The organism is Bradyrhizobium sp. SZCCHNR1051 (genome assembly GCF_032489615.1).
Taxonomy (GTDB): Bacteria; Pseudomonadota; Alphaproteobacteria; order Rhizobiales; family Xanthobacteraceae; genus Bradyrhizobium.
The window spans coordinates 1-171,516 of the sequence record NZ_JAUEYJ010000022.1; the positions used below are offsets into that span (position 1 = coordinate 1).

Sequence of the window (171,516 nt, forward strand, 5' to 3'; positions counted from 1 at the left end):
GCTCCAGCATGGAATCTGAATCAGAAGTTCACCGACTCGGGAATCCTGATTCCGGCAAAAAACATCACGCTCTAGAGGAGGCGAATAGCGAATGGGGAGTAGCGAATAGAGCGCTTCGAACGTCCCTATTCGCTTTTCCCCTTCGCTATTCGCCTCTCCTCATCATCCCGTGGCCAGATCCCACACCAGCTTGGTATTGAGCGCGATGATCACCACCGCGATCAAGGTCGCGAGCGCCGTCAGCCAGCGCGGCGCCACGAACTGCCCCATCTTGGCCCGGCTCGCGGTGAGCAGCACCAGCGGCACGATCGCGAACGGCAGTTGCAGGCTGAGCACGACCTGACTGAGGATCAGGAGCTGCCCGGTCGCCTTCTCGCCGGCCCAGATCGTCACCACCACGGCCGGCACGATTGCGATCATGCGGGTGATCAGCCGGCGCAGCCAGGGCGCGATCCGCCAGTGAAGAAAGCCTTCCATCACGATCTGACCGGACAGGGTCGCGGTGATCGTCGAATTCAGGCCGCAGCACAAAAGCGCGATCGCAAACAGCGTCGGTGCCAGCGTCGACCCGAGCAGCGGCGCCAGGAAGGAATGCGCCTGATCAAGCTCGGCGACGTCGCGTTGTCCGGTCCGGTGGAACGTCGCCGCCGCCAGGATCAGGATCGAGGCGTTGATGGTCAGCGCAAGGCACAGCGCGATGGTCGAATCGATCGTGGAGAGCGTGATCGCCTCGCGCTTGTCCTCTGGGCTGTCGCCGTAGCCGCGGGTCTGGACCAGACCCGAGTGGAGATACAAATTGTGCGGCATCACGGTAGCGCCGAGAATGCCGAGCGCCAGATAGAGCATCTCCGGGTTGGCGATCAGCTGTCCGCTGGGGACGAAGCCTTTCACCACCTCGGCCCAGTCCGGCTGCGCCATCGCGATCTGGATCGCGAAGCACAGCGCGATGATGCCGAGCAGCGCGACCACGAACGCCTCGATCCAACGGAAGCCGAAGGCCTGCAGCGCCAGGATCAGAAAGACATCGAGCGCGGTGACGCAGACGCCGATCGACAGCGGCAGCCCGAACAGCAGGCTGAGACCGATCGCAGTACCGATCACCTCGGCGAGGTCGGTGGCCGTGATCGCGATCTCCGCCGACAGCCACAGCGGCAACGAAACCCAGCGCGGCGTCGAATCGCGGCACGCCTGGGCCAGGTCGCGGCCGGTGGCGACGCCGAGCCGGGTGCACAGCGACTGCAGCACGATCGCCATCAGGTTGGACAGCAGCGCGACCGACAATAGCACGTAGCCGAACTTGGCACCGCCGGCGAGCGAGGTCGCCCAATTGCCGGGGTCCATGTAGCCGACCGCGACCAGATAGCCGGGTCCGAGAAAGGCGAGCAGCTTTCGCCAGAGCGACCCCTTGGTTGCGGTTCGCACCGTCGCGAACATGTCGCCGAGAGAGGGCTCACCGCGCTCACCGCGCCAGCCGGAGCGGCTGTCGCTGGGCTGAACCAAGGCTTGCAGTTGCGAAAGATCTGACGGTTTTGCGTCCATTCCGCTATCCTGAACGAAACCGACCTTTAATGCAACTGATTTGCAAGTAGAGGAGCGCTGCGGGCTGGTACCCGCGAGCGTTGGTATTAATCCAATACCATTCCATCATGGCAGCTGCTCGCCCTTGCCGATTCGCGAGAGCGCCTGAAGCACACACGAATCGGCGCGGCCGGGTCCCCGTCTCCCCACTGACCGGATCCAACATGTCTGCCCACCTTGGCCTCCGACCGATCTCCAACGCGCCTGTTCCTTGCAAGATCTGCGACGGTCCTGCCGACCTCTACGGCGTCGTCGACATGAACCGCCCATGCCAGACGGCGCATGCGTATCGCGCGCCGCTCTCGGGTGTGCCCATCTATTACCGGCGCTGCGCGGACTGCGGCTTTCTGTTCACCGACGCCTTCGACGACTGGAGCATCGAGCAGTTCAAGACGCACATTTACAGCGACGGCTACGAAGCCGTGGATCCCGACTATCGGGTCAAGCGCCCGACCGACAATGCGGCGGCCGTCGCCCGCTTCTGGGCGCCACACAAGGCCGGCATGCGGGTGCTCGACTTCGGCGGCGGCAACGACGTGTTCTGCACCGGCCTGCGTGCTCAAGGCTTTGCGGAAGCGGTCACCTATGATCCGATGGTGGCCGAGCACGCCACCCGCCCCGATCGCAAGTTCGATCTCGTCACCTGCTTCGAGACGCTCGAGCACGTGCCCGATCCGCTGGCGACGATCGGAGCCATGGCGGCCTGCGTGGCCGAACCGGGCGCGGTGTTCTACTCGACGTTGACTCAGCCGGACGACTTCGACAGCCAGGGCATGTCCTGGTGGTACATTGCGCCGCGCAACGGCCACATCTCGATCTACACCCAGCATGCGCTGGCGCTGGCCTGGCACCGGTTCGGCTTCAAGACGGCGCCGCTGAATGCCGGCACCCATCTGGCGTTCCGCACGCTGCCCCCGGAATGGGGATTGGCCGAGGCACCGACCGCGGCATAGGCCGTCCGCAGCACGACGGCCGATGCCGGAGATCAGGAAGCGGGTGGGCGCAGGGAGACGGAGCGGCGATGATGGCCACATCATCACATCAGGTTCCTCTTCATGCCTCCTTCTCCCGTCCTGCCCGCCGGCTTCCACCGCCTCGCCTGGTCGAACCTCACCGCGCAATCGGCCGAGCAGATCGCGCTCGCCGCAGCACCGATCGTCGCGGTGCTCGCACTCGGCGTTGGCGAGGGCGCGACCGGCCTGCTGCAGACGGCACTGACCGCGCCCTTCGTGCTGTTCGCGATCCCTGCGGGGCTGCTCGCCGACCGGATGTCGCGACGGCTGCTGATGGCCCTGGCAGAGACGCTTCGCGCGCTCGCGCTGCTCGCGATCCTCATCGCCTTCGCGTCCGGCGCGCTCACGCTGCCGCTGCTGGCGGCGCTCGGATTCGCGGCGGTGTGCGGCACGGTCGTGTTCAGCGTCGCAGCGCCTGCCCTGGTGCCGAGCCTCGTCGCCCCGGCCCAGTTGGCCCCTGCGAATGCGCGCATCGAGCTTGCCCGCACCATCGCCTTTGCCACCGGGCCCGCGCTGGGCGGCATGCTGGTCGGCTGGATCGGCGGCGCTCCGGCCTTCGGCTGCGCCGCGGCGCTCTCGCTGATCGCAGCCATGTGCCTGGCCGGCATCGCCGAGCCCGCCCGTGCGCCGGTGCCGCGCCGCCATCCGCTCGCCGACATCCGCGAAGGCGCCGCCTTCGTGCTGCATCATCCGCTGCTGCGGCCGGTGTTCGTCACCCAGTTCATCTTCAACACCGCGCATTTCCTGCTGCTCGCGGTGTTCGTGCCCTATGCGGTGCATCGGCTCGGCCTGTCGGCGGGAGGCGTCGGCACAGTGCTGTCGATGTTCGGCGTCGGCATGGTGTGCGGCGCGCTGCTGGCGACGCGCATCATGCGGCGGCTGCCGTTCGGCACCGTCATCGGACTCGGCCCCGTCACCGGCTTCGCCGCGGCGCTCATCATGGCACTGACCACGTTCGTCCCCTCGCCCTACCTTGCCGCCCTCAGCTTCTTCCTGCTCGGCGCTGGGCCGATCCTCTGGGTGATCTCGACCACGACGCTGCGGCAGTCGGTGACGCCGGCGGGCCTGCTCGGGCGGGTGTCGGCCATCAACATCCTGAGCTACGGCGCCCGTCCGCTGGGCTCGCTGCTCGGCGCGGTCGTCGGCGGCCGTTACGGCGCCGACATGTGTCTCTACCTCGTCGCCACCATCTTCGGCCTGCAGGCGCTCGTCATCCTCGCCTCGCCGGTCGTCGCGATCGCGCGCCAGCCGGAGCCGCAGCCCGCCTAGCGATAGACCAGGATCGGCACGGTCGAATGCGTCAGCACCTTCAAGGTCTCGCTGCCCAGGATCGCCGAGACGCCGCGCAGCCCATGCGAGGCCATCAGCACCAGATCGCAATGCTGCTTGCGGGCGGTCTCGACGATCGCCTCATAGGGCTTGTCGTGCTCGACGCAGAGCGTGGCGCAGGCGACGCCGGCCTGCTCCGCGTCGTCCTTCACATGATCGAGGTATTTCGCGGTCTGATCGGCCACCAGCGACTTGTATTGCGCAAGCGCCTTGGTCGCAGCGTGGGGATCGACGACCAGCGAATGCAGCGGCGTCGACACCACCAACGCCGTGACCCTGGCTCCGGTCGCCTTGGCGAGCGCGATACCGTGCTTGATTGCGGCCTTGGAAAGGTCGGACCCATCGGTCGGCAGCAGAATATGTTTGTACATGAGCTTTCACCTCCCGGCAGAGGATGCTGGGCAGACTCGCTTCTGCGGGGCATTGACGTGGGTCAAGGGTGCGACATCTCGTCCGCCAGGTAGTTCTCGTAGGCCCGCGTGGCCGATGCGCTGCCGGCAAGTTCCGGATCGAGCGTGAAGAGATCCTGCGCGCGGCCGATGCCGCGCAGCGCGTAGCGTCCGGTCGACACCAGATAGCGGCGACCTTCGTCGTCGAGCCCCTCGCAGAACTCGGAGGATGCCAACAGTTCGCGATCGACCGAGCGGCACATCGAGGCGATGCGGCTGACCTCGTTGACGGCCGGTCCCACGACGGTGAAGTCGAGCCGGTCCTCGCTGCCGATATTGCCGTAGAACACCTCGCCGACATGCAGGCCGACATAGGCCGAGGTGACGGGCCGTCCCTCGCCGGCGCGCCGCGCGTTCAGCTTCATGATGTTCAGCCGAAAGCGATGCTCGGCGCGCAGCGCAGCGTGACGGGCCGAGGCCATGTCGCCGCCGGTGAAGATCGCCAGCACGCCGTCGCCGATCAGCTTCAGCACGTCGCCGCCCGCCTCGTAGATCGCGTCGATCGATGCCTCTGCATAGTCGTTGAGCAGCGGGATGATCTCGTCCGGCGAGATGCTCTCGCTGATCGCGGTCGAACTGCGCAGGTCGGAGAACCACAGCACCGCATTGATGCGCTCGGTGACACCGCGGGAGATACGGCCGCGCAGCACCTGCTCCGACGCATCGCGGCCGAGATAGACGCGGCCAAGGGTCCGCACGATATCGACCTGCTGCGCGGATTTGATCGTCAGCGCGAGCAGCGGGACCAGGTCGCGCAATGCGCCGATCTGCGTGTCGGTGAAGCCGCCGTCACGTCGCGTCAGCCAGTTGGAATAGAAGCAGTCCATCTGGCCGAGCGTGCCGGCTTCCCCGAACCGGTGCACGAAGGCGAGATAGTGCCGATGCCCCTGTGCGGAAAGCTCCTCGATGACCGGAAAATCGAGATGCGCACAATTCGTGAAGTCGATGCTGAACTCGTCATGGCCGTTCTCCAGCATGTGGTGGAAGACCGAGCGCCGCCAATTCTGTGCCGCCTCTCCCTCATTGCTGGAGCCATATTCAAAGCTGTCCGCTTCGTTCGTGTCGAAATCGTTCCAGCGGAAGCCACGCCCCTCGAAAATCGGATGCAGCGTATCGATGATCGCAAGGCTGCGCGACAATTCAAGCCCGGCCACGCGGCAGCGCTCGCAGAAGCCGCGCAGGATCTCATTTTCGGGCATGCCGGTCAGGCTCTGAGCCACGAGCCAGTTCGCCACTTCGAGACGGGTCGCCGTGTCCATGGTTTCAGCTCATCAACGCGTCACGATCCGGAAAGCTTCAGGCCGGCCGGCTCACCACCTCGCCGTCCTCCTTGGTGAAGGAGGAGACGGGATGATCGAGCAGGTCGAGCACAAGTTCGGACGGGCGGCAGAGCCGCGCGCCCTTGCTGGTCACCACGATCGGCCGGTTGATCAGGATCGGATGCGCGAGCATCGCCTCGATCAGCTGGTCGTCGGTCCATTTGGAATCGCCCAGCCCAAGCTCGGCATAGGGCGTGCCCTTTTCGCGCAGCACGTCGCGCACCTTGACGCCCATCGCGTTGATCAGCGCAATCAGCTGCTCGCGGCTCGGCGGGCTTTTCAGATATTCGATCACCTCAGGCTCCTCACCCGAGGCGCGGATCATCGCGAGCGTGTTGCGCGACGTGCCGCAGGCCGGATTGTGAAAGATCGTCACGGGCATGGGCTGTCCAGTCGTTGCGTTCCAAAGGCACATTCCCGTGCCATGCGTCTCACCCCACGCATCGTGTCCCTGATGGTGCGGCCGCGATGCGGGAAATGGTCACTGTTACCACGGCGCCGCCGCCGGCCGGAATGGGAACTCCGCCGGTCGAGAGAAATCGCCGGCGCGCTGTGCAGACTGGCTGGCGGGAGCTGACCCATCGCGGCTCACACCACGTCGGCAGGAGCGAGCTTGCAGGCGCAGCCATCGGCCTCGATCTGCAGGGTCGGATGCTGGATGTTGAAGCGATGTGACAGCTCCGCGCAGACGCGATGCAGGAATGCATCATCCGTTCCGCCTGCCCGTACCAGATGCGCCGTCAGCGCGGTCTCGTTGGTGCTCATCGCCCAGATGTGGAGGTCGTGCACCTCGCTGACGCCGTCGAGGGAGGCGAGATATTCGCGCACCTCCGGAAGCGCGATGTCGCGCGGCACGGCGTCGAGCGCCAGATTGACGCTGTCGCGGGCGAGATCCCAGCCGCTCAGGAGCACGACGAGCGCGATGACCAGGCTGACCACCGGATCGATCCACAGCCACCCCGTCCAGATCGTGACCAGCGCCGCGACGACCACGCCGAACGACACGGCGGCATCGGCGGCCATGTGCAGGTAGGCGCCGCGAATGTTGAGGTCGGTGTCGCGGCCGCGCATGAACATCATCGCGGTGGCGCCGTTGATGGCGATGCCGAGCGCGGCGACCCACAGCACGGTGGTGCCGGCCACCTCGCCCGGATTGCGCAGGCGATCGAACGCCTCGACGGCGATGCCGCCGACCACCACCAGCAGCAGCCCCGCATTGATCAGCGCCGCCAGGATCGAGGCGCGGCGATAGCCGTAGGTATGGCGGTCGGTCGGCCGCCGGCCCGCCAGCCATAGGGCGCCCCAGGCCAGGAGCAACGACATCACGTCGGACAGATTGTGGACGGCGTCCGAGATCAGTGCCAGTGAATGCGCGGCATAGCCGAACACAAGCTCGGCGATGACGAAGGCCGTGTTGAGCGACACGCCGATCGCAAAGGCCGCACCAAAGCTCACCGGCGCATGGCTGTGGCCGGCATGGCCGTGGGCATGTGAGGGGCCATGATCATGGGAATGGTCATGGCCGTGATGATGAGAATGCGAGTGCGCCATTCAACGTGCCCCCGGGCGATCGCGCACCTCGCGATCGCCCGCTGCCTGATATAGACGGCCGCTGGACGGATACTATTACGTCGCTACTCGATCGGCCGGTTGAACTTGTTCGACTTGGGCAGCCCCTGCGCGATGCGTCCGGCATCGGCGCGGTTGCCGCGGTAGTCGGCGAGCTCCTTCCAGCTCAGCCCCTGGTCGCGGCCGGCGGAATCCTTCCAGGCCAGTCCCTGCTTCTGCTCGAAGGTGGTGACGTCGGAGAGCTGCGCGCTGGTGTATTTCTGGAGCCGGACGCCGCGGCCGCGCGCCATCTCCGGCACCTGGTCGAGCCCGAACACCACCATCTTGTGATTGGTGCCGATCACGGCGACCTGATCACCCTGGACGGTCGTGATGGCGCGCGCTTCCGCCGGCGCCGTCACGTTCAGCACCTGCTTGCCCTTGCGGGTGTTGCTGACGCAATCCTCCTCCTTGACCACGAAGCCCTGACCGTCCGAGGCGGCAATGAGGAACTTGCGCTCCCCCTTGTTGACGAACATCGACACGATCGAGGCGTCCTGGTCGAGGTCGATGAACATGCGGATCGGCTCGCCGTGGCCGCGGCCGCCGGGCAGCTTGCCGACGTCCAGCGAGTAGAACTTGCCGTTGCTGGCGAACAGCAGCACCTTGGAGGTGTTCTCGGCGAAGAACGCCTGGCCGAGCTGGTCGTCGGTCTTGAACTGCAGGTTCGACAGGTCGGCGACGTGGCCCTTCAAGGTGCGCACCCAGCCCTTGTCGGAGACGACGACGGTGACCGGCTCGCGCTCGATGAAGGCTTCTTCAATAGCGGCGAGATCGTGCTCCGGCGCGTCGGCGAAATTGGTGCGGCGCTTGCCGAGCGGCGTCTTCGGCCCGAACATGTCGCGGACCGTCTTGACCTGCTCGCCGACCTTGGCCCATTGCAGCTCCTCGGATCCGAGCAGCGCATTGATGCCCTTCAGCTCGCCGCGCAGATTCTTGTCCTCGGTGCGGATCTCCATTTCCTCGAGCTTGCGCAAGCTACGCAGGCGCATGTTGAGGATGGCCTCGGCCTGCACCTCGGTGAGCTTGAACGTCTTCATCAGCACCGGCTTGGGCTCGTCCTCGGTGCGGATGATCCTGATCACCTCGTCGATGTTGAGGTAGGCGATCAAATAGCCGCCGAGAATCTCCAGCCGGTTCTCGATCTGCTTCTTGCGGTAGTTCGAGCGCCGCAGCAGCACGTCGCGCAGATGGTCGAGCCATTCGCGCAGGCACTCGGCCAGGCCCACCACCTTGGGGATGCGGCCCTTGATCAGCACGTTGAGGTTCAGCGGAATCTTGCTCTCGAGATCGGTGAGCCGGAACAGCGATTCCATCATCAGCGCCGGATCGACGTTCTTCGACTTCGGCTCGATCACGAGCCGCACGTCCTCGGCCGACTCGTCACGGACGTCGCCGACCAGCGGCAGCTTCTTCTCGTTGAGCAGCTCTGCGATCTTCTCGACCAGCCGCGACTTCTGCACGAGATAGGGAATCTCGGTGATGACGACGATCCAGGTGCCGCGGTTGCCCTCCTCCTGCTTCCACTTGGCGCGGACACGGAACGAGCCGCGGCCGGTGGTGTAGGCCTCGATGATCGACTCCTTGGAATCGATCACGGTGCCGCCGGTCGGGAAGTCCGGCCCCTTCACCCAGCGCAGCAGCGCGCGCGACTTGGCGTCAGGCTTCTCGATCAGATGCAGCGCGGCGTCGCAGAGCTCCGCGGCATTGTGCGGCGGAATCGAGGTCGCCATGCCCACCGCGATGCCCTGGGCGCCGTTGGCCAGCAGGTTCGGGAAGCCGCCGGGCAGTACGACCGGCTCCTTCGACTGGCCGTCATAGTTCGGCCGGAACTCGACGCCGTCCTCGTCGATGCCTTCCAGCAGCAGCCGCGCGACATCGGTCATGCGCGCTTCGGTGTAGCGGTAGGCCGCCGGATTATCGCCGTCGATGTTGCCGAAATTGCCCTGGCCGTCGACCAGCGGATAGCGCGAGGAAAAATCCTGCGCGAGGCGCACCATCGCGTCGTAGATCGCCTGGTCGCCATGCGGATGGAACGAGCCCATCACGTCGCCGACGATCTTGGCGGATTTCTTGAACGCCGTGCCCGGGTCGAGCCGCAGCAGCCGCATGCCGTAGAGGATGCGCCGGTGCACGGGCTTGAGGCCGTCGCGCGCGTCCGGCAGTGCGCGGTGCATGATGGTCGAGAGCGCGTAGGCGAGATAGCGCTCTTCCAGCGCATCCCGGAGCGTCACCTCGTGAATCTCGGCTGGTTCCGGCGGAATCAGTGATTTTCCCATTCGCGTTGAGCTTTCAGTGGGTTAGCCCTTGAGCCTGAGCTAGCGTGAACGATTTGGGAACAGGCTTTATGCGATGATGCGCTGGGGCGCAATGACGGCCCTGCCCGGTTCCCCGAGGAAAAAAGCCGGGACTTCGGCCGTGGAACCGCAACCCGGCCCGAAAATCATGCAGTTCACGTGACGCCGACGCATGTCGCAACGCTCACGGATTGAGCAGCCGACCCGCGTCCCGTTGAGGTGCAACGATGTCGCACACGAGTCTGTGTAGCTGAGATCGTCACCCGCCGTCGCTAAGGTGACGGCGCTCATCCTCGCCGACGCAACGGCCCTGCGAGGAGAGCCATCGCGCCGCGCCTTGAACGCGGCAGATCCCATCCAGTGAGAAAGGCAGATGCTCCATGAGCTCAGGATTCGTGACGACATCGGACGGCACGCAGATCTTCTACAAGGACTGGGGATCGGGCCAGCCCATCGTCTTCCACCACGGCTGGCCGCTGTCGTCCGACGATTGGGACGCGCAGATGCTGTTCTTCCTCGACAAGGGTTTTCGCGTCATCGCGCACGACCGGCGCGGTCACGGCCGCTCCAGCCAGACGGAGACCGGCAATGAAATGGACACCTACGCCGCCGATGTCGCTGCGCTTGCCGCGAAGCTCGACCTGCGAGACGCGATCCATGTCGGCCACTCCACCGGCGGCGGCGAGGTCGCGCGCTACGTCGCCAAGCACGGCAAGGGCCGCGTCGCCAAGGCCGCGTTGCTCGGAGCGGTACCACCGATCATGCTGAAGACGACGAGCAATCCCGGCGGACTGCCGATCGAGGTGTTCGACGGCTTCCGCACGGCGCTCGCCGCCAACCGCGCGCAATTCTTCCTCGATATTCCGACCGGCCCTTTCTACGGCTTCAACCGCGACGGTGCCAAGGTCTCCGAAGGCGTGATCCGCAACTGGTGGCGCCAGGGCATGATGGGCGGCACCAAGGCCCACTACGATTGCATCAAGGCCTTCTCGGAGACCGACTTCACCGAGGACCTGAAGGCGATCGACGTGCCGGTGCTGCTGATGCACGGCGAGGACGACCAGATCGTCCCGATCGACGATTCCGCGCGCATCGGCATCAAGCTGTTGAAGCATGGGACCTTGAAGACCTATCCGGGCTTTCCGCACGGTATGGCGACCACGCATGCCGACGTGATCAATGCCGACCTGCTGGCCTTCATCAAGGGGTAGCTCGATCATTGCACTTCGCCGAATGCGCATTCCGATGCCGATGAAGCGATAGATCTCAAATCTTGCTCGTCATGGCCGGGCTTGTCCCGGCCATCCACGCAGCACTGCACACGCCGAACGACGTGGATGCCCGGGACAAGCCCGGGCACGACGAGTTCGGGGCGACCATTGATCCACTATCTCAATTTCCGCGTTGGAAACGTCGTCCTGCCTTCCCGCGACGCGCTCCGCGCCCGAGCTATCAAGATCGATTACCCTCTTCGGACAGAGGGCACAGGGAAGGCCGGACCTCGACTGAGGCCCGTGGCCCGCCTGCTCAAAAAATGCAGGCGGCAGGTACCACAGGTTCAGCCGGACGACCCGGCCCTCCCTGTGCGATGGGCTTACGAGTTATACGCAGTCTCCCCGGTGTCCGGCTTGTGAGCCACCGTCGCCCCTGGGATCATCACCCACGGACTTGGCGCCAGCATCGGGGCGCCAGGACGCTGCGATTTCCTCGTCCTGCCGGACACGTTCGTCCGCGCGCACATGCACGCTGCGATCCGACAGGCCACCGCTCCCCGCTTCCTACGTCTCGTGACGATCGCGATGCGCCCCTCATGTGGAGGCGGGATGCCGGGAAACATCGTCCTGATTTGCCCGACGACACAAGCCGTGCGGACTGCGGCAGATTGGCTCGACGGGCAATTGGCGCATGGGAGATCGCGCAATTCTGCATATCAGAAACGGGACCGCACGCAGCTCAGCGCGACCGCGGGAACCGATAGCGCCCAAAGCGCGTTCTCTCCGCATCAACGTAATGCGTATGCGATATCAACCGAAGCACGACCTGCTGGCGGGCATCTTTGCATGAAGAATTTTTCCGATGCGTCCTTTTCGCCTGATGTCATCGCGCTGATGACCGAAGCCCTCAACGCGTCGGTCGCCGCGCTGCCTGAGCCGGTGAGTTCGACGAACGTGAACCTGCTTGCGGAAGCCGTGCTGCGTGCCGCCAAGGCCGGCGAGCGCGACGTCACCGCGATGCAGCGGCTCGCGCTGCTCGAACTGCAGATCATGCCGCGCATGTAGAGCGGATCACAGGCTTTCCTACAGTCGTAAAGCATCCCCAACGCGCTCACTTCGGGACCTCTTGGTTCGAGATGCGCCGCACGCGGCGCTCCTCACCATGAGGACGTCGGATCGCGCCTGACGCGCCGCCGGCCTCCATCTTCTATCCCCCGGCCGCTGCGCCACGTCCCACTCGTTCGCAATTGACAAATCTATTCGTCAATGTCTAATTCACATCACCGCCGACAGAGCGGAGCAAAACGGGGAGGATCTTCATGCGACGGCAGCTGCTCGCCTGCGCGTTCCTGGCAACGACATCATTCATCGCGACAGGCGCTTCAGCCCAGGTTTCTGACGACGTGGTGCGGATCGGCGTACTCACCGATCTCTCGAGCTGGGGACGCGACAACAGCGGGCCGGGCTCGGTCGAGGCGGCCAAGATGGCGGTCGAGGAGTTCGGCCCCAATGTGCTCGGCAAGCCGATCGAGATCATCAGCGCCGATCACCAGATGAAGACCGACGTCGGAACGACGGTCGTGCGCGACTGGTTCGACAACGGCAAGGTCGACGCCGTCGTCGACATCCCCAACTCCGGCATCGCGATTGCCGTGCACAACATGGTGCGCGAGCGCAACAAGATCGCGCTGCTGTCCGGTCCCGGCGCGAGCTCGCTGACCGACGAGCTGTGCAGCCCGAACACCGTGCATTTCACCTATGATACGTATGCGCTGTCCAAGGTGACGACCTCGGCCGTGATCGGCCAGGGCGGCAAATCCTGGTACTTCATCACCGCGGACTATGCCTTCGGCCAGCAGTTGGAGAAGGACGCCACACGCTTCATCAAGGAGCTCGGCGGCACCATCCTCGGCGGCGTCAAGCATCCGACCAACACCGCCGACTTCTCCTCCTTCGCCTTGCAGGCGCAGAGCTCCAAGGCCGACGTCGTCGCCTTCGCCAATGCCGGCCAGGACACCGACAACGCGATCAAGCAGTCCGGCGAGTTTGGCCTGGTCAAGGGCGGCCAGAAGCTGGTGGGCCTCCTGATGTTCGACACCGACGTGCATGCGATCGGGCTCGAGGCCGCGCAGGGCACCTACATGACCACGGCGTCCTATTGGGCGATGGACGAGGCCACCCGCGCCTGGTCGAAGAAGTTCTACGCCCGCGCCAAGGTGATGCCGACGATGATCCAGACCGGCGTCTACGGCTCGGTGCTGCACTATCTCAAGGCCATCAAGGCGGCCGGCACCGATGATCCCAAGGCTGTCATGGCGAAGATGCGCGAGCTGCCGATCGAGGATACCTTCGTTCACGGCGGCAAGCTGCGCGAGGATGGCCGGGTCATCCGCGACATGTATCTTGCCCGCGTCAAGAAGCCGTCGGAGTCCAAGGAGCCGTGGGACTATCTGGAGATCGTCAAGACCGTGAAGGGTGAGGACGCGTTCCGGCCGGTCTCCGAGTCCAAGTGCCCGCTGCTGAAGAAGTAGGAGCGCTGCCATGACCGGTGCCGACGACAAGAATGGCGACGTCTACGACTGCGACGTGCTGGTGGTCGGCTCCGGCTGCGCCGGGCTGTCGGCGGCGGTTACCGCCGCCCATGCCGGGCTGAAGGTCCTCGTCACCGAAAAGGAGCCGCGGTTCGGCGGCACCACCGCGCGCTCCGGCGGCTGGCTGTGGATCCCCGGGACCTCGCTGGCGAAGGCGTGGGGCATCGACGAGCCGCCCGAGCTGGCGCGCAGCTATCTGCGTCATGAAGCCGGCAACAGTTTCGATGCGGCGCGGGTCGATGCGTTCCTGAGCAAGGGCCCGGAGGCGGTCGACTTCTTCATCGGCAAGACGGCACTCAAGTTCGACATGCCGCTGACCTTCCCTGACTATCACGCGGAGGCGCCGGGCGGCACGCAGGGCGGCCGCTCGATGGTGACGCGGCCGTTCGACGGCCGCGAGCTTGGGCGTCACATCGAGGATCTCGGCCAGCCGCTGCCCGAGCTCACCGTGTTCGGCATGATGCTCGGCTCCGGCAAGGAGATCATCCATTTCATGCGCGCGACCAAGTCGCTGGCGTCCGCGTTCTATGTCGCCAAGCGGCTGTCGAAACATGCGCTGGACGTGCTGCGCCATGGCCGCGGCATGACGCTCACCAACGGGAATGCGCTGGCGGGGCGGCTGGCGAAATCCGCGTTCGATCTCGGCATTCCCCTGTGGCTGTCGTCGCCTGTGGCGGAGCTGATCCGCGACGGCGATGCCGTGCGCGGCGCCGTGGTGACGCGGCAGGGCCGGCGCATCCGAGTGAATGCGCGGCTCGGCGTGGTGCTTGCCTGCGGCGGTTTCCCGCATGATGTCGAGAGGCGCAAGGCGATGTTTCCGCATGCGCCGACCGGCCAGGAGCATGTGTCGCCCGGCCCGGTCGGCAACACCGGCGACGGCTTGCGGCTGGCGGAAGCGGTCGGCGGCCGGGTCGAGGACGGCCTGCCGCATGCGGCGGCCTGGGTGCCGGTCTCCGTCACCACGCGCAAGGACGGCAGCAAGGGCGTGATGCCGCACTTCATCGACCGTGCCAAGCCCGGCGTGATCGCAGTGACCGCGGACGGCGTGCGCTTCGCCAATGAAGGCAATTCCTACCACGACTTCGTGCAGGCGATGGTCAAGGCGGCCAAGCCCGGCCGCGAGATCGCTGCCTGGCTGATCACCGATCACCGCTCGTTGCGCCGCTACGGCCTCGGCTGCGTGCCGCCGTTCCCGATGCCGCTCGGGCATCATCTGAGCACCGGCTATCTCAAGCGCGGCGCGACGCTCGTCGAGCTCGCGCGCGTGGCCGGCATCGACGCCATGGCGCTGGAAGCAACCGTCGCCGCCTTCAACGCCGATGCGGCGCTGGGCCAGGATCCGACCTTCGGCAAGGGCTCGCGCGCCTACAATCGCTACCAGGGCGATGCGCTGCACGGGCCGAACCCGTGCGTGGCGCCGATCAAGGGCGGGCCGTTCTACGCGATCAAGATGGTGATCGGCGATCTCGGCACCTATGCCGGCATCCGCACCGACGAGCATGCCCGCGCGCTCGATGCCAGGGGACAGCCGATCGAGGGGCTGTATGCCGCCGGCAACGACATGGCGAGCATCATGGGTGGCAACTATCCCGGCGCCGGCATCACGCTGGGCCCGGCGCTGACCTTCGGCTACATTGCCGGCCGGCATCTCGCCGAACGCGCCAGGCAAAGGAGCGCCGCATGAGCGACAGTCAGATGTTGGCCGGCAAGCTCGCGCTGGTGACGGGAGCGGCGCACGGCAATGGCCGCGCGATCGCGCTGGGGCTCGCCGGCCGCGGCGCCGATGTTGTCATCACCGATATCGACTTGGACGGCGCCGAGCGCTGCGCCGCCGAGATCCGCGATCACGGCCGCAAGGCGTGGGCACATCGGCTCGACGTCACCGACGCCGCGGGCTGCACCGCATTGGCGGCGCAGTTGCGCACCGAGGTCGGCGCCATCTCCATCCTCGTCAACAACGCCGGCATCATCATTCGCGAGGGCATCGACTCAGCCCGCGCGCCACAGAACTGGCAGCGCGTGCTCGACGTCAATCTCAACGGCGTGTTCAACGTCACCTACGCGTTTCTCGCCGCGTTGCGCGCGACGCGCGGCACCATCGTCAACATCGCCTCCGTCGCCTCGTTCATCGGCATCAGCAACACGCTCGGCTACTCGCCCTCCAAGGGCGGCGTGAAGTCGCTGACCCAGGCGCTGGCGCGCGAGCTCGCCGCCGACGGCATCCGCGTCAACGCGATCGCGCCCGGCGTGATCGCCACCGCGATGACGGAGTCGACCCGCAACGATCCCGAGCGGCTCGCCGGCTTCATGAGCCGCACGCCGCTCGGCCGCGTCGGCCAGCCCGAGGAGCTCGCGGGCCCCGTGGCGTTCCTGGTCTCGGACATGGCGTCCTACGTCAACGGCGTGACCTTGCCGGTCGACGGCGGCTTCCTGGCGGTGTAGGCACGGCGCCGGACCAGGGGGCACAACGAGACATGGGACGAGAAAGCCGCGGCATTCAGTCGATCGAGGTCGGCGGCACGTTGCTGCAGGCACTGGCGCGCAGCGGCGAGCCGATGATGCTGCGCGACCTCGCGCGCGAGGCCGGGCTGCCGCCTGCCAAGGCGCATCCCTATCTCGTCAGCTTCTCGCGCATCGGTTTGATCGAGCAGGACGAAACCACCGGACGCTACGAGATCGGCCCGCTCGCGCTCGAGCTCGGCCTGATCAGCCTGCGGCGGCTGTCGGCGGTACGGATCGCAACGCCGAAGATCGCCGCGCTCGCCGGAGCCATCGATCACGCGGTGTCGCTCGCCGTGTGGGGCACCAACGGCCCGACCGTGGTGCGGCTGGAGGAGCCGAGCCATCCGGTGCACATCGTGATGCGCGTCGGCTCGATCATGGCGCTGCTGGAGACGGCGACGGGCCGCGCGTTCGCGGCGTTCCTGCCGCCCAAGACCGTGAAAGCGGCGCTGGACGCCGGCCTCGACCATCTCGGCGTCGGCTACAATCCGAAGCGCGCGCCCAGGAGTCCGAAGGTCGCGGAGATGCTGGCCGAAGTGCGCGCGCAGGGCCTCGCGCGCGCCGTCGGCGATCCGCTGCCCGGCGTCAATGCCTTCGCCGCACCGGTGTTCGATCACGCCGGCCACGTCGCGCTGGTCATCACCGCGATGGGCCCGGCCGGCACCTTCGATGCCGGCTGGCAGTCACCGCTGGCGATGCGGCTGCGTGCCTGCGCGGCCGAGATCTCCAAGCAGCTCGGCCACGGCATCGCGCAGCCGTGAGCCTCAGGCCGCGACGGAGCGCTTCTCCGGCCACGGCTCGGCCCACGCCGGCAGCCGCATCAGGCCATCGAGCCAGCGCACGATGTTCGGAAACGACTCCATCGGCATCTCGGCCTCGCGCCAGTCGGTCGCCATCGAGGCCGCCGCGAAATCGGCGATGGTGAGCCTGTCGCAGGCGACGTGGCTGCGCGCCCGCAGATGCGCATCGAGCACGGCGGCGAAGGTCTTCAGGTTGGCGACCTTGCCGGCCAGCGCGGCGCGGTCGGGCGCACCAAGGCCGAACGTCTTGCGGACGATGTGCTCGAAATAGAACGGTCCGACCGCCGGCGCCCAATGGCAGTCGTTCCACGCCAGCCAGCGCAGCACCTCGATCTGCTCCTGCGGATCGCGCGCCGGCCACATGTCGCAGCTCTCACGGACGCACAGATGCGCCATGATGGCGGTCGACTCCCACAGCACGGTGTCGCCATCGACCAGCACCGGCGCCTTCATGTTGGGGTTGAGCGCGGCGAACTCCGGCGTCTTCATCCGGCCGGTGATCTCGATGAACTCGGCGGGAACGCCGAGATGCTTCACCAGCGCCAGCACGCGGCGCGGCGCCTGGGCCTTGATCCAGTAGATCTTCATGACGGGTCTCCATCTCCTGTGCCTTGAAGACGAACGTAGCAGCACCGGATCGACAGTGACGGAGCAAAAATTCAGCGGCGGTTCCGCCGACTCGTACGGTTCCCGTAGCGTCACATCGCGCGCACCGCCGCCCGTGCGGTGAGAATGCAACCCGGCAGGAACGTACCCTCCAGCGAACGCTTGCCCGACGCGCCGCCGCCGCCGAAGCCGGCGGCTTCGCCGACCGCATAGAGCCCGCCGATCGGCGCACCCGTGGTGTCGAGCACCCGGCTCTGCAGATCGGTCTTGAGGCCGCCGAGGCTCTTGCGGGTGATGAGTTGCATGTGAATGGCGATGTAAGGCCCGGAGCCCGGCGCCTGCAGCGGCGCAGGCTTGCTGGTGCGGAGCTTGTCGGGCCCCCATTGCCGCGCGTGCAGGATGCGGCGCAACTGGTCGTCGTTGTGGAGCTTGTCGCCATTCCCAAAGTTCGCGTCGAAGGCGTCGGCGGTGGCCTGCAGCACCTCCGGCTTCACGTCGCCGGTGCCGGTCAGCGCATTCATCTTCGCGGCGAGACCGGCCAGCGTCTCGTCGACCAGGAAGTGCCGGCTCTCGCGCTGCATCTGCCTGACCAGGCGATGATTGCCGAACAGGGTCTCCTTGAGGAACATCGGCATCTGCCGGTCGCGGATGCGCGGATTGTGCTCGGCGCCGGAGATGGCGAACTCCTTGGCGGCGATGCGCCAGTTCAACAGATGCCACGTATACGGTTTCTCCTGCGCCGCGACGCGCTGGCACAGATCATGGGTGTCAAAGCCGGTCACCAGCGGCTCGGGCCCGATGCGCTCGCCCCTGTGATTGAGCCACAGTGCCGATTTGCACGGCACCAGCGACAGGCCATGGCCGTCGAAATGCGGAAACGGATGCGGGATGCCGGCGGCGTAGTTCCACATCTCGCCGGCATGCGTGATCTCGGCGCCGAGCGCCTCGGCCGCGTGGTGATGCAGCTTGCCGTCGGAGAACGGATGCGCGCCATTGAGCATCGCCTGCGGCAGCGGCCGGCTCTTCACCCAATTGGCGCGGGCCTCCTCGTGGCTGCCATTGAGGCCGCCCATCGCCAGCACTGTCAGCGGCGCGGCGATGCGGATTTCGGCGCCCGTCTCCTCGTTGACGGCAACAACGCCCGATACGGCGCCGGCAGCGCGATCGAGGCTGACGACGCAGTGACGGTGCAGCACCGTCAGCCGGCCGCCGCTATCGGCCGCACGCATCGCCTCGATCATCACGCGCGTGAGCCGCTGCGAGGTGCCCCAGACGATGTGATAGCGCGGCAGCGCATTGCCGTCGCCGTGACGGCCGCGCTCGACCCAGTTCACCGCCGGCATGAAGGTCAGGCCGTGCGACAGCAGCCAGTCGTAGACCTCGCTGCGCGAATGCGCGACGTAGTAGCGCGCCCATTGCAGCGGCCAGTGCTCGGCGGCGTCGAGCTCGCCAAACCTGATCCAGTCGCGCAACGCGATCTCGGGCGTATCCGGGATCTTCATGCGCGCCTGCAACGGCGTGCCGACCAGCGCCATGCCCCCGAACGCCCACAACGCCAGCCCGCCGAACCGCTCGGGCGTGTCCCGGTCCACGATGGTCACCGACTTGCCGGCGCGCAGTGCCTCCAGCGCGGTGACGATGCCGGCGAGACCGCCGCCGGCGATGACGACATCGGATTGCAGCGTCGCGCTCATGTCACGGCGCGATCTTGCGCTTGAGCATCCGCGCCACCGGCAGCGGGACGCGGTCGAGCGATCCCAAGAGGTGCGGCAAAAGCTTCAGCTTGAGGCCGGTCAGCGCCGGCGGCACCATGGCCTCGATCAGATGCGGCCCCGGCCGCGCCAGCGCCCCCTGCAACGCGCTGGTGAATTCGTCCGGCGTGCTGACGCGGGTCGCGCGTACGCCCATGCCGTCGGCGATCTGCGCGAGCTTGAGGACCGGTCCGTGAAGGTCGAGCTGCGCCCGCGCCTTCGGTCCGATCTCCTCGGCGCCGACCCGCTCCAGCTCGACGTTGAGCACCGAGTAGGATGCATTGTTGAAGATCACGGCGGTGACGTTGAGCCGCTCGCGCGCGATCGTCCACAGCGACTGGATCGTATACATCGAGCTGCCGTCGCCGATCAGCGCGATCACCGGCCGGTCCGGACAGGCGATCGCCGCCCCGATCGCATTCGGCAGCCCCTGCCCGATGGCGCCGCCGGTCAAGGTGATCAGATCGTGGCGCGGCGCGCCCGCGGTGAATTTCGACAGCATCAGGCCGGAGCTGATCGCCTCGTCGACGATGATGGCGTTCTCGGGCAGGAGATGACCCACGGCCTTGCAGACCTTTTCCGCGGTCAGCTTCTTGCCGCGCGGACGTCCGGGCCGCGAGGCCGGTGACAACGCCGGCGTGGCGCGCCCGGCCTCCAGGGCGGCGGCAAGCCTGGTCAGGCTGCACGCGGCGTGCTGCGCCGGCGTCGACAAGGTCAGCACCTTGCAGCCGTCATGCGGCAGATAGCTCTTCTTGCCGGGATAGGCGAAGAACGACACCGGCGCCTTGGCGTCGACCAGGATCAGCGTGTCGATCTCCTTGAGCTGGACCTGCGCCATCTCGGCGAGATAGGCGATCCGCTCGACGGCCGGCAGGCCGGCTCCACGCTGCATGCGTGTCGGAAAGGTTTCGGCGTAGACCTTCACACCGCAGGCTGCGGCGATGCGCGCGGCCGCCAGCAGGGATTCCTCGTGCAGCGCCGTACCACCGAGCAGAAGCGCGCTGCGGCCGCCCGACTTGATCGCCTCGGCGACGGCCTGCACGGCGGAATCGTCAGCGGGCGCCGGCGGCTCGATCACCGGCGCCGGCTCGGCGACGCCGCCCTCCCCCCAGGACACGTCGGCCGGCAGGATCAGCGTCGCGACCTGCCCGGGCCAGGAGCACGCCGCCTTCACGGCCGCCACCGCGTCGCGGCACAGCTCCGACGTCACCTGTGAGGTCCAGACGAATTCCGGCGAGACGTTGCGCGCGACGGTCTCGATATCGGACTGGAGCTGCGCGTCATAAGGGACATGATAGGTGGCGTGGTCGCCGACGATGTTGACGACGGGCACCTTGCCCTTGCGCGCATTGTGCAGATTGGCGAGGCCGTTGCCGAGGCCGCAACCGAGATGCAGCAGCGTTGCCGCGGGCGTGCCGGTCATCCGGGCGTAGCCGTCCGCAGCACCGGTGGCCACCCCTTCGAACAGGCACAGCACGGCGCGCATCTCCGGCGCGGAGTCCAGCGCCGCGACGAAATGCATCTCGGAGGTGCCGGGATTGGTGAAGCAGACCCGGATGCCGGAATTGACCAGGGTCCGTATCAGAGCTTGTGCGCCGTTGGGCATGAGAAAAGCCTGTTGCGGGGAAACTGCCGCAGCTCGGGGCGACTTGGCCGGCCCCGCCATGGCATTTCCCCTGTTTATATTTGCGCCATTTTGGAATTGACGGTCTCAGAAATCCAATGAATTGTTATGGCTTGATCAATGATTTCGGTGCATCGATGTACACCCCCACCCTGCGCCAGCTGCAGCAGTTAGTCTACCTCGCGGAAGAGCGGCATTTCGCCCGGGCGGCCCAGCGCGCCCACGTCACGCAGTCGGCGCTGAGCCGCAGCTTGCAGACCCTGGAGGACGCCGTCGGGATGCGGCTGTTCGACCGCAGCTCGCGCTCGGTGGAGATCACACCGGTCGGCGAGCGACTGGTGGCGCGGGCCCGCTCGCTCCTGTCGAGCGCAGACGACCTTGGCCGCGAGATGCGCCTGCTGCGCTCGGGAGATGCCGGCGAGGTGACGGTGGGCGTCGGCGCGTTCACCGGGCTGACGCTTCTGCCGGATGCCATGGCGCGGCTGTATTCGGAGCACCCGTCCGTGCGCATCATCGTGGTGCAGGACAATTGGCGCGCCCTGATGGAGGTGCTGCAGCAAGGAAAGCTCGATTTCTTCCTCGCGCACATCACCGACATCCGCGCCGACGACAGCCTCGACATCGAGCCGCTCGGCGGCCTTCCGGGACACTTTTACTGTCGGGCGACTCATCCGTTGGCGCGCCGACGGGAGCTTTCGGCACGCGAACTCGCCGGCCAGCACTTCGCCTCCGTTGCGCTGCCACCGGAATTCCGCAGGCGCCTGGAAGCGCTCATCGCTGCGCCGGAGGGCCGCGGCTTCGACGTCGCGCTCGAATCCGAGAACGCGAGCCTGCTGATTCAAATGGCCATTCGCTCCGACATCGTGCTCGTCGCCGGCGATGCCGTGCTCACCCATGAGCTGGCCTCCGGGCAGTTGGTCCGCCTGAACGTGGCCGAACTGAAAGAGCCGCGCGCGTCGGACCTGCTGATGGCGCAGTTCGGCATCCTGCGGCTGAAGGGACGGACCCTATCGCCCGCAGCGATGATGCTGATGGACCTGGTGCGCGCGCAAGCTGCGCGAACGCTGACCGGACCACGCCGGCCGCCAGCTCCCCGCGTCGCACGTGACATGCATCGGTCTCGACCCGTCCCACGCAAGAAGCCGAGCACAACCGGACGTAATCAATCGCATAATCCCACCAGGGGCAAAGCCTGACTCGGTCGCCGGCCTTGCGCAATCATCTGCTGGCCGCGCTGCGGGACAGCTCCTGCAGAAGCCGTATCGCCTGCTCTCCCTGCGCTTCCGGGACGAACAGGTGATCATGATGAAAGGCCGAGACCGCGTTGACGCTGATGCCCGCCCCTGCGAGGCAGGTCGTGACCGCGGCGAGGAAGCCGACCGCATCGAGCGCTGATAGCACCGACAGCGTGATCAGGCGCGCGACGAACTGATACGGCAGCCCGACCTGCTCGGCGTCCTCGCGCCGGACGATCAGCGTGATCCCTTCGCGCTCTCGAAACAGCATCAACGGCGTCAGCTCGACCGGGATGTCGTGATGCGTATCGACAGTGCAGAACACGAATACGCCGTCCTGCAGCTCGGGAGCCATCGTGCGCAGCAGCGTATCGAGGTTGGGTTCGCCCGCCATGGATCCTCGTCAGTTCGCCGCGAGGCGCTCGCGACCATGCGGCACGGTGAAATCCTGCAGCGGCCCGACCGGGACGATGCCGGTCGGGTTGATGGTGCGATGGCTCTCGTAGTAGTGCCGCTTGATGTGCTCAAAATTCACTGTCGCGGCAATCCCCGGCCATTGGTAAAAATCGCGCGTGTAGGCTGAAAGATGCTGATAGTCGGCGATGCGGCGGATGTTGCACTTGAAGTGGCCGACATAGACGGAATCGAAGCGGATCAGGGTCGTGAACAGCCGGATGTCGGCCTCGGTCATGGTGTCGCCGAGCAGGAAGCGGCGGGTCGACAGCCGCTCCTCCAGCCAGTCGAGCGTGGCGAACAGCGGCCCGATCGCCTCCTCATAGGCGGATTGCGTGGTCGCGAAGCCGCATTTGTAGACGCCGTTGTTCAGCGTATCGTAGACGCGCGCATTGATGGCGTCGATCTCATCGCGCTGGGCTTGCGGATAATAGTCACCTTGCTTGGCGCCGACGCCGTCGAACGCCGAGTTCAGCATGCGGATGATCTCTGATGACTCGTTGTTGACGATGGTGCGGTTTTGCTTGTCCCAGAGCACGGGCACGGTGACGCGGCCGGAATAATGCGATTCCGCGGCGGTGTAGACCTGATGCAGAAGGCCGGCGTGATTGACGCTGTCGGCCACGACGCCCGGCCCCTCGGCAAACGTCCAGCCCTGCTCGCGCATCAGCCAGTGCACGACCGATACCGAAATCATGTCATCGAGCCCCTTCAGCGCGCGCATGATCAGGGTGCGGTGAGCCCACGGGCAGGCCAGGCTCACATAGAGATGATAGCGGCCCGCTTCGGCCTCGAAGCCGCCGGTGCCGGATGGGCCCGGACGGCCGTCAGCCGTGACGAAGCTACGGAACGCCGAATCCTTGCGGATGAAACGGCCGCCGGACGCCGCCGTGTCGTACCAGACGTCGTGCCATTGGCCGTCGACCAGGACTCCCATGACGCTCTCCTCCCACACCGTGGCCTGGGCGGAGGGCCGCAATGTGCCGCCCTTTTGCCTTGGCCCCTCGCATGACAGGAGTACACATCACTCCGCCGCTGCGCCAGCGGAGAGCCCGCGCTTCAAGGCACGGCTCCGCCGAAACACGCGGTCACGACTGGAACGGGATGGTGCGGCCCGGCTGCGCCGCCTGTTCCCGCGTATAGGAGACGCCGTGCACCTTCACGCCCGCGGCATTCAACAGGGTGATGATTCCGCCGCGGTTCGACAGCGCGACCGGCGCAACGATGGGCACCACCAAGGTGGCGCCGCGCGCGATCGTGCCGCTCAGTTGCATGGCGTTCTTCTGCCTGTCCTTGATCTGCCAGCCGGTGAGATCGACGTCGACATCGGCGGTGTTCAGCAGCGTGACCGTCTCGTGCTCCGGCGTGCGCACGTCGTTGACATAGGCCGCGATGATCCGCACCAGCCCATCGGGCACGTCGAGCGGCGGAATGTGGTCACGGTCGGGAGGCGTATGCGGCGCGTTCGGGTGATCGGGATCGGGCGGAAGGATGACCCCTCCGCTGGCATCGTCCGAATGCCAGGCCTGGGTCTGGAATTTCAGGAAGACGGCGACCCATTGCTGCTGGTCGGGAAACTCGAAGAGCAGTCCGCCATCCTGCCAGGGACCGTTGTCCTTGGCGTATTTGCCGGGCGGATTGCCCTGGTTGAAATGGATGTCGTGGATGCCGCGGCCTGGCTTGAAGCCGAAATAGCGGTCGGCCTTGTCCTCCGGTCCCCATGCGACGCCGAAGGCGTAGATGAGAGCCGTCTCGTCCGACATGGCGCGCTGAACGTAGGCGTCGATCTTCTCGTTGAGATCGTTGTCGGGGCCCGCGGCCGACAGCGGCAGCGGCTTCAGCTCCCATGGCTGCATCAGATTGCCCCGGATGAAATCGAGCGCCACGCCGCCGGGCTTGCTCTCCAGCGGATGCAGCCCTTCCGAAAACGCCTTCAGGCCATCGACGATCGGATGTTCGAAGCGCGAGCGGACCAGGAATTCGACCTCGCTGCCATCCTGGGAGCGGACATTGATGGCGATGCGATAGAGCTCACCATCGGCGGAGACCTGCACCTGATAGTGCGGACTGCTTCCCGTCGCCAGACGATTGTTGATAGGCCGACCCTTGAGAAGCGAATAGTCGTTCAATGGCATGGTCGTCTCCAACTCTGTCCGTAACGATATCTAGGACGAGAACAGCAATCGATCGCGTTCGGCCTGCGACCCCTCGACATAGAAGCGCTCGAACCAGGCCGGCTTGCCGGACAATGCGGTCGGCTTGCGCAGCGTGATCGCGGCAGGCGCGGATGCAGCGCGCTGCCGCTCGGACTTGCCGTGGAACGCGTCGCGCATCCGGTTGCGAAACTGCAGGTGATCGAATACGCGGGTGGCCTCGATCGCATAGGACGTGGCGATCTTTCGGTCCTCGATCATGATGAGATGGTCGCCGTTGCCCTTCTCGCCGCTCGGCGAGAAGTTGCTCGATCCGGTGAACACTTTCGCGGTCGGCAGGCTGAAATCGGTCACCAGGAACTTGTGATGGATGTTGCGGCCCTTGCCGCCGGACCATTCGCTGCGGAACGGCTCCGGCGCCTTGCTCGCTAGGTAGGCGAAATCGACGAGACCGATCGAGCCGTCGGGCTTGCGCAGCTCCAGCGCGCCGCGCTTGTCGACGGTACCGTAGCTGAAGATCGGCCGCTCCATCACGCGGTCGAACGCCTCCTTGGTCGGACCGTCACCGAGCTGGCTCAGAAATGCGACCGAGTAGAACACCGACGAGGTGGCCTGATCGATCGCGGCCCGGATCGGATTGAGCGAGAGATCAGTGGCCTGATGCGGTGAGAAGCAGAGCTGTACGGTCGGCTTTCCCTCGGTGTGGACGGCGTGCCACTTCTTGGAGAAATCATTCGTCCGGAAGGCCGAAGGGTCCTCGAAGGCGATGTCGAACATCTCGCCGAACAGCCCGGCGACGCCCTGCGAATGAAAGACCAGCATATTGTTGGCCTGAATATAGAGGCCGCGGAAGGTGAAATTGGTCGAGCCGCACAGCACCTTCTCGGGCCTGCCGTTGCGGCGCGAGATCAGGACCTTGTTGTGCTGGAGATTGCTGAAGTGCGTGCGCAGCACGGCAGCACCCGCCTGCTTGAAGCGCTTGGCGCTGCGCGATTCCGCGCTGCCGGGCAGCTTGTGGCTGTTATCCTTGGCGTTGGAGTCGTCGATGATCGCGCGCAGCCGCGGGCCGAACTGCTCCAGCAGGCCGATCACGTCGGGCTCATTGAGGTCATAGGCCATCACGTCGAGCGTGAGCCCGGGATCCGCCAGGGCCTCTTTCAAGAAGCCGAACAGGAGGTCGTAGGCCTCGAACCCCAGCCACTCGTAGACGCTGTCGCCGGCCTCGTTGGCGAGGTCGAGCTTCTCGAAGCTCGGCCCGTCGCGGCTCTCGACGGGGATGATCTCGGCATTGTTGCCGAACTGATCGCGATAGGCCTGAGACGAGGCGAAGTTGCGGGTGAAACCGATGTCGATGAGGCCATCATAGGTCACGGCGCTCTGCGTGATGTCGAGCGAGAGGCTGGTCCCTGCCACGAGCGTGCCGTCGTTGCGCATGTGCTGCTTGGCGACGCGATACGTATAGACTCCGTCCTTGGGCCGGTAAGGAAAATGGATCCAGCGGAATTTCTGGAACGGCGCCTCGGTCGACGGGAAATTCCGGTTGCCGTCGACCTCCGCGCCGGCCCCGGCCGGATAGGAAAACGCGATCCTGTTGCGCAACTGGGAAAAATCCCGCGCGCCCGGCGACTTCACCTCGATCGAGAATCCGACCAGATCGGGTTCGGGCTCGGCGACGTCGAAGCCGATCATCGTCATGCGCTCTCCACGCCACAGCTTGGACGTGAACCCGTTGCTGGATTTGCTGTTCTCGAAATCGCTCATGATCGAAATGCCCCACGGTGATGAAAAAAGGCGCGCACGAAACGCATCTCGCCGAAGGGCTACAATCTTCGCCATGAGCCGCGGACGACGCAACCTCAAAATGATTTGAAACTGGTCATCAACCAGGATTGTTGCATGATCCTACGTCGGTCATGTGAAGGCGGATGTGAATGACGTCACAGTCGGAGACGGTATCCGGATCAGCTTTGCTGTGATGCCGGCGCGTGTGTCGTCAGTCTCGACGTTGGCGAACAAGCGCGAGGGCACATGACGACGAGCGTCGAAAACCGAGCCCTATCGCGGGGCGGGCCTAGCCCGCGTCACGGCGTTGATGAAGCCCTCGCGGGCGTCGGAATGCCCCTGCCCGCGCGGCTCCAACACGTGACGCAGCAGGAACAGGCCGGTCAGCCGGAAACCGTCGAGCAGATCCTGCTGCGACCAGCCATGGCCCTGGTCGCTCTCGCGCAGGAAGGGCGGCAACGGCAGCAGCCGGTCGGCCCATGGCGCGCCGGCCGTGCGCGACACCGCGCCGCCCGACTTCGGGGATACGTAGATCAGGTCCGAGATCTCACCGGTCGCAGCGCAGGAGTCGAGATCGAGCCCGAAGCCGAGTTCGGCGAGGATCGCCAGCTCGAAGCGTACGATGTGGACGGCGGCGCCGCCCGCATCCTCGAAATCATCGAGCGCATGTTCGAGCCGCAGATACATGTCCTCGTGCGGATCGCGCTCCGGCAACAGCCGGGCCAGCGAAGCAAGATGCGTCACGCCGTAGGCGCCGTGTTGCGCGGAGATCAGCCCCGCCGCCCGCAAGGTCAGCGCGTCGATGGCGTACATGCCGAGATGCTCGTCGAGCCGCGCGCGCCAGATCGCGCGCACCGTGTTGCCCGGCTGCAGCACCGGCCGCATGCGCTTGCCGCTCGCCCCGCGCACGAGACCGAGATGCCGGCCATGCTCGCGGGTCAGCAACTCGACGACGGCCGAGGATTCGCCGTGCCGCCGCACGCCCAGCACGATGCCATCGTCGGTCCATTCCATCGGTGTGGGTTCTCCACCACTCGCAGACGCCAAGCCGTGAGCGCCAGTCGACGATCAAGCCCCAACGTTGCTCGCGCGTGCTGCCGCCACAAACACCGTCATTGCGAGCGCAGCGAAGCAATCCAGAGTTTCACGCGCAGCCCTGGATTGCTTCGCTGCGCTCGCAATGACGGAATGATCGTTATGCGCCAAACGCAGGGTGGGCACGCTGCGCTTTGCCGACTCTGCATTCTGCATTCCATCCATCACGCGTTGAACCAGCCGCGCGCATCGCCCGTGAACGAGTAGTACAATCCCATCGTCGTCAGCGCGCAGGAGATGACCTCGATGCCGGCATCGAGCGTCATGCCCTTCTGACCAATCACCTGCACCAGGGAGATGTCGGACAGCACCAGCGCCGCCAGCAGCACCCAGCGCGGCCAGTTCTTGCGGCGCTGCGCCGCCAGATAGACGAAATAGAACAGCAGCAGGATGACCACCCCGTTGAGCACGGTCTGCGCGGTGATCATGTCCTCGGTCATGTCGAAGGTCGGCGTCCGATCCGAGACGGCAACAGACAACGCATCCAGCATCAGCGAGATGTAGAGCAGCACTTCGAACCACAACACGTTGCGCGGCACGCTCATTGTCATTCCCTGGGGAACTCGAGCCCCATTTCCCGGTAGCGGTCGGGATCGTCGCCCCAGTTCTCGCGGACCTTCACGAACAGGAACAGGTGCACCGGCACACCGGTGATCTCTGAGATTTCCTTGCGCGACTGCGCGCCGATCGACTTGATCGTCGCGCCGCCCTTGCCGAGCACGATCTTGCGCTGGCTGTCCCGCTCCACGAAGATCGTCTGCTCGATCCGGATCGAACCGTCCTTGCGCTCGGTCCAGCTGTCGGTCTCGACGGTGGACTGATACGGCAGCTCCTGATGCAGATGCGAATAGATCTTCTCGCGGGTGATCTCGGCCGCGAGGTGCCGCATCGGCGCGTCCGACATCTGGTCCTCGGGATAGTGGAACGGACCGGGAGGCACCATCTCCGCCAAGGCCCGCCTGAGATCGTCGACTCCGTCGCCCGAGATCGCCGAGATCATGAAGGTGCGCGCGAAGGACAGCTTCTCGTTGGCAGCCGCGACCAGCGCCAGCAGCTTCTCGCGCGGCACCAGGTCGACCTTGTTGACCACCAGGATCTTCTCGTGCGCGACCGCGGCCGCCTTGTCGATGATGGACTGCGCCTCGTCGTCGATGCCCTTCTTGGCATCGAGCAGCACGCAGACGACATCGGCATCATGCGCCCCGCTCCAGGCCGTCGTGACCATGGCGCGGTCCAGCCTGCGCTTCGGCGCGAAAATTCCGGGGGTGTCGACCAGAATGATCTGAGACGCGCCTTCGATGACGATGCCGCGGATCAGCGCTCGCGTCGTCTGCACCTTGCGCGAGACGATCGTGACCTTGGAGCCGACCAGCGCGTTGACGAGCGTCGATTTGCCGACGTTGGGCGCGCCGATCAGCGCAACGAAACCGCAGCGGGTCTGGACAGCCGGCACTGATTGCTGTTCAGCCGTCATTGCTGCCGCCGCTGACGCCTTCGCGCTCGATCATGACCGATGCCGCCACCTTTTCTGCCGCCCGCTTGGAGCCACCGACGCCTTCAGCGGGCTCCAGGCCCGGCAGGTCGACGGCGACGCGGAACTGCGGATCGTGATGCGGGCCGGTGCGCTCGACCTCCCGGTACACCGGGGTCGGCAGGCCCTTGCCCTGGGCCCATTCCTGCAGCACCGTCTTCGGATCGCGCAGCGGGCGCCGCGGCTTGTGCATGCGCTCGGTCCAGTTGCGCTCGACGAATCCCGCGGCGGCCGCGTAGCCACCGTCGAGGAAGATCGCGCCGATCACCGCCTCGCAGACGTCGCCCAGCACCGACTTGCGCAACCGCGCCCCGGCGCCGGCGCCGACCGCGCCGAGCTTGATGTCGTCGAGCAGGCCGAGCGACTTGGCGACGTCGGCGCAGCTCTCCTTGCGCACGAGATCGGCCAGCCGCTTCGACAATTCGCCCTCGTCCGCGCTCGGAAACGAGCGATACAGCATGTCGGACACGATCAGGCCGAGCACGTGGTCGCCGAGGAATTCGAGCCGCTGATAGCTGTCGCCACGCTTCTTGGACGACTTCAGCGCCGAGACGTGGGTGAAGGCGGTGCTGAGCAGTGACGGATCGGCGAAGTGATGACCGATGCGCGCCTCGATCGCGGCATTGGCGGCCTTGTCCGCGGCCTTGGCGCCCTTGGCCGCGCCGGTTCCCGCGCTCTTGGTGCGGCGACTGCCCTTCGCCTTGCTGCGCGGCTTGCCGTCGGGATCGGTCTCGGCAACGAGCAGGGCCGTGTCCGCCGCGTCCGGGCTCGCGATCGCCGATTCGGACTCGACGGTCTTCGTATCCGCCTTGAAGCTCGGCTTCGGATCGGTCTTGGAATCGGTCTTCGACTCGGTCTTGGGCTCGCTCTTCTGCTCAGGCTTGATCTCAGACTTCGGCCGCGACGCGGCCTTGGGCGTCGCCTCCATCGCACCCGTGCCGGGTTGCGGGCTCGATGCGGCAGCCTGCGTCGTCTGGATTTCGGGTGAGTCGTCGATCATCGGACGAATTTGAAGATTCGATTCCAGCGCACCGATACCGGCCAGCGCCAGAACGCCCAGGCATGCTCGCCTTCGGCAATGGAAAAGAAGATCAGCTGCGCGCGGCCGACGATGTTCTCGAACGGCACGTAGCCGACCTGGCTGAGGAAGCGGCTGTCGGTCGAGTTGTCGCGGTTGTCGCCCATCATGAAGAAGTTGCCGGCCGGCACGGTATACACCGCGGTGTTGTCGACATAGCCGTTGTCGACGCAGTCGAGCGTCTCGTAGCTGACGCCGTTCGGCAGGGTCTCCTTCCAGCGCTTGACGCGCGCGGTCGAGTCGGGCTGCCCGCAGGGATCCTCGCCGATGAAATCGGAGAGCCGCTCGCGCTGCACCGGCTTGTCGTTGACGTAGAGCAGCCCTTCGCGCACCTGGATGCGGTCGCCAGGCAGGCCGATCACGCGCTTGATGTAGTCGGTGGTGTCGTCCTTGGGCAGACGAAACACGACGATGTCGCCGCGGCTCGGCTCCGAGCCGAACATGCGGCCCGAGAACAGCGGCGGCGACAGCGGAATCGAGTAGTGGCTATAGCCGTACGAATATTTCGATACGAACAGATAGTCGCCGACCAGCAGGGTCGCCTTCATCGATCCGGAGGGGATGTTGAACGGCTGGAACAGGAAGGTGCGGATCACCAGCGCAATCAGTAGCGCATGAACGACGACGCGAACGGTTTCACCGAGGCCGCTCTCAGTCTTGGTTCCGGAGGTCACGCTCATCGCTCTTTCAATGTCCCTTGGCGAATGGTCCGACGATTCGCCAGCCGTTGCCGAACACCCCTCCGCCCGCGAACACCATACCGTTCCGCGGCTTAAGGGAGTCTGTCCTGATTCTGGTGGTTAAGGCCAACTCCGGTTTGACCCAGAATCCGCCCGTGATGCAGCCGGTTCAATCCGGCGGGTTTTAGACGACTGCGCGGGGCCGCGCAATCAATCGCCGTATCAAAACTATATAACTCGCTGGAATCGATCGCATTTTTGTTTTTCCTGCGGGGCGGCCGCCCATCAGGATGTCTCGCGGCGCACCGCCGAAATTATGACGAAGGCTTGCGCCAGCGGCCAGTCGTCGGTGATCGACAGGTCGATGCGGGCCTCGTGGCCCTCAGGCGTCAGCGCCTTGAGCCGTTCGGCCGCGCCACCCGTAAGCTGCATGGTCGGCCTGCCCCCGGGCAGGTTCACCACCCCCATGTCACGCCACCACACCCCGTGACGGATTCCGGTGCCGAGCGCCTTGGCGCAGGCCTCCTTGGCGGCGAATCGCTTGGCGTAGGTGGCGATCACCATCTTCTCGTTCTTGGCCCGCCGCTCGGCCTTGGCGCGCTCGGCCGCGGTGAAGATGCGGTTCAGGAAGCGCTCGCCATGGCGCCCGATGACCTCGCCGACCCGGCGGATGTCGATCAGGTCGGAGCCGATGCCGATGATCATGCTGATGTCCCCAGCCGCGCGCGGCCGCGATCCATCGCCGCGCGCATGGTCCGCACCGACTGGGGCAAACCCACGAACAGCGCCTCGCCCATCATGAAGTAGCCGATGTTGAGCTCGACGATCTCCGGCAGGGTCGCGATCCGCTCGGCGGTGGCATAGTCGAGCCCGTGTCCGGCATGGACCTCGAGCCCGGCCGCATAGGCCAGCCGGGCGCCGGTCACGATCCGCTCCCACTCGGCAGCCGCCTTGTCATCATGGCCGTCGGTGATGGCATCGCACCAGCCGCCGGTGTGGATCTCGATCACGGGCGCGCGCAACCGGGCCGCCATCTCGATCTGCGCCGGGTCGGCGGCGATGAACAGCGAGACCCGGATGCCGGCATCGCTCAGCCGGGCGATCGCCGGTGCCAGCGCCTTGTGCTGGCCGACCACGTCGAGGCCGCCCTCCGTGGTCAGCTCCTCGCGCCGCTCCGGCACCAGACAGCAGGCGTGCGGCCGCGTCGCGAGCGCGATCCGCACCATCTCCTCGGTGGCCGCCATCTCGAAATTCAGCGGCTTGGAGATCTCGGCCTTCAGCCGCGCCATGTCGTCGTCGCGGATGTGCCGGCGGTCCTCGCGCAGATGCGCCGTGATGCCGTCGGCCCCGGCCTCGATCGCGAGCAGCGCGGCGCGCACCGGATCGGGGCTACGGCCGCCGCGGGCATTTCGCAAGGTGGCGATGTGATCGACGTTGACGCCGAGGCGCAGCTTCGGAGGATGTGACTTAGACGGATCGGACATGGGCCGGCTCGCAGGACTTTCGAGTAGACTACGGCTTGTTTAGCGCATCCCGGAGCAGAACGCCGCTGCCATCCCCGCAGATTAGCCATTCACCCGGTCGACCCGCGCCACGATGGTCTTGGCGCGCAACTGGTTGATGATCGCCGAGAGATGCTTGAGGTCATAGACCTCGAGATCGATCGTGAGTTCGGTGAAATCAGGCGAGCGGCGGCTCATGCTGATGTTGTCGATGTTGCCGTCGTGCTCGGCGATCACGGTCGCGACCTGGGCGAGGCTGCCGGGCTCGTTGACGTTCTCGACGCGAATGCGCGCCGGGAAGCGCTGCGGGGAGGTCTCGTCGACATCCCAGCGCACGTCGAGCCAGCGCTCCGGCTCCTCCTCGAAATCCTTCAGCGCCGGCGACTGGATCGGATAGATCGTGATCCCCTCGCCCGGCGTCACGATGCCGACGATGCGGTCGCCCGGCACGGCGCCACCGTTCGGCGCGAACTTCACCGGCAGGCCGGAATTGAGCCCGCTGATCGGGATCGCAAACGGGCCGCGGTGGGGCTCGGCCGCAGGCGCAGCAGCCTTGGCTGCCGGCGCGGCGGCCGTCTTCTTGGCGCCGTAGCGCACGACGCGCTCTTCCTTGTAGTCCGGATACATCGCACGCGCGACGTCGGAGGCCTTGATCTCGCCACGTCCGACCGCCGCCATCACGTCGTCGATCGAGGCGCGGGCCAGGCGCGGCAACGCCCCTTTCAGCTTGTCGTCGGCATATTCGAGCTTGGTGCGCTCGAACAGACGCTCGACGATGCGGCGGCCGAGCCCGGCATATTGATCGCGCACGGCGGTGCGGGTGGCGCGCCGGATCGCCGCGCGGGCCTTGCCGGTGACGGCGAGCGTCTCCCAGGCCGAGGGCGGCGCCGACTGCGCGTCCGAGGTCAGCACCTCGACCTCGTCGCCGTTCTGCAGCTCCGACGACAGCGCGGCGAACTTGCCGTTGATCTTGCAACCGACCGCGCTGTTGCCGACGTCGGTATGCACGGCATAGGCGAAGTCGATCACGTTTGCGTGGCGCGGCAGCGCGATCAGCTTTCCCTTCGGCGTGAAGCAGAACACCTGATCGTGAAACAGCTCCAGCTTGGTGTGCTCGAGGAACTCCTCCGGATTTGCGCTCTCCGAGAGGATGCCGATGGTGTGGCGCAGCCACGCGAATGCGTTCGATTCGCGTTTGAGCCGTTCGGTCGGCGAGCCGATGTCGTCCTTGTAGAAGGCATGGGCGGCGATGCCGAGCTCGGCGATCTGATCCATGTCCTCGGTGCGGATCTGCAGCTCGACGCGCTGCTTGCCCGGGCCGATCACGGTTGTGTGTATCGAGCGATAGTCGTTCTGCTTCGGCGTCGAGATGTAGTCCTTGAAACGGCCCGGCACGACCGGCCAGGTCGTATGCACGATACCGAGCGCACGATAGCAGGATTCGAGATCCGGCATGATCACGCGGAAGCCGAAGATGTCGGAGAGCTGCTCGAACCCGATCGATTTGCGCTCCATCTTGGTCCAGATCGAGAACGGCCGTTTGCGGCGGCCAAACACCCGGGCCGTCAGGCCATGGTCGCGAAACTTGCGCGCCAGCTGGCTCTCGATTTCGCCGATCAGGTTGCGGTTGCGCTCCGCCAGCGCATCGAGCCGCTGCATCACCACGCTGTAGGCCTGCGGGTCGAGCGTCCGGAACGAGAGATCCTCGAGTTCCTCGCGCATCTCCTGCATGCCCATCCGGCCCGCCAGCGGCGCGTAGATGTCGAGCGTCTCCTCGGCGATGCGCCGCCGCGACGCCTCGGGCACGAACTCCAGCGTGCGCATGTTGTGCAAGCGATCCGCGAGCTTGACCAGCAGGACACGCACGTCGTCGGCGATGGCGAGCAGCAGCTTGCGCAGGTTCTCGGCCTGCTTGGCCTCGCGCGAGACCAATTCGAGCCGCTTCAGCTTGGTCAGTCCCTCGACCAGGGCGCCGATCTCGGGCCCGAAGAAGCGGTCGATCTCGGCGCGGGTCGCCTCGGTGTCCTCGATCGTGTCGTGCAGCAGCGCCGCGACGATGGTCGCGTCATCCAGCTTCAGGTCGGTCAAAATGGCCGCGACCTCGAGCGGATGCGTAAAATACGGGTCGCCGGACGCGCGGGTCTGCGACCCATGCGCCTTCATGGCGTACACATAGGCGCGGTTGAGGAGATCCTCGTTCGTATCCGGATTGTAGGAGCGGACCCGTTCCACCAGATCGTACTGCCGCATCATGCGGGAGCGCGGCTTCTGCGGCCGCGGCCGCTCAGCCGGCGGCGGAGGCGCCAACGCGGCCGATTCGGCCGCCGCCTGCATCTGCTGAGGAATGTGGCCCGAAACCACCATGGAAAATGACTAAACCTTTATCTTCGTGACCAAATCTGCCGAACGGCAGGCGCTGGCCGCAGCCCTATGGTAATCACGGAATCACGTTCAAATGCAAAGGCCCGGACGCGGTCCGGGCCTTCACAATCTCACAAGTGAACTGGAGCGCGCGCTGACGGCGACGAGGCCGTCACTCGTCCTCTTCGGGCTGCTCTTCCGGCGGAGCGAGGCCCTCGAGGCCCTTCAGCAGTTCTTCCTCGGTCATGCGCTCGACGGCGACCTCGGTGTCGTCGGCATCGACGCTGGCACCGGCCGAGCCGATCAGCGGCACCGTGTCCGGCTCCGGCTCGTCGACCTCGACGAACTTCTGCAGCGAATGAACCAGTTCTTCCTTCAGATCCTCGGGAGAAATGGTCGAATCCGCAATTTCGCGGAGTGCGACGACGGGATTCTTGTCATTATCTCTATCGATTGTAAGTTGTGATCCCGACGAGATCATGCGCGCGCGATGCGCGGCCAGAAGGACCAAGTCGAACCGGTTGTCGACTTTATCGATACAATCTTCCACAGTGACGCGCGCCATTGTCGCTCCGGTCCTTTGTGTGCTTAATATGCTGATTATGCTGGGCTAGTTATAGAGGCTGGCCGGTTTTCGCAAGGCTAAACTGGCGTCAGGTTTCTGTAAGGGGCAAGGTGTACCGAATTCGGCAACCTTGACTGGCGCTCCGTCCAGACCCGCGGAATTCGGGCGTTGGACAAGAAAACGCTTCATTACGTCGTCACAAGTGCGCCTTTGTTGCCCCGATCACTCCCGTTTGCGGTAACCTCACACCAGATGGACCGCCGACGCCTTGGCAGTATCTTGAAATGGAATGCGCGACCGACTGGAGTCGCGCCAAAAATAGAATCTAACTGAACGCGAGACACTGAATGTCATCTTCGACCAACAAGATTGCGCTCTTCATTGACGGCGCCAACCTATACGCCACGGCCAAGACGCTCGGCTTCGACATCGACTACAAGCGCCTGCTCAAGGAATTTCAGAGCCGCGGCACGCTGCTCCGCGCGTTCTATTACACCGCGATCATCGAGGATCAGGAGTATTCGTCGATTCGGCCCTTGATCGACTGGCTCGACTACAACGGCTATACGGTCGTCACCAAGGCGACCAAGGAATTCATCGACGCCAGCGGCCGCCGCAAGGTCAAGGGCAACATGGACATCGAGCTCGCCGTGGATGCGATGGAACTCGCCGAGCATATCGACCAGATGGTGCTGTTCTCGGGCGACGGCGACTTCCGCTCGCTGGTCGAAGCGATGCAGCGTCGCGGCGTTCGCGTCACCGTGATCTCGACCATCTCCAGCCAGCCGCCGATGATCGCCGATGAGTTGCGCCGCCAGGCCGACGTCTTCACCGACCTCATGGAGTTGCAGTCCAAGCTCGGCCGCGACCCGTCGGAGCGCCCCGCCCCGCGCGAGCCGCGCCACCATTCCCCGCAATTCCTCCAGCGCAGCACGACCGCACCGGCCGCACGCACCACCACGACCACCCCCACCACCGATGACGATTTCGACGACTAGGCGGCGGACGGACGCCACGTCTGCGCCATCCACCCCGTCCTCGACCAATCCCGATCGAGACTGTCCGCTGTGCCCTCGCCTCGTGGAGTTCCGCGAGGCGCAGCGCGCGCGTGAGCCGTCGTGGTTCAACGCGCCGGTGCCGTCGTTCGGTGATCCCGATGCGCGGCTCCTGATCGTCGGGCTCGCGCCGGGGCTGCAAGGCGCCAATCGGACGGGGCGTCCCTTCACGGGCGACTACGCCGGCGAGCTGCTCTATGGGACGCTGCTGCACTACGGATTTGCGAAAGGCCGGTTCGAAGCCCGCCCCGACGACGGGCTGACGCTGGTGGACTGTCGAATCAGCAACGCGGTCCGCTGCGTGCCGCCACAGAACAAGCCGCTGCCGGCCGAGATCAACCAGTGCCGGAGCTTCCTCGGCGCCACCATCGCCGCGATGCCGCGGCTGCGCAGCATCGTCGCGCTCGGCCGCATCTCCCACGACACGCTGCTGAAGCTGCTGGGCTTGCGCGCGGTCGCGGCGCCCTTCGCCCATGGCGCCGTGCACCAGGCCGGCAGGATCAGGCTGTACGACAGCTATCACTGCTCACGCTACAACACGAATACCGGCGTGCTCACGACCGAGATGTTCCACGCCGTGTTCGCGCGCGTAAAGGCGGAGCTGGATTAGTTCGGCACGCCCCCCCCTCACGCGCCAGATGCGCGGTTGTCCTTCAGCCACGCCAGCACGTCGCCCGCGTTCCTGTCCGGCGGAAACACCGGGTAGAACACGTGGGTGATGCGCGCGGCGTCCACGATCATGGCAAGCCGCTTGATCATGGTCAGCCCGGCGATCTCCATCGTCGGCAACCGCAGTGCATTGGTCAGCTCGAGCTTCTCGTCCGACAGCACCGGAAACGGCAGGTGCAGGCGCGAGGCCATCTCGGTCTGATAGGCATTGCTCTGCGTCGACAGACCGAACACATGCACGGCGCCCGCTGATTTCAACTCGCCGAACAGGTCGCGGAAGCTGCAGGTCTGCGGCGTGCAGCCGCGCGCGCCCGGGATCATGTCCCAGTCCTCGACCAGTGACACCTTGCCGGGTTCGCCGGTCCGCGGATAGGCAAACACCACGGTCCGTCCCGGCAGATCCGACAGCGTGACCAGCGTGTCGTCGGTGGCACGCAGCCCGATCGCGGGAATGATCATCCCGACCAGATGATCGGCTGCGCCGTCGTCGGTCGGAGCCGGAATCCGGCTCCAGTCGACATCCAAGAGGTTCTTCTGATTCATCGGATGCTTTCCCAAGGCTCGGGCGTGCTGCCGAGGAGCGCACGGCAAAGGTCTCGTTAGCCGCGCGCCCGCAGCAGCCGCCCCTTCTCGCGGCCCCAATCGCGCTTCTTCTCGCTCTCGCGCTTGTCGTGCAGCTTCTTGCCCTTGGCGACGGCGAGCAGCAGCTTGGCGCGGCCGCGCTCGTTGAAATAGAGCTTCAGCGGGATCAGCGTCATGCCTTCGCGCTCGACCGCACCCATCAGCTTGTTGATCTGCTTGCGATGCAGCAGCAGCTTGCGCGGCCGCTTCGGCTCGTGATTGAAGCGGTTGGCCTGCAGATATTCGGGAATGTTGGCGTTGATCAGCCAGATCTCGCCGTTACGCGAATCCGCATAGGATTCCGCGATCGTCGACTTGCCGCCGCGGACCGACTTCACCTCGGTGCCGGTCAGCGCGATGCCGGCCTCGATGGTGTCCTCGATCGCGTAGTTGAACCGCGCCTTGCGATTCTCGGCGGCGACCGTGATCTTGGGTTCGTTCTTTTCAGCCATCAGGACTTTTTCAGGAGATCACGGATCTCGGTCAACAGCTCGACCTCGGCCGAGGGCTTCGCCGGCGCCGCGGGGGCTGCCGCTTCGTTCCGCTTCAACCTGTTTATCACACGGATGATCATGAACAGCACGAAAGCGATGATGAAGAAGTTCAGGGTCAGGGTCAGGAACTGTCCATAGGCCAGCACGGCACCCTGCTTCTTCGCGTCCGCAAGGTTGCCCGCATTGACCGTCTTGGACAGCGGGATGAAGTAGTTCGAGAAATCGAGCCCGCCGGTGATGGCGCCGATGATCGGCATGATCACATCGGCAACGAGCGAAGTGACGATGGCGCCGAAGGCCGCGCCGATGATGACGCCGACGGCGAGGTCGACGACGTTGCCCTTCATCGCGAATTCACGGAATTCCTTCAACATGCTCGCGTCCCCCTCAGACTTGCGAGAAATCCTCGCGACCTTCGCCGATCCCGAGCTCCCTCGGAACCTAGTTGATCAATCCGGCATGAACCATCGCCTCGCGCACCGCGACCCGGGTCGGCTCCGACACCGGCACCATCGGCAGCCGCAGCTTCTCCTCGATCTTGCCGAGCAGCGACAGCGCGTATTTCACCGGCGCCGGGTTGGACTCGATGAACAGATTGGTATGCAGCGGCATCAGCTTATCGTGGATCTTCAGCGCCGTTGCGACATCGCCCTTCTGCCAGGCCTGGTGGAATTCCGAGCACAGCCGCGGCGCAACGTTCGACGTGACGGAGATGCAGCCATGGCCGCCATGCGCCATGTAGCCGATGATCGTCGCATCCTCGCCCGAGAGCTGGTTGAACTCCTCGCCCATCGCGGCGCGCTGCTGCGACACCCGCACCATGCTCGCGGTGGCATCCTTCACGCCGGCGATGTTCTTCAGCTCGAACAGGCGCTTCATGGTGTCGACGGACATGTCGATCACCGAGCGCGGAGGAATATTGTAGATGATGATCGGAATGCCGATCGCATCGTTGATCGCCTTGAAGTGCTGATACAGGCCTTCCTGCGTCGGCTTGTTGTAATAGGGCGTCACCACCAGCACTGCGTCCGCCCCCGCCTTCTCGGCGTGCTGGGCGAGCTCGACCGCCTCCTTGGTCGAATTGGAGCCGGCGCCGGCGACGACGGGCACGCGTCCCCGGGCCTCGGCGATGCACCACTCGACCACCTGCTTATGCTCGTCATGGCTGAGCGTCGGGCTCTCGCCGGTCGTGCCTACCGGCACGAGGCCGTTGGTGCCCTCGTCGATCTGCCAGTTCACCAGGCTGCGAAAAGCGGCCTCGTCCACGGAGCCGTTCTTGAAAGGAGTGACCAAGGCGGTGAAAGAACCCCGGAAATTCGTCTTGGCTGCCATGAAACTCCCTCCCAAACGCCGCTTGGCCCCTGTACGAGCCACTTCATACCGGGTCTGCCGACGAGGCGGAAGGCCCGCCCGCGGTTGGGCTGCCTTCTCAACAGGCACACGGATCGCTCGAATCGCATTGCCGAGGCCCGCGATCACCCTTCGCTGAAGCCCCACGGCCCGCACGCCGCCCTTCGGTCGTGATTTCGCCGCGGTGTTGGCGCAGGTTGCAATCCTTCCCGGTATATTTAGGATTTGTTCACCTTTTCGATAGACCCATGTTGGTCAGGGGATCGAAGTCATCCGCCGCAAAAGGAACGCCGTGCCCTTTTCTGCCCGCGCCACTGCATTGCGATCGACCGCCCTGTCGGTTTCACTCTCGGTGTCCTTGGCCGCCGGCCTGACACTCGGATGGGCTCTCGCCGGACATAGCGCTCTCGCCAAGGACCAGGCTGCTGGGTCCAAGGTTTCGGGATCCAAGGCTGCCGCGGCCAAGGTTCCGGTGCCGAAGGCGCGTCCGATCGCGCGCAGCGCGGTTCCGAAGACGAACACCCACGAGGCCGCCGGGACCAAGAGCGAGGTCGACGCGCGGGCCGAAGCGAAGGCCGAGGTCAAGAGCAGCCCCAAAGGCGCCGGCGAGACGGCGCGCGCGGCGCCGAAGGACATCACCCCCGGCGCGGCGGCTGCGAGCCTGCCGGCCCGCCAGCATGCCGCCCTGCCCGCCTCCCGCAAGCCCGTGGTGCCGGCTGCGATCGCCGCGACGTCCTCGACCTCGCAATCCGACAAGGAGGCGCTCGAAAACGTGATCGAGCTCGTCCGCAAGCGCAAGCCCAGCGATGCCACCGAGGTCGTGCAGGCGATCTCGGATCCCGTGGCGCGCAAGCTCGCGGAGTGGGTGATCCTGCGCAGCGACAACAACAATGCCAGCGTGGAGCGCTACCGCGCGTTCATCGCCGCCAACCCGTCCTGGCCGTCGCAGACCTTCCTGCGGCGCCGGCTCGAGGCCGCGTTGTGGGACGACAAGCGCGACGATGCCGTGGTGTGGTCCTGGTTCGAGAACGAATCGCCGCTGTCGGCCAAGGGCAAGTTCGCGCTGGCCCGGGTGATGCTCAATCGCGGCGACCGCGCCAATGCCGAGCGCCTGGTGCGCGATGCCTGGCGCAACGACGCGATGTCCGAGGAGACCGAGAACAACATCCTGGACCAGTACGGTGCCCTGTTGTCCGGCGGCGATCACAAGGCGCGGATGGACACGCTGCTGTATGGCAGCGAGCACGAGGCCGCCATGCGCGCTGCCCGGCGGCTGGGCTCGGGCCACGTGGCGCTGGCAAAAGCTCGAATCGCGACCTACCGCAAAGCCTCCAATAGCCAGAGCCTGCTCGAAGCCGTGCCGCGCGAACTCCACGGCGATGCAGGCTATATCTTCAGCCGCATCCAACTGCTGCGGCGCGACGAAAAATTCGCCGAGGCGGCGCAGCTGATGCTGAACGCGCCCAAGGATCCCGGCCGCCTGCACAATCTGGACGAATGGTGGATCGAGCGCCGACTGCTGGCGCGAAAGATGATCGACACCGGCGAATATCGCAGCGCCTATCTGATCGCGCGGGATGCGGCGCTGCCGAACCGCGACATCTACAAGACCGAGCAGGAATTCACTGCCGGCTGGATCGCACTGCGTTTCCTCAACGATCCGGCCACCGCGGCCCAGCACTTTGCGCGCATCGGCGTCGGCAGCGTCAATCCGACCACCCTGGCGCGGGCCGGCTATTGGCAGGGCCGCGCGGCAGAAGCGATGGGGCGCATGCAGGAGGCGCGCGCGGCCTACACGTCGGCCGCCGAGCAGTCCACGAGCTATTACGGACAGCTGGCGCGCGCGAAGCTCGGCCTGCCGCAGCTCGGCCTCAATGCGGCGCCGAGCGGCCGTGGACGCGGCGTCGAGCGGCTCGAGGTGGTGCGCGCGGTGCAACTGCTCTACGAGCTCGACGAGGGCGAGGTCGCGATCCCGATCTTCGCTGACATGGGCGACAATGGCGACCCCGACGCGCTGGTCGGACTCGCGGAAATCGCCGCGCGAAACAGCGATGCGCGAGCGATGCTGCTGGTCGGCAAGGCCGCACTCAATCGCGGGCTGCCGTTCGACCATTACGCCTATCCGGTCACGGGCATTCCTGCGTTCCGCTCGCTGGGACCGGAGGTCGAGCCGAGCGTGGTCTTCTCGATCGCGCGCCAGGAGAGCGCCTTCAATCAGGCCGTGGTCTCGCCGGCACAGGCCTATGGGCTGATGCAGGTCACGCCGGATGCGGGTCGCTACGTCTGCAAGCGCGCGGGCGTCAGCTTCGATCTGAACCGGATGAAGACCGACCCGGTCTACAACGCGCAGCTCGGCGCCGCCGAGCTCGGCGGCCTGCTCGAGGACTATCGCGGCTCGTACATCATGACCTTCGCGGCCTACAATGCCGGCCGCGGCAGCGTCAGAAAATGGGTCGAGCGCTATGGCGATCCGCGCGATCCCAAGGTCGATGCCGTCGACTGGGTCGAACTGATCCCCTTCTCGGAGACCCGCAACTACGTGCAGCGGGTGATGGAGAACCTGCAGGTCTATCGCGCCCGCTTCGGCGGCGGCTCGCGGCTGCAGATCGAGGCCGATCTGCGCCGCGGCGCTGTGGTGGAGTAGCGAGTAGCGAGGCCTGGGCTACGCTCCGTCGTCAACTGCCTATTCGCTACTCCCTATTCGCCATTCGCCCGCACTTACCAGTTGCGCTGGGCACGCACCAGCAGCGAGACCGAGTCCTGGTCCTTCAACTGGTAGGTCGTGGCCGGCTTGGCAACGGCCGCGACCGCCGGTGCGTTCACCACGCCGGTGAACTTCTGGTCCAGCCTGGTCCAAGCGACGTCAGCAGAGAAGGTCAGATTCTTGACCGGCGTCCAGCGCGTGATCACACCCACCGTCGAAATGTTGAAGTCGGGGTTGCAATTCGCAGGCGTGATACCGAGAGCGACCATGCCTGCACCGTTGCAGATCAGTCCCTTCGCGGTGTTGTTGTATCTGACACCGCTCCAGGAGCCGTAGACCGCCGTATTCCAGAACGGATCCCAGTTGTGGGTGAAGGCCCCGCGGAAGCCGTAGGTGGTGGTCAACTGCTGCTGCGTATTCGCCCCGAACACCGAATCTGACACGCCCGCGAAGCCCAGGCTCTGGAAAGCGCCGGCCATGTTGCTGCCGCCATACATCGCGTAGTTGATCGGCGCGAGGCTCTGGAAATTGTAGCGGCTGGCGCCGTTGGTGTAGACGCCCTGCAGATTGATGGTGTCGCCGGCGCCGGTCGGGATGTTCTTGATCGACAGGGCGAGCTGACCCGCATAGCCCCATTTGTCGGCCGGGTGGCCGGTCGTCTCGTTGGCACCGAAGAAGGCGGCGTGATTGTCATGCGCCGCGAACGACGCCTGGAACAGACCCCAGGCCTGATCGACGCGCACCATGCCGACGATGTCGGGCGCGACGTTGCCGCCGAAATTCGACGTGCCATAGCTGCCGGTGAGCACGCCGGCGGCCGTCTGTCCCGCCGTATTCCAGATCTGCGACTGCGAATACTGCGTCGCATCCTGGGCCGAGATCGCGGCCGTAATGCCCGAGCCGAAGTCGGCGGTGTAGGTGAACTGGTTGACGCCGGTGATGGTGCCGCCGCCGCCGGTCAAACCGTCGAAATTGTTGCCGGGATAGTTGGCCCAGGGCGCGTCAAACTGCGACACGGCCTTGCCCATCGTGAATCCGGCAAACTGGATGAAGGCGTAGAAGACACCGAGCCCGCCTTGCGCGATGTTGCCGTCGGCCTGGGCTCCAGGCGCGCCCGCCGTCGAATAGGCAGTCGCGCCCGTGGGCGAGCCGGTCCCCGCGTAGCTGCCCCCGGTCCACTGGAAGACACCATCGAAGAAGGTGCGCACGACGCCATATTCGGTCGCGGTGCGGGTGTCGATGTTGAGGTCGGCACGCGAACGCGTCGTGTAGTAGTTGCTGAGACGATTTCGCCCGCCGGCGACGCCGTTCACGGCATTCTGGAAGATCGTATTCGTACCGAAGCCTGCTTCGGCACGCAGAAAGCCGCCCAGCTTGATGCAGGTGTCGGTGCCCGGAATGTAGAAGAATCCCGCTCCGTACATGGAACAGACCCTCACATACTCGACCGCTTTGGCCTTGATCGGAAGGTCGGCGGCCTGAGCCCCACCCATGGCGAGCAACGCCGCCCCTGAGCCCAGAACAAGGCTCCTCACAGTCTTCATACTAACCTCCAAATTGCTCAGTTCAGACCGGCCCGGCTCGACATCGAACGACCGCCCCCACGGTCAGCCCGTCTCCAGCTGCACCACAGTGCTCGCGCATAGCGTTGCAGTCGGAACGATCGAGAGGCGGACTTGGTGCTTTATCGGACCATTCTCGTGACCGGCCGGATCACGCATGTGGCGCGGCCGCGGCACGGCACACGGCTGCCAAATCTCCAAGAGTAATGTGTCGGGGAAGACTTTCGCCGCCGAATGCATGTCGCGGTCGTGGCGGGAATGCAGCAGGACGGGCGCCGAGAAGGGCGGCGAGCGCGAGTCTCCCACTTCTCCGGCCTGACCATCGCGGCACGCGCCCTCGCCTGCCCGAGGTCACGCTTGGCTCAAACGTGCGGTCGAACCGAACGAACCCGGCAACCGCCTCTCACGGATGTTTGAGCTGGATGGCCACGAGTCGGTCGCGAAATTCCATCCAGATCACATTGCGTCGCGTGGCCGCGCGGTGTGGTTCTCGGGCGGATCTGCAGCATGTTTGTCAGCGACGGAGCGGAGCGGCGAGGAATGCGGGTCTCGGCGCTGGAGCACGAGCTGGCCAGGCAAAGAAAAACCCCCGGCAGTTGCCTGCCGGGGGCTGGTCAAACCGTCATGAGACGGTCTGGATCACCAGTTGCGCTGGGCGCGGAGCAGCAGCACAGCCGACTGCTGATCCTTGATCTCGTACACAGCGGCCGGCTTCGCGACGGCAGCAACCGCCGGCGAGGTCACCGAACCAGAGTGCTTCTGGTCGAGCCAGGAGTAGGCGAAGTCGGCCGAGAAGGTCAGGTTCTTGACCGGGGTCCAGCGCGTGATCAGGCCGATGGTGGCCAGATCGAAGTCCGGATTACAGGTCGAACCCGCGTTGAAGGCCGCGACAACGCCGGGGCTGGTGCAGATCAGGCCCTTGGCAGTGCCGTTGTAACGGACGGCAGCCCAAGACCCGTAGATCGCAGTGTTCCAGGCCGGGTTCCAGTTGTGCGTATAAGCACCACGGATACCGTAGGTCGTGGTCAGCTGCTGCTCACCGCCGGTCGTGAAGACCGAGTCGCCCACGCCCGCAAAGCCGATGCTCTGATAGGCGCCAGCCAGACCCGTGCTGCCGTACATCGAGTAGTTGTTCGGCATCAGGCTCTGGATGTTGTAGCGGCTCGCACCATTGGTGTAGACGCCCTGCACGTTGATCGTGTCACCAGGTCCGGTCGGGATGTTCTTGATCGACAGGGCCAGCTGAGCCGCCCAACCCCACTTGTCGGCCGGGTGGCCGGAGGTCTCGGACGCGCCGTAGTAAGCGACATGGTTGTCATGCGCCGCGAACGACGCCTGGAACAGACCCCAGGCCTGGTCGACGCGGACCATACCGACGAAGTCCGGAGCAACGTTGCCGCCGTAGGCGCTGGTGCCGTAAGCACCACCGATCACGCCAGCCGCCGTCGAACCAGCCACGTTCCAGAGGTTGTTCTGGTAGTAGGCAGTCGCATCCTGGGCCGAAACCGTGGCCGTGATGCCGGAGCCGAAGTCAGCGGTGTAGCTCAGCTGATTGACGCCGGTGACCGTGCCGCCGCCGCCAGCGAGACCGTCGAAGTTGTTGCCCGGATAGTTGGTCCAGGGCGTGTCGAACTGCGACACGGCCTTACCCATCGTGAAGCCGGCGAACTGGATGAAGGCATAGTACACGCCGAGCGAGCCCTGCGCGATGTTGCCGTCGGCCTGAGCGCCAGGCGCACCCGCCGTCGAGTAGGCGGTCGCACCGGTGGCCGAACCCGTGCCGGCATAGCCGCCCGAGGTCCAGCTGAAGGTCAGGTCGGCGAAGGTGCGGACCACGCCGTATTCGGTCGCCGTGCGGGTGTCGATGTTCAGATCTTCACGAGCACGAGAGGTGTAGTAGTTGCTGAGGCGGTTGTGTGCGCCGCCCTGGCCGCTGAACGTTCCGTTGAAGATGCTGTTGCTGCCGGCGACCACTTCGGCGCGCAGGTAGCCACCCAGCTTGATACAGGTGTCGGTGCCGGGGATGTAGTAGAAGCCCGCACCATACAGGGAGCAAACCTTCACATACTCGACCGCTTTGGCCTTGATCGGAAGGTCGGCCGCCTGAGCCGCGGACATGGCGAGCAGAGCTGCCGCCGAGCCGAGGACAAGGCTCTTAACCGTCTTCATTTAAACCTCCAAGTTGCTCTTTTGAGAAAGAACCGGACCAAGATCCCCCAGGACGATCCGCTTCCTCCGCTCCCGAAAAACCGCTTCAGCCGCTTCGCGCCATCGGACACACCCGCATCACGCGAGGGACTTAAGCGAACCACCTGTCACGGGACGATCGAGTAACCCCCCACCGTCGCCAGGAACTATGCCTTCGCTCATTCGGTAAGCAAAATAGTTTATGCAGTCAGGTAATTGAATGAAGCCGAAATGTGTCTTAAGGGCAACACAATGGCAGCTTGTTGTGCAGCGCACGGGGGACGACGGATGTCCTCCTAGATAAGTGATTTTGTTGCGGATTTTTTTTCTTTAGGGTCAAGCTTCGTACCGGAACTCCTGAGCAATGGCGCCCTTGAAGAACATGTCTGCCGCACCTGTGGAAGCGGACGCGCAACCGAAGACTGCCGAACATCTGCCGAAGAATCGCGACGCCATTCTTCGCTTCGCCAGGGAGATCTCCACGATCAACGTCCATCTGGAGGAGCTGAGGTACTTCTGGGCCAAGAGAATCGGCATCAGTGGCCCGCAATGGATGATCCTGATGGCGATCTCCGAACTGGATCAAGGCGAGGGAGTCGCCGTGAATGCGGCGGCCAAGCGGCTGCACGTCGACCCCTCCTTCGTCACGACGCAGTCGAAGCTGCTCGAGAAGAAGGGCTTCATGGAACGCAAGCCCGCTCCCAACGATGCGCGCGTGGTCCGGATGTCGCTCACCGCCAAGACATCGGAGCAGTTCGCCGAGCTGGAAGCTCAGCAAGCGCAGATCTTCGGCTTCATCTTCGAGGAATTCGACGCTCGTGAGCTCGCGACCTTCACGGACAAGCTGGCTGGCCTCAAGGACCGTTTCGAAAAGGCCAGCGCGCGACTCACGATGGGGCTCTGAGGCCCCCCCCCCGAGGCGGTCACGGCCCGACCGCCTCTTACAGGCAGCGAGCGCAGACATACGGTCGCGTCAGCCTGGAGGCCGCGGAGACCCCGCCAGACGCTTGGCGATCCAGTCGAAGACGAAGGCATCGGCTTCAAGCCAATCGGCGCCCGCGCTGGAGACGATCTTCAGGGTGATGTCCGGGTGCTCGCGCTTGATCTGCGCGATCAGCCGGGTTGCGATGTCAGCTCGAAGCCAGCCACGCTCCGGCACCGTCACCAGCAGCGGACACATGATCTGCCGCGCCGCCAGCCCATCGGTCGCGATCGACAGCCTGCCCCGCTCGCCCGCACCGGGTCGGCGCGACAGGAAGACGCGCTCGTGAATGTCCCACAAGCCGGCGTCGCAGACCGCCGCAGCATAGCGCGGATCGAGTGCGATGCCGCGCGCGACGAAGGACGAGCTCCAGTCGTCGGCCAGGATCGCGATCCGGCCTTCGTCCACGTCATCACGGGACGTCACGTAGTCCGTCACGCTCGCGATGGCTGATTCGAGATCGCGACGGCCGACGATCTCCTCGAAGCGGCAGTCCGGTCCGCTGCCCAGCAGATCGACCACCAGCAACGCCAAGCCGCGCTGCTCCGCATGGGCTGCAAGCTTGAACAGGGACGTTTCCTTGCGACGGCCGGGCTCACCGATGCAGATGACGGTGGGCGCCCTGCCTGCCCCGCAGCGCGCCGGCAGGAAATAGGCTTCGAGCGAATAGTCCGCTCGCCAGGGAATCGTGACGACCTCTCCTTGCGGATCGGCGCAGCGCAGGAATTCGCGCGCACATTCGCGCATGCGGGACAGCACGACGGCCTGGCGGGAGCGTGAGCTGCTGAACGGACAGGCCGCAGCCTCATAACAATCGACCGCGCGCGACCATTTGCGCAACGCCAGCTCGGGACGGCCGCTGCTCACAGCATCGGCGGCGGCAGCCTTCATCGCATCCGCGCATTGCATCCACTCGCGATACCAGGACTCGTCGTCGCTGGCGTCGATCCGCTGCGCAACCGCCAGACATTCCGCAAGCTCGGCCCGGCCCTCCGGCCGCGCCTCCAGCAACCGCGTGATGGCGCCCGCCAGATCGTCTTGCTCGGACCACGGACGCAGCACTCCCACAGAGCCTTCCGAACTCATCTTGGACTGATTCCTCGCTGGCGTGACGGTGTGGCCCCGTCATCTAGCGGTCATCGTGACCACCCGGGATTTCCCGGTCAAGCCGATGCGCAAGGAATTTTGCTCCGACCTTTGGTCTACGATGGATGCTTTGCGCTGACGCGCAGCGGTTGCACCGGTACGTTGCAACCGAAAGCCAACCTCAGGAACCGGGCGACGAGGAGATCCTGAAATGAAGAAACCTCCGGCGGGGCATCGCCAGAGGTTTCGTGGAGTCTAACATCATAGGATCGTCGAACTTGGATCGGCAGTGTCCTCTTGAGGAGGGATCGCTATCAGCGCGTGACAAAATTAGCTTATCAACTCATCTGTTTTCAACACCAATTTAAAAAAAATACCGACAGACTGTCAAGTTACTGAAAAGAAACTGATTTTCGATCAACGAGGCGTTCGGAATCCTCCTCATTGCCTCAGCCGCCGATTTTGATTTGTCTCAGTTGCCGATCTTGCATCGATCTTCGAGCGAGCCTGACTCGGGTGCTGGGCCGGAATGCGCTGCCACAAACAGCAAAAACCCCCGGCAGTTTCCTGCCGGGGGCTCTTGAATCCCGATCAGACGATCAGGATCAGAAGTTGCGCTGAGCGCGGAGCAGCAAGGACACCGAGTTCTGGTCCTTGAGCTGGTAGGTCGCCGCCGGCTTGGAAACCGTGGCCGAACCCGGGTACGCGATGTTGCCCGAGTACTTCTGGTCCAGGTTGGTCCAGGCCACGTCGGCCGAGAAGGTCAGGTTCTTGACCGGGGTCCAACGGGTGATCAAGCCGAGCGAGGAGATGTTGAAGTCGGGGTTGCAGGTGAAGCCTGCGCCCGCGATCGCACCCATCGCCGCGCTGCCGCAGATCAGGCCCTTGGCAGTGTTGTTGTAGCTCACGGCAGCCCACGAACCGTAGATCGCCGAGTTCCAGGTCGGGCTCCAGTTGTGGGTGTAAGCACCACGGAAGCCGTAGGTCGTGGTCAGCTGCTGCTCACCGCCGGTCACGAAGACCGAGTCGCTGACGCCAGCGAAGCCGAGCGTGCCGTAGACACCAGCCGTGCTGCTGCCGCCGTACATCGCGTAGGTGGTCGGCACCAGGCTCTGAGCGTTGTAACGGCTCGCACCGTTGGTGTAGACGCCCTGGATGTTGATGGTGTCGCCGGGGCCGGTCGGGATGTTCTTGATCGACAAGGCCAGCTGAGCCGCCCAGCCCCACTTGTCAGCCGGGTGACCGGTGAGCTCGGTGGCGCCGTAGTAGCCGGTGTGGTTGTCATGCGCCGCGAACGACGCCTGGAACAGACCCCAGGCCTGGTCGACGCGGACCATGCCGACGATGTCCGGAGCAACGTTGCCGCCGAACGAGTTGGTGCCGTAGGAGCCGCCGACGATGCTGGCGGCAGTGATGCCCGACACGTTCCACAGGTTAGTGGTGTAGTACTGGGTCGCGTCCTGCGCCGAGATCGCCGCCGTGATGCCCGAGCCGAAGTCGGCGGTGTAGCTGAACTGGTTGACACCGGTCACGGTGCCGCCGCCGCCCCACAGGCCGTCGAAGTTGTTGCCCGGGTAGTTGGTCCAGGGCGCGTCGAACTGCGACACGGCCTTACCCATGGTGAAGCCAGCGAACTGGATGAAGGCGTAGTACACGCCCAGGCCACCCTGCGCGATGTTGCCGTCGGCCTGTGCGCCAGGAGCGCCGGCCGTCGAGTAGGCGGTTGCGCCGGTCGCCGAACCCGAGCCGGCGTAGGTGCCGCTGGTCCAGGTGAACGTCAGATCGGCATAGGTACGAACCACGCCGTACTCGGTCGCGGTGCGCGTGTCGATGTTGAGGTCCTGACGAGCGCGGCTGTAGTAGTAGTTGCTGTGGCGGTTGTTGCCACCGGAGACGCCGTTCACAGCGTTGTTGTACTGGCCGTTGCTGGCGAACGAGGTCTCGGCGCGGACGTAGCCGCCGAGCTTGATGCAGGTGTCGGTGCCGGGGATGTAGTAGAAGCCAGCGCCGTAAAGCGAGCAGACCTTCACATACTCGACCGCCTTGGCCTTGATCGGAAGGTCAGCTGCCTGAGCCCCGGACATGGCGACGAGAGCGGCCGCCGAGCCCAGGACAAGGCTCTTGATCGTGTTCATAATGTTAAACCTCCAAGTTGCTCAGTCAGGGAAGGTTCCGCCTCCGCTGGGTGAGAGACACCCTTGGGGTTGGTACCGTTATCCCTCTTCGACCCGTCGCTCAGCCGCTTCGCGCTATGGGACACACCCGCATGAACGCGAGGGACTTGAGCGAACGACCTAAACGGGACGACGTCGGGATGCCCCCCTTCGTCGTGTGAGCAGAATTACCGAAGGCCTTTGCACACGCAACAAAGGAACCATCATTGCGGCGCCCAGGCGGCGCCTTTTCGGACTGGTGTTGCACAAAAGGCACGCGACCGTGGTTCTGCGGGAACACCTAACTTGCTGTTTATGTTATCGTTTTGTCACAACGCAATTTTGGGTGTTCAGGGCCGCGAGCACTCGCCCGCCAGGAACCCGCCCCAAGTCAGGCACCGGGGCCACGAATCCAGCCAAGGCGCTGAACGAGAATCGGACCGGAGGACAATGCCCTCTGCGCCCCCTGCCACCGGCCCGTCGTTCCAGGCGACCCTCTATATTGGTGACGCTCTATATCAGGGACCATCGAGAGGGCCTGCGCCGCCCGTCGACTTCCATGCCGTGCCGCGTCCGATCAAACGGCAGGCTCAGCTCGGATCGATCGCCAACGGCGGGGCCGATCCGGCGAAGACGCAGCCCTGTGAGGATTTCGAAACCGCATGCAATCTGCCGCTTGCGGCTCAGCGCGGCGTCGGGCATACCGACCCTCGCTGGAGACGTGGCCGAGTGGCTGAAGGCGGCGGTTTGCTAAACCGTTATAGGGTCGTAAAGCCCTATCGAGGGTTCGAATCCCTCCGTCTCCGCCAGCCGCCCGTCGGCGCGGCCAGCAGCCCCCTACCCCTGATCATCCGCATCAAAGCCGAGCCGTTCACGCACCTGCCGGATCGCAACGGACCGTGGCCGCCGTGATCACGGTTGCCGCGCGATCACGCGCGGGCTCAATCGAACAGGCCACGGCTGATATTGATCACGAAGGCGGCGGGCACGCCGATGACGGTGCCGACGAAGCCATAGCCCAGCGCAGCCCACCATGACGCCGCGCCTCCTGCTCCCATCACGGCACCGTAGATGGCGCCGAGGCCCGCACAGAGCACGGTCACCACGACGAGGCGGCGGTCGTTGTGGGCCTCGACCCGCAGACGCTTCAACTCACGCCGGCTCTGCACCGCAGGCCCGGCCGGCTCGGTCGATCCGCAATGCGGGCACGCCACTGCGCTGAAGGAGACGCCGCTGCCGCAGTCATGGCAGTCGATCAGCTCTTGCCGCCGCGCCTGTCGCCGTGCCTGGCCCATGCCGTCAATCCCGCCTGCCTGCGTCACATCGGACGACAGATAGGAGATTCATAGGCGCGCGACGAGGCCCGCTTCCGACGAGAATGAACGATCGGGCGCGGGTCACCCCAGCGTCCCGGTTCGCGGCCGGCGAACTGGCTCGTGCGGCATGGCTCGCACCGAAAGCGAGATCCGCAAGTCGCGGCCGAGCTCGCTCAGTGCGCGGTCATCCAGGCGCGCGCCTCGCGCTGCGCGGTCGCGATCTCGGCATCCGACATCTGCTCGGCGACCTCGCGGCGCATTGCCACGGCGTCGACGCGCCCCCTGAGGGCGGCGAGATTGAACCATTTGTGCGCGGCGATCAGATCGACCGCACCGTCGCGACCGCTCGCATAGAGCATGCCGAGCTCGAACAGGACATCGCCGCTGGCGCCCTGCTCCGCGGTGGTCACATCATCAAAATTGAGTTGTCCCTGAAACATCGTCGCTCTCCTTCGCCCGAGGAGGCGGCCGGTCACCCGAGCACGCCCCCGTCCAACTGTTCAACGCCTGGTTATCCCCATGCCGTCTCGCGGCTTATGCGCGAAGGATGACCGATCAAGTTTGAAAGGCAGTTTAAACATCGTGCTGAACGAGCCCTGAACGCGGAACCCCGCATTTTCCCGGGACGGCTTCAATGCATTGATTCGAAATGGATTCTTCAACTCGGCAAAGAGCGGTTTACCGTTCTGTTTGGCAAACCCCTAACCATCCGCGAAAGCGCTTCACCGCGCCGGGGCGGAGCGCACCACGCAGGCGGTCAACAGCCGCACTGGGACCGGACACGTCTTGACACAGGGTGCGGGAGATTGCGTAGCGCACTGCAGCATGAGTACGCGTGCACCGAGTTGCTAATAAGGTCGTTCGTCTATGGGAGACTGGAAGGCACGCAGTCGCCGGAGGCGCGGTGCTCAAGGATCGAGGGCGTCGGCGAACACGTCAGGATCAGATCCCACTCTGGCTGATAGCCGCTCGTGAGATTGCAGACCGGAAACGCGATCTGCACCGAACGAAGAAATCCTGTTTCTTCTGCCGGACCGCACCGCGAGCGAAGCCGCTCTCGAGTTCGATCCGACCGTTGACCTGATGTCTCGCCGACACCCTCTATCGTCTGTTGGAGCTTCAGGAGATCTGCCCGGCTCGCGAGGAGCTATGCCGACCTGCGTTCCAACGACGTGCCGGCATCAGCTGCCGGACTCATCTCGCAAGGACTGCGAGAGTTACTTCTTCTTGGCGACCTTCTTGGTCTTCTTGGCAGTCTTCTTCGCCGCGGTCTTCGCGACCTTCTTCACTGCCTTCTTCGCCTTCTTCGCTTTCTTGGCCATGTTGCCCTCCGATGTGAGATGGCTTAGTCGATGCGTGCACTCGGGAATCGAGCTGCACTCCTCATCGATACACCAACGAGTGAAAAAAAACAGCTTCCGGCTTAAGGAAGTGTTGACAGGCGCGCGCGCACGCGGCTGACGCAACGCGCGAAGCAGTGCGAGGTTCGACATCGCAAACGCGCACGCGGCTGCGCGCGACGCCAAGCGCGCTACTGATAGACATTGCAGGAAAAGCCTACGCTGCAAGCATTTTCTGAGCTGCTACATGACAGCGCGAAAGCGGCGGCGTGCACATCGCAAGGCGCGGACTCGCACGATGAAGGCGGCGCGCGGACTCTGAGTCGTAAATTTTGGCAACGAAAAAATTTTCATTGCACACGCCCTCGTGTGCGTTCGAACGCTCGGCAATGGTGGCTTTTTTGCGAATCGCGCGCAGCGATTCGCGAAGTCGTCGGGTCAAACAAAACGGCGCGCACCGTGTGCGCGCCGCTGGAACGAAGACGAGCGATCGCCGTTTCAGATACCGAGCTTGCTCTTCAGGATGTCGTTGACCGCCTGCGGATTGGCCTTGCCGCCCGACGACTTCATCACCTGACCGACGAACCAGCCGGCCAGCTGCGGCTTCGCTTTCGCCTGCGCCACCTTGTCCGGATTGGCGGCGATGATCTCGTCGACCACCTTCTCGATCGCGCCGAGATCGGTCACCTGCTTCATGCCGCGGCTCTCGACCAGCTCGCGCGGATCGCCGCCCTCGCTCCAGACGATCTCGAACAGGTCCTTGGCGATCTTGCCGGAGATGGTGCCGTCGCCGATCAGCGCGACGATCGCGGCGAGCTGGCTTGCCGACACCGGCGAGGACGCGATGTCGCGGCCCTCCTTGTTGAGCCGGCCGAACAGCTCGTTGATCACCCAGTTGGCGGCGAGCTTGCCGTCGCGCGCCCGGTCGGACAGCGCCTCCAGCACGCTCTCATAGAACGCCGCGCTCTCGCGCTCGGCCACCAGCACCGAGGCGTCATAGGGCGACAGGCCGACATCGGCGATGAAGCGCGCCTTCTTCTGATCCGGCAGCTCCGGCAGTGCCGCCTTCAGCTCGTCGACGAAGGCCTGGCTGAACTCGAGCGGCAACAGGTCCGGATCCGGGAAGTAACGGTAGTCGTGCGCCTCCTCCTTGGACCGCATCGAGCGCGTCTCGCCCTTGTCGGGATCGAACCTCCGGGTTTCCTGCTCGATCGCGCCGCCGTCCTCGATGATCTCGATCTGGCGCCGCGCCTCGGCCTCGACCGCCTGGCCGATGAAATTGATCGAGTTGATGTTCTTGATCTCGCAGCGGGTGCCGAGCGGGCCGCCGCCCGGCTTGCGCACGGAGACGTTGACGTCGGCGCGCAGGCTTCCCTTCTCCATGTCGCCGTCGCAGGTGCCGAGATAGCGCAGGATCGAGCGCAGCTTGGTCACATAGGCCTTGGCCTGCTCGGCATCGCGGATGTCCGGCTTGGAGACGATCTCCATCAGCGCCACGCCACAGCGGTTGAAGTCGATATAGGACAGCGACGGCGACTGGTCGTGCAGCATCTTCCCGGGATCCTGCTCGAGGTGCAGGCGCTCGATGCCGATCGTGGCGGTCTTGCCGCCGTCGAGCTCGACCGCGACCTCGCCCTCGCCCACGATCGGATCCTTGTACTGGCTGATCTGATAGCCCTGCGGCAGGTCGGGGTAGAAATAGTTCTTGCGGTCGAACACCGAGCGCAGGTTGATCTTGGCATTGAGCCCGAGCCCGGTGCGCACGGCCTGCCGCACGCACTCCTCGTTGATGACCGGCAGCATGCCCGGCATCGCCACGTCGACCAGCGAGACGTGGCTGTTGGGATCGCCGCCGAACGCGGTCGAAGCGCCCGAGAACAGCTTCGACTTCGAGGTGACCTGGGCATGGATCTCCATGCCGATCACGACCTCCCAGTCGCCGGTGGCGCCCTTCATCAGCTTGCCGCTGGTTGCCGTCATGGCCCTCAACTCCCCATCAGCGCGGAGACGATCCGCTCAAATTCGATATCCAATGCATCCTTGGCGACGGGCTGCCCGGCCTGCCGATACCAGTAGGCGGCATTGCCGAGATCGCCTTCGACGCGATGCAGATGCGCGTGCACCCAGGCCGCGTCGCGGCCGGTCTCGTCCTGAATGATCTTGTGCGAGCGGTCCCAGTCGCCCTTCGCCAGCCACCACAGGCCGGTCAGCACGGGCGACAGTCCGGCCGCGGGCGCGTCGCCCGCGAGGCTCGTCTTGAAATCGGCGACGCTTACCACCACCGGACCGGCGTGAAGCGTCCCGCCGCCTGCTCGATGACCTCGCCGAGCGAGAACAGCGTCTCCTCGTCGAACGGACGGCCGATCAGTTGCAGCCCGAGCGGCAGCCCCTGACTGTCCTTGCCGGCGGGCACGGCGATGCCTGGCAGTCCCGCCATGTTCACGGTCACCGTGAAGATGTCGTTGAGATACATCTCGATCGGATCGGCGCCGCCCTTCTCGCCGATGCCGAAGGCGGCCGACGGTGTCGCCGGGGTCAGGACGGCGTTGACGCCCTTGGCGAAGCAGTCCTCGAAATCCTTCTTGATGAGGGTGCGGACCTTCTGCGCGCGCAGATAATAGGCGTCGTAATAGCCGGCCGACAGCACATAGGTTCCGATCATGACGCGGCGGCGGACCTCGGCGCCAAACCCTTCGGCCCTGGTGTTCTCGTACATCTCGCCAATGGACTTCCCCGGCACGCGCAGGCCATAGCGGACGCCGTCGTAGCGGGCGAGGTTCGAGGACGCCTCGGCCGGCGCCACGATGTAATAGGCCGGCAGCGCGTATTTGGTGTGCGGCAGCGACACCTCGACCAGCTCGGCACCGGCCGCCTTCAGCCACGCCGCGCCCTCGCTCCAGAGCTTCTCGATCTCGGCCGGCATGCCGTCCAGCCGGTACTCCTTGGGAATGCCGATCTTCATGCCCTTCACCGACCTGCCGATCGCCGCCTCGTAGTCCGGCACGGGGATGTCGACCGAGGTCGTATCCTTCGGATCGTGGCCGGCCATCGAGCGCAGCAGGATCGCCGCATCCCGGGTCGTGCGCGCAATCGGCCCGGCCTGGTCGAGCGACGAGGCAAAGGCGACGATGCCCCAGCGCGAGCAGCGGCCATAGGTCGGCTTGATGCCGACGGTGGCGGTGAACGCCGCCGGCTGGCGGATCGAGCCGCCGGTGTCGGTTGCGGTCGCGCCCATGCAGAGCAGCGCGGCCACCGCCGAAGCCGAGCCGCCGGACGAGCCGCCCGGCACCAAGGTGGTGTTGGAGCCCTCGCGGCGCCACGGGTTGCCGACCGGGCCGAAGCACGAGGTCTCGTTCGACGAGCCCATAGCGAACTCGTCATTGTTGAGCTTGCCGAGCATGACCGCGCCGTCGCGCCAGAGCTGCGAGGTCACGGTTGACTCGTAAGGCGGCACGAAATTGCCGAGGATCTTCGAGCACGCCGTGGTGCGGACATCCTTGGTGGCGAAAAGATCCTTGATCCCCAGCGGAATGCCGGCCAGCGGCCCGCCTTCGCCCTTATTGATCCTGGCGTCGGCGTCGCGCGCCATGGCGCGCGCCTGATCCGGCGTCTCCATCACGAAGGCGTTGAGGGCGCGCGCGTCCTCAATGGCCTTGAGATGAGCGTCGGTCAGCTCGAGCGACGTGAAGGTCTTGCTCGCGAGCCCCTTGCGGGCATCGGCGAGCGTCAGCGAAGTCAAATCGGTCATTTGTTGATCGGGCTGCAGAAGAAAGGAGAAAGCGTCTTGTCGTCGGCCGGGTCGTCCGCGAAGAACTTGTTCTTCGCAGGGGAGGCTTTCTTGGTATTGGCGGCCGCTTCGAGCTGGTCGAGGATCTCGTTGACGGCCTTGTCCGGATCGGCGGCCTTGCCCTGCCGCTCCATCGCGTCGAGATAGTCCATATAGGCCTTGTAGGCCGCTTCATCGTCGCAGAGCAGGCACATGGCGTTGGCTCGCTTGTCGGTTACGGCTCGGGTCGATCGCGCCGGAGCAGCGACCAATCCAACCCCTTGGCTATTCCACGACCTTCGGCACGAGGAAGAAGTGGTTCTCGGTCGCCGGCGCGTTCTTGACGATGTCGTCGGCGATCTCGCCGTCATTGACGACGTCCTGCCGCTTCTTCATCGCCATCGGCGTCACCGAGGTCATCGGCTCGACGCCCTCGACATTGACCTCCGACAGCTGCTCGACGAAATCCAGCATCGCATTGAGCTCGCCCTGCAGATGCGGGACCTCGGCGTCAGTGACAGCGATCCGCGCCAATTGCGCGATCCGGCGGACGGTGGCGGCATCGACCGACATTATATAGGGCCTCACGGGACAAGGTGAACCCGCCCTATAGCAGAGCCCGCTTTCGCGCCGCAACCGGCAGCCGCGGGGCTTTCCTGGGGCAGCGCCCTGCCCGACGCCTCAGCCCGCCAAGCTTCGCAGCCGTGCCAGAGCCTGTGCGGCCAGCATCCGCGTCAGTTCGGCCGCCGGCACCTCGCGCCCCAACGGCAGCGCCTGGCCGGCCCAGAGATTGGTGAAATCCACCCTGCCCTGCTTCTCTGCCGCGGCCTTGAGCGGACCGAGCGCGGTCGCGGCATGCGGAAACGCCGGCGCATCCGGCGAGATCGGCCCGACCTCGCGCATCACCCGGTTGGCGACGCCGCGGGCGAGCCGGCCGGTCATCACGTTGGTGATGACGGTGGATTCGTCATCGGCGGCGGCAAGCGCGGCGCGGGCCATGACGCTGACCTTGGACTCGGGGCAGCGCAGGAAAGCGCTGCCGATCTGCACACCGGATGCACCGAGTGCAAACGCCGCGGCGATGCCGCGCGCATCGGCGATGCCGCCGGCTGCAATCACCGGCAGCTTCACCGCATCCGCGATCTGCGGCACCAGCGCAAACGTGCCGACCTGCTCGGCGAGCTTGTCGGTCAGGAACATGCCGCGATGGCCGCCGGCCTCCGCACCTTGCGCGATGATGACGTCGGCGCCGTTCCGCTCCAGCCATACCGCCTCGCGCACCACGGTCGCGGACGCCATCACGACCGCGCCGGTCGCCTTCACGCGCGCAAGCAGTGACGGCTCAGGCAGTCCGAAATGGAAGCTGATGATCTCCGGCCTCAGCTCCTCGACGACGGCGCACATCGCGGCATCGAAGGGAGCACGGTTCGCGGCCGTCACCGGAGCCGCCGGATCCAAGCCATACTCCTGGTAATAGGCGCCGAGCCTCCGCTTCCACGCGGCCTCGCTGATCGCATCGGCCTCGACCGGCGTGTGGCAGAAGAAGTTCACATTGACCGGCGCCGACACGCGCTGGCGGATGATGTTGACCTGCTCGCGCGCCTTGTCCGCGCTCAGCATGGCGCAGGGCAAGGAGCCGAGCCCGCCGCCTTGCGCCACCGCGATCACGAGATCGGCGTCCATCACCCCGGCCATCGGCGCAAGGACGATCGGATGTTCGGTCTTGACGAGATCGAGAAACCGGCGATCGGGCCACATGGTCTGCTCCTTGTGCTTGCTTGTTCTTGGCGAGGACGTGCCTTTGGATGCGCGTCACGCATGCGGGCCCCGACAATACCGCGGCAGGAACGCGCGTGACAGTCGAGAGTGCCGGCAATGCGGAACGCAGGCCACGTATTCCGCCACATGAGATCACGACTGCCGGCGCACTGCCCGGCAACATCTTCCGGTGCGACACTCAGGCACAGTGCAACGCAAGATCGAAAAACAATTTGGTTCCGCGGCGCCCTCAGTTAGGATGCGGGCGCTGGCCAGCGCGAAACACAACAAACGTCAACATGTCGGAGGAAATGCGATGCGCAACGCGTTCGTGTTGTGCTGCTCGATTGCCATGATGGGTGCGATCGGGACGGCCAATGCCCAGGACAAGACCCCGGATTGGACGAAATCGAAATGGGGCCCACAGGACGAGATCGGCGCGGCCAACTACATCACGCCGGAGCTCGTGGTCAAAGCCGCCTCGCTGGTGAAGACCGGCAAGACCTACCCACTCGGCATGATCGTCGATTCCAAGACGCCGGCCTATCCGCCGCGTTCGTTCAAGATCACCGTGGTGCAGCCGGGCCAGGCCGGAATTCCCGGCCTCGGCCCGAACAAGGCGACCTACAATGACGACATCGTCGAAGGCTGGGTCGGCGTCGGCAGCCAGATCGACGGGCTCGGCCATCTCGGCATCGAGCACGTCTATTACAACGGCAACAAGCTGCTCGACTTCGCCGATCCGACCGGCCTGAAGAAGCTCGGCATCGAGAAGGTGCCGCCATTGGTGGCGCGCGGCGTGCTGCTCGACATGGCCGCCTATTACAACACCGACGTGGTCAAGGAAGGCACGGCGTTCAACGTCAAGGAGATCGAGGAAGCTGCCAAGAAGCAGGGCGTCGAGATCCGCCAGGGCGACATCGTGATCTTCCACACCGGCTGGCTTGGTTTGATCGGCAAGGACGATAAGCGTTACGGCGCCGGCGAGCCCGGTCTCGGCGTCGAAGGCGCCAAATACCTGACCTCGAAGGGTGTGGTCGCAGTCGGCGCCGACAACTGGGCGGTGGAGGCGATCCCGTTCGAGTCGTCGAACCTGTTCGAGGTGCACCAGATCCTGCTCGCCATGAACGGGACCTACATCCTGGAGAACATGGACACGGCGGAACTGGCCAAGGACAAGGGCTACGAGTTCCTGTTCGTGCTCGGCCAGCCACGCTGGCGCGGCGGCGTCCAGGGCATGATCAACCCGATCGCGATCCGTTAAGCTCCGCCGATCTCCTCGTGAGGGCATCCCGGGAGCGCAGCGTCCTCACGAGGAGTCGGGAATCGTCCTGCGCAAGCAAGCCTTGGACAAGGAGCCCGCCACAGGCGCGCCTGAAGCTGGCCGACAGAGACCAGGGATCGGGGGGGCAGTCGATCAAGCCGCCCCTATCGGACGTCAATGGAGGTAGGCGAGCAACAAGGCGCTCGCCATGTCTCGCGCACGCGGGGCGAGCGCCGCGTCCGACAATTCGCCCGCAGTCCAGAAGGACAACACGCCGCGGAAACTGAAGGCGAGTTGCTCTGGAAGGCAGCGCAGGGCTTGTTCTCGCCGGCCGGCCCTCAGTCCCTCTCCCTTCCCCAAGGCCAGTGCCCAGAAGGCAGTGGATCGGGACAGCGTCTGACCGGGCGAAGCCTGGGCGGCACCCAGCCATCCCATCACGGTCCGGTTCACGTCTGGATTCTCCAACATCACTGCCACCGCCGTATCAATAGCCAATAGCACGCGGGTATTCGCATCTCTCGATGGTGGCGCGGCGGCGTACCGCACCTCCATGGTGTCGATCCGACGTATGGAGAGAGCCTGCATGATCGCGGCCTTGTTGCCGAACTGATTGAACGGCGTCGCGAAGCTGACCCCCGCCTCAGCGGCAAGGTCCCGCATCGAGAAATCGGCCCTGCCCTGACGAAGAAGCCGCTCTGCGGCATCGAGGACGTGCCGACGAAGCGGCTCGCCTCTCATGCCACTGGATGAATGTTCGGTCTTGCCACGTGCCATGCAGTATCTATATCATGATATAGATAACCTTGTCATGCGGAGTTGTACGATGGCGGCTGCCGATTCGAAGATTTTCCTCGTCACTGGCGTCAGCTCGGGCTTGGGCCGAGCGTTCGCAAAGGGCGCGCTGGCCGCCGGCCATCGGGTGATCGGGACCGTGCGAAGGGTCGGGGATGCCGAGGCTTTTGCCGCGCTTGCAGCGGGCAAGGCTCATCCCCTCGTAATCGATGTTACCGATTTCGATGCAATCCCGGCTGCTGTGGCAGAGGCCGAGAAGCAGATTGGCGCGATCGACGTACTGGTGAACAATGCCGGCTATGGTCACGAGGGCACGCTGGAGGAGTCCTCGCTCGACGATCTGCAGCGGCAGTTCGCCGCCAACGTGTTCGGCCCTGTCGCGATGATGAAGGCCGTGTTGCCGGGGATGCGCGCGAGGCGGCGCGGCCATATCGTCAATGTGACCTCCATGGGCGGCTTCATCACCATGCCCGGGATCAGCTTCTATTGCGGCAGCAAGTTCGCGCTGGAGGGCATCTCGGAGTCGCTCGGCAAGGAAGTGGCCGCCTTCGGCATCCGCGTCATTGCGCTCGCGCCCGGTCAGTTTCGGACCGATTGGGCGGGACGGTCCATGGATCGCACGCCACGCAGCATTTCTGACTACGACGCCGTCATGGATCCGATTCGCGCCGCCCGATTGGCCAAGAGCGGAAACCAACCCGGCGATCCCGCGAAGGCCGCACAGGCATTGCTTGCCCTCGTGGAAGCCGAAAAACCGCCTGTACGGCTGTTCCTCGGTGAGGACGCGCTGGCCCTGGTCGAGCAGAAGATCGAGGGCATGAAAGCCGAAGTGAGTGTCTGGAACAAGCTCTCGCGCTCCACCAGCTTCGCTTGATGATCCGAAGCCGGCACATCCGGGAAAGACTGCAACGCTCGACATCTGGGCCGGTCGACTCGCGTGCGCGAGCTTCATCGGGGCGGCGAAGCGATGCACGCCCTCACCTGCTGGCTCGCCACGCGCCTGCGTGTTAAGCGCATTGCCATGCCCGCCCCCATTCTCCCCCTTGTCGAAGCCGCCGGCCGCTGGCCCGAGCGCGGCGCGCTCGTCGGCCTCGATCTCGGCACCAAGACCATCGGCGTCGCCGTGTCCGATCCCGATCGCCGGCTCGCCACCGGCGTCGAGACGATCCAGCGCAAGGCCTTCAAGGCCGACGCGGCGCGACTGCTGGCGATTTGCACCGAGCGCAAGGTGATCGGCTTGGTGCTGGGCCTGCCCATCAACATGGATGGCAGCGAGGGGCCGCGGGCGCAATCGACCCGGGCGTTCGCGCGCAATCTCGCCGGCCTTACCGACTTGCCGATCGGCCTGTGGGACGAGCGGCTGTCGACGGCGGCGGTCGAGCGCGAGTTGATCGGCATGGATGTCAGCCGCGCCAAACGCGCCGAGGTGATCGATACGCATGCGGCGATCTTCATCCTGCAGGGTGCGCTCGACCGGCTGACGACGCTGCGCCGCTCGGGTCAGTAGTCGCATGGGCCCCGTCATCGCGGCGCTAGCGCCGGTGTTCCTGCTGATCGTGGTCGGCTTTGGCCTGCGGCGCAGCCTGATGCGGCTCGATACCCAGTGGCACGGGCTGGAGCGATTGACCTACTACGTGCTGTTCCCCCTCCTGCTGCTGCAGAGCCTCGTCAAGGCGGATCTCAGCAAGGTGCCGGTGGCCGGCATCGGCGGCGCGCTGTTCCTGGCGATGCTGGCGATGTCCGCGCTCTGCCTCGCCCTGCGGCCGCTGCTCGCGCGCGCCGGCGTCGACGGACCGGCCTTCACCTCGATCTTCCAGGGCGCGACGCGCTGGCAGACCTACGTCGCGCTTAGCGTATCGGGCAGCCTGTTCGGCCCCACCGGCCTTGCGGTGGCGTCGGTCGCGATGATCGCGATCATCCCGATGGTCAACGTGTTCAGCGTCGCGGTGCTCGCCCATTATGCCTCGCCGAACCGCCGCTCGCTCCGCGAGATCCTCGCCACCATCGTGCGCAATCCGCTGATCTGGGCCTGCGTCCTCGGCCTCGCGCTCAACGTCGCGCGGGTGCCACTGCCTAAACTCTGGCATGATGCCGCCGACGCGCTCGGCCAGGCGTCGCTGCCGATCGGCCTCCTGGTGACCGGCGCCGGCCTGCACTTCGAAGGCTTGCGCCGCGCCGGCCCGGCCGCCGCGCTCGGCGTCGTGCTCAAGCTGGTCTTGATGCCCCTCCTCGCGATCGGGCTCGCCGGATGGTTCGGCGTCACCGGCCCGAGCCTCATCGTGGTCGCGATCTGCGCGGCGGTGCCGACCTCGCCGAGCGCCTATGTGCTGGCCAAGCAGATGGGCGGCGACGCGCCGCTGCTGGCGCAGATCATCTCACTGCAGACCGTGCTGGCGGCGCTGACCATGCCGCTCGCGATCGCCTGGGCCGGCTGAACACCGCGCTCAGGAGTGGCCGCTGGCGAGCCACATGGTCTGCACGGTGGCGGCGAGGTTGTTGAGGCCATGCAGCACGACGGTCAGCCAGGTCGAATGGCTGACCGAGCGCAGATAGCCGAACCACAGGCCGAGCGCGAGCACCTCGAGAAAGAAGTACCAGTCGTACTGCAGATGCATCGCGGTCCAGACCAGCGACGACAGGACGATCGCGCCCGGCACCCGCAGAAACGAATCCGACCAGCCGCGATAGAGGAAGCCGCGCGCGAACAATTCCTCGGACAGCGGCGCCGCGACGCAGAAGGCGAGCACCATCAGCCAGACCGTGCCGTCGCCCTTGGCCGTCTTCAGGACGTCCAACATGAAGCCCGGCGAGACCTCGCGCCCCGTCGCTCGTGACATCAGGTCCCAGGCGACGACGATCACCACCATGCCCACGATGCCGATGCCGACATACTTCCACGACGTCCAGCGCAGGCCGAGATATTCGGCGAAGGGCGTGCGGGTGTGACGGACGGCGAAATAGACCGCCAGCAGCACGGCCGGCAGGCCCATGATCACCGACAGCGACAAGGTCAGCCCGCGGCTGGCGATGTGAACCAGCGCAGCGGCGTCGGTCGGCCCGTCCCGCATCAGCAGAAAGTAGCCGACCACCGCAGCCTGGCCGGCGAACAGCGCGATGAAGATCACGAAGCCCCACAGCGCGGTCCACCAGAAGCCGAGCGTGCGCGGCTGGTGTTTCGCAGGCGCGACCTGTTGTGGTGGATTGGCCGGATCGAGCGAGTCCGCGACGGCGGCTTCAGGAGAATCGGTCAAGGCAGGGCGCGCTCCAGCAAGGCACGGATATCAGTCGGATCGAGATCGACCGCGCCATACATGCTCGGATGCACGGCAGCGAGCCGCGTCGCGGCGAACAGTTCGGCATGGCGAGGCATGACCACGTTGAGCGCGGCGCAGGCGGCGAGCAGCGCCAGCTTCTCGACCGCAAGCCGGGCAACGCGCTCGGAATCCGGCCGGCGGAAGCCGGTCTCGATGAAAGCGAGCGCCTCCGCCGCGCCGGGAAGCCCGCTGGTCTCTGCCTTCAGTTGCATCAGCACGTGCGCGGCCGCCTCCGCCTCGCGCGTCAGCGCCCGCAGCACGTCGAGGCACATCACGTTGCCCGAGCCTTCCCAGATCGCATTGACCGGCGACTCCCGGAAATGGCGCGCGAGAATGCCGTCCTCGACATAGCCGTTGCCGCCGAGGCATTCCATCGCCTCATACAGGAACGGCGGCGCGCTCTTGCACACCCAGTATTTGATCGCCGGTGTCAGCAGCCGCACGTAGTTCGCCTCCCGCGGCGACAGAGGCGCACGGTCGAACGCCTGACACAGCCGCATCACCAGCGCCACCGTCGCCTCGACATGGAGAGCCATGTCGGCGAGCACCGCCTGCATCAGCGGCTGGTCGGCGAGATGCTTCTGGAACACGCTGCGGTGGCGCGCGTGATGCAGCCCGTGCGCCAGCCCCGAGCGCATCAGGCCGGCTGACGAGATCGCGCAATCCTGCCGCGTCAGTTGCACCATCTGGATGATGGTGCTGATGCCCCTGCCCTCGTCGCCGACCCGCTCCGCATAGGCGCCGACGAACTCCACCTCCGACGAGGCATTGGAGCGGTTGCCGAGCTTGTCCTTCAAGCGTTGAAACTGGATCGCGTTCACCGAGCCATCCGGCTTGAAGCGCGGCATGAAGAAACAGGTCAGGCCACCTTCGGCCTGCGCCAGCACCAGGAAGGCGTCGCACATCGGCGCCGACATGAACCATTTGTGCCCCGTGATGCGATAGCCATCGGTCATGCGCTCAGCGCGCGTCATGTTGGCGCGCACGTCGGTCCCGCCCTGCTTCTCGGTCATGCCCATGCCGAGCGTCATGCCGCGCTTCTGCCACCACGGCGCAAACGCCGGATCGTAGTCATCAGTCGCGATGATCGGCATCGCTCTAGCCAGCAGATCGGGCTGGGCGGCCAGCGCCGCCACCGAGGCGCGCGTCATCGTGATCGGACACAAATGGCCGCTCTCGACCTGCGAGGCGATGTAGAACTTCGCGGCGCGCACCACTTCCGAGCAGCCGCCGACGGGCCGGCCTTCTGCCGTCCATGTCGAATTGTGCAGGCCGGCCGCGGCCGAGCGCGACATCATCGCATGGTAGGCCGGATGGAATTCGACGACGTCTCGCCGAAAGCCCTTGGCGTCGAAGCTGCGCAGCTTCGGCGTGTTCTCGTTGGCGAGCCGGCCCTGCTCGGCCATCTCGGCCGAGCCCCACAGCGCACCGAACGCAGACAGCTCCTGCTCGGCGCCAGCACCGCCATTGGCCTTCACCGCGTCGACCAGCGGCTGGTCTGCCGTGAACAGGTTGACGTCCTCGAATGGCGGCGACTGGTTGAAGACCTCATGGGTCGCGAAGGAAGACTGCGTCATGGCCGTGCCCTGCTACAGATCGATCATCGGCGCGGCCGAATGGGAAAAACATAAGTGGTCGCGCCAGCGCCCGGCAGCGAAAAGTGCCACCACTCCTTCGCATAGTTCACAAAACCTTGCCGCGCCATGGCCGAGAGCAGCTCATCGCGCCAGCGCCGCTGCTCGGGCGTCAATCCTTGCGCGGCGGTATGCGCCTTGGGATCTAGACAGTCGTAGCCGGTTCCCATGTCGACGCTGCCCTCGGGCGCGCGTAGCGCTGCGGGCGCGGTGCAGTCGGCATAGTCCTTGGCCGGATCGAACACCGCCGAATTGTCCGCCGCGAGCTCGACCAGCGTGAGATCGAGCGCGGCACCGGTCGAATGGCTCGAACGCACGGCGATATAGCCGAGACGAAACAGGTCCTGCTTGGCAATGCGCGGAGTGTAACGGCGACCGGCCGTGGTCTCGACGCCGTCCTGCGACCAGGCCAGCATCTCCGCCACGGCACGCACCGGCCGGTAGCAGTCGAGCATCTTCAGCGACAGGCCGCGCGGCCGCAGCTCGGCTTGGATGGCCTGCAGCCGCCGCGCCATGTCACGCGTCACGACGCATTCGGCCGCCTCGTAGCCCGGCAAAGGGCGGCCGACGAAATTGTTGCTGCCGGCATAACGGATGTCCTGGAGGATCGTCGGGTCGATGTCGCGGAGATAGACGAAATCGAACGGCAACGCGGCCGCACAGGCCGGCACGATCGCCGCCAGCAGGATCAGGGCATATCGGAGCGGACCTCCTCCGGCGATGGCCCGCCAGCCCATGGTTTGGAGCCCCCTGAGAGGCTCGAAAGACGGAACGGGGGATAACTCGGAACCCCGGCTTTCGGCCTTGCCCCCTGCGGAAACCGCGCCTATAGCTCTGGCTTTAATGGCAACCTCTCCGAAATCGACTTTCGTCCTCGGGCACCGGCATTTGCTGGGAATCGAGGGCCTTTCCGCCCACGACATCACCGGTCTCCTCGATCTGTCCGAGGAATATGTCGAACTGAATCGTCAGGTCGACAAGAAGCGCACCGTGCTGCGCGGCCGGACCCAGGTCAACCTGTTCTTCGAGGCGTCGACGCGGACCCAGTCCTCGTTCGAGATCGCGGGCAAGCGGCTCGGCGCCGACGTCATGAACATGTCGGTGTCGTCCTCGTCCATGCGCAAGGGCGAGACCCTGATGGACACCGCGGTCACGCTGAACGCGATGCACCCGGACATCCTGGTGGTCCGCCACCATGCGTCCGGCGCGGTCGAGCTGCTCGCGCGCAAGGTTGACGGCTCCGTGATCAATGCCGGCGACGGCGCGCATGAGCATCCGACCCAGGCGCTGCTCGATGCTCTGACGATCCGCCGCAACAAGGGCCGCATCGAGGGGCTGGTGATCGCGATCTGCGGCGACGTGCTGCATTCGCGCGTCGCGCGCTCCAACATCCTGCTGCTGAATACGATGGGCGCCCGCGTCCGCGTCGTCGCGCCCTCCACGCTGCTGCCGCCCGGTATCGAGCGGATGGGCGTCGAGGTCGCGCGCGACATGCGCGAGGGCCTCAACGGCGCCGACATCGTCATGATGCTGCGGCTGCAGCGCGAGCGCATGAACGGCTCGTTCGTGCCGTCGTCGTCGGAATATTTCCAGTATTTCGGGCTCGATCAGAAGAAGCTCGCTTACGCCAAGCCAGACGCGCTGGTCATGCATCCGGGACCGATGAACCGCGGCGTCGAGATCGAGTCCATCGTTGCCGATGGCGCACAATCGCTGATCCGGGAACAGGTCGAAATGGGGGTTGCCGTGCGCATGGCCGTGCTCGAAGCACTGGCCCGCAACCTGCCCAACGCGTGATACAGAAGTCGGGACAAAACGCCATGCTGACCGACCGCCGCCCGATCCTGCTCGCCAATGCGCGCGTCATCGACCCCTCCCGCGACTTCGACGGCCCCGGCGACGTGCTGATCGCCGACGGCGTCATCCGCGACCTCAAGCGCGGCATCGGCGCAGCCGGCGTGCCCGAGGGCACTGACGTCGTCAACTGCGCCGGCAAGATCGTGGCCCCCGGCCTGATCGACATGTGCGCCTTCGTCGGCGAGCCGGGTCTGGGCCATCGCGAGACCTTCGCCAGCGCCAGCCAGGCGGCCGCGACCGGCGGCATCACCACCATCATCTGCCAGCCCGGCACCGAGCCGGTCATCGACAACTCGGCGACCGTCGACTTCGTGCTGCGCCGCGCGCGCGACACCGCCATCGTCAACATCCAGCCGATGGCGGCATTGACCAAGGGCCTGCGCGGCGAGGAGATGACCGAGATCGGGCTGCTGCGCGCTGCCGGCGCGGTCGCCTTCTCCAATGGCCATACCAGCGTGATGAACGCGCAGGTGATGCGCCGCACGCTGACCTACGCGCGGGATTTCGACGCCCTGATCGTGCATCACACCGAGGATCCCAATCTCGTCGGCGAAGGCGTCATGAACGAAGGCGAGTTTGCCTCTCGGCTCGGCCTCTACGGCATTCCGCCCGCAGCGGAAGCCGTCGTGCTCGAACGCGACATGCGCCTGGTGGCGCTCAGCAAGGGACGCTATCACGCGGCAGCGCTGAGCTCGATCGACTCGCTCGACATCCTCAGGCGGGCCCGCGAGGCAGGCCTCACGGTGAGCGCGTCGGTCTCGATCAACCACGTCACCCTGAACGAGAACGACATCGGCCCCTACCGCACCTTCCTGAAACTGACGCCGCCGCTGCGCACCGAGGTCGACCGCCGCGCGCTGGTCGAGGCGCTGGCCTCGGGCCTGATCGACGTCATCATGTCGGACCACACGCCGCAGGACGTCGAGGTCAAGCGGCTGCCGTTCGCGGAGGCTGCGAGCGGCGCGGTCGGCCTTGAGACCATGCTGCCGGCGGCGCTGCGGCTCGTACACAATGGCGAGCTGAGCTGGACGACCCTGATCCGCGCGATGTCGACCCGGCCCGCCGAGCTGCTCGGCCTGCCCGGCGGCACCTTGCGGGCGGGCGCGCCGGCCGACGTCATCGTGATCGATCCCGACGTGCCCTGGATCCTCGATCCGGCCGACCTCAAATCGCTGTGCAAGAACACGCCGTTCGACGAAGCCCGCTTCACCGGCCGCGTGGTCCGCACCATCGTCGGCGGCCGCACCGTGTTCGAACATGTCTGACGCAAGGCCAAGCTCGGAAGGAGTGGTGTGATGGGTTCCGAAGCCTTCCTGCCCCTCGCTCTCATCATCGGCTATCTCCTGGGGTCCATCCCGTTCGGCCTGATCCTGACCAGGCTGGCCGGCACGCAGGATCTGCGCAGCATCGGCTCCGGCAATATCGGCGCCACCAACGTGCTGCGCACCGGACGCAAGGGGCTCGCGGCAGCAACCCTGCTCGGCGACGCGCTGAAGGGCACGGCCGCAGTCATCATCTCCGGCTATCTCGGCGGCCCGAATGCCGCGATGATCGCGGGCCTCGGCGCCTTCCTCGGCCACTTGTTCCCGGTGTGGCTGAAGTTCCGCGGCGGCAAGGGCGTGGCGGTCTACATCGGTATTCTGATTGGCCTGTTCTGGCCCGGCGCCATCTTCTTCTGCCTGGTGTGGCTCACCACCGCGTTCGCGCTCCGCTACTCATCGCTCGCGGCACTCGTCGCCAGCGTGCTGACGCCGATCGTGCTGTGGGCTTTCGGTCACACCGCGCTGGCCGCCTTGTTCACCTTGCTCACACTGTTGCTCGTTTACATGCATCGCGAAAACATCAAGCGATTGCAGTCGGGCACCGAGAGCAAGATCGGGGCGAAGAAGTAATCACTCCGGACAAATACGGAAAACCTGTGTTGCGCCCTGATTTCACAGCGGCTGCGCAGCAACACCGGCGATTCATCAGCTAATAAGTTAACGCGGGACTCTGGCGTGAATCATGATTGCCTGTCATGATTCCTGCATGTGGTTACGCAAGACCAATTCCAGCGGTTCGTCGGCCACGCACGATGACCGTACTGATCAGGCTCCGGCGCAGCAGAAGGCGGCCCCGGCCCGATCGAACGCCAGCCTGCTGCTCTCGGCCGCCGAGATCTGGTCGACCGGCATCACGGCCGCTACAGACCCGGCGCCCACGCCTGAGGCGATCGCGCCCGCTGCGCCGATCATGCCGAACGTGGCACCATCCACCGAAGCATCCGAACCGCACCCTGCGCCGGAACGAGCCGATGTCGCGCCGGCCGTTACCGAGATGATCATGACGGCCACGAGCGCGCCCGTGATCAGCGACACCAAAGCTGCAGAGACGCCCGAGCGAACGCTTGCGGAGACGATCGCAACGGTCACGCTGCCGCCACCACCCCGGACGTGGCCGCCGCGCAAGCTGTCGCTGGCCCTGCAGGGCGGCGGAACGTTCTCGGCCTTCACCTGGGGCGTGCTGGATCGCCTGCTCGAGGAGCCCGGTTGCGATTTCGACACCATCAGCGGCGCCAGCGCCGGCGCGGTCAACGCCGCGCTGCTCGCGAGCGGGCTCGCCAAGGGCGGCCGCGACGAAGCCCGCAACCGGCTCGCTTTGTTCTGGACCCGGCTGATGGAGGAGGCGTCGTTCCGATCGCTGTTGGTGATCGGCGCGTACTCGCCGGCGAGCAGCTCGGTGTCGTTCGGTGCGGGGCTGCGCGGCGGACGCGCCGACCCGCTCGATCTCGACCCGCTCCGCGACATCCTCCTTGAGACGATCGATTTCGACGCCGTGCAGGGCCCGGCCGCGCCCCGCCTGCTGATCGCGGCGACCCGGGCCCGTGACGGCCTGCCGCAGATCTTCCGCAATGCCGGCATCACGCCGGATGCGCTGCTCGCCTCCACCTGTCCCGCGCAACTGCACGCCGCTGTCGACATCGAGGGCGAGGCGTATTGGGACGGCAGTTACCTCACCAATCCGCCGCTGATCCAGATCGCGCATGAGTCCAGCGCCGCCGACCTGCTGGTCGTTCAGGTCACGCCCGCGCGCGACGGCAATGTCCCGATGACCTCGGCCGCGATCGATCGCCGTCTCGACCAGATCGCCGGCAATGCGGTCCTGAACGCCGAGCTCGCGGCGCTCGAATGGGCACGCAGCGACGGCCTGCATCCGCCGCGCGTTCATCGGCTTGCCGCCGAGGACGAGATCGAGGCCCTGGCTCAGCGCGATGCGACCGATCTCGGCAGCAGCTTCATCGAGTTGCTGTACCAGCGCGGACGCGACGCCGCCGAGCGCTGGCTGCGCGAGGCTCCGGTCGGCACCACGCCGGCCATCCAGGGCGATCAGCCGGCGCTGTCGTCTCCGATGTCCGCGTCCGAGAATGTACGCGACGTCGCGCCGGCGTAGCGCGCCCTCTTCCCTGCGTCCTCGGGTTGCTCCATTCTAGTCCCCGGTAAAAGGGGGCTTTGCGTGGATGCCATCAACACGACGATCGAGCTGAGCGACACCGAGCGGCGCGACCGGCTGCGCCTGATCCGGTCCGACAATGTCGGCCCGCGCACCTTCCGCTCGCTGCTCGACCATTTCGGCACCGCGCGCGTAGCGCTCGACCGGCTGCCCGATCTGGCACGCCGCGGCGGCGCGGCCGGAGCCGGCCGGATCTGCACGGTCGGCGAAGCCGAGGCCGAACTCGAAGCCTGCAAACGGCAAGGCGTCGAACTGCGGGCGCCGGACGAGGACGGCTATCCGCCCCGCCTCGCCGCCTGCGAGGATGCGCCTCCGCTGCTCGCGGTGCGCGGCGCCCGCGAGACGTTGATGCGCCCGATGATCGCCATCGTCGGCTCGCGCAACGCTTCCGCCGCCGGACTCAAATTCGCCGGCCAGATCACCCATGAGCTCGGTCAGGCCGGCTTCGTCATCATCTCCGGCCTCGCCCGTGGCATCGATCAGGCCGCCCATCGCGCGAGCCTCGGCAGCGGCACGGTCGCGGTGCTCGCCGGCGGCCACGACCGGATCTATCCGCCGGAGCACGTCGACCTGCTCGGCGCCATCATCAGTGGCAGCGGCGCCGCAATCTCCGAGATGCCGCTCGGACACGAGCCGCGCGCCCGCGACTTTCCCCGCCGCAACCGGCTGATCTCCGGCGCCTCGCTCGGCGTCGTCGTCGTCGAGGCCGCGCATCGCTCGGGCTCGCTGATCACGGCGCGCATGGCCGGCGAACAGGGCCGCGAGGTCTTCGCCGTCCCGGGCTCGCCGCTCGATCCCCGCTGCGCGGGCACCAACGATCTCATCAAGCAGGGCGCCGCGCTCGTCACCGAAGCCGCCGACATCATCCAGGCCGTCGGCCCGATCATGGAGCGGCCGCTGCCCTTTTCGCTGCGCGAGCCGGACGAGGAGTTGTTCGCCCCCGATCCCGAAAGCCACGACCGCGCGCAGATCACAGCCCTGCTCGGCCCGACGCCCGTCTCGATCGACGACCTGATCCGGATCAGCGGTCTGTCACCCGCCGTGCTGCGCATGGTGCTGCTCGAGCTGGAGCTGGCCGGCCGCCTGGAGCGCCACGGCGGCGGGATGGTGTCACTCACCTAGCGCTCAGTCGGCATCCTTGCGTGCGTCGAAGTGCGTTCGTGCCCGCTCGATCTGCTCCTGGTGCTGGATGGCCCAGTGCCCGAGCGCCTGCACGGGCTGCGACAGGCCGCGGCCGAGATCGGTCAATTCATAGTCGACCCGCGGCGGGATGGTCGGAAACACCGTGCGCGTCACCAGCCCGTCGCGTTCGAGGCCGCGCAGCGTCAGGGTCAGCATGCGCTGGGAAATGCCGCCCACGAGGCGCTTGAGCTCGTTGAAGCGCTTCGGCCCGTCCTGCAGCATCATGATGACGAACACGCTCCATTTGTCGCCGACGCGCGCCAGGATCGAGGCGACGCCCCGGCAATCATTGTGCTCCGGCTCCGCCGGCAGGTCAGGATCAGGGCTGTTCGCAGGTGTCATGGCTGTGCCCGAGTTTCAAAAATGTGCGTTCTTGTGGAGTTACAGCACAGTCACTCATAGTGCGCCAGTTACAAACCAATACCAAGGTGACTGACCGATGACCCAACTCCTTCATGTCGACTCCAGCGTGCTCGGCCCCCACTCCGTCAGCCGTCAGGTGTCCGCCGCAATCGTCGCGCGGCTCCGCCAGCTGACGCCGGGCCTCGAGGTCACCTATCGGGATGTCGCCGCAGAACCGCTGTTGCATCTGTCTGGCGCGCATGTCGCGACCATGCGCGGAGGAGCGGCAGCGGATCCAGCCATCGAGGCGGACATCACGTCCGGTCAGGCGGTCCTTGAGGAGTTTCTCCGCGCCGATACCGTCGTGATCGGGGCTCCGATGTACAATTTCTCCATCCCGAGCCAGCTCAAGGCATGGATCGACCGCATCGCGGTCGCGGGCAAGACCTTCAAATATGGCCCGAACGGCCCGGAAGGGCTCGCCGGCGACAAGCGCGTGATCATCGCAATCTCGCGCGGCGGCCGTTATGGCGCGGATACGCCGATGGCCGCCTTCGAACATCTGGAGACCTATTTGCGCGGGGTCTTCAGCTTCATCGGCGTCAAGGATCTCACATTCATCGCGGCCGATGGTGTCCAGATCGGGCCGGAGCAGCGCGAGCAGGCGCTCGCGACGGCGCTTCAGACGGCCGGCGATCTCGCTGCCTGATCGAGACGGTGGCTGCCGCCGGCAGCCACCGTCTCTCACCGTGACGAGACCTCGCCACATGCTGCTCTCTGGCGCCTACCCCCGATAGATCGGCGCACCGGCCGGCGAGCTCGTGGCGCCGCCATCGACGAACAGCTCCTGCCCCTGGATGTGCGCGGCATCGTCCGACGCCAGGAACAGCACGGTGCTGGCGATATTCTCCGGCTCGCCGATATGGCCGAGCGGCGTGGTCGCCGCGATCCTTGCCTCGAACATCTTCTCAGCCTCGGGCGTCGCGACCGCGGCGCCCCAGATCGGCGTCCGGATCGCGCCCGGCGCAACCACGTTGACGCGGATGCCGCGCGGCGACAGCTCCGACGCCAGCACCCGCGCCATCGCGCGCACCCCGGCCTTGCTCGCGGCGTAGGCCGAATAGCCGGGATTGCCCAGCACCGAGATCACGGAGCCATTGAGGATGATCGAGGCGCCGTCCTTGAGATGAGGCAGCGCCGCCTGAACGGTGAAGAACACGCCCGTCAGATTGGTGCGGATCACCTGCTCGAACACCTCGGGCCTGGTTGCTCCGGCCGGGGTCGCGCCGGGGATGCCGGCATTGGCGAACAGGATGTCGAGCTTGCCGAAGCGCTCTGCGGCGCGGGCGGCCGCGGCCTCGGTCGCAGCGATGTCGGTGGCATCGGCCACCAGCGCCAGCGCGTTCGGCCCGAGCTCGCGCGCCGCAGCCTCCAGCCGCCCGGCATCGCGCCCAGTAATCGCGATCCTGGCGCCTTCCGCGACGAAGCGCCGGGCGGTCGCAAGCCCGATGCCGCTACTGCCGCCGGTAATCAGTGCCGTCTTGTTTGCAAGCCTCACGCCCGCCTCCAAATAGTTGCATAATTAAACCGATAGACGACATAGGCCAGTCGGTTTTATAATGCAACCACACAAGGGCGTGACCTGACGCGGGTGCGCCGGAGTACCGGCCGCGCCCCGCGGGCGACAGGACAAGGATGACGTGATGGTCAAGCGCACGAGCCTGGAAGGCGACGCCTGCCCGATCGCGCGGTCGCTAGATGCGATCGGCGACTGGTGGTCGCTGCTGATCATCCGCGATGCCTTTCTCGGCGTGCGCCGCTTCAGCGCATTTCAGCGCAGCCTCGGCATGGCGAAGAACATCCTTACGGTGCGACTGCGGGCGCTGGTCGATCGTGGCATCCTGACCACCGAGCCGGCCGCGGATGGCAGCTCCTATCGCGACTACGTGCTGACGCCGAAAGGCCGCGGCCTGTTTCCGATCCTGGTCGCACTGCGACAGTGGAGCGAGGAATTCGACGAGCACCCGGACGAGATCGCCACCGCGCTCGTCGACCGCGCGAACCGCAGGCCGGTTCGCAAGCTGCTGCTGACTGCGGAGGACGGCCGGACGCTGGCGCCGGAGGAAACCGCTCTCGCCCCGCGCTGAGCGCGGCCGGCCGTCAGCAGAGCCTGTGGCGGCTGCGCAGCCTGAGATGCTCCTCGGCCTCCAGGTTCGCCATGCGCAGCAGGTAGTCGAGCATGTCGAGGTGATGACGCTGCGCCAGATGCGACAGGCTGGCCGTCACCTCGGCGATCAGCGCCGCCGCGGCGTCGGGATCCTCCACCGTCACCTCGACGTCCGGGTCGCTTTTGTCCACTGCCTTGGCCAACAACCGTCACCCAGCATAAGGAATTTGACGAAAAACAACCTCAAAAGAGCACGATTCTCATCGTGCTCCGTACAACCTGATAGGTACTTCGCCGGTCGAACGCAATCGCCTTTCAACATCCCTCGATTTGACAGGAACCCCCTCACCACCCATGTTCGGGTCAACGCAGCCGGCGCGAATCCCGCGAAGCCAGCTTCAATCCTTCCACTAAGCCATTGGAAATACATGAATATCGTCATCGTGGAGTCGCCTGCCAAGGCCAAGACGATCAATAAGTATCTGGGCTCCTCCTACGAGGTTCTGGCCTCTTTCGGTCATGTCCGCGACCTTCCGGCCAAGAACGGTTCCGTCGATCCGGACGAGAATTTCCGCATGATCTGGGAGATCGATCCCAAGGCGGCCGGCCGACTCAACGATATCGCCAAATCGCTGAAGGGCGCTGACCGGCTGATTCTCGCCACCGACCCTGATCGCGAGGGCGAAGCGATTTCCTGGCATGTGCTGGAGGTGTTGAAGGAGAAGCGTGCGCTCAAGGATCAGAAGATCGAGCGCGTCGTCTTCAACGCCATCACCAAGCAGGCCGTCTCGGAGGCGATGAAGCATCCGCGCCAGATCGACGGCGCGCTGGTCGACGCCTACATGGCGCGCCGCGCACTCGATTACCTCGTGGGCTTCACTCTCTCTCCCGTGCTGTGGCGCAAGCTGCCGGGCGCCCGCTCGGCCGGGCGCGTGCAGTCGGTCGCGCTGCGCCTCGTCTGCGATCGCGAGCTCGAGATCGAGAAGTTCGTCCCGCGCGAATACTGGTCGCTGATCGCGACCTTGGCGACGCCGCGCGGTGACAGCTTCGAGGCGCGCCTCGTCGGCGCCGACGGCAAGAAGATCCAGCGGCTCGACATCGGCACCGGCGCCGAAGCCGAGGATTTCAAGAACGCGCTCAACGCGGCGAGCTACACGGTCGCGACCGTCGACGCCAAGCCCGCGCGGCGCAACCCGCAGGCCCCCTTCACCACCTCGACCCTGCAGCAGGAGGCGAGCCGCAAGCTCGGCTTCGCGCCGGCGCACACGATGCGCATCGCGCAGCGTCTCTATGAGGGCATCGACATCGGCGGCGAGACCACCGGTCTCATCACCTATATGCGAACCGACGGCGTGCAGATCGACGGTTCGGCGATCACCCAGGCCCGCAAGGTGATCGGCGAGATCTACGGCAACAAATATGTGCCGGAGAGCCCGCGCCAGTACCAGGCCAAGGCCAAGAACGCCCAGGAAGCGCATGAAGCGATCCGCCCGACCGACCTGTCGCGCAAGCCGGCCGATCTACGCAAGCGGCTCGATGACGACCAGGCCAAGCTCTATGAGCTGATCTGGACCCGTACGATCGCGAGCCAGATGGAATCCGCCGAGCTGGAGCGCACCACCGTCGACATCATCGCCAAGGCGGGCGCCCGCACCCTGGAGCTGCGCGCGACGGGCCAGGTCATCAAGTTCGACGGCTTCCTCGCCCTCTATCAGGAAGGCCGCGACGACGAGGAGGACGAGGACGGCCGCCGCCTGCCGCAGATGAGCCCAGGCGAGCCGCTGAAGCGTCAGAATCTCGCGGTCACCCAGCATTTCACCGAGCCGCCGCCGCGCTTCTCCGAGGCCTCGCTGGTCAAGCGCATGGAGGAGCTCGGCATCGGCCGACCCTCGACCTATGCCTCGATCCTGCAGGTGCTGAAGGACCGCGGCTATGTGAAGCTCGAGAAGAAGCGGCTGCACGGCGAGGACAAGGGCCGCGTCGTCGTCGCGTTCCTGGAGAACTTCTTCCGCCGCTACGTCGAGTATGATTTCACGGCGGATCTCGAGGAGCAGCTCGACCGCATCTCCAACAACGAGATCGCCTGGCAGCAGGTCCTGAAGGATTTCTGGACCGGCTTCATCGGCGCCGTCGACGACATCAAGGACCTGCGCGTGGCGCAGGTGCTCGACGCGCTCGACGAGATGCTCGGGCCCCACATCTATCCGCCGCGCGACGATGGTGGCGATGTCCGGCAGTGCCCGACCTGCGGCACCGGACGGCTCAACCTCAAGGCCGGCAAGTTCGGCGCCTTCGTCGGCTGCTCGAACTATCCGGAATGCCGCTACACCCGCCCGCTCGCCGCCGACAGCGAGGCGACGGCCGATCGCGTGCTCGGCCAGGATCCGGACAGCGGCCTCGACGTCGTCGTCAAGGCCGGCCGCTTCGGCCCCTACATCCAGCTCGGCGAGCAGAAGGATTACGCCGAGGGCGAAAAGCCCAGGCGCGCCGGCATCCCGAAAGGGACGTCGCCCGCGAGCCTCGAACTCGACTACGCGCTGAAGCTGCTGTCGCTGCCACGTGAGGTGGGCATCCATCCGGAGACGGGTCTGCCGATCATCGCCAATCTCGGCCGCTTCGGGCCGTTCGTGAAGCACGACAAGACCTATGCGAGCTTGGAGGCGGGCGACGAGGTGTTCGACATCGGCCTCAACCGCGCCGTCACCCTGATCGCCGAGAAGATCGCCAAGGGACCGAGCAAGCGCTTCGGCGCCGATCCCGGCAAGGCGCTCGGCGACCATCCGTCGCTCGGCCCCGTCGCCGTCAAGGCCGGCCGCTACGGCGCCTATGTCACCGCCGGCGGCGTCAACGCCACCATTCCCGGCGACAAGGAGAAGGACACGATCACGCTGGCGGAGGCGATTGCGCTGCTCGACGAGCGCGCCGCCAAGGGCGGCGGCAAGAAGACCAAGGGCAAGGCTGCGAAGCCGGCCAAGGCTGCCAGCAAGGCCAAGCCGAAGACCGGCGGTGACGACGACACGCCGAAGCCGGCGAAAAAGGCCGTGGCGAAGAAGGCGGCCGCCAAACCGAAATCAGACTCCACCAGCAAGGCGCGTGCGCCCGTCGCCAAGGCCGCCAAGACCTCGGCCAAGCCTGCGACCAAGGCGACGCCCAAGAAAAGCGCCGGCAAGGCCCGCGGATGAGAAAATGACCCAAAAGCGCGACATCGGCTTCCCTTCGCGGGAGGCCATCGTCGCCTTCATCCGCGCCAATCCGGGCAAGGTTGGCACCAAGGACATCGCCCGCGCATTCGGCCTGAAGAACGCCGATCGCGTCGCGCTCAAGCAGTTGCTGCGCGAGCTCGTCGCCGACGGCACGGTGAAGAAGAGCGGCCGCAAGAAGGTCGTCGAGACCGCGACACTGCCGGCCACGCTGGTCGCCGACATCACCGGGCGCGACAGCGACGGCGAATTGATCGCCAAGCCGGCCGAATGGGACGAGGCCGAACAGTCCGAGCCGCCGCGCATCCGCATCCACACGCCGCGTCATGCCGGGCCGGGCTCGGCCGCCGGCGTCGGTGACCGGGCGCTGCTGCGGGTCGAGCCGATCAAGGATGCCGAAGGCGTGGCCTATCGCGGCCGCGTACTCAAGGTGCTCGATCAGGCGCGGCCGCGCGTGCTCGGCATTTTCCGCAGCAATCCCGGCGGCGGCGGCCGCCTCATTCCGGTCGACAAGAAGCAGGCCGGCCGCGAGCTCTCCATCGCGCCCGCCGACACCAAGGACGCCAAGGACGGCGATCTCATCAGCGTCGACCTTCTGCGTGGCCGTGGCTATGGCCTGCCCGCAGGACGCGTGAAGGAGCGCTACGGCTCGGTCGCCACCGAGAAGGCGATCAGCCTGATCGCGATCCATGCCCACGAGATCCCGATGGACTTCTCGGCCGCGGCGGTGGCCGAAGCCGAAGCCGCGCTGCCCGCGACCTTGAAGGGCCGGGAGGACTGGCGCGAGCTGCCGCTGGTCACGATCGATCCGCCCGATGCCAAGGACCACGACGACGCCGTTCATGCCGCGCCCGACCCCGATCCGAACAATGTCGGCGGCTTCATTGTCCACGTCGCCATCGCCGACGTTGCCTACTACGTGCGGCCGGGCTCGGCGCTCGATCGCGACGCGCTGATCCGCGGCAACTCGGTCTACTTCCCCGACCGCGTGGTGCCCATGCTGCCGGAGCGCATCTCCAACAATCTGTGCTCGCTGGTGCCGGGCGAGGCGCGCGGCGCGCTCGCCGTGCGCATGGTGATCGGCGCCGACGGCCGCAAGCGGTCGCACTCGTTCCACCGCGTGCTGATGCGCTCGGCCGCGAAGCTTTCCTATGCGCAGGCGCAGGCCGCGATCGATGGCAAGCCGGACGACGTCACCGGTCCCCTGCTCGAGCCGATCCTCACGCCGCTTTATGCGGCCTATGAGGTCGCCAAGCGCGGCCGCGACGCGCGCGATCCGCTCGACCTCGACATCCCCGAGCGCAAGATCCTGCTCAAGACCGACGGCACCGTCGATCGCGTCGTCGTGCCGGAGCGCCTCGACGCCCACAGGCTGATCGAGGAGTTCATGATCTCGGCCAACGTCGCCGCGGCCGAACTGCTGGAGAAGAAGGCGCTGCCCCTGATCTACCGCGTGCATGACGAGCCGACGGTGGAGAAGATCCATGCGCTGCAGGAGTTCCTGAAGACCCTCGACGTGCCCTTCGCCAAGAGCGGCGCGCTCAGGCCGTCGCTGTTTAACCGCGTGCTGACCCTGGTCGCCGGCCAGGACTACGAGCATCTCGTCAACGAGGTCGTGCTGCGCTCGCAGGCGCAGGCGGAATATTCGACCGACAATTACGGGCATTTCGGGCTGAACCTGCGCCGCTACGCCCACTTCACCTCGCCCATTCGCCGCTATGCCGACCTCGTCGTGCATCGCGGCCTGCTGCGCGCGCTGGGCCTCGGCGACGGCGCCCTGCCCGACAGCGAGACGCCGGATCATCTCGCCGAGGTCGCGGCGCAGATCTCGGTCACCGAGCGGCGCGCGATGAAGGCCGAGCGCGAGACCGCCGACCGGCTGATCGCCCATCACTTGGCCGACCGCATCGGCGCTACCTTCCAGGGCCGCATCTCCGGCGTCACCCGCGCGGGCCTGTTCATCAAGCTCGACGAGACCGGCGCCGACGGCCTGGTTCCGATCAGGACCCTCGGCACGGAATATTTCGACTATGACGAGACGCGGCACGCGCTGATCGGCCAGCGCAGCGGTGCCATGCACCGGCTGGGTGACGTCGTCGACGTGCGTCTGGTAGAAGCTCAGCCGGTGGCCGGCGCGCTGCGCTTCGAGCTCCTGACCCAGGCGGATGTCCTCGTTTCGCGGCATGGCCGCCGCGACCGGTCGAAGAGCAAGACGACCGTCAAGGCGAAGAGCAAGGCGACCAAGCGGGCCAAATCCGAGGCTCGTCCGAAGCACGAAGAAAAAAGCCGCAAGAAAAGCCAAAAGGCAGGGGCAAAACGCAAGCCCGGCACATCGAAGAAAGGCAGATCATGGACGCCATGAGTTCAACGCCCCACGCAATGCCGCAAACCTGGACACGTGACACCGGCCTCGCCGAGAAGCGCGACGTCTGGACCGCGATGAAGCGCGGCCTGCGCTGCCGCTGCCCGCGCTGCGGTGAGGGCAAGCTGTTCCGCGCCTTCCTGAAAGTCGCCGACAACTGCGACCGCTGCGGCCAGGATTTTTCCGGCCATCGCGCCGACGATCTTCCCGCCTATCTCGTGATCGTCATCGTCGGCCACATCATCGTGCCGCTGGTGCTCTCGATCGAGACCAACTACGCGCCGCCGGTGGCGCTGCAACTCGCGATCTATCTGCCGGTGACCTTGGTCGCCGCGCTTGCCTTGATTCAGCCGGTCAAGGGCGCCGTCGTCGGGCTGCAATGGGCGTTCCGCATGCACGGCTTCGACGACAATCCGGTGGAGGGCATTCCACCGGTGTGAGCATTCGACCGATCGACGAGCAAGAAAAAGGCGGGGAGGACATGAGCGGGACGGCACAGGCGACCGGCGCGCCGGCGGGTAAGCCCGCCGAGAAGGAAGCGGATCACCATCCCTACACCAAGCCAAGGGATGCGGCGACGCTGATCCTGGTCGATCGCAGCAGCACTGTGCCGAAGGTGCTGGTCGGCAAACGCCACGACAAGGTCGTGTTCATGCCGGGCAAGTTCGTCTTCCCCGGCGGCCGCGTCGACAAGACGGATCACCGCATCCCGGTCGCAGCGCCCATGCCGGCCGAGCTCGAAGCCAATCTGTTCAAGGGCAAGCCACAGACGACGGCGTCGCGCGCGAAGTCGCTGGCCGTCGCCGCGATCCGCGAGGCCTGCGAGGAAACCGGTCTCTGCCTGGGACGCAGGGTCGACGGCCCCGCACCGAAGCTTGAAGGTCCTTGGGCGCCATTCGCGCAGGCCGGCCTCCTGCCCGATCCCTCCGGCCTGTTCCTGATCGCCCGCGCCATCACCCCGCCCGGCCGCATCAAACGCTTCGACACCCGCTTCTTCACCGCGGATGCCTCAGCCATCACCCACCGCGTCGACGGCGTGATCCACGCCGATGCCGAGCTGGTCGAGCTGGTCTGGGTCGAGCTCGGCTCCAAGCCGCTCGCCGATCTGCACCCGATGACCAGGAACGTTCTCCACGAGCTCGACCGCCGCCTCGCCACCGGCCCGCTCCGCCACGACGCGCCGGTGCCGTTCTTCCATTTCTATGGCGGCAAGATGCAGAAGGACGTGCTGGGCGGTTGAGGCAATCCTCGGTATAGCGCCGCTACGATGCTCGGTCGTGAATGATCGCGGTCACCTCGATCTCGACGCGAGCCGCCTCAGGCGTGAGGCCTGCGACCTTCACGAGCGTGCTCGCGGGCCGAACCACCCCGAACGCTTCGCTATGCGCAAGGGCCACCGCATCGGTATCCGCCATGTCGGTCAAGTACACGACCGTACGCACCACGTGACGGAGCTCCGCTCCCGCCTTCTGCAGCGCTTCGGCGATAAGGCCGATTACGCTTTGCGCCTGTGCATAGACGTCGCGATCCAAATCAGGACCGCGCGCAGTCGTTCCGGAGACGAAGATTTGCTCGCCAACGCGGACCGCGCGCGCATAGCCATAGACGTCCTCGAACGGATAGCCTGAGGAAATGTTCAGCCGGTCTGACACGCCGATGGCTCCCTTGTGAATGAGTGCGAAAGGCACTGTTGCCGTTCGTCCCTGCCAGAGGGGCAGGATACTCGGTGGATGCTGGTCGCGGCGAGTGGGCGGTCCACCCCCACAACAAAGTGTAGTCCCAGCGAACGCCGGGACCCATACCGCGGAATCTTTCGATCGGCCCGGATGGTCGAGACTGTGCCTCACATTCCCTTCACGGAGTATGGATCCCGGCGTTCGCCGGGATGACACCGTTGTTTGGATCGCTTGCTCGGCACGTCATTGGAATGAGCGTGCTACGTCCGCCACCAAAAACGAAATCGTGTTCTGCCGCCGATTGCTGACACGCATGGGCCGAGTTCCTATCTGCCCAAGACAGCAACCATCCGCGGACGACCCTTCATGGCCCCACGTCAACTCAAGCTCGGCGCTTTCATGCGCCCGGTCTCCATCCACACCGGCGCGTGGCGCTATCCCGGCGCCTGGCCGGACGCCAATTTCAACTTCGCGCATCTGAAGCAGCTGATCCGCAAGCTCGAGGCCGGCAAGTTCGACGCCTTCTTCATGGCCGATCACCTGGCCGTGCTGAACATGCCGATCAATGCGCTGAAGCGCAGCCACACCGTGACCTCATTCGAGCCGTTCACGCTGCTCTCGGCGCTGTCGGCCGTCACCGAGCATATCGGGCTGATCGCGACGGGATCCACCACCTTCGACGAGCCCTATCACGTCGCCCGCCGCTTCGCTTCGCTCGATCACATCTCCGGCGGCCGCGCCGGATGGAATATCGTCACGACGTCCAATCCGGACGCCGCGCTGAATTTCGGCCTCGACGATCACATGGAGCACGCCGAGCGCTACAAGCGCGCCCGCGAGTTCTACGACGTCGTCACCGGCCTGTGGGACTCGTTCGCCGACGATGCCTTCGTGCGCGACGTCGAGCAGGGTCTGTTCTTCGAACCCGACAAGATGCATGTGCTCGATCACAAGGGCAAATATCTGAAAGTCCGCGGCCCGCTGAACATCGCCCGTCCCGTGCAGGGCTGGCCCGTCATCGTGCAGGCGGGCGCCTCGGAGGATGGCAAGCAGCTCGCGGCCGAGACGGCGGAGGCCGTGTTCACCGGCGGCGGCAGCCTCGCCGACGGACAAAAGCTCTATGCCGACATCAAGGGCCGCATGGAAAAAGTCAGCCGCGATCCGGAGCATCTGAAGATCCTGCCCGGCGCCTTCGTCGTGGTCGGCGACAGCGTCGACGAGGCCAGGGAGAAGCGCGCTCTGCTCGACAGCAAGGTGCATTACGACAGCGCCATCGCCTCGCTCTCGGTCATCCTCGGCACCGACGCCTCCGGCTTCGATCCCGACGGCCCGCTGCCTGATATCCCCGAGACCAACGCCTCCAAGAGCGGCCGCCAGCGCCTGGTCGATGTCGCCGCGCGCGACAAGCTCACGGTGCGGCAACTGGCGCTGCGGGTCGGCGGCTATGGCGGTCTGTCCTTCGTCGGCACCGCCACGACGATCGCCGACCAGATGCAGGAGTGGCTGGAAAGCCGTGGGTCGGACGGTTTCAACATCATGTTCCCGTTCCTGCCGGCCGGGCTCGACGACTTCGTCGACAAGGTGATTCCCGAGCTGCAGCGCCGCGGGATCTTCCGGACGGCGTATGAGGGGCCGACCTTGCGGGACAATCTCGGCCTGCCCCGACCGAAAAACCGCTTCTTCACGGCCTAGGGACCCCAGATTCTGGCCCTCAAACCTTGACTTTGGGGGCTGGCTGGGTAGGTTGCCGGCCAACGGCGCCCCCTCTTTGGCCGGTGCCCACCCCGATCCCGATTCCAGAGGTTCAAGACATGGCCAAAGCGGTCACCATCAAGGTCAAGCTCGTGTCGACCGCCGACACCGGCTTCTATTACGTTGCCAAGAAGAACTCGCGCACCATGACCGACAAGATGGTCAAGAAGAAGTATGACCCGGTTGCGCGCAAGCACGTCGAATTCCGCGAAGCCAAGATCAAGTAAGATCGCGGTCTGCTGCGACTTCAACGGGGCCGTTTCGGCCCCGTTTTTTATTGCACGCGATGCAGCCACTGGATGCGGCCGGAGCCGTCCCGCATCGGATCGGTCCACTCGCCGCGGTCGAATCTCCGTTCCCGACTTAAGGAGCCATCAACCAAACCTGTGCGATTTTGGGGTAGCGACGCACCCGCGAGTCTCGCAGCGTCTCCCTCCTTATCTTACCGGCAGACCAGCGATGACCGATCTTCAGACTTTGCAATCCCGTCTCGATTTTATCGGCATCGACAATGCGACCAGAGAGGCGCTGCGGGAGCTGCGGCCGCTGATCGGCAAGGTGCTGCCTGGGCTGCTGGAGCAGTTCTACGCCCATGTCGGCAAGTACCCGCATCTCGCCAAGATGTTCTCCACCCCGGCCGCCATGCGGCACGCCAAGCAGGCCCAGCACGATCATTGGATGTCGCTGGCGACCGCGAAGTTCGACGATGCCTATGTGAAGTCGGTGACCCGGATCGGGATGGCCCACAACCGGATGGGGCTGGAGCCGCGCTGGTACATCGCCGGCTATTCGCTGATCGTCACCGGGCTGCAGAAGGCGATCGAGACGGAGATCGCGGACGGCTGGTTCGGGGGCCAGTCGGCGCGCGAGAAGAAGGCCGCACTGCAGGCTGCGATCACCAAGGCGGCGATGATCGACATGGATCTCGCCATCTCGGTCTATCTCGATGCGGCCAAGACGGAGCAGCACGTCGCGATGCAGCGCATGGCCGATGAGTTCGAAGCCACCGTCGGCCAGATCATCAACAAGGTTCATGCCGACGCGCGCACGCTCGAGGTCTCGGCCAACACGCTGACCAAGACCGCCGAGCAGACCCAGCAGCTGTCGTCCAGCGCCGCTTCCGCCTCGGGCCAGGTCTCGACCAACGTGCAATCGGTCGCCTCGGCCGCGGAGGAAATGACCTCCTCGGTCCATGAGATCGGCCGCCAGGTCAGGGAATCGACCACCATCGCCAAGGAGGCCGTGCGCCAGATCGAGCAGACGGACGTCGGCATCAGCGAGCTGTCGCGCACCGCCGAGCGTATCGGCGACGTGCTCAAGCTGATCACCTCGATCGCCGCCCAGACCAACCTGCTGGCGCTGAACGCCACCATCGAGGCGGCGCGCGCCGGCGACGCCGGCCGCGGCTTCGCGGTGGTTGCCTCCGAGGTCAAGGCGCTGGCGTCGCAGACCGCCAAGGCCACCGAGGAGATCGGCCAGCAGATCGAAGGCATCCAGAACGCGACACAGTCCTCGGTCGCCTCGATCAAGCAGATCGGCGGCACCATCCAGCAGATCTCGGAGATCGCCGCCGGCATCGCCGCCGCCGTCGAGCAGCAGGGCACGGCGACGGGGCAGATCTCGCGCAACGTCCAGGAGGTCGCCGGCGGCACCGCGCGCGTCGCCGGCAACATCGACGACGTCAGCAAGGGGGCCAGTGCCACCGGCACCGCCTCCTCCCAGGTGCTGTCCTCCGCGCACTCGCTGTCGCGGGAGAGCGATCACCTCAAGGACGAGCTGGACAAGTTCCTGCGCAAGGTCCGCGCGGCGTAGCCGTGTTCAGCTGAAGCGTCGAGCGCATCAGCGCGAGCGTCATAGCCACTCTTCCGCGCGCCGTAAGATCGGCGGATCACGCTGGGCTGATCCGCCGGACGCACCAGGCGTGCTACATCCCGTGGCTCTGGAACACCGCCGCGCAGCGCTTGCTCAGCTTGGCCCGGCTCTGCGCCAGACAATTCTGGACCCCGAAGTCGTCGCCGAGCTGAGTGCGGCAGAAGCGCTTGGCGTCGGGTGCGCACGCCTTCTGCTCCTGCGGCGTGCCCATATGGGCCAGCGCGAATGACGGCAGAACGGACAGCGACACGGCAACCGCAAACATCAGCTTCTTCATCGGGGCTCCTCCTTGGGGCCCAGACAAACGCCTGCGGCGGCGGGCGGTTCCGACGACGTTCGATGCAGAACGGCCGCGCATCGCCCTGCGCTGGTCCGCTCCTCAGACCGCAACCGGACACGCGTGCGACAGCGCGGCGCGGGCGAGCAGCCGCGTCGAGTCCAACGTCGGCAAGGACGAGTTGGTGTCATCGATGATGAGCGGAATTTCGGTGCAGCCGAGCACGACCGCGTCGCAGCCCCGCGCCTTCAGCCGCACGATGATCGCCTGAAACGCGGCGATGGATGACGGCTCGAAGCGGCCGCAGACGAGCTCATCCATGATGATGCGGTTCGCCGTGATACGGTCGGCCTCGTCCGGGCGCTCGAAGGCGAGGCCGTTCGCGGCCAGGCTGTCGGGATAGACATTGCTGTCGACGAGCCATTTCGTGCCGGTGATGCCGACACGCCGATAGCCTCTCCTCGCCGCCTCCTTGGCGACCTCATCGGCGATGTGCAGCCACGGCAGCGGCGAGCGCGGCAGCACGAGCGGCAACGCCTGGTGGATGGTGTTGTCCGGGCAGATCAGGAAATCCGCGCCGGCCGCCGCGAGCTTGCGCGCCGAGGCCAGCATCAGCTCGGCCACGCCTGCGAGATCGCCGCGGTCGAGGCATGTCACGTAGTCGGCGAGCGACGGCGTGTGCATCGACACCTCGGGATGCGCATGCGGCCCGAGGACGCCGGCCCCCTCCTTGCAGATGGTGCGATAGCAAAGCGCGGCGCCCTCGGCGGAGCAGCCGACGATCCCGATATGTTGCGTCATCTGACATGGCCTCCTCTCGCGATTCTCCGCGGATGATGGTCGAGAGACGCGCGATCTCTCCTCCCTCATTGCGAACGCAGCAATCCAGGCTCGTCCCGCAGACGGACTCTGGATTGCGTCGCTGCGCGCGCAAGGACGTTGTGGCAACGGCTCGCTGAGCAGGCAAGCCCGCGCTTTGGAACAAGCCATGGCATCGCGAGGGCGGATCACGCGGATCCGCCCTGCCGACGACCACCGTAACGTCGAGCGCCGGCTCGCGCGCAGCTACATCACGCCGCGGGACATCATCAGATGCGCCGTGCTCCGCTTGAACCGTTCGAGAGCGCGGTGCGCGGCGATGTGGTCGATGTCGCCTCGGGTCAGGCCGATATCAATCAGTTGCGCCTCGCTCAGGTCACGCAGATCGACTCTCATCCGCCTGAGCCGGCGGCCCTCCTGAAACACCAGCCAATAGCGCGCCAGCCGGCCGAGCAATCCCGGCGCTGCTGCGCCCGGCGGCCCGGCGGCGTCCTTTTCCGACACCGCATCACGCAGCACCGTGATGGACGCGGACGGTCGCGGCGCGGCTTGCACGCCACGCACAGCGTTCGTCGCTGCGGCCATGGGACGATCGAGACCGGGAGCGGCGCCATCGCGCGCGATCTCGGCAGTGAGGTTGGTCTGGGGCGGCATCGGATGCTCCTGCTGTTGTGCCGGCAGGGAGCGTGGCCAAACAAAAGGCCCCGTCCGATGCCGGCGGGGCCTGGTGGAATGATCGTGTCGTCGAAAACCTAGCGCACGACTCCTCCCACGGCCCGGCTGCAGCGGGTCGTATGTTTGCGGTTGGAGCGGCGCACGACATTGATCATGGTTTGTAGCTACCACGATGATTGCGCCAGATCAAGGCATGTAGTTCCTGCGCTCGCAGATGAGCACCTATGCGAGGCTTGTGTTCTGCCGAACTCCGCGCACACGACGTCTCCGGCAGAAAGTGTCCAGAAGGAAGCGCGATCTCACCTCCGTCACTGCGAGCGCAGCGAAGCAATCCAGCGTCGTGTGCGGGACCCTGGATTGCTTCGCTGACGCTCGCAATGACGTCGCGGCGACCATCTCGCGCTGTTGGTCGACCGTCCCTGCATCGCCACGGCCTGCGACCGACTACATTCCCCTCCGCGAGACGCCGCCCAGATATCGTGGGTCGTCCCTCAGGCTCTCGAGCATCCGCAGCGCGGCGATGTGCTCGATCTCGGCACGCGTGATGCCGATATCCGTGAGTTCGCGTTCGCTCAGCTCATACAGGCTGTCTCGCACAGTCTTGCGGCGCTGCCGTTCTTGAAGGGCGCGCCAGCACCAGCCGATCAGGCGGATGACCAGCCAAGTCGGCGTGGCCGGCGGACCGGCCGCGTCCTTTTCCGACAACACCTCTCGCAAGGCTGCGATCGACGCTTCGGACTGCGTCGATGGCTGCACGCTGCTGATCGCGCCGGTGACTGATGCGATCGAGAGATCGACGTTGAGCCCTGACACGTGCGCAGCGTCGATCGTCGCGTTGGTCTGATGGGGTGGCATCCTGTGCTCCTGCTGTTATGCCGGCAGGGAGCGTGGCCAAACAAAAGGCCCCGTCCGATGCCGGCGGGGCCTGGTGAGAACATCGCGTCGTCGATCTCCTAGCGCGCGACTCCTTCCATGGCCCGGCCGAAGCCGGTCATGTGATCGAAGTTGACGATGCGGATCGATGTGCTCATGGGACCTGGATACCACCAATATCGGATAAAATCAAGAGCTGTTCCGTATGATGGCACATCTCTGAGGCGAGTATTTCGAACCGATGAGTTTGCGACGTGTCGTAGGGCGGATTAGCGCAGCGTAATCCGCCATTACACGGGCGGACAAGCGGCGGATTACGCTGCGCTAATCCGCCCTACGCAGTTTATCCGCCCAGCCGACGTTCGGGGCATCCCCTTGCAACCCACCCCGCAGCATCGCCCCAACCGATGACGACGTCGTGGTAATTACAGCAGAGGAGGTAACTGGCGTCCTTGTCGAAGACGTAAAATTCCATTGGCGGGCACTCCTCCAGGACACGTAGCAGATCCGCCCCGTTACGGAATGTCCAACACGCGCTCGCCCCCGCCACAATCATCACACATTCGCGCCTGCCGACATACGTTGGGATCAGTTGCCATCCGTCCGTCCTGTGCAGGCCCTGGGGCGCCTCGGAATTGTCCCAGGGCACGTGACCAAGAACATTCACACCGAGACGATCGCGTAGCAGCATCGCCATCGCACGTCGCTGCTCATCATCGAGCAAAGCAGCGACGACCTGTGTTTCGTTGATTGCCCGGGAGATATGGTCAAGCATCGTGATGCTGTTCCAACTGGCCCGATATCGCCTCGCAGGTGTTCCAGCGGATCACGCCGCGCAGATCCACCCTACGGCACTGCCCGAGTGGCTATGAAACGATCCTCGATGAAGCCAGCCAACCAGGCGGCAACACCTCCCAACAGTCCCATCACAAAGGGGTTGGCCTCGACGCCGAAGACGTGAAGGATCGGGAGTCCGCACACCATCAACCCACCAGTCAGAGCGCCAATACGAAGCGGCCTCATCTGTTTCCCCTGAGATCGCGGATGACCTTGGTAACGCATGTTAGCACGAGATAACTGAAGCTCGTAAGCCTATCAACGCCAGCGTGAAAATCATTGGTCATCCTGGAGCTTCGCGCGATCGGAAGTCGATCCTGTCCTCGGCGGTCTCCGGGACTGTCCTGCTCCGAAATACGAACTTCTCAAATAATCTCAACGTGATCGCCGTGGCCGCTCTCCGACCCGCATTTCTCACTTTCTTTTTTTCAGAATACATGCTACACGTCGCCCATCCCACCTCGCCACGAGGGGCGCATCGCGATCGTCACGAGCGTGAGGTGGGCTGCGGTGGGCGTGTCGGGGTGCAGCGTGGCTTGGCCGCGCGGACGAACATCCTGATGCGCACGGTGAAGCCGTGTGGTCCTGGCCTCCCGGTGCTGAGGCCAAGCGGGCGCTGCGACGAAGCGCGCTCGCGACGGGGGCAAGAACGCCGGTCCCCGGGGAGAGCGCGGAGTAAGCCGTAAAGCCATCGCGCAGGGAGGGCCGGATGTCCGGCTCGTACCTGTGGTTCTGCCGCGTGCTTTTTTCTGCACGCGGACCATGGGTGCGACCAGCACCCGGCCTTCCCTGCGCCCTCTGTTCTCGACGAGGGCTTTGAATGGCAAAGCTCGGGCGCGGATGCGTGGCGAGGACGACATGTCATGTACGGAAGCCTGCCGTCCGACCCCGCCGTTACTTTGGCGCAACGACGTCGTACGCACGCCCGATAACCTGCAGCGCGCGTGGCCGTCCTTCGAGACGCAGGCCTGCGGCGTGCTCCTCAGGACGAGATCCGTGGTCTTGGCGCGGTCTTTGAGAGATCTTGGCGAAGCTCTCAACCCTCATGCTGAGGAGCGCCGCTTGCGGCGCGTCTCGAAGCACGAGGCCCGGAGCGGCTCGATGGCAGATGGAGGCCGTTGGACAGATGCGCCGCAGCTTCAGCCGAGGACAGAAAGATCGGAGCCGCCCTGCCCCTCAGCGGCCGCGGCCGGCGGCTTGCGGCAGGAACGGCGCCGGCTGATGCACGGGGGCGATCGCCACCGCGCGGTTGCGGCCCTCGTTCTTGGCGCGGTAGAGCGCATTGTCGGCGCGCTTCATGACGTCGGCGATCGGCTCGCCCTTCTGCTCCAGGGTCGACAGCCCGATCGAGGTCGTGACCTCGATGCGCTTCTCGCCCTTGTGCACCGAGAACGGCTCGTTGGCGACCGACCGCCGCAGCCGCTCGGCGACCATGCCAGCGACGTGCAAATCGGTCTCGGGCATCACGATCACGAACTCCTCGCCGCCATAGCGGCAGGCGAGATCGATGCCGCGGATCGACTTGCGCACCCGCATGGCGAACTCGCGCAGCACGTCGTCGCCGGCATCGTGGCCGTAATTGTCGTTGATCGACTTGAAGTAGTCGATATCGAGCATCATCAGCGCCAGCGGCTTGCCGCGGCTCGCCGCCTGGTCGGCCAAGGTCGCCAGATGCGTCTCCATGTAGCGGCGATTATGCAGGCCGGTCAGCGCGTCGGTGATCGCCATCTCGATCGAGTTCTGCACGTTGTCGCGCAGGTGATCGGTGTAGCGGCGCTTGCGGATCTGGGTGCGGGCGCGCGCCAGCAGTTCGTTCTTGTCGACGGGGCGCAGCAGATAGTCGTTGACGCCGATCTCCAGGCCGCGCAGCAACCGCGAATTGTTCTCCGCCTCGGCGATGGCGAGGATCGGCACGTGCCGGGTGCGCTCCAGCGAGCGCAGCTGGCTGCACAGCCGCAGGCCGTCGTAGTCGTTCAGGTCGAGCGAGACGATGACGAGGTCATAATTGCCTTCGGCGGCGTTGAACACGGCCTCGGCGGGATTGGTCTCGACATCGACGGCATGCTCGGTCGCCAGCATCGGCCCGAGCCGCTCGTAGGACGACGGCCGGTCGTCGACCAGCAGCACCTTGCCGCCCCTGCCGCCGTCGGCGACGGCGTTGCGCTCGGGCGCCTGCACGCCGATCTCGAGCGAGGTCAGCGCGCGCATGCGCAGCTCGTCCGTCATCATCTTCAGCCGCGTCAGCGAGCGCACGCGCGCGATCAGCACGACGTCGGAGACGGGCTTGGTCAGGAAGTCGTCGGCGCCGGCCTCCAGGCCGCGCACGCGGTCGGACGGGCTGTCGAGCGCCGTCACCATGACCACCGGAATGAAATGCGTGGCCGGATTCGACTTCAGCCGGCGGCAGACCTCGAAGCCGTCCATGTCCGGCATCATGACGTCGAGCAGGATGATGTCGCATTCGGCGCGCTGGCAGATCTGCAGCGCCTCGGCGCCGTTCGCGGCGGTCAGCACGTCGAAATACTCGGCCGACAGCCGCGCCTCCAACAGCTTGACGTTGGCCGGGACGTCGTCGACCACAAGGATACGCGCGGACACTGCAGAAACTCCTTAGCCGATAAAGCGGCGTACCGTTTCAATGAATTTTCCGACCGAGATCGGCTTGGAAAGATAGGCTTCGCAGCCACCCTCGCGGATGCGCTCCTCGTCGCCCTTCATGGCAAAGGCCGTCACTGCCACCACCGGGATGGCACGCAAATCCGGATCGTCCTTGATCCATTTCGTCACTTCCAGGCCCGAGACCTGCGGCAGCTGGATGTCCATCAGGATCAGATCGGGGCGGGTCCGGCGCACGATGTCGAGCGCCTCCACGCCGCTGGACGTCCCGGACGTCTGGTACCCGTGGGCTTCCAACAGATCGCGGAAGAGCTTCATGTTGAGCTCGTTGTCCTCCACGATCAGGACGGTCTTGCCCATCCGCCCCTCCGAATCACTGACACCGGCATGCCCTCTGGCGGACGCCTGTCCACCGCTACTCATCTAATTCAAACTAGCCCCAGATTCGTTCTAACCCGTTAAGTCGGTATTCGATCTTTCCCCGAGATGGTTTCCACTTGCTTGAACCCATTCCGAAGACTCGGGCATGATGGGCGCAAAGTAGAGCCGACAAGTTAACGGAAAGGCAAATCCGCCGTTGAAAAAGCCCGTTCGAAATCCGCGCGAAGTCGCTGAAATCGTTGCAGTTCAGGCCCTCGGCTTCCTGGCCGGCGAACCGGAGCGGCTGGGCCGGTTCCTGGCCGAGACCGGGATTGGGCCGGAGACGCTGCGATCCTCGGCCGCCGACCCCAATTTCCTGGTCAGCGTGCTCGATTTCGTGCTGCGCGACGACGAGACGGTAAAGGCTTTTGCCGCCAGCTCCAAGTTACATCCGACCAATATCATGGCGGCGCGGCAGGTATTGGGCGACCGGCAGTGGGAGCGCGACGTGCCGTGACCGCTTCCGCGCCAGAAGGAGCGTCGCGCGCGGTCAGCGGGCCGACCTGCTTCTGCCGCGACTGCCTGACGGATCTGGATGACAGCGCGCGCCGCTGCACGGCCTGCGGCTCGCCGCGCCTCGTCCGCCATCGCGCCCTGCCCGCGCTGACGCTGGCCCATATCGATTGCGACGCGTTCTATGCGACCGTCGAGAAACGCGACAATCCCGAGGTCGCCGACCGGCCCGTCATCGTCGGCGGCGGCAAGCGCGGAGTGGTGTCGGCGGCCTGCTACATCGCCCGCACCTATGGCGTGCGCTCGGCGATGCCGATGTTCAAGGCGCTGGAGCTGTGTCCCTCGGCGGTCGTCATTCCTCCGGACATGGCGAAATACGTCCGGGTCGGCCGCGAGGTCCGCCAGGCGATGCAGGCGCTGACGCCGCTGGTCGAACCGCTCTCGATCGACGAGGCGTTCCTCGACCTCTCCGGAACCGAGCGCGTCCACGGCATGGTCCCCGCAAAGGTGCTGGCGCGCTTCGCCCGTGAGGTCGAGCAGACCATCGGCATCACCGTCTCGGTCGGCCTGTCCTGCAACAAGTTCCTCGCCAAGATCGCCTCCGACCTCGACAAGCCCCGCGGCTTCGCCGCACTCGACCAGGAGGAAGCGCGCAACATGCTGGCCGACAAGCCGGTCGGCTTCATCTTCGGCGTCGGTCCCGCCACGCAGCAACGGCTGGCGAACCAGGGCTTCCGCACCATCGCCGACCTGCAGCGTGCCGACGAGATCGAGCTGATGAAGCAGTTCGGCGGCGACGGCCGCAGGCTGTGGCGGCTGGCGCGCGGCATCGACGACCGCAAGGTGGTGGCCGACCGCGGCGCCAAGACGATTTCCAGCGAGACCACCTTCGACACCGACATCCGCGACTACGCAACCCTGGAAAAGATGCTGTGGCGGCTGTCGGAGAAGGTCTCGTCGCGGCTGAAGGCGAGCCAGCTGGCCGGCTCGACCGTCACCTTGAAGCTGAAGACCGCGGACTTCCGCCAGCGCACCCGCTCGCAATCGATCGCGGCGCCGACGCAGCTCGCCGGCAAGATCTTCGCAATCTGCAAGGAGATGCTGGCGCGCGAGACCGACGGCACGGCGTTCCGGCTGATGGGCGCCGGCGTCAGCGCGCTGCGCCCGGGCTCGGAGGCCTCCGACACCGACATGCTCGATCGCCGTTCGGCCTCGGCCGAGCGCGCGATCGATGCGCTACGCAAGAAGTTCGGCCAGGCCGCGGTGATCCGCGGCATCGCCTATGACGGCCCGGAGCAGACGGAATGACGCCCCGATCAATTGCCGCAGGGTTTGCCGTCCTTCGCGTCCTTGACGTCGAACTTGCCGAGCGCGCCGGCGATGACGAAATCATTGTAGTCGAGCACGAGCGCGCGCGAGACGCCGTTCTCGTACAGCTCGAACGACATCGCGTAGACCGGCGTCTGCTCGCCCTCGGCCCGCTTGGCGTCGCGGTCATAATAGCTGACCGTCACCGGCCAGCGCGTCATCTTCTTCATCTCGTCGTTGTCGGTCGAGGCATCGGGCTTGGCGGCCGCCTTGTCGGCCGACACGGCTGCTCCGATCACGGTCAGCGTGTTGTAGACCTTCTCGCCATTGTCCGAGCCGTCGTAGACCGTCAGCTCAAGCAGCGACTTGCCCTCGCGCGCGGCGGCGATGATGCGATGGATCTGCTCGGTCGGAAACACGGTCGAGCCGTCGAGCGTGAAGGTCTTCGCCTCCGGCTGCTTGAGCTTGACGGTGATGTGATCGCCGGTGCGCTCGGCGATGCCGTCGACCGGGCTGGAGGCCTGATCGTTCATGCGCGAGTCGATCTTGAAGCGATAGCTCTTGCCGGCGCCGTCCTCCCAGGCAGTCGAGCGCAGGTCGCTCAGGGTCACCTTGCCCTCGCCGAGATCGAGCTCCGACACTTGGCGGAATTCCGAGGTGTAGCCGTTGCAGGCATTGCCGGAGAAATTGTAGAGGATGCGGCCGCGCGCGCTATTGACGGGGCTCGACCCGCGCGACTTGACCAGGCTCAGGTCATAGAGCGCCTGATGCGGCAGGAACGGCACGGCCGCCCCGGCCGGCGCCGGACCGAATGTGATCGCCGCCACGGCGAGCGCTCCCATCGACAGTCGAAACGAATGAGCCATGAGTTTTCCTCGGAGGACGTATCGCTAAACCGTCACATTAAAGACCGCTGCATTACGTCGCAACTGCGGCTGGCTCACGGAAACGTGCGGTCAAAGCGGCGGATTGGCGTCGGCGCTGGCTGCTTGCATGTCACTAGCAACTGCGCCAAACAGGACCGCGGTCCGGCACGGGATCGGCTTTCAGACGACAGAACGGGGATTTCAGATGGCGGGTACGGTTGAACAGAATCTGACGGCACAGGGCATCACGTTGCCGGCACCAAAGGCGCCGGTGGCCAACTACGTCCCGTTCGTGCGCACCGGCAACCTGCTGTTCGTGTCGGGCCAGGTCTGCCTCGGCGCCGATGGCAAGATGATCGCATCCGGCAAGCTCGGCGGCGGCGTGTCGATCGAGGACGGCTATGCGGCCGCGAAGGGCTGCGGCGTCAACCTGCTGGCGCAGGTCAAGGCGGCGATCGGCGACCTCGACAAGGTCGTGCGCGTCGTCCGTCTCGGCGGCTTCGTCAATTCGGCGCCGGACTTCCTCGACGGGCCGAAGGTCCTCAACGGCGCCTCCGACCTGATGGTCGCCGCTTTCGGCGACAAGGGCCGCCACGCCCGCACCACCGTCGGCGTCTCGGCCCTGCCGTCCGATGCGGCGGTGGAAGTCGAAGGCGTGTTCGAGGTTGAGTGAGAGAGAGCGCATGATCCGGAAAAGTGCGAAACGGTTTTCCGACGAGATCATGCGCCAGCAAAATGGACGGGGCGAATGCGCGCACCTGACTGGCTGACGGCCCGCCCCGTCGCCCATCGCGGCCTGCATGATGCTGTCAGCGGCATCATCGAGAACATGCCGGCCGCCGCGCGCGGCGCCGTGGCCGGCAACTTCGCCATCGAATGCGACATCCAGCTGTCGGCCGATGGCGAGGCCATGGTGCATCACGACTATGATCTCGGACGCCTCACCGAGGGCACCGGCCCGCTGATCGAGAAGACCGCGGCTGAGCTGAAAGCGATCAAGTTCAAGCAGACCGACGAGCAGATGATGACGCTCGGCGACCTCTGCAACCTGATCGCCGGGCGCGTGCCGCTGGTCGTCGAGGTCAAGAGCACGTTCCAGGGCGATCACCGGCTGGTCCGGCGCATGGCCGAGGTGCTGGCGTCCTATTCCGGGCCGGTGGTCGGCATGTCGTTCGATCCGGACCAGGTGCTGGCGCTGCGCGAAACCATGCCCGAGCTGACGCGCGGCATCGTCGCGCAGCGCAGCTACGAGGACGGCTACTGGGCCAAGCTGACCCAGGCGCAACGCGACAGCATGCTGCATCTCAAGCATGGCTTCAGCAGCCAGCCGCATTTCGTCGCCTATTGGGTCGAGCAGCTGCCTGCGCCTGCCCCCTGGATCGCGCGCAACGTGTTCGGCTGCCCGCTGCTGACCTGGACCGTCCGCACCCCCGAGCAGCGCGCCGCCGCAGCCCGCTATGCGGATCAGATGATCTTCGAAGGGTTTACGCCGGAGACGTGACCCCGGCCTTGAACTCGCTGCTGCGATGCACGATCTTGAGGGACCGGCCATTCGAGTGTCGCCGCCAGGACGCCGCTCGTTAGGTTCTCTTAAGGACTCGACTTTCAAGGACTCGATGGCATCACCTGAGATCACGCTCGAAGCCGTCCCCGGGGTCGGCGAAATCCCGGCTGCAGCATGGGACGCCTGTGCCAATCCGGACGGTCGCGTGAGTCCCGGCTCATCTCCCGCCTGCGGCCGCGGCTACAATCCGTTCATCTCACACGCATTTTTCTCGGCGCTCGAAGCCTCCGGCTCGGCCACCCTGCGCACCGGCTGGGCGCCGCGCCATCTGGTGGCGAAAATGGGTGACGAGGTCCTTGGCGTCGTGCCCTGCTATCTCAAGTCCCACTCGCAGGGCGAATATGTCTTCGACCGCGGCTGGGCTGATGCCTATGAGCGCGCCGGCGGGCGCTATTATCCGAAGCTCCAGGTCTCCGTCCCATTCACGCCTGCCAGTGGGCCGCGGCTGCTGATCCGCGCCGACCAGGACCGGGAGTTGATAGGCAACGCCCTCGCCCAGGGCCTGAAGGCGTTGTGCGGGATCAGCGAGGCGTCGTCGGTGCACGTCACCTTCGCCCGTGAATCCGAATGGCAGCTGCTCGCAGCGCAGGGTTTCCTGCAACGCACCGATCAGCAGTTCCACTGGCACAACCAGGGTTTTTCCAGCTTCGACGATTTCCTGGCGACGATGAATTCGCGCCACCGCAAGGCGATCAAGCGCGAGCGCCGCGATGCGCTGAGCTCCGGCATCAGCATCCATTGGCTGACCGGCAAGGACATCACCGAGGATGCCTGGGACGCCTTCTTCGATTTCTACATGGAGACCGGCTCACGCAAATGGGGCCGGCCGTATCTGACCCGCAAGTTCTTCGCGCTGATCGGCGAGAGCATGGCCGAAGACGTGCTGCTGGTCATGGCCAAGCGCGACGGACGCTGGATCGCCGGCGCCATCAACTTCATCGGCTCGGACACGCTGTTCGGCCGCAACTGGGGCGCCATCGAGCATCACCCGTTCCTGCATTTCGAGGTCTGCTACTACCAGGCGATCGATTTCGCGATCCAGCACAAGCTGGGGGTGGTCGAGGCCGGCGCCCAGGGCGAGCACAAGATCGCGCGCGGCTACCTGCCGCAGACCACCTACTCCGCCCACTACATCGCCGATCGCGGCCTGCGCCGGGCCATCGACGACTATCTCAAGCGCGAGCGCGCCTATGTCGAGGAGGCCGGCCGCGAGCTCGCCGAATCCGGACCCTTCCGGAAAGGGATGGACGAGCCGTCTTGACCGGCGACACGTGCCGGTGAGAGTAAGGCGCACCAAGAGGAACCGCTTAAGGGACTGCCCATGACCGCCTACGATCCCAACAATCCGTTCGCGAAGATCCTGCGCGGCGAATTCCCCTGCACCAAGGTCTATGAGAACGACCACGTGCTGGCGTTCCTCGACATCATGCCGCGCGTGCCCGGCCACACCCTGGTGATCCCGAAGGCCGCTGCCCGCAACATCCTGGACATCACCGAGGAGGACTATCTCCACGTCGGCCGTGCCGTGCGCACCATCGCCCGCGCCGCCAAGACCGCGTTCGCCGCCGACGGCATCACCGTGCAACAGTTCAACGAGCATGCCGGCGGCCAGATGGTGTTCCACCTGCACGTCCACATCATGCCGCGCCACAACGGCGATTCCCTGCTGCCGCCGGCGAGCCGCAAGGAAGATCCGAAGGTGCTGGAGGAGAATGCCGCGAAGCTGATCGCCGTGCTCAAGGGCTGATCACGCCTCGTCGAGCCCGATGTCCAGCGCGGCCGACGAATGCGTGATCCAGCCGACCGAGATCAGGTCGACGCCGGCCGCGGCGATCGCGGGTGCGGTCTCCACGGTGATCCGGCCCGAGGCTTCCGCGATGGCCTTGCCGCTGATCATGCCGACGGCGGCTTCGAGCTCCGCCGGCGTCATGTTGTCGAGCAGCACCGCATCGACGCCCAGCGCCAGCGCCTGCTCGAGCTGCGCCAGAGTATCGACCTCGACCTCGATCTTGACGAGATGGCCGGCATGGGCCTTTGCGCGCGTGATGGCAGCCTTGATGCCGCCGGCGATGGCGATGTGGTTGTCCTTGATCAGGACGGCGTCATCGAGCCCGAACCGGTGATTGCCGCCGCCACCCGCGCGCACCGCATATTTCTCCAGCGCGCGCAGGCCCGGCGTGGTCTTCCGGGTGCAGACGATCTGCGCCTTGGTCCCTTTCACCGCGGCGACCAGGGACGCCGTCGCGCTGGCGACCCCGCTCAAACGGCAGAGGAAGTTGAGCGCGACGCGCTCGCCGGTCAGCAGCGCCCGTGCCGGGCCGCTGATGGTCGCGATCGCGTCTCCCGGCGCCACGACGCTGCCGTCAGGCCGCATGATTTCCATGCGCACGTCCGGCGAGACGGTCTGGAAGGCGCAGCGCGCCACATCGAGACCTGCGATCACCCCGTGCTGGCGCGCCCTCAGCTTCAGCGAGGCGCGCTGCTCGGCGGGGACGATGGCATCGGTGGTGATGTCGCCGGCGCGGCCGAGATCCTCGAGCAGAGCCATGCGCACCAGCGGCTCGTAGAGCAAGGGCGAGAGAGGATTGAGAGTCATGGCACTGCGCTCCTGAACGGCGTCTGCTCCGCCTCGACAATGTCGCGTGCAACGGCGACCGCCTCGGACAGAGTGAAGCTGGACGGCTGCGCGACGCGCAGCGTGTCCGGACGATCGCTGCGGAAATGCGCGCCGCGGCTCTCCTCACGGGCATGGCCCGCGACCGCAAGCATCAGGCCGACCAGCGCAGGATCAGCCGCGGGCCCGGCCTGCTCTGCCAGCGGAAGCAGGCTGCTGACGGCAGCCGCGATCGTGCGACGCTCGCGCATCACGCCGAGCGCATGCGACAGCAGCGGCCGTACGGCCGAGGGATCGGACGCCAGCGGAATGGCCGCCACCGCGCATGGCTTGCCCGCACGCTGCGGCGCGCCGGCCACGCTCTCGGCCACCCATTGCGCGCAGACGATCGCTTCCATCAGCGAGTTGCTGGCGAGCCTGTTGGCGCCGTGCAGGCCGGTGCGGCTGGCCTCGCCACAGGCCCACAAGCCCTCGACCGTGCTGCGTCCCATCGCGTCAACAGCGATGCCGCCCATATGATAGTGCACGGCCGGCCGCACGGGGATCGGATCGCGCGCGGGATCGATGCCCGCCATGCGGCAGAAGGCGCTGATCACGGGATAGCGCGCGGCGAAATCCTTGCCAGGCTTCTCGCGCGCATCGAGGAACACGCGATGGCCTTGCGCACGGCGGCGCCATACCGCCCGCGCCACCACGTCGCGCGGCGCCAGCTCAGCGCCAGGCTCGTCGGCCATGAAGCGCGTGCCGGTGTCGTCGATCAGGACGGCGCCATCGCCGCGGATCGCCTCGGTGAGCAGCGGCAGCGGCCGCGACGGCCCGTCGAACGCCGTCGGGTGAAACTGCACGAATTCGAGGTCGGACAGCACCGCACCAGCCCGCGCCGCGAGCGCGAGGCCCTGGCCGAAACAGCCGGCCGGATTGGTGCCGTCGAGGAACAGGCCGCCGATGCCGCCGGTTGCGATCACGACGCGCGTGGTGGCGAGAACGAGGGGCTCATCGGCGCGCACCGCGACCACGCCGTGGATCGCATTGTCTTCGACGATCAGCCGGCGCGCCTCGACGCCTTCCAACAAGGTCACGGAAGGGCAGAGCCTGACTGCCGCGATCAGCGCGCGCATGATCTCGCGTCCGGTCCCGTCACCGGTCGCATGCACGATCCGGTTGCGGCGGTGCGCGGCTTCCAGACCAAGGCGCCAGCGGCCGTCTTTGCGGCGATCGAACGCGACGCCGAGCTGAGCCAAGCGCGCGACCGCGGCCGGAGCTGCTTCGATGATGCGGCGCGCAGCGGCCTCGTCACAGAGGCCGGCGCCCGCCGCGATGGTGTCCGCCAGATGCAGCCCCGGATCATCGTCATCGCCAACCGCCGCGGCCAGTCCACCCTGCGCCCACATGCTCGACGCCTCCGCGCCGAGCGGCGACTTCGACAACAGCACGACGGGCTCGGGTGCAAGCGCAAGCGCCGTCATCAGACCTGCGGCACCGCCGCCGATGATCACGGGACGGCCGATCAACGCCGAAACATCGATGCTCATGACGCCAGCATCCTTTCCACCGAGCGCCGCGCGCGCTCGGCCATCGCGGGATCGATCGTGACCTCGTGCGTATTGGTCTCGAGCGCATGGCGGATGTTCTTCAGGGTGATCCGCTTCATGTGCGGGCACAGATTGCAGGGGCGGATGAACTCGATGTCGGGATGGAGCACGGCGACATTGTCGCTCATCGAGCATTCCGTCAGCAGCACCACCCGGGCCGGCCTTCTTGCTCCGACGAAGTCCGACATCGCCGCGGTCGAGCCGGCGAAGTCGGCCTCCGCCACGACCTCCGGCGGACACTCCGGATGCGCAAGCACGGTGACACCGGGATGGTTGTCGCGCAGCGCGCGGACGTCGTCGGCGCTGAAGCGCTCGTGCACCTCGCAATGCCCCTTCCAGGCCGTGATCCTGACCTTTGTCTGTGCGGCGACGTTCTGCGCGAGATATTCATCCGGCAGCATGATGACGTGATCGACGCCGAGCGACTCGACCACCGCGCGTGCGTTGCCGGACGTGCAGCAGACGTCGGACTCGGCCTTCACCGCCACCGACGTGTTGACATAGGCGACCACCGGCACGCCGGGGTGGCGCGCGCGCATCAGCCGCACGTCGTCGGCGGTGATCGATTCCGCCAATGAGCAGCCCGCCTTTACGTCGGGGATCAACACCGTCTTGTCGGGATTGAGCAGCTTGGCGGTCTCGGCCATGAAGTGGACGCCGGCGAGCACGATCACCTCGGCATCGACCTTGGTCGCTTCGCGCGCCAGTAGCAGGCTGTCGCCGACGATGTCGGCGACGCCGTGATAGATCTCGGGCGTCTGATAGTTGTGCGCCAGCACCACGGCATTGCGCTGGCGCTTCAGCGCCAGAATGGCTTCGACGTCGTCCTCGAAGACAGCCCATTCCGGCGGCGGGATCACCCGCCTCAGACGCTCAGCAAGCGGTGCATTCGGCGCGACGGCAGGCAGGACAAGCTCGGCCATTTATACTCTCCATGAGCATAAGATGCCTTATACTTATCCTGAGCATAAGCCTTGTCAAGAGCGGGAGATCAAGACCGCGAGAGCGGCAGCTTGGTTCCGACCACCGCCCGCTCGGCTAGAACGCCCTGCCTGAAGCGAAACAGCTTGGCCGGCCGACCGATCGTGTCGGCAGCGATTGCGCCTGTCTCTTCAACCAGTTCCTGCTGCTCGATGAGGCGGCGGAAGTTCTGCTTGTGCACGAGCCGGCCGGCCAGTGCCTCGACGCTGCGCTGCAATTGCAGCAGTGTAAATTCTTCCGGCATCAACTCGAACACGACCGGCCGGTATTTGATCTTGGCGCGCAGACGGGCAATGCCGGTAGCGAGAATCCGACGGTGATCACCGATCATGGCGCGGCCGGGCACCTCCGCCTGGCGGGCCTCCTTCTCGCGCGTACTCTCGGGAATCAGCGCAGCCTCGTACAGCAGCTCATAGCGCTGCAGCGCCAATTCCTCGTTCCACTCGCGGCCATCGAGACCGAAAGTGATCGCGGCGCGCTGCCACCTTGTCTTCTGCAGCGCCGGCTGGTCGGCGGCTCGCGCCCAGGCCTTCAGCTTCGGCGCGATGATCTTGGCCAGGATCGTCGGCGGTCCGTCGCGATGATCCTCCCACGGGAAGTAGTCGTACCATGACGACCATTGCGCATCCGCGCCCTCGCGCCCCTCTTCCTCGCGTGTCAGGCCGAGATAGCTGATGGAGATACGATGCGGCGCGTCGGGATCGCCGCCGCGACCGCGGTCGGCGAAGGTGTAGAGCTGCTCGACATAGCCGAGCGGATGGCCGGTCTGCGCCTTGACCCAGGCGCGCAGGCCCATCTGCAGCGAGCGGTGCGCGAACTGAAACGGTCCGCTCGGCAGCGCCGCAGCGTGCTCGATCGTCATGATCTTCGGATGGCCGTCGGTCACCGCCACCAGCACGGCGACGAGGTCCGCCGTGATCGCATCCTGAGCTGTCACCGTCTTCTGCGGCCGCTTGTTCACCTTCGACATCCGGATCCGTCGGTCCTATTTGTCATCCTCACCAGCCGCCGCCGGCGTGAACGCGCAATGATCCGGCTTCAGGTCGATCAGCGGCGTCTCGTCGAGGCAGTCGAGGCCGCGTACCAGCACGGTGTTGCCTTCCAACGCGACGAAGCGGACGGTCGACACGCCGATCGGATTGGGACGCACCGGCGAGCGCAGCGCGAAGGTGCCCCGGGTCTCGCCGTCATGATGGCGCGGGCTCTGCTTGACGAGATCCCGGCGCGCCCGGTTGAGCCAGTACAGCACCTGGAGATGGCTGAAACGATCGATGCCCTGCAGCGCCGGCACCCAGGGCTCGAAGATCTCGAGCCGGCACACCGGCCCCTCGAAGCTACCCTGCCGCGGCGTCTCGAGCCGCGAGGTCCAGGGCGTGCGGATGCGGCCGATGAAATACAGCGTGGCGTCGCGCGGCTGGGGCGCGTCGACGGCGACTTCTCCCGGGCGGAGATCGGTATCAGTGGTCATTGCGGAGTCCTTGGGTCTTCCCGGCAATCTATCCGAACCTCGGCTCACCGCAATTGCGGTTGCGCAAGATCGCGTAACTCAGCCGAGCCACCATTTGCCGGCCAGCATGACGGCCTCGCCGCAGACGACACCAGCAAAGATCGAGCGGCGGCTCGCCATGAAGGCCGCAAGGCCGGCAACGACCGCACCGTAGCGCAGGCCCCATGGCACGCTGGCGAGCGCGCCCGGCGGCTGCACCAGGATCTGGGCGATGACCCCCGCCAAGATGGCGGTCGCGACCGCCTTGACCCACATCAGCAGGTCCGAGCCCTCGTCGAGCCCGCTGCCGAACCACAGCCCGAGCAGGCGCCAGATCTGGTTGGGGATCACGCCCGCCACCAGCAGCACCACGAGCGCATGCCAATCGCCGATGAAGTCGCTCATGCCGGCCCCTGCCGCTCGCGCCATTTGTGCGCGCCGAACGCGAGCGTTCCGGCGACGACGCCGCTGACCAGGATGTCGACGCCGCTGTTGAGCTGGGCGGCCAGGGGATACAGCACGAGGCCAAGGCCGAGCGCGAGCACGTCGGCCAGCTCCCTGGCGTTGCGCAGGGTCGAGAACAGAAACGCCAGCGGCGTCAGCAAGAGCACCGCGGCGCCGAAGGTCTGCGACAGGTTGGCGGCCAAGAGATAGCCGATGATGGTCGCGATCAGCGCAATCCCCATCAGGCCGGTACCGAGCCCATGCACGAAGGCGATGCGGCGCTCGCGCGGCACATGCGGCAGGAAGCGATAGCATTCGACCCACAGGGTCACGGCGGTGAAATGCGCGATCAGCACCAGGTGCCGCCGCTTGGTCTGCGGCGAGCGGATCAGCGGCAGCACCGCCACCACCATCGGAAACAGCCGGATCGCGCTCATCGTGACCGCGATCGCCGACTGCAATATGGTCTGGCCGGAGCCGAGCGTGGAGACCAGGATGATCTGCGCCGGCCCGGCCCACACCAGCACCGTGCTCAGGATCGCCCAGAGCATGCTGAAACGGGTATCGTGGGCGAGCGCGCCGATGCCGATGAAGGTGACGAACAGCACCAGTGACAGGATGGTCGCTGACGTCGCGCGCAGCCCCCAGCCGAAGGCGCGCAGCGAACCATGCCATTGCGGCGAATCGAGCGGAGGAAGTGTCACGGGCGGCCCAGCGGAACGAACCGCGATAAGGCTGGCGAAAGCCGCTCGCGTCAACCGCCATCAGGCGCGCGCGGGTCTGCGTCCGGCGCAGCCATTCCCACCATCCCCACGCGCGGCGCCGCACGAGCTCTATCCGGAGCGATTGCGCAGCACGAAGCAGGCGCCACCGGCTCCGCGGATCCGGCTGCAGAGCGCGTCGGCCTCGGCCCGTGTCTCGGCGCCGATCCGCACCTGGTAGAAGGCGTGGTTGCCGCGCGAGCGCATCACCGACGACAGCAGGCTCGGGTCGCGGTCGCCGATGACCGGGCCAAGCCCCTTGATCGCCCGCGAATACATCGCGAGCGCCTTGTTGCGGTCGAAGCCTGCAGCCAGTTGGACGCCCCATGGTTTCGCGGCCGACAGCGCCACATGCTGCTCGAGCTCCGTGACGAACGGATTCGGCGCGCGCTTCAACATGGCCATCAGCTGACGACACGAGGTCGGCGGCGGGCTCGGCGGCGTCTTGCCGCCGCTGCCGGCGGCGGCCGCCCACTCATCGATCGTGGCGCCCGTGATGGCCGAAACGTAGTTGCGGGTCTCCCAGGGCAACTGCCCCTTGCCGGTGAGCCAGTCCTGCACCCGGCGCGGCCCCGCATTGTAGCCCGCCGCCGCGAGCCCGAGATTGCCGAACTGGTCGCGCAGCTCGGCCAGGAACTGCGCCGACTTCGGCAGCGCCTGAACCGGATCGAACGGATCGAGCAATTGGCGCTGGTTCGCCGTGCCCGGCATGAACTGCGCAATTCCCTGCGCGCGCTGGCCGTTGCGCGTGACCGGCCCGACTGCATCGCTCTGAAAGCGGCTTTCCTGCCAGATCACGCGGGCGAAGAATTCGAGCGGCAGATCATTCGCCTTGGCTGCGGATTCGATCATCAGGCAGATCGCCTCGCGGGTGCCGCTCTCCTTGGACTCCTCGGCCTTGATCTCCGAGCCCTCTGCCGCAGGCTCTGCAGGCTTCGCAGTCTCGTGCGGCGCGTCCTGCTGCGCGCCGCCCTTCGGATCAGCCGGCACGGCAACGTCACGGTCTGAGCCCTGCTCCGCCGCCACGCCGGACAAGGGCATGGTCAGCATCAAGGCAAGGCCGAGACAGGCAATGCGAGCAATCGAAACCATGGAAAGCATCGTGAGCGCGGTGCAATGGTTGGAATTCTGTCGACAGACAAAGCCCAGGACCATGCGGGGTTCCACCGCGCGGCGCCTTGACACAGCGAATGAGCGGGCTAGCAATCCTCAAGTCCTGCAGGGAGCGCGACGGATGACCGCACCGACCGACGACAGACTCGGCTTCGCGCCCGAAAGCGATGCGCCCTTGTCCTACATGGCGCGCACGCGCGACTACTATCTCGCGATCGGCTATGACACGCCCTATCGCTGGGCTCACTACACGTCGGCGCCGTTCCATCCCTTGCGCAAGCCGCTCGCGCAGTCGCGCGTCACCGTTGTCACCACGGCCGCGCCGTTCGATCCCGCCAAAGGCGATCAAGGCCCCGGCGCGCCCTACAATGGCGGCGCCAAGTTCTACTCCGTCTATGACGGCGATACGTCGGCGCAGCACGACCTGCGCATTTCCCACATTGCCTATGATCGCGCGCACACCAGCGCCGAGGATCCCGGCACCTGGTTTCCGCTTCCACAGCTCATCAGGCTGGCGCGTGAGGGCCGCATCGGCGCGGTCGGACCGCGCTTCTTCGGCGCGCCGACCAATCGCAGCCAGCGCGTGACGATCGAGACCGATGCGCCGGAGATTCTTGCGCGCTGCCGCACCGACGAGATCGACGCCGTCGTGCTGGTGCCGAACTGTCCGGTGTGCCACCAGACCGTGAGCCTGGTGGCCCGGCATCTCGAAGCGAACGGCATCGCGACCGTCGTCATGGGCTGCGCCAAGGACATCGTCGAGCACGCCGCAGCACCGCGCTTCCTGTTCTCGGATTTTCCGCTCGGCAATTCCGCCGGCAAGCCGCACGACGCGGCCTCACAGGCCTTCACGCTCGAGCTCGCCTTGCGTGTCCTCGAGAGTTCACCAGCCGCACGGACGACCGTGCAATCGCCTTTGCAGTGGAGCGACGATCACGGCTGGAAGCGCGACTACAGCAATCCGGCCATGCTCGCGCCGGAAGAGCTGGCGCGGCGGCGCGCCGAATTCGATGCGCAGAAGGCGATCGCGCGGCAGGTTCGTCAAGCCTTCACCTAGACGGTCTCAGGCCCGGCTCGGCATAATTTTAGAATACCGAACAACCTACTTTTGTTCGGCCTTCGGCTCCGGCCTTTGAAATTGAATATTGCACTTCTTTGCGATCGAGGCCTGCTCAATAGCAACCATCTGCCCCTTCATGTTACCCAACTCGGCGGCAGTTTGTTTGTCCCCTCCGACCAGAAACGCTGCTGGCCAGAATATCACGACGGCAGCCGTAGTCGCGATCGTATCATTCGTACGCTGCTTGTCTTGAGCTCCCGAAAGAGTAGCGGCACGGGCAGAGACGCTTTGAGCCTCCATCGCGAGCTGCTGACACGTATAGGACTGATAAATCATTGGAGAAACATACGTCGGGGTGATGTCGGCCGAACTCGAAGCGCAGGCGCAAAGGAACAAAGCGCCTAGAAAGCCGAAATTACGCCGATGTACGAACATGATTCCCCCCTTGCCCACGAAAACGTGAAACAATCTAGGAGCGAATGCAAGATGTTTGGGCCGTGCCGATGCAATTTGACCCTAATTATCCCATGATCAGAGCGACTGCTCCAGCAGCGGTATCAACGAACGCCGACAGCGACACAGCCGGAATCCCTTCATCATCACCCTGCAGCCGCGCGGCATGGCGCCAGCAGCGCGGACAGCGCACCGGGCGGCGCTACCGGCGCAGCCCGAAGCAGGGACCTGAGAACGCGCAGCCTTGCTGTGGTCAGCCAGCCGCCGATTGCGCCTCGCCGGGCGTGACCGCGTCGACCGGCAGCGCGAAGGCCTCGACCCGGTTGAGCGGCTTCTTGTTGAGCAGCAGCCGGGTCACGTCGGGGCGAGAATAGTGTCCCGCCGGATCGGCGGCGTTCTTGGCGATGCCGATCATGCCGAGATCGATCTCGGCGATCAGCAGCCCCTCCTGCTCCGGCGGCAGCTTCTCCGCAAGCGAAGAGCCGTCTGGACCGAAGATCGCGGCGTGGCCGCCGCCGACATGCAGCAGCGCGTGCTTGTCGGGCCGGTCACACAGCTCGTCGATCATCGCCGGCGAGACGGTGGCGCACGGCGCCAGCACAAAGCACGAGCCCTCGACGGCATAGACGCGCGAGGCGGCGTTGTTGACCTCGGCGCCGAGCGCCGGCGCGAACGGATCGTACAGCGAGAAGCTCGGCCACGCCGCGACATGCACCTGCTCGTTCTGGGCATACATCGCGTATTTCGACAGCGGCTGTAGATGCTCCCAGCAGCACAGCGCGCCGATCCGGCCGATGTCGGGGCGATCATGGACAGCGAGATCGCTGCCATCGCCCTCGCCATAGACGGTACGCTCGGCATGGGTCGGCCGCAGCTTGCGGCGCCGGGCGATGGTCTCGCCGTCCGGGCCGATCAGCCATTGCGCGATGTAGAGGCTGCCGCCGTCGCGCTCGGACAGTCCCAGCACGGCCGTGAGCCTGGCCTTGCGCACGGCGGCGCGCAGCGCCTCGGCCTGCGGGCTGTCATAGGCCAGCGAATTGTCGAAATAGCGCTGCACGAAGCCACGGCCGATGCACCAGGCCGGCGAGTCCATCCAGATGTGCCAGGGATAGCCGGGGATGAAGACCTCCGGAAATGCGATCAGCTTGGCACCTTTGTCGGCCGCCTCCTCGATCAGGCCGATGGTCTTCTTGATCGAGGCGTCCAGGTCGAGCCAGGCCGGCGCCGCCTGCACCACCGCCACCTTGTATTTCGGATGTGCCAGTCCCATCCCGCGTCTCCCCTCTTCCGGATCGGCGGCGCCGCGCGCCGCATTCGCTGGGGAGTATTGACCTCGGCGATCATTCGCGCTCGTCTTGGAGGGAACGAAAACTCGACTGCGGCCGCCAGGGAGAGACCAGCCGGCCCAGAGCTTGCTGCATTTCCGACGATCCACGCGACACAATGGCGGAGGGAGACGGAGCGATGCCGGTCCTGTTCACCACGGAAGGAAGCCCGGGCCACCGCCGGCTGGCGCTGTGGCAGGACATCGTCTGCGACGTCTATGTCGGGCTCGACTGCACATCTGATCTCGGCAGCGCGTTTCGGGGCTCGGTGACCCACACCGCGTTGGGACGGGCCGTCTGCTCCGAGGTCGCCTCGGACCGGCAGCGCGTGCACCGGACCTCGCAGCGAATCTCCCGGGCGGATGCCGACTTCGTCCTCGTCGCGCTCGGGCGAGAGGGAATCGGCGGCGTCGTTCAGGATGGCCGCGACACCGTGATCCGGCCCGGCGAGTTCGCGATCTACGACACGACCCGCCCCTACGAGCTGCAGTTCGACGCCGCGTTCAAGCAGATCGTGTTCAAGCTCCCGCACGAGATGCTGCAGCGCCGGATCGGCCCGACGGAGACCGTGACGGCGATCAGCTTCGGCCCCGATAGCCCGCTCCAGCCGCTCGCCCATGATTTCATCGTCAGGCTCTGCGAACGCGCCGAGCACATCGGCCCCGAGCATGCCGAACCTCTGGCCGACCAGGCTGCCGACCTGCTCGCCATGACCTTGGCCGAGCGGCTGCGCACACAGCCCCTGCCCGCCTCGAGCCATCGCGCAGCGCTGCTTTATCGCATCAAGGCGCACATCCGCACCCGGCTGCCCGACGCCGACCTCTCACTGCCGGAGATCGCACGCGAGCTCGGGCTATCGGCGCGCTACGTCAACGATCTGTTCTCGGACGAGGAGACGTCGTTCCAGCGCTTCGTGCTGGCTGAGCGGCTCAAGCAGTGCCGGCGCGATCTCGGCTCGCCGATGCTGGCGCATCGTCAGATCAGCGAAATCGCCTTGTCCTGGGGCTTCAACGATCTCTCGCATTTCGGCCGCGTGTTCCGCGAGCAGTTCGGCCTGTCGCCGCGCGAGTGGCGGCGCAGCGCCGTAAAGCGCTGAGCTGGCCGCAACGCGCCCGCCTCACGCGCCTCGTGGCGCTGTTCGCGCCCTCAGCTTGTGCGCGGTGGCGACCGGCCGTCAGCGCGGCGGATCAGCGCGCAAGGCATCAACCAGCCAGTCACGAAAGGCACGCATCCCGAACGTCGGTTCTTTCGACTTCAACCAGGTCAGCCAATAAGAACCGGCGGCGACCTCAGCCGCAAACGGCCTGACCAGCCGACCCGTCTCGAGCTCGCAGTTGAACATGGCGATCGGAACCAGGCCAACGCCGACGCCGCGCGCGGCCGCTTCGGCCATCGCGACGGAGCTGTCGAAGATCGGCCCCTGGATCATCGGGCATGGAGCGCCTGCGACTGCAAACCATAATGGCCATTCCTCGGCGCGATACGACCGCAGGAGATTTTCGCCCGCGAGGTCCGACGGCGCGCGCAGACGACTCGCGACATCGGGATGACAGACGGGCGACAGCGGGGCAGACATCAGATGGATGGCCTCAGTGCCGTGCCAGGAGCCGTCGCCGAAGCGAAGCGCGATGTCGAGCCCGTCTCCGGCGATATCGATGCGGTTGTTGTTGGTGAGGAGGCGCAGGTCGATATGGGGGTGCGTATCTCGAAAGCCGTCGAGGCGTTGCAACAGCCATCCCGTTGCAAAGGTGCCGACACAGCCGACGGTCACGACCTCGCGGGTTCCCTTCGCTTCGATGCGATCGATCGCGCCGCTGATGCGACTGAACGCATCGTTGAGGACGGGAAACAGAGCCAGGGCTTCGTCGGTCAACGTGAGGCCACGCGGCAGGCGCCGGAACAGGTGAGCGCCCAACATCTGCTCGAGCTGTTTCACCTGGTGACTGATCGCGGTCTGCGTGACCCTGAGCTCCAAGCCTGCCTTGGTGAAGCTCAGATGCCGGGCGGATGCTTCGAAGGCCCGCAAGGCGTTCAAAGGGAGATGGCTGCGGATGGGCATGATGACCAAGTTCTGCTCATGGCTCGACGAATAAATGATCGTTTGTCAGTCGTCACCTCGTTCGGCAGGTTCGCGCAGTCACTGGAGAATGAACATGCTGACGAGACGGCATCTGGGTCTTGGAATCCTCGGGATAGCGGCTGCGGCGAGCGGGCTGCCATCACCTGCGGCGAAGGCGGCGGCCGACCGAAGGGCGCATCTGGAAGGGGAACTCGCCCGCATCGAGCGCGAGAGCCTCGGACGGCTCGGCATCGCCGTCCTCGACTCCGAAAGCGGGTTCGAGGCGGGCCTGCGCCCGGCCGAGCGCTTTCCGATGTGCAGCACGTTCAAGTGTCTGGCTTCCGCGGCTGTCCTGAAGCGCGTCGACGCCGGCGAACTGCATCTCGACACGCGCGTCCCGTTCGAGGCGAAGGATCTCGTAACATATTCGCCGGTGACCAAGGAGCACGTCGGCCGCGGCATGACACTCGCCGAGCTCTGCGAAGCTGCGCTCACCCAGAGCGACAACACCGCGGGAAATCTCCTGTTGCGGCAGATCGGCGGTCCTGCGGGTCTGACGCGTTTTGCCCGATCGATCGGCGACGAGATCAGCCGCCTGGACCGCTGGGAAGTTGAGCTCAACGAGGCGCTGGCCGACGACCCTCGCGACACAACCAGTCCGGCCGCCATGCTACAGAACCTGCGCCGCGTGCTCCTTGGCGAGGTCTTGTCGACGAATATGCGCCAGCGATTGACGGACTGGATGATCGCCAACAAGACCGGCGACACTCGGCTTCGCGCCGGTGTGCCGCGTGACTGGCGCGTCGCCGACAAGACGGGCGCTGGGGACCGCGGCACGACCAACGACATCGGCATTCTCTGGCCCCCGGGCCGCAAACCGGTTCTGGTCACGGCCTATCTGACTGGTTCACAGGCGTCTCCCGAGGATCGCAACGCAACGATCGCGAAAGTCGCGCGGGCGGTTGCAGACGTCGTGATGGGACAGGCTGGGTAGTTCGAGCATCCGGCTTCCGAGCCCCTCCGGAAGCCGGACATCAGACCCAAGATGTTCGCCATGGCGGCGCAACGATTGGGCAGGCTAAGCTGCGGCCGGCCCACGTCATCGGAATGTGCGGCCGCTGCCGGGATCGATCCGATGCGCCGCTTTGCCATGAAGGCCCTGTTCTCCCTGCTGACCTTGCAGCGGGACGACGAGACACAGCTGCGCTGGGACCGGATCGTCCTGATCGGCTCGACCCTGGTGACGATCGGGCTGATCGCCCTATATGCCTATAGCAAGGCCGAGGGCCGCTGGTAGCCGGGCGCAAGACACGCGAGAACGAGTTCATGAGACGACGAATGGGGTCCGCCTGCCTGCTGCTGGCGTTCGCGTCGACCGCCAGCCATGCGCTGGACAGCGAGCAGAAGCGTGGAAAAGCGCTCTTGCAAAGCCTTTGCAGCCGATGCCATGCGGTAGGTCTCACAGGCGCCAGCCGGCACCCCGACGCGCCCCCGTTCAGGACCTTCGGTGACAGCAAGCTCTACGACGAGGATTTTGCCCAGCGGCTGCAGACCGGCCTGTCGACCATTCACAAGGACATGCCGAGCTTCCAGTTCGAGCGGCCCGAGGCGGAAGCCGCGGTCAATTATCTCAGGACCATTCAGGCCCGCCCCAAACGGCGGTGACGCGGCGGCGCGGTCCGCCGGCGTGGAACGGGGCTTGTGCGGCGCGGTTGCCCGTTCCCGTCCATTGCCCGCGGCCCGGCTGCGGCCGGAGCCCGCATGAAGACGCCGACGACCACGGGTCTGCACGCCGACGGACTGCCGCTGCCGCAGCGCACCTGGGCGATCGTGACGATCGCCCTCGGCATCGTGCTGGCCGTGATCGACGGCGCGATCGCCAATGTGGCGCTGCCGACGATCGCCCGCGACCTCAATGCGAGCCCTGCTTTTTCGATCTGGATCGTCAACGGCTATCAGCTCGCGGTCACGATCTCGCTGCTGCCGCTGGCCTCGCTCGGCGAGATCATCGGCTATCGGCGGGTCTATCTCGCCGGCCTCGTGCTGTTCACGGCTGCCTCCGCCTTCTGTGCGCTGGCCGACAGCCTGCTGCTGCTGACGCTCGCGCGCATCCTGCAGGGCTTTGGCGCCGCCGGCATCCTCAGCGTCAACTCGGCGCTGGTGCGTTTCACCTATCCGCACGCTCTGCTCGGCCGCGGCATCGGCATCAATGCGATGGTGGTCGCGGTCTCCGCCGCGCTCGGTCCGACCATCGCCGCCGGCATCCTCGCCGTCGGCAACTGGCCGTGGCTGTTCGCGATCAACGTGCCGCTCGGCATCGTCACCTTCGTCTTCGGCTTCCGCTTCCTGCCGCATACGCCGCGCGCGCCGCACATGTTCGATTGGCAGAGCGCGGCGCTGAGCGCGGTCGCTTTCGGCTTCCTGATCGCCGCCGTGGACAGCCTCGGCCATGGCGAGGCGCTGGTGACCTGCGCGATCGAGTTCGTCGTCGCCATCACGGCCGGCGTGTGGCTGGTCTGGCGCCAGACCCACATGGCCTCGCCGCTGCTGCCGCTCGACCTGCTGCGCATTCCAGTGTTCGCGCTGTCGATCGCGACCTCGATCTCGTCGTTCTGCGGACAGATGCTCGCCTTCGTCGCGATCCCCTTCTATCTCGAAAGCCATTTCGGCTATTCGCCGGTGCAGATGGGCCTGCTGATCACGCCGTGGCCGATCGCGGTCGGCCTGACGGCGCCGATTGCGGGGCGGCTGGTCGAGCGCGTGCCAGCCGGGCTGCTCGGCGGCATCGGTCTCGTGATCTTCGCGTGCGGGCTCGGTGCGCTCGGCCTGCTGCCGCGCGAGCCGTCGGCATGGGATGTCGTCTGGCGCATGGCGCTGGCCGGCTGCGGCTTCGGCCTGTTCCAGACGCCGAACAACCGTACCATGATCGCCGCCGCGCCACGCGAGCGCGCCGGCGGCGCCAGCGGCATGCTCGGCACGGCGCGCCTGCTCGGCCAGACCACGGGTGCGGCGCTGGTCGCGATGTTTCTCGCGATCGATTCGACCGACGGCACGCGGCTGTCGCTCTTGACCGGGGTCGGTTTCGCGCTGGTCGGCGCGTTCCTGAGCATGCTCAGGCTGTCGCCGGCCGGCGCCCGCGGCGCCGAGCGCGTCCGCGTCCAAGACGGCCAGCGGCTGAAGGGCGAGTAGTGACAGCGATGACGGACTGGACGATGCTGCCCCTGCTCGCCCTCGCCGCCTTCGGCTCGGGCATCGTCAATGCGCTGGCCGGCGGCGGCGCGTTCCTGACCTTCCCGACCTTGCTCGCCGCCGGCATTCCCGCGATTGACGCCAACGCCTCCAGCACCGTCGCGCTCTGCCCCGGCCAGTTCGTCAGCGCTTGGGCCTCCCGTGAGATCTTGAACGACGCAAAGGCGCCCTGGCGCCACGACCTCGTGCGGCTGTCGATCATCAGCCTGATCGGCGGCACGCTCGGCGCCGTGCTGCTCCTGGTCACACCGTCGGCCGCCTTCAGCCGGCTGGTCCCCTGGCTATTGCTGTTCGCCACGAGCGTGTTCGCATTCGGCATGCGCTTCACGCCGAAGGATGGCGCGCGCTGGTTCGGGCCGCTGACCATCCAGGCGGTGCAGTTCGTGATCGCGATCTATGGCGGCTATTTCGGCGGCGGCATCGGCATCCTGATGCTGGCGGCCCTGGTGTTCTACGGCATGCGCGACATCCGCGCCATGAACGGCATGAAGGTGCTGCTCGCTGCGCTCATGAATATGACGGCCTCCGCCATCTTTGCGTTCTCAGGCCGCGTGCATTGGCTGGAGACGCTGACGATGATGGGGGCTGCCATGGTCGGCGGCTTCGTCGGCGCGCGGCTTGGCCAGATCATCCCGCCGGCCCATGTGCGCCGCTTCATCATCGCCGTCGGCTGCGGCCTGACGGTGTATTTCTTCGTCAAGCCGGCCTGAGCCGGACGTCGCATCAAAGAACCTCGCGTCAACGAAAAAGGCCGGCGCGATGGCCGGCCTTTCGTAGTCATCTCGTAGCGTCAGGCTTACGCCTTGACCAGCGGTCCCTTCGGCGCCGGCCCCTTCGAGCCGCCGCCGGACTTCGGCTTACGCTTGCGCGCGGCCGGCACTTCGGACTTCGGCGTGACGGGGCCCTCGACGAACTCGAAGCCGATCTTCTCCTCGACGCCGGATTCGTCCTTGACGAGGACGACACGGACATGCCCGCCGCCCTTCAGCTTGCCGAACAGCACCTCGTCGGCCAGCGGCTTCTTGATGTGCTCCTGGATCACGCGGCCCATCGGCCGTGCGCCCATCTGCTCGTCATAGCCGTGCTGGATCAACCAGCTCTTGGCCGGCTCCGACAGCTCGATCGTGACGTCGCGGTCGGCGAGCTGGGCCTCGAGCTGCAGCACGAACTTCTCGACCACCATGCCGATCACCTCGACGTTGAGGTGCGCGAACGAGACGATGGAGTCGAGCCGGTTGCGGAATTCCGGCGCGAACTGCCGGTTGATCGCCTCGTGGTCGTCACCTTCCCGCTTCGAGCGATGGAAGCCGAACGCCTGCTTGGCCATGTCGGCCGCGCCTGCATTCGTGGTCATGATCAGGATCACGTTGCGGAAGTTGACCTGCTTGCCATTGTGGTCGGTGAGCCGGCCGTGATCCATGATCTGCAGCAGCACATTGTAGAGATCCGGATGCGCCTTCTCGATCTCGTCCAGCAGCACCACGCAATGCGGATGCTGGTCGACGCCGTCGGTCAAGAGGCCGCCCTGGTCGAAGCCGACATAGCCGGGAGGCGCGCCGATCAGGCGCGACACCGTGTGCCGCTCCATGTACTCCGACATGTCGAAGCGCAGCAGCTCGACGCCCAGGGTCGAGGCGAGCTGCTTGGCGACCTCGGTCTTGCCGACGCCGGTCGGACCCGAGAACAGATAGCAGCCGATCGGCTTCTCCGGCTCGCGCAGGCCGGCACGGGCCAGCTTGATCGAGGCCGACAGTGAATCGATCGCCTTGTCCTGGCCGAACACCACGCGCTTCAGGGTCTGCTCGAGATGCTTGAGCACCTCGGCATCGTCCTTCGACACGCTCTTCGGCGGGATCCGCGCCATCGTGGCGATCGTGGTCTCGATCTCCTTGATGCCGATCGTCTTCTTGCGCTTGTTCTCGGCCAGCAGCATCTGCGCCGCGCCGGATTCGTCGATCACGTCGATCGCCTTGTCCGGCAGCTTGCGGTCATGGATGTAGCGCGACGACAGCTGCACCGCGGCCTCGATGGCCTCGTTGGTGTATTTCAGCCGGTGATAGTCCTCGAAATACGGCTTCAGGCCTTTCAGGATCGCGATCGCATCTTCGACCGACGGCTCGTTGACGTCGATCTTCTGGAACCGGCGCACCAGCGCGCGGTCCTTCTCGAAGTGCTGGCGGTACTCCTTGTAGGTCGTCGAGCCCATGCAGCGGATCGAGCCCGAGGCCAGCGCCGGCTTGAGCAGGTTGGACGCGTCCATGGCGCCGCCCGACGTCGCACCCGCACCGATCACGGTGTGGATCTCGTCGATGAACAGGATCGCGTTCGGATGCGCCTCAAGCTCCTTGAGGACCTGCTTCAGGCGCTCCTCGAAGTCGCCGCGATAACGCGTGCCCGCGAGCAAGGTGCCCATGTCGAGCGAGAACACGGTCGCCGCCGCCAGCACCTCGGGCACTTCGCTGTCGACGATGCGCTTGGCCAAGCCTTCGGCGATCGCGGTCTTGCCGACGCCGGCTTCGCCGACGAACAGCGGGTTGTTCTTCTGGCGCCGGCACAGCACCTGGATGGCGCGGTTGATCTCGGAGTTGCGGCCGATCACCGGATCGATCTTGCCGTCCCGCGCTTTCTTGTTGAGATTGACGCAATAGGTTTCCAGCGCCTCGCCCTTTTTCTTGGAGTCCTCACTGCCCTTGGTCTCGGTCTCTTCGTCGACGCCGCGCACGGGGCGGGCCTCGGACACGCCGGGCCGCTTGGCGATGCCGTGGCTGATGTAGTTGACGGCGTCGTAACGCGTCATGTCCTGCTCCTGCAGGAAATACGCGGCGTGGCTCTCACGCTCGGCGAAGATCGCGATCAGCACGTTGGCGCCGGTCACCTCTTCGCGGCCCGACGACTGAACGTGGATCACGGCGCGCTGGATCACGCGCTGGAAACCTGCGGTCGGCTTGGCGTCGTCGCTGCCGTCCGTGACCAGATTTTCGAACTCGGTTTCGAGGTAGTTCACGAGACTGCCGCGCAGCTTGTCGAGGTCGACGCTGCATGCGCGCATCACGGCCGCTGCATCGGAGTCATCGATCAAGGACAGAAGGAGGTGTTCCAGTGTCGCGTATTGATGATGACGCTCGTTGGCGATCGCCAGCGCACGATGCAGGGATTGTTCAAGGCTTTGAGAAAAAGTCGGCATGCGCGTCCTCTGTGGCCCCTTGCCATCATGATCGCCGCCGCCCGGTCAGGCAACAACAACCTTCGTCAAATATAGTTATAACCGAGTGCGACAAAAGACCGGCCGAGCCGCTCGATTACGGGTTCACCGGATCGTCAATGCAAAACCCGTTCCGATTGCGGCAAATCGGGCTTGCGACGACCGAACGGCGCAGGCGGCCAGCGCGGAGAGATAGGGACCGGAGCGGCCGTAATTCTTCGGGCGAAACGTGAAACCTGCCCGGATTGCGCCGACCTCGTCTGCAGCAATTTGCATCTGCGGCGACTTGCGATTCCGATTCGCCACCGCCACTTCTCCGGCGCGCCCGAGCAGCCGGAGCCCCCGGCCTCTGGCGCGCTATTGCACGCGTCGGCGGCTCTCTTCGCGGAGGGAGCCGGCTATTTCTTCTCCATCACACACTGCAACGGATGCTGGTGCTTGCGGGCGAAGTCCATCACCTGCGTCACCTTGGTCTCGGCGATCTCGTAGGTGAAGACGCCGCACTCCCCGATGCCGTGGTGGTGCACGTGGAGCATGATCTTGGTCGCGGCCTCGACGTCCTTGTTGAAGAACTTCTCCAGGACGTGAACGACGAACTCCATCGGCGTGTAATCGTCGTTCAGGATCAGGACGCGGTAGAGGTTGGGGCGCTTGGTCTTCGGCTTGACCTTGGTGATCACGGACGTTGCCGGGCCACCGGTGCCACCGGACTTGTTGTCGTTATTGCTCATCCTGGGCGCGGATCGGTTCAATCTGGAAGTTGGCTGCGACATCTTGCACGCGTTAGATATGGCTGCGAGGCCCCCAATAAAGAGTTTCCCTTGGAGGGTCGCTCAACTTGGAGGGTTGCTCAATAAGGGTTGCCCCGACCTGTCCCCTGCCGGGCCGCTTTCCGCCACCCGGTCCTGCTTTCCAGATCGCCTGTCCCAGCCGACCGGTCCGGTCGGACCGACGCCAGGAATATGGGTCAGCGACCGGTTTGCCGCAAGCGCAGGCCCAGGACGGACCGACGCTCCGGCAGGACCGATTCCCTGCCCCGGCGATGAGGTGCAAGGTTAATCAAACCGGCCGCATTTTACAAAGCCCATTCAGCGGGCATTGACAGGGAACCAGCTCGGTTGCGGGCGCGGCGCCACGCTGCGGGCATTGGCCCGGTGTTTCGCGGTTTCGATTTACCCGTCCTTGACGAAGCCGAACCGAAAACACCTGCAGAAAACCATAATTGGTGAGCGACATGACCGATGTCTCCTTCATTCGACTCTGCCGCCGCGCCGCCCGACGGTTCGCCTGCGACCGCGGTGGCAACATCTCCGTGCTGTTCGCCATCTCGCTCGTCCCTATCCTGGCCTTCGTCGGCGCAGGCGTCGACTACAGCCGGCTGAACGCCGCGCGGTCGTCGATGCAGGCCGCGCTCGACTCCACCTCGCTGATGCTGTCGCGCGACCTGGCGCAGGGCACCATCAGCGCAGCCGACGTCGGAACCAAGGCAAGCGCCTATTTCAAGGCGCTCTACACCAGCACGGACGCGCAGAACGTCACCGTGACGGCCAGCTATACCTCCTCGACCAGTTCATCGGCCTCCAACATCCAATTGTCGGCCTCCGGTCAGATCGTCACCCAGTTCATGAAGATCGCCGGCTTTCCGACCATGGACTTCGGCGTCAAAACGACATCGACCTGGGGCGACGTGAAGATGCGGGTGGCGCTCGCGCTCGACAATACCGGCTCGATGGCATCCAGCGGCAAGATGTCCGCGCTGCAGAACGCCGTGGCCGGCAGCGGCGGGCTGATCGACCAGCTCAGCGCCCTCGCCAAGACCCCGGGCGACGTCTACATCTCGGTCGTTCCATTCGCCAAGGTCGTGAACGTCGGCGCCAGCAATTACGCCAAGGACTGGATCGACTGGACCGACTGGCAGAATCCGCCCACGACCCAGCCCGCCAATGGCTCCTATCAGGCCGCAATCCCGAACGGCAGTTTCACGCAATCCCAATGGGACATGGTGGGACCGGGATCTTCCTGTCCGTTCAAGTCCGGCAACGGCTTCCCCTACTTCTCCTGCACCAGCGGCCCGGCGACCGGCAGCTCCAGCGCCTCCAAGATCCCGTCGAGCGGGACCTACAACGGGTACATCTGCCCGGGCTACGACTCCGCCTCGCATAGCTACTACAACGGCTGCTGGGACAGCGTGCAGACCAGCACGCGGGTGAACTGGTGCACCGGCAGCTACTGCAGCTGCCCGACCAGCGGCAGCAATCTTCCGAACAACACGTGCAGTTGCACGGGAAGCGGATCCAGCACGGTGTGCAAGGTCAACACCTTCACGCACACCTGGATCGCCAACACCAAGAGCACCTGGACCGGCTGCGTCGCCGACCGCACCCAGCCCAACGACGCGAATGCCGTGTCGCCCGCGACCTCAGACGTGACGACGCTGTTCCCGGCCAACCAGCACATGGAGAACAGCACCCAGTACTGCAACAGCACGGCCTCGACCAAGCTCGCGGAGATCGTGCCGCTCAGCTACAATTGGAGCTCGCTGAAGAGCGCCGTCAACGCCATGCAGCCCACCGGCGGCACCAATCAGGCGATCGGACTTGCCTGGGCCGTACAGTCGCTGATTCCGAACGGCGTGCTGGCCGCGCCGGCGGAGGACGTCAACACCACCTATAATCGCGTCATCATCCTGCTGTCGGACGGCCTGAACACCGAGGACCGCTGGCCCGAATACGGCAACGGCTCGTCGCAAGCCTCGGGCAACCCGATCGACGCGCGCCAGGCCCTGCTCTGCTCGAACCTGAAGAACACCAAGGATTCGAAGGGCAACGCGATGTACACGATCTACACGATCCAGGTGAACACGAGCTCGCCCGCCGATCCGACCTCGGCCGTGCTGCAGAACTGCGCCAGCAGTCCCGACAAGTTCTACATGCTGACGAGTTCGAGTCAGATCGTGACCACGTTCAACTCGATCGGCACCGCATTGTCGAAGCTGCGGGTTGCCAAATAACAGAAGCGCCGGGCACCGACTGCGCTCCGCCTTCAGCCAACAAAAAAGCCCGGCGCAAGCCGGGCTTTGTGCTCCCTACAGGGCGCGAACGGTCAGTGCGCGGCCGGCGGGGTGAACTTGGCGGCGATGCCTTCCAGCGGCTTGAACGCCTGCTTGGCGAGATCCGAATACAGCCCGGCGATCTTCTGCGAATCGGCGACGAAGGTCTCGTAGGCCGACTTGGCGAACTCGGTCTGCACCTCGAGCACCTTGTCGAGCGACTTCACGCCCTGGAGCTTCTCGACGAACGACTTGGTGTCCTCGAACGACTTCTTGGTGTAGTCGCCATACGCGGTGGCGATGGCTTGGAGCCCGTTCTGCACGGTGGTCGCAGAGTTCACGACGGTCTCGAACTGCTCTTTGCCGTAGTTCTGAAAGTCTTCAACCTTAAACATGTGGCATTCCTTTCCCTGATTTTGAGCGCCCTCAGGGAAGCCCCGGCTCCCTGACGCATCCATAATATAGTGCAGCGCACAAAAAAAATCAAGAATATTGTGCAATGCACCATCACGGGCATTGCGGTCTCGACGCACCGTCGGGCGCCCCAACCCGGGCCAGTTCAGCGGAAATACCGACCGTCGGCGCAAGGTTTCTTTAATCCTTTGGCAACTCGACCGTCCTAACCTCTCCGGTGGTCCCGGCCAGCGTCGGCCGAACCGTAAAGCTGTTCTAAAACAGCGTCTTAACAAAACCTCAGTTCGAGCCCTTCGATGCTTGGCAGCGTCATGGCGCGATCGGGAGGTCCGACAGGCACGGTTACGGGGGCGTTCGGCACAATTTCGCCTTACGAGCCGGTGATCACGTCAGAAATTGGACGGGGATTTCATGCTTCGCAAACAAATGGCTTCCTCGCGCCTGTTGCGAGTCGGCGTCTACGGACTGATCACCCTCGCGACGGCAGCAGTGGTCACGGTCGACAGCGCGGAGGCGCGTCGGCGCCATCGGCAGCATCACGCGCGGCACTCGCCGCATAATGACGAGGGCAGCTACAGCCCGGCGTTCGCGTCGATCGTCGTCGACGGCAATTCCGGCGCGACGCTGACGGCGACCAATCCCGACGCCTCGCGGCACCCCGCCTCGCTCACCAAGATCATGACGCTCTATTTGCTGTTCGAGCGGCTCGATTCCGGCAAGATGAAGCTCGATACCGAGATGCCGGTGTCCGAGCACGCCTCCGAGCAGTCGCCGACCAAGCTCGGCCTGCGCCCCGGTCAGACGATCCGCGTCGAGGACGCGATCAAGGGCCTGGTGACGCGGTCGGCCAACGACGCCGCCGTGGTCATCGCGGAGGCGATCGGCGGCGACGAGGACGAGTTCGCCAAGATGATGACGCGCAAGGCGCGCTCGCTCGGCATGAGCCGAACCACCTATGTGAACGCCTCCGGCCTCCCCGCCGACGCGCAGATCACGACGGCGCGCGACCAGTCGATCCTGGGCCGCGCGATCCAGGACCGCTTCCCGCGCTACTATCGCTATTTCTCGACGGTGGTGTTCAATTATCGCGGCCAGTCGATCCGCAACCACAATCATCTTCTCGGCAATGTCGAGGGCATCGACGGCATCAAGACCGGCTATACCCGCGCCTCCGGCTTCAACATCGTGACCTCGCTGCGCCGCGGCAACCGCCACCTGGTCGGCGTCGTGCTCGGCGGCCGCAGCGGCGGCTCGCGCGACGCCATCATGCGCAACCTGCTTGCCGAAAACCTCGACAAGGGCGCGACCCGGCGCACCGTGGCGGCGATCGGCGAGCGCGGCGGCTCCGACGGCGGCGATCCGAACCAGGGCACGGTGCAGCTCGCCTCCGCGGCGCCGGAGACGCCGGCCCCGAGCCGCGCCTCCAAGATCATCTCGACCCTCTCGGAAGCCACCGCGGCCCTACCGCCGGCGGCACCGCGAGAGGCCAAGGTCGAGCCGGCGCCGATGACCTCCGGTGTGATCCAGAGCCAGCCGATGTTGATCGTTCCCGGCTCGACCGAGCCGATGAAGCCGGTCAAGGTCAGGACGGTCCAGGTCAAGGCCGGCGCGGTCAAGCTCGCGACCGCCGCGCCGCAGCCGGCCGCCCCTGCTCCCGCGCCCTTCGCTCAGCGCGTCGAGGCCATCGAGCCGGCGCCGCCGATCACCCGCGCCGAGGCCCCCCGTCCCGACATGCCGCCGCAGCCGCCGGGCCATGGCACCGGCAACGGCATTCTCGGCGTGCTGCCTGCCTCCAGCCTGCCGGCAGGCTCGTCGCAGGCCATGGCCTATGCGGCGCCTCCGGCCCAGCCGGCACCGACGCAGATCGCCTCCGCGAGCGCCGCGGCGGAGCTTCCGAGCAAGCCTTCCGTGACGCGGAGCGGCTGGATCATCCAGGTCGGTGCGCTGGACAACGAGGCCGAGGCCCAGAAGCGGATCGAGGCGGCCCGCAGCTCGGCGCAAGGCCTCCTCAGCAAGGCCGATCCCTTTACCGAGACGGTCGCGAAGGGTGACAAGACCCTGATCCGCGCCCGCTTCGCAGGACTCGATCGTGATCAGGCCGAGGCCGTCTGCAAGAAGCTGAAGCGCGCCGACATCTCCTGCATGACCGTGCACAACTAACGTCGGCACCGATCCTGTTCCGATGAGGCCCGCGCGACACAGCGCGGGCCTTTTCGTTTGCGGACCACGCGATCGATGATCGGGACGCACGGCCGCAAACCACTCGTCAAGGATTTGCCGCTAGAACTTTTTCACCATGACGAACGATCGTGCCTGGCAAGGGCGAGAGCCGCAGGCGTCGACAAAGTTGCGTTGAAAGCGGGTTCGGTGTTGTGGCGTTGGTGGCGTTGCCGGAGTTAGCCGTGATGCGTACGAAGCAGAGTATCCTTGGCCTCGTTCACCCGGGCGGCGAGGTACGTCGACCCCCCTTGGTCGGGATGCAGTTTCTTCATGAGCGCACGGTGGGCCCGACCGATCTCGTCTCGCCCCGCGCCCGGCTGCAGGCCAAGGATCTGATAGGCCTCCTCTTCCGTCATTTTGGAGCTCGACGCCGCGCGTCCCTGCCGCCCTGCCGCATCGCGCTCCGCGTGCTGACGCCAAGCGGGAAACCGGCGGTCCAGATAAGTTTCAAGTAGAGCGACGCTGTCGGCATCGAGGCTCGGCGTCATCGCGGCGAGCTGCGGCAGATCGAACTCGTCCAGCGACCGGCCGGCATGGACACCGGCGACGAAACGGCCCTGCATCTGCCCGCTGTCGTGATCGAGCACCATCTCGATGAATTGCGAGCGCACCCGCGAGTTCTGACCGGACGAGCGTGGCCCGCCCAGACCGAACATGCTGCCGACATTGCCGAGCCCGCCCGGTGACCAGCCGAGCAATCCCGCCCCGAACAGCCCGATCGGGATCGCCACCACCAGCTCGCCGCGGAGGCCGGTGAAGGCTGCCACCGCAAGGCAGCCGATGCCACCGGCAAACTTGAGCGCGCGCGCCAGCGCCGCCGGATTCGCGTTCCGGAACATCTGCAGCAACAGATAAAGGGTGATGACGGCGACGGCGCCAGCGATCAGTGTCATGATCCGAATATAGGGCGTGTCGGGACAAAAAGCATGATCGGCTGCGTACGCGACCGGCAGGCTCGAGCCGGTGCGCCGGGCTTGATATTGGCGGCGGCCGAGATCGATCTCTACTTCATCTGCCCGATCAGGCGTGCCGCGCCCGCTTCGGAGCCGGCGAGCCGGAGCAGCGCCGCGCGACCACCGGCAGCATAGGCCGCCGCGGCGCGCAGAAGATCGCGCAACTGCGCGGATGCGCCGGGATCGAAGCGGCACCATGCTCCCCCCGACAGCCGCGCCATCTCGCGAAAAGCCTGCTCGGCCGCGGGCTCATTGCCCTCCTGGAACATGAACAGCGGGACCTTCAACAGCCCGAGCTCGCCGGCCTTTGCGCAGAGCACGTCGACATTCTCCTCCATCGCGTCGCCAACGAGCACGACGGCGCGGATTCCAGACGCTGTCGCATGGCGTCGCGCCTCGGCAAGAACCTTGCCGATCTGGGTCTGGCCGCCGCGACAATCGATCTTGCCCATCAGCCGGGCGAGCTCAGCGCTGTCGGAGATCCAGCCAGTGGCGCGGCATTCATCGAAGCCCCGATAGTACACCAAGCGGATATCCAGGCTGCCGAGTGCGGCGGCCTCGCGAAACATGTCGGCCTGCAGGGCACAGGCCATGTCCCAGGTCGGCTGGCGGCTCAGGGTCGCATCAAGCGCAAAGACGAGACGACCTCTGGTTCCCTGAGCTGCAGGAGCCATGGCCTTGGCCTGCGCCACAAACGCCGCAACGGCGTCTGCCGTGGAGCGCGCATCGTCCGGCAACCGTTGCTGGCGCGAGCCATCGTCGGCCGTGGTCATCGGCGCAGAACCTGGCTTCGTACGACGATCGACCATACGCGCACCTTGCTCGGACGCGCATCATGTGGGCAGCCGGACGAACAGCTTCAATGACGGCAGCGACCCATCTGCTGCTTACGTCGTTCATTCCGCCCGTCGTGGTGGGCGGCAAGGGTCAGGCGAGGCTGGCGTGCATCCCGGCTTGCGCGCTCAATGCGTCAGCGGCTTGGCCGGCGTCGCGGTCTTGCCGACCGGCGCATAGGGCGCGACGGGCCCCGGATCGAGCAATGGTGTCTTGGTCTTGACCGGCCCGATGTCGCTGCTGCTGTCGCTGTCGGCGAGGAACTTGTCCAGCATGGCCTGGATCGACGACTTGGCGTCGTCGGGTCCGGTGTCGCGCATGTCGTTGTGCTGGAAGTCCGTGTTGACGACCGTGATGCCTTCCTTCTCGCAGATGTCGTCGCTCGGGATCACGCCGGGATCGGTCTTGAATTGCGGGTCCTTCGAACGGAACGACAGGATCTTGAACTTGCCGTCGGTGACGAACGGGACGCGGAGGTTGTCGAGCGTGACGACCTTCCGGACGTCTTCGGGATACTGCTTGGCGAAATACATCGAGATGTCGCCGCCCATCGAATGACCAACCATCGTCAGATGATCATAGTCGGCGTTCGGCTGCACTTGGTGCATCTGCTCGACGGCGAACCGGATGTTGGCGACGCCGCGCTGGATCTGCGGCAGGCGGCCGACATAGGGCTCGCCGACCTTCGTCACCATCGGCGCATCGGTCGGCAGGTCGTGCTGGATGCTGACCGCCATGTAGCCGCGCGCAGCAAATACGTTGGCCAGGAACGAGTACTCGGTGAACTTGACGGTGTTGCCGTGATTGAGGATCGCGACCGGCAGCTTGACCATGCCGGCTTCGGCCTGCATCTCCTTGTCGCGGCGGACGGCCACGGCGACTTCGACCAGACGGTTGTCGCGCGAGGCGTCATAGAACCTGATGGTCTCGTGCCGGATCGCCCACTTGCTCGCGGTGAAGTAGCCGACGGCCGCCAGCACGCTGACAGACACAAGAACGGTTATTCCACGCTTCATGTTCGTCCCTCGGGAGCACAATCAAAGGTAGTTTTGAACCTGTAAGACTCTCGCGACCCGTTCTGTTTAATATATGTAACGGCGCTGTGACAGGAAGACCAAATGTTGTGTATCGGTCGCCCGTTCGTTGTGCGCCGCACCTAGTTGCTGTGCAGCATAGCGGGTTCCGTCGCCCGTCTCTGTAACTTGAGCCCTGAACGTCAGGTTCAAATCAGTCATGAATTTGACGGTAATCTAGCGAAGTTGGCGGCCGCGGCGTTGACCTGAGACAAATCTTCCTCGTCCGTCCCAAGCAGGCTGAACGCGCCGTACCCCCCTGTCACGCGGATTGTTAACCAAGCGGCGGGCGCACGTTCAACGCGCACAATGTCTCAGGCGCGGCTTCGCCGGACTGCGGACGGTATTCAGGCGCTGATGATGTCGTGCAGGTCGAGCGGCTTGTCGACCTGGGCGAACCATTCGGCGCGGTTCGCGGCGCGGCGGCGGCCGCGCTCGTCCAGCGGCAGCTTGAGCTGCCGCAGCAGGCTGGTGACCTCCTCCCGGGCCGTGACGTGGCCGAGATTGGGGCGGGTGCCCAGGGTCGCTTCGTCGATGTCGTCGAGCGCGGTCAGTCCGCGCGGGAAGAACTCACGATAGACGACGCGTTCGGCAAAGCCGTCGATGGCGCGAAAGCCGAGCCGCAGCGACAGGTCCTTGAGGCCGTCGGCGACCAGTTGCTTGTTGCGGGAGCCGAGCATCGACAGCCGGTTGCGGACCACGATCCAGTCGGTCATCGCACCGTCCACCTGGCGGCGCTTGCGCCGGACGTCACGCACCATCTCCGCATAGTGGCTCTCGCCGGTCACGGCATAGGTCGCCGGATCGACCGTTCCCAGCACGTCGAAGTCGAGGAAGCTGTCGTTGATCGGCGTGACCAGCGTATCCGCCATCGAATGCGCCAGGCGCATCAGGTAGCTGTCGTTGCCGGGCGTATCGATGACGATGAAATCGAACGAGCGTTCGACGGCGCTCACGGCCTCCATGAACTGCTGGAACTCGGCGTTCTCGTTCTCGTCGATCTGCAGCGTCCGGCCGAGCTGGATGCAGTAGTGCGTGGGCAGCTCGAGGCGCAGGCCGGTGCGGCGCGCCCAGGCGCTGCGGTTGTTGATGTAGTGGGTGAAGCTCTGCTGGCGGCAGTCGAGATCGATCGTGGCGACGCGCTGGCCGGCCTTGAGGAGTGCCACGGCAATGTGCAGGGCGGTGGTCGACTTGCCCGACCCGCCCTTCTCGTTTCCAAGCACAACCACGTGGGCCGAGCCCGATTGTCCTTGGCTAGTCTGCACCAGCATGTTGTCGACCTCTTACGATCATCTTCGAGTCACGGTCGTCTGCGGTCAAGTGAAATGCATCGTCATCGTGAATCCCACGGGGGACGCATCCTCCGCTACTACTTGACGCGCACGTTTACCAACTCCGCATCGGACGCGGAGACGTGCTAACAGGCGTATTCAAGTATGCTGAGCGGCGTGTCGCGTCCTTGTTAAGGGCGGTCGCCCGAGCGTCAAGGCCGAACAGAGCAACCGCAATTTTTCGCTGTGAGATCGAGCAAAAATGTCACGAAGCCCGCGCGTCGCCCGCACCGTTTCCGCCCTCCGCCGCGAGCTCGACAGCTTGCGCGCGAGAAAAGCCAGCATCGCGCTCGTGCCGACCATGGGCGCGCTGCATGAAGGCCACATCTCGCTGGTCAGGCTGGCGAAGCGCCGCGCCGACAAGGTGGTCGTCTCGATCTTCGTCAACCCGACTCAGTTCGCGCCGACGGAGGATTTCGGTTCCTACCCCCGGACCTGGAAGGAGGATGTTGCGAAACTTGCGGCCGAGCGCGTCGATCTGATCTGGCATCCCGACGCGAAGGCGATGTATCCGGACGGCTTCGCGACGCGGGTCGTGCCGGAAGGCGCGGCATTGGCCGGGCTGGAGGATCGCTTCCGTCCGCATTTCTTCGGCGGGGTCGCGACCGTGGTCGCCAAGCTGTTCACGCAATGCCGGCCGGACGTCGCGATCTTCGGCGAGAAGGACTATCAGCAGCTCCGCGTCGTCGCCCAGATGGCGCGCGACCTCGATCTCGGCGTCCGCGTCGTCGGATCCCGTACGGTGCGCGAACGCGACGGGCTCGCGATGTCGTCGCGCAATGTCTACCTCACTGCAGACGAGCGGCGGGCGGCGCCGACGCTGCACCGTGTCCTGAAGGAGCTGGCGGCCCGGCTGCGCGCCGGCGACGACATGCAGCCGGCGCTTGGGGACGGCGCCGCCGCGATCACCCAAGCCGGCTTCGCCTTGGACTATCTCGAGGTCCGCCACGCCGAGACGCTGGCCCCCATCGCCCCGAACGAGTCAGGACCGATACGCATCCTGGTCGCGGCCAAGATCGGAACCACGCGACTGATCGACAATATCGCCGGCTGAGCCGCCGGGAAATCAGCGGCTCGCCAAGACCGCGAGTGCTCCTTCGCCCGCAAGGGCAGAGGCAGCGGCAACTGACGCCGGGTAGAGCGTACGCTCTGCCCTTGCGATCGAGTCTGAACTTCCGCCCCGGCGTGAGATGCTCACGTGCAACACCGGCAACTCGTCGAGCGGCTACAGCAGGCCGAGATCGCGCAGCTCGCGGCGCAGCGGCTCGGGCATGGCTTCGACCCCCGCCGCACTGGACTTGCCGAGATCGGCCGGCGCATCCTCGGTCGTCAGATAGCGCCACCCCTGGAACGGACGCATCGGCCGCGGCGACACCGCGATCACCTTCGGCTGCATGATGATGCGGCACCGCCCGATGCCGTCGCCGTCGCGGAACGGCTCGATGCCGACGATCTTCTCGCGCGCGGCGACCTCACCGCGGATCACCCAGTACAGCGAGCCGCCGGCGAGGATGTCCTCGACTCGTTTCGGCGTCATCCGCGTGACATGGACGTGCTGCTGCGGCAGGCCCTTCTTCTTGGCCGCGAGCATGCGCTCGGCGATCCACTCCTTCAGCTCTTTCACGGACTCGCAGCCGACGGCGAGCTTGATCAGGTGCAGAGGCATGATGGCGGTTCGACCAGCGGGATCTATTCGTTGTTGGCGGCCGGCTCGGCAGCGTCAGGCGCCGCCTGAGGCGCCGCGGCAGCCGGCGGCTTCGGCTTCGGTGCGGCCTTCTTGGCCGCCGGCGGCGCCTGGGCGTGGCTGGCAGCCACGGTCGGCGGCGCTGCCGGCGACGGCGCAAGCTGCGTCGGCGGCTTCGGCGCAGCGGCTGCCGGTGCGACCGAACGCGTCGAGGCCGTCGGCTCGGGATTCATGATGCTGACCGGCGGGGTATTGGCCGAGCTGGGAAATTCCGCGGTCGTCGGCTTGCCGCTCGGCGCCGACGGCGCCTGCCCTGGAGGCGCCAGTCCCGCAAAGGTTCCAGCGACGGGCTGGCCCGGCGCCGCATTCCACTGCGAGGCGTAGCGCGTCACCAGCCCCTCATAGGTCCGCCCTTCCATGTTGTTCATCAGTTGCTGGCGATCGCCCACGGCACGGAACATCACGCAATCGCTCGGCGTGCAGCGGTCGCGCGTCAGCAGCACATAGGCCATCAGGCCATAACGATCGCGCTCCACGGCGCGGCGCAGCGCCAGCAGCTCGGCGGTCATCACCTTGTTGGCGCTGGCGACGTCGCCCGCCTGGGACAGCCGGCTCAGCATGCCCGCCGCATAACTGACGGCCGCGGCCGTCATCTCGGCCGATCCGAACAGGCTCTTCTCGCAATTCGCGAGCACCAGGTCGCCGGCGAGATCATCCACGCAGGCCAGAGCGGGCGGCGAGAAGCTGACGGTGGCGGTCGCCGCAGGATCGCCATTGGCGCCGCGCGGGCTCGCATCCTGGCTCCGCATCATCGACGCCACCGCAATCCCGACCGCCAGCAGCGTGATCACCGTCAGCGCGCCGTTGGCGACCGATTTCTCGGCCCTGAGCAGGGTAATCAGGACGATCAGTGCAAAGAAACCCGCCGCGGCAACGGTGAGCCACATCGGGAACGCCGGTGAGTTCAAGAGCTGATCCAACGAGGAAGGCCAGGTCGAGTTCATGCGCGCTTGTTCCTGACGTGGGCCAGCGAGAGCGGGCCCGATGGCGTCCCTACATGGGACGGCCGTGAAACGATCATCAAATTCAAATGATCACCCGATCGATTGCGGCCCCACCACGACAATAGGACGATTCCATGCGCCTGCGGGCGCCGGATGGTGTGGAGCTACCCGCTATCCCCAAAGGGATCGCGCAGCAATCGTCAGCGTCTCGCGCCACGGCTCCCGAACGCGTGGCAACTCCCCCTCTCGCTTCGGCTACGTCTCCGGCGGCCGCCTCCGCCGACGCGGCACGTCATCCTCAAGACAAGGCCAATTGGCTCTCTCTGGCAACCCGCTCAAAGGCTTCCGTCGAGCTTTTGATCCGATACTGGCAGTCGTCGTCTTCCGTCGGAAGCTGGCGGATGATCTCGTAGGTGCCGGTGGCGGCCGGACGCGAGACGTTGCTCGCGGTAAAATAGACGGTCGATCCAATGGGGAACTTGTGTTTCAACGCCCTCTCCTGCTCGCGTGCCGGCAAGAGCCCCTTGTCCCGCTGCCCGGGCCGGCGTGTCTTTATAAATATCGCGCTTATATCACGCCGCCGCCCGCCCTGACCAGCGACCTCACGACATGGCAAACACGGAGATTGCGAGAGTCTTCAACGGGATGACGCCGTAGGCGGTATTTCTGGACGAGCGCGTCGGGGCTCGCTCGTCCACCGCAGACCATATCGTGAACAGGCGGCGCCGTTCAGACTTTCTCGACCCGGTCGATGATCCAGCTCTCCGCAAGTCCGTCCTTCACCCACGCCGCGAACTCCGGCATCGCCATCATCGTGTCCATGTAGGCACGGGTCTCGGCGGCGACCGGAATGGCGAAGCTGTGGAAGCGCGTGACCACCGGCGCGAACATGGCGTCGGCCGCGCCGAAGCGGCCGAACAGGAACGGCCCGCCATTGCCATAGCGGGCACGGCAGTCGCGCCAGATGTCCTCGATCCGGGCGATGTTGGCCTTGGCATCGGCAGACAGCTCCACCAGCCGCACCGGCCGGTGCAGGTTCATCGGGCATTCGTTGCGCAAGGCCGGGAAGCCGGAGTGCATCTCCGCGCAGACCGATCGCGCATGAGCGCGGGCAGCGGCATCGGCGGGCCACAGCCCCGCTTGCGGGAAACGCTCTGCGAGATATTCAATGATCGCGAGCGAATCCCACACGCTGATCGCGCCATCGATCAGGATCGGCACCTTGCCGGCCGGGGAATGCTTAAGGATGCGCGCCTTGTCGGCGGGATCGTCGGTGTAGAGCGGGATCACGATCTCCTCGAAGGCGATATCGCAGCCGCGCAGCGCCAGCCACGGCCGCATCGACCATGAGGAATAGTTCTTGTTGCCGATCACCAGCTTCAGCGTCATGTCCAGCCGTCTCCGTGTTCAGGCGTGCATGGGCCGCGCCGTGTCGGCCATGGCAGCCTTGCCTTCCGGGACGCATACAGGATCGGCGGTGGCCGCGTCGACAGCGACTTGCTCCGATTTGCGTCCCCCGCGCGCGACACGATCAGCGCGTGAAGTCCTGCGGCGTGAACGACATCTCGATCACCTTCCACTCGTCATAGCGATCCCGCGGCAGCATCGAATAAGGCTGGCAGGCGTTCAATGCCTCGACGGCGCTTTCCTTCAGCTGCGCAGCCTTCAGCGGTGCGATCACCTCCCTCACCTCCGGCTCCGTCGCCAGCCGCCCATCGGGCGTCATTGCGAAGCGCAGCCTGACCATGACCCGGTCGGACGGTGACATCGAAGCCGAAAGACGGGCGCAGCTCCTGACCCGCTGACGCAGCGCCGTCTCCAGATTGGCCGCGAGGTTGGTCGTCGCGGCCGGCCCGGCGTCCTTGGCATCGTCCGGGCCGATTGCCGGCGGCAGCGGCGAAAGCGGCTCCGGCAGGCCCAGCATGACGCCGTATTTCACCGTGATGTCGGGCTCGGGCGGTACATAGCTCGGCGCCGGAGCCGGCACAGGCGGCGGCAAAGGCTTGGCGGCCGACTTCGCCTCCGCCTTGGCGGCCGTCTTCACGGCCTTGGACGGCGGCATCGGCGAAGGCTGCGGCAGCGCCGGTGAGGGAGACGGCGGCTTCGGCATCTCCTTCGCCTCCTGCACCGGTGGCTGCGCCGGCTCAGGCGCCGGAGGCGGCGCGGCGGCCGCCGGCGACGGGCTCGGCGCCGGCTGCGGCAGCGTCAGCTCGGGCGATGGCGTCGGCACCGGCTCCGGCGTCTTCTGCGGGTCGTCGGCATCGACGATGTCGACGGCAACCTCGTCAGTCCTGGCAATCTCGTAGGGACGCACCGTGGTCGAGACCACGACCCCACCGGCGATCAGGAGATGTGCGAGCACCGATGCGGCGATGCCCCAACGGATGAACTGCCAACGTTCCATGCTGCTTCACTTGCGCCCGCGCCTGACCGAACGCCGGACCAATTGCCTGGGCTGCGCGCGGTCTCGCCGATCATTGGCAGGGATTGCAGCGCCAGCCGCCGGCCGCGCCGGCCATGTCGGTGTCTAGCATAGCGGCGCGGGCGCCGCCCTCAATCCCATTTCGGCGCAAAGGCGAAGTTGGTCATCCGTCCTTCGGGACTGCCCATCGCGAAGATGTCGGCCATGTCCTGCTCGGACAGCTCGAAATCGAACACGTCGAGGTTCTCGGACAGCCGCTCGATCTTGGAGGTGCGCGGGATCGCCACGACGTTCTGCTGCACCAGCCAGCGCAGGCAGATCTGCGCCGGGCTCTTGCCATGGGCGCGGCCGATCCGCGTCAAGGTCGGATCGTTCTTGATCTTGCCCTTGGCGATCGGGCTGTAGGCGACAAGCGCGATGCCATGGCGCGCGCAGGCATCGCGGACCTTGGTCTGATCGAGATAGGGATGATACTCGACCTGATTGCACACCAGCGGCTCGGGCGATGCCGCCACCGCCTCGTCGAGCAAGGCAACCGTGAAATTGGAGACGCCGACGTGGCGTGCGAGCCCGAGCGTCTTGGCATGCGCCAGCGCGCCGAGCGTCTCGACCAGCGGCACGTGCGGGTTGGGCCAGTGCAGCAACAACAGGTCGACCTCGGAGACGCGCAGCCGGACCAGGCTCTCCTTGGCCGAGCGTTCGAGATCGTGCGGCGCGAAATGCGTGGTCCACACCTTGGTTGTCAGGAACACCTCGTTGCGCCGGACGCGGGAGGCGCGCAGGCCCTCGCCGACGTCGTGCTCGTTCTCATAGACCTGGGCGGTGTCGATGTGCCGGTAGCCGAGGGTGAGCGCCTGCTCGACGATGCGGCTGCAGGCGCGCCCGCGCAGCTCCCAGGTTCCGAGACCCAAAGCGGGAATTCCGGCACCATTGGCCTCGATCATCAGCATGGCCGTGCACTCCAGAGCGCGTGCAACATTATGTAGGCACACGCTGGGCGTTGCCAACGCACGACCCGTGTTTGGCTTAAGTCTTGGCTAAGGCGGCAAACACCGTCTCGGGCGCGTGCGCGATGACGGTGAGCAGCGCGCGCGCCGGGCCACGCGGCATGCGCTTGCCCTGCTCCCAGTTGCGGATGGTCTCGACGGGCACGCCGAGCTTGGCGGCGAATTCCTGCTGGGTCAGCTGCACCCGCCGCCTGAGGTCGCGCACTTCGAGCGGAGCCACGGGCGCCAGCGGAATCTCCTCGCCGTCACGCAGCTCCACGATCCGTCCATCTGCCTTCAGCCGCAAGCGTTGCATCGTCCGACTCCGTCTCGAGCGACAGTCTCGCCGAACCGCGTTAAGGCCGGATTAACGATATAAGTCGTTCAGGAATTGCGCTTATTTCAAGCCGAACCATAGCGTGGCGATGCCGAGAAACGAGAAGAAACCGACGACGTCGGTCACCGTCGTGACGAAGGTTCCCGAGGCGACGGCCGGGTCGGCGCGGACGCGTTCGAGCACCATCGGAATCAGGATGCCGCCGAGCGCACCCGCGACGAGATTCGAGATCATCGCAAGCCCGATCACGATGCCGAGCCCGGGCATCTTGAACCACGCCACGGCGGCGATGCCGGTGACGAGCGCGAAGGCCAGACCATTGACGAGCCCGACCAGCCCCTCGCGGATCACGACCCGCATCGCATTGTTCGGCCCGAGCTCGCGCGTCGCCAGCGCGCGCACCGCGACCGTCATGGTCTGGGTCGCGGCATTGCCGCCCTGGCTGGCGACGATCGGCGCGAGCACGGCGAGCGCCACCATCTGCTGCAACTGGCCCTCGAACAGGCCGAGCACCGATGACGCCAGGAACGCGGTGGCGAGATTGATCAGCAGCCAGTTGAAGCGGCCCTTGGCGATGGTCCAGACGCTGTCGGACAATTCCTCGTCGCCCGACACGCCGCCGAGCGCCTTGAAATCCTCGTCGGCCTCCTCCTCGATGACGTCGACCACGTCGTCGATGGTGATGACGCCGGCCAGCCGGTTATCGGCATCGACCACGGGGGCCGCGACCAGATTGTACTTGCCGAACAGCCGCGCCACCTCGGCGAGATCGTCGGTGACGGTGACGCGACGGCGGTCCTCGTCGATCAGATCGGCCAGCGGAACCGGACGGCGGGCGCGCAGCAGCGCATCGAGCGACACCGCGCCCTGCCAATGCCGTGCGTCGTCGACCGCATAGATCTCGTAGAACCGCTCGGGCAGATCCGGCGTCTCACGCATGTAGTCGATGGCCTCGCCGACCGTCCAGCCCAGTGGAACCGCGATGAACTCGCTCTGCATGCGGCGGCCGGCCGAGCCCTCGGGATAGTCGAGGCTGCGCGCCAGCGCGTCGCGCTCCGACGGCGGCAGGCGTTCGAGGATCTCCTCCTTGTCCTCCTCGTCGAGGCTTTCCAACAGCTCGACGGCGTCGTCGGATTCGAGCTCGCGCACGCCCTCGGCGACGGTCGCAGGCTCGAGCTCCTCGAGGATCTCCTCGCGGACCGCGTCGTCGACCTCGTTCAGCGCCGAGAAGTCGAAATCGGTGCCGGTCAGCTCGACCAGCCGGACACGGTCGTCCGGCGCGAGCGCCGCGATCAGGTCGCCGAGATCGGCCTCGTGCAGCTCGGCGACCTCGGCGCGCAGAAACGCCTCGTCCTCGGCGGCGATCGCCGCCGTGATGGCCGCGATGAATTCGGCGCGAATCTCGCCGGATTCGGTGCGCATCGGCGCGCGATCGCGTAGAGTAGCATCAGCATGGGCAACGTCCGATGTCTCGTTCATGACGTGCCTCACGCGCTTGATTTCAGAGCAAATGGTCTGATTTGTGCTTTCACGCATTACATAATCGGCAACAGCGAGCGCAACGGGAAAAGATGCGGCTTTGGCGACCGATGACGGGATGGGTAAACGCGGCCTGCGTCGTGGCGGCGCTGCTTGCGGCTGACGTCGCCGCAGCCGCGCCCGCCGCATGCCCGCGCGAAGGTACGCTCGGCACGTCGCGCATTCTCACCGTCGATCCCGCGACACATCCGCGCGTCGGCCTGAAGAGCTTCCCGGACACGCTGCCGCTGCACGACGGCGAGGTGGTGCTGACCTTCGACGACGGCCCGTCGCCGCCGATGACCGACAAGGTGCTCGCCGCACTCGCCAGGGAATGTGTGCGCGCGACCTTCTTCCTGGTCGGCGAGCCTGCGTCGCGCCGCGCCGCGCTGGTGCGGAAGATCGCGGCCGAAGGCCACACCATAGGCCATCACACCTTCACGCATGCGAATCTCGCGCACATCACGCCGGGACAGGCCGTCGATGAGATCGATCGCGGCATCGGCGCCGACGAGAAGGCGCTCAACGGCGCGGAGACGACCACGCCGTCGACGCCATTCTTCCGCTTTCCCTATTTCGAATCGACACCGGCGACGCTCGACCTGCTGCAGTCGCGCGGCATCGTCGTGTTCGGCGCCGATCTCTGGGCCAGCGACTGGAACCCGATGTCACCGCAGCAGACGCTGAAGCTGCTGACCACCCGGCTGAGCCAGGCGCGCAAGGGCATCATCCTGCTGCACGATCCGCAGCCGCGCACGGTCGCCATGCTGCCCGCGTTCCTGCGCTACCTGAAGAACCACGGCTATCGCGTGGTCCATGTGGTTCCGAAGCAGCCGGCGGATGTGCATCACGAGCAGCATAGCGAGCGCCCTTCACCCGCGCCGACGCCGCCGAACGAAGGTGGTTAATCCGTCGTTCAGGACCCCTGTCTACGCTCGACTGCCGTGATCACGGCGATTTCTACCGCTTGCAATCCGGCAACAGCCGCGTGCAAACCGGAACCCGGAACGATGTCATCTCGCGACAGCCGAACATCCCTGCTATGTCTTGGCGGTCGCTTGCCCGTCTCGGGCGGCTGCGACACATCATCGAGCGTCGAAGACCCTGGCCGAAGGGGCCGGGACGGTGAAGGGAATGTGAGCAGCGTGATGCGTGATCGTCGGTGGGCTTGCGTCGGACGGCCAACATGGCTCGCAGTGCTGTTGGGCACCGTCGCCTGCGTCGCCTCCAGTGTCGGATCGTCAGCCGCATCGGCGGCCGATTGTCCCGGACACCCGAACGCGCTCGGCACGTCGCGCGTCCTGGTGGTCGATCCGCGCGAGCATCCGCGCCTGGGCGCGATGCAGTACAAGGAGACGCTGCCGCTCAAGGATCACGAGGTCGTCATCACCTTCGACGACGGGCCGCTGCCGAAATACAGCAATCGGGTGCTGCAGATTCTCGCCGACCAATGCGTCAAGGCGACGTTCTTCACCATCGGCCGCCAGGCCAAGGCCGATCCCGAGGGCGTGAGGAAGCTCGCGGCCGCCGGCCACACCATCGGCACCCACAGCCAGAACCATCCGCTGAGCTTCAACAAGATGACGCTCGAACAGGTCCAGCCGGAGGTCGATCAGGGCGTCGCCTGGACGAAGGCCGCGCTCACCGATCCCTCCGCGCTGTCGCCGTTCTTCCGCGTGCCCGGCCTGCTGCGCGGCGACGCCGTGGAGAGCTACGCCGCCTCGCTCGGCCTGCAGGTCTGGAGCGCCGATTTCCTGGCCGACGACTGGCGAAGCATTTCCGGCGCCAAGGTCTACGAGCTCGCGATGAAGCGGCTGGAGGCGCGCGGCAAGGGCATCCTGCTGCTGCACGACATCCAGGCCCGCACCGTCACGGCGCTGCCGAAGATCCTCGCCGAACTCAAGGCCAAGAACTACAAGATCGTGCACGTCGTGGCGGCAACGCCGGACCGGCCGGCGACGCCGACCGAGCCCGAGGATTGGCTGGTGCATCGTCCGTCGGACGAGACCCCGGTGGCGCATTGGCCCAGGATCGCGCCCGTCGATCTCGCCGGCGCCGAAACACGCGCCCGCGCCAGGCTGGACGATTTCGGCATTCTCGACGTGCCCGCGGCCGTCACGCACGGCGCCCAGAAGCCGGCATGGCCGCGTCCGCCGCTCGCGCCGCGCCTTGCAGCGCCGGCCTTGGCAGCGCCGGCGCCCAATCTGTTCGCATGGCCGCCTGTCGCGCCGCTGTCGGCGCAGCGGCATCAGCTCGCCCGGCTCGAGAGCCCGGCCCCGAAGGCGGCGACTGCCAAGCCGGCGCCGCGTCCGCTGCGCCTCGCGAGCCTCAGGCGGCGCTGAACATTCGCAGATGTTGCACGCGGGGATGCGGCACGATTCGCTCGCCCTCGCCTTCGGCTGCTCGAACTCGATATCGCGGCGATCGGCCTGATGCACACCGATCGCGGTGCGACCGATCAATTCGAGACCAGCTTGCTGACGCAGAGGATGACGGCGGCGGCCAGGAAGAACAGGTCGATGTAGGATTTCTTCTCGCCGTCCTTGCGCAGCGATCCGACGTCGGACACCACCTGCCTGCTGACCACCTGCCCCACCGGCCCGTCGCCGAGCATGCCGGCCAGCCGGCGGACGTCCGACTCCATCTTCTCGATCCGTCCGAAGAAATGGAAGGTGCGCACCACCGTGACGGCGCGCATGCCGGCATAGATCAGCACCACGAGCGCCAGGACGGCGCGGTTCTGGTACTTCTCGATGTAGTTCAGGCTGAGATAGACGGCCGCGAGAAAAACGAAATTCGAGATGAAGCGGTACACGAGGCCCGTGAAGTTCATCTGCTCCCCCACATGATGTTCGGATCACTGGCCGACGACAGAACTCACGAAACGCGTTTCGCCCCCGCGTCCTGGTTCAACCGGCGTCACCCTAGGAGAGCGGGCTTGCGAATTCGTGAAGTGGAAATTTTGCAGCGCCAGAACAGGCCCGCTTGGTAAACAAGGGACTGCCCGGAGAGCGCCGCTGCAGCCTGCAATTGCAGGGCTGCAGCAGCTCTCGCAGCTACGCCCCGAATCGCGCCGGCGCGCAGGCGGCGACGTCGACGCTCGGCGCCTCGCCGCTCATCAGCTCGGCGAGGATGCGACCCGTCGCAGGCCCCAGCGTGAAGCCCTGGTGGCCATGGCCGAAATGCAGCCACAGGCCCTTGTGACGCGCCGCCTGGCCGACGACCGGCAGCATGTCGGGCATGCACGGCCGGGTGCCGATCCACGGCTCGGGCTCGACCGGCCTGCCGAGATCGATGAGCTGGCGCGCGGCAGCCTCGGCCTTGCCGAGCTGAACCGGGGTCGATTTCGCATTCGGCGATGACAGCTCGGCGCCGGTCGTGATGCGCACGCCGAGCGCCATCGGGTTCATCAGATAGCCGCGCGCCGCATCGCGCAACGGCAGATCGAGCGGGGCGCCGCCGCTGTAGTGACGGTGATAGCCGCGCTTGCGCACCATCGGGATGTCGTAGCCGAACTGCTTCAGGAACTCCGGCGACCACGGTCCGAGCGCGACCACCACGGCCTCGGCCTCGATGCGTCCCTCCGCCGTGGTGACGGCCCAGCCGCTGCCCGCCTGTGCGAGCGTGGTCGCGTCGCCGCGCAGCAGCTTGCCGCCGCGCCGCGTGAACAGCTCGGCATAGGAGCCGACGAGGCTGCCCGGGTCGGACACGGTCCACGGCTCCTGCCAGTGCAGGCCGCCGATGCCGCTGTCGATCAGCCCGGGCTCGGCCTGCTTGAGCTGCTGGGCGCTGAGCAGCTTGAACTTGACGCCGAACGCCTTGCCGACCGCCTCGGCCTCCCTCGCCTCCTTGTCGAACTGCGCCTGCGTCCGGTGCAGCACGCGAAAGCCGTCGCGGCGCACGAGATTGCCGGCCCCGGCCGCGAGAATCAGCGGCTCGTGCTCGGGCGCGGCGCGTGCGATCAGTTGCGCATAGGTCCGCGTCAGCACCTCGTGCCGGGCGGGGAACGAATTCCACCAGTATTGCAGCAGCGGGCGCACGTGATAGGGCAACGCCGCGAGGCTGTAGTGCACGTCGTTGGTGCGCGCGAGCGCAATGTCGAGCACGCCGGCGAGATCATAGGGCATCGCGTAGGGCCTGACGGCCTCGCTCTGGATGATGCCGGCATTGCCGTAGCTGGTCTCGCGGCCTGGCTCCCTGCGGTCGACCAGCGCCACTGACCAGCCGCGGCTCTGCAGGTGCAGCGCCGTGCCGACGCCGACCATGCCGCCACCGAGAACGATCGCGCTTTGCATCGTCATCACTCCTGCCTCAGGTCCGCGCCGCCGCGACGACGGTGACCTCGATCTTCACATCCGCCATCATCTGCGCCTGCACCGTGGTGCGCACCGGCAGCGGGTCCTTGAAGTGCCTGCGATAGGCCTCGTTGTAGGCGGCGAAATCCGCCTTGTCAGCGAGGTGCACCATGCAGGACACGACGTCGTCGAGCGTCAGGCCTTCGCCGGCAAGCGTCTCCGAGATGTGCTTGAAGACGAGATCGGTCTGCGCCGCGATGCCTTCGGGAATGCTGCCGTCATCCGCAACCGGGATTTCGCCGGACAGGAACACCAGGCCGCCGGCGCGGCGCACCAGCGAAAACGGCCATGAGGGGGCGTCGGACATCGTTAGTCGCTCCAGGATGTATTGATCATGATGGCCGGCCTCAATCCCACGCCATGAAGCCCGGCGTCTGCGCCAGCGGCGGCAGCGACGCGAGCCTGGCGAGGTCCGGCCGGGGACGGCGCAGCTCGGCGTCATCGGCAAAGGCGGCTTCCAGCGCCGCGGCGACGCCGAGCACCAGCGCATCGCCGCCGCGGGGACCTACGATCTGCAGGCCGAACGGCAGGCCGTTGTCGTCGAGACCGAGCGGCAGGCTCAGCGCGGGATGGCCGGCCAGGGTCACCGCATAGGCGAGCGCCAGCCAGTGGAAGTAGGACCGCGTCGGCACGCCGTCGATCTCGGCCGGATACAGCTCGACCCACGGCCGCGGGCTCAAGGTGATGGTCGGACTGATCAGCACGTCGTGACTTGCGAAGAAGCCCTGATAGGCGCGGTAGATGCGGGTCTGGTTGGCGCTCGCGCGCGAAAAATCGTCGAGGCTGTAGCCGAGCCCCTCCTCGACATTGGCGCGCACGTTCGGCCCCAGCATGTCGGGCCGCTCGCGAAAATTCTTGCCGTGCTGGGTGAGGAACAGCGAGGCGCGCAGCACCGCGAAGGTCTCGTCGGCGCCGCTGCAATCGGGTGCGCTCTCGTGCGCGTCAGCAAACAGCGGCGCGATGCGCGACACGCGCGCGCGGAAGGCGCGGCGGATCAGCGCTTCCGTCGGCGCAAAGCCGAAATCCTCGGTGAAGGCGAGCCTGAGCGTCTTGAGTTCGACCACCGGCGGCACCGCCCAGCGCGATGGCGCGCCGCGCACGGCTTCGCCCGGCAAGGTGTAGGCGAGCGGATCGCGCGCATCGTCGCTCGCCATCACCGACAGCATCAGCGCGGTATCGGCGACATCGCGCGCCATCGGCCCATCGGTCGACAGGCACGACCAGCCATGGGCGCGCTTCTCGCTGGCGACGAGGCCGTAGGACGGCCGCATGCCGACGATACCGGAGAAGCCGGCCGGATTGCGAAGGGAGCCGCCGGTGTCCGAGCCGGAGGCCAGCGGGGCCATGCCGCAAGCGAGCGCGACCGCCGAGCCGCCGGAGGAGCCGGCGGCCGAGCGCATCGGATCGAACGGGTTGCCGGTGGCGCCGAACACGGGATTGCGGGTGTTGCCGCCCGCCGCCCATTCCGGCGTGTTGGTCTTGCCGAAGATGATCGCGCCGGCAGCGCGCAGCCGGCCCACCGAGGCCTGGTCGACGGCCGGGACATTGTCGGCCAGGATCGGGCTGCCATAGGTGGAGCGCATCCCGGCGGTGTCCTGGGTGTCCTTGATCAGCACCGGCAGACCGTGCAGCGCCCCCCGGTCCTCGCCCCTCACGATCTCGGCCTCGGCGGCCTTGGCCGCCGCGCGGGCAGCCGGCTCGTCCAGGGTCACCACCGCGTTGACGGCCGGATTCACCGCCGCGATCCGGTTCAGACACGATTCGAGCAGCGCAACCGGCGAGATCGCCTTTGTTTTCAGGAGGTTGACCAGCTCGACGGCGGTCTTATCGCAAATCGATTCCACGGGGCTTCTCTTTTCCGTTTCGGAAAACTATTTAGCATATAGGAAATCGAATGCACGACCCGAAAACGCATTGTTCCACCGCTGTCCACGCATGACCTTCGGACATCGGGGCACCCAATTGAATATGTTGTTCTTTGGGGCGAGATTGTCGGCCTGCCCCGGCCATCGGCGCGCCTGATCCGCTAACGGATTTTCCGGAGATCGCTTTGACAGACACTGCCATCAGCGTTTCAGCCGAAGCTCCCCACTCCCAGCTCGGCCAGTGCCTGAAGGCGGCCCGGCAGGCGCGCGGGCTGACCCTGAAGCAGGTCGCCGAAAAGACCGGCATGGCGCTGTCGACCCTGTCCAAGGTCGAAAACGGCCTGATGTCCCTGACCTATGACAAGCTGCTGCAGCTCACCTCGGGCCTGCAGATGGACATCGCCGAGCTGTTCAGCCCGACGACGCCGCGCCCCGAGCCGGGCCGGCCGGTGACGGCACGGCGCAGCATCAGCCGCGCCGGCCAGGGCCAAGTGGTGAACACGAGGTTCTACACCTACACCTATCAATGCACCGACCTGATCGGAAAGCGCATGGTGCCGATGATCGCCGAGGTGCGCGCCCGCACGCTGGAGGAGTTCGGCCCCCTGCTCCGCCATAGCGGCGAGGAATACTTCCTGGTGACCCGCGGCACCATCGCCGTGCACACCGAGTTCTACGCGCCCGAGATCCTGCACGAAGGCGACGGCATGTATCTCGACAGCACCATGGGCCACGCCTACCTCAACGCCGGCGAGACGGACTCCGCGCAGGGCGTGTGTCTGTGCACGAGTGAGCAGGCGGATCTGTTCGAGCAGCTGCACCGGATCGCGAAGAAGGATGCGGTGGAGTGAGGTGCGTGTCGGCGGCACGTCGAAGCAGAGGCGAGACGCGCTATGTTGAACAAAGAAGGTTTTTGTCCAACAGAACCCGGATCATCATGGCCAAGGCACCTGCCGGCAAATCCCCCTCCCGCCGGGGCAAGCAAACCGCTCACGGCATGTCGCGTCGGCCTCGTGATGAGGCGACGATTGGACGCGTCGTCCCGAGCGAGACGCGCGTCCAGGCAGTCATGCGGGCAGCCGAACGGTCCGGACTCCTCAAGGACAAGGCGGGACGGATTGGCGGACGCGTGAGCTCCGCGTTGGTCCGGCAGGCCAAACGGCAAACGGGAATCGAAACGGATACCGACCTTATCGAGTTTGCTCTCGCGACCATCGCGCTCGAGGATAATTTCGCGCAAGTCTTCAAGGAATCGCGCGGGACGGTCGATCCGAAACTGAAGCTCGGCTATTGAAGTGGCGGCATTCGACTACGAGAGCGCGCGGCGCTGGGCGCGTTTCGATCCACGGGGGACGCTGGCACGGCGGAGCGATGACGAGCTGCCATTTGTCGGACCCGGCCTGATTGCCGGACAAGGACTTTTGCTCGACACTTGTGTCTATATCGACCAGATGCAGAGCTCGCCTCCCATTCTGGACGAAGTCATCGCGCGTCGTCAGGTCAACCACTCGATCATTGCGGTGCAGGAGTTGATGCACACGGTTGGCGCCTTGAACCCAGCCGACTCGCGCACTGCGTCCGTCATCGCGGTGGTTGGACGACAGATCAAGGCGACGCCCTCGCATCGCATCTTCACCCCAGACGTCGAAATTCTAGGACGCGCAGCACTCCTGTCAGGCATCTTTTGCCGAACCCAGGGTTATGACAAAGATGGCAAGTTCCGCGCTCTCCGCGATTGCGCGCTGTTCCTTCAGGCGCAGAAGCTCGGCTTGGTGGTCCTGACGGCAAATGTCACCGACTACGACATATTGGTTCAGCTCATACCGAAGGGGCGAGCGCTCTTCTATCGAGGAGCCGAACCTGATCAGGCTTGAAAGCCGACAGCTGTGAACTGGGCCAGTCTCGGTCGCGCCGCTTGAGGCTTTATGTCCGCACAAGTGTCTTGGCCTCTTCGTGTCGAGCGGCGTTATCTTCGACAACCTATGGACGCGCACCGGTCGACAAAGAACGAGTTCATCGCCAAAGCGCATCATTTCAGCCCGGCACCATACTTTCGGCCGTTTCGACAAGCTCTGCCTCCCGCTCGTCGTCCCCATAACTGTCATCAGGATCAGGCGGGGCCAAGTCTTCCCGAACGGCAGGCTTGCCCATAGCTCCCTCTATGAGCTTCAACAAGCGGCGTCTGCGATCATCAAAAAAATCAGCAAAACGATCCTCCTTCAGGTGCGAAACATCGATTTCGTGCGACTGCAGGATCGCGCTCAGTCTTTCGGCTGCGATGGGAGGGATTCGTTCACCTCCATTCTCCAGCCTTGCCAAATACGTTGACGGAGCAACACCTCCGATAATCCTATTTGTACGAGCCGCCAAAGGCGTCTTGTTGATGATGCTGTTGTACACCTCCGGCTTCACATTCTTGGACTTACACCAAGCCTCGGGAAAGACATGATGGATATCTACGCTCTCGTCAAAGAACACTGCCTGATTAAACGGCTGTCCCGAACGAAAGTCTTCGGCACCAGTCCGCATAAGCAAGGCATGCACGCCTTTATACGCCGCCGAAAGGCGAGTACGTAGCGTTCGGAGCCGCTCCTCGCGGAAGTCCGCACGCATAACCGTCTGCGGGAGGGGACCCCCGCTCAACCATCGGCCGAAATCTCGAATGTCGAGAGCAAATCTGGACTCAACAGCCGAACCGTAAAGTTCACCGAAGACGCCACACCAATACCATTGCGCCAGACGCTGCCTAATAGAATCATTCTCCCACTGGTCACCAAGCTCCCCTAGGATTGCAGCCAGGGGAACAAGCTGGGTCTGATACGGCAGATCGCGTGCGCGAAATATCTTAAGCCCGTAAAGAAATCTTGCGGCGGTCAAGTATCCCTTCTCTACTCGATCGGCATAGAGCTGATACGCAGTTAAGGGCAACTGCAACAGGCTGTTGCGATTTGCACTGATCGCTGGCGGCTCCCTGCCATCAGATTCCGCATCTTCGCGAACTCCTTTTGTATACAGCAACGAGATCGCCTGCAAAAATTCAACCGGCTGGACGTCCGCGAGCACTGCCTGTTTTATTAGCCTCTCCCGCCGGCTTTTCCAATCATCACGCAGATGGAAGCTCTGCCCTGCATACATCGCAGTGACGAGTTCGAACGCGTCGAGAGCCTTACCACCGGTGTTTACTTTCTCGAACACGAGACAAACAGCTGCTCTCGTCGTATCCCTGCCAAGTGTGATTACCGGAAGTTGGTATTCGGTGAAGTTGTTGATCACGCGCATCGAGAATTCGTTGATCAGCCTCATATGATCTTGACGGGCCTGCATATCTTTCAGCGCCCAGGTGAGCGCGTTCTGTATCCAGATTTGCGCATCGAAGATCCGGTCGATCGGGAAGTGGAGTTCTCTGAACTCATTCTCTGCCGTCGAAAGATCGAGCTGGATATCGCGACCAAAATTCTCGCGCAGAACTCGATCTTCTGGAACCGCAAGTATTGCGTCCCGGCGCGCCCCGTTTGAACTGAGCGCATCACGAATGTTGAAGTAGAAATGCAACTTCGCCGGCCGCTTTCTAGATGTTTGAGTGATCACGGGGTGACGCGACGATGTGCACTGATAGAGTGACGTCATACGCTGCTGGCCATCGAGCAGGTACGCTTCGAGCTGACGCTGGGGTGGAGGGGCGCCTTCCACCGGCCGCACCGCAAAAGCCACCTCTCCGGAAGCATCAAGTGTCATCAAAGCTCCGACCGGAAAGCCTTCGGAGATCGATGCCAGCAGGTCGATGATCCGATCTTGATCCCAAACCCAGCCGCGCTGAAAGTCGGGAAGCTGAAGCTTTCCTTCATGACAGTCGCGCATCAAGTCCTTAAGAGACACTGGATGTGTCTTGAAAGATGTCGCCACTTAATTCTCCCAGAACATCAATGAACTAAATAGTAGAGGCATCAACGCAATCTCACTCATCGATGGAGCATCTTAATCAACACTCTCAGCACGTGTCTCGGCCTTTTTTCGTTTCCGCCAATCGCTGAACGACCGCTGCGTCGAGCTTTGACTTCGCTTCGCGGAAGACGGCTGAAACCGCGCCGAGCCTATCGGGCGACACAGGCCACATCAATGCTTGATCGCTTTCATGCTGCCGCTAAGCCGAATAAAAACATGCCCAAGAAACCAATTTCGCTCGCCGCCTCAACCACATCACCTCTGTCCAGTTCTCGCGATAAGAAATTTCTCTTTCTTTTTTTCGGAAATCATGATTGAGTGCCCCATCCCGCCTCGGCACGAGGGGCGTATCGCGATCGTCACGACACGCGGGGTGGGATGCGGTGGGCGTAGCGAGTCGCAGCATGCTCGACATGCGGACGAACGATTCCGATGCGCCGGCGAAATCGTAGGGTCCTGGCCTCCCGGTGCTGAGGCCAAGCTCGTGACAACGCGTTCGCGTTGCGCGGGTGACGGGGGCAAGACAGCCGGTCCCCGGGGAGAGGACGTATAAGCCGCCCAACCATCGCGCGGGGAATGCCGGGATGTCTCGGCTGAACCTGTGGTTCCTGCCGCCTGCATTCTTGTTCGCAGGCGGCCCATGGGTGCGGCCAGCGCCCGGCATTCCCTGCGCCCTCGTTGTCGAGAGGGCGAAACGAACGACACAACTCGGACGCCATGCGCGCCGCGAGGTCGCGAGAGCACGTCCCGACAGCGCGGCTGATCGGCCGCAACCGGCGGATCGCTCACCGCATGATCGCTACGATTTCAGACCGCTGTCCTGCCAGCCAGGGCCGACACGATCGCCTCCGACAATTGCCCCAGCCGGAACGGCTTGGCGAGCAGCCTGGTCGTCGCCCGGAATTCCTCCGGCACCAGCGAGGGGTCGGCGAAGCCGGACATGAAGACGATGGGCAGATCGGGCCATCTGCGGCGCACCTCGCGCGCCAGGTCGATGCCGGTCATGGCATCCGGCAGCAGAATGTCGGTCAGCAGCAGCGCGATCGGATCCGGCCGCTCCAGCTCGGCGATCGCAGCGGTCGCATTGATGACGACGACCGGGCTGTAGCCCATCGATGTCAGCATGGTCGATGCCATCGCGCCCACCAGCGGATTGTCCTCCACGATCAGGATCCGTTCGCCAGTCTGCGGCCGCGCCAGCCGCGCCGCGCCGGCGCGCGCGCGACCGGTGACGCCCGGCCCCGCGCTCGGCAGATACAGCGTGACGCACGTGCCCTCCGCCACCCGGCTGTCGATCAGCACCGTGCCTCCCGATTGCCGCGCAAAGCCATAGACCATGCTGAGGCCGAGGCCGCTGCCCTTGCCGAACTCCTTGGTGGTGAAGAACGGCTCGAAGGCGCGGCGCGCGATCTCGGGCGGCATGCCGGCCCCCATGTCCGACACCGCGATCGTCACGTAGTCCCCGGGCATGATGCGCTCGTCGCCGTCATCGAGCGGCTGGTCGAGCACGGCATTCGTCGTCGTGATCGTCAGTCGACCGCCGCCATCCATCGCATCGCGCGCGTTGAGCGCCAGGTTGAGCAGCGCGTTCTGCAATTGCGTCGGGTCGATCAGGCAGTGCCACAGCATCGGATCCTGCGCCAATTCGATCTCGATGTTCTCGCCGAGCGTCCGCTGCAGGATCGTCGTCATCCCGCTGACCAACTGATTTACGTCGGTGATCTGCGGCTGCAGCGCCTGCTTGCGGGCGAAGGCCAGCAGCCGCCGGTTGAGATCGGCGACCCGCTCCGCCGCCTCGATCGCCCGCTCGACCATGCTGCGGCAGGAGACATCGGCGGGCGGCAAGGCGTCGAGCAGCAGATCCAGATTGCCGAGCGTCGCCGCCAGCATGTTGTTGGAATCGTGCGCGATGCCGCCGGCCAGCTGGCCGACGGCCTCCATCTTCTGGGCCTGGCGCAATTCGTCCTCGATGCGCTTGCGCTCGGTGATGTCGACCGACAGCACGAAATAGCCGCGCACCGTGCCATCCTGGCTGCGATCCGGCACCCGAATGGTCTGGCACCAGCGTTCACGGCCGTCGGGAAACGCGATCTTCTCCTCGCCGCCCGCGGTGCGGCCGGCCAGCGCGGCCTCGATCTTCGGCCTCACCTCGCCACGTCGCGCGGGATCGATGTAGTCGTCGATCCTGCGGCTGCGGCCGGCTCCGGTGGGCGGCTGCGCGTACCATTCGCGTGCGACGCGATTGGCGTAGCGGATGTCACCATCGGCGCCGACCTGGACGATCAACGCGGGCACGTTTTCCGTGACCAGCAGATGCTGCTCGAAATTGTCGCGCAGCGCCTGCTCGGATGCCGCGCGCAGCCGCCATTGCCGCGCCAGGACGAGGCCGAATCCCGAGATCAGCAGATTGAGCCCGGCGGCGATGGCGCTGTAGTACAGCGCGTTGTGTTTCCAGCCGGCCAGATACTCGACCGGATCGCGCGCCACGGTCACCACCAGCGGCAGGCCGGCGACGCGTCGATAGCTGATGCTCCGCGACGTGCCATCCGTCATGCCGCTGCCCTCGAAGTTGCCGTGAGGCGCCTGCGGGAGATATTGGCTGAACAGACGATTGGACCGAACGTTGCGGCCGGCAAAATCGTCGGCGTTCGGCGAGCGCAGCAGGATCGTGCCATCGTCTCGATAGAGCGTCACCGTTCCGCGCTGCCCGACGTTCAGCGACAGAAAGAACTGCCGCAGATTCTCGTAGTCGACGGCCACGACGATCACGCCGGCGAAACGTCCGCCCGGCATCATCAAGGCGCGGCTCACCGCGATGAACAGACCCTTGTTCACACGCGAGGCCACCGGCACGTCGATGAACAGGCCGCGGCCGGGGTCATCGCGCTGGACCTTGTAATAGGCCCGATCGGCGAAATTGTTCTCGCGGCCGGGAACTCCGTTGCCGGCGCTGTCGCCGAGCAGGTTGCCGTCCGCATCAATCACGACGATGCCGCCCGCGGCTGGATACGGCGCCACCCTGCGCTTCAGCTCGTCGATCAGCGCCGGATTGCCGGCGGTGAGCAGCGATGGGTCCTGCTTGAGACTGTCGATCGTCGTGTTCAAGAGCACGTCGACGCCCTGGATGTTGCGCAACATGTATTCTTCGAGCGCGCGGGCAAGATCGCCGTTGGCGGCCTCGGTGGCCCGATAGGTCTCCCGATAGTTGACGGAAAGCATGTGCGCCACGAAGGCATCACACAGCAGAGCCAGCACGAGGCCGCTCAGCACGATGATCCAGGGGGTCCAGCGCCGATCCATCCAGGATCCGGACGCGGCCCTGGTCCAGGCGTCGACAATGCCTGCCTGCCGCGGACCGCGCCAATGGTCGGCTCTCGCTTTGATCTGGTCCCGCATGGCGTCGAATTCAGGAGGTCGTCGGGCGGTTTGATTGTGAAGCGATCGGCGCGTCAAGCATCGGCGAAAGGTCCGGATTGTGCCGAATTCCGCGTCTCCAGGCGCGTCGCGATCCATATCGCGGGCGCTCGATAGCACGGTTTGCCGGGGCGTGTCATCGGCACCCGCCAAGCGCTGCGGCGGTCGCGGAAGGGCTCGAGGCGTCAAGACGCGGTCAGAGCTGATGCTCGAACGCCTCGCGCTCGGCACGGCTCAGATGCAGGCCGTGCTTGGTGCGCCGGTCGAGGACGTCGGCGGCCGTGACGGCCCACTCCTGCTCGCGCAGAAAAACGAGCTCGCGCTCATAAAAGGAGGAACCGAAATGGCGGCCGAGATCGCCGACGTTGCGGGATGCTCCGAGCAGGTCGCGCGCCCGGGTGCCGTAGAGCCGCGCACAATGTGCCAGCACCGCCGGCGGCAATCCCGGATACTCGCCGGCGAGATCAGCAAGGAACTGATCGAACGGCGCACCGAGATCGCCGCCCGGAAGGCGCGCGCCCGCCGTCCATGCCGACGCCAGCTGCGGAAACCATGGCGCGAGGCGCTCCATCGCTTGTTCGGCAAGCCGGCGAAACGTCGTGATCTTGCCGCCGAAGATCGACAGCAGCGGCGGCTGCCCGGGTGCACCATGTACCTCGAACGCGTAGTCGCGCGTCACCGCCGACGGATTGTCGGCGTTGTCGTCATAGAGCGGCCGCACCCCCGAGAAGGCGTGAATGATATCCCCCTTGCCGGGCGCAGCCCGGAAATAGCGGTCGAGCACGGCGAGCAGATAGTCGACTTCGGCACAGTCGATCGCAACGTCTTCCGCGCGGCCGTCATGCACGATGTCAGTGGTCCCGATCAGCGCCAGATCGGTCTCATAAGGATTGACGAAAATGACGCGGCGATCTGTGTTCTGCAGCAGATAGGCCTGCGATCCGCTCCAGAATTTTGGCACCACGAGATGGCTGCCTTTCACGAGCCGCACATTGTGCGCCGAGTTGAGCCCGGCGACGCCCTGCACCACGTCCTGCACCCAGGGACCTGCGGCGTTGACCAGCGCCCGCGCGCTGACGGTCTGCAGCTCGCCGCTCTCGGAGCACATCTCCAGCCGCCAGACGCCATTCTCTCGCCGTGCGCTCACGGCGCGGGTGCGCGGCAGGATCGTCGCGCCCTTGCGTGCGGCATCGACGAGATTGAGGATCACCAGCCTGGCATCGTCGACCCAGCAGTCCGAATATTCGAAGCCGCGCCGGAATTCGGGGCGCAGCGGCGCGCCCTCCGGCTCATGCGCGAGATCGACGTTGCGGCTCGCTGGCAGCTGCTTGCGGCCGCCGAGATGGTCGTAGAGGAACAGCCCGGCGCGCACCAGCCAGGCGGGACGCTGCTCCGGCGAGTGCGGCAGCACGAAGCGCATCGGCCAGATGATGTGCGGCGCCGAGGCCAGCAGCACCTCGCGCTCGATCAGGGCCTCGCGCACCAGGCGGAATTCGTAGTACTCTAGATAGCGCAAGCCGCCATGAATCAGCTTGCCCGATCGCGACGAGGTGCCCTCGGCGAAATCGTCCTTCTCGCACAACAGCACCTTCAGGCCGCGGCCGGCGGCATCACGGGCGATACCAGCGCCATTGATGCCGCCGCCGATCACGGCGAGGTCCAACAGACCGTGATCGGTTCCGCTGCGTGAGACCGTCGCATTCATCGCTTGCTGCTGCGCTTCTTCTCTGGCTTGCCGCGCGCGGCGGCGCGCGCCTTTGCCGTCGCCTTGGCCGGCTTCGCCGCTTTCGCCTTCGGCTCCTGCAGCCCGTAGGTCGAAAACCCCTGCGACGTCTCGGCGATCTCGGCGTCGCCCAGGATGTGCGGCTGGCCGAGCGCGAGCGACAGATAATATTGCCGGGCGATGGTCTCGAGCTCGACCGCGAGCCACATCGCCTTCTCGAGACTGGCACCAACCGCGATCATGCCGTGATTGGCCAGCAGGCAGCCGTTGCGGCCTTCCAGCGCCTCCAGCGCGAGTTCGGACAATTCGGCCGTGCCGAAACGCGCATAGCCGGCGCAGCGGATTTCGGTGCCGCCGAACGCCGCCATCATGTAGTGACACGCCGGTATCGGCTTGCGCGCGATGGCGAGCACGGTGGCATAGGTGGAATGCGTGTGAACGACGCCGCCGACATCCGGACGGCCGCGCATGATGTCGAGATGAAAGCGCCATTCCGTCGAAGGCTTCAGCGGCCCTTCCCAAGATCCGTATTCACCCTCGAGCGGCATCGAGGCGATCATCTCCGGCTTCATCGAGTCATAGGGCGTCGCCGAGGGCGTGATCAGCATGCGGTCCTTGTAGCGGGCGGAGATGTTGCCCGAGGTGCCTTGGTTCAAGCCCGACGCATTCATCCATCGGCATTTGGCGATGATGTTCTCGCGGATCAGCCGTTCCTCGCGATTCATGTCGAAAACCTTTCGTCGTCAGCAGGGATTGAGCGGCGGCTCGCCGGCGAGATAGCGGCGAACCTCTTCGGCCGCCTGGTCGGCGGCAAAGGTGACGGTACGCACGGACGCGCCGGCGATGTGCGGCGTCAGCGTGACGTTGGGAAGCTGCAACAGCGGCCAGTCCGGCGGCGCCGGCTCGACGGCGAACGTATCGAGCATCGCACCGGCCAGTCGCTGCGAGCTGAGCGCGTCATGGAGCGCGCGATAGTCGACCAGCGGCCCGCGCGCCGTGTTGATCAGGATCGCGCCGGGCTTGATCCGGGCCAGCGCATCGCGATCGATGAAACCGGTGGTTTCCGGCGTCACGCGGGCATGCAGGCTGACGACGTCGGCGCGCGCCAAGAGGTCGGCGAGCGCGACGTGCTCGACGCCGTCGTTGCGGTCCTCAGCGCTGAGCTGGACGTAGGGGTCGGTCACCAGGATCTTGCAGCCGAACGCCTTCAAGAGCTTGACCACGCGAGTGCCGATCGCGCCATAGCCGACGATGCCGACCGTCATTTCGCCGAGTTCGCGTCCCGTGCGGTCGGCGCGGTAGAGATCGCCGCGCCATTGCCCGCCCCGCATCGACTCGTGGCCGCTACGGATTAACCGGGTCTCGGCGAGCATCGCGCCGATGGTGAATTCGGCCACCGCGCTCGCGTTGCGGCCGGGCGTGTTGACGACCAACACGCCGTGATCGCGCGCGGCCTGCATGTCGACGTTGACGGGGCCGCCGCGCGACACGGCGATGAATTTCAGGCTCGGCAACCGCTGCAGCATCGCCCGCGAGATCGGAGCCAGATGCGTCACCAGCAGGGACGCCTCGCCGATGAAGTCCGCCAGTTCTTCGGGGTCGCCCATGAACTCCTTCAGCCCGTCGAGCTTGGAGCCGGCATAGCCGTGCTCCATCGGCTCATCCGGCCAGGGCTGCTCGAGCATGCGGATGTCGATGCCATAACCGCAGACGGCGGTGATGCGCTCGGCGAACACCGACGGCAGCATGAAGCGGTCGCCGATGATGGCGATGGAGCTAGACATGATCGGCACCTGCGCGTTGTGCGGCGAGCTGCTTCCAGACCGACCGCGCCGCGAGGCGGGCCTCGACATAGGCCGGGAACAGCTGCGCATAGCGTTCCGCCAACGCCGCATCCGGCGCTTGCGGCTCATCCAGATACGGTCTCACCCACTCCTCCGCGCAGATCATCATGTCCGAGTAGAGCCCGGTCGCGACCGCGGCGATCATCGCCGCCCCCGACGCGCCGGCCTCCTCGCGACGGCAGACTCGAATTGTGCTGCCGAGTGCCGCGCCGAGAATGGCACCAAGGGCGCGGCTGCGCGCCGCGCCCCCGGTCAGGCGAATTTCCGTCGGCAGCGGTCCCATCGCCGCGTAGCAGTCACGTGCGGCGAAGGCCAGTCCCTCCATCACGGCACGCATCAGATCCCAGTAGCCGTGACGGATGCGCAGGCCGATCAGTTGCGCAGAAGCTTCATGGGACACGAAAGGGCCGCGTTCGCCGGCGTCGGAAATGAACGGATGATACAGCAGCTCGCCCGATTTCGCAGCAAGCACGCGCTCGTCCAGCCGCCGGATCAGATCGTTGCGCGACCGCGCGATGCCTTCCATGGCGAGCACCCCGCGCGCGACATCGAGCAGCCAGTCGATGTTCAAGGTCGCGGCCATGGTCGACTGCATCTGCGCATAGTGGCCCGGCACCGGGAACGGCATCGTATAGCCGGTCGCCTCGGCATTCAGCCTGACTGCATCGGCGCCGTTCACCAGCCGCATGTGCATGCCGGTCGAGCCGATGATGGTGCAGCCGACCTCCGGTGTGGGGTCATACAGCCCACCGCCGAGCGCATTGCAGATCACGTCGACATAGCCGAGCGACACCGGCACGCCCTCGGGCAATCCCGTCTCGGCCGCAGCCGTTGCCGTCAAGCCATGCGTCGTCGCGACACCATCGACGACATCTGGAAACAGGCGCGCGGCATCGGCGATGCCGATGAGACGCGCGGCATCGCCGTCAAAGCCGCGCTTGCGAAAATCACCGCAGGAGAACGTCGCCTCGGAGGGATCTGTGACCCGCTCGCCGGTCAGCTTGAAGTAGAGCCAGTCCTTGCAGTGGAACGCCGTGCCCGCGCGTCCCAGCAACTCTTCGTCATGGGCCTGCAGCCAGGCCAGTTGCGCCCCCTGCTGGCAGGCGTTGAGCCCCGATCCGGTGCGCTGATAGTGCGCGACATTGCGCTCGCCGCCGCGGAAGGCTTGAACGAAACCTGCCGCACGCGAGTCGAGCCACAGCAGCGCGGGAGCGACGGGATGGCCATCCGCATCGATCAGCCAGGTGCCATCGCCCTGCCCCGTCACGGCGATCGCGGCGACCCGGTGAGCCAGATTCGGCAGCGCGCCGCTGAGGCCGCGCAAGGCCGCAACGGTGTCGGTCCAGGTCCGCTCCATGTCCTGCTCGACTCGGCCGCCCGGCAAGGTGGTGTAGCTATTGGGAATCGCGAAATCCCCGAGCTGGCGGCCATCCCGCGAAAAGGCCACCGCCTTGATCACCGACGTCCCGGCGTCGATGCCGATGATCACGTCGCGAATCGCTCCGGAGGTCATATTCAACGCGCCTCCGCGTGGCGGACGCAGACGCCGTCGGCGCCGAAAACGTGGAGATGGCGTGACTCCAGCGCGCATGGCACGACGTCGCCCGGCCGCGCCACGACCCTGCTCGACGTCACGGCGACCAGCAGATGACCGGCGCACTCGCCCGCAATGTGCGACTGATCGCCGAGCCACTGGTTGGAGACGACGCGCAGCCGCGTTTCACCGCTGCCGATCGCGATCCGCTGCGGCCGGATGCCGACCTTGATCCGATCGGCCTGCACCAGCGCCTGTTGTCCCGTCACGTCCAACGTCTGCGCGGGAATGTGAAAGGCAACATCGGAGCCCACGGACAGACGGAAGCCGCCTTCCTCCTGTGTCACCGCGGTCTCCATCAGGTTCATCGGCGGCTCACCGATGAAGCTCGCGACGAACTGATTGGCCGGGCGGTTCTTCAGCTCGCGCTCGCTCGCGAACTGCTGCAGCACGCCGTCTTCCATGACAGCGATGCGATCGGCGAGCGCGCTCGCCTCGGTCTGGTCATGGGTGACGAAGATCGCCGTCATGCCACGTTCGGCGAGCAGGCCCTTGATGCGGCCGCGCACCACGGCGCGGAGCTGCGGCTCCAACTGCCCCATCGGCTCGTCCAGCAGATAGAGGTCGGCGTCGCGCACCAACGCGCGCGCCAGCGAGACGCGCTGCTGCTGCCCGCCGGAAAGCGCGCGCGGATGGCTGTCGAGGATATCCTCGATCTCGACCAGGCGGGCGATGCTATCGACCCGATGCGCGATCTCGGCGCGCGACAGCTGCTGCGCCTTCAGCGCGAAGCCGATGTTCTCGCGCACCGTGAGCGGCGGATACAGCGAATAGCCTTCGAACGCCATCGCCACCTTGCGCTTCGCCGGCGCCAGATCATGGATCGGCCGCTGCGCCAGCGCGATCGAACCCGAGCTGACGCTCTCGAACCCGGCGATCATGCGCAAAGTCGAGGTCTTGCCGCAGCCGGAAGAGCCGAGCAGCGCAACGATCTCGCCTGCTTTCACCTCCATATCGAGCGCGCGCACGGCATGGACCGGCGGCTTGCCCCGGCTGTGATAGACTTTGTCGACGTTGCGGATTTCGAGCATGCCCATGTCAGGTCCTCACGCCGCCTGCCGCCGCGGCGAGAGGCCAATGCGGTCTCCCGTCGCGTGGTCGAACAACAGCGCCGCATCGGGCGCGAACCGCACGAACACGTCCTCGTCCGCATCTGCCTCCAGCGCCTCGGGCGCCAGCGCAGCCAGCCACTCGGATCCGTCGGCGAAGCGCAGCAGCACCACGGCGCGCTCGTGGATCGGCGTGACCGCGACGATCCGCGCCGGGATCGCACCCTCGCCGCCATCACGCGTCACCACGACATCGTCCGGCCGGACGCCAAGCCAGCAGCGCTCGCGCATATTGGTCGGCAAGCCGTCCGCATCGAGCCGGATCAGCGTCCCGGCGACAGATGCGGTCAGTCGGCCCTGCTCCGCCACCGGCGTGACCTCGGCAAGATTGATGCTGGGATCGCCGAACAGCCGCGCCACCGCGACCGAGGCAGGCCGCGCGTAGATTTCCTCGGGACGCGCCACCTGCGCCAGACGGCCATTGATCAGCACCGCGATGCGATCGGCGATTGCCATCGCCTCGCGATAGTCCTGCGTGACATAGAGCACCGCCGCCGAGCTGCGGCGCAGCAGGCTCGGCAGCTCGAGACGCATCTCGTAACGCAGCTTGGCATCGACGTTGCGCAGGGGATCGTCGAGCAGCAGCACCTCAGGGTTGCCGATCAGCGCGCGCGCCAGCGCGGTGCGCTGCTTCTGGCCGTTGGACAGTTCACGAGGCTTGTGGCCGAGCACGTGCTCGATCTTCAACAGCCGGCTCATCGCCGTCACTTTCGCGGCGGTGTCGGCCGTCCCCGTCGCGCGCAAGCCGCTGGCGATATTGTCGCGCGCGCTCATATGCGGAAACAGCGCAAAATTCTGGAAGGCCATGCCGATGCCGCGCTGCTCCGGCGGGGCATCGACGATCGAGCGCCCGCCGACCAGGATGTCGCCATCGTCAGGCTCGAACATGCCGGCGATCATGCGCAGCAGCACGGTCTTGCCGCTGCCGGACGGACCGAACACTGCGACGATCTCGCCGGGCTCGACCGTCAGCGACACGCCTTTCGCGCAGCAAGCGGCGCCAAAGGTCTTGTCGACGGCTTTCAGTTCGAGACGCGCCATGTATCCTCAACCCTTGACCGCACCGAGCGACAGTCCTTCGACGAGATAACGCTGCGCGTAGAGCGCCAGCAGCAATGTCGGCGTAACCGACAGCACGATCGCGGCGGCGATCTGGCCGTACTGGATGCCGGACGCCGTCACGAAGGCGAGCGCGCCCACCGTCACCGGCTGCTTGTCGGCCGAGGCCAGGATCAGCGCGAAGACGAAATTGTTCCAGCAGAAAATGAAGGACAACAGCCCCGCCGCTGCGATCCCCGGCCCTGCCAGCGGCACCGCGATGCGTGTGAACGCCTCGCGCCAGGAATGGCCGGCGAGCCGGTAGGCATGCTCGATATCCGGGCTGATGTCCTCGAAATAGCCGCGCACGATCCACAGGATCAACGGCAGCGCGATCAGCTGGTAGACCCACACGATGCCGAAATACGTGTCGTTCAGGCCGAGCTGCTGGTAGTACAGCGACAGCGGCAGCAGCACCAGCAGCGGGGGCGCAAAGCGGAACGAGAGAAGCGTGAACGCAATGGTCTCGCCGAGCCTGAACTTGAAGCGCGCGAACGCATAGGCCGCGGGCACGCCGAGCAGCAAGGCCAGGATCACCGAGGCGCTCGACAGCACGAAGCTGTTCATCAGGTTGCGCATGAACGAGATCTGCAGATTGCCGGCCGCGGTGCGCAGCTGGCCCGAGATCAGCGCCTCGTAATTGGCGAATGTCGGCTCGAACAAGATGCGCGGCGGGATCCGCAGGATCTGCTCGTTGGTCTGGAACGACATCAGCAGGATCCAGACAATCGGAAACATGAAGAACACGAGCACCAGCGCGAGCGCAATGCCGCGAAAGATGCGTCCAGCCAGGCTGGAGTGATCCATGACGTCCCTCCCTCAGGCGTGACCGTGGGCGCGTGCGCGCAGCCGCAGCCAGTTCTTGATGAAGATGTTCGAGAGGATGTTGGTGATCAGCCACAGGATCATCAGCAGCGCCGCCGAGCGTCCGACATTGGTGTACTGGAAGAACTCGAGATAGGCCTGGACCTGGAACACCATCAGCCGGTCGCCGGGGCCGCCTTGCGTCATCGCATAGACGATGTCGAACTGCTGGATCGAATCGAGCAGCCGGAACAGCGAGGCGGTGATGATGTAGGGCGCGAGCATCGGCAGGGTGATGCGGAAGAACACGAAACTCGCCGGCACACCGTCGAGTGCGGCCGCCTCAAACGGCTGACGCGGCAGCGAGCGCAGACCGGCCAAGAGCAGGATCATGATGAAGGGCGTGTAGACCCAGACGTCGACCAGGACGACCGTGAACAGCGCGGTCGACGGATCGGAGGCCCATTTGAAGTCATGTGCGCCGAACAGGCCGACCAGATAGGACAGGATGCCGAAGCTCGGATTGGTCATCAGCTTCCACATCAAGGCGGCGATCGCCGGCGCCGTCATCAGCGGTAGCAGCAGCACGATCGAGACCGCGTTGTGGAAGCGCGTCGGCCGCCGCAGCAGCAGCGCGATGCCCAGGCCGAGCAGCAGCTCGGCGACGACTGTTACCGCGGTGTAGACGAGCGAGATCCGCAGCGTGTTCCAGAACGCCGGATCGGACAGGAAATCGATGTAGTTGTCGATGCCGATGAAGCCGCGCAGATATGGCAGATTGAGCCGGTAGCGCTGCAGAGAATAGACGGCCGCGGTGACGAACGGCACCAGGATGGCGATGCAGACCAGCAGGGCCGGCAGGCTCAACAGATACGGCAGCAGCCGCCCGCTCCAGCGTTTGGCGCGGCGCGGCACCGCATTGGTCTCGATAAGTTCAGCCATGCTCATGACAAGCGGGATCGCATCAGCGCGGGGATGGGCCGGTCCGGACGCCCGTGGGGGAGCGGCCGGACCGGCGGGTGGTCATGGAACGAGCGTCGCCCGGCCTCAGCCAAGGCCGGCCTGCTTCAACTGACGGTTGATGCTCTCGGCAAGCTTGTCGAGGCCCTCGTCGACGCTGATCTCCTTGGCCACCATCTTCTGCAGCGAGGCCGCCCACTCCGTCGTGAGATCGAAGAACAGCGGCTGCGCTGTGAAGTAGATCTTCGCACCGGGCGCCGAGAGGTCATGCTGCTCGAGATAGCCAGGATAGGACTTGGCGATCCGATCGCGGAACTCGCTGTCCTTCCACACCGAGGTGCGGACTGGATTGACGAAGTCCATCTTGCGGGCGCCGAACAGGTCGTGCTCGACGGAAGCCGCCCACTGCATGAAGGTCCACGCCGCATCCTTCTGCTTGGAGAAGCTCGACATCGCCAGCGACCAGATCCAGACGTTCGGCGTCGGCGCCTTGGCGGCCGGATTGGCCGCGAACGGTGCGTAGCCGAGATTGCCGCGCTCCTTGTTCTCGCCGCCGTTCATGAAGTAGCCGAGAATGTCGGCGTCGAAGATCATGCCGGAAGCGCCGGCGCCGAGATCGGTGCCGACCTGGTACCAGGTGTAGGTCGACCAGTTCTTCGGACCCGAGCCCTGGATCATCTTGACCCACTTCTCGTGGAAATCCTTCGACGCCTTGGTGTTCATCGCGGCCTTGAGCTTGCCGCCCTCCATCACGAAGTCCTTCTGGCCGAAATTCGCGTAGGCCGACAGAAAGCCGGGATGGATGGTGGCCCAGGAGCGCGAGCCGCGCACGCCGACGCCATAGGGACCACCGGCGTCCTTGGTGATCTTGGCGGCGACGTCGAGCATATCGTCGAGATTCTTCGGCGGCTTGACGCCGACCTTGTCGAAGATCTTGCGGTTATAGGTGATGTTGTTGAGCTCGTAGCCCCACGGGATGCACCATTGCTTGGCCTTGCCCGAGCCGAGCTCGGAGCCGGCCACGCCGTCCCAGGCGGTCGAGGAGCGCAGGCCGGGCAGCACGTCGTCCCAGGCGAACGCCGGATTGGTCTTGGCGGGATCCTTGATGTAGGTGTTGAGGTCCTCGATCCAGCCGGCCGGACCATAGGTCCAGGTCATGTAGGCGCCGGTCATGAAGGCGTCGTATTGATCGGATTTCGACGACAGCGCCGCCGTCACCTTGTCGAAATAGACGTCCTCCGGGAAGATGTCGTAGCTGACGTTCATGCCGGTCAGGCTATTGAACGCCTCGATGTCGCCGATCATCGCATCGACATAGGGATGCTTGTTGAGGAGCAGCTTGACGGTCTTGCCGCTATGGGCCTTCCAGTTGAAATCCGCGGCCATCGCCCTCGACATCGCCGAGGCAAAGGCGGCATTGGCGGCGACACCGGCGATGCCGAGCTTGGCAGCGCCGTCGAGCAGATCACGCCGGCTGATGCGCTTGCCGGCATAGGACGCAAAGAGATTCTTCTCACGATCGTACATTCAACCCTCCCTTTGTTTTTTGTAGAGACGTGTTCGCGTTACCTGCCCTTCCGACTCTTGTTCTTGGCGTGGCCGGATGTTTTCTCCGGCTTGTCGGTAGCGAGTGCCTGAGCGGTTACCTCATCGATGATGAGACCGTTCAGGAAGCCGCTGCGCAGCACCGCGCGCAGGGCCGTGATCTTCGCCTCGCCGCCGCCGATGGCGACGATGCGGTGTTTCTTCAGATCGGCAGCGGCCATCGAGGTGGCGCGCGCCGAAAGATCGAGATCGAGCAGCTCGCCCTGGGCGTTGAAGAAATGCCCGAGCAGGTCGGCGCAGGCGCCGGCGCGCTTCAGCTCGACGACCTCGTCCGGCTTGATCATGCCGCTCGACACCAGGAAGCCGTCGGCATGGATCTGGCCGATGCCGACGAACAGCAGCGAGGCGCGCTGCGCCAGCGCGAACACGTCGGCAATGCCGAACTGCTGCATCAGCACGCGGCGGTCCGCGACCGAATTGGCGAACACGGGCACCGGCAGCAGATAGGCTTCGGCACCAGTGCGCTCGGCGAGACGATGGATCACGTCGAACGGGTTGGCGGCGAATTTGCGCGTGAGGCCGCCGAGCAAAGACACGAACTGCACGTCGCGCGCCGGGGTCTGCGGCAGCTGCGCCACGACGGCCGCAAGCGTGCGGCCATGGCCGACGCCGATGATCTTGTCGTCGCCGCGCTCCAGCACCTGGCGCAGGAAGCTGGCGCCCTCCAGCGCCAGCGCCTTCAGCGGCAGATCGCCCTCGCCGAGATCCGGCGCGACGCGGCAGAAGGCGAGCCCGTAGCGCTCGGCCAGCGCGTTCTCCAGCGCGACGCATTCGGCGACGGGGCCCTCAACGAAGACGCGGATCATGCCCTCGCGGCTGGCGCGCGCGATCAGGCGATGCGCCTTGGTGCTCTGGATGTTGAGCCGGTCGGCGACCTCCGACTGCGTCAGCCCGGCCGCGAAATACAGCCACGCGGCGCGCGTTGCGAGCGAGGCCTCGCCGTCCACCATGGGCGCCCTGTCGGAAGCTGTCGTCACGCCGAATGCCTGCTTGCAAAATTCTTCACTCCTTGCAAAAAATTGCAGACGCCGATCCGGCCGTCAATCCCCCAAACGTGCTGCAGCGCGTCAGGGACGACGCGCCGGGCGAGCACAGGCATGCTCGCCGGCGCACAACGGGATGAGGTCGCATGACGGAGTTGTTTGTCGGCATCGACGTGGGCACGAGCGGTGTGCGCGCCTGCGCCGTCGATATCAGCGGCGAGATCAAGGGCGCAGCCGCCGTTCCGCTCATCACGCCGCGTCAGGACGGCAATGCCATCGACCAGGATCCCGAGCTGTGGTGGCAGGCGACGACGGCGGTGTTCCGCATGCTCGGCGAGCGCATCGATCTCGGCGACGTCGCGCGCATCGCGGTCGACGGCACCTCGGGCACGCTGCTGCTGATCGACGCCGACGGGCGGCCCCGCTCGCTCGGCCTGATGTACAATGATGCCCGCGCCGTCGACGAGGCCAGGCGCATCGCAGCCGTCGCACCGCCCGAGAGCGGTGCGCATGGCACGAGCAGCCCGCTCGCCAAGCTGCTGCATCTGCTCGCCTCCACGAGCGGCGCGCGGCATGCCGTGCACCAGGCCGACTGGATTGCCGGACGCCTAGCCGGCCATCACGGCGTCAGCGATGAGAACAACGCCCTGAAGCTCGGCTATGATCCCGTCAGGCGCGAATGGCCGCAGTGGATCGATCAGCTCGGCGTTCCACGCGACGTGCTGCCGAGCATTCTGGTGCCGGGCACGCCGTTCGCCGACATCGATCCAGCCATCGCGCGCTCGCTCGGTCTGTCCCCATCGACGCGCATCGTCGCCGGCACGACCGACGGCGTCGCCGCCTTCATCGCCACCGGTGCCGATACGCCGGGCGATGCGGTGACCTCGCTCGGCACCACGCTGGTGGTGAAGCTGGTCGCGACGCGGCCGATTTTCGCCGCCGATCAGGGCGTGTACTCGCACCGCCTCGGCGACAAATGGCTCGCCGGCGGAGCATCGAATTCCGGCGGCGCCGCGCTGCTTGCGCATTTCACCACCGACGCCATGGATCGCATGACACCGCTACTGCGCCCGGACGAGCCCACCGGGCTCGACTACTATCCGCTGCAAAAACCCGGCGAACGCTTTCCGATCGCAGATCCCGCGCTGGCGCCGCGGATCACGCCACGGCCGGCCGAGGATCATCGCTTCTTCCAGGCGCTGCTCGAAGGAATTGCTGGCGTGGAAACGCTGGCCTATCGGCGTCTTCACGCGCTCGGCGCGCCGGCGCTGCGGCGGGTGATCAGCATCGGCGGCGGTGCCCGGAACGAAGCCTGGACCGATATCCGCCGGCGCATCGTCGGCGTGCCCGTCAGCGTCGCCGCGCAGACCGAAGCGAGCTACGGCACGGCGCTGCTGGCGCTGCAGGGACCGCCGCGATGACGGCGGCTGCGTGCGAGATCAGCGGCCTGTCCGCCATCGCCGACAGGTTCGATCACGTGCTGCTCGACCAATGGGGCACGTTGCATGACGGAAGGACGGTGCTTCCCGCTGCGCATGACTGCGTCCTGCGGCTGCGCGAGGCCGGCAAGCATATCCTGGTGCTGTCGAACTCCGGCAAGCGCGCGAGCGCCAATGCCGAGCGCCTCGCCCGGCTCGGCCTGCCGCGCTCGACCTATGACGGCATTCTCACCTCGGGCGAGGTGACCTGGACCGGCCTGCGCGACCGCACCCGCGCGCCCTTCACCGATTGTGGCAATGCCTGCTTCCTGATCACCAGGGGCGGCGACCGCTCGTTGATCGACGGGCTGGATCTCGTCATCGTGACGGATGTGCACGACGCCGATTTCATCCTGCTCGGCGGCCTTGATGACGACCTCGCCGAGCCGGACCTCTGGCGCGATCAATTCACCGGAGCGGCGGCGCGAGGCTTGCCGATGATCTGCGCCAATCCCGACCTGATGATGTTCGGCACGAGCGGCCTCGTGCCTGCGCCCGGCACGCTGGCGCGCGCCTATGAGTGGCTCGGCGGCCCGGTGAGCTTCGTCGGCAAGCCGCATGCGCCGATCTTCGCGGCTGCGCTGGAGCAGCTCGGCCATCCGCATCCGCATCGCGTGCTGATGATCGGCGACTCGCTCGACCATGACGTCGCCGGCGCCCGCGCCGCAGGCCTGCAGAGCTTGCTGCTCGGCGATGGCGTGCATCGCACGACGCTGGCCGGTGCGCCCGACCTGGCTGCCGCGACGCGCAAGCTCGCGGCTTCGCCAGGCCGCATGCCGAATTGGACGATGCAGCACCTCGTGTGGTGAGAAGGAGACGGGAGATGCGCGAGCCTGCCGAGCTTGATGACTTGCGCCGGATGTCGGCGCGGGTCGGCCGCAACGTGGAGCTGGTTCAAGGCGCCGGCGGCAACTCCTCGCTCAAGCAGGATGATGTGCTGTGGGTGAAGGCGTCCGGCACCTGGCTTGCCGACGCCGACGCGAAGGACATCTTCGTGCCTGTTCTGCTGCCTGCAGCGCGCGACGCGCTCGCCGCTGATGACGAGCGCATTCCGCTGGCAGCCCCCGGCCCGCTACGCGCCTCGATCGAGACCGCGCTGCATGCGCTGCTGCCGCACCGGGTCGTGCTGCACGCGCATGCCGTCAACACCATCGCCTGGGCGGCACGGCGCGACGCACGCGATGAATTTTCGGCGCGACTGGTCGGGCTCTCCTGGCGCCATCTCGACTACTTTCATCCCGGGCTGCCGCTGGCGCGCGCGGTGAGTGCAATCGTCGCGCGCGAGCGCATCGACGTGCTGATCCTCGGCAATCACGGCCTCGTCGTCGGCGCCGACACCTGCGATCAGGCTGAGGCGCTGGTCCATGACGTCGAGCGCCGGCTGGCGCTGCCGGTGCGCCCGGCGCCCGCCGCCGACGCCGCGGCCTTGCGCCGCCTGTGCGCCGGCGCCGACTACCGCCTGCCGCACGACGCTGGTAGCCACGGCATCGCCACCGATCCGTTCAACCGCGCCATCGCAACCGGCGGCTCATTGTATCCGGACCACGTCGTGTTTCTCGGCCCGGGCCTGCCGACGATCGAGAGCGCCGGCGGCCTCGCCACGTTGCTCGCACGGGCGGACGCGAGCCGCCTGCCCGCGCCCGTCGCGGTCCTCGCGCCGGGTCTCGGCGCCATCATCCGCAGCGACGCCAGCCCGGGCGCCGAGGCCATGCTGAGCTGCCTCGCGCTCGTGACCAGCCGCCTGCCGTTATCGGCCGATATCGGCTATCTCTCGTCTCAGCACGAGCAGTTGCTGCTCAACTGGGACGCCGAACGTTACCGACAGCAGCTGACGGCAAGCCGCCAGTCGTCGAAGTGAAACGGCGGCAGATCACGCGATCTCCTCGCTCGACACCGGCAGGGACGGCGCCCTCGCCACAATCAGCTTGTGAAGAGCATCTCCGACCCGATCAATGACTTCGCCCCAGTCGCGCCCTTCGCGCTGACGGAACAGACGCATGCTCGGGTACCAGACGCCATCGTCACGATCGAGCAGCCAGCGATAGTCCGGCGTATACGACAGAAGCGTCCAGGTGGGACGGCCGAGCGCGCCGGCGAGATGAGCGACACTGGTATCGACGGTGATCACGAGATCCAGACATGAGATCAGCGCGGCCGTGTCCGCGAAATCGGCAAGTTGACCCGTCAGGTCCGCAATCCGGCTCGTCTCCTGGAGCACGGCTTTGTCTTCGGCCTTCGGCTCTTTCTGCAGGCTGATGAACGCCGCGTCCTCGCCGAGCAGGCGGGAAAACATGCGCAATGGGATGGAGCGATTGTGGTCGTCGAGATGATTGGGGTTGCCTGACCAGACCAGGCCGACACGCAATTTCTCAGGCGCACCAAGGCGCTCTTGCCAGATTTGAATCCGATCCGGATCAGGCGCCGGCAAATACGACACCGGCGCTGGAATCGCGGCCAGCGTCGTCCGAAAGGCAAACGGCAGGCTCATGATCGGACAATGGATATCCACTCCCGCAAGGTCGGCGGCCTCCGAGACCGGAATGCACTGCGAAATGCCCGGCACATTCGACAACAGAGGTAGCAACGGCTTTTGAACGGCGAGGATGACGCGGGCGCCTAGCGCCAGGACCATCGGCACGTAACGGACAAACTGGATCGTATCGCCCAGTCCTTCGTCGGCTGCGATGACAATGGTTTTTCCAGCGATGCCGTCCTGGCCCAGCCACATGGGTTGCTGGAAGCGCGGATAAGAGCTCGGCAGGCTCCAACGGGCCTCCCGACCAGACCAGCCCGCGTCGAGATCCCCCAGCAACAGGTTCAAATGAGCCGTCCCAAGATCGGCCAGCGTGTCTCTCGGGTCGGCACGCTTCAACTGCCTGTAGACCTCGAACGCTTCGTCGAATCGACGCAGCTTCGTCAGCACAGAGGCCTTGTCGTGCAGCGCATCCCTGGAGCCAGGTTGCAAAGCCAGCGCCCGCTCGAACCATTGCAACGCTTCTTCGTCTCGGCGCATCGTCCGCAGGACAATGCCCATCTTGACGCAGATGTCAGAGTTGCCAGGCTCGATCTCGTGGGCTCGCCGACAGATGGCAAGGGCCTCGTCGAAGCGCTTCAGGCCATTCAGAAGTGCACCACGCATCAACAACGTCGGTACATGGTTGGGCCGCAAGGCGTCGCTCAGATCGAGATAGGCGAGCGCTTCGTCGATCCGCCCCAACCGTTGAAGCGCGATGCCGCACTGGCTTGCCGCGTCCCAATGCCTCGCATTCAGTTCCAGCACACGTTGGAAGCTCAACACAGCGTCGGCGAGCTGCTGCAGGCTGACAAGGGCATTGCCCCTCAGCATCCACAGATCGGCGCTTTCGAGACCGAGCGCCCTCGCCCTCTCGACGACCTTCATCACCTCATCCGAGCGTCCCTGGACCTGTAGCACCGTGCCAAGACTCAGGAAGTACTGCGGCTGAACATCCTGCTGGATCGCGCGGGATACCCACCGCAGTGCAGCTTCATACTGCTGTGCCTGCAGTGCAAGGATCCCTAGCAAGTTGAGGGTCGGCGCATGCCCTCCATCGATCGCAAGCGCCATATGACAACACCGCTCGGCGTCCGCATGTCGGCCATTGGCGACGTCACGCTAGGCAGCGTCATAGAAGTTCGCGGCACCATCGGGCTTGGCAGGTTGGAGCTTCACTTTGGTGGGCGAAGCTCGGCGCTCGCGACGGTTCATTGCTGCAATTCGTCCCGGTTACGATTTCAGCGTAATTGATTCTCATTCAGGCTGACAGTCGCAATTCTATCTCCGGCTGTGGTAAGGACCGCTCCGATTCCGCCTGCATTCCCTAATATAATAGCGCGGAAGACAACGATCCGATGACACGCTTCGTGGAAGTTAAACTCAGCGCAACCATCGCGAGCATGACCAAATCGGCGTGCAGGGCAAGGGCGAGGACTTCTTCGGTGGCTACGCCTATACGAGGTCGGGCCATCCGGCCGACCTCGAGATCATCATCACCGAAACGCCGGCGCATCTGCGCAAGTTTCACGATCCGGAATCGGGCCTGGCGCTGATCCGGCCGGATGCCTGGCATGGGCCGTCGGACAGCTCGGACTCGTCGCCGGACACGGCCATCCGCAAACAACCGGAAACAGACTGGAAAGGAGGAGAGGCTGGATGGTGCGCTCGGAGCGGGAGAACACCTGCGTTCGTTCAGTAGCTGAAGCACGACCGCCTTTCCGCACACCGGCCGGACGTGCCGATTTCTGATCCAATCTTTCGCCGGCAGCGCTATGGCGCTTCATGCCCACGTGTGAAGCCGCTCTCCCGGCGGTAACAGAGATGGAGTTTGTCCCACACCTTCATCATCGCATGGACCAGTTGGTCCATGAGCGCGTCGTCGTGATAGGGCGTAGGTGTAAGACGCAGGCGTTCCATTCCTCGCGGGACAGTGGGGTAATTGATCGGCTGGATATAGATGCCATGCTCCGACATCAGCAGGTCCGAAGCCGCCCTGCACTTCTCGGGATCGCCGACATGCACCGGCACGATATGGCTCTCGCTCGGCATCACCGGCAGGTCTGCTGCCGTCAGGACGGACTTCAGCCGCGCTGCACGATCCTGATGCCGGACGCGCTCCGCTGTCGAGGCTTTCAGATGCCGGATTGCAGCGGTCGCGGCTGCACAGACCGGAGGCGGCAATGCAGTCGTGAAGATGAAACCGGGGGCGTAGGAGCGCACCGCATCGATCAGGTTCGTCCCAGCCGCAAGATAGCCGCCGAGACAGCCATAGGCCTTTGCGAGCGTGCCCTCAACAATGTCGATCCTTTCCATGACCCCGTCGCGCTCAGCTATGCCGCCGCCGCGCGGGCCATACATCCCGACCGCATGCACCTCGTCGACATAGGTCAGTGCGCCGTAGCGCTCGGCCAAGTCGCAAATTCGATGCAGAGGCGCGATATCGCCGTCCATCGAGTAGAGGCTCTCGCATACGATGAGCTTTGGCCTTTCGGGATCTGCCGCCCGCAGCAGCCGTTCGAGATGCTCAGGATCATTGTGCTGCCAGATCTGCTTCTCAGCACCGGCCTTGCGTACCCCCTCGATCATGGAGTTGTGATTCAACGCGTCGGAAAGCAGCAAACACCCAGGCAGCAGCTTGGCGATCGTCGATATCCCCGCCTCGTTGGAAACGTAGCCGGAGGTAAACACCAGCGCGGCTTCCTTGCCGTGGAGATCGGCCAGCTCCTGCTCGAGCGCGACGAGCGGATGGTTCGTTCCCGCGATATTACGGGTGCCCCCGGCTCCTGTGCCCATGCGCGATACGGCATCGATCATGGCTCCCATGACCTTCGGGTGCTGGCTCATGCCCAGATAATCGTTCGAGCACCAGATCACAACCTCACGCTTGCCCTCCCCCGAATGCCAGATCGCATAGGGATAGCGCCCCGCCTGGCGTTCAAGATCCGCAAAGACACGATAGCGCCGTTCCTGATGCAGTCGATCCAGCGCACCGCGGAACATCGCGTCATATTCAGGGAGGAGGCTCAACGGCCGCATCTGGTAGTTCATGATTGGACGACTCCTGCCGACTATTTTGCCCGATTGAACTGGTAGGAGCCCTGCAGGAAGACGCCATAGCGCTCCGTCGTATATCTCAGGACCTGATTGAAGGAATCGACCGCATTGGTGCTGAGATGCCACCAGCGTCCGCCGATGCCGATGCGGAAATTGTCGGTCAACTGGTAGTTCAGCACGGTCTCGGCCTGGAATCCGGATCCTTGTCCTGAGGCAGGATCGCGCCCGAACGTGAAATAGTGCGTGTCGATCGCATTCTGCGAAGTCCAGACATAAGCGGCCTCCGCCTGCCAGCTCAGCCGGTCAGACAGCCGCGTGTCGAGTGAGACACCGGCCCGTCCGCTATGCCAGCGATCCTGCTCGGTCACCACCTTGACGCCTGCCCCAAGAGCCGGACTGCAGATCGTCGGATTGCCACCCACCTGGGTGCAGCCCCGCGCGTCGACCGTTTCTGTCCAATATTGATAGCCGACGAAGGCACCAAGCCGGAAACGCTCCGTCTCCAGCAGATTGAAACCGACATCGAGATTTGCGTATTGCAGCCGCCCGCCCACGCTGCTGACGGTCTTGGATGACGGATTGACGAAAGGAGCAAAGTCCTCATCGACGAGAGTGCCCGAGCTGATCTTGCCCGCCCCGAAATAGCCCTTCAGAAACATGTTGGTGAACGGGCCGTCGAGCGCATCAACCCTGAAGAACATCTCGCCGCTGTGCCCGGTCATGCCGCCATAAGCGAGCCGGGAGACCTGAAGCGTCGCTGCCTGATCGGCGAAATAGCGGTAGCGATTCTGCCCCGAGCTGAACCAGTAGCGCACTCCGGTCTCCAGCATATAGGACGGCAGGATCGACGCGCGCGACCGCAGCGGCATATCGCCCGAGCCCGCGCCTTGGCCGCCTTGCAACGCTGCAGGCCTGGCCCAGGCGCAGCTGACGATCGAGGCGTTGCACTTCGTGACACCGTCGGCGTTGAAATCGCGCCGCAACGTGACCGTCGCGAACAGGTCCTTTGTCGTCGTCTTGACGTTGGCCAGCGTGCTGTCGACGAACCGGTAGCCAATCTCTGTTTCCAAGCTGATCTCCTTCGACCAGAGATAGCTGACCAGCAGCGACGGCAGGATCGTGTACTCCTTCAAGTCGGTCCGGGTGCCGGACCTATAGCCCATCCGCAGCCGCGGGCTGATGGCGAGATCGGGCGTGATCGGGTAGCGCGAGGCAAGATCCAGCACATAGAACTTCGAGTCCGCCAGGCTCGCGTAGCGTAGCGCGCCCATGAACAGATCGCCCGGCTTGATGATGCTGTTCCCGGTCAACTGGGCCGACAGATAATATTCGAGACCGCTCGCCGGCGTGCCGTCGACGCCGCCGGACGGCAGCGTGCCGGTCAGATTGGTCACCGTGGCATCGGCGGCGACCTGCCAGGTCTCGTTCAGGGGCCGCGAATAGCTCACCATCGCCGACTGGAATGTCGGCGTGCGGTCGATCGCGAGCTGCCTGATCTCGCCTGCGGTATTGAACTTCATCATGTCGTAGAGCGTGAGGAACGGCTGCCCCTGCAACGCATTCCAGGTCGAGAGAAATGGAACTCTTCGGTAATCGAACGAGGCGTTGATGACCGACTTGTCCTCGAACGTATACGTTCCCGAGAACACGGCGGCATTGAGCGCGCGGAAATGCGTGTCGTAGTCGATCAGACCGAGCAGCGACTTGTTGGTGTCGAAATAGCGGAATTCCGCGCCGATGGCCTGGCGGTCGACGATGTTGCGGTCGTATTGCGTGATCAGGTAGACGGTGGTCTCGAGCCCGCCGAGAATTTTGCCAAAATCGATGCTTGCCCCATAGAGCGTCTTGCCATCCTTGAACGGTGCGTCGAAACGGCTCCAGTTCGGCGAGCCCGCGAGCACGTTCAAGCGCAGCCCGGGGCTCTTCTGCCAACTCAGCACCGCGCCGTCGAAACGGCCGATCACGCCGCCGGTGTTGCGGGATTGCCGTCCGACGCGCAAGGTCACGTCGGCTTCCTTCAGCGTGTAATCGACTTGCGCGGTCGAGACGCCATACTTGTCATTGCCCGTATCGAATTGGCGCTCGTGGGTGAACGCCAGCTTGAACTTGGTCCTGATGCGATCGTTGTCCGCGGTGCCCAGGAAGTCGAAATTGGTCAGCAGCGTGTTCTGGTGCACCCGGTGGGCATCGGGATCTGCATTCGGGTTCGGCGCGATGGCCCTGTCCTTGACGGCGCTGGTGCTGTCATTGGTGATGAAGGTGGTCGAGAGGCTGCCCGACATCGACCAGCGCGTATCGCCGTTCGGCCCTGCCGACTTGGTTGGCATCCCTGCCCCCATGTCTCCGCCATCGGGGTTGGCCGGAGACATGTCGCGCGGTCGTGCCGGCGCGCTGCTGGTTGCGGTCAGAAGCGCAGCGAGCCGCTGCCTCACCCGCTCAGCGCCCTCGCCGTTCGGATAACGGCGCAGATAGTCCTCGAATTCGGCCTGGGCTGCAGCGGTCTGCCCGGCCTTCTGGCGCGCGACGCCGAGCAGCTCCTGCGCCTCTGCGCTCGAGCCGGTCTCAGGGAGTTTCAGCACCTTCTTCAGAAGGTCGATCGCGGCGTTGAAATTGCCTTTCTTGATCGATGCGCGCGCCTCGTCCATCGAGGCCTCCGCAAACCGGATGTCCGCCGCGGACGCCTGCTGCATCGTGCGATTGTCGTTGCGGACCGACGCCGCCGCACCGGGGATCGCAACCGGTTTCGGCGCATCCGGAGCGGCTACGCTCGGCACAAGGGCCTTCACCTTGCACGCCGACACCGGGCCCTTCCGGGCAATCACGATCGTGACCTGCTCGAAGCTGCCGGATTGCACGATCTGATAGGTGAACTCGCCAGCAAACTGAGCGACGAGGATCGGTCCTCTGTTCTGATCGAGCGTCAGATAGACGTCCTGGATGCCGGAGCCCTGGGCATTGTCGACCCGCACGCCCTCTCGTCTGACCAGACGCCGCGTGATGACGGCGTCCCGATCGACCAATTGTAGCGAGACGCTGAGCTGGCTGCCCTTATCCAGCGGAAAATGCCCAGTGTAGCGCACGCGAGCATGAAAGTTGACGCGCAGCAGGCTGCAGTTGCCGATCGTCGTGGCGTTTGCGCTGGCGACGAACTGATCGATGACGGGCTGGGCCGGTGCGACGCCGAAGGCTCCATCGAGCAGGATTGCGAGCAGGCCGGACAGCAGAGTCATCGCCCATCGGGTCGACCTCGCTGCTGCTGCTTGACTGAAGCGGCAGCTCATCACCAGCCGCCTCCATTGACCCGGTGCTGCCGCTGGCGACGGGTGATGATGGCGGTCTGCGACTTGTCAGCATAGATGTGACACGCGCCGGTGCAGTCCTTGAGCTCGGCGACGGTGTAGTCCATCGGCGCCGGCTTCACGAGCTTGGCATGCTGCTGCGGCCGGAAATCACCCGCGTGACAGGCGGCGCAGTCGGGCTTGTAGGCCGCGAACTTGAACACGACGGCTTGCGAATTGCCGCTGTGGCAGGCGGTGCAGCCAATGGCGGCGCTATGGTTCGGATAGCTTGCCGACATGTGCCGGTAGTTGACCGAACTCCAGCTGACCGTCCGATGGCAGCTCTCGCAGGGGACGTTGGTCACGAAGTGCTTCGGCGATTTGCCGGTGGCATTGGAGCCATTGTGACAGCTGGCGCACGGCGCAGTGAGGCTGGTGTGATCCATCCGTGCGCCCGAGAACGACACGGTGTTCTTGTGGCAGCTTTCGCATGGCGCGCTGGTGACCACGTGGCGCGGCGGCTTGCCGCCGGCTGATGATCCGTTGTGGCACGTCGCGCAGGCCGCCATCGTCCCGGTGTGGCTGAAACGGGCTCCGCTGAATGTCGTCGTGCTCTTGTGGCAGGTCTCGCACGGCGCATTGGTCGCAACGTGCTTCTGCGGCTTGCCGGTTGCGGCCATGCCGTTGTGGCAGCTCGCGCAGGCCGCCATCGTGCCGGTGTGACTGAAGCGGGCTCCACCGAATGTCGTCGTGCTCTTGTGGCAGGTCTCGCACGGCGCATTGGTCGCGACGTGCTTCTGCGGCTTGCCGGTCGCGGCCATGCCGTTGTGGCAGCTCGCGCAGGCCGCCGTCGTCCCGGTGTGGCTGAAGCGGGCTCCGCTGAACGTCGTCGTGCTCTTGTGGCAGGTCTCGCACGGCGCATTGGTCGCGACGTGCTTCTGCGGCTTGCCGGTCGCGGCCATGCCGTTGTGACAGCTCGCGCAGGCCGCTGTCGTCCCGGTGTGGCTGAAGCGGGCTCCGCTGAACGTCGTCGTGCTCTTGTGGCAGGTCTCGCACGGCGCCGCAGTCGCAATGTGCTTCGACGGCTTGCCAGGCGCACTCATGCCGTTGTGGCAGGATGCGCACGGTCCCTGCGCCGTCATGTGGTTGAATCTCGAGCCGGCCTCCGTGGCGCTCGAGCCGGCAAGCCCTGCCCTCGGATTGACCGTCGGCAGCAGCGATGGAACCCGACCTGCGTTCTGCGACTCCATTGCATCAGGATTGGCGGCACCGATCGAAGGCAGGAGCTTGCTGCGCGGATCGTTCGGCACAGGCGCTGAAGGGGCGGATGTCATCCGCGGGAGAGTGCTCAGCGGCTGCGACACCGACGCCGCGTCACCAGCTTTCGCCGCGCCGTCGGGTTTGGAGGCGGCAGGCGCACCGGCCGGGGCCCCTGCTCGAGGATCGGTCGTCGCGGCCGCCGACGTCGCAGCTGTATTCGCCAGCGGCTTGCTGCTGAACAAGAGCGTCGAACTGGATGGTGCGGCAGGCTTCGCAGCCGCGCCGGCCGCAGCCGTGGCCGGCGCTGCGCTCGTGCCCGATGCGGACTCGGGAGTCGTGGCCGCCGTCATCGTCCGGTTGGCGGTCGTGGCTGGCGTCACCGCCTTGGCGACGGGCGCCTGAGCGGGGACCACCGACCTGGCCGTGGTCGAGCAACCCGCGGCCGGCTTCTGCGGGTCGTCGTCCCAGGTCGAGAAGTTGGCGGCAGCGCGCACGTGGCAGCAGCCGCAATCCTGTGACTTGGCACTGTGATCCGGCCCCTGCGCGCCTCTGCGGCCCTGGCTGCGATAGGCGCCATTGTGACAGCTGTCGCAGCGCGTCGCATGCACGGCGGTATGGCTCATCGTGTAGGTGGCGAAGCTCGCCGCGGTGTTGGTGTGGCAGTTCGAGCACTGGACGCCGGTCACCGGAATGTGCGGCGG

General features: G+C 65.7%; 155 protein-coding genes, 1 tRNA gene and 1 pseudogene. 57 read left to right on the plus strand and 100 right to left on the minus strand.

What is annotated here, in order from left to right; translation table 11 throughout:
* Positions 1-162: 162 nt before the first annotated feature.
* Positions 163-1,539: an Nramp family divalent metal transporter gene (locus QW868_RS24970; protein WP_315773139.1), complete on the minus strand. Its 1,377-nt coding sequence runs from the start codon at positions 1,537-1,539 to the stop codon at positions 163-165.
* Between the two features lie 203 nt (positions 1,540-1,742).
* On the opposite strand from QW868_RS24970, the gene QW868_RS24975 reads away from it, so the two are divergent.
* Positions 1,743-2,531, plus strand: a complete 789-nt coding sequence (locus QW868_RS24975; protein WP_316231772.1) for a class I SAM-dependent methyltransferase — start codon at positions 1,743-1,745, stop codon at positions 2,529-2,531.
* A 102-nt stretch (positions 2,532-2,633) separates the two neighbouring features.
* Complete coding sequence (locus QW868_RS24980) at positions 2,634-3,860, plus strand: MFS transporter (protein WP_316231773.1); 1,227 nt, start codon at positions 2,634-2,636, stop codon at positions 3,858-3,860.
* On the opposite strand, the gene QW868_RS24985 is transcribed toward QW868_RS24980, so the two are convergent.
* From QW868_RS24985 to parC, 5 genes are all read right to left on the minus strand, one after another.
* The gene (locus QW868_RS24985) at positions 3,857-4,291 is read right to left on the minus strand and encodes a universal stress protein (RefSeq protein WP_315740234.1); all 435 of its coding nucleotides are present in this window, start codon (positions 4,289-4,291) and stop codon (positions 3,857-3,859) included. The genes QW868_RS24980 and QW868_RS24985 overlap by 4 nt on opposite strands.
* Before the next feature lie 62 nt (positions 4,292-4,353).
* Positions 4,354-5,628, minus strand: a complete 1,275-nt coding sequence (locus QW868_RS24990) for an adenylate/guanylate cyclase domain-containing protein (RefSeq protein ID WP_316231774.1) — start codon at positions 5,626-5,628, stop codon at positions 4,354-4,356.
* A 37-nt stretch (positions 5,629-5,665) separates the two neighbouring features.
* Entirely contained in the window at positions 5,666-6,070 is a 405-nt protein-coding gene (arsC, locus tag QW868_RS24995; RefSeq protein WP_315775174.1) for an arsenate reductase (glutaredoxin), read from the minus strand.
* A gap of 206 nt (positions 6,071-6,276) precedes the next feature.
* The gene (locus tag QW868_RS25000; RefSeq protein ID WP_315740237.1) at positions 6,277-7,239 is read right to left on the minus strand and encodes a cation diffusion facilitator family transporter; all 963 of its coding nucleotides are present in this window, start codon (positions 7,237-7,239) and stop codon (positions 6,277-6,279) included.
* A gap of 83 nt (positions 7,240-7,322) precedes the next feature.
* On the minus strand, positions 7,323-9,575 hold the full coding sequence (gene parC / locus QW868_RS25005) for a DNA topoisomerase IV subunit A (RefSeq protein WP_316231775.1): 2,253 nt from the start codon (positions 9,573-9,575) through the stop codon (positions 7,323-7,325).
* Between the two features lie 398 nt (positions 9,576-9,973).
* Between parC and QW868_RS25010 the strand changes: the two genes are divergently transcribed.
* The 6 genes from QW868_RS25010 to QW868_RS25035 all read left to right on the plus strand — a co-directional run bounded on the left by QW868_RS25010 (position 9,974) and on the right by QW868_RS25035 (position 16,661).
* Positions 9,974-10,804 (plus strand): alpha/beta hydrolase, encoded by an 831-nt coding sequence (locus tag QW868_RS25010; protein ID WP_316231776.1) that lies wholly within the window; start codon positions 9,974-9,976, stop codon positions 10,802-10,804.
* A 612-nt stretch (positions 10,805-11,416) separates the two neighbouring features.
* Positions 11,417-11,872 (plus strand): hypothetical protein, encoded by a 456-nt coding sequence (locus tag QW868_RS33605; protein ID WP_410051321.1) that lies wholly within the window; start codon positions 11,417-11,419, stop codon positions 11,870-11,872.
* 254 nt (positions 11,873-12,126) lie between these two features.
* Positions 12,127-13,338, plus strand: a complete 1,212-nt coding sequence (locus QW868_RS25020; RefSeq protein ID WP_315740240.1) for an ABC transporter substrate-binding protein — start codon at positions 12,127-12,129, stop codon at positions 13,336-13,338.
* Between the two features lie 10 nt (positions 13,339-13,348).
* Positions 13,349-15,082: an FAD-dependent oxidoreductase gene (locus QW868_RS25025; RefSeq protein WP_316231777.1), complete on the plus strand. Its 1,734-nt coding sequence runs from the start codon at positions 13,349-13,351 to the stop codon at positions 15,080-15,082.
* On the plus strand, positions 15,079-15,840 hold the full coding sequence (locus QW868_RS25030) for a glucose 1-dehydrogenase (protein ID WP_315812799.1): 762 nt from the start codon (positions 15,079-15,081) through the stop codon (positions 15,838-15,840). Before QW868_RS25025 ends, QW868_RS25030 begins: the two co-directional genes overlap by 4 nt.
* A gap of 32 nt (positions 15,841-15,872) precedes the next feature.
* Positions 15,873-16,661, plus strand: coding sequence for an IclR family transcriptional regulator (locus QW868_RS25035; RefSeq protein ID WP_315812800.1), 789 nt, complete (start codon positions 15,873-15,875; stop codon positions 16,659-16,661).
* Between the two features lie 3 nt (positions 16,662-16,664).
* Here the strand turns inward: QW868_RS25035 and QW868_RS25040 are convergent, their stop codons facing one another.
* The 3 genes from QW868_RS25040 to QW868_RS25050 form a co-directional block, all read right to left on the minus strand.
* Positions 16,665-17,288: a glutathione S-transferase family protein gene (locus QW868_RS25040; protein WP_316231778.1), complete on the minus strand. Its 624-nt coding sequence runs from the start codon at positions 17,286-17,288 to the stop codon at positions 16,665-16,667.
* A 110-nt stretch (positions 17,289-17,398) separates the two neighbouring features.
* Positions 17,399-19,000: an FAD-binding protein gene (locus tag QW868_RS25045; RefSeq protein WP_316231779.1), complete on the minus strand. Its 1,602-nt coding sequence runs from the start codon at positions 18,998-19,000 to the stop codon at positions 17,399-17,401.
* Position 19,001: 1 nt separating this feature from the next.
* Positions 19,002-20,663: an acetolactate synthase large subunit gene (locus tag QW868_RS25050; RefSeq protein WP_316231780.1), complete on the minus strand. Its 1,662-nt coding sequence runs from the start codon at positions 20,661-20,663 to the stop codon at positions 19,002-19,004.
* A gap of 155 nt (positions 20,664-20,818) precedes the next feature.
* Between QW868_RS25050 and QW868_RS25055 the strand changes: the two genes are divergently transcribed.
* A complete protein-coding gene (locus QW868_RS25055; protein WP_316231835.1) occupies positions 20,819-21,877 on the plus strand; it encodes a LysR family transcriptional regulator in 1,059 nt (352 codons plus the stop codon).
* A 22-nt stretch (positions 21,878-21,899) separates the two neighbouring features.
* Here QW868_RS25055 and QW868_RS25060 read toward each other — a convergent pair whose 3' ends face one another.
* From QW868_RS25060 to rpoZ, 13 genes are all read right to left on the minus strand, one after another.
* Positions 21,900-22,310, minus strand: a complete 411-nt coding sequence (locus tag QW868_RS25060; RefSeq protein WP_316231781.1) for an ACT domain-containing protein — start codon at positions 22,308-22,310, stop codon at positions 21,900-21,902.
* 9 nt (positions 22,311-22,319) lie between these two features.
* The gene (locus QW868_RS25065; protein ID WP_316231782.1) at positions 22,320-23,306 is read right to left on the minus strand and encodes a glutathione S-transferase family protein; all 987 of its coding nucleotides are present in this window, start codon (positions 23,304-23,306) and stop codon (positions 22,320-22,322) included.
* A 151-nt stretch (positions 23,307-23,457) separates the two neighbouring features.
* The gene (locus QW868_RS25070; protein WP_316163297.1) at positions 23,458-24,504 is read right to left on the minus strand and encodes a DUF2278 family protein; all 1,047 of its coding nucleotides are present in this window, start codon (positions 24,502-24,504) and stop codon (positions 23,458-23,460) included.
* A 30-nt stretch (positions 24,505-24,534) separates the two neighbouring features.
* Positions 24,535-26,283 carry a phospholipase D-like domain-containing protein gene (locus QW868_RS25075; protein ID WP_316231783.1) on the minus strand — a complete coding sequence of 583 codons (1,749 nt, stop codon included), beginning with the start codon at positions 26,281-26,283 and terminating at the stop codon, positions 24,535-24,537.
* A gap of 294 nt (positions 26,284-26,577) precedes the next feature.
* On the minus strand, positions 26,578-27,318 hold the full coding sequence (gene recO, locus QW868_RS25080; protein WP_316231784.1) for a DNA repair protein RecO: 741 nt from the start codon (positions 27,316-27,318) through the stop codon (positions 26,578-26,580).
* Between the two features lie 245 nt (positions 27,319-27,563).
* Entirely contained in the window at positions 27,564-27,944 is a 381-nt protein-coding gene (locus tag QW868_RS25085; protein ID WP_315740252.1) for a hypothetical protein, read from the minus strand.
* A 2-nt stretch (positions 27,945-27,946) separates the two neighbouring features.
* Positions 27,947-28,873 (minus strand): GTPase Era, encoded by a 927-nt coding sequence (era, locus tag QW868_RS25090; protein ID WP_315758593.1) that lies wholly within the window; start codon positions 28,871-28,873, stop codon positions 27,947-27,949.
* Positions 28,863-29,930, minus strand: coding sequence for a ribonuclease III (gene rnc, locus QW868_RS25095; protein WP_315740254.1), 1,068 nt, complete (start codon positions 29,928-29,930; stop codon positions 28,863-28,865). Before rnc ends, era begins: the two co-directional genes overlap by 11 nt.
* Complete coding sequence (lepB, locus tag QW868_RS25100; protein ID WP_315740255.1) at positions 29,927-30,688, minus strand: signal peptidase I; 762 nt, start codon at positions 30,686-30,688, stop codon at positions 29,927-29,929. The genes rnc and lepB overlap by 4 nt, the downstream gene beginning before the upstream one ends.
* A gap of 285 nt (positions 30,689-30,973) precedes the next feature.
* Complete coding sequence (gene acpS / locus QW868_RS25105) at positions 30,974-31,393, minus strand: holo-ACP synthase (RefSeq protein WP_315758597.1); 420 nt, start codon at positions 31,391-31,393, stop codon at positions 30,974-30,976.
* On the minus strand, positions 31,390-32,172 hold the full coding sequence (locus QW868_RS25110) for a pyridoxine 5'-phosphate synthase (protein WP_315740257.1): 783 nt from the start codon (positions 32,170-32,172) through the stop codon (positions 31,390-31,392). The genes acpS and QW868_RS25110 overlap by 4 nt, the downstream gene beginning before the upstream one ends.
* An 81-nt stretch (positions 32,173-32,253) precedes the next feature.
* Complete coding sequence (locus QW868_RS25115) at positions 32,254-34,554, minus strand: bifunctional (p)ppGpp synthetase/guanosine-3',5'-bis(diphosphate) 3'-pyrophosphohydrolase (RefSeq protein WP_315758599.1); 2,301 nt, start codon at positions 34,552-34,554, stop codon at positions 32,254-32,256.
* Between the two features lie 169 nt (positions 34,555-34,723).
* Positions 34,724-35,116 (minus strand): DNA-directed RNA polymerase subunit omega, encoded by a 393-nt coding sequence (gene rpoZ / locus QW868_RS25120; protein WP_006612728.1) that lies wholly within the window; start codon positions 35,114-35,116, stop codon positions 34,724-34,726.
* Positions 35,117-35,463: 347 nt separating this feature from the next.
* On the opposite strand from rpoZ, the gene QW868_RS25125 reads away from it, so the two are divergent.
* Positions 35,464-36,114, plus strand: coding sequence for an NYN domain-containing protein (locus QW868_RS25125; RefSeq protein ID WP_315740259.1), 651 nt, complete (start codon positions 35,464-35,466; stop codon positions 36,112-36,114).
* Complete coding sequence (locus QW868_RS25130; RefSeq protein WP_315758600.1) at positions 36,095-36,781, plus strand: uracil-DNA glycosylase; 687 nt, start codon at positions 36,095-36,097, stop codon at positions 36,779-36,781. Before QW868_RS25125 ends, QW868_RS25130 begins: the two co-directional genes overlap by 20 nt.
* A 17-nt stretch (positions 36,782-36,798) precedes the next feature.
* On the opposite strand, the gene QW868_RS25135 is transcribed toward QW868_RS25130, so the two are convergent.
* The 4 genes from QW868_RS25135 to dapA all read right to left on the minus strand — a co-directional run bounded on the left by QW868_RS25135 (position 36,799) and on the right by dapA (position 39,287).
* The gene (locus tag QW868_RS25135; RefSeq protein ID WP_315758601.1) at positions 36,799-37,383 is read right to left on the minus strand and encodes a peroxiredoxin; all 585 of its coding nucleotides are present in this window, start codon (positions 37,381-37,383) and stop codon (positions 36,799-36,801) included.
* Positions 37,384-37,439: 56 nt separating this feature from the next.
* Positions 37,440-37,913: an SsrA-binding protein SmpB gene (gene smpB / locus QW868_RS25140; protein ID WP_315711387.1), complete on the minus strand. Its 474-nt coding sequence runs from the start codon at positions 37,911-37,913 to the stop codon at positions 37,440-37,442.
* A complete protein-coding gene (gene mscL, locus QW868_RS25145; protein WP_315740262.1) occupies positions 37,913-38,329 on the minus strand; it encodes a large conductance mechanosensitive channel protein MscL in 417 nt (138 codons plus the stop codon). Before mscL ends, smpB begins: the two co-directional genes overlap by 1 nt.
* A 67-nt stretch (positions 38,330-38,396) precedes the next feature.
* A complete protein-coding gene (gene dapA, locus QW868_RS25150; protein WP_315740263.1) occupies positions 38,397-39,287 on the minus strand; it encodes a 4-hydroxy-tetrahydrodipicolinate synthase in 891 nt (296 codons plus the stop codon).
* 310 nt (positions 39,288-39,597) lie between these two features.
* On the opposite strand from dapA, the gene QW868_RS25155 reads away from it, so the two are divergent.
* Positions 39,598-41,949: a lytic transglycosylase domain-containing protein gene (locus QW868_RS25155; RefSeq protein ID WP_316231785.1), complete on the plus strand. Its 2,352-nt coding sequence runs from the start codon at positions 39,598-39,600 to the stop codon at positions 41,947-41,949.
* A 74-nt stretch (positions 41,950-42,023) separates the two neighbouring features.
* Here QW868_RS25155 and QW868_RS25160 read toward each other — a convergent pair whose 3' ends face one another.
* The gene (locus QW868_RS25160) at positions 42,024-43,553 is read right to left on the minus strand and encodes a porin (RefSeq protein ID WP_315740265.1); all 1,530 of its coding nucleotides are present in this window, start codon (positions 43,551-43,553) and stop codon (positions 42,024-42,026) included.
* A 657-nt stretch (positions 43,554-44,210) separates the two neighbouring features.
* A complete protein-coding gene (locus QW868_RS25165; RefSeq protein ID WP_315740266.1) occupies positions 44,211-45,740 on the minus strand; it encodes a porin in 1,530 nt (509 codons plus the stop codon).
* Between the two features lie 400 nt (positions 45,741-46,140).
* Here QW868_RS25165 and QW868_RS25170 point away from each other — a divergent pair, with 400 nt between their 5' ends.
* Positions 46,141-46,662: a MarR family winged helix-turn-helix transcriptional regulator gene (locus QW868_RS25170; protein ID WP_315740267.1), complete on the plus strand. Its 522-nt coding sequence runs from the start codon at positions 46,141-46,143 to the stop codon at positions 46,660-46,662.
* 69 nt (positions 46,663-46,731) lie between these two features.
* Here QW868_RS25170 and QW868_RS25175 read toward each other — a convergent pair whose 3' ends face one another.
* Both QW868_RS25175 and QW868_RS25180 read right to left on the minus strand, forming a co-directional pair.
* On the minus strand, positions 46,732-47,808 hold the full coding sequence (locus QW868_RS25175; RefSeq protein WP_316231786.1) for a hypothetical protein: 1,077 nt from the start codon (positions 47,806-47,808) through the stop codon (positions 46,732-46,734).
* Between the two features lie 623 nt (positions 47,809-48,431).
* Complete coding sequence (locus tag QW868_RS25180) at positions 48,432-49,961, minus strand: porin (protein WP_315740269.1); 1,530 nt, start codon at positions 49,959-49,961, stop codon at positions 48,432-48,434.
* A 733-nt stretch (positions 49,962-50,694) separates the two neighbouring features.
* Between QW868_RS25180 and QW868_RS25185 the strand changes: the two genes are divergently transcribed.
* Positions 50,695-50,788 (plus strand) — tRNA-Ser (locus tag QW868_RS25185).
* A 132-nt stretch (positions 50,789-50,920) separates the two neighbouring features.
* On the opposite strand, the gene QW868_RS25190 is transcribed toward QW868_RS25185, so the two are convergent.
* The 8 genes from QW868_RS25190 to QW868_RS25225 all read right to left on the minus strand — a co-directional run bounded on the left by QW868_RS25190 (position 50,921) and on the right by QW868_RS25225 (position 58,159).
* On the minus strand, positions 50,921-51,274 hold the full coding sequence (locus QW868_RS25190) for a hypothetical protein (RefSeq protein ID WP_315784481.1): 354 nt from the start codon (positions 51,272-51,274) through the stop codon (positions 50,921-50,923).
* 194 nt (positions 51,275-51,468) lie between these two features.
* The gene (locus QW868_RS25195; RefSeq protein WP_315740271.1) at positions 51,469-51,735 is read right to left on the minus strand and encodes a hypothetical protein; all 267 of its coding nucleotides are present in this window, start codon (positions 51,733-51,735) and stop codon (positions 51,469-51,471) included.
* A gap of 1,398 nt (positions 51,736-53,133) precedes the next feature.
* The gene (gene gatB / locus QW868_RS25200) at positions 53,134-54,615 is read right to left on the minus strand and encodes an Asp-tRNA(Asn)/Glu-tRNA(Gln) amidotransferase subunit GatB (RefSeq protein WP_316231787.1); all 1,482 of its coding nucleotides are present in this window, start codon (positions 54,613-54,615) and stop codon (positions 53,134-53,136) included.
* A gap of 5 nt (positions 54,616-54,620) precedes the next feature.
* A complete protein-coding gene (locus QW868_RS25205; RefSeq protein ID WP_315740273.1) occupies positions 54,621-54,917 on the minus strand; it encodes a hypothetical protein in 297 nt (98 codons plus the stop codon).
* Positions 54,908-56,383: an Asp-tRNA(Asn)/Glu-tRNA(Gln) amidotransferase subunit GatA gene (gene gatA / locus QW868_RS25210; RefSeq protein WP_315740274.1), complete on the minus strand. Its 1,476-nt coding sequence runs from the start codon at positions 56,381-56,383 to the stop codon at positions 54,908-54,910. The genes QW868_RS25205 and gatA overlap by 10 nt, the downstream gene beginning before the upstream one ends.
* Positions 56,380-56,616, minus strand: a complete 237-nt coding sequence (locus QW868_RS25215; RefSeq protein ID WP_315740275.1) for a hypothetical protein — start codon at positions 56,614-56,616, stop codon at positions 56,380-56,382. Before QW868_RS25215 ends, gatA begins: the two co-directional genes overlap by 4 nt.
* 70 nt (positions 56,617-56,686) lie before the next feature.
* The gene (gene gatC / locus QW868_RS25220) at positions 56,687-56,974 is read right to left on the minus strand and encodes an Asp-tRNA(Asn)/Glu-tRNA(Gln) amidotransferase subunit GatC (RefSeq protein ID WP_315773127.1); all 288 of its coding nucleotides are present in this window, start codon (positions 56,972-56,974) and stop codon (positions 56,687-56,689) included.
* 108 nt (positions 56,975-57,082) lie between these two features.
* Positions 57,083-58,159 (minus strand): nitronate monooxygenase family protein, encoded by a 1,077-nt coding sequence (locus QW868_RS25225; protein ID WP_316231788.1) that lies wholly within the window; start codon positions 58,157-58,159, stop codon positions 57,083-57,085.
* A gap of 316 nt (positions 58,160-58,475) precedes the next feature.
* Between QW868_RS25225 and QW868_RS25230 the strand changes: the two genes are divergently transcribed.
* Positions 58,476-59,423 (plus strand): cyclase family protein, encoded by a 948-nt coding sequence (locus QW868_RS25230; protein WP_315740280.1) that lies wholly within the window; start codon positions 58,476-58,478, stop codon positions 59,421-59,423.
* 174 nt (positions 59,424-59,597) lie between these two features.
* Here QW868_RS25230 and QW868_RS25235 read toward each other — a convergent pair whose 3' ends face one another.
* The gene (locus tag QW868_RS25235; protein ID WP_315775202.1) at positions 59,598-60,197 is read right to left on the minus strand and encodes a TetR/AcrR family transcriptional regulator; all 600 of its coding nucleotides are present in this window, start codon (positions 60,195-60,197) and stop codon (positions 59,598-59,600) included.
* 49 nt (positions 60,198-60,246) lie between these two features.
* Here QW868_RS25235 and QW868_RS25240 point away from each other — a divergent pair, with 49 nt between their 5' ends.
* The 3 genes from QW868_RS25240 to QW868_RS25250 all read left to right on the plus strand — a co-directional run bounded on the left by QW868_RS25240 (position 60,247) and on the right by QW868_RS25250 (position 62,650).
* A complete protein-coding gene (locus QW868_RS25240) occupies positions 60,247-61,089 on the plus strand; it encodes an oxidoreductase (RefSeq protein ID WP_316231789.1) in 843 nt (280 codons plus the stop codon).
* A 147-nt stretch (positions 61,090-61,236) separates the two neighbouring features.
* Positions 61,237-61,722, plus strand: a complete 486-nt coding sequence (ruvX, locus tag QW868_RS25245) for a Holliday junction resolvase RuvX (RefSeq protein WP_316231790.1) — start codon at positions 61,237-61,239, stop codon at positions 61,720-61,722.
* 4 nt (positions 61,723-61,726) lie between these two features.
* On the plus strand, positions 61,727-62,650 hold the full coding sequence (locus QW868_RS25250; protein WP_316231791.1) for an AEC family transporter: 924 nt from the start codon (positions 61,727-61,729) through the stop codon (positions 62,648-62,650).
* A gap of 9 nt (positions 62,651-62,659) precedes the next feature.
* Here QW868_RS25250 and QW868_RS25255 read toward each other — a convergent pair whose 3' ends face one another.
* The 3 genes from QW868_RS25255 to QW868_RS25265 are packed head-to-tail and all read right to left on the minus strand — an operon-like array spanning position 62,660 to position 65,900.
* Positions 62,660-63,466, minus strand: coding sequence for a CPBP family intramembrane glutamic endopeptidase (locus QW868_RS25255; protein ID WP_315784495.1), 807 nt, complete (start codon positions 63,464-63,466; stop codon positions 62,660-62,662).
* Positions 63,463-65,106, minus strand: a complete 1,644-nt coding sequence (locus QW868_RS25260; RefSeq protein ID WP_316231792.1) for an acyl-CoA dehydrogenase family protein — start codon at positions 65,104-65,106, stop codon at positions 63,463-63,465. Before QW868_RS25260 ends, QW868_RS25255 begins: the two co-directional genes overlap by 4 nt.
* Positions 65,107-65,129: 23 nt before the next feature.
* Positions 65,130-65,900 (minus strand): M15 family metallopeptidase, encoded by a 771-nt coding sequence (locus QW868_RS25265; protein WP_316231793.1) that lies wholly within the window; start codon positions 65,898-65,900, stop codon positions 65,130-65,132.
* Positions 65,901-66,006: 106 nt separating this feature from the next.
* Between QW868_RS25265 and QW868_RS25270 the strand changes: the two genes are divergently transcribed.
* The 5 genes from QW868_RS25270 (at position 66,007) to dprA (ending at position 71,631) form a co-directional block, all read left to right on the plus strand.
* Positions 66,007-66,960 carry an aspartate carbamoyltransferase catalytic subunit gene (locus QW868_RS25270; protein ID WP_231325127.1) on the plus strand — a complete coding sequence of 318 codons (954 nt, stop codon included), beginning with the start codon at positions 66,007-66,009 and terminating at the stop codon, positions 66,958-66,960.
* A gap of 23 nt (positions 66,961-66,983) precedes the next feature.
* Positions 66,984-68,285, plus strand: a complete 1,302-nt coding sequence (locus QW868_RS25275) for a dihydroorotase (RefSeq protein ID WP_315784500.1) — start codon at positions 66,984-66,986, stop codon at positions 68,283-68,285.
* Positions 68,286-68,315: 30 nt separating this feature from the next.
* Positions 68,316-68,912, plus strand: coding sequence for a glycerol-3-phosphate 1-O-acyltransferase PlsY (gene plsY / locus QW868_RS25280; RefSeq protein WP_315784501.1), 597 nt, complete (start codon positions 68,316-68,318; stop codon positions 68,910-68,912).
* A 136-nt stretch (positions 68,913-69,048) separates the two neighbouring features.
* Complete coding sequence (locus QW868_RS25285) at positions 69,049-70,449, plus strand: patatin-like phospholipase family protein (RefSeq protein ID WP_315784503.1); 1,401 nt, start codon at positions 69,049-69,051, stop codon at positions 70,447-70,449.
* Between the two features lie 63 nt (positions 70,450-70,512).
* A complete protein-coding gene (gene dprA / locus QW868_RS25290; protein WP_315784505.1) occupies positions 70,513-71,631 on the plus strand; it encodes a DNA-processing protein DprA in 1,119 nt (372 codons plus the stop codon).
* Between the two features lie 3 nt (positions 71,632-71,634).
* Here dprA and QW868_RS25295 read toward each other — a convergent pair whose 3' ends face one another.
* Positions 71,635-72,033: a helix-turn-helix domain-containing protein gene (locus QW868_RS25295; protein ID WP_315740292.1), complete on the minus strand. Its 399-nt coding sequence runs from the start codon at positions 72,031-72,033 to the stop codon at positions 71,635-71,637.
* 97 nt (positions 72,034-72,130) lie between these two features.
* Between QW868_RS25295 and QW868_RS25300 the strand changes: the two genes are divergently transcribed.
* On the plus strand, positions 72,131-72,742 hold the full coding sequence (locus QW868_RS25300; RefSeq protein WP_315784507.1) for an FMN-dependent NADH-azoreductase: 612 nt from the start codon (positions 72,131-72,133) through the stop codon (positions 72,740-72,742).
* A 75-nt stretch (positions 72,743-72,817) separates the two neighbouring features.
* Here QW868_RS25300 and QW868_RS25305 read toward each other — a convergent pair whose 3' ends face one another.
* Positions 72,818-73,591, minus strand: coding sequence for a glucose 1-dehydrogenase (locus QW868_RS25305; RefSeq protein ID WP_315775218.1), 774 nt, complete (start codon positions 73,589-73,591; stop codon positions 72,818-72,820).
* A 145-nt stretch (positions 73,592-73,736) separates the two neighbouring features.
* On the opposite strand from QW868_RS25305, the gene QW868_RS25310 reads away from it, so the two are divergent.
* Positions 73,737-74,180 carry a helix-turn-helix domain-containing protein gene (locus QW868_RS25310; protein WP_315740295.1) on the plus strand — a complete coding sequence of 148 codons (444 nt, stop codon included), beginning with the start codon at positions 73,737-73,739 and terminating at the stop codon, positions 74,178-74,180.
* 13 nt (positions 74,181-74,193) lie between these two features.
* Here the strand turns inward: QW868_RS25310 and QW868_RS25315 are convergent, their stop codons facing one another.
* On the minus strand, positions 74,194-74,403 hold the full coding sequence (locus QW868_RS25315; RefSeq protein WP_315740362.1) for a hypothetical protein: 210 nt from the start codon (positions 74,401-74,403) through the stop codon (positions 74,194-74,196).
* A 225-nt stretch (positions 74,404-74,628) separates the two neighbouring features.
* On the opposite strand from QW868_RS25315, the gene topA reads away from it, so the two are divergent.
* The 4 genes from topA to QW868_RS25335 are packed head-to-tail and all read left to right on the plus strand — an operon-like array spanning position 74,629 to position 81,002.
* A complete protein-coding gene (gene topA / locus QW868_RS25320) occupies positions 74,629-77,382 on the plus strand; it encodes a type I DNA topoisomerase (RefSeq protein ID WP_316231794.1) in 2,754 nt (917 codons plus the stop codon).
* A gap of 4 nt (positions 77,383-77,386) precedes the next feature.
* Positions 77,387-79,762 carry a ribonuclease R gene (rnr, locus tag QW868_RS25325; RefSeq protein WP_315740297.1) on the plus strand — a complete coding sequence of 792 codons (2,376 nt, stop codon included), beginning with the start codon at positions 77,387-77,389 and terminating at the stop codon, positions 79,760-79,762.
* Positions 79,759-80,202: a DUF983 domain-containing protein gene (locus QW868_RS25330; RefSeq protein ID WP_315740298.1), complete on the plus strand. Its 444-nt coding sequence runs from the start codon at positions 79,759-79,761 to the stop codon at positions 80,200-80,202. The genes rnr and QW868_RS25330 overlap by 4 nt, the downstream gene beginning before the upstream one ends.
* Before the next feature lie 41 nt (positions 80,203-80,243).
* Positions 80,244-81,002: an NUDIX domain-containing protein gene (locus QW868_RS25335; RefSeq protein WP_316231795.1), complete on the plus strand. Its 759-nt coding sequence runs from the start codon at positions 80,244-80,246 to the stop codon at positions 81,000-81,002.
* Between the two features lie 22 nt (positions 81,003-81,024).
* Here QW868_RS25335 and QW868_RS25340 read toward each other — a convergent pair whose 3' ends face one another.
* Entirely contained in the window at positions 81,025-81,414 is a 390-nt protein-coding gene (locus QW868_RS25340; RefSeq protein WP_316231796.1) for a RidA family protein, read from the minus strand.
* A gap of 390 nt (positions 81,415-81,804) precedes the next feature.
* On the opposite strand from QW868_RS25340, the gene QW868_RS25345 reads away from it, so the two are divergent.
* The 3 genes from QW868_RS25345 to QW868_RS25355 all read left to right on the plus strand — a co-directional run bounded on the left by QW868_RS25345 (position 81,805) and on the right by QW868_RS25355 (position 85,002).
* A complete protein-coding gene (locus QW868_RS25345) occupies positions 81,805-83,130 on the plus strand; it encodes an LLM class flavin-dependent oxidoreductase (protein ID WP_316231797.1) in 1,326 nt (441 codons plus the stop codon).
* Positions 83,131-83,249: 119 nt separating this feature from the next.
* Positions 83,250-83,417 (plus strand): 50S ribosomal protein L33, encoded by a 168-nt coding sequence (gene rpmG, locus QW868_RS25350; RefSeq protein WP_015666342.1) that lies wholly within the window; start codon positions 83,250-83,252, stop codon positions 83,415-83,417.
* Between the two features lie 232 nt (positions 83,418-83,649).
* Positions 83,650-85,002: a globin-coupled sensor protein gene (locus tag QW868_RS25355; RefSeq protein ID WP_316231798.1), complete on the plus strand. Its 1,353-nt coding sequence runs from the start codon at positions 83,650-83,652 to the stop codon at positions 85,000-85,002.
* A gap of 112 nt (positions 85,003-85,114) precedes the next feature.
* Here QW868_RS25355 and QW868_RS25360 read toward each other — a convergent pair whose 3' ends face one another.
* The 7 genes from QW868_RS25360 to QW868_RS25390 all read right to left on the minus strand — a co-directional run bounded on the left by QW868_RS25360 (position 85,115) and on the right by QW868_RS25390 (position 91,519).
* Positions 85,115-85,339: a hypothetical protein gene (locus QW868_RS25360; RefSeq protein WP_316231799.1), complete on the minus strand. Its 225-nt coding sequence runs from the start codon at positions 85,337-85,339 to the stop codon at positions 85,115-85,117.
* Positions 85,340-85,441: 102 nt separating this feature from the next.
* On the minus strand, positions 85,442-86,140 hold the full coding sequence (locus tag QW868_RS25365; protein ID WP_315784520.1) for an aspartate/glutamate racemase family protein: 699 nt from the start codon (positions 86,138-86,140) through the stop codon (positions 85,442-85,444).
* 264 nt (positions 86,141-86,404) lie between these two features.
* Positions 86,405-86,812 carry a DUF1127 domain-containing protein gene (locus QW868_RS25370; RefSeq protein WP_315740305.1) on the minus strand — a complete coding sequence of 136 codons (408 nt, stop codon included), beginning with the start codon at positions 86,810-86,812 and terminating at the stop codon, positions 86,405-86,407.
* A 465-nt stretch (positions 86,813-87,277) separates the two neighbouring features.
* On the minus strand, positions 87,278-87,688 hold the full coding sequence (locus QW868_RS25375) for a DUF1127 domain-containing protein (RefSeq protein WP_315759657.1): 411 nt from the start codon (positions 87,686-87,688) through the stop codon (positions 87,278-87,280).
* A 361-nt stretch (positions 87,689-88,049) separates the two neighbouring features.
* Positions 88,050-88,481, minus strand: coding sequence for a hypothetical protein (locus QW868_RS25380; protein ID WP_316163270.1), 432 nt, complete (start codon positions 88,479-88,481; stop codon positions 88,050-88,052).
* A 1,238-nt stretch (positions 88,482-89,719) separates the two neighbouring features.
* Complete coding sequence (locus tag QW868_RS25385) at positions 89,720-91,141, minus strand: PleD family two-component system response regulator (RefSeq protein ID WP_316163269.1); 1,422 nt, start codon at positions 91,139-91,141, stop codon at positions 89,720-89,722.
* Positions 91,142-91,153: 12 nt separating this feature from the next.
* Positions 91,154-91,519 carry a response regulator gene (locus tag QW868_RS25390; RefSeq protein WP_008964019.1) on the minus strand — a complete coding sequence of 122 codons (366 nt, stop codon included), beginning with the start codon at positions 91,517-91,519 and terminating at the stop codon, positions 91,154-91,156.
* Positions 91,520-91,736: 217 nt separating this feature from the next.
* Here QW868_RS25390 and QW868_RS25395 point away from each other — a divergent pair, with 217 nt between their 5' ends.
* Positions 91,737-92,036 carry a DUF3572 domain-containing protein gene (locus QW868_RS25395; protein ID WP_315740308.1) on the plus strand — a complete coding sequence of 100 codons (300 nt, stop codon included), beginning with the start codon at positions 91,737-91,739 and terminating at the stop codon, positions 92,034-92,036.
* Positions 92,033-93,340, plus strand: a complete 1,308-nt coding sequence (locus QW868_RS25400) for a DNA polymerase IV (protein ID WP_316231800.1) — start codon at positions 92,033-92,035, stop codon at positions 93,338-93,340. Before QW868_RS25395 ends, QW868_RS25400 begins: the two co-directional genes overlap by 4 nt.
* 8 nt (positions 93,341-93,348) lie before the next feature.
* On the opposite strand, the gene QW868_RS25405 is transcribed toward QW868_RS25400, so the two are convergent.
* Positions 93,349-94,206, minus strand: a complete 858-nt coding sequence (locus tag QW868_RS25405) for a cell envelope integrity EipB family protein (protein ID WP_315740310.1) — start codon at positions 94,204-94,206, stop codon at positions 93,349-93,351.
* Positions 94,207-94,411: 205 nt separating this feature from the next.
* Between QW868_RS25405 and QW868_RS25410 the strand changes: the two genes are divergently transcribed.
* The 4 genes from QW868_RS25410 to QW868_RS25425 all read left to right on the plus strand — a co-directional run bounded on the left by QW868_RS25410 (position 94,412) and on the right by QW868_RS25425 (position 97,517).
* Positions 94,412-94,879 carry a RidA family protein gene (locus QW868_RS25410; protein WP_315740311.1) on the plus strand — a complete coding sequence of 156 codons (468 nt, stop codon included), beginning with the start codon at positions 94,412-94,414 and terminating at the stop codon, positions 94,877-94,879.
* Positions 94,880-94,954: 75 nt separating this feature from the next.
* Positions 94,955-95,707: a glycerophosphodiester phosphodiesterase gene (locus QW868_RS25415; RefSeq protein WP_315797993.1), complete on the plus strand. Its 753-nt coding sequence runs from the start codon at positions 94,955-94,957 to the stop codon at positions 95,705-95,707.
* Between the two features lie 115 nt (positions 95,708-95,822).
* On the plus strand, positions 95,823-97,031 hold the full coding sequence (locus QW868_RS25420) for a GNAT family N-acetyltransferase (protein ID WP_315812831.1): 1,209 nt from the start codon (positions 95,823-95,825) through the stop codon (positions 97,029-97,031).
* A gap of 60 nt (positions 97,032-97,091) precedes the next feature.
* The gene (locus QW868_RS25425; protein WP_315775233.1) at positions 97,092-97,517 is read left to right on the plus strand and encodes an HIT family protein; all 426 of its coding nucleotides are present in this window, start codon (positions 97,092-97,094) and stop codon (positions 97,515-97,517) included.
* Here the strand turns inward: QW868_RS25425 and nadC are convergent, their stop codons facing one another.
* From nadC to QW868_RS25465, 8 genes are all read right to left on the minus strand, one after another.
* Positions 97,518-98,366 carry a carboxylating nicotinate-nucleotide diphosphorylase gene (nadC, locus tag QW868_RS25430; RefSeq protein WP_316231801.1) on the minus strand — a complete coding sequence of 283 codons (849 nt, stop codon included), beginning with the start codon at positions 98,364-98,366 and terminating at the stop codon, positions 97,518-97,520.
* On the minus strand, positions 98,363-99,916 hold the full coding sequence (locus QW868_RS25435; RefSeq protein WP_316231802.1) for an L-aspartate oxidase: 1,554 nt from the start codon (positions 99,914-99,916) through the stop codon (positions 98,363-98,365). Before QW868_RS25435 ends, nadC begins: the two co-directional genes overlap by 4 nt.
* The gene (nadA, locus tag QW868_RS25440; protein ID WP_316231803.1) at positions 99,913-100,899 is read right to left on the minus strand and encodes a quinolinate synthase NadA; all 987 of its coding nucleotides are present in this window, start codon (positions 100,897-100,899) and stop codon (positions 99,913-99,915) included. The genes QW868_RS25435 and nadA overlap by 4 nt, the downstream gene beginning before the upstream one ends.
* Positions 100,900-100,967: 68 nt before the next feature.
* Complete coding sequence (locus QW868_RS25445; protein ID WP_315740318.1) at positions 100,968-101,927, minus strand: NrtR DNA-binding winged helix domain-containing protein; 960 nt, start codon at positions 101,925-101,927, stop codon at positions 100,968-100,970.
* Positions 101,928-101,942: 15 nt separating this feature from the next.
* Positions 101,943-102,425: a tRNA (N6-threonylcarbamoyladenosine(37)-N6)-methyltransferase TrmO gene (gene tsaA, locus QW868_RS25450; protein ID WP_315740319.1), complete on the minus strand. Its 483-nt coding sequence runs from the start codon at positions 102,423-102,425 to the stop codon at positions 101,943-101,945.
* Positions 102,426-102,503: 78 nt separating this feature from the next.
* Positions 102,504-102,848, minus strand: coding sequence for an AzlD domain-containing protein (locus QW868_RS25455; RefSeq protein WP_315740320.1), 345 nt, complete (start codon positions 102,846-102,848; stop codon positions 102,504-102,506).
* The gene (locus tag QW868_RS25460; protein ID WP_315740321.1) at positions 102,845-103,591 is read right to left on the minus strand and encodes an AzlC family ABC transporter permease; all 747 of its coding nucleotides are present in this window, start codon (positions 103,589-103,591) and stop codon (positions 102,845-102,847) included. Before QW868_RS25460 ends, QW868_RS25455 begins: the two co-directional genes overlap by 4 nt.
* A gap of 129 nt (positions 103,592-103,720) precedes the next feature.
* Positions 103,721-104,740, minus strand: coding sequence for a transglycosylase SLT domain-containing protein (locus tag QW868_RS25465; RefSeq protein ID WP_410051322.1), 1,020 nt, complete (start codon positions 104,738-104,740; stop codon positions 103,721-103,723).
* A 142-nt stretch (positions 104,741-104,882) separates the two neighbouring features.
* On the opposite strand from QW868_RS25465, the gene QW868_RS25470 reads away from it, so the two are divergent.
* Complete coding sequence (locus QW868_RS25470) at positions 104,883-105,818, plus strand: glycine reductase (RefSeq protein WP_316231805.1); 936 nt, start codon at positions 104,883-104,885, stop codon at positions 105,816-105,818.
* 45 nt (positions 105,819-105,863) lie between these two features.
* Here the strand turns inward: QW868_RS25470 and QW868_RS25475 are convergent, their stop codons facing one another.
* The gene (locus tag QW868_RS25475) at positions 105,864-106,256 is read right to left on the minus strand and encodes a hypothetical protein (protein WP_316231806.1); all 393 of its coding nucleotides are present in this window, start codon (positions 106,254-106,256) and stop codon (positions 105,864-105,866) included.
* A gap of 271 nt (positions 106,257-106,527) precedes the next feature.
* The gene (locus tag QW868_RS25480; RefSeq protein WP_316231807.1) at positions 106,528-107,544 is read right to left on the minus strand and encodes a carbon-nitrogen hydrolase family protein; all 1,017 of its coding nucleotides are present in this window, start codon (positions 107,542-107,544) and stop codon (positions 106,528-106,530) included.
* A 194-nt stretch (positions 107,545-107,738) separates the two neighbouring features.
* On the opposite strand from QW868_RS25480, the gene QW868_RS25485 reads away from it, so the two are divergent.
* Positions 107,739-108,695, plus strand: coding sequence for a helix-turn-helix domain-containing protein (locus QW868_RS25485; protein ID WP_316231808.1), 957 nt, complete (start codon positions 107,739-107,741; stop codon positions 108,693-108,695).
* A gap of 78 nt (positions 108,696-108,773) precedes the next feature.
* Here the strand turns inward: QW868_RS25485 and QW868_RS25490 are convergent, their stop codons facing one another.
* Positions 108,774-109,658 carry a LysR family transcriptional regulator gene (locus QW868_RS25490; RefSeq protein ID WP_315740360.1) on the minus strand — a complete coding sequence of 295 codons (885 nt, stop codon included), beginning with the start codon at positions 109,656-109,658 and terminating at the stop codon, positions 108,774-108,776.
* A 94-nt stretch (positions 109,659-109,752) separates the two neighbouring features.
* Here QW868_RS25490 and bla point away from each other — a divergent pair, with 94 nt between their 5' ends.
* From bla to QW868_RS25515, 5 genes are all read left to right on the plus strand, one after another.
* Positions 109,753-110,652, plus strand: a complete 900-nt coding sequence (gene bla, locus QW868_RS25495; protein ID WP_316231809.1) for a class A beta-lactamase — start codon at positions 109,753-109,755, stop codon at positions 110,650-110,652.
* Positions 110,653-110,793: 141 nt separating this feature from the next.
* Positions 110,794-110,955, plus strand: coding sequence for a hypothetical protein (locus tag QW868_RS25500; RefSeq protein ID WP_315718376.1), 162 nt, complete (start codon positions 110,794-110,796; stop codon positions 110,953-110,955).
* Positions 110,956-110,996: 41 nt separating this feature from the next.
* Positions 110,997-111,323: a cytochrome c gene (locus QW868_RS25505; protein WP_315740328.1), complete on the plus strand. Its 327-nt coding sequence runs from the start codon at positions 110,997-110,999 to the stop codon at positions 111,321-111,323.
* Between the two features lie 96 nt (positions 111,324-111,419).
* Entirely contained in the window at positions 111,420-112,847 is a 1,428-nt protein-coding gene (locus QW868_RS25510; RefSeq protein WP_315740329.1) for an MFS transporter, read from the plus strand.
* An 8-nt stretch (positions 112,848-112,855) separates the two neighbouring features.
* A complete protein-coding gene (locus tag QW868_RS25515) occupies positions 112,856-113,617 on the plus strand; it encodes a sulfite exporter TauE/SafE family protein (protein WP_316231810.1) in 762 nt (253 codons plus the stop codon).
* 86 nt (positions 113,618-113,703) lie between these two features.
* On the opposite strand, the gene clpA is transcribed toward QW868_RS25515, so the two are convergent.
* Together clpA and clpS are read right to left on the minus strand one after the other, a co-directional pair.
* A complete protein-coding gene (gene clpA / locus QW868_RS25520) occupies positions 113,704-116,091 on the minus strand; it encodes an ATP-dependent Clp protease ATP-binding subunit ClpA (protein WP_315740331.1) in 2,388 nt (795 codons plus the stop codon).
* 416 nt (positions 116,092-116,507) lie between these two features.
* Positions 116,508-116,840 (minus strand): ATP-dependent Clp protease adapter ClpS, encoded by a 333-nt coding sequence (gene clpS, locus QW868_RS25525; RefSeq protein WP_006611275.1) that lies wholly within the window; start codon positions 116,838-116,840, stop codon positions 116,508-116,510.
* 503 nt (positions 116,841-117,343) lie between these two features.
* On the opposite strand from clpS, the gene QW868_RS25530 reads away from it, so the two are divergent.
* On the plus strand, positions 117,344-119,119 hold the full coding sequence (locus QW868_RS25530) for a pilus assembly protein (protein WP_316231811.1): 1,776 nt from the start codon (positions 117,344-117,346) through the stop codon (positions 119,117-119,119).
* A gap of 92 nt (positions 119,120-119,211) precedes the next feature.
* On the opposite strand, the gene QW868_RS25535 is transcribed toward QW868_RS25530, so the two are convergent.
* A complete protein-coding gene (locus QW868_RS25535) occupies positions 119,212-119,553 on the minus strand; it encodes a phasin family protein (RefSeq protein WP_315718372.1) in 342 nt (113 codons plus the stop codon).
* 430 nt (positions 119,554-119,983) lie between these two features.
* Here QW868_RS25535 and QW868_RS25540 point away from each other — a divergent pair, with 430 nt between their 5' ends.
* Entirely contained in the window at positions 119,984-121,732 is a 1,749-nt protein-coding gene (locus QW868_RS25540) for a D-alanyl-D-alanine carboxypeptidase (RefSeq protein ID WP_316231812.1), read from the plus strand.
* Between the two features lie 236 nt (positions 121,733-121,968).
* On the opposite strand, the gene QW868_RS25545 is transcribed toward QW868_RS25540, so the two are convergent.
* From QW868_RS25545 to QW868_RS25560, 4 genes are all read right to left on the minus strand, one after another.
* Positions 121,969-122,685 carry a DnaJ domain-containing protein gene (locus QW868_RS25545; protein WP_316231836.1) on the minus strand — a complete coding sequence of 239 codons (717 nt, stop codon included), beginning with the start codon at positions 122,683-122,685 and terminating at the stop codon, positions 121,969-121,971.
* A 110-nt stretch (positions 122,686-122,795) separates the two neighbouring features.
* Positions 122,796-123,554 carry a VWA domain-containing protein gene (locus tag QW868_RS25550; RefSeq protein ID WP_410051323.1) on the minus strand — a complete coding sequence of 253 codons (759 nt, stop codon included), beginning with the start codon at positions 123,552-123,554 and terminating at the stop codon, positions 122,796-122,798.
* Positions 123,555-123,707: 153 nt separating this feature from the next.
* Positions 123,708-124,595 carry an alpha/beta fold hydrolase gene (locus QW868_RS25555; RefSeq protein WP_315740335.1) on the minus strand — a complete coding sequence of 296 codons (888 nt, stop codon included), beginning with the start codon at positions 124,593-124,595 and terminating at the stop codon, positions 123,708-123,710.
* 404 nt (positions 124,596-124,999) lie between these two features.
* Positions 125,000-125,923, minus strand: coding sequence for a division plane positioning ATPase MipZ (locus tag QW868_RS25560; protein WP_315740336.1), 924 nt, complete (start codon positions 125,921-125,923; stop codon positions 125,000-125,002).
* Positions 125,924-126,185: 262 nt separating this feature from the next.
* On the opposite strand from QW868_RS25560, the gene panC reads away from it, so the two are divergent.
* Complete coding sequence (gene panC, locus QW868_RS25565) at positions 126,186-127,037, plus strand: pantoate--beta-alanine ligase (RefSeq protein ID WP_315797981.1); 852 nt, start codon at positions 126,186-126,188, stop codon at positions 127,035-127,037.
* 171 nt (positions 127,038-127,208) lie between these two features.
* Here the strand turns inward: panC and QW868_RS25570 are convergent, their stop codons facing one another.
* The 8 genes from QW868_RS25570 to mgtE form a co-directional block, all read right to left on the minus strand.
* Entirely contained in the window at positions 127,209-127,649 is a 441-nt protein-coding gene (locus QW868_RS25570; protein WP_315740338.1) for a DUF1489 domain-containing protein, read from the minus strand.
* Between the two features lie 23 nt (positions 127,650-127,672).
* Positions 127,673-128,671, minus strand: coding sequence for a hypothetical protein (locus tag QW868_RS25575; RefSeq protein ID WP_315775253.1), 999 nt, complete (start codon positions 128,669-128,671; stop codon positions 127,673-127,675).
* A gap of 298 nt (positions 128,672-128,969) precedes the next feature.
* Entirely contained in the window at positions 128,970-129,161 is a 192-nt protein-coding gene (locus QW868_RS25580; RefSeq protein WP_315740340.1) for a hypothetical protein, read from the minus strand.
* A 239-nt stretch (positions 129,162-129,400) separates the two neighbouring features.
* Positions 129,401-130,060, minus strand: a complete 660-nt coding sequence (locus tag QW868_RS25585) for a glutathione S-transferase family protein (RefSeq protein ID WP_315797979.1) — start codon at positions 130,058-130,060, stop codon at positions 129,401-129,403.
* Between the two features lie 142 nt (positions 130,061-130,202).
* Positions 130,203-131,075: a hypothetical protein gene (locus QW868_RS25590; RefSeq protein ID WP_316231814.1), complete on the minus strand. Its 873-nt coding sequence runs from the start codon at positions 131,073-131,075 to the stop codon at positions 130,203-130,205.
* A 149-nt stretch (positions 131,076-131,224) separates the two neighbouring features.
* Positions 131,225-132,043 carry an aldo/keto reductase gene (locus tag QW868_RS25595; RefSeq protein ID WP_316231815.1) on the minus strand — a complete coding sequence of 273 codons (819 nt, stop codon included), beginning with the start codon at positions 132,041-132,043 and terminating at the stop codon, positions 131,225-131,227.
* A gap of 76 nt (positions 132,044-132,119) precedes the next feature.
* Entirely contained in the window at positions 132,120-132,395 is a 276-nt protein-coding gene (locus QW868_RS25600) for a helix-turn-helix domain-containing protein (RefSeq protein ID WP_316231816.1), read from the minus strand.
* A gap of 81 nt (positions 132,396-132,476) precedes the next feature.
* Positions 132,477-133,895 carry a magnesium transporter gene (gene mgtE, locus QW868_RS25605; RefSeq protein ID WP_315740345.1) on the minus strand — a complete coding sequence of 473 codons (1,419 nt, stop codon included), beginning with the start codon at positions 133,893-133,895 and terminating at the stop codon, positions 132,477-132,479.
* A gap of 110 nt (positions 133,896-134,005) precedes the next feature.
* Between mgtE and QW868_RS25610 the strand changes: the two genes are divergently transcribed.
* Positions 134,006-134,842: a polysaccharide deacetylase family protein gene (locus tag QW868_RS25610; RefSeq protein ID WP_316231817.1), complete on the plus strand. Its 837-nt coding sequence runs from the start codon at positions 134,006-134,008 to the stop codon at positions 134,840-134,842.
* A 240-nt stretch (positions 134,843-135,082) separates the two neighbouring features.
* The gene (locus QW868_RS25615) at positions 135,083-136,276 is read left to right on the plus strand and encodes a polysaccharide deacetylase family protein (RefSeq protein WP_315775259.1); all 1,194 of its coding nucleotides are present in this window, start codon (positions 135,083-135,085) and stop codon (positions 136,274-136,276) included.
* A gap of 116 nt (positions 136,277-136,392) precedes the next feature.
* Here QW868_RS25615 and QW868_RS25620 read toward each other — a convergent pair whose 3' ends face one another.
* The 4 genes from QW868_RS25620 to QW868_RS25635 all read right to left on the minus strand — a co-directional run bounded on the left by QW868_RS25620 (position 136,393) and on the right by QW868_RS25635 (position 140,133).
* On the minus strand, positions 136,393-136,767 hold the full coding sequence (locus QW868_RS25620; RefSeq protein WP_315740348.1) for a hypothetical protein: 375 nt from the start codon (positions 136,765-136,767) through the stop codon (positions 136,393-136,395).
* Between the two features lie 223 nt (positions 136,768-136,990).
* Positions 136,991-138,229, minus strand: a complete 1,239-nt coding sequence (locus QW868_RS25625; protein WP_316231818.1) for an FAD-binding oxidoreductase — start codon at positions 138,227-138,229, stop codon at positions 136,991-136,993.
* A 16-nt stretch (positions 138,230-138,245) separates the two neighbouring features.
* Entirely contained in the window at positions 138,246-138,596 is a 351-nt protein-coding gene (locus QW868_RS25630) for a RidA family protein (RefSeq protein WP_315740350.1), read from the minus strand.
* A gap of 40 nt (positions 138,597-138,636) precedes the next feature.
* A complete protein-coding gene (locus QW868_RS25635; protein WP_316231819.1) occupies positions 138,637-140,133 on the minus strand; it encodes an amidase in 1,497 nt (498 codons plus the stop codon).
* A gap of 206 nt (positions 140,134-140,339) precedes the next feature.
* Here QW868_RS25635 and QW868_RS25640 point away from each other — a divergent pair, with 206 nt between their 5' ends.
* From QW868_RS25640 to QW868_RS25650, 3 genes are all read left to right on the plus strand, one after another.
* Positions 140,340-141,005 carry an XRE family transcriptional regulator gene (locus QW868_RS25640; RefSeq protein ID WP_315773104.1) on the plus strand — a complete coding sequence of 222 codons (666 nt, stop codon included), beginning with the start codon at positions 140,340-140,342 and terminating at the stop codon, positions 141,003-141,005.
* Positions 141,006-141,091: 86 nt separating this feature from the next.
* The gene (locus QW868_RS25645) at positions 141,092-141,448 is read left to right on the plus strand and encodes a hypothetical protein (RefSeq protein ID WP_315740353.1); all 357 of its coding nucleotides are present in this window, start codon (positions 141,092-141,094) and stop codon (positions 141,446-141,448) included.
* A 1-nt stretch (position 141,449) separates the two neighbouring features.
* On the plus strand, positions 141,450-142,028 hold the full coding sequence (locus tag QW868_RS25650) for a DNA-binding protein (RefSeq protein WP_316231820.1): 579 nt from the start codon (positions 141,450-141,452) through the stop codon (positions 142,026-142,028).
* 160 nt (positions 142,029-142,188) lie between these two features.
* Here QW868_RS25650 and QW868_RS25655 read toward each other — a convergent pair whose 3' ends face one another.
* The 12 genes from QW868_RS25655 to QW868_RS25710 all read right to left on the minus strand — a co-directional run bounded on the left by QW868_RS25655 (position 142,189) and on the right by QW868_RS25710 (position 159,197).
* Entirely contained in the window at positions 142,189-144,057 is a 1,869-nt protein-coding gene (locus QW868_RS25655) for a DUF262 domain-containing protein (RefSeq protein ID WP_316231821.1), read from the minus strand.
* Between the two features lie 846 nt (positions 144,058-144,903).
* Positions 144,904-147,396 (minus strand): hybrid sensor histidine kinase/response regulator, encoded by a 2,493-nt coding sequence (locus QW868_RS25660; RefSeq protein ID WP_316231822.1) that lies wholly within the window; start codon positions 147,394-147,396, stop codon positions 144,904-144,906.
* Between the two features lie 310 nt (positions 147,397-147,706).
* The gene (locus QW868_RS25665; RefSeq protein WP_316180983.1) at positions 147,707-149,215 is read right to left on the minus strand and encodes a glycerol-3-phosphate dehydrogenase; all 1,509 of its coding nucleotides are present in this window, start codon (positions 149,213-149,215) and stop codon (positions 147,707-147,709) included.
* Positions 149,212-149,958, minus strand: coding sequence for a class II aldolase/adducin family protein (locus tag QW868_RS25670; protein ID WP_316231823.1), 747 nt, complete (start codon positions 149,956-149,958; stop codon positions 149,212-149,214). Before QW868_RS25670 ends, QW868_RS25665 begins: the two co-directional genes overlap by 4 nt.
* An 18-nt stretch (positions 149,959-149,976) precedes the next feature.
* The gene (locus QW868_RS25675) at positions 149,977-151,017 is read right to left on the minus strand and encodes a 2-hydroxyacid dehydrogenase (protein ID WP_316231824.1); all 1,041 of its coding nucleotides are present in this window, start codon (positions 151,015-151,017) and stop codon (positions 149,977-149,979) included.
* Positions 151,010-152,590, minus strand: a complete 1,581-nt coding sequence (locus QW868_RS25680) for an FGGY-family carbohydrate kinase (protein ID WP_316231825.1) — start codon at positions 152,588-152,590, stop codon at positions 151,010-151,012. The genes QW868_RS25675 and QW868_RS25680 overlap by 8 nt, the downstream gene beginning before the upstream one ends.
* A 2-nt stretch (positions 152,591-152,592) precedes the next feature.
* Positions 152,593-153,702 carry an ABC transporter ATP-binding protein gene (locus QW868_RS25685; protein WP_316231837.1) on the minus strand — a complete coding sequence of 370 codons (1,110 nt, stop codon included), beginning with the start codon at positions 153,700-153,702 and terminating at the stop codon, positions 152,593-152,595.
* 15 nt (positions 153,703-153,717) lie between these two features.
* Positions 153,718-154,821 (minus strand): ABC transporter ATP-binding protein, encoded by a 1,104-nt coding sequence (locus QW868_RS25690; protein WP_316231826.1) that lies wholly within the window; start codon positions 154,819-154,821, stop codon positions 153,718-153,720.
* A gap of 6 nt (positions 154,822-154,827) precedes the next feature.
* A complete protein-coding gene (locus QW868_RS25695; protein ID WP_315741294.1) occupies positions 154,828-155,685 on the minus strand; it encodes a carbohydrate ABC transporter permease in 858 nt (285 codons plus the stop codon).
* A gap of 12 nt (positions 155,686-155,697) precedes the next feature.
* Positions 155,698-156,630 carry a carbohydrate ABC transporter permease gene (locus QW868_RS25700; RefSeq protein ID WP_409999125.1) on the minus strand — a complete coding sequence of 311 codons (933 nt, stop codon included), beginning with the start codon at positions 156,628-156,630 and terminating at the stop codon, positions 155,698-155,700.
* 99 nt (positions 156,631-156,729) lie between these two features.
* Positions 156,730-158,169 carry an extracellular solute-binding protein gene (locus tag QW868_RS25705; RefSeq protein ID WP_316231827.1) on the minus strand — a complete coding sequence of 480 codons (1,440 nt, stop codon included), beginning with the start codon at positions 158,167-158,169 and terminating at the stop codon, positions 156,730-156,732.
* A gap of 38 nt (positions 158,170-158,207) precedes the next feature.
* The gene (locus QW868_RS25710; RefSeq protein WP_315741306.1) at positions 158,208-159,197 is read right to left on the minus strand and encodes a sugar-binding transcriptional regulator; all 990 of its coding nucleotides are present in this window, start codon (positions 159,195-159,197) and stop codon (positions 158,208-158,210) included.
* A gap of 179 nt (positions 159,198-159,376) precedes the next feature.
* Here QW868_RS25710 and QW868_RS25715 point away from each other — a divergent pair, with 179 nt between their 5' ends.
* From QW868_RS25715 to QW868_RS25725, 3 genes are read left to right on the plus strand one after another with little or no spacing between them, the layout of a single operon-like run.
* Positions 159,377-160,651 (plus strand): FGGY-family carbohydrate kinase, encoded by a 1,275-nt coding sequence (locus tag QW868_RS25715; protein WP_316231828.1) that lies wholly within the window; start codon positions 159,377-159,379, stop codon positions 160,649-160,651.
* Positions 160,648-161,517, plus strand: a complete 870-nt coding sequence (locus tag QW868_RS25720; RefSeq protein WP_316231829.1) for a TIGR01459 family HAD-type hydrolase — start codon at positions 160,648-160,650, stop codon at positions 161,515-161,517. Before QW868_RS25715 ends, QW868_RS25720 begins: the two co-directional genes overlap by 4 nt.
* A 14-nt stretch (positions 161,518-161,531) precedes the next feature.
* Complete coding sequence (locus tag QW868_RS25725) at positions 161,532-162,566, plus strand: class II aldolase/adducin family protein (protein ID WP_316231830.1); 1,035 nt, start codon at positions 161,532-161,534, stop codon at positions 162,564-162,566.
* A gap of 12 nt (positions 162,567-162,578) precedes the next feature.
* Here QW868_RS25725 and QW868_RS25730 read toward each other — a convergent pair whose 3' ends face one another.
* Positions 162,579-164,294 carry a tetratricopeptide repeat-containing glycosyltransferase family protein gene (locus QW868_RS25730; RefSeq protein WP_316231831.1) on the minus strand — a complete coding sequence of 572 codons (1,716 nt, stop codon included), beginning with the start codon at positions 164,292-164,294 and terminating at the stop codon, positions 162,579-162,581.
* 343 nt (positions 164,295-164,637) lie between these two features.
* Here QW868_RS25730 and QW868_RS25735 point away from each other — a divergent pair, with 343 nt between their 5' ends.
* Positions 164,638-164,922: a hypothetical protein gene (locus QW868_RS25735; protein WP_315741301.1), complete on the plus strand. Its 285-nt coding sequence runs from the start codon at positions 164,638-164,640 to the stop codon at positions 164,920-164,922.
* Between the two features lie 71 nt (positions 164,923-164,993).
* On the opposite strand, the gene hemA is transcribed toward QW868_RS25735, so the two are convergent.
* The 3 genes and pseudogenes from hemA to QW868_RS25750 all read right to left on the minus strand — a co-directional run.
* A complete protein-coding gene (gene hemA / locus QW868_RS25740; RefSeq protein ID WP_410051324.1) occupies positions 164,994-166,259 on the minus strand; it encodes a 5-aminolevulinate synthase in 1,266 nt (421 codons plus the stop codon).
* A gap of 32 nt (positions 166,260-166,291) precedes the next feature.
* The gene (locus QW868_RS25745) at positions 166,292-169,507 is read right to left on the minus strand and encodes a hypothetical protein (RefSeq protein ID WP_316231833.1); all 3,216 of its coding nucleotides are present in this window, start codon (positions 169,505-169,507) and stop codon (positions 166,292-166,294) included.
* A 50-nt stretch (positions 169,508-169,557) separates the two neighbouring features.
* A pseudogene (locus QW868_RS25750) lies at positions 169,558-171,516 on the minus strand (cytochrome c3 family protein); the annotation flags it as partial.

Bases quoted from the DNA above. Each gene is read 5' to 3' on its own strand.
- QW868_RS24970 (WP_315773139.1), bottom strand. From the start codon at position 1,539: ATGGACGCAAAACCGTCAGATCTTTCGCAACTGCAAGCCTTGGTTCAG.
- QW868_RS24975 (WP_316231772.1), top strand. From the start codon at position 1,743: ATGTCTGCCCACCTTGGCCTCCGACCGATCTCCAACGCGCCTGTTCCT.
- QW868_RS24980 (WP_316231773.1), top strand. From the start codon at position 2,634: ATGCCTCCTTCTCCCGTCCTGCCCGCCGGCTTCCACCGCCTCGCCTGG.
- QW868_RS24985 (WP_315740234.1), bottom strand. From the start codon at position 4,291: ATGTACAAACATATTCTGCTGCCGACCGATGGGTCCGACCTTTCCAAG.
- QW868_RS24990 (WP_316231774.1), bottom strand. From the start codon at position 5,628: ATGGACACGGCGACCCGTCTCGAAGTGGCGAACTGGCTCGTGGCTCAG.
- arsC (WP_315775174.1), bottom strand. From the start codon at position 6,070: ATGCCCGTGACGATCTTTCACAATCCGGCCTGCGGCACGTCGCGCAAC.
- QW868_RS25000 (WP_315740237.1), bottom strand. From the start codon at position 7,239: ATGGCGCACTCGCATTCTCATCATCACGGCCATGACCATTCCCATGAT.
- parC (WP_316231775.1), bottom strand. From the start codon at position 9,575: ATGGGAAAATCACTGATTCCGCCGGAACCAGCCGAGATTCACGAGGTG.
- QW868_RS25010 (WP_316231776.1), top strand. From the start codon at position 9,974: ATGAGCTCAGGATTCGTGACGACATCGGACGGCACGCAGATCTTCTAC.
- QW868_RS33605 (WP_410051321.1), top strand. From the start codon at position 11,417: ATGCCGGGAAACATCGTCCTGATTTGCCCGACGACACAAGCCGTGCGG.
- QW868_RS25020 (WP_315740240.1), top strand. From the start codon at position 12,127: ATGCGACGGCAGCTGCTCGCCTGCGCGTTCCTGGCAACGACATCATTC.
- QW868_RS25025 (WP_316231777.1), top strand. From the start codon at position 13,349: ATGACCGGTGCCGACGACAAGAATGGCGACGTCTACGACTGCGACGTG.
- QW868_RS25030 (WP_315812799.1), top strand. From the start codon at position 15,079: ATGAGCGACAGTCAGATGTTGGCCGGCAAGCTCGCGCTGGTGACGGGA.
- QW868_RS25035 (WP_315812800.1), top strand. From the start codon at position 15,873: ATGGGACGAGAAAGCCGCGGCATTCAGTCGATCGAGGTCGGCGGCACG.
- QW868_RS25040 (WP_316231778.1), bottom strand. From the start codon at position 17,288: ATGAAGATCTACTGGATCAAGGCCCAGGCGCCGCGCCGCGTGCTGGCG.
- QW868_RS25045 (WP_316231779.1), bottom strand. From the start codon at position 19,000: ATGAGCGCGACGCTGCAATCCGATGTCGTCATCGCCGGCGGCGGTCTC.
- QW868_RS25050 (WP_316231780.1), bottom strand. From the start codon at position 20,663: ATGCCCAACGGCGCACAAGCTCTGATACGGACCCTGGTCAATTCCGGC.
- QW868_RS25055 (WP_316231835.1), top strand. From the start codon at position 20,819: ATGTACACCCCCACCCTGCGCCAGCTGCAGCAGTTAGTCTACCTCGCG.
- QW868_RS25060 (WP_316231781.1), bottom strand. From the start codon at position 22,310: ATGGCGGGCGAACCCAACCTCGATACGCTGCTGCGCACGATGGCTCCC.
- QW868_RS25065 (WP_316231782.1), bottom strand. From the start codon at position 23,306: ATGGGAGTCCTGGTCGACGGCCAATGGCACGACGTCTGGTACGACACG.
- QW868_RS25070 (WP_316163297.1), bottom strand. From the start codon at position 24,504: ATGCCATTGAACGACTATTCGCTTCTCAAGGGTCGGCCTATCAACAAT.
- QW868_RS25075 (WP_316231783.1), bottom strand. From the start codon at position 26,283: ATGAGCGATTTCGAGAACAGCAAATCCAGCAACGGGTTCACGTCCAAG.
- recO (WP_316231784.1), bottom strand. From the start codon at position 27,318: ATGGAATGGACCGACGATGGCATCGTGCTGGGCGTGCGGCGGCACGGC.
- QW868_RS25085 (WP_315740252.1), bottom strand. From the start codon at position 27,944: ATGAGCGTGCCGCGCAACGTGTTGTGGTTCGAAGTGCTGCTCTACATC.
- era (WP_315758593.1), bottom strand. From the start codon at position 28,873: ATGACGGCTGAACAGCAATCAGTGCCGGCTGTCCAGACCCGCTGCGGT.
- rnc (WP_315740254.1), bottom strand. From the start codon at position 29,930: ATGATCGACGACTCACCCGAAATCCAGACGACGCAGGCTGCCGCATCG.
- lepB (WP_315740255.1), bottom strand. From the start codon at position 30,688: ATGAGCGTGACCTCCGGAACCAAGACTGAGAGCGGCCTCGGTGAAACC.
- acpS (WP_315758597.1), bottom strand. From the start codon at position 31,393: ATGATCATCGGCATCGGCTCCGACCTGATCGACATCCGCCGGGTCGGC.
- QW868_RS25110 (WP_315740257.1), bottom strand. From the start codon at position 32,172: ATGTCCGATCCGTCTAAGTCACATCCTCCGAAGCTGCGCCTCGGCGTC.
- QW868_RS25115 (WP_315758599.1), bottom strand. From the start codon at position 34,554: ATGGTGGTTTCGGGCCACATTCCTCAGCAGATGCAGGCGGCGGCCGAA.
- rpoZ (WP_006612728.1), bottom strand. From the start codon at position 35,116: ATGGCGCGCGTCACTGTGGAAGATTGTATCGATAAAGTCGACAACCGG.
- QW868_RS25125 (WP_315740259.1), top strand. From the start codon at position 35,464: ATGTCATCTTCGACCAACAAGATTGCGCTCTTCATTGACGGCGCCAAC.
- QW868_RS25130 (WP_315758600.1), top strand. From the start codon at position 36,095: ATGACGATTTCGACGACTAGGCGGCGGACGGACGCCACGTCTGCGCCA.
- QW868_RS25135 (WP_315758601.1), bottom strand. From the start codon at position 37,383: ATGAATCAGAAGAACCTCTTGGATGTCGACTGGAGCCGGATTCCGGCT.
- smpB (WP_315711387.1), bottom strand. From the start codon at position 37,913: ATGGCTGAAAAGAACGAACCCAAGATCACGGTCGCCGCCGAGAATCGC.
- mscL (WP_315740262.1), bottom strand. From the start codon at position 38,329: ATGTTGAAGGAATTCCGTGAATTCGCGATGAAGGGCAACGTCGTCGAC.
- dapA (WP_315740263.1), bottom strand. From the start codon at position 39,287: ATGGCAGCCAAGACGAATTTCCGGGGTTCTTTCACCGCCTTGGTCACT.
- QW868_RS25160 (WP_315740265.1), bottom strand. From the start codon at position 43,553: ATGAAGACTGTGAGGAGCCTTGTTCTGGGCTCAGGGGCGGCGTTGCTC.
- QW868_RS25165 (WP_315740266.1), bottom strand. From the start codon at position 45,740: ATGAAGACGGTTAAGAGCCTTGTCCTCGGCTCGGCGGCAGCTCTGCTC.
- QW868_RS25170 (WP_315740267.1), top strand. From the start codon at position 46,141: ATGTCTGCCGCACCTGTGGAAGCGGACGCGCAACCGAAGACTGCCGAA.
- QW868_RS25180 (WP_315740269.1), bottom strand. From the start codon at position 49,961: ATGAACACGATCAAGAGCCTTGTCCTGGGCTCGGCGGCCGCTCTCGTC.
- QW868_RS25190 (WP_315784481.1), bottom strand. From the start codon at position 51,274: ATGGGCCAGGCACGGCGACAGGCGCGGCGGCAAGAGCTGATCGACTGC.
- QW868_RS25195 (WP_315740271.1), bottom strand. From the start codon at position 51,735: ATGTTTCAGGGACAACTCAATTTTGATGATGTGACCACCGCGGAGCAG.
- gatB (WP_316231787.1), bottom strand. From the start codon at position 54,615: ATGACGGCAACCAGCGGCAAGCTGATGAAGGGCGCCACCGGCGACTGG.
- gatA (WP_315740274.1), bottom strand. From the start codon at position 56,383: ATGACCGATTTGACTTCGCTGACGCTCGCCGATGCCCGCAAGGGGCTC.
- QW868_RS25215 (WP_315740275.1), bottom strand. From the start codon at position 56,616: ATGTGCCTGCTCTGCGACGATGAAGCGGCCTACAAGGCCTATATGGAC.
- gatC (WP_315773127.1), bottom strand. From the start codon at position 56,974: ATGTCGGTCGATGCCGCCACCGTCCGCCGGATCGCGCAATTGGCGCGG.
- QW868_RS25225 (WP_316231788.1), bottom strand. From the start codon at position 58,159: ATGTGGCCCGATCGCCGGTTTCTCGATCTCGTCAAGACCGAACATCCG.
- QW868_RS25230 (WP_315740280.1), top strand. From the start codon at position 58,476: ATGCGCAACGCGTTCGTGTTGTGCTGCTCGATTGCCATGATGGGTGCG.
- QW868_RS25235 (WP_315775202.1), bottom strand. From the start codon at position 60,197: ATGGCACGTGGCAAGACCGAACATTCATCCAGTGGCATGAGAGGCGAG.
- QW868_RS25240 (WP_316231789.1), top strand. From the start codon at position 60,247: ATGGCGGCTGCCGATTCGAAGATTTTCCTCGTCACTGGCGTCAGCTCG.
- ruvX (WP_316231790.1), top strand. From the start codon at position 61,237: ATGCCCGCCCCCATTCTCCCCCTTGTCGAAGCCGCCGGCCGCTGGCCC.
- QW868_RS25250 (WP_316231791.1), top strand. From the start codon at position 61,727: ATGGGCCCCGTCATCGCGGCGCTAGCGCCGGTGTTCCTGCTGATCGTG.
- QW868_RS25260 (WP_316231792.1), bottom strand. From the start codon at position 65,106: ATGACGCAGTCTTCCTTCGCGACCCATGAGGTCTTCAACCAGTCGCCG.
- QW868_RS25265 (WP_316231793.1), bottom strand. From the start codon at position 65,900: ATGGGCTGGCGGGCCATCGCCGGAGGAGGTCCGCTCCGATATGCCCTG.
- QW868_RS25270 (WP_231325127.1), top strand. From the start codon at position 66,007: ATGGCAACCTCTCCGAAATCGACTTTCGTCCTCGGGCACCGGCATTTG.
- QW868_RS25275 (WP_315784500.1), top strand. From the start codon at position 66,984: ATGCTGACCGACCGCCGCCCGATCCTGCTCGCCAATGCGCGCGTCATC.
- plsY (WP_315784501.1), top strand. From the start codon at position 68,316: ATGGGTTCCGAAGCCTTCCTGCCCCTCGCTCTCATCATCGGCTATCTC.
- QW868_RS25285 (WP_315784503.1), top strand. From the start codon at position 69,049: ATGTGGTTACGCAAGACCAATTCCAGCGGTTCGTCGGCCACGCACGAT.
- QW868_RS25295 (WP_315740292.1), bottom strand. From the start codon at position 72,033: ATGACACCTGCGAACAGCCCTGATCCTGACCTGCCGGCGGAGCCGGAG.
- QW868_RS25300 (WP_315784507.1), top strand. From the start codon at position 72,131: ATGACCCAACTCCTTCATGTCGACTCCAGCGTGCTCGGCCCCCACTCC.
- QW868_RS25310 (WP_315740295.1), top strand. From the start codon at position 73,737: ATGGTCAAGCGCACGAGCCTGGAAGGCGACGCCTGCCCGATCGCGCGG.
- topA (WP_316231794.1), top strand. From the start codon at position 74,629: ATGAATATCGTCATCGTGGAGTCGCCTGCCAAGGCCAAGACGATCAAT.
- rnr (WP_315740297.1), top strand. From the start codon at position 77,387: ATGACCCAAAAGCGCGACATCGGCTTCCCTTCGCGGGAGGCCATCGTC.
- QW868_RS25330 (WP_315740298.1), top strand. From the start codon at position 79,759: ATGAGTTCAACGCCCCACGCAATGCCGCAAACCTGGACACGTGACACC.
- QW868_RS25335 (WP_316231795.1), top strand. From the start codon at position 80,244: ATGAGCGGGACGGCACAGGCGACCGGCGCGCCGGCGGGTAAGCCCGCC.
- QW868_RS25345 (WP_316231797.1), top strand. From the start codon at position 81,805: ATGGCCCCACGTCAACTCAAGCTCGGCGCTTTCATGCGCCCGGTCTCC.
- rpmG (WP_015666342.1), top strand. From the start codon at position 83,250: ATGGCCAAAGCGGTCACCATCAAGGTCAAGCTCGTGTCGACCGCCGAC.
- QW868_RS25355 (WP_316231798.1), top strand. From the start codon at position 83,650: ATGACCGATCTTCAGACTTTGCAATCCCGTCTCGATTTTATCGGCATC.
- QW868_RS25360 (WP_316231799.1), bottom strand. From the start codon at position 85,339: ATGAAGAAGCTGATGTTTGCGGTTGCCGTGTCGCTGTCCGTTCTGCCG.
- QW868_RS25365 (WP_315784520.1), bottom strand. From the start codon at position 86,140: ATGACGCAACATATCGGGATCGTCGGCTGCTCCGCCGAGGGCGCCGCG.
- QW868_RS25370 (WP_315740305.1), bottom strand. From the start codon at position 86,812: ATGCCGCCCCAGACCAACCTCACTGCCGAGATCGCGCGCGATGGCGCC.
- QW868_RS25375 (WP_315759657.1), bottom strand. From the start codon at position 87,688: ATGCCACCCCATCAGACCAACGCGACGATCGACGCTGCGCACGTGTCA.
- QW868_RS25380 (WP_316163270.1), bottom strand. From the start codon at position 88,481: ATGCTTGACCATATCTCCCGGGCAATCAACGAAACACAGGTCGTCGCT.
- QW868_RS25390 (WP_008964019.1), bottom strand. From the start codon at position 91,519: ATGGGCAAGACCGTCCTGATCGTGGAGGACAACGAGCTCAACATGAAG.
- QW868_RS25405 (WP_315740310.1), bottom strand. From the start codon at position 94,206: ATGGCTCATTCGTTTCGACTGTCGATGGGAGCGCTCGCCGTGGCGGCG.
- QW868_RS25410 (WP_315740311.1), top strand. From the start codon at position 94,412: ATGGCGGGTACGGTTGAACAGAATCTGACGGCACAGGGCATCACGTTG.
- QW868_RS25415 (WP_315797993.1), top strand. From the start codon at position 94,955: ATGCGCGCACCTGACTGGCTGACGGCCCGCCCCGTCGCCCATCGCGGC.
- QW868_RS25420 (WP_315812831.1), top strand. From the start codon at position 95,823: ATGGCATCACCTGAGATCACGCTCGAAGCCGTCCCCGGGGTCGGCGAA.
- QW868_RS25425 (WP_315775233.1), top strand. From the start codon at position 97,092: ATGACCGCCTACGATCCCAACAATCCGTTCGCGAAGATCCTGCGCGGC.
- nadC (WP_316231801.1), bottom strand. From the start codon at position 98,366: ATGACTCTCAATCCTCTCTCGCCCTTGCTCTACGAGCCGCTGGTGCGC.
- QW868_RS25435 (WP_316231802.1), bottom strand. From the start codon at position 99,916: ATGAGCATCGATGTTTCGGCGTTGATCGGCCGTCCCGTGATCATCGGC.
- nadA (WP_316231803.1), bottom strand. From the start codon at position 100,899: ATGGCCGAGCTTGTCCTGCCTGCCGTCGCGCCGAATGCACCGCTTGCT.
- QW868_RS25445 (WP_315740318.1), bottom strand. From the start codon at position 101,927: ATGTCGAAGGTGAACAAGCGGCCGCAGAAGACGGTGACAGCTCAGGAT.
- tsaA (WP_315740319.1), bottom strand. From the start codon at position 102,425: ATGACCACTGATACCGATCTCCGCCCGGGAGAAGTCGCCGTCGACGCG.
- QW868_RS25455 (WP_315740320.1), bottom strand. From the start codon at position 102,848: ATGAGCGACTTCATCGGCGATTGGCATGCGCTCGTGGTGCTGCTGGTG.
- QW868_RS25465 (WP_410051322.1), bottom strand. From the start codon at position 104,740: ATGGTTTCGATTGCTCGCATTGCCTGTCTCGGCCTTGCCTTGATGCTG.
- QW868_RS25470 (WP_316231805.1), top strand. From the start codon at position 104,883: ATGACCGCACCGACCGACGACAGACTCGGCTTCGCGCCCGAAAGCGAT.
- QW868_RS25475 (WP_316231806.1), bottom strand. From the start codon at position 106,256: ATGTTCGTACATCGGCGTAATTTCGGCTTTCTAGGCGCTTTGTTCCTT.
- QW868_RS25480 (WP_316231807.1), bottom strand. From the start codon at position 107,544: ATGGGACTGGCACATCCGAAATACAAGGTGGCGGTGGTGCAGGCGGCG.
- QW868_RS25485 (WP_316231808.1), top strand. From the start codon at position 107,739: ATGCCGGTCCTGTTCACCACGGAAGGAAGCCCGGGCCACCGCCGGCTG.
- QW868_RS25490 (WP_315740360.1), bottom strand. From the start codon at position 109,658: ATGCCCATCCGCAGCCATCTCCCTTTGAACGCCTTGCGGGCCTTCGAA.
- bla (WP_316231809.1), top strand. From the start codon at position 109,753: ATGCTGACGAGACGGCATCTGGGTCTTGGAATCCTCGGGATAGCGGCT.
- QW868_RS25500 (WP_315718376.1), top strand. From the start codon at position 110,794: ATGCGCCGCTTTGCCATGAAGGCCCTGTTCTCCCTGCTGACCTTGCAG.
- QW868_RS25505 (WP_315740328.1), top strand. From the start codon at position 110,997: ATGGGGTCCGCCTGCCTGCTGCTGGCGTTCGCGTCGACCGCCAGCCAT.
- QW868_RS25510 (WP_315740329.1), top strand. From the start codon at position 111,420: ATGAAGACGCCGACGACCACGGGTCTGCACGCCGACGGACTGCCGCTG.
- QW868_RS25515 (WP_316231810.1), top strand. From the start codon at position 112,856: ATGACGGACTGGACGATGCTGCCCCTGCTCGCCCTCGCCGCCTTCGGC.
- clpA (WP_315740331.1), bottom strand. From the start codon at position 116,091: ATGCCGACTTTTTCTCAAAGCCTTGAACAATCCCTGCATCGTGCGCTG.
- clpS (WP_006611275.1), bottom strand. From the start codon at position 116,840: ATGAGCAATAACGACAACAAGTCCGGTGGCACCGGTGGCCCGGCAACG.
- QW868_RS25530 (WP_316231811.1), top strand. From the start codon at position 117,344: ATGACCGATGTCTCCTTCATTCGACTCTGCCGCCGCGCCGCCCGACGG.
- QW868_RS25535 (WP_315718372.1), bottom strand. From the start codon at position 119,553: ATGTTTAAGGTTGAAGACTTTCAGAACTACGGCAAAGAGCAGTTCGAG.
- QW868_RS25540 (WP_316231812.1), top strand. From the start codon at position 119,984: ATGCTTCGCAAACAAATGGCTTCCTCGCGCCTGTTGCGAGTCGGCGTC.
- QW868_RS25545 (WP_316231836.1), bottom strand. From the start codon at position 122,685: ATGACACTGATCGCTGGCGCCGTCGCCGTCATCACCCTTTATCTGTTG.
- QW868_RS25550 (WP_410051323.1), bottom strand. From the start codon at position 123,554: ATGGTCGATCGTCGTACGAAGCCAGGTTCTGCGCCGATGACCACGGCC.
- QW868_RS25555 (WP_315740335.1), bottom strand. From the start codon at position 124,595: ATGAAGCGTGGAATAACCGTTCTTGTGTCTGTCAGCGTGCTGGCGGCC.
- QW868_RS25560 (WP_315740336.1), bottom strand. From the start codon at position 125,923: ATGCTGGTGCAGACTAGCCAAGGACAATCGGGCTCGGCCCACGTGGTT.
- panC (WP_315797981.1), top strand. From the start codon at position 126,186: ATGTCACGAAGCCCGCGCGTCGCCCGCACCGTTTCCGCCCTCCGCCGC.
- QW868_RS25570 (WP_315740338.1), bottom strand. From the start codon at position 127,649: ATGCCTCTGCACCTGATCAAGCTCGCCGTCGGCTGCGAGTCCGTGAAA.
- QW868_RS25575 (WP_315775253.1), bottom strand. From the start codon at position 128,671: ATGAACTCGACCTGGCCTTCCTCGTTGGATCAGCTCTTGAACTCACCG.
- QW868_RS25585 (WP_315797979.1), bottom strand. From the start codon at position 130,060: ATGACGCTGAAGCTGGTGATCGGCAACAAGAACTATTCCTCATGGTCG.
- QW868_RS25590 (WP_316231814.1), bottom strand. From the start codon at position 131,075: ATGGAACGTTGGCAGTTCATCCGTTGGGGCATCGCCGCATCGGTGCTC.
- QW868_RS25595 (WP_316231815.1), bottom strand. From the start codon at position 132,043: ATGCTGATGATCGAGGCCAATGGTGCCGGAATTCCCGCTTTGGGTCTC.
- QW868_RS25600 (WP_316231816.1), bottom strand. From the start codon at position 132,395: ATGCAACGCTTGCGGCTGAAGGCAGATGGACGGATCGTGGAGCTGCGT.
- mgtE (WP_315740345.1), bottom strand. From the start codon at position 133,895: ATGAACGAGACATCGGACGTTGCCCATGCTGATGCTACTCTACGCGAT.
- QW868_RS25610 (WP_316231817.1), top strand. From the start codon at position 134,006: ATGACGGGATGGGTAAACGCGGCCTGCGTCGTGGCGGCGCTGCTTGCG.
- QW868_RS25615 (WP_315775259.1), top strand. From the start codon at position 135,083: ATGCGTGATCGTCGGTGGGCTTGCGTCGGACGGCCAACATGGCTCGCA.
- QW868_RS25620 (WP_315740348.1), bottom strand. From the start codon at position 136,767: ATGAACTTCACGGGCCTCGTGTACCGCTTCATCTCGAATTTCGTTTTT.
- QW868_RS25625 (WP_316231818.1), bottom strand. From the start codon at position 138,229: ATGCAAAGCGCGATCGTTCTCGGTGGCGGCATGGTCGGCGTCGGCACG.
- QW868_RS25630 (WP_315740350.1), bottom strand. From the start codon at position 138,596: ATGTCCGACGCCCCCTCATGGCCGTTTTCGCTGGTGCGCCGCGCCGGC.
- QW868_RS25645 (WP_315740353.1), top strand. From the start codon at position 141,092: ATGGCCAAGGCACCTGCCGGCAAATCCCCCTCCCGCCGGGGCAAGCAA.
- QW868_RS25660 (WP_316231822.1), bottom strand. From the start codon at position 147,396: ATGGATCGGCGCTGGACCCCCTGGATCATCGTGCTGAGCGGCCTCGTG.
- QW868_RS25665 (WP_316180983.1), bottom strand. From the start codon at position 149,215: ATGAATGCGACGGTCTCACGCAGCGGAACCGATCACGGTCTGTTGGAC.
- QW868_RS25670 (WP_316231823.1), bottom strand. From the start codon at position 149,958: ATGAATCGCGAGGAACGGCTGATCCGCGAGAACATCATCGCCAAATGC.
- QW868_RS25675 (WP_316231824.1), bottom strand. From the start codon at position 151,017: ATGTCTAGCTCCATCGCCATCATCGGCGACCGCTTCATGCTGCCGTCG.
- QW868_RS25680 (WP_316231825.1), bottom strand. From the start codon at position 152,590: ATGACCTCCGGAGCGATTCGCGACGTGATCATCGGCATCGACGCCGGG.
- QW868_RS25685 (WP_316231837.1), bottom strand. From the start codon at position 153,702: ATGCTCGAAATCCGCAACGTCGACAAAGTCTATCACAGCCGGGGCAAG.
- QW868_RS25690 (WP_316231826.1), bottom strand. From the start codon at position 154,821: ATGGCGCGTCTCGAACTGAAAGCCGTCGACAAGACCTTTGGCGCCGCT.
- QW868_RS25695 (WP_315741294.1), bottom strand. From the start codon at position 155,685: ATGGATCACTCCAGCCTGGCTGGACGCATCTTTCGCGGCATTGCGCTC.
- QW868_RS25700 (WP_409999125.1), bottom strand. From the start codon at position 156,630: ATGAGCATGGCTGAACTTATCGAGACCAATGCGGTGCCGCGCCGCGCC.
- QW868_RS25705 (WP_316231827.1), bottom strand. From the start codon at position 158,169: ATGTACGATCGTGAGAAGAATCTCTTTGCGTCCTATGCCGGCAAGCGC.
- QW868_RS25710 (WP_315741306.1), bottom strand. From the start codon at position 159,197: ATGGTGGACGGCGAGGCCTCGCTCGCAACGCGCGCCGCGTGGCTGTAT.
- QW868_RS25715 (WP_316231828.1), top strand. From the start codon at position 159,377: ATGACGGAGTTGTTTGTCGGCATCGACGTGGGCACGAGCGGTGTGCGC.
- QW868_RS25720 (WP_316231829.1), top strand. From the start codon at position 160,648: ATGACGGCGGCTGCGTGCGAGATCAGCGGCCTGTCCGCCATCGCCGAC.
- QW868_RS25725 (WP_316231830.1), top strand. From the start codon at position 161,532: ATGCGCGAGCCTGCCGAGCTTGATGACTTGCGCCGGATGTCGGCGCGG.
- QW868_RS25730 (WP_316231831.1), bottom strand. From the start codon at position 164,294: ATGGCGCTTGCGATCGATGGAGGGCATGCGCCGACCCTCAACTTGCTA.
- hemA (WP_410051324.1), bottom strand. From the start codon at position 166,259: ATGCGGCCGTTGAGCCTCCTCCCTGAATATGACGCGATGTTCCGCGGT.
- QW868_RS25745 (WP_316231833.1), bottom strand. From the start codon at position 169,507: ATGACTCTGCTGTCCGGCCTGCTCGCAATCCTGCTCGATGGAGCCTTC.